This window comes from Aeromicrobium marinum DSM 15272 (genome assembly GCF_000160775.2).
Classification (GTDB): Bacteria; Actinomycetota; Actinomycetes; order Propionibacteriales; family Nocardioidaceae; genus Aeromicrobium; species Aeromicrobium marinum.
Genome location: NZ_CM001024.1, coordinates 2,479,241 through 2,705,555, shown reverse-complemented (window position 1 = coordinate 2,705,555; position 226,315 = coordinate 2,479,241). Strand labels below are relative to the sequence as shown.

Annotated in this window: 220 protein-coding genes, 3 tRNA genes, 2 pseudogenes and 1 riboswitch (1 of these 226 only partly in view); of the genes and pseudogenes, 133 read left to right on the top strand and 92 right to left on the bottom strand. The window is 69.3% G+C overall.

Translation table 11 applies throughout. From position 1 onward, the window contains the following. Positions 1–1,408 carry the 5' portion of a chromosomal replication initiator protein DnaA gene (gene dnaA, locus HMPREF0063_RS13705; protein ID WP_007079295.1) on the bottom strand. It extends 68 nt beyond the left edge of the window, so 1,408 of the gene's 1,476 nt are visible here — the first part of the coding sequence; it begins with the start codon at positions 1,406–1,408; the stop codon falls past the left edge of the window. 293 nt (positions 1,409–1,701) lie between these two features. Here dnaA and rpmH point away from each other — a divergent pair, with 293 nt between their 5' ends. The 8 genes from rpmH to HMPREF0063_RS13665 all read left to right on the top strand — a co-directional run bounded on the left by rpmH (position 1,702) and on the right by HMPREF0063_RS13665 (position 6,530). Beyond that, positions 1,702–1,839 (top strand): 50S ribosomal protein L34, encoded by a 138-nt coding sequence (gene rpmH / locus HMPREF0063_RS13700; RefSeq protein WP_007079294.1) that lies wholly within the window; start codon positions 1,702–1,704, stop codon positions 1,837–1,839. Positions 1,840–1,842: 3 nt separating this feature from the next. Next, positions 1,843–2,208 carry a ribonuclease P protein component gene (gene rnpA, locus HMPREF0063_RS13695; protein WP_007079293.1) on the top strand — a complete coding sequence of 122 codons (366 nt, stop codon included), beginning with the start codon at positions 1,843–1,845 and terminating at the stop codon, positions 2,206–2,208. A 68-nt stretch (positions 2,209–2,276) separates the two neighbouring features. Further along, the gene (gene yidD, locus HMPREF0063_RS13690; RefSeq protein WP_007079292.1) at positions 2,277–2,516 is read left to right on the top strand and encodes a membrane protein insertion efficiency factor YidD; all 240 of its coding nucleotides are present in this window, start codon (positions 2,277–2,279) and stop codon (positions 2,514–2,516) included. A gap of 8 nt (positions 2,517–2,524) precedes the next feature. Further along, the gene (gene yidC / locus HMPREF0063_RS13685; protein WP_007079291.1) at positions 2,525–3,511 is read left to right on the top strand and encodes a membrane protein insertase YidC; all 987 of its coding nucleotides are present in this window, start codon (positions 2,525–2,527) and stop codon (positions 3,509–3,511) included. After that, a complete protein-coding gene (locus tag HMPREF0063_RS13680; protein ID WP_007079290.1) occupies positions 3,508–3,984 on the top strand; it encodes a Jag family protein in 477 nt (158 codons plus the stop codon). The genes yidC and HMPREF0063_RS13680 overlap by 4 nt, the downstream gene beginning before the upstream one ends. A gap of 16 nt (positions 3,985–4,000) precedes the next feature. Next, entirely contained in the window at positions 4,001–4,585 is a 585-nt protein-coding gene (gene rsmG, locus HMPREF0063_RS13675) for a 16S rRNA (guanine(527)-N(7))-methyltransferase RsmG (protein ID WP_007079289.1), read from the top strand. A 38-nt stretch (positions 4,586–4,623) separates the two neighbouring features. After that, complete coding sequence (locus tag HMPREF0063_RS13670) at positions 4,624–5,622, top strand: ParA family protein (RefSeq protein WP_425358302.1); 999 nt, start codon at positions 4,624–4,626, stop codon at positions 5,620–5,622. After that, the gene (locus HMPREF0063_RS13665; RefSeq protein ID WP_007079287.1) at positions 5,619–6,530 is read left to right on the top strand and encodes a ParB/RepB/Spo0J family partition protein; all 912 of its coding nucleotides are present in this window, start codon (positions 5,619–5,621) and stop codon (positions 6,528–6,530) included. The genes HMPREF0063_RS13670 and HMPREF0063_RS13665 overlap by 4 nt, the downstream gene beginning before the upstream one ends. A gap of 67 nt (positions 6,531–6,597) precedes the next feature. Here the strand turns inward: HMPREF0063_RS13665 and trxA are convergent, their stop codons facing one another. The 5 genes from trxA to HMPREF0063_RS13640 all read right to left on the bottom strand — a co-directional run bounded on the left by trxA (position 6,598) and on the right by HMPREF0063_RS13640 (position 13,351). Beyond that, positions 6,598–6,921 (bottom strand): thioredoxin, encoded by a 324-nt coding sequence (gene trxA, locus HMPREF0063_RS13660; RefSeq protein WP_007079286.1) that lies wholly within the window; start codon positions 6,919–6,921, stop codon positions 6,598–6,600. 29 nt (positions 6,922–6,950) lie between these two features. Further along, on the bottom strand, positions 6,951–7,916 hold the full coding sequence (gene trxB / locus HMPREF0063_RS13655; protein WP_007079285.1) for a thioredoxin-disulfide reductase: 966 nt from the start codon (positions 7,914–7,916) through the stop codon (positions 6,951–6,953). Positions 7,917–8,015: 99 nt separating this feature from the next. Further along, positions 8,016–9,584, bottom strand: a complete 1,569-nt coding sequence (locus tag HMPREF0063_RS13650) for a protein kinase family protein (protein WP_007079284.1) — start codon at positions 9,582–9,584, stop codon at positions 8,016–8,018. Positions 9,585–9,638: 54 nt separating this feature from the next. Then, positions 9,639–11,276, bottom strand: a complete 1,638-nt coding sequence (gene murJ, locus HMPREF0063_RS13645) for a murein biosynthesis integral membrane protein MurJ (protein ID WP_007079283.1) — start codon at positions 11,274–11,276, stop codon at positions 9,639–9,641. Continuing rightward, positions 11,273–13,351 carry a DUF6049 family protein gene (locus HMPREF0063_RS13640; RefSeq protein WP_040320304.1) on the bottom strand — a complete coding sequence of 693 codons (2,079 nt, stop codon included), beginning with the start codon at positions 13,349–13,351 and terminating at the stop codon, positions 11,273–11,275. The genes murJ and HMPREF0063_RS13640 overlap by 4 nt, the downstream gene beginning before the upstream one ends. Positions 13,352–13,406: 55 nt before the next feature. Between HMPREF0063_RS13640 and HMPREF0063_RS13635 the strand changes: the two genes are divergently transcribed. From HMPREF0063_RS13635 to HMPREF0063_RS13625, 3 genes are all read left to right on the top strand, one after another. After that, complete coding sequence (locus HMPREF0063_RS13635; protein ID WP_007079281.1) at positions 13,407–14,855, top strand: CCA tRNA nucleotidyltransferase; 1,449 nt, start codon at positions 13,407–13,409, stop codon at positions 14,853–14,855. A gap of 62 nt (positions 14,856–14,917) precedes the next feature. Further along, positions 14,918–15,838, top strand: coding sequence for a DUF808 domain-containing protein (locus tag HMPREF0063_RS13630; RefSeq protein WP_007079280.1), 921 nt, complete (start codon positions 14,918–14,920; stop codon positions 15,836–15,838). A gap of 132 nt (positions 15,839–15,970) precedes the next feature. Further along, complete coding sequence (locus HMPREF0063_RS13625) at positions 15,971–17,809, top strand: AMP-dependent synthetase/ligase (protein WP_040320303.1); 1,839 nt, start codon at positions 15,971–15,973, stop codon at positions 17,807–17,809. Between the two features lie 60 nt (positions 17,810–17,869). Here HMPREF0063_RS13625 and HMPREF0063_RS13620 read toward each other — a convergent pair whose 3' ends face one another. From HMPREF0063_RS13620 to HMPREF0063_RS13595, 6 genes are all read right to left on the bottom strand, one after another. Further along, on the bottom strand, positions 17,870–19,153 hold the full coding sequence (locus HMPREF0063_RS13620; protein WP_040320302.1) for an ABC transporter substrate-binding protein: 1,284 nt from the start codon (positions 19,151–19,153) through the stop codon (positions 17,870–17,872). Positions 19,154–19,231: 78 nt separating this feature from the next. Further along, complete coding sequence (locus HMPREF0063_RS13615) at positions 19,232–20,362, bottom strand: branched-chain amino acid ABC transporter permease (protein ID WP_007079277.1); 1,131 nt, start codon at positions 20,360–20,362, stop codon at positions 19,232–19,234. Positions 20,363–20,512: 150 nt separating this feature from the next. Then, positions 20,513–21,409, bottom strand: coding sequence for a branched-chain amino acid ABC transporter permease (locus HMPREF0063_RS13610; RefSeq protein ID WP_007079276.1), 897 nt, complete (start codon positions 21,407–21,409; stop codon positions 20,513–20,515). Beyond that, complete coding sequence (locus tag HMPREF0063_RS13605; RefSeq protein ID WP_007079275.1) at positions 21,406–23,250, bottom strand: AMP-dependent synthetase/ligase; 1,845 nt, start codon at positions 23,248–23,250, stop codon at positions 21,406–21,408. Before HMPREF0063_RS13605 ends, HMPREF0063_RS13610 begins: the two co-directional genes overlap by 4 nt. After that, on the bottom strand, positions 23,247–24,089 hold the full coding sequence (locus HMPREF0063_RS13600) for an ABC transporter ATP-binding protein (RefSeq protein WP_245527720.1): 843 nt from the start codon (positions 24,087–24,089) through the stop codon (positions 23,247–23,249). The genes HMPREF0063_RS13605 and HMPREF0063_RS13600 overlap by 4 nt, the downstream gene beginning before the upstream one ends. Continuing rightward, positions 24,086–24,865 carry an ABC transporter ATP-binding protein gene (locus HMPREF0063_RS13595; RefSeq protein WP_007079273.1) on the bottom strand — a complete coding sequence of 260 codons (780 nt, stop codon included), beginning with the start codon at positions 24,863–24,865 and terminating at the stop codon, positions 24,086–24,088. Before HMPREF0063_RS13595 ends, HMPREF0063_RS13600 begins: the two co-directional genes overlap by 4 nt. Before the next feature lie 124 nt (positions 24,866–24,989). On the opposite strand from HMPREF0063_RS13595, the gene HMPREF0063_RS13590 reads away from it, so the two are divergent. After that, positions 24,990–25,595, top strand: coding sequence for a TetR/AcrR family transcriptional regulator (locus HMPREF0063_RS13590; protein WP_040320301.1), 606 nt, complete (start codon positions 24,990–24,992; stop codon positions 25,593–25,595). A gap of 313 nt (positions 25,596–25,908) precedes the next feature. Here the strand turns inward: HMPREF0063_RS13590 and HMPREF0063_RS13585 are convergent, their stop codons facing one another. Continuing rightward, positions 25,909–26,988, bottom strand: coding sequence for an inositol-3-phosphate synthase (locus tag HMPREF0063_RS13585; RefSeq protein ID WP_007079271.1), 1,080 nt, complete (start codon positions 26,986–26,988; stop codon positions 25,909–25,911). A gap of 22 nt (positions 26,989–27,010) precedes the next feature. Next, positions 27,011–27,613 (bottom strand): PadR family transcriptional regulator, encoded by a 603-nt coding sequence (locus HMPREF0063_RS13580; RefSeq protein ID WP_083788936.1) that lies wholly within the window; start codon positions 27,611–27,613, stop codon positions 27,011–27,013. A gap of 267 nt (positions 27,614–27,880) precedes the next feature. On the opposite strand from HMPREF0063_RS13580, the gene HMPREF0063_RS13575 reads away from it, so the two are divergent. Continuing rightward, complete coding sequence (locus tag HMPREF0063_RS13575) at positions 27,881–30,088, top strand: transglycosylase domain-containing protein (protein WP_050760967.1); 2,208 nt, start codon at positions 27,881–27,883, stop codon at positions 30,086–30,088. Between the two features lie 103 nt (positions 30,089–30,191). Here HMPREF0063_RS13575 and HMPREF0063_RS13570 read toward each other — a convergent pair whose 3' ends face one another. After that, positions 30,192–31,220 carry an alanine racemase gene (locus tag HMPREF0063_RS13570; RefSeq protein ID WP_007079268.1) on the bottom strand — a complete coding sequence of 343 codons (1,029 nt, stop codon included), beginning with the start codon at positions 31,218–31,220 and terminating at the stop codon, positions 30,192–30,194. Further along, the gene (locus tag HMPREF0063_RS13565; RefSeq protein ID WP_245527719.1) at positions 31,220–32,350 is read right to left on the bottom strand and encodes a lipid II:glycine glycyltransferase FemX; all 1,131 of its coding nucleotides are present in this window, start codon (positions 32,348–32,350) and stop codon (positions 31,220–31,222) included. The genes HMPREF0063_RS13570 and HMPREF0063_RS13565 overlap by 1 nt, the downstream gene beginning before the upstream one ends. Before the next feature lie 87 nt (positions 32,351–32,437). Between HMPREF0063_RS13565 and HMPREF0063_RS16670 the strand changes: the two genes are divergently transcribed. Beyond that, the gene (locus HMPREF0063_RS16670; RefSeq protein WP_050760966.1) at positions 32,438–33,331 is read left to right on the top strand and encodes a siderophore-interacting protein; all 894 of its coding nucleotides are present in this window, start codon (positions 32,438–32,440) and stop codon (positions 33,329–33,331) included. A 17-nt stretch (positions 33,332–33,348) separates the two neighbouring features. Here HMPREF0063_RS16670 and HMPREF0063_RS13555 read toward each other — a convergent pair whose 3' ends face one another. Next, positions 33,349–33,783, bottom strand: coding sequence for an HNH endonuclease (locus HMPREF0063_RS13555; protein WP_007079266.1), 435 nt, complete (start codon positions 33,781–33,783; stop codon positions 33,349–33,351). Positions 33,784–34,007: 224 nt separating this feature from the next. Here HMPREF0063_RS13555 and HMPREF0063_RS13550 point away from each other — a divergent pair, with 224 nt between their 5' ends. The 5 genes from HMPREF0063_RS13550 to HMPREF0063_RS17015 are packed head-to-tail and all read left to right on the top strand — an operon-like array spanning position 34,008 to position 37,995. After that, on the top strand, positions 34,008–35,594 hold the full coding sequence (locus HMPREF0063_RS13550) for a circularly permuted type 2 ATP-grasp protein (protein WP_007079265.1): 1,587 nt from the start codon (positions 34,008–34,010) through the stop codon (positions 35,592–35,594). Beyond that, the gene (locus tag HMPREF0063_RS13545; protein WP_007079264.1) at positions 35,594–36,520 is read left to right on the top strand and encodes an alpha-E domain-containing protein; all 927 of its coding nucleotides are present in this window, start codon (positions 35,594–35,596) and stop codon (positions 36,518–36,520) included. Before HMPREF0063_RS13550 ends, HMPREF0063_RS13545 begins: the two co-directional genes overlap by 1 nt. Before the next feature lie 19 nt (positions 36,521–36,539). After that, complete coding sequence (locus tag HMPREF0063_RS13540) at positions 36,540–37,373, top strand: transglutaminase family protein (protein ID WP_040320927.1); 834 nt, start codon at positions 36,540–36,542, stop codon at positions 37,371–37,373. An 11-nt stretch (positions 37,374–37,384) separates the two neighbouring features. Beyond that, positions 37,385–37,864 (top strand): maltokinase N-terminal cap-like domain-containing protein, encoded by a 480-nt coding sequence (locus tag HMPREF0063_RS13535; protein ID WP_007079262.1) that lies wholly within the window; start codon positions 37,385–37,387, stop codon positions 37,862–37,864. Next, positions 37,816–37,995 carry a hypothetical protein gene (locus HMPREF0063_RS17015; protein WP_050760965.1) on the top strand — a complete coding sequence of 60 codons (180 nt, stop codon included), beginning with the start codon at positions 37,816–37,818 and terminating at the stop codon, positions 37,993–37,995. Before HMPREF0063_RS13535 ends, HMPREF0063_RS17015 begins: the two co-directional genes overlap by 49 nt. Positions 37,996–38,007: 12 nt before the next feature. Here the strand turns inward: HMPREF0063_RS17015 and HMPREF0063_RS13530 are convergent, their stop codons facing one another. The 4 genes from HMPREF0063_RS13530 to HMPREF0063_RS13515 all read right to left on the bottom strand — a co-directional run bounded on the left by HMPREF0063_RS13530 (position 38,008) and on the right by HMPREF0063_RS13515 (position 40,903). Then, positions 38,008–38,586, bottom strand: a complete 579-nt coding sequence (locus HMPREF0063_RS13530) for a hypothetical protein (protein WP_007079260.1) — start codon at positions 38,584–38,586, stop codon at positions 38,008–38,010. Between the two features lie 9 nt (positions 38,587–38,595). Further along, positions 38,596–39,774 (bottom strand): RNA polymerase sigma factor, encoded by a 1,179-nt coding sequence (locus HMPREF0063_RS13525; protein WP_245527718.1) that lies wholly within the window; start codon positions 39,772–39,774, stop codon positions 38,596–38,598. Between the two features lie 56 nt (positions 39,775–39,830). Continuing rightward, positions 39,831–40,178, bottom strand: coding sequence for a YciI family protein (locus HMPREF0063_RS13520; protein WP_007079258.1), 348 nt, complete (start codon positions 40,176–40,178; stop codon positions 39,831–39,833). A 104-nt stretch (positions 40,179–40,282) separates the two neighbouring features. Beyond that, entirely contained in the window at positions 40,283–40,903 is a 621-nt protein-coding gene (locus HMPREF0063_RS13515; protein ID WP_211208740.1) for an LON peptidase substrate-binding domain-containing protein, read from the bottom strand. A gap of 229 nt (positions 40,904–41,132) precedes the next feature. On the opposite strand from HMPREF0063_RS13515, the gene rpsF reads away from it, so the two are divergent. The 5 genes from rpsF (at position 41,133) to HMPREF0063_RS13490 (ending at position 44,440) form a co-directional block, all read left to right on the top strand. Then, complete coding sequence (gene rpsF, locus HMPREF0063_RS13510) at positions 41,133–41,423, top strand: 30S ribosomal protein S6 (protein ID WP_040320925.1); 291 nt, start codon at positions 41,133–41,135, stop codon at positions 41,421–41,423. Between the two features lie 94 nt (positions 41,424–41,517). Then, on the top strand, positions 41,518–42,036 hold the full coding sequence (locus tag HMPREF0063_RS13505; RefSeq protein WP_007079255.1) for a single-stranded DNA-binding protein: 519 nt from the start codon (positions 41,518–41,520) through the stop codon (positions 42,034–42,036). A gap of 34 nt (positions 42,037–42,070) precedes the next feature. Then, positions 42,071–42,307 carry a 30S ribosomal protein S18 gene (rpsR, locus tag HMPREF0063_RS13500; protein WP_007079254.1) on the top strand — a complete coding sequence of 79 codons (237 nt, stop codon included), beginning with the start codon at positions 42,071–42,073 and terminating at the stop codon, positions 42,305–42,307. A gap of 19 nt (positions 42,308–42,326) precedes the next feature. Continuing rightward, the gene (gene rplI / locus HMPREF0063_RS13495) at positions 42,327–42,773 is read left to right on the top strand and encodes a 50S ribosomal protein L9 (protein WP_007079253.1); all 447 of its coding nucleotides are present in this window, start codon (positions 42,327–42,329) and stop codon (positions 42,771–42,773) included. 5 nt (positions 42,774–42,778) lie between these two features. After that, positions 42,779–44,440 (top strand): ABC transporter family substrate-binding protein, encoded by a 1,662-nt coding sequence (locus tag HMPREF0063_RS13490; protein ID WP_040320300.1) that lies wholly within the window; start codon positions 42,779–42,781, stop codon positions 44,438–44,440. Here HMPREF0063_RS13490 and HMPREF0063_RS13485 read toward each other — a convergent pair. Then, positions 44,437–45,744 carry an MATE family efflux transporter gene (locus HMPREF0063_RS13485; RefSeq protein ID WP_040320924.1) on the bottom strand — a complete coding sequence of 436 codons (1,308 nt, stop codon included), beginning with the start codon at positions 45,742–45,744 and terminating at the stop codon, positions 44,437–44,439. The two genes, HMPREF0063_RS13490 and HMPREF0063_RS13485, sit on opposite strands and share 4 nt — an antisense overlap. Before the next feature lie 383 nt (positions 45,745–46,127). Here HMPREF0063_RS13485 and dnaB point away from each other — a divergent pair, with 383 nt between their 5' ends. Both dnaB and HMPREF0063_RS13475 read left to right on the top strand, forming a co-directional pair. Further along, the gene (gene dnaB, locus HMPREF0063_RS13480) at positions 46,128–47,540 is read left to right on the top strand and encodes a replicative DNA helicase (RefSeq protein WP_007079251.1); all 1,413 of its coding nucleotides are present in this window, start codon (positions 46,128–46,130) and stop codon (positions 47,538–47,540) included. Between the two features lie 30 nt (positions 47,541–47,570). Beyond that, entirely contained in the window at positions 47,571–48,176 is a 606-nt protein-coding gene (locus HMPREF0063_RS13475) for a LysE/ArgO family amino acid transporter (RefSeq protein WP_007079250.1), read from the top strand. On the opposite strand, the gene HMPREF0063_RS13470 is transcribed toward HMPREF0063_RS13475, so the two are convergent. The 4 genes from HMPREF0063_RS13470 to HMPREF0063_RS13455 form a co-directional block, all read right to left on the bottom strand. Further along, on the bottom strand, positions 48,157–48,570 hold the full coding sequence (locus HMPREF0063_RS13470) for a class I SAM-dependent methyltransferase (protein ID WP_007079249.1): 414 nt from the start codon (positions 48,568–48,570) through the stop codon (positions 48,157–48,159). The two genes, HMPREF0063_RS13475 and HMPREF0063_RS13470, sit on opposite strands and share 20 nt — an antisense overlap. A gap of 35 nt (positions 48,571–48,605) precedes the next feature. Next, complete coding sequence (locus HMPREF0063_RS13465) at positions 48,606–49,625, bottom strand: adenylate/guanylate cyclase domain-containing protein (RefSeq protein ID WP_007079248.1); 1,020 nt, start codon at positions 49,623–49,625, stop codon at positions 48,606–48,608. A gap of 4 nt (positions 49,626–49,629) precedes the next feature. Continuing rightward, on the bottom strand, positions 49,630–50,034 hold the full coding sequence (locus HMPREF0063_RS13460) for a cyclic nucleotide-binding domain-containing protein (RefSeq protein WP_007079247.1): 405 nt from the start codon (positions 50,032–50,034) through the stop codon (positions 49,630–49,632). Between the two features lie 90 nt (positions 50,035–50,124). Continuing rightward, positions 50,125–51,624, bottom strand: a complete 1,500-nt coding sequence (locus tag HMPREF0063_RS13455; protein ID WP_007079246.1) for a hypothetical protein — start codon at positions 51,622–51,624, stop codon at positions 50,125–50,127. A gap of 4 nt (positions 51,625–51,628) precedes the next feature. Between HMPREF0063_RS13455 and HMPREF0063_RS17010 the strand changes: the two genes are divergently transcribed. The 8 genes from HMPREF0063_RS17010 (at position 51,629) to HMPREF0063_RS13415 (ending at position 59,911) form a co-directional block, all read left to right on the top strand. After that, positions 51,629–52,291 (top strand): DedA family protein, encoded by a 663-nt coding sequence (locus HMPREF0063_RS17010; protein WP_245527717.1) that lies wholly within the window; start codon positions 51,629–51,631, stop codon positions 52,289–52,291. A gap of 1 nt (position 52,292) precedes the next feature. Beyond that, positions 52,293–53,180, top strand: a complete 888-nt coding sequence (locus HMPREF0063_RS13445; RefSeq protein WP_007079244.1) for an ABC transporter substrate-binding protein — start codon at positions 52,293–52,295, stop codon at positions 53,178–53,180. Positions 53,181–53,472: 292 nt separating this feature from the next. Next, complete coding sequence (locus HMPREF0063_RS13440) at positions 53,473–54,945, top strand: NAD-dependent succinate-semialdehyde dehydrogenase (protein ID WP_040320299.1); 1,473 nt, start codon at positions 53,473–53,475, stop codon at positions 54,943–54,945. After that, positions 54,942–55,613 (top strand): hypothetical protein, encoded by a 672-nt coding sequence (locus tag HMPREF0063_RS13435; RefSeq protein ID WP_040320298.1) that lies wholly within the window; start codon positions 54,942–54,944, stop codon positions 55,611–55,613. Before HMPREF0063_RS13440 ends, HMPREF0063_RS13435 begins: the two co-directional genes overlap by 4 nt. Positions 55,614–56,512: 899 nt before the next feature. Then, on the top strand, positions 56,513–57,445 hold the full coding sequence (locus HMPREF0063_RS13430; RefSeq protein ID WP_007079238.1) for an ABC transporter ATP-binding protein: 933 nt from the start codon (positions 56,513–56,515) through the stop codon (positions 57,443–57,445). Next, the gene (locus tag HMPREF0063_RS13425) at positions 57,442–58,203 is read left to right on the top strand and encodes an ABC transporter permease (RefSeq protein ID WP_007079237.1); all 762 of its coding nucleotides are present in this window, start codon (positions 57,442–57,444) and stop codon (positions 58,201–58,203) included. Before HMPREF0063_RS13430 ends, HMPREF0063_RS13425 begins: the two co-directional genes overlap by 4 nt. Beyond that, positions 58,200–59,306 carry a sensor histidine kinase gene (locus HMPREF0063_RS13420; RefSeq protein ID WP_007079236.1) on the top strand — a complete coding sequence of 369 codons (1,107 nt, stop codon included), beginning with the start codon at positions 58,200–58,202 and terminating at the stop codon, positions 59,304–59,306. Before HMPREF0063_RS13425 ends, HMPREF0063_RS13420 begins: the two co-directional genes overlap by 4 nt. Continuing rightward, a complete protein-coding gene (locus HMPREF0063_RS13415) occupies positions 59,303–59,911 on the top strand; it encodes a response regulator transcription factor (RefSeq protein WP_007079235.1) in 609 nt (202 codons plus the stop codon). The genes HMPREF0063_RS13420 and HMPREF0063_RS13415 overlap by 4 nt, the downstream gene beginning before the upstream one ends. On the opposite strand, the gene HMPREF0063_RS13410 is transcribed toward HMPREF0063_RS13415, so the two are convergent. The 8 genes from HMPREF0063_RS13410 to HMPREF0063_RS13375 form a co-directional block, all read right to left on the bottom strand. Then, positions 59,908–60,486, bottom strand: coding sequence for an NYN domain-containing protein (locus HMPREF0063_RS13410; RefSeq protein WP_007079234.1), 579 nt, complete (start codon positions 60,484–60,486; stop codon positions 59,908–59,910). The genes HMPREF0063_RS13415 and HMPREF0063_RS13410 overlap by 4 nt on opposite strands. Before the next feature lie 28 nt (positions 60,487–60,514). After that, on the bottom strand, positions 60,515–62,476 hold the full coding sequence (locus tag HMPREF0063_RS17235) for an ABC transporter ATP-binding protein (protein ID WP_007079233.1): 1,962 nt from the start codon (positions 62,474–62,476) through the stop codon (positions 60,515–60,517). Further along, on the bottom strand, positions 62,476–62,784 hold the full coding sequence (locus HMPREF0063_RS13400; RefSeq protein ID WP_007079232.1) for a YbaY family lipoprotein: 309 nt from the start codon (positions 62,782–62,784) through the stop codon (positions 62,476–62,478). The genes HMPREF0063_RS17235 and HMPREF0063_RS13400 overlap by 1 nt, the downstream gene beginning before the upstream one ends. A 9-nt stretch (positions 62,785–62,793) precedes the next feature. Continuing rightward, positions 62,794–63,630, bottom strand: a complete 837-nt coding sequence (locus HMPREF0063_RS13395; RefSeq protein ID WP_007079231.1) for an SDR family oxidoreductase — start codon at positions 63,628–63,630, stop codon at positions 62,794–62,796. Positions 63,631–63,785: 155 nt separating this feature from the next. Beyond that, on the bottom strand, positions 63,786–65,870 hold the full coding sequence (locus HMPREF0063_RS13390; RefSeq protein ID WP_083789013.1) for a heavy metal translocating P-type ATPase: 2,085 nt from the start codon (positions 65,868–65,870) through the stop codon (positions 63,786–63,788). A 26-nt stretch (positions 65,871–65,896) separates the two neighbouring features. Continuing rightward, positions 65,897–66,115, bottom strand: a complete 219-nt coding sequence (locus HMPREF0063_RS13385) for a heavy-metal-associated domain-containing protein (protein ID WP_007079229.1) — start codon at positions 66,113–66,115, stop codon at positions 65,897–65,899. A gap of 8 nt (positions 66,116–66,123) precedes the next feature. Next, positions 66,124–66,426, bottom strand: a complete 303-nt coding sequence (locus HMPREF0063_RS13380; RefSeq protein WP_007079228.1) for a metal-sensitive transcriptional regulator — start codon at positions 66,424–66,426, stop codon at positions 66,124–66,126. Further along, positions 66,423–66,941, bottom strand: coding sequence for a DUF305 domain-containing protein (locus HMPREF0063_RS13375; RefSeq protein ID WP_007079227.1), 519 nt, complete (start codon positions 66,939–66,941; stop codon positions 66,423–66,425). The genes HMPREF0063_RS13380 and HMPREF0063_RS13375 overlap by 4 nt, the downstream gene beginning before the upstream one ends. A 68-nt stretch (positions 66,942–67,009) precedes the next feature. Here HMPREF0063_RS13375 and HMPREF0063_RS13370 point away from each other — a divergent pair, with 68 nt between their 5' ends. The 3 genes from HMPREF0063_RS13370 to HMPREF0063_RS16855 all read left to right on the top strand — a co-directional run bounded on the left by HMPREF0063_RS13370 (position 67,010) and on the right by HMPREF0063_RS16855 (position 69,045). Continuing rightward, positions 67,010–67,429 carry a PaaI family thioesterase gene (locus HMPREF0063_RS13370; protein WP_007079226.1) on the top strand — a complete coding sequence of 140 codons (420 nt, stop codon included), beginning with the start codon at positions 67,010–67,012 and terminating at the stop codon, positions 67,427–67,429. 2 nt (positions 67,430–67,431) lie between these two features. Continuing rightward, positions 67,432–67,519, top strand: a riboswitch (ZMP/ZTP riboswitch). 44 nt (positions 67,520–67,563) lie between these two features. Beyond that, on the top strand, positions 67,564–68,808 hold the full coding sequence (gene serA, locus HMPREF0063_RS13365; protein ID WP_280955897.1) for a phosphoglycerate dehydrogenase: 1,245 nt from the start codon (positions 67,564–67,566) through the stop codon (positions 68,806–68,808). A gap of 81 nt (positions 68,809–68,889) precedes the next feature. Beyond that, entirely contained in the window at positions 68,890–69,045 is a 156-nt protein-coding gene (locus HMPREF0063_RS16855) for a DUF6131 family protein (protein WP_007079224.1), read from the top strand. Between the two features lie 70 nt (positions 69,046–69,115). Here HMPREF0063_RS16855 and HMPREF0063_RS13360 read toward each other — a convergent pair whose 3' ends face one another. The 4 genes from HMPREF0063_RS13360 to HMPREF0063_RS13345 all read right to left on the bottom strand — a co-directional run bounded on the left by HMPREF0063_RS13360 (position 69,116) and on the right by HMPREF0063_RS13345 (position 73,055). Continuing rightward, entirely contained in the window at positions 69,116–69,643 is a 528-nt protein-coding gene (locus tag HMPREF0063_RS13360) for a DUF1697 domain-containing protein (protein ID WP_007079223.1), read from the bottom strand. Next, positions 69,640–70,449 carry an NAD-dependent protein deacetylase gene (locus tag HMPREF0063_RS13355; RefSeq protein WP_007079222.1) on the bottom strand — a complete coding sequence of 270 codons (810 nt, stop codon included), beginning with the start codon at positions 70,447–70,449 and terminating at the stop codon, positions 69,640–69,642. The genes HMPREF0063_RS13360 and HMPREF0063_RS13355 overlap by 4 nt, the downstream gene beginning before the upstream one ends. A gap of 198 nt (positions 70,450–70,647) precedes the next feature. Then, complete coding sequence (locus HMPREF0063_RS13350) at positions 70,648–72,675, bottom strand: NADPH-dependent 2,4-dienoyl-CoA reductase (protein ID WP_007079221.1); 2,028 nt, start codon at positions 72,673–72,675, stop codon at positions 70,648–70,650. Then, positions 72,672–73,055, bottom strand: coding sequence for a nuclear transport factor 2 family protein (locus tag HMPREF0063_RS13345; protein WP_007079220.1), 384 nt, complete (start codon positions 73,053–73,055; stop codon positions 72,672–72,674). The genes HMPREF0063_RS13350 and HMPREF0063_RS13345 overlap by 4 nt, the downstream gene beginning before the upstream one ends. Positions 73,056–73,102: 47 nt before the next feature. Here HMPREF0063_RS13345 and HMPREF0063_RS13340 point away from each other — a divergent pair, with 47 nt between their 5' ends. After that, on the top strand, positions 73,103–73,351 hold the full coding sequence (locus HMPREF0063_RS13340) for an SCO4848 family membrane protein (protein ID WP_007079219.1): 249 nt from the start codon (positions 73,103–73,105) through the stop codon (positions 73,349–73,351). Here the strand turns inward: HMPREF0063_RS13340 and HMPREF0063_RS13335 are convergent. Beyond that, positions 73,318–73,869 (bottom strand): PadR family transcriptional regulator, encoded by a 552-nt coding sequence (locus tag HMPREF0063_RS13335; protein WP_007079218.1) that lies wholly within the window; start codon positions 73,867–73,869, stop codon positions 73,318–73,320. The two genes, HMPREF0063_RS13340 and HMPREF0063_RS13335, sit on opposite strands and share 34 nt — an antisense overlap. 162 nt (positions 73,870–74,031) lie before the next feature. On the opposite strand from HMPREF0063_RS13335, the gene HMPREF0063_RS13330 reads away from it, so the two are divergent. Further along, positions 74,032–75,069, top strand: coding sequence for an alpha-hydroxy acid oxidase (locus HMPREF0063_RS13330; protein WP_007079217.1), 1,038 nt, complete (start codon positions 74,032–74,034; stop codon positions 75,067–75,069). Here HMPREF0063_RS13330 and HMPREF0063_RS13325 read toward each other — a convergent pair. Continuing rightward, positions 75,048–76,115 carry a flavin-containing monooxygenase gene (locus HMPREF0063_RS13325; protein ID WP_007079216.1) on the bottom strand — a complete coding sequence of 356 codons (1,068 nt, stop codon included), beginning with the start codon at positions 76,113–76,115 and terminating at the stop codon, positions 75,048–75,050. The two genes, HMPREF0063_RS13330 and HMPREF0063_RS13325, sit on opposite strands and share 22 nt — an antisense overlap. A 463-nt stretch (positions 76,116–76,578) precedes the next feature. Further along, positions 76,579–77,397 (bottom strand): alpha/beta fold hydrolase, encoded by an 819-nt coding sequence (locus HMPREF0063_RS13320; RefSeq protein WP_007079214.1) that lies wholly within the window; start codon positions 77,395–77,397, stop codon positions 76,579–76,581. Positions 77,398–77,523: 126 nt separating this feature from the next. On the opposite strand from HMPREF0063_RS13320, the gene HMPREF0063_RS13315 reads away from it, so the two are divergent. Genes HMPREF0063_RS13315 through HMPREF0063_RS13305 form a run of 3 tightly spaced genes read left to right on the top strand, consistent with a single transcriptional unit; the run spans position 77,524 to position 80,825 of the window. Then, positions 77,524–78,693 (top strand): CaiB/BaiF CoA transferase family protein, encoded by a 1,170-nt coding sequence (locus HMPREF0063_RS13315; RefSeq protein ID WP_007079213.1) that lies wholly within the window; start codon positions 77,524–77,526, stop codon positions 78,691–78,693. 2 nt (positions 78,694–78,695) lie between these two features. Beyond that, entirely contained in the window at positions 78,696–79,838 is a 1,143-nt protein-coding gene (locus HMPREF0063_RS13310) for an acyl-CoA dehydrogenase family protein (RefSeq protein ID WP_007079212.1), read from the top strand. A gap of 54 nt (positions 79,839–79,892) precedes the next feature. Further along, positions 79,893–80,825, top strand: coding sequence for an alpha/beta fold hydrolase (locus tag HMPREF0063_RS13305; protein WP_007079211.1), 933 nt, complete (start codon positions 79,893–79,895; stop codon positions 80,823–80,825). Positions 80,826–80,848: 23 nt separating this feature from the next. Here HMPREF0063_RS13305 and HMPREF0063_RS13300 read toward each other — a convergent pair whose 3' ends face one another. Beyond that, positions 80,849–81,595: a MerR family transcriptional regulator gene (locus HMPREF0063_RS13300; protein WP_007079210.1), complete on the bottom strand. Its 747-nt coding sequence runs from the start codon at positions 81,593–81,595 to the stop codon at positions 80,849–80,851. Between the two features lie 90 nt (positions 81,596–81,685). Here HMPREF0063_RS13300 and HMPREF0063_RS13295 point away from each other — a divergent pair, with 90 nt between their 5' ends. The 6 genes from HMPREF0063_RS13295 (at position 81,686) to HMPREF0063_RS13270 (ending at position 88,552) form a co-directional block, all read left to right on the top strand. Further along, a complete protein-coding gene (locus tag HMPREF0063_RS13295) occupies positions 81,686–82,900 on the top strand; it encodes an acetyl-CoA C-acetyltransferase (RefSeq protein WP_007079209.1) in 1,215 nt (404 codons plus the stop codon). Between the two features lie 31 nt (positions 82,901–82,931). After that, positions 82,932–85,127, top strand: a complete 2,196-nt coding sequence (locus HMPREF0063_RS13290) for a 3-hydroxyacyl-CoA dehydrogenase NAD-binding domain-containing protein (RefSeq protein ID WP_007079208.1) — start codon at positions 82,932–82,934, stop codon at positions 85,125–85,127. A 200-nt stretch (positions 85,128–85,327) separates the two neighbouring features. After that, the gene (locus HMPREF0063_RS13285) at positions 85,328–86,377 is read left to right on the top strand and encodes a FecCD family ABC transporter permease (RefSeq protein ID WP_007079207.1); all 1,050 of its coding nucleotides are present in this window, start codon (positions 85,328–85,330) and stop codon (positions 86,375–86,377) included. After that, positions 86,374–87,429, top strand: a complete 1,056-nt coding sequence (locus HMPREF0063_RS13280; RefSeq protein WP_007079206.1) for a FecCD family ABC transporter permease — start codon at positions 86,374–86,376, stop codon at positions 87,427–87,429. Before HMPREF0063_RS13285 ends, HMPREF0063_RS13280 begins: the two co-directional genes overlap by 4 nt. After that, positions 87,426–88,265 carry an ABC transporter ATP-binding protein gene (locus HMPREF0063_RS13275; RefSeq protein WP_007079205.1) on the top strand — a complete coding sequence of 280 codons (840 nt, stop codon included), beginning with the start codon at positions 87,426–87,428 and terminating at the stop codon, positions 88,263–88,265. The genes HMPREF0063_RS13280 and HMPREF0063_RS13275 overlap by 4 nt, the downstream gene beginning before the upstream one ends. After that, positions 88,262–88,552 carry a DUF2470 domain-containing protein gene (locus HMPREF0063_RS13270; protein ID WP_007079204.1) on the top strand — a complete coding sequence of 97 codons (291 nt, stop codon included), beginning with the start codon at positions 88,262–88,264 and terminating at the stop codon, positions 88,550–88,552. The genes HMPREF0063_RS13275 and HMPREF0063_RS13270 overlap by 4 nt, the downstream gene beginning before the upstream one ends. A 15-nt stretch (positions 88,553–88,567) precedes the next feature. Here HMPREF0063_RS13270 and HMPREF0063_RS13265 read toward each other — a convergent pair whose 3' ends face one another. The 3 genes from HMPREF0063_RS13265 to HMPREF0063_RS13255 form a co-directional block, all read right to left on the bottom strand. After that, positions 88,568–90,037, bottom strand: coding sequence for an SDR family oxidoreductase (locus HMPREF0063_RS13265; protein WP_007079203.1), 1,470 nt, complete (start codon positions 90,035–90,037; stop codon positions 88,568–88,570). Positions 90,038–90,226: 189 nt separating this feature from the next. Next, a complete protein-coding gene (locus HMPREF0063_RS13260; RefSeq protein ID WP_007079202.1) occupies positions 90,227–91,048 on the bottom strand; it encodes an SDR family oxidoreductase in 822 nt (273 codons plus the stop codon). After that, on the bottom strand, positions 91,045–92,391 hold the full coding sequence (locus tag HMPREF0063_RS13255) for a cytochrome P450 (protein WP_007079201.1): 1,347 nt from the start codon (positions 92,389–92,391) through the stop codon (positions 91,045–91,047). The genes HMPREF0063_RS13260 and HMPREF0063_RS13255 overlap by 4 nt, the downstream gene beginning before the upstream one ends. Before the next feature lie 81 nt (positions 92,392–92,472). Between HMPREF0063_RS13255 and HMPREF0063_RS16355 the strand changes: the two genes are divergently transcribed. Beyond that, positions 92,473–93,096: a TetR/AcrR family transcriptional regulator gene (locus tag HMPREF0063_RS16355; RefSeq protein WP_007079200.1), complete on the top strand. Its 624-nt coding sequence runs from the start codon at positions 92,473–92,475 to the stop codon at positions 93,094–93,096. 4 nt (positions 93,097–93,100) lie between these two features. Here the strand turns inward: HMPREF0063_RS16355 and HMPREF0063_RS13245 are convergent, their stop codons facing one another. Beyond that, positions 93,101–93,958, bottom strand: a complete 858-nt coding sequence (locus HMPREF0063_RS13245; protein WP_007079199.1) for an SDR family oxidoreductase — start codon at positions 93,956–93,958, stop codon at positions 93,101–93,103. Positions 93,959–94,274: 316 nt separating this feature from the next. On the opposite strand from HMPREF0063_RS13245, the gene HMPREF0063_RS13240 reads away from it, so the two are divergent. The 6 genes from HMPREF0063_RS13240 to HMPREF0063_RS13215 all read left to right on the top strand — a co-directional run bounded on the left by HMPREF0063_RS13240 (position 94,275) and on the right by HMPREF0063_RS13215 (position 101,768). Continuing rightward, on the top strand, positions 94,275–95,747 hold the full coding sequence (locus tag HMPREF0063_RS13240; protein ID WP_211208738.1) for a molybdopterin-dependent oxidoreductase: 1,473 nt from the start codon (positions 94,275–94,277) through the stop codon (positions 95,745–95,747). 31 nt (positions 95,748–95,778) lie between these two features. Further along, positions 95,779–96,456, top strand: coding sequence for a fasciclin domain-containing protein (locus HMPREF0063_RS13235; protein WP_040320297.1), 678 nt, complete (start codon positions 95,779–95,781; stop codon positions 96,454–96,456). A gap of 149 nt (positions 96,457–96,605) precedes the next feature. Beyond that, the gene (locus HMPREF0063_RS16350; RefSeq protein ID WP_169309991.1) at positions 96,606–99,401 is read left to right on the top strand and encodes a lamin tail domain-containing protein; all 2,796 of its coding nucleotides are present in this window, start codon (positions 96,606–96,608) and stop codon (positions 99,399–99,401) included. 10 nt (positions 99,402–99,411) lie between these two features. Continuing rightward, a complete protein-coding gene (locus HMPREF0063_RS13225; protein ID WP_007079195.1) occupies positions 99,412–100,050 on the top strand; it encodes a histidine phosphatase family protein in 639 nt (212 codons plus the stop codon). A gap of 163 nt (positions 100,051–100,213) precedes the next feature. Continuing rightward, positions 100,214–101,008 carry an SDR family NAD(P)-dependent oxidoreductase gene (locus HMPREF0063_RS13220; protein WP_007079194.1) on the top strand — a complete coding sequence of 265 codons (795 nt, stop codon included), beginning with the start codon at positions 100,214–100,216 and terminating at the stop codon, positions 101,006–101,008. A 1-nt stretch (position 101,009) separates the two neighbouring features. Then, positions 101,010–101,768, top strand: coding sequence for an SDR family oxidoreductase (locus tag HMPREF0063_RS13215; protein WP_007079193.1), 759 nt, complete (start codon positions 101,010–101,012; stop codon positions 101,766–101,768). A 33-nt stretch (positions 101,769–101,801) separates the two neighbouring features. Here HMPREF0063_RS13215 and HMPREF0063_RS13210 read toward each other — a convergent pair whose 3' ends face one another. From HMPREF0063_RS13210 to HMPREF0063_RS13190, 5 genes are all read right to left on the bottom strand, one after another. Further along, positions 101,802–102,434 carry a class I SAM-dependent methyltransferase gene (locus HMPREF0063_RS13210; RefSeq protein WP_007079192.1) on the bottom strand — a complete coding sequence of 211 codons (633 nt, stop codon included), beginning with the start codon at positions 102,432–102,434 and terminating at the stop codon, positions 101,802–101,804. A 168-nt stretch (positions 102,435–102,602) separates the two neighbouring features. Then, entirely contained in the window at positions 102,603–103,712 is a 1,110-nt protein-coding gene (gene metX / locus HMPREF0063_RS13205; protein ID WP_007079191.1) for a homoserine O-acetyltransferase MetX, read from the bottom strand. After that, a complete protein-coding gene (locus HMPREF0063_RS13200; protein ID WP_007079190.1) occupies positions 103,709–105,001 on the bottom strand; it encodes a bifunctional o-acetylhomoserine/o-acetylserine sulfhydrylase in 1,293 nt (430 codons plus the stop codon). Before HMPREF0063_RS13200 ends, metX begins: the two co-directional genes overlap by 4 nt. 186 nt (positions 105,002–105,187) lie before the next feature. Continuing rightward, a complete protein-coding gene (locus HMPREF0063_RS13195) occupies positions 105,188–106,507 on the bottom strand; it encodes an ATP-dependent 6-phosphofructokinase (RefSeq protein ID WP_007079189.1) in 1,320 nt (439 codons plus the stop codon). 193 nt (positions 106,508–106,700) lie between these two features. Beyond that, positions 106,701–108,221 carry a flavin-containing monooxygenase gene (locus HMPREF0063_RS13190; RefSeq protein WP_007079188.1) on the bottom strand — a complete coding sequence of 507 codons (1,521 nt, stop codon included), beginning with the start codon at positions 108,219–108,221 and terminating at the stop codon, positions 106,701–106,703. Positions 108,222–108,300: 79 nt separating this feature from the next. Here HMPREF0063_RS13190 and HMPREF0063_RS13185 point away from each other — a divergent pair, with 79 nt between their 5' ends. Then, positions 108,301–108,945 carry an SIMPL domain-containing protein gene (locus HMPREF0063_RS13185; RefSeq protein WP_040320296.1) on the top strand — a complete coding sequence of 215 codons (645 nt, stop codon included), beginning with the start codon at positions 108,301–108,303 and terminating at the stop codon, positions 108,943–108,945. Positions 108,946–109,024: 79 nt separating this feature from the next. After that, the gene (locus tag HMPREF0063_RS13180; protein WP_007079187.1) at positions 109,025–110,245 is read left to right on the top strand and encodes an alpha/beta hydrolase; all 1,221 of its coding nucleotides are present in this window, start codon (positions 109,025–109,027) and stop codon (positions 110,243–110,245) included. A 16-nt stretch (positions 110,246–110,261) separates the two neighbouring features. Here the strand turns inward: HMPREF0063_RS13180 and HMPREF0063_RS13175 are convergent, their stop codons facing one another. Beyond that, complete coding sequence (locus HMPREF0063_RS13175; RefSeq protein WP_040320295.1) at positions 110,262–111,965, bottom strand: hypothetical protein; 1,704 nt, start codon at positions 111,963–111,965, stop codon at positions 110,262–110,264. A 172-nt stretch (positions 111,966–112,137) separates the two neighbouring features. Between HMPREF0063_RS13175 and HMPREF0063_RS13170 the strand changes: the two genes are divergently transcribed. The 8 genes from HMPREF0063_RS13170 (at position 112,138) to HMPREF0063_RS13135 (ending at position 122,289) form a co-directional block, all read left to right on the top strand. Beyond that, the gene (locus tag HMPREF0063_RS13170) at positions 112,138–112,743 is read left to right on the top strand and encodes a TetR/AcrR family transcriptional regulator (RefSeq protein ID WP_245527716.1); all 606 of its coding nucleotides are present in this window, start codon (positions 112,138–112,140) and stop codon (positions 112,741–112,743) included. Between the two features lies 1 nt (position 112,744). Next, the gene (locus HMPREF0063_RS13165) at positions 112,745–113,548 is read left to right on the top strand and encodes a TIGR03084 family metal-binding protein (RefSeq protein WP_007079185.1); all 804 of its coding nucleotides are present in this window, start codon (positions 112,745–112,747) and stop codon (positions 113,546–113,548) included. A 63-nt stretch (positions 113,549–113,611) separates the two neighbouring features. Further along, a complete protein-coding gene (locus HMPREF0063_RS13160; RefSeq protein ID WP_040320294.1) occupies positions 113,612–115,384 on the top strand; it encodes an acyclic terpene utilization AtuA family protein in 1,773 nt (590 codons plus the stop codon). Further along, complete coding sequence (locus HMPREF0063_RS13155; RefSeq protein ID WP_007079183.1) at positions 115,381–116,535, top strand: acyl-CoA dehydrogenase family protein; 1,155 nt, start codon at positions 115,381–115,383, stop codon at positions 116,533–116,535. The genes HMPREF0063_RS13160 and HMPREF0063_RS13155 overlap by 4 nt, the downstream gene beginning before the upstream one ends. A gap of 217 nt (positions 116,536–116,752) precedes the next feature. Next, entirely contained in the window at positions 116,753–118,318 is a 1,566-nt protein-coding gene (locus HMPREF0063_RS13150; RefSeq protein ID WP_050761038.1) for an acyl-CoA carboxylase subunit beta, read from the top strand. A gap of 118 nt (positions 118,319–118,436) precedes the next feature. Next, complete coding sequence (locus tag HMPREF0063_RS13145; RefSeq protein WP_007079181.1) at positions 118,437–120,377, top strand: ATP-binding protein; 1,941 nt, start codon at positions 118,437–118,439, stop codon at positions 120,375–120,377. Further along, positions 120,374–121,534 carry an acyl-CoA dehydrogenase family protein gene (locus tag HMPREF0063_RS13140; RefSeq protein ID WP_007079180.1) on the top strand — a complete coding sequence of 387 codons (1,161 nt, stop codon included), beginning with the start codon at positions 120,374–120,376 and terminating at the stop codon, positions 121,532–121,534. The genes HMPREF0063_RS13145 and HMPREF0063_RS13140 overlap by 4 nt, the downstream gene beginning before the upstream one ends. Then, positions 121,534–122,289 carry an enoyl-CoA hydratase-related protein gene (locus HMPREF0063_RS13135; protein WP_007079179.1) on the top strand — a complete coding sequence of 252 codons (756 nt, stop codon included), beginning with the start codon at positions 121,534–121,536 and terminating at the stop codon, positions 122,287–122,289. Before HMPREF0063_RS13140 ends, HMPREF0063_RS13135 begins: the two co-directional genes overlap by 1 nt. Before the next feature lie 307 nt (positions 122,290–122,596). On the opposite strand, the gene HMPREF0063_RS13130 is transcribed toward HMPREF0063_RS13135, so the two are convergent. Then, positions 122,597–123,346 carry a matrixin family metalloprotease gene (locus HMPREF0063_RS13130; protein WP_050760963.1) on the bottom strand — a complete coding sequence of 250 codons (750 nt, stop codon included), beginning with the start codon at positions 123,344–123,346 and terminating at the stop codon, positions 122,597–122,599. Positions 123,347–124,230: 884 nt separating this feature from the next. Between HMPREF0063_RS13130 and HMPREF0063_RS16665 the strand changes: the two genes are divergently transcribed. Then, positions 124,231–125,487, top strand: a complete 1,257-nt coding sequence (locus tag HMPREF0063_RS16665; protein ID WP_156794134.1) for a hypothetical protein — start codon at positions 124,231–124,233, stop codon at positions 125,485–125,487. 145 nt (positions 125,488–125,632) lie between these two features. Here HMPREF0063_RS16665 and HMPREF0063_RS13125 read toward each other — a convergent pair. Then, positions 125,633–125,895: pseudogene (locus tag HMPREF0063_RS13125) on the bottom strand (IS3 family transposase); the annotation flags it as partial. A gap of 17 nt (positions 125,896–125,912) precedes the next feature. On the opposite strand from HMPREF0063_RS13125, the gene HMPREF0063_RS13120 reads away from it, so the two are divergent. Continuing rightward, on the top strand, positions 125,913–126,221 hold the full coding sequence (locus HMPREF0063_RS13120; RefSeq protein ID WP_007079173.1) for a hypothetical protein: 309 nt from the start codon (positions 125,913–125,915) through the stop codon (positions 126,219–126,221). Positions 126,222–126,580: 359 nt separating this feature from the next. Here the strand turns inward: HMPREF0063_RS13120 and HMPREF0063_RS13115 are convergent. From HMPREF0063_RS13115 to HMPREF0063_RS13105, 3 genes are all read right to left on the bottom strand, one after another. Then, a tRNA-Ser gene (locus HMPREF0063_RS13115) sits at positions 126,581–126,667 on the bottom strand. 105 nt (positions 126,668–126,772) lie between these two features. After that, a complete protein-coding gene (locus tag HMPREF0063_RS13110) occupies positions 126,773–127,891 on the bottom strand; it encodes an acyl-CoA dehydrogenase family protein (RefSeq protein WP_007079172.1) in 1,119 nt (372 codons plus the stop codon). 6 nt (positions 127,892–127,897) lie between these two features. Continuing rightward, the gene (locus HMPREF0063_RS13105) at positions 127,898–129,070 is read right to left on the bottom strand and encodes an acyl-CoA dehydrogenase family protein (protein ID WP_007079171.1); all 1,173 of its coding nucleotides are present in this window, start codon (positions 129,068–129,070) and stop codon (positions 127,898–127,900) included. A 141-nt stretch (positions 129,071–129,211) separates the two neighbouring features. On the opposite strand from HMPREF0063_RS13105, the gene HMPREF0063_RS13100 reads away from it, so the two are divergent. Further along, a complete protein-coding gene (locus tag HMPREF0063_RS13100; RefSeq protein ID WP_211208737.1) occupies positions 129,212–130,486 on the top strand; it encodes an MFS transporter in 1,275 nt (424 codons plus the stop codon). A gap of 196 nt (positions 130,487–130,682) precedes the next feature. Here the strand turns inward: HMPREF0063_RS13100 and HMPREF0063_RS13095 are convergent, their stop codons facing one another. Then, the gene (locus tag HMPREF0063_RS13095; protein WP_245527715.1) at positions 130,683–130,970 is read right to left on the bottom strand and encodes a GIY-YIG nuclease family protein; all 288 of its coding nucleotides are present in this window, start codon (positions 130,968–130,970) and stop codon (positions 130,683–130,685) included. Positions 130,971–131,263: 293 nt separating this feature from the next. On the opposite strand from HMPREF0063_RS13095, the gene HMPREF0063_RS13090 reads away from it, so the two are divergent. The 4 genes from HMPREF0063_RS13090 (at position 131,264) to HMPREF0063_RS13075 (ending at position 135,107) form a co-directional block, all read left to right on the top strand. After that, complete coding sequence (locus tag HMPREF0063_RS13090) at positions 131,264–132,703, top strand: MFS transporter (protein WP_169309990.1); 1,440 nt, start codon at positions 131,264–131,266, stop codon at positions 132,701–132,703. A 62-nt stretch (positions 132,704–132,765) separates the two neighbouring features. Further along, complete coding sequence (locus HMPREF0063_RS13085) at positions 132,766–134,604, top strand: phosphoenolpyruvate carboxykinase (GTP) (protein ID WP_007079167.1); 1,839 nt, start codon at positions 132,766–132,768, stop codon at positions 134,602–134,604. Between the two features lie 10 nt (positions 134,605–134,614). Next, on the top strand, positions 134,615–134,965 hold the full coding sequence (locus HMPREF0063_RS13080) for an ArsR/SmtB family transcription factor (RefSeq protein ID WP_007079166.1): 351 nt from the start codon (positions 134,615–134,617) through the stop codon (positions 134,963–134,965). Positions 134,966–135,031: 66 nt separating this feature from the next. Then, positions 135,032–135,107 (top strand) — tRNA-Arg (locus HMPREF0063_RS13075). Between the two features lie 56 nt (positions 135,108–135,163). Here HMPREF0063_RS13075 and HMPREF0063_RS13070 read toward each other — a convergent pair. Beyond that, positions 135,164–135,646: a PGPGW domain-containing protein gene (locus HMPREF0063_RS13070; protein ID WP_007079165.1), complete on the bottom strand. Its 483-nt coding sequence runs from the start codon at positions 135,644–135,646 to the stop codon at positions 135,164–135,166. A 110-nt stretch (positions 135,647–135,756) separates the two neighbouring features. Here HMPREF0063_RS13070 and HMPREF0063_RS13065 point away from each other — a divergent pair, with 110 nt between their 5' ends. Then, a complete protein-coding gene (locus HMPREF0063_RS13065; RefSeq protein WP_007079164.1) occupies positions 135,757–136,710 on the top strand; it encodes an esterase/lipase family protein in 954 nt (317 codons plus the stop codon). Positions 136,711–136,786: 76 nt separating this feature from the next. Here HMPREF0063_RS13065 and HMPREF0063_RS13060 read toward each other — a convergent pair whose 3' ends face one another. Beyond that, positions 136,787–137,170, bottom strand: coding sequence for a hypothetical protein (locus tag HMPREF0063_RS13060; protein ID WP_007079163.1), 384 nt, complete (start codon positions 137,168–137,170; stop codon positions 136,787–136,789). 95 nt (positions 137,171–137,265) lie between these two features. Here HMPREF0063_RS13060 and HMPREF0063_RS13055 point away from each other — a divergent pair, with 95 nt between their 5' ends. Beyond that, complete coding sequence (locus HMPREF0063_RS13055) at positions 137,266–138,513, top strand: NAD(P)/FAD-dependent oxidoreductase (RefSeq protein ID WP_007079162.1); 1,248 nt, start codon at positions 137,266–137,268, stop codon at positions 138,511–138,513. Positions 138,514–138,666: 153 nt separating this feature from the next. Next, the gene (locus HMPREF0063_RS13050; protein WP_050760962.1) at positions 138,667–140,013 is read left to right on the top strand and encodes a hemolysin family protein; all 1,347 of its coding nucleotides are present in this window, start codon (positions 138,667–138,669) and stop codon (positions 140,011–140,013) included. Here the strand turns inward: HMPREF0063_RS13050 and HMPREF0063_RS13045 are convergent. Then, positions 139,997–140,365, bottom strand: coding sequence for a DUF3817 domain-containing protein (locus tag HMPREF0063_RS13045; RefSeq protein WP_007079160.1), 369 nt, complete (start codon positions 140,363–140,365; stop codon positions 139,997–139,999). The two genes, HMPREF0063_RS13050 and HMPREF0063_RS13045, sit on opposite strands and share 17 nt — an antisense overlap. 77 nt (positions 140,366–140,442) lie before the next feature. On the opposite strand from HMPREF0063_RS13045, the gene HMPREF0063_RS13040 reads away from it, so the two are divergent. After that, on the top strand, positions 140,443–141,090 hold the full coding sequence (locus HMPREF0063_RS13040) for an ACT domain-containing protein (RefSeq protein WP_040320293.1): 648 nt from the start codon (positions 140,443–140,445) through the stop codon (positions 141,088–141,090). Between the two features lie 12 nt (positions 141,091–141,102). Here the strand turns inward: HMPREF0063_RS13040 and HMPREF0063_RS13035 are convergent, their stop codons facing one another. Together HMPREF0063_RS13035 and HMPREF0063_RS13030 are read right to left on the bottom strand one after the other, a co-directional pair. Beyond that, on the bottom strand, positions 141,103–141,990 hold the full coding sequence (locus HMPREF0063_RS13035; RefSeq protein WP_007079158.1) for an SDR family oxidoreductase: 888 nt from the start codon (positions 141,988–141,990) through the stop codon (positions 141,103–141,105). A gap of 58 nt (positions 141,991–142,048) precedes the next feature. Then, positions 142,049–142,552 carry an SRPBCC family protein gene (locus HMPREF0063_RS13030; protein ID WP_040320292.1) on the bottom strand — a complete coding sequence of 168 codons (504 nt, stop codon included), beginning with the start codon at positions 142,550–142,552 and terminating at the stop codon, positions 142,049–142,051. An 18-nt stretch (positions 142,553–142,570) separates the two neighbouring features. On the opposite strand from HMPREF0063_RS13030, the gene HMPREF0063_RS13025 reads away from it, so the two are divergent. From HMPREF0063_RS13025 to HMPREF0063_RS13015, 3 genes are all read left to right on the top strand, one after another. Further along, on the top strand, positions 142,571–143,515 hold the full coding sequence (locus tag HMPREF0063_RS13025; RefSeq protein ID WP_040320291.1) for a 1,4-dihydroxy-2-naphthoyl-CoA synthase: 945 nt from the start codon (positions 142,571–142,573) through the stop codon (positions 143,513–143,515). A 252-nt stretch (positions 143,516–143,767) separates the two neighbouring features. Further along, complete coding sequence (locus tag HMPREF0063_RS13020) at positions 143,768–144,022, top strand: addiction module protein (RefSeq protein ID WP_007079156.1); 255 nt, start codon at positions 143,768–143,770, stop codon at positions 144,020–144,022. Next, entirely contained in the window at positions 144,019–144,336 is a 318-nt protein-coding gene (locus HMPREF0063_RS13015; protein WP_007079155.1) for a type II toxin-antitoxin system RelE/ParE family toxin, read from the top strand. The genes HMPREF0063_RS13020 and HMPREF0063_RS13015 overlap by 4 nt, the downstream gene beginning before the upstream one ends. 26 nt (positions 144,337–144,362) lie before the next feature. Here HMPREF0063_RS13015 and HMPREF0063_RS13010 read toward each other — a convergent pair whose 3' ends face one another. The 7 genes from HMPREF0063_RS13010 to HMPREF0063_RS17275 form a co-directional block, all read right to left on the bottom strand. Then, positions 144,363–145,481, bottom strand: coding sequence for a tyrosine-type recombinase/integrase (locus tag HMPREF0063_RS13010; protein ID WP_007079154.1), 1,119 nt, complete (start codon positions 145,479–145,481; stop codon positions 144,363–144,365). A gap of 90 nt (positions 145,482–145,571) precedes the next feature. Beyond that, positions 145,572–145,802 carry a helix-turn-helix domain-containing protein gene (locus HMPREF0063_RS13005; RefSeq protein WP_050760961.1) on the bottom strand — a complete coding sequence of 77 codons (231 nt, stop codon included), beginning with the start codon at positions 145,800–145,802 and terminating at the stop codon, positions 145,572–145,574. Positions 145,803–146,069: 267 nt separating this feature from the next. Then, positions 146,070–148,808, bottom strand: a complete 2,739-nt coding sequence (gene mobF / locus HMPREF0063_RS13000; RefSeq protein WP_007079152.1) for a MobF family relaxase — start codon at positions 148,806–148,808, stop codon at positions 146,070–146,072. 101 nt (positions 148,809–148,909) lie between these two features. Further along, positions 148,910–149,734, bottom strand: coding sequence for an IS3 family transposase (locus HMPREF0063_RS12995; RefSeq protein ID WP_007076723.1), 825 nt, complete (start codon positions 149,732–149,734; stop codon positions 148,910–148,912). Between the two features lie 47 nt (positions 149,735–149,781). Beyond that, positions 149,782–150,069, bottom strand: a complete 288-nt coding sequence (locus HMPREF0063_RS12990; protein WP_007076722.1) for a transposase — start codon at positions 150,067–150,069, stop codon at positions 149,782–149,784. A gap of 426 nt (positions 150,070–150,495) precedes the next feature. Continuing rightward, a complete protein-coding gene (locus HMPREF0063_RS12985; protein WP_245527714.1) occupies positions 150,496–151,524 on the bottom strand; it encodes a cytochrome P450 in 1,029 nt (342 codons plus the stop codon). Positions 151,525–151,666: 142 nt separating this feature from the next. Then, positions 151,667–151,924, bottom strand: coding sequence for an MMPL family transporter (locus HMPREF0063_RS17275; protein ID WP_342610527.1), 258 nt, complete (start codon positions 151,922–151,924; stop codon positions 151,667–151,669). Between the two features lie 130 nt (positions 151,925–152,054). Here HMPREF0063_RS17275 and HMPREF0063_RS12980 point away from each other — a divergent pair, with 130 nt between their 5' ends. Next, the gene (locus tag HMPREF0063_RS12980) at positions 152,055–152,657 is read left to right on the top strand and encodes a TetR/AcrR family transcriptional regulator (protein ID WP_007079149.1); all 603 of its coding nucleotides are present in this window, start codon (positions 152,055–152,057) and stop codon (positions 152,655–152,657) included. Positions 152,658–153,099: 442 nt separating this feature from the next. On the opposite strand, the gene HMPREF0063_RS12975 is transcribed toward HMPREF0063_RS12980, so the two are convergent. Beyond that, on the bottom strand, positions 153,100–154,083 hold the full coding sequence (locus HMPREF0063_RS12975; RefSeq protein WP_245527768.1) for a helix-turn-helix domain-containing protein: 984 nt from the start codon (positions 154,081–154,083) through the stop codon (positions 153,100–153,102). Positions 154,084–154,231: 148 nt separating this feature from the next. Between HMPREF0063_RS12975 and HMPREF0063_RS12970 the strand changes: the two genes are divergently transcribed. The 7 genes and pseudogenes from HMPREF0063_RS12970 to HMPREF0063_RS12940 all read left to right on the top strand — a co-directional run bounded on the left by HMPREF0063_RS12970 (position 154,232) and on the right by HMPREF0063_RS12940 (position 160,495). Continuing rightward, entirely contained in the window at positions 154,232–154,552 is a 321-nt protein-coding gene (locus tag HMPREF0063_RS12970; RefSeq protein WP_040320900.1) for a 2Fe-2S iron-sulfur cluster-binding protein, read from the top strand. Positions 154,553–154,574: 22 nt separating this feature from the next. Further along, positions 154,575–155,960 (top strand): annotated as a pseudogene (locus tag HMPREF0063_RS12965) (cytochrome P450); the annotation flags it as partial. 2 nt (positions 155,961–155,962) lie between these two features. Continuing rightward, complete coding sequence (locus HMPREF0063_RS12960; protein WP_007079145.1) at positions 155,963–157,165, top strand: NAD(P)/FAD-dependent oxidoreductase; 1,203 nt, start codon at positions 155,963–155,965, stop codon at positions 157,163–157,165. 174 nt (positions 157,166–157,339) lie between these two features. Next, the gene (locus HMPREF0063_RS12955; protein WP_007079143.1) at positions 157,340–158,422 is read left to right on the top strand and encodes a BtrH N-terminal domain-containing protein; all 1,083 of its coding nucleotides are present in this window, start codon (positions 157,340–157,342) and stop codon (positions 158,420–158,422) included. After that, a complete protein-coding gene (locus HMPREF0063_RS12950) occupies positions 158,419–158,931 on the top strand; it encodes a PaaI family thioesterase (RefSeq protein ID WP_007079142.1) in 513 nt (170 codons plus the stop codon). The genes HMPREF0063_RS12955 and HMPREF0063_RS12950 overlap by 4 nt, the downstream gene beginning before the upstream one ends. 88 nt (positions 158,932–159,019) lie before the next feature. After that, complete coding sequence (locus HMPREF0063_RS12945; RefSeq protein WP_040320289.1) at positions 159,020–159,850, top strand: SDR family oxidoreductase; 831 nt, start codon at positions 159,020–159,022, stop codon at positions 159,848–159,850. A 339-nt stretch (positions 159,851–160,189) separates the two neighbouring features. Further along, positions 160,190–160,495, top strand: coding sequence for a hypothetical protein (locus HMPREF0063_RS12940; protein ID WP_007079140.1), 306 nt, complete (start codon positions 160,190–160,192; stop codon positions 160,493–160,495). Positions 160,496–160,518: 23 nt separating this feature from the next. Here HMPREF0063_RS12940 and HMPREF0063_RS15920 read toward each other — a convergent pair whose 3' ends face one another. After that, positions 160,519–160,902: an SdpI family protein gene (locus HMPREF0063_RS15920; protein ID WP_007079139.1), complete on the bottom strand. Its 384-nt coding sequence runs from the start codon at positions 160,900–160,902 to the stop codon at positions 160,519–160,521. A gap of 138 nt (positions 160,903–161,040) precedes the next feature. On the opposite strand from HMPREF0063_RS15920, the gene HMPREF0063_RS12930 reads away from it, so the two are divergent. Further along, positions 161,041–162,609, top strand: a complete 1,569-nt coding sequence (locus HMPREF0063_RS12930) for a Re/Si-specific NAD(P)(+) transhydrogenase subunit alpha (protein WP_007079138.1) — start codon at positions 161,041–161,043, stop codon at positions 162,607–162,609. Between the two features lie 6 nt (positions 162,610–162,615). Continuing rightward, positions 162,616–164,022, top strand: a complete 1,407-nt coding sequence (gene pntB, locus HMPREF0063_RS12925; RefSeq protein ID WP_007079137.1) for a Re/Si-specific NAD(P)(+) transhydrogenase subunit beta — start codon at positions 162,616–162,618, stop codon at positions 164,020–164,022. Positions 164,023–164,106: 84 nt separating this feature from the next. Here pntB and upp read toward each other — a convergent pair whose 3' ends face one another. After that, positions 164,107–164,748: a uracil phosphoribosyltransferase gene (gene upp / locus HMPREF0063_RS12920; RefSeq protein WP_007079136.1), complete on the bottom strand. Its 642-nt coding sequence runs from the start codon at positions 164,746–164,748 to the stop codon at positions 164,107–164,109. A gap of 54 nt (positions 164,749–164,802) precedes the next feature. Here upp and HMPREF0063_RS12915 point away from each other — a divergent pair, with 54 nt between their 5' ends. The 10 genes from HMPREF0063_RS12915 (at position 164,803) to HMPREF0063_RS12870 (ending at position 174,658) form a co-directional block, all read left to right on the top strand. Next, positions 164,803–165,306 carry a tRNA adenosine deaminase-associated protein gene (locus tag HMPREF0063_RS12915; RefSeq protein ID WP_007079135.1) on the top strand — a complete coding sequence of 168 codons (504 nt, stop codon included), beginning with the start codon at positions 164,803–164,805 and terminating at the stop codon, positions 165,304–165,306. Positions 165,307–165,320: 14 nt separating this feature from the next. After that, entirely contained in the window at positions 165,321–165,752 is a 432-nt protein-coding gene (locus HMPREF0063_RS12910; protein WP_040320897.1) for a nucleoside deaminase, read from the top strand. Positions 165,753–165,831: 79 nt separating this feature from the next. Then, the gene (locus tag HMPREF0063_RS12905; RefSeq protein ID WP_007079133.1) at positions 165,832–166,935 is read left to right on the top strand and encodes an LLM class flavin-dependent oxidoreductase; all 1,104 of its coding nucleotides are present in this window, start codon (positions 165,832–165,834) and stop codon (positions 166,933–166,935) included. Next, complete coding sequence (locus HMPREF0063_RS12900) at positions 166,932–167,537, top strand: CE1759 family FMN reductase (RefSeq protein WP_007079132.1); 606 nt, start codon at positions 166,932–166,934, stop codon at positions 167,535–167,537. Before HMPREF0063_RS12905 ends, HMPREF0063_RS12900 begins: the two co-directional genes overlap by 4 nt. Before the next feature lie 56 nt (positions 167,538–167,593). After that, positions 167,594–169,096, top strand: a complete 1,503-nt coding sequence (locus HMPREF0063_RS12895) for an alanine/glycine:cation symporter family protein (RefSeq protein WP_007079131.1) — start codon at positions 167,594–167,596, stop codon at positions 169,094–169,096. Positions 169,097–169,100: 4 nt separating this feature from the next. Next, on the top strand, positions 169,101–170,438 hold the full coding sequence (locus tag HMPREF0063_RS12890) for a DUF2254 domain-containing protein (RefSeq protein ID WP_007079130.1): 1,338 nt from the start codon (positions 169,101–169,103) through the stop codon (positions 170,436–170,438). Positions 170,439–170,497: 59 nt separating this feature from the next. Beyond that, positions 170,498–170,584, top strand: a tRNA-Ser gene (locus tag HMPREF0063_RS12885). A gap of 320 nt (positions 170,585–170,904) precedes the next feature. Further along, entirely contained in the window at positions 170,905–172,101 is a 1,197-nt protein-coding gene (locus HMPREF0063_RS12880) for a sugar ABC transporter substrate-binding protein (RefSeq protein WP_083788930.1), read from the top strand. A gap of 44 nt (positions 172,102–172,145) precedes the next feature. Further along, positions 172,146–173,639, top strand: a complete 1,494-nt coding sequence (locus HMPREF0063_RS12875; protein WP_007079128.1) for a sugar ABC transporter ATP-binding protein — start codon at positions 172,146–172,148, stop codon at positions 173,637–173,639. Further along, positions 173,636–174,658 carry an ABC transporter permease gene (locus HMPREF0063_RS12870; RefSeq protein ID WP_007079127.1) on the top strand — a complete coding sequence of 341 codons (1,023 nt, stop codon included), beginning with the start codon at positions 173,636–173,638 and terminating at the stop codon, positions 174,656–174,658. Before HMPREF0063_RS12875 ends, HMPREF0063_RS12870 begins: the two co-directional genes overlap by 4 nt. Positions 174,659–174,765: 107 nt before the next feature. On the opposite strand, the gene HMPREF0063_RS12865 is transcribed toward HMPREF0063_RS12870, so the two are convergent. Further along, a complete protein-coding gene (locus tag HMPREF0063_RS12865; RefSeq protein WP_007079126.1) occupies positions 174,766–176,706 on the bottom strand; it encodes an acetoacetate--CoA ligase in 1,941 nt (646 codons plus the stop codon). Between the two features lie 88 nt (positions 176,707–176,794). Here HMPREF0063_RS12865 and HMPREF0063_RS12860 point away from each other — a divergent pair, with 88 nt between their 5' ends. The 7 genes from HMPREF0063_RS12860 (at position 176,795) to HMPREF0063_RS12830 (ending at position 184,135) form a co-directional block, all read left to right on the top strand. Beyond that, a complete protein-coding gene (locus tag HMPREF0063_RS12860) occupies positions 176,795–177,730 on the top strand; it encodes a LysR family transcriptional regulator (RefSeq protein WP_169309989.1) in 936 nt (311 codons plus the stop codon). A gap of 131 nt (positions 177,731–177,861) precedes the next feature. Further along, positions 177,862–178,977, top strand: a complete 1,116-nt coding sequence (locus HMPREF0063_RS12855) for an FAD-dependent monooxygenase (RefSeq protein WP_040320288.1) — start codon at positions 177,862–177,864, stop codon at positions 178,975–178,977. Positions 178,978–178,992: 15 nt separating this feature from the next. Beyond that, positions 178,993–179,976, top strand: a complete 984-nt coding sequence (locus HMPREF0063_RS12850; RefSeq protein WP_007079123.1) for a cyclase family protein — start codon at positions 178,993–178,995, stop codon at positions 179,974–179,976. Positions 179,977–179,989: 13 nt separating this feature from the next. Then, the gene (locus tag HMPREF0063_RS12845; protein WP_050760960.1) at positions 179,990–181,180 is read left to right on the top strand and encodes an alpha/beta hydrolase family protein; all 1,191 of its coding nucleotides are present in this window, start codon (positions 179,990–179,992) and stop codon (positions 181,178–181,180) included. Then, on the top strand, positions 181,180–182,112 hold the full coding sequence (locus HMPREF0063_RS12840; protein WP_007079121.1) for a VOC family protein: 933 nt from the start codon (positions 181,180–181,182) through the stop codon (positions 182,110–182,112). The genes HMPREF0063_RS12845 and HMPREF0063_RS12840 overlap by 1 nt, the downstream gene beginning before the upstream one ends. Continuing rightward, positions 182,109–183,167, top strand: a complete 1,059-nt coding sequence (locus HMPREF0063_RS12835) for an amidohydrolase family protein (RefSeq protein ID WP_169309988.1) — start codon at positions 182,109–182,111, stop codon at positions 183,165–183,167. Before HMPREF0063_RS12840 ends, HMPREF0063_RS12835 begins: the two co-directional genes overlap by 4 nt. Continuing rightward, positions 183,164–184,135, top strand: a complete 972-nt coding sequence (locus HMPREF0063_RS12830; protein ID WP_007079119.1) for an alpha/beta hydrolase — start codon at positions 183,164–183,166, stop codon at positions 184,133–184,135. The genes HMPREF0063_RS12835 and HMPREF0063_RS12830 overlap by 4 nt, the downstream gene beginning before the upstream one ends. Positions 184,136–184,783: 648 nt before the next feature. Here HMPREF0063_RS12830 and HMPREF0063_RS12825 read toward each other — a convergent pair. The 12 genes from HMPREF0063_RS12825 to HMPREF0063_RS12770 all read right to left on the bottom strand — a co-directional run bounded on the left by HMPREF0063_RS12825 (position 184,784) and on the right by HMPREF0063_RS12770 (position 197,273). Beyond that, positions 184,784–185,740, bottom strand: a complete 957-nt coding sequence (locus tag HMPREF0063_RS12825; RefSeq protein ID WP_007079118.1) for an ABC transporter ATP-binding protein — start codon at positions 185,738–185,740, stop codon at positions 184,784–184,786. A gap of 70 nt (positions 185,741–185,810) precedes the next feature. After that, the gene (locus HMPREF0063_RS12820; RefSeq protein ID WP_211208735.1) at positions 185,811–186,266 is read right to left on the bottom strand and encodes a hypothetical protein; all 456 of its coding nucleotides are present in this window, start codon (positions 186,264–186,266) and stop codon (positions 185,811–185,813) included. Between the two features lie 80 nt (positions 186,267–186,346). Further along, positions 186,347–186,781 carry a hypothetical protein gene (locus tag HMPREF0063_RS15915; RefSeq protein ID WP_156794130.1) on the bottom strand — a complete coding sequence of 145 codons (435 nt, stop codon included), beginning with the start codon at positions 186,779–186,781 and terminating at the stop codon, positions 186,347–186,349. A 59-nt stretch (positions 186,782–186,840) separates the two neighbouring features. Continuing rightward, a complete protein-coding gene (locus tag HMPREF0063_RS12810) occupies positions 186,841–188,184 on the bottom strand; it encodes an MCE family protein (protein WP_156794129.1) in 1,344 nt (447 codons plus the stop codon). Then, the gene (locus HMPREF0063_RS12805) at positions 188,148–189,344 is read right to left on the bottom strand and encodes an MCE family protein (protein ID WP_007079114.1); all 1,197 of its coding nucleotides are present in this window, start codon (positions 189,342–189,344) and stop codon (positions 188,148–188,150) included. The genes HMPREF0063_RS12810 and HMPREF0063_RS12805 overlap by 37 nt, the downstream gene beginning before the upstream one ends. After that, positions 189,341–190,498 carry an MCE family protein gene (locus HMPREF0063_RS12800; protein ID WP_245527767.1) on the bottom strand — a complete coding sequence of 386 codons (1,158 nt, stop codon included), beginning with the start codon at positions 190,496–190,498 and terminating at the stop codon, positions 189,341–189,343. Before HMPREF0063_RS12800 ends, HMPREF0063_RS12805 begins: the two co-directional genes overlap by 4 nt. 32 nt (positions 190,499–190,530) lie before the next feature. Continuing rightward, positions 190,531–191,493: an MCE family protein gene (locus HMPREF0063_RS12795; RefSeq protein WP_007079112.1), complete on the bottom strand. Its 963-nt coding sequence runs from the start codon at positions 191,491–191,493 to the stop codon at positions 190,531–190,533. Between the two features lie 44 nt (positions 191,494–191,537). After that, a complete protein-coding gene (locus HMPREF0063_RS12790) occupies positions 191,538–192,596 on the bottom strand; it encodes an MCE family protein (RefSeq protein WP_007079111.1) in 1,059 nt (352 codons plus the stop codon). After that, a complete protein-coding gene (locus HMPREF0063_RS12785) occupies positions 192,593–193,759 on the bottom strand; it encodes an MCE family protein (RefSeq protein ID WP_007079110.1) in 1,167 nt (388 codons plus the stop codon). Before HMPREF0063_RS12785 ends, HMPREF0063_RS12790 begins: the two co-directional genes overlap by 4 nt. Positions 193,760–193,766: 7 nt before the next feature. Further along, a complete protein-coding gene (locus HMPREF0063_RS12780; RefSeq protein ID WP_007079109.1) occupies positions 193,767–194,618 on the bottom strand; it encodes an MlaE family ABC transporter permease in 852 nt (283 codons plus the stop codon). 1 nt (position 194,619) lies between these two features. After that, entirely contained in the window at positions 194,620–195,309 is a 690-nt protein-coding gene (locus HMPREF0063_RS12775) for an ABC transporter permease (RefSeq protein ID WP_156794128.1), read from the bottom strand. 176 nt (positions 195,310–195,485) lie between these two features. Next, positions 195,486–197,273, bottom strand: coding sequence for an FAD-dependent oxidoreductase (locus HMPREF0063_RS12770; RefSeq protein ID WP_211208734.1), 1,788 nt, complete (start codon positions 197,271–197,273; stop codon positions 195,486–195,488). Between the two features lie 348 nt (positions 197,274–197,621). Between HMPREF0063_RS12770 and HMPREF0063_RS12765 the strand changes: the two genes are divergently transcribed. Next, positions 197,622–199,181: a long-chain-fatty-acid--CoA ligase gene (locus HMPREF0063_RS12765; RefSeq protein ID WP_007079106.1), complete on the top strand. Its 1,560-nt coding sequence runs from the start codon at positions 197,622–197,624 to the stop codon at positions 199,179–199,181. Between the two features lie 51 nt (positions 199,182–199,232). After that, positions 199,233–200,489 (top strand): PucR family transcriptional regulator, encoded by a 1,257-nt coding sequence (locus HMPREF0063_RS17120; protein WP_169309987.1) that lies wholly within the window; start codon positions 199,233–199,235, stop codon positions 200,487–200,489. Positions 200,490–200,495: 6 nt separating this feature from the next. Here the strand turns inward: HMPREF0063_RS17120 and HMPREF0063_RS12755 are convergent, their stop codons facing one another. Genes HMPREF0063_RS12755 through HMPREF0063_RS17365 form a run of 3 tightly spaced genes read right to left on the bottom strand, consistent with a single transcriptional unit; the run spans position 200,496 to position 203,367 of the window. Continuing rightward, positions 200,496–201,761, bottom strand: a complete 1,266-nt coding sequence (locus tag HMPREF0063_RS12755) for an NAD(P)/FAD-dependent oxidoreductase (protein WP_007079104.1) — start codon at positions 201,759–201,761, stop codon at positions 200,496–200,498. 2 nt (positions 201,762–201,763) lie between these two features. Further along, positions 201,764–201,901 (bottom strand): ferredoxin, encoded by a 138-nt coding sequence (locus HMPREF0063_RS12750; RefSeq protein WP_245527766.1) that lies wholly within the window; start codon positions 201,899–201,901, stop codon positions 201,764–201,766. Between the two features lie 56 nt (positions 201,902–201,957). Further along, positions 201,958–203,367 carry a fatty acid desaturase gene (locus HMPREF0063_RS17365; RefSeq protein WP_007079102.1) on the bottom strand — a complete coding sequence of 470 codons (1,410 nt, stop codon included), beginning with the start codon at positions 203,365–203,367 and terminating at the stop codon, positions 201,958–201,960. Between the two features lie 527 nt (positions 203,368–203,894). Between HMPREF0063_RS17365 and HMPREF0063_RS16655 the strand changes: the two genes are divergently transcribed. The 3 genes from HMPREF0063_RS16655 to HMPREF0063_RS12735 all read left to right on the top strand — a co-directional run bounded on the left by HMPREF0063_RS16655 (position 203,895) and on the right by HMPREF0063_RS12735 (position 205,627). After that, positions 203,895–204,443 (top strand): hypothetical protein, encoded by a 549-nt coding sequence (locus tag HMPREF0063_RS16655; protein ID WP_007079101.1) that lies wholly within the window; start codon positions 203,895–203,897, stop codon positions 204,441–204,443. A gap of 98 nt (positions 204,444–204,541) precedes the next feature. Then, positions 204,542–204,904 (top strand): hypothetical protein, encoded by a 363-nt coding sequence (locus tag HMPREF0063_RS12740; protein WP_007079100.1) that lies wholly within the window; start codon positions 204,542–204,544, stop codon positions 204,902–204,904. A 201-nt stretch (positions 204,905–205,105) separates the two neighbouring features. Further along, complete coding sequence (locus HMPREF0063_RS12735; RefSeq protein ID WP_007079099.1) at positions 205,106–205,627, top strand: hypothetical protein; 522 nt, start codon at positions 205,106–205,108, stop codon at positions 205,625–205,627. A 128-nt stretch (positions 205,628–205,755) separates the two neighbouring features. On the opposite strand, the gene HMPREF0063_RS17360 is transcribed toward HMPREF0063_RS12735, so the two are convergent. Continuing rightward, on the bottom strand, positions 205,756–205,923 hold the full coding sequence (locus tag HMPREF0063_RS17360; protein WP_425358310.1) for a helix-turn-helix domain-containing protein: 168 nt from the start codon (positions 205,921–205,923) through the stop codon (positions 205,756–205,758). 223 nt (positions 205,924–206,146) lie between these two features. Here HMPREF0063_RS17360 and HMPREF0063_RS12730 point away from each other — a divergent pair, with 223 nt between their 5' ends. From HMPREF0063_RS12730 to HMPREF0063_RS12665, 15 genes are all read left to right on the top strand, one after another. Then, the gene (locus HMPREF0063_RS12730) at positions 206,147–206,614 is read left to right on the top strand and encodes a hypothetical protein (protein ID WP_007079098.1); all 468 of its coding nucleotides are present in this window, start codon (positions 206,147–206,149) and stop codon (positions 206,612–206,614) included. Then, complete coding sequence (locus HMPREF0063_RS12725; RefSeq protein WP_007079097.1) at positions 206,611–207,153, top strand: hypothetical protein; 543 nt, start codon at positions 206,611–206,613, stop codon at positions 207,151–207,153. Before HMPREF0063_RS12730 ends, HMPREF0063_RS12725 begins: the two co-directional genes overlap by 4 nt. Next, complete coding sequence (locus tag HMPREF0063_RS12720; protein WP_007079096.1) at positions 207,150–207,614, top strand: hypothetical protein; 465 nt, start codon at positions 207,150–207,152, stop codon at positions 207,612–207,614. The genes HMPREF0063_RS12725 and HMPREF0063_RS12720 overlap by 4 nt, the downstream gene beginning before the upstream one ends. Before the next feature lie 104 nt (positions 207,615–207,718). Further along, positions 207,719–208,117: a hypothetical protein gene (locus HMPREF0063_RS16650; protein ID WP_156794127.1), complete on the top strand. Its 399-nt coding sequence runs from the start codon at positions 207,719–207,721 to the stop codon at positions 208,115–208,117. Next, the gene (locus HMPREF0063_RS12715) at positions 208,110–208,559 is read left to right on the top strand and encodes a hypothetical protein (RefSeq protein WP_156794126.1); all 450 of its coding nucleotides are present in this window, start codon (positions 208,110–208,112) and stop codon (positions 208,557–208,559) included. Before HMPREF0063_RS16650 ends, HMPREF0063_RS12715 begins: the two co-directional genes overlap by 8 nt. A gap of 23 nt (positions 208,560–208,582) precedes the next feature. After that, the gene (locus HMPREF0063_RS12710) at positions 208,583–208,960 is read left to right on the top strand and encodes a hypothetical protein (RefSeq protein ID WP_156794125.1); all 378 of its coding nucleotides are present in this window, start codon (positions 208,583–208,585) and stop codon (positions 208,958–208,960) included. Between the two features lie 29 nt (positions 208,961–208,989). After that, the gene (locus HMPREF0063_RS12705) at positions 208,990–209,772 is read left to right on the top strand and encodes a metallophosphoesterase family protein (protein WP_007079093.1); all 783 of its coding nucleotides are present in this window, start codon (positions 208,990–208,992) and stop codon (positions 209,770–209,772) included. Positions 209,773–210,029: 257 nt separating this feature from the next. Beyond that, a complete protein-coding gene (locus HMPREF0063_RS15910) occupies positions 210,030–210,935 on the top strand; it encodes a nucleotidyltransferase family protein (RefSeq protein WP_007079092.1) in 906 nt (301 codons plus the stop codon). 207 nt (positions 210,936–211,142) lie between these two features. Then, positions 211,143–211,592: a helix-turn-helix domain-containing protein gene (locus tag HMPREF0063_RS17355; RefSeq protein WP_083788925.1), complete on the top strand. Its 450-nt coding sequence runs from the start codon at positions 211,143–211,145 to the stop codon at positions 211,590–211,592. Further along, complete coding sequence (locus tag HMPREF0063_RS12690) at positions 211,592–212,887, top strand: type II toxin-antitoxin system HipA family toxin (protein ID WP_007079090.1); 1,296 nt, start codon at positions 211,592–211,594, stop codon at positions 212,885–212,887. Before HMPREF0063_RS17355 ends, HMPREF0063_RS12690 begins: the two co-directional genes overlap by 1 nt. A gap of 1,072 nt (positions 212,888–213,959) precedes the next feature. After that, positions 213,960–214,652, top strand: coding sequence for a replication-relaxation family protein (locus HMPREF0063_RS12685; RefSeq protein WP_040320282.1), 693 nt, complete (start codon positions 213,960–213,962; stop codon positions 214,650–214,652). Further along, positions 214,649–215,665 carry a hypothetical protein gene (locus HMPREF0063_RS12680; protein ID WP_007079088.1) on the top strand — a complete coding sequence of 339 codons (1,017 nt, stop codon included), beginning with the start codon at positions 214,649–214,651 and terminating at the stop codon, positions 215,663–215,665. The genes HMPREF0063_RS12685 and HMPREF0063_RS12680 overlap by 4 nt, the downstream gene beginning before the upstream one ends. Positions 215,666–215,859: 194 nt before the next feature. Further along, a complete protein-coding gene (locus HMPREF0063_RS12675) occupies positions 215,860–216,225 on the top strand; it encodes a hypothetical protein (RefSeq protein WP_007079087.1) in 366 nt (121 codons plus the stop codon). Positions 216,226–216,325: 100 nt separating this feature from the next. Continuing rightward, entirely contained in the window at positions 216,326–216,997 is a 672-nt protein-coding gene (locus tag HMPREF0063_RS16645; RefSeq protein WP_156794124.1) for a hypothetical protein, read from the top strand. Next, the gene (locus tag HMPREF0063_RS12665; protein WP_007079085.1) at positions 216,994–217,803 is read left to right on the top strand and encodes a hypothetical protein; all 810 of its coding nucleotides are present in this window, start codon (positions 216,994–216,996) and stop codon (positions 217,801–217,803) included. Before HMPREF0063_RS16645 ends, HMPREF0063_RS12665 begins: the two co-directional genes overlap by 4 nt. Here the strand turns inward: HMPREF0063_RS12665 and HMPREF0063_RS12660 are convergent. Next, positions 217,800–219,086, bottom strand: a complete 1,287-nt coding sequence (locus HMPREF0063_RS12660) for a ParB/RepB/Spo0J family partition protein (protein WP_040320280.1) — start codon at positions 219,084–219,086, stop codon at positions 217,800–217,802. The two genes, HMPREF0063_RS12665 and HMPREF0063_RS12660, sit on opposite strands and share 4 nt — an antisense overlap. A 189-nt stretch (positions 219,087–219,275) precedes the next feature. Between HMPREF0063_RS12660 and HMPREF0063_RS12655 the strand changes: the two genes are divergently transcribed. The 6 genes from HMPREF0063_RS12655 (at position 219,276) to HMPREF0063_RS17000 (ending at position 225,632) form a co-directional block, all read left to right on the top strand. Beyond that, positions 219,276–219,644, top strand: a complete 369-nt coding sequence (locus tag HMPREF0063_RS12655; RefSeq protein ID WP_007079083.1) for a hypothetical protein — start codon at positions 219,276–219,278, stop codon at positions 219,642–219,644. After that, entirely contained in the window at positions 219,641–219,985 is a 345-nt protein-coding gene (locus HMPREF0063_RS12650; protein ID WP_040320279.1) for a hypothetical protein, read from the top strand. Before HMPREF0063_RS12655 ends, HMPREF0063_RS12650 begins: the two co-directional genes overlap by 4 nt. Before the next feature lie 326 nt (positions 219,986–220,311). Continuing rightward, a complete protein-coding gene (locus HMPREF0063_RS15905) occupies positions 220,312–221,346 on the top strand; it encodes a DNA-methyltransferase (RefSeq protein ID WP_007079081.1) in 1,035 nt (344 codons plus the stop codon). 559 nt (positions 221,347–221,905) lie between these two features. Continuing rightward, complete coding sequence (locus tag HMPREF0063_RS12635) at positions 221,906–223,123, top strand: site-specific integrase (RefSeq protein ID WP_007079080.1); 1,218 nt, start codon at positions 221,906–221,908, stop codon at positions 223,121–223,123. A 132-nt stretch (positions 223,124–223,255) separates the two neighbouring features. Beyond that, positions 223,256–224,899, top strand: coding sequence for an N-6 DNA methylase (locus HMPREF0063_RS16330; protein ID WP_007079079.1), 1,644 nt, complete (start codon positions 223,256–223,258; stop codon positions 224,897–224,899). A 1-nt stretch (position 224,900) separates the two neighbouring features. Continuing rightward, a complete protein-coding gene (locus HMPREF0063_RS17000) occupies positions 224,901–225,632 on the top strand; it encodes a hypothetical protein (protein ID WP_211208732.1) in 732 nt (243 codons plus the stop codon). A gap of 140 nt (positions 225,633–225,772) precedes the next feature. On the opposite strand, the gene HMPREF0063_RS16640 is transcribed toward HMPREF0063_RS17000, so the two are convergent. Next, positions 225,773–226,039, bottom strand: a complete 267-nt coding sequence (locus tag HMPREF0063_RS16640) for a hypothetical protein (RefSeq protein WP_156794122.1) — start codon at positions 226,037–226,039, stop codon at positions 225,773–225,775. A 74-nt stretch (positions 226,040–226,113) separates the two neighbouring features. On the opposite strand from HMPREF0063_RS16640, the gene HMPREF0063_RS12625 reads away from it, so the two are divergent. Continuing rightward, on the top strand, positions 226,114–226,315 hold a 202-nt coding region (locus HMPREF0063_RS12625), incomplete at its 3' end, for a transposase (RefSeq protein WP_007079077.1).

The following is a 226,315-nucleotide window of genomic DNA, read 5'->3' as shown; positions in this document are numbered from 1 at the left end:
TCTCCTTCATGAGCTTGCCGATCTTGCGTTCGGCGTGCATGACGGTGGTGTGGTCGCGGCCGCCGAACTCCTGGCCGATCTTCGGCAGGGACATCTCGGTGAGCTCGCGGCACAGGTACATCGCGATCTGCCGGGCGAGCACGAGGTCGCGGGTGCGGTTGCCGCTGCACAGCTCCTCGATGGTGAACTCGGAGTAGGCCGCGGTCTGGGCGAGGATCAGCCCGATGGTGACCTCGGGTTCGCCGCCCTCGGCGACCAGGTCCTTCAGGACGATCTGCGCGAGATTGAGGTCGACCGTGGTGCCCTGCAGGTTCGCGAAGGCCGTGGCGCGGATCAGGGCGCCCTCCAGCTCGCGGATGTTGGACTGCACCTTCGACGCGATGAACTCCAGGACGTCGGCCGGCACCGTGAGTCCGTCGCTCGAGGCCTTCTTGCGCAGGATCGCGATCCTGGTCTCGAGCTCCGGCGGGGTGACATCGGTGGTGAGGCCCCACTCGAACCGGTTGCGCAGTCGTTCCTCGAGGGTCTTGAGGTTCTTGGGCGGCCGGTCGGAGGTCATCACGATCTGCTTGTTCTCGTTGTGCAGCGCGTTGAAGGTGTGGAAGAACTCCTCCTGGGTGGCTTCCTTGCCCTCGATGAACTGGATGTCGTCGACCAGCAGCACGTCGATCTCGCGGTACTTGCGCTTGAGAGCCCCGGTCCGTCGTTCGCCGATGGCGTTGATGACGTCGTTGGTGAACTCCTCGGTGTTGACGTACCGGACCCGTGACGACGGGTACAGCCCGAGCACGTAGTGACCGATCGCGTGCAGGAGGTGGGTCTTGCCGAGGCCGGACTCGCCGTGGATCACCAGCGGGTTGTACGCCTTGCCCGGCGCCTCGGCCGCGGCGACGGCCGCTGCGTGGGCAAACCGGTTGGACGACCCGATGACGAAGTTCTCGAACAGGTACCGGGGGTTGAGCCGGGCCTCCGCGATGTTCGCGGGCCGGCCGGTGACGACGGTGGGCTGTCGGGCCCAGCTGGGGGCGAACCGCTCGCGGGTGTGCTCCTCGTCCTCCTCGTCGGTGTCCTCCATGACCTCGGCGGTGAAGCCGACGTTCTGGCTATAAGTCGACAAGTCGTTTTGTCGCTTGGAGTCGTCGGTGATGGCCGTGTCGATCGTGACGACGAGTCGGATCTCGGTGTCGAGCTCGCGGGTGAGCGCCTGCTCGAGGGCCGGTCGCACGCGGGACTCCAGCTGGGCTCGGGCGAGGTCGTCGGCCACGGCGACGATGACGATGCCGTTGTGCAGGCTGAGGGGGACGGCGGGGTACACCCAGACCTTCGCGCCGGGGGACAAGGTCTCGACGGCGCTCTGCCACGCGGCGTCGAGGCGATGGTCCGCCGAGGCCGATGCGCCGTCCGTCATTGCTGGTCCTCCCCTGGTCCACATGGTTATCCACATGGTGTGCATGTGGGGAGCGTCGGTGACGTGAACTGTGGACAACTGAGTACCGCGGTGACGGTAGCAGTCGGGTCGGGAGCCACACAAGCGGTTTGTCCACGCGGGTGGAGTCCGGGCGGCGTGTCGCGTGGACGAGGATCCACCGGCACGGTAGTGAGGTCGGTTTGACCGGCCCCGGGGGCCCCCGTACCGTTGGACAGTCGGGCCACCGGTCGTCGACCGTCCCGTGTGACTCCACTTTCCGAGAAGGGCTTCCCGTGAGCAAGCGCACCTACCAGCCGAACAACCGTCGCCGAGCCAAGAAGCACGGTTTCCGCCTGCGCATGCGGACCCGCGCCGGTCGCGCCATCCTGGCGTCGCGCCGTGGCAAGGGCCGCTCCAAGCTGTCTGCCTGACCCGTGCTGCACCGCGGCCACCGCATGCGGGACGGCGAGGAGTTCCGGCGCACGATGCGTCGGGGCACCAAGGCCGTGACGCCCACGGTGGTCGCCCACGTCGCTCCCGGAACCGACGGAGTCCGCTCCGTCGGTTTCGTCGTGAGCAAGGCCGTCGGACCCGCCGTGGTGCGCAACCGCGTCAAGCGCCGGCTGCGGCACCTGATGGCCCAGCGCATCGAGCGTCTCCCGGCCGGCACGCGCGTCGTGGTGCGTGCACTGCCGCCCGCCGCGACCGCCGACAGCCTGGCCGATGACCTCGACGCGTCACTGGACCGCGGTCTGCGGCGCAGTGCCGACCGGACGGCCACGTCGGTCGGTCGGTCGTGACGGAGGTTGCGGGATGACCGTGGTGCGTGAACGCTGGGACCCGCGGGTGGTCTCATGAAGGCTGTTGCATGAAGTACCTGCTGATCGGTCTGTTGCGGGTCTACCGTTTTGCCATCAGTCCGTTGTACGGGCAGGTCTGCAAGTACCACCCCACCTGTTCGGCGTACGCGCTGGGCGCGGTGGAGACGCACGGAGCCATACGGGGGTCGTGGTTGGCGGTCCGCCGCCTGCTGCGGTGCCACCCCTGGAGTTCCGGCGGTTACGATCCGGTTCCATCCCCGACGTCGGTCCGACCGGCGTCCACCTGAGGAGAACGATGCTCGACTTCTTCGGCCAGATCGGCTCGCTGATCATGACGCCGCTGTACTACGCGGTGTCAGCAGTGCTGCTGGCGTGGCACTGGGTGTTCGACAACATCACGTTCCTCAGTGACGGATGGGTGTGGACCCTGTCGATCGTCGGACTGACGGTGACGATCCGTGCCCTGCTGATCCCGCTGTTCGTGAAGCAGATCAAGAGCAGTCGCAACATGCAGCTGCTGCAGCCCAAGATCAAGGAGCTGCAGAAGAAGTACGGACACGACCGGGAGCGCCTGACCCAGGAGCAGATGAAGCTCTGGAAGGAGACGGGCACCAACCCGTTCGCCTCGTGCCTTCCGCTGCTGGCCCAGATGCCGGTCTTCTTCGCGTTGTTCCGCACCATCGACCAGGCGGCCAAGGCGCCGGCCGACGACCTCGAACGAGGCGTCCGTGGCCTGTTCAACGTCGAGTACGTGGAGTCGCTGCAGGGCGCCACGATCTTCGGCGCCCGCATCGCCGACACGTTCATCAACACCGATCTCACCCAGACGCGTGTCCTGACGATGATCCTCGTGATCGCGATGTGCGCCACCCAGTTCCTGACCCAGCGTCAGCTGATGGCCAAGAACATGCCGCCGGACGCCCTGAACGGTCCCTACGCCCAGCAGCAGAAGATGCTGCTCTACATCCTCCCGCCGGTGTTCGCGATCGGCGGCATCTTCTTCCCGCTCGGCGTGCTGGTGTACTGGACCACGTCGAACCTGTGGACCATGGGTCAGCAGTTCTACGTCATCCGCCGCAACCCGGCACCCGGGACGCCGGCCTTCAAGGCCAAGCAGCAGCGTGACTCGGCCAAGGGTCGTCAGGTGGCCGACGACCCGGCGGCCGCGGTCGAGGAGGCTCCCCGCCCCATCGTTCGCCAGCAGCCCCGCAACCAGCCCCGCAGTCAGCGCAAGAAGAAGCCCGGTGGCCCCGCCGGGTCGAGCAAGGAGAAGCCCAAGTGAGCACCGACGCAACCAAGCTGGAGGCCGAGGGCGACATCGCCGCGGACTTCCTCGAAGGACTGCTGGACATCGCCGACCTCGACGGTGACATCGACATGGACGTCGACGGCGACCGCGCGGCGGTGTCGATCGTGGGCGGAGAGCTGCACCACCTGGTGGGACCGGGTGGTGAGGTCCTCGACGCCCTGCAGGAGCTGACCCGGCTCGCGGTGTACCGCGAGACCGGCGAGCGGAGCCGGTTGATGCTCGATGTCGACGGCTTCCGTGCGGCGCGTCGTGAGGAGCTGCGCCAGGTGGCCGCTGACGCGATCGAGAAGATCGGCGCGGGCGAGTCGCGGTTGGAGCTGTCCCCCATGACGGCCTTCGAACGCAAGGTGGTGCACGATGCCATCGCCGAGGCGGGCCTGGTGAGCGAGTCCGAGGGAGCTGAGCCGCGGCGGTACGTCGTGGTGCTGCCTGCCGCGAGCGTCTGAGCGGTCAGCGTTTCACGTGAAACATCTGTTCGGCGAGAACTGGGAGACCGCGCAGGCCTATGCGGACATCCTGGCGACCGACGGAGTGGCGCGAGGCATGATCGGTCCCCGTGAGGTGCCACGTCTCTGGGACCGGCACCTGTGGAACTGCGTGGTGGTGGTCCCCCGAATCCCCGCCGGCGCGACCGTGGCCGATGTCGGCTCCGGTGCAGGTCTGCCCGGGCTGGTGTGGGCGATCGCCCGGCCGGACATCGAGATGACCCTGGTCGAGCCGCTCCTGCGTCGGACGACGTTCCTGACAGAGGTGGTGGAACGTCTCGGCCTGTCGAACGTGACGGTCGACCGATCGCGGGCCGAGGACGTGTCGAGTGTCTTCGACGTGGTGACTGCTCGGGCGGTCGCACCGATGGACCGCCTGGCGGGCTGGTGTCTGCCGCTCGTGCGCGAGGGTGGGGTGTTGCTGGCCCTGAAGGGCCGCACGGCCGCCGACGAGGTGGCGTCGTCACGGCGTACGCTGATGCGTCTGGGTGCGACCTCGATCGAGGTGCAGGCCTACGGCGACCTCGAGGTGCCCACCACGGTCGTCGAGATCACCCGGTGACCGAGCATGTTTCACGTGAAACCACGGAGGTAACGATCGTGACCCACCTGCCGCCCGGTGACGAGCCGACCGGCGGAGTCCGCTCCGACCACGGGGTACAGGTCGCGTCGAGCTTTGCGCGTCCGGTGCCGGCCCCCGACCAGCACGCCGACACCCCGCTGGCGGCCGCGGCGAGGGAGCACGTCGACCTGGCGCAGCGCGTGCAGGAGATCGATGCTTTCCGGCGTCCGGCCGAGACCCGCATCTTCGTGGTGGCCAACCAGAAGGGTGGCGTGGGCAAGACCACGACCACCGTGAACATCGCTGCCGCCCTCGCCCTGAAGGGCCTGCGGGTCCTCGTCGTGGACCTCGACCCCCAAGGCAACGCGTCCACCGCCCTGGACGTCGAGCACAGCGAGGGCACGCCGGGCGTCTACGAAGCGGTCGTGGAGGGGGTCCCCATCGAGGACCTGGTGCGACCGGCACCGGCGCTGCCCGGCCTGACCGTGCTGCCGGCCTCGATCGACCTGGCCGGCGCCGAGATCGAGCTGGTGTCCCTCGTGGCACGAGAGACCCGTCTGGACAAGGCGATCCAGACGCACCTGCACCAGCGGGCAGCTGCGGGCGACCGCATCGACTACGTCCTGATCGACTGCCCGCCCTCCCTCGGACTGCTCACGGTGAACGCGATGGTCGCCGGTCGAGAGGTCCTGATCCCGATCCAGTGTGAGTACTACGCCCTGGAGGGCCTGGGCCAGCTGCTGCGCAACATCGAGCTCGTGCGCTCGCACCTCAACCCTGACCTGGACGTGTCCACGATCCTGCTGACGATGTACGACGCCCGCACCAACCTCTCGGCCGGCGTCGCCCACGAGGTGCGCGAGCACTTCGGTAGCCAGGTGCTCACCACGGCGATCCCCCGGTCGGTGCGGATCTCGGAGGCGCCGAGCTACCAGCAGACCGTGCTCACCTACGATCGAAGCTCCTCGGGCGCTCTCTCCTACCTGGAGGCCGCCCGCGAGATCACCGAGGCGCCCCGCGCACAGGAGGCACGATGAGCGGTCGCAAGTCCCGAGGACTGGGTCGAGGACTGGAGGCGTTGATCCCGGCCGGTCCGGCCGAGGCCGCCGACACCGGCCTGCAGCAGGTCGACGGGGCCCGGTTCGCCGAGCTGCCGATCGGAGCCATCACACCCAACCCCCGTCAGCCGCGTGCGGTGTTCGACGAGGACCACATGGCCGAGCTGGTGCACTCGATCACCGAGGTCGGTCTGCTGCAGCCGATCGTGGTCCGGGAGGCCGGCCCCGACCGGTACGAGCTCATCATGGGCGAACGTCGGTGGCGGGCCAGCCAGAAGGCGGGCCTGGCCACCATCGGGGCGATCGTGCGCGACACGTCCGACGAGGACCTGTTGCGTGACGCCCTGCTGGAGAACCTCCACCGCTCCCAGCTCAATCCCCTGGAGGAGGCCGCGGCCTACCAGCAGCTCCTCGACGACTTCGGCTGCACCCAGGAGGAGCTGGCCCAGCGCATCGGCCGGTCGCGACCGCAGATCAGCAACACGCTGCGGCTCCTGCGCCTCAGTCCCGCGGTGCAGCGCCGCGTCGCTGCCGGGGTGCTCTCGGCGGGTCACGCCCGGGCCCTCGTGACGGTCGCCAATCCCGAGATCCAGGAACGCTTGGCCACCCGGGTGGTGGCCGAGGGTCTGTCGGTGAGGGCGCTGGAGGAGATCGTCACCCTCGGACCGGCGGACACCCCCCGCCGCCAGGCCACCCGCTCCTCCCCGACCATCTCGGCGCCCCGTCTGGCCGACCTCGCAGCGCGGCTGTCGGAGCGCTACGACACCCGCGTCAAGGTCGACCTCGGGCGCTCCAAGGGCAAGGTCACGGTGGAGTTCGCGACGTTGGACGACCTGGAGCGGATCGTGCACCTGATGGATCCACCGCAGGAGAGCCCCGCGGGCTGAGGCCTGCCGTCCGGGGACGACAAATCCCCTTGTCGATTTATCGACAAGGGGATTTGTTGATGAAGGGTCAGGCGAACTCGGACAGCTCTCCGAGGATCGCGGACTTCGGCCGGACTCCTACGATGGACTTCACGACCTCACCGCCCACGTAGAGGTTGATCGTCGGCAGGCCGGTGACCCGGTACTGCGCGGGCGTGACCGGGTTGGCGTCGGCGTCCATCTTCACGATGGTCAGCGAGCCCTCCTTCTCGGCGGCGATCTCCTCGAGGATCGGCGCGAGCTGACGGCACGGGCCGCACCAGCTGGCCCAGAAGTCGACCAGCACGGGGCCCTCGGCGTCGAGGACCTTGCTCTGGAAGTCGGCGTCGGTGACGGATTCGATGGTGGCCATGGTGACTCCTTGGTACGAGGGGTGGGTGGTCAGGACGTGACGGAGGCCGGTGCGGCCTCCAGCTGCTCGAGGTCGGCCAGGAACCGCTCGGCGTCGAGTGCTGCGGCGCACCCGGTACCGGCTGCCGTGATCGCCTGTCGGTAGGTGTGGTCGACGAGATCACCGGCGGCGAAGACACCCGGGACGTTGGTGGCGGTGGTGCCCGGGGTCACGAGCACGTAGCCCTCGTCGTCGAGGTCGACCTGACCGACGAGCAGCTCGGAGCGGGGATCGTGACCGATCGCGATGAACAGGCCGGTGGCGTCGACCCGCCGCGTCGCACCGCTGACGGTGTCGCGCAGCGTCACGCCGTCGAGCTTGTCCTCGCCGTGGATGGTCTCGACGACGGAGTTCCAGGCGACCTCGATCTTGGGGTTCGCCAGCGCGCGGTCCTGCATGATCTTGGACCCGCGGAACTCGTCGCGTCGCACCACCATGGTGACCTTCGCGGCGAAGCGGGTCAGGAAGGTGGCCTCCTCCAGCGCCGAGTCACCACCGCCGACCACCAGGATGTGCTGCTCGCGGAAGAAGAAGCCGTCGCAGGTCGCGCACCAGGACACGCCGTGGCCCGACAGGCGGTCCTCGCCGTCGATGCCCAGCTTGCGGTAGCCGGACCCGGTGGCGAGCACGACGGCGCGGGCGCGGTGCTCGGTGCCGTCGGCCAGGCTGACCGTCTTGATGTCACCCGTCAGGTCGACCGCCGTGACGTCGTCGGAGACCAGCTCGGCACCGAACCGCTCGGACTGGGCCCGCAGCTTGTCCATGAGCTCGGGGCCCATGATGCCGTCGGGCCACCCCGGGAAGTTCTCGACGTCGGTGGTGGTCATCAGTGCGCCGCCCGCCGTCACCGAACCCTCGAACACCAGGGGTTCGAGGTTGGCGCGCGCGGCGTAGATGGCAGCGGTGTAGCCGGAGGGGCCGGAGCCGATGATGATGAGGTTACGGACGTCGCTCATGGTCTGCTCTCTACGGGCGGCTGCTGGATGGTCACATCTGTGGAACACAGCCTAGTGGGCGAGCATTCCCCGCCCGGGTGGCGAGACGGTGAACACCGGTCAGCCGCGACCGAGCACCTGCACCTCGCGGATCTCGCCACGGAACTCCTCGGGGCCGATCTGGGGCACCGTCCGCAGCCACACCACGACGTACCGGGTCAGGGTGCCCGGGGGCAGGGCCACCGACACGTCGGCGCCGGCGTCGTCGATGGTGGCGACCTGCCGCAGCCCGGCGACGTCGGTGGGCACGCCGTCGGCGGTCGGCGAGCTGGCCAGGACCGAGAGGCTGGTGGGCTCACCACCGAGCCGCAGACGCAGCGAGCTCACGTCACGCGGACCCCCGAGGTCGAGCACCAGGCCGACACCGGACTTGATGCCGCCGAGGTCGGCCCGTCGGAAGTAGGTCGACGTGGTCCACCCGGTCTCGGGGTCGCCGTCGATCGCGAGCGGCACCCGGTCGGGGTTCTCGACACCGTCGGTGCCCTCGGGGTCGAAGTCGGTCGCCCCCGCGATCTGCAGGGGACTGACGACGCCGGAGGTGACGGGCGCCGGCGCCGGAACCTCGTCGGTGGACGACCGGCCCGCCAGGTACGCGATGATGCTGGCGAGCAGGAGGGTGCCCACCACACCGAGGACCACCAGCCCGCGGTCGCCCTGGGTGGCTCGCTGCAGACGCGCCCGGCCGCGTTCCAGACTCGTGGGCGGGGCCGGTTCGTGGGCCTTGGGCCGGCGACGCGGCGGTTCGAGACCCGGCGGCGGACCGGCCGGCTCGACCACGGGGTCGAAGCGGGTCAGGTCGGGTGAGGAGGCCGCCCCGACGGCGGGGAGGGTCTCGTCACCCGGCTCCCGCACGCGGCGCAGCACCTGGGCGATCGACGCCGCGTCGGTGAGCGGCGTGCGGTGGTGCACCGGGGGGTGGCCGAGGATGCGGTCGCAGATCGTGTCGACCTCCCGCTCCACCCCGGCACGCACCTGCCGCGGACGCAGCAGCCGGCCGTGCTCGGTGGGTGCGGCCCGGAGGCCGTCGACGTGGCCACCGGGCCACCGGCTGACGAGGCAGGCGTACAAGACCTTGCCCAGGGCCTGCACGTCCAGGCGCTGCAGCTGCAGGTGCTCCTCGGGCGAGTCAGGACTGCCGACCGGGGCCAGGGCGGTCGCCACCCCCAGCCCGACCACCCGTACCGCGCCGGACTCCTTGAGCAGGATCTGGTGGGGTGTCAGGCGGCGGTGGTACTGCCCGTGGGAGTGGGCGTGGGCCAGGGCCTCGGCCACCTCGGTCACCACGGCGGCGGCTCGCCAGCTCGGCAGCGGCGACTGCCCCAGGATCGAGTCGAGCGAGAAGGCCCGCGCCCACTCGCGCACGACGAGGGTGTGGCCCTGGTCGTCCTCGATCAGGTCGAGCACCCGCAGGAAGCGGGGGTCGGTCACGGCGGTGGACCGGCGGGCCGCCTCGAGGAACCGGCCGGCGCGCGGGTCGTCGCTGGGGAGCAGCTCCAGACCCACGTTGCGGGACAGCACGGCGTCGTGGGCCCGCCAGGTGGTCGAGCCCAGGCGCTCGGTGACCAGGTCCTGCAGGTGGTAGCGCTGCGCGACGATGTCGCCGGAGACCAGGGACCGTCTCTTCGTCATCGCTGTCGCACTCCTGCCTCCACCCCCTTGAGTCTAGGACGCCGGTGGTCAGGATCAGCGGCGCACGACGGTGTCGAACAGGTACTGCAGCTCCTGCACGCGCATCAGCCGCGTGGCGCCCAGGTAGACCACGGCACCGGCGGCGCCTCCCAGTCCGACGACCAGCAGGGCGGCGCCCGCGCCGTCGCCGTCGATGCCCAGGGGGCCGGCCAGGGCGACGGCCCCCAGCATCGCCGCCGCCGAGAGGACGCAGGCCACCGTGAGGCGGACGGCGAACCGGACCGTCTCGGCGTCCAGGACGCGTCCGATGCGGCGCGAGAGCAGCGTGACCGAGAGCGCCGTGCCGACCACGTACGCGATGCCGTACGACAGCGCCAGCGCTGTCGACACCCGCGCCGGCGAGACGGCCTGGGTCAGGACGACCGCCGCCACGACGTTGACCGAGGCGATCACCACCTGCAGCAGGAACGGCGTGCGGGTGTCCTCGTCGGCGTAGAAGCCGCGCAGCATGACGAAGTGGACGCAGAAGGCGAGCATGGCGAGCGAGAACGCCGCGACGGTCGACCCGATGATGTCGGCGTCGCCGCTGGCGGCCCCGACGGCGATCGCTCCGCCCACCTCGCTGCCGAGACAGGCCACCGCGACGGCGACCGGAGCGATGATGACCAGTGCGATGCGTAGCGTCCGGCCGATCTCGGCGCGCATGCCGTCGTAGCGGCCCGCATGCGCCAGCGCGGCGAGTGTCGGCATCAGCGCCGTGGCCAGCGAGACCGTGACGACGCCGTGCGGCACCTGGCTGACGAGGAAGCCGAGGCTGTAGACGGCCGAACCGGAGCCCTGCACGCCCGATGCGGCGCCCTCGAGGTTGCCCCCGGTGCCCAGCCGGTTGACCACGACGAACGCCACCTGGTTGACGACGATGAAGCCGAGCGTCCAGGTGCCGAGTCGCAGGGTGTGACCGAGGCCGACACCACGGAAGTCGAAGCGCGGCCGGTAGCGGAAACCGGCCAGCCGGAGGTACGGCACGAGCACCGCGGCCTGCACGACGATGCCCGCCGTGGACCCCAGCCCGAGCAGGAGGGCCTCCCGGGTGGTGAACCCGTCACTTCCGCTGCCGCCGCGACCGAAGGCGACCACGTAGGCGATCAGGGCCGCCGCGGCCACGACGTTGTTGACGATGGGCGCCCACATCATCGGTCCGAACCGGCGGCGGGCGTTCAGCACCTGTCCGACCAGCACGAAGGCGCCGTAGAAGAACACCTGCGGCAGGCACAGGTACATCAGCAGGGTGGCCGACTCCCGCTGGTCGGTGAACTGGTCGGTGAACAGCAGGCCGTCGAACACCAGGCGCAGCAGGGCCGGCACGGCGATCAGCAGGAGGACCGTGGCGGCCATCAGCACCACGAGACCCAGGGTGATGATCCGCTGGGCGTACGCGTCGCCGCCGTCCTCGTCCTGTCGCATCGACCGGACCAGCTGCGGGACGAGCACGACGTTGAAGATGCCGCCGGCCACCAGGATGTACATGGCGTTGGGCAGCGAGTTCGCGCTGTCGAACAGGTCGGCGTCCAGGCTCGTGCCGATGGCCCAGACGAGCAGCAGCATCCGGGCGAACCCGGTGAGGCGGGAGACGATCGTGCCGAGCGCCATCCAGGCGCTGGCCCGGGCGAGGTCGTCGGACGGCTCGCTCACGCGGCGGGCTCCTCGGTCGCGCTGGGCAGGCGCCGGCCGTGCCGGAACCGGCGCAGCAGCGCGACCAGGACGAGCAGCCCGGCTGCGGCCATCGCGACCCACAGGACGGTGCCGACGTTGCTGGAGCGGACGTTGAACTCGGCGGCCTCGCCGATGGGGGCGCCCTCGTCCGACACGAGCCGGGCGCTCAACGTCGAGGTGCTGCGGTCACCGACGTCGACGGTGACGTCGATGGTGGTCCGGGCCCCGGCGGCGATGTCGACCGGCTCGACGTCGGGCACGGTCAGGTCGGGGTTGCTCGATCCGATCCGCACCCCGACCCGGATGGTGCGGGTCGTGTCGTTGCTGATGGTCAGCGGGATCTGGCCGACCGTGCCGGACAGCAGGAAGGACGGCGGACCCTCGATCGTGATGGCCGCGAGCTGCTCGGCCACGAGGTTGCGCTCGGAACGGGCGATGGCCACGGCCGCGTCGACGTCGTCGCGCCACCGCAGTCCGACGATGCCGGCCACGAGACGGGCGACGGCGCCGCTGCGGCCGCCCTCGACCGTGACGGCCTCCAGCGAGGCCCCGGCGGCCTGGAGCTCGGCCGCTGCCGTGAGCACCCGCCTGGGGAGCGGGGCGGAATCACGGTCGGCGAGGCGCCCGGTGTACGCCTCGACATCGCGCAGGAGCAGGTCGTCCAGGGTCACCTGGGCGACCCACGGTGAGGTCCACGCCGCGGCGAAACCCGCGCTCTGCCAGTCCGGTCCGGGGTCCCAGGTCGGTGGCACGACCGTGACGGCGTCCGCCCGGGAGTCGGGGTCGATCGCCTGCTGGAAGCTGGCGAGGGCCGCCTCGGCGAGGAGGCGCTGTCGCACCGTCACGACCGACTCGGACCCGGGCACGCCCTCGGCCAGGTCGTCGGTGACCAGCAAGGGGACGGGTCCGGCGTCGGTGGGGTAGCTGACGACCGACCCGTCCCGTCGGTCCCAGTCGGCCAGCTCCGACGATGCGACCACGACCGGCTGGTCGCCGGACCGGCGGACCTTCACGAGGGTGTCCTCGTCGAGCCCGGCGGCCGCGATCCACGTGGCCCGCCGACCGGGGATGCCGGCGGCCTGGGTGGCCGACTCCGTCGCCGTGGTCACGGCGGCCTGGAGCTGGGAGCCGATGCCGGGCTGGCGACTCAGGGCCAGCTGGTCGGGCAGCCCGTAGCCGGCGATCCAGGTGCTGCCCCGCCGGCCCACCGAAGTCAGGTCGGTGAGGAAGGCCCGGACCTGCGTGGTCTCGAGGTCGGACAGCCGGTCGGCCTCGGCCACGCCACGGTTCTCGGCGAGGTCGGCGAGCCCGTCGAGCAGGGCGGGATCGATGAGGACGGTCCCCGACGCCACGGGGGTCGACGCGACCAGGTCGACCAGGTTCCGCAACCGCCCACCGGGCGCCACGGCGTCGACCAGGGTGTCGGGATCGACCCAGCGACCGGTCTCACCGCGGGCGATCGGCATGACGAAGGGCCACAGCACGCCGGCGGGCACCACCGGGCGGGTGTCGGCGACGAGCGGCACGAACGTGGTCGCCCGCGCGACGGCGACGTTGGAGCGTTCGCCGTTGGGACGGGTGCCGAGCAGCTGGATGCCGACCGGGTAGACCCCCTCGGCGCCGGTGACCTCGAGCTCTTCCCACGGCACGGTGACCGAGAACGACCGGCTGGCCCCGGGCGACAGGTCACCCAGGTCGTCGATCGACTCCAGGGCCACCACCCGTTCGCCGGTGTAGCTGCGCCCGCCGGCGATGGCCTGCGTGATCTGGGCGCGGGTCGTGAACGGTGACCGCGGGATGACGAGGTAGGCCTGCAGGTTGGACCAGGTGAAGTCGTTGTCGTTGGTGACGCTGCCGCTGAGGGTCACCGGTTCACCCACCACGAGGGCGGCCGGGGTCAGGGCGGTGATGGTGACCGACAGCGACGGGTCGTCGGTCTCGGCGGCCGCCGCCGTCCCCGCGGGCGACAGCAGCACCACCAGCAGTCCCACCACCATCGACGCCACGGCTGCCGCCGCTCCCGCGCGACGGGTCGTGCGGCTGGTGCGGGTCACCGGTCCATGCTAGTCGCCGGACCACGACCGACCGGGGACCGTAGACTGCCACCTCGTGTCCACCACCGTTCCCACCCCCGAGCAGCAGGGTCGCGTCGACGCCCTGCTCGCCGACGTGCCGGTGCTCGCCCGGGTCGGCGAGCTGTTCGCCGCGGCAGGCCATGAGATCGCGCTGGTCGGTGGCCCCGTGCGGGACGCGCTGCTCGGCCGGACCGGCAACGACTGGGACTTCACCACCTCGGCCACCCCGGACCAGGTCGAGCAGGTCGTGGCCGGCTGGGCCGACGCGCTGTGGGACGTCGGGCGGGAGTTCGGCACCATCGCCCTGCGCAAGGGCGATGACCAGCTGGAGATTACGACGTACCGCACCGATGCCTACGAGGCGGGGTCGCGCAAGCCGGCCGTGGCGTTCGGCCGGACGCTCTCCGGTGACCTGTCGCGCCGTGACTTCGCGGTCAACGCGATGGCCGTGCGGCTGCCCGGCGGGGAGTTCGTCGACGAGTTCGGCGGACTGGCGGACCTCGCTGACCGTGTGCTGCGCACCCCGGTGACCGCCCAGCAGTCCTTCGACGACGACCCGCTGCGGATGATGAGGGCCGCACGGTTCGTCGCGCAGCTCGGCTTCACGGCAGCGCCGGAGGTGGTCGCGGCCATGACCGCGATGGCCGACCGGCTCGCGATCGTCTCGGCCGAGCGGATCCGTGACGAGCTGGACAAGCTGGTGTGCGGGGCCGACCCGGTGGCGGGCCTGCGCCTGCTGGTGGAGTCCGGTCTGGCCGACCGGATGCTGCCCGAGCTGCCGGCCCTGCGGCTCGAGCGCGACGAGCACCACCGGCACAAGGACGTCTACGAGCACTCGCTGATCGTGCTGGAGCAGGCGATCGCCCTCGAGGGTCGCCTCGAGTCCGGCGACGGCCCGCCCCGTCCCGACCTGGTGATCAGGTTGGCGGCCCTGCTGCACGACATCGGCAAGCCGCGCACGCGCCGCTTCCAGCCGGGGGGCACCGTCACCTTCCACCACCACGACGTCGTGGGGGCGAAGCTGACCCGCAAGCGGATGAAGGCCCTGCGCTACAGCAACGACGTCACCGACGCGGTCTGCCGGCTGGTCGAGCTGCACCTGCGGTTCCACGGCTACGGATCCGGCGAGTGGACCGATGCCGCCGTGCGCCGGTACGTGAGGGACGCCGGCGACCAGCTGGAGCGCCTGCACATCCTGACCCGCGCCGACTGCACCACGCGCAACGCCCGCAAGGCCGCCCGTCTGCAGCGCACCTACGACGAGCTGGAGGAGCGGATCGCGGTGCTGGCCGAGGCCGAGGAGCTGGGAGCGATCCGGCCGGACCTCGACGGCAACCAGATCATGGAGGTGCTCGGGGTGCCGCCCGGTCGCGAGGTCGGTGCGGCGTACCAGTTCCTGCTCGACCTGCGCATGGACCGCGGACCGCTCGGCGAGGAGCAGGCCACCGAGGCGCTCCGCGCATGGTGGGCCGCGCGGAGCTGACCCGCTGTCGGGCGGTGGGACTACGCTGGGAACGTGACTGCAGCCGCGACGGGTGACCTCTGATGGCCGGCGGACTCGTGGCCCTGCTCGACGACGTCGCGGCCCTGGCCCGGCTGGCTGCGGCCTCGGTCGACGACATCGGCGCGGCTGCCGGCCGCGCGGGGGTCAAGGCGGCCGGTGTGGTCGTCGACGACGCCGCGGTCACCCCCCGCTACGTCCAGGGATTCGACCCCGCCCGTGAGCTGTCGGTCATCCGGCGGATCGCCACCGGGTCGTTGCGCAACAAGCTGGTGTTCATCCTGCCGGCGGCCCTGCTGCTCAGCCAGTTCCTGCCGTGGCTGCTGACCCCGATCCTCATGGTCGGCGGCACCTACCTGTGCTTCGAGGGCGCCGAGAAGCTGTGGGAGAAGTTCGGCCCGGGGCACCACGCCCCCCAGGCCCCGGTCGCCGCCGCAGCGGGTGCCGACCACGAGGCCACGATGGTCGCCGGCGCGATCCGCACCGACTTCATCCTGTCGGCCGAGATCATGGTCATCGCCCTCAACGAGGTCAGCGACGAGCCGTTCGTGTCGCGCGCGCTGATCCTGGTCGTCGTCGCGCTGGGCATCACGGCGCTGGTCTACGGGGCCGTGGGTCTGATCGTGAAGATGGACGACATCGGACTCCACCTGGCCCAGCGCACCTCCGCGGTCGCCCAACGGGTCGGCCGCGGGCTCGTCGTCGCCATGCCGGTCTTCCTGCGGGTGCTGGCCGCGGTGGGGGTCGTGGCCATGCTGTGGGTCGGCGGCCACATCCTGCTGGTGGGCATCGACGACCTGGGCTGGTCGGCGCCGTACGACGCGGTGCACCACGTCGAGGAGGCCGTCGGTGGCGGTGCGGCCGGCTGGCTGGTGAACACCGGCTTCTCGGCCGTGCTCGGGGTCGTCGCCGGTGCCGTCGCGGTCGCGGTGATGCACCTGGTGCCCCGACGCCGGCACGCCTGACCACGGGGGTCTGACCACTGGCCTGACCACTGGGCTCGACCACTGGGCTCGACCAGTCGAGGCGGGGTTCGGCGGTGCAACGGGTCGGCGTGCGGAATCATGGATGTGACCCCCCTCACACAGGAGCCCGCCATGACGACCCTCGACGACCGCGCCGAGATCCTTGCCGAGATCGACGGACTGACCCTGCCCGCTGCGCTGGCCCGCACGGCCGCCGAGCACGGCGGCGATCCGGACTACTCGGACCGCAGGACGGCCGACGGCACCGGGTGGCGCACCTCGACCTGGGGCGACGTCCATCGTCGGGCCCGTGAGCTCGGCGCGGCGTACGTCGCGGCGGGTGTCCGGCCCGGGGACACCGTCGCGATCATGGCGTCCAGCCGCACCGAGCACGTGCTCGCCGACCTCGGCGCGGTGCACGCCGGCGCCACGCCCATGTCGGTCTACGCGACCCTCGCGCCCGAGCAGGTCGCCTACGTGGCCGGGCACAGCACGCCGGTCGTGGTGGTGCTCGAGGGCGCCGACCAGCTGGAGCGGTGGTCCACCGCGCTGGCCGAACGGCCGGAGATCCTGCGGATCGTGGTGATGGACGAGGGCGCGGTGCCCGACGACGACCGTGCCACCGGCTGGGCCGAGTTCGAGGCGTCCGGATCGCCGGCCGACCTGGCCGAGGTCGACCGCCGGATCGAGGGCATCACCGCCGACGACCCCCTGACGATCCTGTACACCTCGGGCACCACCGGCAATCCCAAGGGCGTGGTGCTGACCCACGGCGGCATCCTGTTCGAGGTCGTCAGCTCACTGCGCACCGGCGAGCTCGAGGGCACCGGCACGTCGATCTCCTACCTGCCGTTCGCGCACATCGCCGAACGGGTGCTCGGCATGTACGTGCCGCAGTACCAGGGCGGCCACGTGCACCTGATCGCCGACCCGGCCCAGCTGGCGCCGGCGCTCGCCGAGGTCCGGCCGACGCGGTTCTTCGGTGTGCCGCGCGTGTGGGAGAAGATCCGGACCGGGGTGGCGGCCAAGCTCGCGGCCGAGACCGACGAGGCGCGCAAGGCGGGCATCGAGAAGGCGCTGGAGATCGGCCTGGCGTACGTCGAGTCGACCCAGGTCGGACGCACCACCCCGCCGGAGCTGCAGGCGCAGTTCGAGGCGATGGACGCCGCGGTGCTGACCCACCTGCGGGCCGCGCTGGGCCTGGACCGGGTGGAGTGGGCGGCGTCGGCCGCGGCGCCGATGCCGGTCGACGTGGCGAAGTTCTTCGCCGGACTCGGCCTCCGGATCTTCGACGTGTACGGGATGACCGAGACCACCGGTTCGGCCACCTCCAACGGACCCGGGTCGTTCCGGCTCGGCACGGTGGGCCGGCCGCTCGCCGGTGTCGAGGCCAGGATCGCCGACGACGGCGAGATCTGCGTGCGGGGTCCGATCACCACGCCGGGCTACCTCGGCAACCCGGAGGCGACCGCGGAGCTCATCGATGCCGACGGGTGGATCCACACCGGCGACATCGGCACGCTGGACGACGAGGGCTTCCTCTCGGTCGTCGACCGCAAGAAGGAGATGATCATCACCTCGTCGGGCAAGAACATCGCCCCGTCGAACATCGAGAACTACCTCAAGGAGAGCCCGTTCATCGGCCACGCCATGGTGATCGGCGAGGGCCGGCCGTACGTCGTCGCCGTGCTGACGCTGGACGGCGAGATCGCCCCGCTGATCGCCCAGAAGATGGGCCTCGAGGCCGGTTCGCTGGCCGAGCTGGCGCAGCACCCCGCCGTGCGGGCAGCGGTGGGCCAGGCGGTCGAGGCGGCCAACGCCCGGTTGTCACGGCCCGAGCAGGTCAAGGCGTTCGAGCTGCTGTCGCAGGAGTGGACGGCCGAGAGCGAGGAGCTCACCCCGACGCTCAAGCTCAAGCGCCGGGTCGTGGTCAGCAAGTACGCCGACGTCATCGACCGCCTCTACGGCTGACCCACCCACGACGAAGGGCCCGGTCTCCTCACGGAGACCAGGCCCTTCGTCGTCAGGTGACTAGTTCAGCGAGAAGCAGGGCGAACTGAAGTCGTAGTCCGTGGCCGTCGGCCCGGCCTGGAACTCCTGGACGATCGCCACACCGGTGGGTGCGGACGTGTCGACGCCACTGATCACGCTCTGGCGGAACGCGACCTCGGAGGGGTCACCGGCGTAGTTGCCGGCCTCGTTGGGCAGCATGCCCTCGTAGTCGACCTCTTCGAGATCCGCGGCGGCGGCGAGCAGGTTCTCCCGCGTGATGCCACCGTCGAGCTCGGCCGCAGCCTCCAGCGCGGCCAGGAGCGGGTAGCTCCAGGCCCAACCGGCGGTGTAGCCGTCGTTCGGCGTCACGTCACCGAGCGCGTCACGCATGGCGGCGTGGCCGTCGGTCTCGGTGCCGAACGGGCCCCACGGACCGGCCTGGAAGTACAGCGCCTCCAGGGCCGGAGCGGCCGCCGACTGCAGCAGCGCCGGGTTCCACGTCGGGCTGGACCCGACGAAGGTGCCGGTGAAGCCCTGGGCCGCGGAGCCGCCCACGATCGTGGCCATCTCGGCCGGGCCGGTGCTGATGAAGACCAGGTCGGGCTGCTGCGCCAGGATCTGCTGGATCGCGCCGGCCTGGTTGTCCTGGCCCGGAGGCGTCTCGACCTGCGAGAACTCCAGACCGTTGGCCTCGGCCGCCGCCTCGACACCGGCAGCGGCGTCTCCGCCGTAGTCGCCGGGGTAACCGACCGCGAGGACGGTCTCGGAGACGCCACGCTCGGCCACGGCCCAGTCGACGCCGTTCATGGCCTCGAAGCAGTAGTTGGCACCGCTCTCCAGGATCTGGTCGTCGAAGTTCCAGGCCGAGTTCCACGAGGCCGGGACACCGAGCACGTCGTCCGAACGCATGTCCTCGATGATCGCGAGGGTCTGCGAGGAGCCGAGCGTCTGGGCGAGGGCCAGGATGTCGTTGCGCATCTCCTGGTACTCACGGTTGTGCAGCTCGGGGTTGTACTCCGCGTCGGCGATGTACTCCTCGAGGTTGATGTCGTAGCCGCCGACGCCGCCGTCGGCGTTGACGCGCTCCCAGAACGCCTTCTGGGCGTCGGTGATCGGGACGGCCAGCGGCGCGAACGGTCCACGCGTCAGGTCGGAGATGGCGCCGAGGTAGATGCAGCCGTTGTCGGCGTTGCCGCCGGGGCAGGGCTCGTCGGTGATGCCGGGACCGGCAGCGCTGCTGCCACCGTCGTCGCCGCGACACGCGGTGAGGACGAGACTCGCGGCGGCGGCGCCGACGGCGAGTCGCAGGAGGGATCGGTTCATGGTGCCTGTTCCTTTCGGAGGGTGAACGGTGGCTCGTCGATCGAGGACACCGGGGTCAGGGGCGGACATCCGCCTGAGTCAGTAGGAGAACGGCCACCCCTTCCAGTAGTTGCGTATCCGCATCCAGATCCCGAACAACCCCCGTGGTTCGAAGATCAGGAAGCCCACGATCAACAGGCCGTAGAGGATGGCCTCCAGCTGGAAGACCGTCAACAGGCCGCTCGAGCCCGACGTCGTGCTGATGAAGGGCATGAAGGAGGCGATCTCGCCGGAGATGCGTCCCAGCGAGGTCACGAAGAGGGCACCCATGATCGAGCCGGTGATCGTCGCGACGCCGCCGATGAGGATCATCGCGAGGTACTGGATGCTGAGCAGCAGCCCGAAGGTGTTGGGCTCGAAGACACCGACGACGGCGTAGTAGAGGGCTCCGGTGACGCCGGCGTAGAACGACGACATCGCGAACGCCATGATCTTGTACTTCGTCAGGTCGACCCCGACCACCGCGGCGGCGACGTCGCGGTCGCGGACGGCCGAGAACGCGCGTCCGATGCCCGACCGGGCGATGTTGCGGGCCAGCACGGCGAAGATGATCAGGAACACGAGAGCCATGAAGAACTGCAGCTGTTCGCGGCTCAGCTCGACCCCGAGGTAGGTGCCGGTGGTCGTGAAGTCGATCCCGAAGGCCTCGAGCTTCGGTCCGCGGCGGCCGACGCCCGGCCCACCGGTGAACTCGCGGGCCTCCCGGAAGATGTGGTCGCCGAGGAAGACCAGGCCGAGGGTCACGATGGCCAGGTACAGGCCACGCAGGCGCACCGCGATGGGACCGACCAGCAGGCCGGCGATCGCGGCGACCACGCCGGCCGCGGGCAGCCACACGTACAGCGGCAGGCCGTAGCCGCGCACGGCGGCGTCGGGGTCACCGCCCAGCACGGCGCCGGTGTAGGCGCCGAGGCCGATGAAGAACGCGTGGCCCAGCGACACCTGGCCGGCGTAGCCGGTGACCAGGTTGAGGCCGATCGCCCCGACCGACGCGATCAGCCCGAGGGTCAGCACCAGCAGCAGGTCGTTGGTCAGCAGGAACGGCAGACCGAACGACGCGATGACGATCGCCAGGGTCGACCGGCGCTTGGCCGGGGTGTTGAGCAGGCCCATGTCCTGGGCGTAGTTCGTGACGGCCAGGGGCCGTCCGCGCAGACCGGTGCTGCTCATGCCGACACCTCCGTGGGAAGAGCAGGGTACGTAGGTGCCGTCATGACGGACCCCTGGTTCGCTCGCTGGGGCTCGCTCATGCCGACACCTCCTGGGGAAGGGCAGTGGACGTGGATGTCGTCGCGAGGACGCCGTGCTCCGCTCGCTCGCTCATACGCGCTCCACCTCCTTGGTGCCGAAGAGTCCGTAGGGTCTGACCAGCAACACCAGCAGCATCAGCGCGTAGGGCGCGACCAGGGCGAAGTTGTTGCCCAGCCACGGGGCGTAGTCGGGCTGGTAGGTCGCGGTGAGCGCCTCGACCAGGCCCACCGCCAGGCCGCCGATGACGGCGCCCTGCAGGGAGTCCAGCCCGCCGATGATGATCGCCGGCAGCGCCTTGAGGGCGATGATCCAGGTGTTCTGGTCGATGCCGGCGGCCCCGGTCGCGACGAACGTGCCGGCGATGGCGGCCAGCCCACCTGCGATGGCCCAGGCCAGGGCGAAGATCACGCCGACCCGGATGCCCTGCGCGAGGGCGGTCTCCTGGTCCAGGGCGGTGGCCCGCATCGCCAGTCCGGTGCGCGAGTACCGGAAGAACAGTCCGAGGGCCACCACGGTGACCGCGGTGACGGCGATCAGGCCGAGCCGCTGCTGGGTGATCGAGATCTCGCCGATCGAGATCCGGTTGCTGCCGTTCGGATAGGTCACGATGCGCGACTCCACGCCGATGTAGCGGTTCGAGATGATGCGCAGCACGATGTCGACGCCGATCGTGATGATCGCCAGGGTGAACACCGGCTTGCCGATCATCGGCCGCAGCGCGAGGCGCTCGACGATCATGCCCACGATGGCTCCGGCGACGATCGCCAGCGCCATGCCGATCCAGAACGGCAGGCCGAACTCGCGGGTGAAGTGGTAGGCGAACAGGCCGCCGATCACCATGAGGGCCGGCTGCGCGAAGGAGATGACCTTCGTCGACTTGTAGATCATGACGTAGCCGAGCGCCAGCAGGGCGTAGATCGACCCCTGGCCGAAGCCGTTGACGACGGCCTGCAGGAAGGTGGTCATCGTGCGGCTCCTTGGGTGGTCGCGCCGTACATGGCCTCGATCTCGGTCTCGAACTGCCCCATGACCGCCGACCGCTTGACCTTCTGGGTGGCGGTGAGCTCGCCCGCGTCGTGGTCGAGCTCCTTGGGGATGAGGTGGAACGCCTTGAGGGTCTCGACGGCGGCGAACTTCTCGTTGGTCTCGTCGACGACCTTCTGCACCAGGGCGATGACCTCGGGCTTGGTGGTGAGGTCGCGGTACGTCGTGTACGCGATCTTGCGCCGCTGCGCCCACGCGCCGACGGTGTCGAGCTCGATGCCGATCAGCGCGGTGAGGTACTTGCGCCGGTCACCGATGACCAGCGCCTCCTTGACGAACGGGGAGGCCTTGAGGCTGTTCTCGATCTCGCTCGGCGAGATGTTCTTGCCGCCCGCGGTGATGATGATGTCCTTGATGCGGTCGGTGATCTTCAGGTGCGTGCCGTCGACCCACGTGCCCACGTCGCCGGTGTGCAACCAGCCGTCGGCGTCGATCGTCGACGCGGTCGCCTCGGGGTTGTTCCAGTAGCCGGCGAAGGTGCCGGCGTGCCGGGTGAGGATCTCGCCGGTCTCCTCGTCGATGCGCACCTCGGCACCCGGCTGCGGCTCACCGACCGTGCCGACCCGCACCCGTCCGGCCATGTTGGCCGTCGCGATGGCGCTGTTCTCGGTCATGCCGTAGACCTCGAACATCGGCAGGCCCAGGCCCATGAAGAACTCCAGCACCTCCGGCGAGATCGGGGCGGCGCCGGACGCGGCGTAGCGGGTCTTGGCCAGCCCGATGCGTTCGCGCAGCGGGCGGTACAGCATCACCCAGCCGACCGCGTACGCGATCCGGGTGCCGACGGTGTGCTTGCCCTGCCGCTCGACCAGGGTGCGGCCGATCCAGCTCGCGACCTTCATCCACACCGCGTAGTTGGCCCGCTTGATGCGGGAGGCGCCCGCCATGCGGACCTGCACGCCGGCGGCGATCTTCTCCCAGATGCGGGGGACGCCGAAGACCAAGGTGGGCTGGACCTCCCGCAGGTTCAGCTGCACGGTGTCGATCGACTCGGCGAAGTTGACCTGGGTGCCCACGGCGGCGTTGAACCAGGTGGTGAACACCCGCTCGGCCACGTGGCACAGCGGCAGGTACGACAGGACCAGGTCCTTCTCGTTCGCCGGCGGGCTGACGAACGCGCTCTGCCCCTGCAGCGTGTCGAGGACGAAGGTGATGTTGGCCTGGGTCAGCATCGCGCCCTTGGGCGGGCCGGTGGTGCCCGACGTGTAGACCAGCGTGGCCAGGTCGGACGGCTCGACCGCCTCCAGCCGCTCGTCGAGCGAGCCGGGGTGCTGCGAGCGGTGCTGCTCGCCGAGTGCGACGAACTCCTCCCACGACAGCAGCCGCCCGTCGGTGTAGTGCCCCTGGATGCCCCGGGGCTCCAGGTAGACGATGCGTTCGAGGTGCGGCAGCTCGTCGATGACGTCGAGCGCCTTGTCGAGCTGCTCCTGGTCCTCGGCGAACAGCACGCGCGACCCGGAGTCACGCAGCACGTGGAGGACCTCCGGCGACGGGTTCGTGGGGTACAGACCGACCGTCGCGGCGCGCACCGACGTGATGCCGATGTCGCAGTACAGCCACTCCCGGCGGTTCTCGCTGTGCACCGCGATCCGGTCGCCGGGCTCGACACCGAGCGCCAGCAGGCCGTGGGCGACCAGGGTGGACCGCTCCCAGTACTGCGCCCAGGTCACCTCCTCCCAGATGCCGAAGGACTTCTCGCGCATGGCGATGCGGTCGGGCATGCGGGCGGCGCGGTCGCGCACCAGCCAGGGCAGGGTGGTCATGCGGAGGGCTCCTCGTCGGGGGTGTCGTCGGCAGTGCCCAGGTAGGCGCGGATGACCTCCGGGTGCGCCTGGACCTCGGCGGGCGTGCCGGTCACGAGCGGACGACCGAAGTCCATCGCCAGCACCCGGTCGGCCAGGTCCATCACGAGTCCCATGTCGTGCTCGACGAGGATCATCGGGATGTGCAGCTCGGCCTTGATGTCGAGGATGAACCGGGCCATGTCCTCGGTCTCCTCGCCGTTCATGCCCGCCACCGGCTCGTCGAGCAGCAGCAGCGCCGGCTCCATGGCCAGGGCCCGGCCCAGCTCGATCCGCTTCTGCACGCCGTAGGGCAGCAGGCCGACGGGCAGCTGCCGGTAGGCCTCGATCTCGAGGAAGTCGATGATCTCCTCGCAGCGTCGCCGGTTGCGGACCTCGGCGGCCCGGGCCCTGCCGAGCCAGGCGACCGCCGACGGCCAGCCGTAGCCCACGTGGTGGTGCCGGCCGAGCATCAGGTTGTCGACGACGTTGAGATTCTCGAACAGCTCGATGTTCTGGAAGGTGCGGGCCATGCCGAGACCGGCGATCTTGTGCGGCTTGCGCCCCAGGATCGACTCGCCGCGGAACGTGACCGACCCGACCTGCGGCCGGTACACGCCCGACAGGACGTTGAAGATCGAGGTCTTGCCGGCTCCGTTGGGGCCGATGATGGCGAACAGCTCGTCGTCGTGGACGTCGAAGCTGACGCCCGACAGCGCGGTCACGCCGGAGAAGCGCAGCTCGACGTCCTCGACGCTGACGACAGGACCGGAGCCGGTGTGGACCCCGGCCGACATGTTCTCGACGACGTCGCTGCTCACGACAGCCACCTCTTCCGACGCTTGTAGTGCTTGAGGTTGCGGTACGAGGTGGCCGACTCGCCGCGACCCAGGTAGAAGTCGCGGATGTCGTCGTCCTCGAGGAGCTCGGCGGCCGGCTTGTCCATCACGATCTTGCCGTGCTCCATGACGAAGCCGTGCTGAGCGATCGACAGGGCCATCGTGGCGTTCTGCTCGACCAGCAGCACCGTGGTGCCGCGCTGGTTGATCTCGACCACGATCTCCTTGATCTGCTGCACGATCTTCGGCGCCAGACCGAGGCTGGGCTCGTCGAGCAGCAGCACCTGCGGCTGGGCGATGAGGGCACGACCGATGGCCAGCATCTGCTGCTCGCCACCGGACAGGTAGCCAGCGGTGCGGCGGCGGCGTTCCTTGAGGACGGGGAACAGCTCGTAGACCTGCTCGATCGGCTCGGCGAGACCGCCGGAGCGGGTGTGACCGCCGACGCGCAGGTTCTCCTCGACCGTGAACTCGCTGAAGACGCGGCGGCCCTCGAGCACCTGGCCGAGGCCGGCGGCGACGATCTTGGGCGCGTCCCAGCTGGTGACGTTCTGGCCGTTCAGGGTCACCTGCCCCTTGGTGACCTTGCCGTCGTGGACGTCGAGCAGGCCCGTCATGGCGCGCAGCAAGGTGGTCTTGCCGGCGCCGTTGGCGCCCAGCAGCGCGACGATCGAGCCCTCGCGCACCTCCAAGCTCACGCCGCGAAGGACCAGGATGACGTCGTTGTAGACGACTTCCAGGTTGGATACCGACAGCACAGCTCTCCCTCGGGCAGGTCAGTGGGCAGGGTCAGTCAGAGCGCCCAACCTAGCCGTGACCCGGGTCACAATCAATATGCAGAAGGGGTGCAGTTTTCGTGTCGCACGGTGCATCCTGTGGTACATGGCCGACACGGTCCCCGAGGGGCGACAGTTCACCGACGGGCGGGTGGCGCGACGCGAACGCACCCGCCAGCGGGTCGTCGACGCCCACACCGAGCTGCTGCGCGAGGGCGTGTTGCGGCCGACGGCCGCGCACATCGCCGAGCGGGCCGGTGTCTCGGTCAGGACCCTGTGGACGGTGTTCGGCGACATGGAGGCGCTGTTCGGGGCCACGACCGACTTCTGGTTCGCGTCCGACGACGCGCTGAGCCGACGGACCGACCTCGAGGCGGACCTGCCGCACCGGATCGCGGGGTTCTGCGACGAGCGGGTGCGGCGACTGGAGAACATCTCTCCGGCGGCGCGGGCGGCCGTGCTGCTCGAGCCGGTGTCGCCGGCGTTGCGGGCGAGCCGGCGCCGTCATGCCCAGCGGGTCGTGGAGCACGTCGAGGAGGTGTTCGCTCCCGAGCTGCGCGCCGCGGGCGCCGAGCGCGAGGAGCTGCGCTGGTCGCTCGTGGCGGCCGCCAGCTGGAACGTGTGGTCGCTGCTGCGCGACGACTTCGGTCACTCGCTGGAGGAGGCGAGCGTCGTGATGCGACGCACCCTGACAGCCCTGCTCGACCCCTGAGCCGGTCCCTCGGGCGGTTCGGTGGTTGAGGTGCGACGAGCTCTGCGAGGAGCCTCGAAACCACGTTGGTGTGGGGCTGGTGGTTTCGAGGGCGCTCGTTCCTCGCGCCGCCTCAATCACCGGGGGCGGGCCGGTTCGGTGGTTGAGGTGTGACGAGTTCTGCGTGGAGCCTCGAAACCACGTTGGTGTGGGGCTGGTGGTTTCGTGGGCGCTCGTTCCTCGCGCCGCCTCAACCACCGACACGTCGGGTCGGTGGACGCGACACGACGAAGCCCCCGTCAGGTGACGGGGGCTTCGTCGTTGCGGTGAGAGGTCAGCGTTCCTCGGTACCGGCGATGAAGGCTTCGAGCTTCTGGCGGCCGATGTCGTCGGGACGCTGCTCCGGCGGGCTCTTCATCAGGTACGACGAGGCGCTCAGCAGGGCGCCGCCGATGCCACGGTCCTTGGCGATCTTCGCCGCACGGATGGCGTCGATGATGATGCCGGCGGAGTTGGGCGAGTCCCAGACCTCGAGCTTGTACTCCAGGTTGAGGGGCACGTCGCCGAACGCGCGACCCTCGAGGCGCACGTACGCCCACTTGCGGTCGTCGAGCCACTGCACGTAGTCCGACGGGCCGATGTGCACGTTCTTGGCGCCGAGGTCGTGATCGATGTTCGACGTGACGGCCTGGGTCTTCGAGACCTTCTTGGACTCCAGCCGGTCGCGTTCCAGCATGTTCTTGAAGTCCATGTTGCCGCCGACGTTCAGCTGGTAGGTGCGGTCCAGCACGACGCCGCGGTCCTGGAACAGCTTGGCCATGACGCGGTGCGTGATGGTGGCGCCGACCTGGCTCTTGATGTCGTCACCGATGATCGGGACGCCGGCCTCCTCGAACTTCTTCGCCCACTCGGGGTCGGAGGCGATGAACACGGGCAGGGCGTTGACGAACGCCACGCCGGCGTCGATCGCGCACTGCGCGTAGAACTTGTCGGCCTGCTCGGACCCGACGGGCAGGTAGGAGACGAGCACGTCGGCCTGGGTGTCCTTGAGGACCTGCACGACGTCGACGGCGGGGGCGTCGGACTCCTCGATCGTCTCGCGGTAGTACTTGCCGAGTCCGTCGAGGGTGTGACCGCGCTGGACCGTGACACCGGTCAGGGGCACGTCGGCGATCTTGATGGTGTTGTTCTCGCTGGCGACGGTGGCGTCGGCCAGGTCGAAGCCGACCTTCTTGGCGTCGACGTCGAACGCGGCGACGAACTCGACGTCCTTGACGTGGTAGTCGCCGAACATGACGTGCATCAGGCCGGGCACGTTGCCCGCCGGATCAGCGTCCTTGTAGTACTCGACGCCCTGGATCAGGGACGTGGCGCAGTTGCCCACACCCACGATTGCTACGCGTACCGAACCCATGGGGTCTCCTTCGTGATGGTGTTCATGCTGTCTGGGTGTTCGTGGTGTCGGGGTCGTCGTCGGCCCCGTCGGTGGTGAGGTATCCGCCGGCCCGCTCCCGGTCGATGAGCTCGGTCAGCCAGCTGACCTCGCGCTCGACCGACTCCAGGCCGTGGCGCTGGAGCTCACGGGTGTACGAGTCGGCCCGCTCGCGGCCCCGCTGGGAGGCGTCGCGCACGTTCTCGAGCCGCTCCTCCAGCCGGCTGCGCCGACCTTCCAGGATCCGCACCCGGGTCGGGGAGTCGGTCCGGGCGAAGAAGGCGAACCGCACCCCGAAGTTGTCGTCGTCCCAGGTGGCGGGACCGGACTCCTCCATGACCGAGGCGAAGTGCTCCTTGCCCTCGGCGGTCAGACGGTAGACGATCCGGTTGCGCCGCCCGCGCACGGGGACCGCGAGGTCCTCGTCCGCGACGATCTGGCCGGACCGGACCAGCGCCTTGAGGCACGGGTAGAGGGTGCCGTACGACAGCACCCGGCCCCAGCCGAGCAGCGCGATCAGCTGCTTGCGCAGCTCGTAGCCGTGCATGGGCGAGTCGTGCAGCAGTCCGAGGACTGCCAGCTCGAGTGCCGCACCGCGCCTGGCCATGCCGATCCCGTCGTTGAGTGGAGTGGATATATCGAGACGATACATCGTGTCGTCACGGTGGTCCACCACGGCCCGGTGTGACGGGCACCACCGCCGCGGACCCTCAGGGTGGTGCGACTTGACGCCGACGGGCACACTGGACCGGATCATCCCTGCCGAGCCGCGGCACGGAACACCCCGCGGGGGTTCCTCAGCAGCGCCCACCCCCGGAGGTACACACTCGTGGCCACAGCGTCCAGAGCAGCGCGACGCGGCGGAATCTTCGCCGTGCTCCGCAAGATCGGCGGCGAGGACCGGGCGTGGTGGGTCAAGACTCTGCGGTGGTTCGCCTTCCTGACGGTCTCGGGCGTCGCCACCGGCGCGCTGGCGTTCTTCGTGCTGTACCAGTCGATCGACATCCCCGACCCCAACGCCGACTTCCAGACCCAGACCACCAAGGTCTACTTCGCCGACGGGGTCACCGAGATCGGCTCGTTCGCCACCCAGGACCGCGAGAACGTCTCGCTCGACCAGATCCCCGCCTCGATGCAGGCGGCCGTGATCGCCGCGGAGGACCGCAGCTTCTACGACAACAGCGGCATCGACTACCGCGGCATCGTCCGGGCGTTCCGGAACAACGCCACCCAGGGCACCACCCAGGGCGCGTCGACGATCACCCAGCAGTACGTCAAGATCCTGTACCTGACGCAGGAGCAGACCTACAGCCGCAAGGTGAAGGAAGCCATCCTGTCGTTGAAGATCGACCGGCAGCTCACCAAGCCGGAGATCCTCGAGGGGTACCTGAACACGGTCTTCTACGGCAACGGCGCCTACGGGGTCGAGGTCGCCGCGCGCACCTACTTCCGCAAGCCGGCCGCCGAGCTGACGGTGCCGGAGTCCGCCGCCCTCGCCGCGATCATCAACAGCCCGTCGTTCTACGACCCGTACGCCGAGGGAGGTCTCGAGCGGCTGCTCGAGCGGTACAACTTCGTGATCGACGGCATGCTGACCACCGGCGCGATCACCTCCGAGGAGGCGGCCCAGTTCACCGGCGTCCTGCCGACCTTCGCCGAGAAGCAGATCAGCAACGACTTCGCCGGCCCCAACGGGTTCCTCCTCGAGATGGTCCAGGCCGAGATGCGAGAGCTGCAGTTCACCGACGCCGACGTCAACGGCGGCGGCCTGCGGATCGTCACGACCTTCGACGCCCCCGCGCAGCAGGCCGCGGTCGAGACCGTCGGTGAGGTGGTCCCGGGCGGACTGGAGGAGCTGAACGAGGCCGTCGTGTCGGTCGAGCCCGGCACGGGTGCGGTGCGGGCCCTGTACGGCGGCCCCGACTACCTGACGGACTTCCGCAACTGGGCCACCCTCGGCACCCAGCCCGGGTCGACCTTCAAGACGTTCGCCGTCGTCGCGGCCCTCGAGGACGGGTTCAGTCTCGAGACCAGCCTCAACGGCAACTCGCCCTTCCGGGTCGGCAACGGCACGATCGAGAACCAGGGCGACTCCGGCGGCGCGTCGTTCGGCACGCGGGACCTCGCGTTCGCCACGGCCAAGTCGGTCAACACCGCGTTCGTCGACCTGACCCTGCAGATGAGCGACGGTGGCGACATCAGCGTCGGTGCCCAGAAGGTGCTCGACGCGGCGCGGGACGCCGGGATCCCCCAGTCCACGATCGACACCATCGATGCGGTCGCCTCGACCTCGCTCGGCTTCGCCCCGGTGGCGCCGATCGACATGGCCAACGCCTACGCCACCCTGGCCGCGGGCGGGAAGCGGGCCGACTGGTACGTCGTCGAGAACGTCACGACCGCCCAGGGCAACGTCGTGCACCAGCACGAGGTCCGCACCGAGCAGACGATCCCCTCGAACGTCGCCGCCGACACCGTCGCGGCGCTGCGCGGGGTCACCACGGGCGAGGGCACGGGCCGCAGCGGCAACACCGTGTGCCCCACCGGCGGCAAGACCGGCACCGCGACCGCCTCCAACCCCGACGGTGGCGACCGGGTGTCGTCGTCGTGGTTCGTCGGCATGACCCCGAAGCTGGCCACCGCGGTGATGCTCAACCGAGGCGTCGGCAACGGCGAGCTGGAGGGCTACCTCAACCCCTTCTTCGGTGGCACCTTCCCCGCCCGGACCTTCGGCCAGTTCATGAACGCCGTCGTCGACCGCGACGACTGCGGCGAGTTCGCCGACCCCGCCAACATCAAGGCCCGCAAGGGCTCGGACTTCAAGCCGCCGCCGCCCACCTGCGAGGAGGGCTTCCAGCTCAACCTCAACCAGGACGCCTGCGAGCCGATCCCGGAGCCCGAGCCGACCCCGGAGCCGACGCCGACGCCCACCCCCACGCCGACGCCCACTCCCACGCCGACCCCCACCGCGACGCCGTCGGCCGATCCCAGCCAGCCACAGGCGAGCAAGGCCAACTGCGAGGCCGCCGGCGGCACCTGGGCGGTCGGCGTCGTCGTGCCTCCGAACCAGCGCTGCACCCTCTGACCCCCGGGGGCGGTGGATTCGCGACCGAAAGAGGGGGCCAGGTGCCAGATGGACCGAATGAGGCCCCATTCGGTCGCGAATCCACCGCCTGACGGGGAGGGCGTCAGTCGAGGATGACCGCGTCGAAGGTCGAGGTGGTGTAGCGGACGGCTGCGCGGACGGTGTCGCCGACGGCCGGTACCCGGGCGCCCGCGGGCAGGAAGACCATCGACGCCTGCATGTGCGGCGGCTCGACGAACCACCGCTGCCGGCCGTCGACCGTGAACGGCGAGCGGGAGCGGCCGGCGGCCTCGAGACCGCCTCGCGCCAGGGACTTGCCCCGGGCCACCGCTCCGGCTGCGGCCTTCGGAGCCTCCAGGCCCACGCCGTGGCTGGTGCCGCCGGCGATGACCAGCAGGTGGCCGTCGCGGTGCACCGCACCCTGGCGGTAGCCGACCTGCTCGCCCCGGGCGACCGCGTGCACGTCGAGCACGGTGCCGCGGACCTCGAGGGCCGCGAGGTCGCCCAGCCAGAGCGACGTCCCGATCCGGGGCCGCACCGTCAGGTGGGGGCGTCGCTCCCGCAGCTCGGTCAGCTCGACCGGAGTCAGGTGGGACACGAAGAACGTGGTGGTCTCGAGTCGTGAGGCGTCGAGCGCCGCGGCCCACCGGTCGGCCTCCCCCAGGTGACCGCCGGTGAGCGGCAGGTGCACCGCGAAGCCGTCGACCTGCAGGTCACCGAGCGCCGCCACGGCCGCGGCCAGCTCGTGCCGGTCGAACCCGTGCCGCGACATCGACGTCTCGCCCTCGACCACGACGCGGGTTCCGGGGTGGTCGGCCAGGGCGGCCACGTCGGCCACCCGGCCGACGGTGTGGACCACCCGCGGATCGAGGACGACGTCGGTCGTGAACGGTCGCCACGGGGTCAGCACCATGACGTCGCCGTCGAACGCCTCGAGCGCGCCGGGCACCTCGGCGTAGGTGCCGACCGCGATGGTGTCGGCCCCGAAGGCGCTCGCCTCGGCGGCGAGCCGGTCCCGACCGAACCCGTACCCGTTGCCCTTCACGACCGGGACCAGACCCGCGGTGGCCTCGGCGAGGGTGGTGAGGTGCGATCGCCACCGGACGGTGTCGACGTGCAGGTCGAAGGCCATCAGCGCCTCTTCAGGTAGGTCGTGAACGCCCGGTACAGGACCCGGTTGATCGGCAGGTCCCACTCGCCGAGGTACTCCACGGCCTCGCCGCCGGTGCCGACCTTGAACTGGACCAGTCCCACGTGCGAGTCCTCGGCGTCGAGCGTGTCGGTGATGCCCCGCAGGTCGTACACGGTGGCTCCCGCCGCGAGGGCGTCGCGGATCATCTGCCACTGCACCGCGTTGGACCCCCGGACGTCCCGCTTCTCGGTGGTCGAGGCTCCGTACGAGTACCAGGCGTGGGTGCCGACGCGCACCAGTGTCGTCGCGGCGACCAGGTCGCCCTCGTGGTGCGCCAGGTAGAGCGTCATCCGGTCGGGGTCCTCCGCGCGCAACGCGTCCCACATGCGGTCGAAGTACGACTGCGGCCGCGGGGTGAACCCGTCACGTCGGGCCGTCTCGGTGTACACGCGGTGGAAGTCGGCGAGCGCGTCCCGGTCGCCGCGGGTGACGACGACCCCGGCCTTCGCGGCCTTCTTGATGTTGCGACGCCACTGCTGGTTCATGCCGGCCAGCAGCTGCTCCTCGGTCAGGGGCCCGTCGTCGTCGGTGAGTCGGATCCAGAAGTTGTACTGCGGCTGACCGGCGGAGAACCCGCCCTCGGTCGGGACGCGGCGCCAACCGGACGCGGCGAGCCGGTCTGCGACGGCTGCCGCGGCAGGGTCGCTCTCGTCGGCCGGCACGTCCGACAGGGTCCGCAGGGCCGCATCGGCGATGCCGGCCTTGACCGTCGCGGCGTGCCAGCGGCGGGTCACGACGGGCGGGCCCATGCGGATCGCGAACGCGCCCTGCGACGCGAGGTGGCGGGTCAGCGGGTCCAACAGCGCGGGGAGGTCCGCGGCCGACCAGTCGAGGTCGGGGCCCTCCGGGAGGTAGGCGAGGAAGCGTCGGAGCTTCGGCAGGGGGCGGTAGAGCACGAGGGCTGCGCCGACCTGGGTGTCACCGTCGAACCAGCCGACCGACTCGCCGCGCCACTCGTTCTTGACCGACGCCCACGCCGGGGTCTGCAGGAAGCTGACCGACGAGCGGGAGGCGATCCACGCCAGGTGCTCGGCGGTCGAGATGGTCCGGACCACGGGAGACGTCGACACCGCTCGAGGCTACCAACCGTTGGGAGGATCGGGACCGATCGGTTAGGCTTGCCTAAGTCATCGTATGCCGTCGACATCGGAGCTCGCGTGAAGATCCACACCGCCACCGTGGTGGGGCGCCGCCGACTCAGCGCCCACCTGGTCACCGTCACCCTCGGCGACCTCGAGGGGTACCCCACGACCGGGGTGCCCGACGAGTACGTGCGCGTCATGATCGCGCCCGAGGGCGAGCCGCTGGTGCTCCCGCAGATCTCCGAGACGTGGGAGGTCACGCAGCCGGAGGGGACGACCCCCCCGGTCGCTCGGGTGTACACGATCTCGGACCACCGCCTGGTCGACGGACGGGTGCAGGTCGACCTCGACGTCGCCCTGCACGACCGGGGAGCGGGGTCGGACTGGGCGCGCACGTGCGAGCCGGGCGAACAGGTCGGGCTGGTCGAGCCGCACGGTCTGTACGCCGCGGCCGCCGACGTCGGGTGGCAGCTGCTCGTCGCGGACGTGACCGGACTCCCGGCGCTCGCGCGCATCCTGCGGGGACTCCGACCCGGCCAGCGGGTGCGCGCCGTCGTGGTCCTGACCGACGAGGACGACCGGATCGCCCTGCCGAGCGCGGCCGACGTCGAGGTGCGGTGGGTCGTGGTCGAGCGTGAGACCGACATCGCGGGCGCCCTCGAGGAGGCCGTCACCGGCACCGACCTGCCCGGCCCCGACACGCCCGGCGGCCGGTACGTCTGGCTGGCCGGCGAGGCCCGCGCCAGCCGCGCGGTCCGCCGTCACCTGCGCCGCACCCTCGGGTGGCCGCAGTCGGACTTCTACACCTGCGGCTACTGGCAGGTCGACGCCGAGACGTGGAACGCTCGCTACGAGGAGGTCGCGTCCGAGGTCATCGCCCGGGCCGAGCAGGTGCGCGCCGAGGTCGGCGACGACGAGGGCAGCTACCTCGACGCACTCGACGAGATCTACGAGTCCGCCGGCCTGTAGCCGCCCGGCCCGCCGGGTCAGGCGACGTCGAGGGTGGGACGACTCGGCACGAGCAGCAGGGTCATGCCGGCCTCGGCCGGCGTGCGGTCGGCCTTGCGGTGGTTGCAGCGGACGCACGCGGCCACCGCGTTGTCCCAGGTCAGGGTGCCGCCACGACTGCGGGGGATGATGTGGTCGACGGTCTCGGCCGGACCCCGGCAGTACGCGCACATGGTGTCGCGGGCCTTGATCGCACTCTTGGTGCACAGGTGCGACCGGCGGTGCATCCACCGCGTCACGACGTACCGGACCAGACGCAGGACCTTCGGCCGCGGGAACGGTCCGTAGGTGCCCCCGGCCTCCTCCTCGATCACCGCGACCTCGCGCACCAGCATCTTGATCGCATGGCGCAGGGAGACGCGCTGCAGGGGCTCGTAGCTCGCATTGAGCACCAGCACGTGACCTTCGGACATCGCAGTGCCTTCCCGGGCAGAATCGTATCCCTCCCCGGCCCATCCGTCCGGTCGTCCGACCGATCGTCACCGCACGGTCGGGGCGGCGACACCTCGCGTGAGCCGTCCGGTCACCGCCGAAACACCTCCGACACGTGGTCGGCCTAGGGTCGGGGGATGAGCAGGTGTCGACGGGTGGACCTGATCGATCGTCCGTATGCTGGGCCACTGACGGAGGTGGGGCCGTGAGCGAGACGACATTGTTCGACGACTACGGACCGGTCAACGGGTTCGACGAGATGTTCACCTCAGGACGGGTGCGCCCGGAGTACGGGGCCATCCACGGGGCGTTCCACGACATGGGCGACGACGAGATCCGGCTGCGGGCGGACTCGCTCGCCTCCTCGTACCTCGACCAAGGCGTCACGTTCGGCGTCGCCGGGGAGGAGCGGCCGTTCCCGCTCGACATCGTCCCGCGGGTGATCGAGGCCGCCGACTGGGCGCACGTCGACCTCGGGGTGCGTCAGCGGGTCCGGGCGCTCGAGGCCTTCCTGGCCGACGTGTACGGGCCGGGTGAGCTGTTCAACGACGGCGTCGTGCCGCGCGACACCGTCGTCACCTCGCCGCACTACCACCGCGTGGTCGCCGGGCTCGATCCCGCGAACGGCGTGCGGGTGCACGTCGCGGGCGTCGACCTCATCCGGGACGCCGACGGCAACTTCCGCGTGCTGGAGGACAACGTGCGGGTGCCGTCGGGCGTCTCCTACGTCATGACCAACCGGCGGGCGTTGTCGGCGGCCCTGCCCGAGGTGTTCGCTGACCACCGCATCCGCCCGGTGCAGCAGTACTCCCGGGCCCTCATCGCCGCGCTGCGGGCCGCTGCGCCCGCGGGAGTCAGCGATCCGACCGTGGTCGTGCTGACTCCCGGCGTCTACAACTCCGCCTACTTCGAGCACACCCTGCTGGCCCGCACGATGGGGGTCGAGCTGGTCGAGGGCCGCGACCTGGTGTGCCAGGCCGGACGGGTCATGATGCGCACGACCCGGGGCCTCGAGCCCGTCCACGTCATCTACCGCCGGATCGACGACGAGTTCCTCGACCCGGTGCAGTTCCACCCCGAGTCGGTGCTCGGTGTCCCGGGGCTGGTCAACGCCGCGCGGGCCGGCAACGTCACCATCGCCAACGCGATCGGCAACGGGGTGGCCGACGACAAGCTCCTCTACACCTACGTGCCCGACCTCATCCGCTACTACCTCAGCGAGGAGCCGATCCTGGCCAACGTCGACACCTGGCGCCTCGGCGAACCCGACCAGCGCACCGAGGTGCTCGACCGGCTCGACGAGCTCGTGCTCAAGCCGGTCGACGGCTCGGGCGGCAAGGGCATCGTCATCGGGCCCGCGGCCTCCAAGGTCGAGCTCGACGAGCTGCGCAGCAAGATCGCCGCCGACCCGCGCGCGTGGATCGCCCAGCCGGTCATCTCGTTGTCGACCGTGCCGACGCTCGTCGAGCCGGGCATCCGTCCCCGGCACGTCGACCTGAGACCGTTCGCCATCAACGACGGCGAGGACGTGTACGTCCTGCCCGGCGGACTCACGCGGGTCGCTCTGCCCGAGGGCGAGCTGATCGTCAACTCCAGTCGCGGCGGTGGCTCCAAGGACACCTGGGTGCTGGCCGACCCGTACGAGGCGCCGGACCCCAAGGACGAGACCGACGTCGAGCTCGACGAGCGGTCGCCGTCGACGCGGACCACGCCCGTCACGCAGTCCAGCGGCCCGGTCACCAGTGCGGCCACCGAGGTGCAGCAGCGCGCTGCCGAGGAAGAGGTGGCCTGATGCTCAGCCGGATCGCCGAGTCGCTGTTCTGGATCGGCCGCTACCTCGAACGGGCCGACGACACCGCCCGCATCCTCGACGTGCAGATGCAGGTCCTGGTCGAGGACCCGTCGATCGACGAGCGCCTGTCGTGCGAACAGCTGCTCAAGGTCATGGGCGTGGAGGAGCACGACGGGATCGCCAACCGGTGGACCATCCTGGACCTGCTCGCCCACAACCCCGACTCCCCCAACTCGATCGCGTCGGCGATCGACGCCGCCCGCGAGAGCGCCCGCGGCGCCCGCGAGACCCTCTCGACCGACATGTGGGCCGCCATCAACACGATGTGGCGCGGCCTGCCGTCGGCCCGGTCGATGCGGTCGCCCGACATGTTCGGCTGGGTGCGCAACCGCACCGCCATGATCGCCGGCATCGCCGACTCCACGATGACCCGCGACGAGGGCTGGCAGTTCTTCATGCTCGGCCGCAGCATCGAGCGGGTCGACATGACCGCCCGGCTGCTGTCGACCGCGTCGCTGGCGTCCGGGACCCAGCTGGCGTGGCCCACGACCCTGCGGGCCTGCGGCGCCTACGAGGCGTTCATCCGGGCCTACCGGGGCATCGAGGCCGACCGTCAGGCCGCGGAGTTCCTGCTGCTCGACCGGTGGTTCCCTCGGTCGGTGGTGTCGGCGCTGCTCGAGGCCGAGCAGGCGCTGTCGCGGCTGGAGGCTACCGGTCAGCGGTCAGGGTTCAGCGACGAGGCCCAACGGCTGCTCGGCCGGGCCCGCACCGAGCTGGAGTACCGTCCGCTCGCCGAGATCGTCTACGACCTGCCGACCGAGATGGAGCGCCTCCAGCGGGCCTGCGGCGCGGCCAGCGAGGCCGTCACCGCCCGGTACTTCTCGCACGCGGAGTCGCACGCGTGGACCGGGAGCGTGTCCCTGTGAAGGAGATGACGCCGTGACCATGCAGATGCGGATCAAGCACACCACCGGGTACGTGTACCCCGAGGGCGCCGTGGCCTCCTACAACGAGGCCCGGATGACCCCCATGACCACGGCCGGCCAGTACGTGCTGCGTTCACGCTTGGACATCACCCCCACCCCGTGGAGCTTCGAGTACCGGGACTACTGGGGGTCGTCGGTCACGTCCTTCGAGGTGCACGACCCGCACGACGCGCTCACGGTCGTCGCCACGTCGACGGTCGAGACCTCCCCCGCCGCCGACCGGGGTGACGGTGTCGCGTGGGGCGACCTCGCCGCGGTCGCCGACGAGTGGTGTGAGTTCCTCGTCGACTCGCCGTGGGTGCGCCCGTCGGCGGACCTGCTCGAGCGGCTCCCGGCCCTGCGGGAGGCTGCGGCCACGCCGGCCGACTACGTCGCGGCCGCCGCTGCCCTGCTGCACGCCGAGGTCGTCTACCAGCCCGGTTCGACCGTGGTCACCACGGTCGCCGCCGACGCCTGGGACAGTCGCGCCGGGGTCTGCCAGGACTTCGCCCACCTGCTCATCGGGGTGCTGCGCTGGGCCGGCATCCCTGCGCGCTATGTCTCGGGGTACCTGCACCCGGCCACGGACCCGGAGATCGGTGAGCCGGTCGAGGGCGAGTCACACGCCTGGGTCGAGTGGTGGGACGGCGAGTGGACCGGCTGGGACGTCACCAACGACGTCGTGCCCGGCGAGCAGCACGTCATCGTGGCCCGCGGTCGCGACTACGCCGACAACCCGCCCCTGCGCGGTATCTACGCGACTCCCGGAGAGTCCGAGATGTTCGTGACCGTCGAGATCACCCGCCTGCGCTGACAGGAGACCCCATGGCCCACGTGCACGGCGGCGCCGATGCCCGCCCGACCAAGCTCGAGCTGATCGCCGCGTGGCGGGAGGACCCCGACCTCGTGGCGATCGGCTCCTACCGGTTCGACGACCCCGACGGCGAGGTCGGCATCGAGACCCACCTGCTGAACGACGCGGCCGGCCGGGTGCTGCAGGTGCCGCTGACCTATCGCGGCGCTCCCCTCGCGGGCGCCGACGAGTGGCTGGTCGGCACCATGGAGCACACCGCCCTGGGGCGTCGCTGGGTGTACGACGCGTGCGCCGATCCCGTCTACGTGCAGACGATCACGGTCGCGATGCTGACCGGAGGGACCCACGCCGAGGTGCACCGCGAGTTCCCGACGGGCGCACCGAGGTCATCCCGGCGGCGGTGCGGGTCGAGGGCAGCGGCCGGGAGCCGCACCCGGGCGGCGTGGGTCTGGTCGACCTGCGCGACGAGGCCGGCTCGACCGTGGTCGTGACGTCGCTCGGAGCGCTGCGGGTCAGGCGGGTCGTCGATCCGTCCGCGGCATCTGGCGGCTGGGTCGACCTCGTGGGCAGCTGGCCCGGCGGGGTGGGCCCGACCGTGCTGGCCTCGTTGCTTCGGCCCTGAGCGTCGCCGGGTTCAGTGGCCGGCCGTGGCCGACCGCACCCGCCGGCCGAGCTCGTCGGGGTCGAGGGCGCGCACGTCGGTGACCCGGGCGGGGCCGACGTCCAGCCGGCCGTCGTCGAGCGGCTCGCACCGGATGCCGCCGTGACCCCGCAGGGCCCGGTGGGCCCCGGGCGCGAAGACCTCGTTCATCCAGGCGCACGGGTTGGCCGGGGTCAGGGACCGGAACCGCACCGGGCCGTGTCCGGCGTCGAGGGTGAACTCGTGCCGGGCCAGCGCGTCCACGTCGAGCCCCCGGGTCACGACGTTGCGTCGGGCGAGGACCGGGTCGAACGACGCGCGAGGGGCAGCCGGGAACAGCCCGTCGCCGACCAGCTCGGCCTCGAGCTGCTCGATCTTCTCCGCGGCGATGAGTGTGACCGACGCGTAGGTGAACCGGGTGCCGAAGTACCGGTCGCCCACGAGGCCCTTGCCGGCGCGGACGCGCACCGAAGCCGGGGTCTCGTCGACGGTCGTGGCGGTGGCCCCGTCGGAGGGACGTCCGTCGTAGCGGTGGCGGGGCGACACCACGAGGTGCACGATCTCGATCTCCACGGGGCGACGCTACCCCTCGACCGTGCGACCGACCTCGTCCCGGCGGCGACGGATCCGCCGTTCGGCGGCCGGCGGGGGCGAGCAGGCCAGGGCCGCCTCGAAGGCCGCGCGGGACTCCTCGGTCCGACCCAGCCGGTCGAGCAGCTCGGCCCGGCAGCTGTGCCAGAGGTGGAATCCGTGCAGTCCGGCCAGCTCGTCGATCTCGGTCAGCGCCGCCTGCGGGCCGTCCCGCTCCCCGATCGCGACGGCCCGGTTCAGCCGCACGACATCGGTGGGTTCGAGCACCAGCAACGCGTCGTACAGGGCGACCACGTCGGTCCAGTCGGTGTCCTCGAACCTCGGTGCCGACGCGTGGCAGGCCGCGATGGCTGCCTGCAGCTCGAACCGGCCCGCCCGGTGACGTGAGCGGCGCAGGGCCTGCTCGACCAGACCGACGCCCTCAGCGATCGCACGGTGGTCCCAGGCCGACCGGTCCTGATCGGCCAGGGGGACCTGGTCGCCGGTCACGTCGAGTCGGGTGGCCCTGCGGGCACCGGTCAGCAGGAGCAGCGCGAGCAGGCCCTGCAGTCGGGACTCGTCGGGCATCAGCTCCAGCAGCAGCCGCGCGAGCCGGACGGCCTCGTCGCACAGCCGTTCCTCCCGCTGGGCGTCCCCGGAGGCGACCCCGGACGTGAAGAGCAGGTGCACCGTGGTCGCCACGCCGTCGAGGCGGTCGGGCAGCTCGGCGACGTCGGGGATCCGGTAGGGGATGCCGGCCACGGCGATCTTCTGTTTGGCCCGGGTGAGGCGGCGGGCCATCGCGCTCTCGGTCACCAGCAGCAGCCGGGCCGCGTCGGCGGCGGTCAGACCGCACAAGGTGGTGAGGGCGAGCGTGACCTGGGTGTCGAGGGCGAGGGCCGGGTGGCAACAGGTGAACACCAGCCGCAGCTGGTCGTCGCGCACGACCGACGCGGGCGGGTCGGGCTGGGGGTCGAACAGCTCCATCCGGTCCCCCTCCTTGCCCGTGCGTCGGGCCTCACGCCGGATCCGGTCGATCGCCTTGCGACGCGCGACGGTGGTGAGCCAGGCGCGGGGCTCGTCCGGCACGCCGTCCACCGGCCACCGCTGGAGCGCACTCAGGACGGCGTCCTGCACGGCGTCCTCGGCCAGCCCGAGGTCGCCGGTGGTGCGGACCAGCGTGGCGAGCACCCGTCGCTGCTCGGTCCGCACCACCTCGGCGAGCCGCGGAGGCGTCGGTCACGCGGTCAGCCCATGGGCAGGATCGGCCGCAGCTCGATGCCGCCGTCCCAGGCGCCGGGGATCTGGGCGGCGAGCGCGACGGCCTCGTCGAGGTCGGCCGCCTCCAGGAGGAAGAAGCCCGAGAGGACCTCGCGGGCCTCCGCGAACGGCCCGTCGGTCGTGACGACGTCGCCCCCCTTGCCGCCGGTGACCCGCACGGTCGTGGCGGTCGACGTCGGGTGGAGCGCGGCTCCACCGACGATCGCGGACCCGGCGGCGGCGCTGAACGCTCCGTACTCCTGCATGGTGGAGGCTTCCTCGGGCGAGAGCCAGTCGGCGTCGCGGGAGTAGATGATGGCGGCGTAGGTGGTCATGTCAGGCCCTCTCGTTCATGACGTCCACGGTGAACGTCTCACCCTGAGGACGTTCGGGACAGCACGATCCGGACATCCGTGTCTGTGACCTGCATCACAGTGAATCAGTGGGGTCCGTGGTTGAACAGGATCTGGTCGAGGCCTGCCTGGGACCCCGTCACGGTGCGGTCGAGGAGCTCGCCGACCGAGGTGGACCTGAGTGCCTCGACGTGGTCGAGCTCGCCGAGCAGGGCGATGCCGGCGAGCTGCCAGCTGCGCTCGACCGGGTCGTCGTCCAGGACGATGTCCGCCGACCACGGGAGCTCGACGAACTCCGCCGCCCGGGCGAGGTGGGTCCGCACGGCGTCCTCGGCGACGATCAGCGCGGACGCGAGCTCGTCGGACCACTCGAGCGGGGCGAGCTCGGAGATCTCCGCCTGCGGGTAGGGGTCGTCGGGGAGCCACCGGTCGACGGTGAAGCGCGTCGTGCCCCGCGCGATCAGCACGAAGGTCTCGCCGTCGGGGGCGATCTGCTCGATCGTGGCCATGGTGCCGACGTCGAACCGGGTCTCACCACCGCCCGCCTCGGTGCCCCGCTCGATCAGCACCACGCCGAAGTCGGTCGGCTGTCGCTCCATCACGACCTGCAGCATCGCGAGGTACCGCGGCTCGAACAACCGCAACGGCAAGGGCATCCCGGGCAGCAGGGCGGACCCGAGGGGGAACATCGGCGTGGCGGACGGCACCCGTCCAGCGTAGGTGCTCGACCGCCCCCTCACCTCCCCGAGATCTGTGCAGAAGATGTTCGTTCTCAGGCCCGGAACGAACATCTTCTGCACAGATCGCGGGGAGGTAGCACGGGAGGCGTCGGCGCGATTTGGCCGTGCCGCGAGCCGCCGGGTAGTCTTGCCCGGTTACACCTCCTGCTGCAGAACGTCTGCAGCCGCTGAGTCCGAAGGAGGACGCACCTTGTCGTTGCGTCACTACGAAGTCATGGTCATCCTCGATGCCTCGCTCGACGAGCGCACGGTGGAGCCGAGCCTGGACACCTACCTCAATGTCATCCGCGCCGACGGTGGCAGCGTCGACAAGGTCGACGTGTGGGGCAAGCGCCGGTTCGCCTACGAGATCAACAAGCAGACCGAGGGCATCTACGCCGTCCTGGACCTGCAGGCCACCCCGGCCGCGGTCAAGGAGCTGGACCGTCAGCTCGGCCTGAACGAGTCCGTCGTCCGCACCAAGGTCCAGCGCCCCGACGTGAAGTGACCGGTCCCGCTCCTGTGGACAGGTCCTCGCGACCTGTCGGCAGGCTGCGGTTCACTGGTCCACGACCCCTCGACCACTCGAAAGGCTGAGTCCCATGGCAGGCGAAACCATCATCACGCTCGTCGGCAACCTCACCGACGACCCGGAGCTGAAGTTCACCCCCTCCGGCGCGCCGGTGGCCAACTTCACCGTCGCCTCGACCGCGCGCACGTTCGACAAGCAGACGAACGAGTGGAAGGACGGCGACGCGATGTTCATCCGCTGCGCCGCGTGGCGTCAGCTGGCCGAGAACGTCGCGGAGTCCCTCACCAAGGGTCAGCGCGTCGTCGTCACCGGCGCGTTGAAGGTCCGCAACTTCGAGCGTCAGGACGGCTCGAAGGGCACCAGCGTCGAGATGAACGTCGACGAGATCGGTCCTTCGCTGCGGTACGCCACGGCCAAGGTCACCCGCGCCTCGCGTGGTGACGGCGGCGGTGGCGGCAGCTACGGCGGCGGCGGTGGCGGCGGAGCAGCCGCGTCCGGTGACGCCTGGTCCACCCCTGCCGCGCAGCCGCGCGCCGGCGGTGCCGACCCGTGGGGTGGCGGCGCAGCCGCCGACGAGCCCCCTTTCTAAACCTCAACGCATCAGCAGAACATTCAGGAGCATCATGGCCAAGCCCGTCATCCGGAAGCCGAAGAAGAAGAGCAACCCGCTCGCGGTCGCCGGCGTCACCACCATCGACTACAAGGACACCGCGCTGCTGCGCAAGTTCATCTCCGACCGCGGCAAGATCCGCGCGCGTCGGGTCACCGGCGTCTCCGTCCAGGAGCAGCGCCTGATCGCCAAGGCCATCAAGAACGCCCGCGAGATGGCCCTGCTGCCCTACACGTCCAGCAGCCGCTGACCGGGTCCAGGAGAATCAGATGAAGCTCATCCTCACCCACGAGGTCACGAACCTCGGCGCCCCCGGCGACATCGTCGAGGTCAAGGACGGCTACGGCCGCAACTACCTGCTGCCCCGCAACTTCGCCATCCGGTGGAGCAAGGGCGCGGCCCGGCAGGTCGAGTCCATCAAGGCCGGGCGCGACGCCCGTGCCGTGCACGACCTCGACGAGGCCAAGGCCATCCGCTCGCGGCTCGAGGCCGGACCGGTCAACCTGCCGGTGCGTGCCGGTGAGGGCGGCCGGCTGTTCGGCGCCGTCACCGTCGCCGACATCGCCGACGCGCTGGCCGCCGCCGGCGGTCAGGTCGACAAGCGTCGCATCGAGGTCGGCAACCCGATCAAGTCGCTCGGCGCCCACACGGTGTCGGTGCGGGTGCACGCCGAGGTGACCGCCACGGTCAAGCTCAACGTGGTGGCGTCCAAGTAGTCGCCATGCTCCACCCCAGCAGCCCGGTCGACCCCAGGTCGGCCGGGCTCGCTCGTGTGCGGCGGCGCCGACCCGGTCGCCTCGCGGTCGCCGTGCTGCTCGGCCTGGTGCTGGCGGCCTGTTCCGGGGACCCCGCCCCCGTCGTGCAGCCGCGGGAGACCGTGCGCGACGGAGGGACGCTGCGGCTGGCCGTGCCGGCGCTGCCCGGCAGCTTCAACCCGTACCGTGCCGAGCCCTTCTCGGCCGTCGGTGACCTGCTGGGTCCGGCCACGGGCAGCGCCGTCCAGGTGCAGCCCGACGGGTCCTGGGAGGTCGACCCGCTCTACGCGGAGTCGGTCGAGATCGTCGGCGACGCTCCCCTGAGCGTGGCCGTCCGGCTCAACCCCGACGGCGTGTGGTCCGACGGCAGCCCCATCGACGCGGCCGACATGCAGGCCTTCGTCGCCGCCCAGCAGGGAGCGGCAGGGCAACAGACCACGGTCGACGGGTGGGGTGTGGTGACCGAGGTGCAGGCCGGGGAGGACCCCTGGTCCTACACCGTCGTCTTCGCCGAGACCACCGCGGACTGGCCGGCCTTCGTGTACCCCGGACTGCCGGCCGAGGCCACCGCACCCGACGTCTACAACGGGTTCGTCGACGCCGCGCCGCCCGGCAACGGGCCGTTCGTCGTCGACACGATCGACCGCGAGAGCGGCACGGTGGAGCTCGTCCGCAACCCGCAGTGGTGGGGCCCCGAGCCGCGGCTCGACGCCGTCACCTTCACGGCCGCCTCGTCCACCGACCGGGCCGAGGCCTTCGAGGCCGGTGACCTCGACGCCGTGACGGTCGACGAGGGCACGGTGCGCGCGGTCGCCGAGGGCGACGACGCCCGGCTGCTGCAGGCGCCGAGCACGGACTGGAGCCAGCTGACGCTGAATGCCGCCCGCGGTCCGCTCTCCGTGCCCGAGGTGCGTCGGGCGGTCGCCCTCGCGGTCGACCGCGACGGCATCGTCGCCGACACCGGAGCAGCTCTCGACACCGAGGCCGAGGCGGTCGGCAGCGTGCTGCTGCTGCCCGGTCAGCGTGGATACCGCGACACGGCCGAGGCAGCCCTGCCGCACGACCCGGCCGAGGCGCGGCGGCTGCTCGAGGCGGCCGGCTACACCCGTGACGCCGCGGGTCTGGCCGTCGGCGGCGACGGCGTCCCCCTCACCCTCACGATGCCGGTCCCGGCCGGCACCGACCCCAACCTGCGGCGCACCCGCCGGATCGCCGACGACCTCGCGGACGTCGGCATCACGGTCGACGTCGTCGAGGTGCCGGCGGAGGAGTTCTTCGCCACCGTCGTCGTGCCGCTGGCGTTCGACCTCGTGACCTTCCTCTGGGACGGCGAGGCGTTCGGCCTGACCTCGGCCACCGCGCGCTACGCGCCGGTCGACGCCAAGGAGAACTTCACCGGGCAGGCCGACCCCACCGTGGCCGACCTCGGCGCCCGGCTCCGCCTCACGCTCGACCCGGCGGCTCGCGACGACCTCGTCGCCCAGTTCGACGCTGCGGTCTTCGCCGCCGGGGCCACCGTGCCGCTCGCGGTCGAGCCGCAGGTGCTGGCGGTCGCCGAGGACGTCGTCAACCTGGAGCCGCGACAGTTCGGCGGTGCCGACTGGACGTCGGTCGGCTTCCGCGGCTAGGCGCCGGTGACCGCCCAACGGCCGTCGCGCTCGCGCACCACGAGGGTCAGCAGACGCGCCAGGATGAACCCCCCGTAGGCGACCCACAGCCAGGTCAGGCCGCCGCCGGCCCACCCGACGCCCACGGCCAGGGGTGCGTAGACCGCCAGGGTGAGCAGGCCGGCCCAGGCCAGGTAGGCCCCGTCACCGGCGCCGATCAGCACCCCGTCCAGCACGAACACCACCCCGGACAGCGGCTGGATCACGGCGATGGCGACGATCGCGGGCACGGCGGCGTCGAGCACGGCCGGGTCGGTCGTGAACAACCGGGCGACGAACGGTGCGGAGGCCAGCAGGAGCAGACCGGCCGCCCCGCCGAAGCCGGCCCCCCACGCCATCATCCGGCGGGTGAGGGCACGGGTGCCGACCACGTCACCGGCGCCCAGGGAGCGGCCGGTGAGGGTCTGGCCCGCGATGGCCAGCGCGTCGAGGGCGAACGCGAGCAGGGTCACCAGGCCGACCGCGATCTGGTGGGCGGCCAGCGGAGCGTCGCCGAAGGTCGCGGCCACGGCCACGGCGATCAGCAGTGCGGCGCGCAGGGCGCCGGTGCGCACCAGCAGGGGAACCCCCCGCAGTGCCGCGTCGAGGACGTCCGCGGCGCGGGGCGCCAGTCCGGCGCCGTGCCGGCGGGCGTGACCGGCCACGACAACGACCAGCCACACCGCACCGACGGTCTGGGCGACGACGGTGCCGGCCGCCGCCCCGGCCAGGCCCCAGCCCACGCCGTGGACGAGGAAGACGCTCAGTGCGGCGTTCAGCAGGTTGGAGACCACGGCTACCACGACCGGCGTGCGCAGGTCCATCAGGCCCCTCAGCGCGCCGGTGGTCGCCAGCATCACGAGCATCGACGGCAGGCCCAACGACGACACCACCAGGTACTCACGAGCGGCGTCGGCCGAGGCCGGCGAGCTGGCGAGGGCGCGTCCGACCGGTCCGGCCGAGATCGCGATGCCGGCTCCCAGGAGCACCCCCAGGCCGGCCGCCAACCAGACACCGCCGACCGCCGCTGCCGCAGCGCGGTCGGGACGCCCGCCACCGGCGTTGCGGGCGACCACCGCGGTGGTCCCGTACGCGAGGAACACACAGAGCCCGACGACCGTGCCGAGCACGGCGCCGGCGGCGGCCAGGCCGGCCAGGCTGGTGGTCCCGAGCCGGCCCACCACGGCGGTGTCGGTGAGCACCATCAGGGGCTCGGTGACGAGGGCAGCGAAGGCGGGCACGGCGATCCGCAGGATCTGCCGGTCGACGTCGTCGGGTGCGCGCATCGTTGCCCTCCGCCCCACGATCACCATGCGTCACGGGCATCCTAGCGCCGCTGCCCGGCCCCGAAGTCGACATGTCTATCCTCAGGTGCCCGTGGACAGCCGATCGTCGAAGAATTCTTTGCTCCACACGCGAAGAATGGTGTTTGCGCAGGTCAGAGCACGTGACTCAGGTCTCATGACGCCTTTGTCCACACCGCTGTCCACCGCCTGTGCACATTCCTCGCGGCGATTTCCACAGCCTGGGTCGAGTTGCCCACACCCCCTGTTGACAGCTTCTCGGCCGTGGCTCGACCGACCCCCGTGGGCGGCCTAGGGTGGGCCGTCGGGCCGGACTGTCGGTGGGGGTCCCTACCGTGTCGAGCAGGAGATCAGGAGGCGATCAGGTGAGCGTGGCGGACCTGTACCCGGCAGAACCCGAGGACGACACCGGACCCGGCCGTGTACCCCCGCAGGACGTCGCGGCCGAGCAGAGCGTCCTGGGCGCGATGCTGCTGTCCAAGAACGCCATCGACCCCGCCACGGACCAGCTGCAGAGCCGAGACTTCTACCGGCCCGCGCACGAGCAGATCTTCGACACCATCGCCGACCTGGCCAACCGGGGTGAGCCGGCCGACGCCATCACGGTGGCCGCCGAGCTGCAGCGGCGCGGTGAGCTCGCCCGGGTCGGGGGCGCACCGTACCTGCACACCCTGGTCTCCGGCGTCCCCACCGCGGCCAACGTCGACTACTACGCCGAGATCGTGCACGAGAAGGCCGTCCTGCGGCGACTCGTCGAGGTCGGCACGCACATCCAGCAGATCGGCTACGACCAGACCGGTCAGGTCACCGAGCTGGTCGACCGGGCCCAGGCCGCCGTCCTCGACGTCGACGGCCGCGCCGGCGGCGAGGACTACCGCACGGTCGCCGACCTCATGCCCGAGACGGTGCAGGAGATCGAGGACATCGCCAGCCGCGACGGCGAGATGGCCGGCGTCGAGTCGGGGTTCCCCGACCTCGACAAGTACACCACCGGGTTCCGGCCCGGTCAGATGATCGTCGTCGCCGCCCGTCCGGGTGTCGGCAAGTCCACGATCGGGCTCGACTTCGTGCGGGCCGCCTCGATCCGGCAGAACATCCCCTCGGCCATTTTCTCCTTGGAGATGACCGGCGCCGAGATCGCCATGCGCATGCTGTCCGCCGAGGCCAAGGTCAGCATCGCCCACATGCGCGGCGGGTCCACCAACAAGTTCGACTGGGACGCCATCAGCCGCACCATGCCGCGGGTCATGGGCGCGCCGATCGTCATCGACGACTCCCCCAACATGACCATGCCCGACATCCGCTCCAAGGCGCGACGCATCAAGAAGCAGCACGGCCTGGGCCTGGTCGTCATCGACTACCTGCAGCTGATGACGTCGGGCAAGCGGGTCGAGAACCGTCAGGTCGAGGTCAGCGAGTTCAGCCGCCAGATCAAGCTGCTCGCCAAGGAGCTCGAGGTGCCCATCGTGGCCATCAGCCAGCTCAACCGAGGCTCCGAGCAGCGCACCGACAAGACCCCCCAGCTGTCGGACCTGCGTGAGTCCGGCTCGATCGAGCAGGACGCCGACATGGTCATGCTGCTCAGCCGGCCCGACATGCAAGGTGGCGGCGAGTCCGACCGCCCGGGTGAGGCCGACATCATCGTGGCCAAGAACCGTTCCGGTCCGGCCGGCGTCAAGGTGGCCGTGACCTTCCAGGGCCACTACTCGCGGTTCACACCGATGGCGCGCGACGTCGAGCCCGCCGCCGGGGCCACCGCGGCCGGCGACTTCTACTGAGCCCGGGATCCAGGGCCGTGGCGTGACGCCGTGATCGCCCTCGTGGTGTCCGGCTTCGCCACCGGCTTGTCCCTCATCGTCGCCATCGGTGCGCAGAACGCCTTCGTCCTGCGCCAGGGGATCCGCCGGGAACACGTGGGGGTCGTCGTCGCCATCTGCGTCGTGGCGGACGCCGCCCTGATCCTGGCGGGAGTGGCGGGCATCGGCACGTTGGTCGAGCGGGCGCCGGCCGTGCTGGAGGTCGTCCGGGTCGCCGGTGTCGTGTTCCTGCTGGGCTACGCCGCGCTGGCGCTGCGGCGGGCGGTCCGGCCGGGCGTCCTGCGAGCTGGTGACACCACGACGCCGACCCGCCGTGGCACCGCGGTGGCGACGGTGCTGGCCCTGACCCTGCTCAACCCGCACGTGTACCTGGACACCGTGCTGCTGCTGGGGTCGATCGCCAGCACCCACGGGAGCGACGGGCGTTGGTGGTTCGCCACCGGTGCCGTCCTGGGCAGCACGGTGTGGTTCGTCGCCCTCGGGTTCGGCGCGAGATGGCTCGCTCCGGTGTTCGCCCGCCCGGCGGCGTGGCGGGTGCTCGACGGCGCGATCGCGGTCGTGATGGTCTTGATCGCCGTCAGCGTCGCCCGAGGCTGATCTCGTCGCCGTCGACGAACAGCCTGCCCCCCGGCCCCAGCGCCCCGATGATCGAGGTGACCGCCGCGGCGAACCCGTCGGGATGACGCCCGTCGAGGACGCCGACGCGGACGGCGAAAGCGAGATCGTACGGTGGCTCCCCCTCGAGGAGGGTGAACGTCTCCACGGACCCGGTCCGGAATTCCAGCGTCGCGCCGTCGACACCGGCACCACCGACGGCCCACTCGATCGCGCGGGACAACCGGTCCACCCCGAGCACGTGACCGTCGCCGAGCCGCCGTGCCACCTCCCGCGCCGCAGCTCCGGGTCCGCACCCGAACTCCACGACCCGCATCCCCGGCACCAGCGGCAGCGCGTCGACGACCGACGCGAGCCGGGCGGAGATCTCGGACATGTCGGCATCGTGCCAGAGTCCGACCGAGCCCGGGTTCAGTCGTCGCTGCGGTCGCGAGGGTGCTTGAGGGCCCAGGGCTCGAGGTGCTCGTAGCCCTTGACCGAGCGGTTGCGGGTGCGCTTGAGCCGGAAGCGCTCGTCACCGCGCAGGAGCCGGGCGAGCTCGACGTCGACCAGCGCGCGACCGGGACGGGCCACCGAGGTCAGCCGCGAGGCGATGTTCACCACCGGCCCGTAGACGTCCCCGAGTCGCGAGAGCACCTGGCCGTAGGCGGTGCCCACCCGCACGAGGGGGAACGCCTCGTCCTCCTCGTGCCGCCCGATCAGCTCCAGCGCGAGCAGGGCGGCCTGCGCGGGGTCGTCGACGGTGTACAACACCTCGTCGCCGATGGTCTTGATGACCTGGCCGCCGTGGTCGACCACCAGATCGGTGACGACCTGCTCGAACCCGTCGACCAGCACCGCGAGGTCGCGGGCGCTCATCTGCCGGCTGCGCGAGGTGTAGCCGACGATGTCGACGAAGCCGACCGCCAGCGGCAGTCCGGTGGCGTCGGTCGACGAGCGCAGCAGGATCCGGCTCGCGGCGCTCACCAGGTGGCGCCGCCAGATGTAGGCCTGCACCTCCTCGACCAGCGGCACGACCTCCGACAGCAGCTCGAGCGGCAGGGCGTCCTCGTCGTCGCCCAGCGAGCTGAGCAGCAGGCGGGTCTGCCAGTCGGCCAGCCGCGCGAACGACTGCCCCATGGCCCGCACGAAAGTCTGGATCATGTCGGGCTGCAGGACGTGCAGCTCGGTCAGACGCCGGGTGATGTTGATCGCCTCGACGTCCGACGGCGTGAAGGCCACCTTGTCGTCGCCGATCTCGGGGAACCCCAGCGAGCGCCACAGCGCCACCGCGACGTCGAGCTCGACACCGGACCGCTCCGCCACCTCCCGCCGGGTCAGGCTGGGGGTCTCGCCCAACAGGTACGACCCGGCCACCTCGATGAGGATGGCCGGGTCGAAGGCGTCGTCACCCCCGGAGTCGGCGCCGTGCTCGGGGGTGGGGTCGGCCACGGGGTCAGTCGGAGGCGAGGCGCTGCTCGGCGGCAGTCCTCAGCGCGTCGCCGAACGCCTGGTTCTCACGCACGAGGTCGGCGATGACCGTGTCGGTGAAGTGCAGTGCCTTCAGGGGCGTCAGCGCGAACACCGAGGCGCTGCGCAGCTTGTGGTTGACCAGCGCGATCTCGCCGAGGACCGAGCCGGGTCCGAGCTCGGCGACGTCGGCGTTGTTGCGGCGGATGACGACCTCACCCTCGAGGATGATGTACGCCTTGTCGGCGGGGGTCTGCTCCCACATCAGGGACCACCGGGCCGGCACGTTGATGAAGGTGCCGTGGGCGGCCAGCGCCCGCACGGTCTCGTCATCGAAGTCGGTGACGGCCTTCAGGGCCTCGATGATCGCCGGATCTGGCTTCGACGCCATGGTGATTCCTTTCGTAGCCGGACCCCTGGGACCGGTTCAGCCCTCCGGCCGTGATCTTGTCATCCGGCCGCGCCACTGTCCACTGGACACCTACTGGTAGGTCACCAGGTCCGGCCGGGGGTCGACCGCCCACGTCTCGGCCGGCGTCGCCATCGGCAGGTCCTCGTCGATGAAGTTCTTCCAGCCCCAGAACAGACCGGGGGGCGCACCGTCGCGGATGACGGCCCAGGTCGAGCGCTTGTCGGGCTGCGCGCCCTGCCCGTCCACGTGCACCACGGTGGCCAGCTCGGCGCGGCCGGTGGCCAGCTGCTCGCGCTCGGTGATCATGCTGCGCGAGAACTGGTGCAGCACGAAGAGCTTTTGCGGGAGCCGGCGGTCGCGGGTCAGTGCGGCCAGCCAGTCGCCGACGGCGTTGATCTCCGCCGTGGTGACCGTGCCGATCTGGCGCAGGTGCACCTGGTCGGCCCGCAGCCGCCACTCGGGGTCCAGCGCGAGGCCGACGTGCGGCTCCGCGAGCAGGTCGGCGTACAGCCGCGCCTGGGTGAGGAAGTCGGTCCGGCCGGGCTGCAGGTCGAGGATGACGTAGACACCGGCGTCGCGGGCGGCGTCGACCCACGGCCGGAGCACCCCGACGGGGGTCTCGTCGGAGTAGTCGCCGTCGGCGCCGGGCCCCGCGGACGCGATCGTCGCGATGATCTCGAACGTCGGCACGACCGGGGCTGCGTCGAGGGCCGCGTACTCGGCGGCGAGGGCCCGGACCCGCTCGACGCTGGCGGCCGGGTCCTGCTCTCCGAGCAGGCCGAGGGCGGCGGTCTGCGGATGGCCGTAGAGCGCCACGAGGTGCCGGCCCGGCAGCACCAGGTGACCTCCGCCGGGCTGCTCGGGCGCGTGCCGCAGCACGTCGAGGGTGTACGCCGGGTCGGCCCAGTCCGGGCCGAGGACGATCGCGGGGCGCTCGGGTCCGTCGCGCAGCGCCCGGACCGCACCCGGCTCCCCACGGGCGTCACCACCCGGGACGGCGACGACCTCGGCACCCGCGGCGGTCGCGACGGCCAGCCGGTCGGCCGCCGGGTCGCGGGTCAGCAGCACCACGTCGGCACCGGGCGGATCGTCCGCGGCGGTCGGTCGGAGCTCGGAGACGGCGGCGTCGACCTCTCGGCCCACGGCCCGCACGAGTCGTTCGTCGGGGTGGACCCCGGGACCGCCGCCGATGACCAGCACCGTGCGGGCACCCAGCCGGTCGATCTCGTCGGCCAGACCGGGTGCCGTCGAGGACAGCGCCGGCGCCCGCAGGCGGACGGCGGCCGAGGCGGCGAGCTCCTCGGCGGCTGCCTCCCCGGCGACGACGACGACCTCGGCCCGGACGTGCAGCAGTCGCGACATCGCGACGGCGCGATCGGCCGGCTCCGGCGCCTCCACGACGGTGGTGGTCGGCAGCGTCGGCCGGTCCGGCATCGAGGTCCCCACGACCCGCTCGTCCGGTCCGACCGGCCGGTCGACGGGGCCCGGGGCACCCGCCCCCAGCAGCAGTGCGGCGACCGCGACGGACGTCGCCGCGGCTCGAACCGCTGCACGTCCCGTTAGGCTCACCGGCGTGACCCTACTGGATCTGATCGCGTCCGAGATCCCCATCGAGAACCGTCCTGACGGCCTCGCCGGGGTGATGGTCGACCTGATGGACCGGCTGGGACTGCTCGGTGCGGCGATCGCCGTGGGGCTCGACAACCTCTTCCCCCCGATCCCCAGCGAGATCGTCCTGCCGCTGGCCGGCTTCGCCGCGAGCCAAGGGGTGTTCAGCCTCACCGGTGCCCTGGTCGCGACCACGGTCGGCTCCGTGGTCGGAGCGATCGTCCTGTACTGGCTGGGGCGCGGCTTCGGCCGCGACCGGGCCGTGACGGTGTTCGACAAGGTCCCGCTGCTCAAGGTCTCGGACCTGGAGCGGACCGAGGCGTGGTTCCACCGGCACGGCGGCAAGGCGGTGTTCTTCGGCCGGATGGTGCCGATCTTCCGCAGCCTGATCTCCCTCCCGGCCGGCGTGGAGCGGATGAACTTCTGGTACTTCGTGACCCTGACCACCGCGGGCAGCGCCATCTGGAACGCGATCTTCGTGGTCGCGGGGTTCCGGCTCGGCTCGGACTGGGAGTCCGTGGAGCCGTACGCGGAGACCTTTCAGCTGGTCGTCATCGTGCTGGTGCTGGTCGTGGTCGGCGGCTTCGTGACGATGCGGCTGCTGGAGCAGCGCCGGAAGCGGGCCTGACGTGCGGATCGTCTCCCTCCTGCCCTCGGCCACCGAGATCGTCTACGCCCTCGGTCTGGAGGACCAGCTGGTCGGCGTGACCTTCGAGTGCGACGAGCCGGCCCGGGCCCGCCACGACCACACCGTCGTGGTGAGTGGTCGCGACACGTCCACGATGTCGGTGGCCGACATCGATGCCTACGTCCGGGACCGGATGGCGGCCGGTGAGGACCTCTACACCCTGGACGAGGGGGCGATGAGCCGGCTGGACCCCGACCTGATCCTCACCCAGGACCTGTGTCGCGTGTGTGCCGTGCCGACCGGTCAGGTCGACGCCGCGCTCGACCACCTGGGCTGCCGGGCCGAGGTCGTCACGCTGGACCCGATGCGTCTGTCCGAGGTCCTCGACTGCGTCACCCTCGTGGGGGAACGGGCCGGCGTCCCCGACCGTGCCCGCACCGTCGTCAGTGACCTGCAGGGCCGGCTGGACGCGGTCGCCGCCGCGGTCGACACCGCACCCCGGCGCCGGGTCGCGGTCGTGGAGTGGACCGATCCGCTCTACACCGGTGGGCACTGGATCCCCGACCAGATCGAGGCGGCCGGGGCGGTCAGCGTCGCCGGCCACCGCGGCACGGCGTCGGGTCCGACCCCGTGGGACCACCTGCAGTCGGCGTCGCCGGAGGTCGTGTTCGTGGCGCCGTGCGGCTACGGGCTCGATGCGGCGGCCGCGCAGGCCGGCACCGTCGTGGACCGGCTGCCGGGCGTCGAGGTCTGGGCTGTCGACGGCAACGCGGTCGTGGTGCGGCCCGGACCACGGCTGGTCGACGGCGTCGAGGCGATGGCAGCAGCCCTGCACCCCGACCGCTGCGGGGACCACCCGGCCGCGCGGTTCGTCCGTCGCATCGCCTGACGTCGGACCGTCGTGGGGAGTGGTCTCGAGGCTCCTCGCAGAGCTCGTCGCACCTCGACCGCCGACCGGGTGCTCCGGGGTGGGGGTCTCGAGGCTCCTCGCACCTGGACCGCCGACGGGGCGTTCCCGTGGGGAGTGGTCTCGAGGCTCCTCGCAGAGCTCGTCGCACCTGGACCGCCGACCGGGTGTTCCGGTGGTTGAGGTGTGAGGGCGCCCCGCGCCCGAGCCTCGAAACCACCCGGCGTGCTCACGGCGGAGGGTGGTCCCTTCTACCTCGTCCTACAGTGGCGCCATGAGTAGTGACAGCACGCCCGACCCGCAGCCGATCGTCGACCGTGTCCACCGCCAGCTGCTGATCGGCGGGCAGTGGCGCGACGCCGAGGGCGGCGGCACCTTCGCCGTCGACGACCCCGCGACCGGCGAGACGCTCACCCACGTGGCCGACGCGAGCGTGGCCGACGGCCGGGCCGCGCTCGACGCCGCGGTGGCCGCCCAGGCCGACTGGGCCGCCACGGCGCCGCGCGACCGCGGCGAGATCCTGCGGCGGGCGTTCGAGATCGTCTCGGACCGCACCGAGGAGCTGGCGGTGCTGATGACCGCCGAGATGGGCAAGGCGATCGCCGAGAGCAAGGCCGAGATCGGCTACGGCGCCGAGTTCTTCCGGTGGTTCTCCGAGGAGGCCGTCCGCATCGCCGGCCGGTACTCGGTCGCCCCGAACGGCGCGACCCGTCTGCTGACCCTGAAGCAGCCGGTCGGGCCGTGCCTGATGATCACGCCGTGGAACTTCCCCTTCGCGATGGGGACCCGCAAGATCGCCCCCGCGGTGGCCGCGGGGTGCACCATGGTCGTCAAGCCCGCCGGGCTCACCCCGCTCACGATGCTGTGGCTCGCCGACGTGATGACCGAGGCCGGCCTGCCGCCGGGTGTGCTCAACGTCGTCACCACGAAGCAGACCGGTGAGGTCATGGAGCCGATCATCCGGGACCCGCGGCTGCGCAAGCTGACCTTCACCGGGTCCACCGAGGTGGGCCGCTCCCTCATCGAGCAGAGCGCCGAGGGTCTGCTGCGCGTGTCGATGGAGCTCGGCGGCAACGCGCCGTTCGTGGTGTTCGACGACGCCGACCTCGATGCCGCCGTCGACGGCGCCATGCTCGCCAAGATGCGCAACGTCGGAGAGGCCTGCACCGCGGCCAACCGGTTCATCGTGCACGAGGACGTGGCCGAGGAGTTCGGCCGGCGGCTGGCCGAGCGCATGGGCGCTCTCGTCGTCGGCCCGGGCCTGGAGCCGGGGGTCGACGTGGGGCCGTTGGTCGACCGCAACCAGCAGGACGCCGTGGCCGAGCTCGTCGACGATGCCGTGCAGGCCGGCGCCCGCGTGCTGACCGGAGGTGAGCGCCCCGACGGGCCCGGCTGGTTCTACCCGCCCACCGTGCTGGTCGACGTCCCCGCCTCCGCCCGACTGAACCGCGAGGAGATCTTCGGCCCCGTCGCCCCCGTCGTCACCTTCCGCACCGAGGAGGAGGGGTTGGCGCTGGCCAACGACACCGAGTACGGCCTGGTGGCGTACGCGTTCACCCGCGACCACGCCCGTGCGGTCCGCGTGTACGAGGGGCTGCAGACCGGCATGGTCGGCCTGAACCAGGGCATCGTGTCGAACCCCGCTGCACCGTTCGGCGGGGTCAAGGCCTCGGGTTTCGGTCGGGAGGGCGGCGCCGAGGGCATCGAGGAGTACCTGGAGACGAAGTACGTCGGCATCGCCCTGTGAGCCGATCGGCGGCGCGGACCGGGGTCGCAGCGCTGGTGACCGCGTTCCTGGTCGCAGGTGCGGCGGCGTGCGGGTCTCCTGACGAGCCCGCCGCGAGCGAGCCGGCGGCCGAACCGAGCCCTGACCGTGCCGTCGCCTGCTCGCTGCTGGACGCCGAGCAACGGGCCGAGCTGGTGGGCGAGCGCGTCGACGAGGTCACCGACCCGGCCCTCTCGGACCTCGGGCTGCAGTGCCGGTGGGGCGACAACGTGACGTTCGTCGAGGTCAGTTCCCTGGACGCCGGGGCCTGGGCCCGCTCGTTGCCGGGCCTCATCGACTCGTTGCGCGGCTCGGGCCGGCCGATCAGTCCCGAGGACGATGCGGAGCTGACCCGCCTCACTGCCCTGGTCGACGGGCGGGAGACCCTGACCGCGGTCGACGCCTGCGAGCTGTTCGCCCCGCTCGCGCAGGCGATCGGCGCCGAGCCCGTCGACGGCGAGGTCGTGGCCTTCCTGCCGCTGGGTTCCGGGACGGGGGTCCAGGCCCAGACCTGCACCGACGGGGTCTTCACCTCGGTGGTCTTCTCCGCCGAGGGCCTGACGGAGTCCGCCGAGGTCGCCGACCGGGCGCGCACCGCCCTGCGCAGCGCCCACCGGGCCGCGATCGACAGCGGCGCCGTCCCCACCTGACGCCCGCCCGCCCCTGCGTTCGCCAGCCCGAGGGACGAGGGCGTGAGCGCAGCGAGGCGAACCTTGCGTGGGTGTCGCCTCGGGCTCGTTCCTCGCCCTCACGGTCGCTGCGCTCCCTGGCGACCGGGTCCAAGCGTTCGCCAGCCCGAGCGAGCGAGGGCGTGAGCGCAGCGAGGCGAAGCTTGGGTGCGTGAGTGTCGCCTCGGGCTCGTTCCTCGCCCTCACGGTCGCTGCGCTCCCTGGCGACCGGGTCCACGTGTTCGCCAGCCCGAGGGACGCCCGCCCCGCGGCCCTGCGTTCGCCAGCCCGAGCTTGCGAGGGCGTGAGCGGAGCGAGGCTAACCGTGCGTGAGTGTCGCCTCGGGCTCGTTCCTCGCCCTCACGGTCGCTGCGCTCCCTGGCGACCGGGTCCACGTGTTCGCCAGCCCGAGGAGCGCCCGCCCCGCGGCCACGCGTTCGCCAGCCCGAGCTTGCGAGGGCGTGAGCGCAGCGAGGCGAATCCTGCGTGAGGGTCGCCTCGGGCTCGTTCCTCGCCCTCACGGTCGCTGCGCTCCCTGGCGGCCGGGTCCACGTGTTCGCCAGCCCGAGGAGCGCCCGCCCCGCGGCCCTGCGTTCGCCGGCCCGTGGGACGAGGGCGTGGGCGCAGCGAGGCTAACCGTGCGTGAGTGTCGCCTCGGGCTCGTTCCTCGCCCTCACGGTCGCTGCGCTCCCTGGCGACCGGGTCCAGGTGTTCGCCAGTCCACCTGACGCCCGCCCCGCGGCCATGTGTTCGCCAGCCCGAGGGACGAGGGCGTGAGCGGAGCGAGGCGAACCCGACGTGGGCCGGTCGTGACATCCGTCATGGCGGACCGGTGACAACGCACTCTGTCGCCATGGCGGTCGGGACGACACGATGAGGGCATGCTCTCCTCCTCCGCACCCGCGATCGAGCTGCGCGACGTCGTCAAGTCGTTCACGTCGCCCGGCGCCGGGACCGTCACCGCGGTCGACGGCCTCGACCTGACCGTGCGCCCCGGTGAGGTCGTGGCCTTCCTCGGTCCCAACGGTGCCGGCAAGACCACCACCCTCGACATGGTGCTGGGCCTCACCGATCCCACGTCCGGATCGGTCAGCGTCTACGGCGAGCCGCCCCGCAGAGCGGTCATGGGGGGCCGCGTGTCGGCGGTGCTGCAGACCGGCGGACTGCTGCGCGACCTCTCGGTGCGCGAGACCGTGCAGATGATCGCGTCCACCTTCGCCACCCACGCCGGCGTCGACGCCGTGATGGGCCGCGCCGACCTCCTGGGCATCGCCGGTCGCAAGGTCTCGAAGTGCTCCGGCGGCGAGCAGCAGCGACTGCGGTACGCGCTGGCCCTCCTGCCGGACCCCGACCTGATCATCCTCGACGAGCCCACCGCGGGCATGGACGTCTCGTCGCGAGCGGGGTTCTGGGAGACGATGCACGCCGATGCCGCCGCCGGGCGCACCGTGGTGTTCGCGACCCACTACCTGGAGGAGGCCGACGCCTTCGCCCAGCGCATCGTCATGGTGGCCGGCGGTCGGGTGGTGGCCGACGGCAGCACGCACGAGATCCGGGCCCAGGCCAGCGGGCGGGTCGTCACGGCCGACCTCGACGACCCGGACCGCGTGCTGCCACGGTTGCGAGCCCTGCCCGAGGTCATCGATGCCGAGGCCGACGGCACCCGGGTCACCGTCCACGCGGGCGACTCCGACGCCGTCGCCCGGGCCCTGCTCACCGAGCTCGGCGGCCGCAACCTCGAGATCAGCTCCGGCTCCCTGGAGAGCGCCTTCCTGCAGATCACCGCGCCGCGCTCGGCCGAGGAGACCCGATGAACAGCACCTACGCCCTGCTCGAGCTGCGCCGCACGGTGCGCGACTACGCCAGCATGTTCTTCATCGCGGTGCTGCCGGCGTTCTTCTACCTGATCTTCGGCGCCTCGCAGGACTTCGGCGACGAGCGCTTCGGCAACGGCAACGTGACCATGTACATCATGGTGTCCATGGCGGCGTACGGAGCAGTGACGGCCACCACCGGGATCGGCGGCATGGCCGCGGTCGAGCGCATGCAGGGGTGGGGCCGCCAGCTCGGCCTGACCCCGATGGGCGACGGCGCCTACATCGTGATCAAGGCACTGGTGTCGGTGACGATCGCGGCCGTCCCCGTCGCGCTCATCTACGTGCTCGGCGTGCTGACCGGCGCCGAGGGGTCGTGGCAGGCCTGGCTGGTCAGCGGGCTCGTGGTGGTCGTCGGGGCGACCGTCTTCGCGCTGTGGGGGCTGGCGTTCGGGCTGGCCTTCCGGTCCGAGGCAGCCGTCAGCGCGGCCAGCGGGTCGATCGTGATCCTGGCGTTCCTCGGCAACATCTTCTTCCCGCTGTCGGGCACGCTGCTGACCATCGCGAAGTTCACCCCGCTGTACGGGTACGTGGGACTCGCGCGGTACCCGATCACCGAGGGCGAGCTCGCCGACACCACCGGGGGGCCGCTCGTGCAGGAGGCGCTGTGGGTCCCGGCGCTCAACGTCGCGGTGTGGACCGTGATCCTGGCGCTCGTGACGGTGTGGCTGGTGCGGCGGAGCAGAGGCCGGCAGTGACCGACGATCGGGAGTCGCCCCGGCCGACCGTCGCCGCCGACCCGTGGGAGAGTCACGGCTGGATCATGGGGGCGATCTGGCTGGTCTTCCTCGTCTTCCCCCTGGTCGAGTCGTGGCAGGCCGACACCGCGGCGCCGTGGCGGGGCCTCTCGGTCGTCGCCATCGTGGCCTTCGCCGGGGTGTACGTGGCAGGGTTCCGGCGGCTGGACTCCTTCGACACGGCGCGTGAGGTCCACCGCTTCGGGCTCCGCACCCTGGCGGTGCTGATCGGGCTGGCCGTCGTTCCCGCCCTGGTCATCGGGGCCGAGGCCCTGGGTCTGCTGCCGTTCCTCGTCGCGTTCGCGATGTTCAGCCTGGACCTGCGGGCGGCCCTCGCGTTCGGTCTGGCCGGGCTCCTGACCGCGGTCCTGGTCCCCTGGGCGCTCGGGGTGATCGCCGAGCTGTGGTTCTTCGTCCTGATCGTCGCGCTGGTGATGGTCTCGACCGGTCTGGTCCGGGTGCTCGACCACCGGGGTGCCGAGCATCGTGAGCTGGCCCGGCAGATGACGATCGTCTCGGAGCGGGAGAGGGTCGCGCGTGACGTGCACGACGTGCTCGGCCACAGCCTCACCGTGGTGACGGTCAAGGCCGAGCTGGCCGGTCGGCTGGTCGACCTCGACCCGGCGCGTGCCAAGGTCGAGCTCGACGACATCCAGAGCCTGACGCGCACCGCGCTGGCCGAGATCCGCGCGACGGTCGCGGGCCTGCGGGTCGCCCGGATCGACGACGAGGTCGAGGCGGCGGCGGTGGCGCTGGGCGGAGCGGGGATCGAGGCCGAGCTCCCCGACGACCCGTTCGTGGTGGACCCGCGGCACCGCATCGTCCTGGCGTGGGTGCTGCGGGAGGCCGTCACCAACGTGGTGCGTCACAGTCGGGCCTCCCGCTGCGCCGTCGTCCTCGAGCGTGCATCGATCACCGTCGACGACGACGGGATCGGCACCGGGGACCTGCCCGAGGGCACCGGTCTGCGCGGGCTGCGCGAGCGGGTCGCGGCCGCCGGCGGCCGGTTCGTCCTCGCCACCGGACCCGACGGTCGGGGCACCCGGCTGGAGGTGACCCTGTGAGCATCCGTCTTCTCCTGGCCGACGACCAGGCGCTGGTCCGCGGCGCCCTCGGTGCACTGCTGGGCCTGGAGTCCGACCTGGAGGTGGTGGCCGAGGTGGGCCGCGGCGACGAGGTGGTCGGGGCCGCGATCGAGCACGGGGTCCACGTTTGTCTGCTCGACATCGAGATGCCCGGGCTCGACGGCATCGAGGTGGCCGCCCGCCTCACCGCCGAGGTGCCGGGCTGCCGTTCGCTGGTGGTCACCACGTTCGGCCGCCCGGGCTACGTGCGCAGGGCGCTGGAGGCCGGCGCGAGCGGGTTCGTCGTCAAGGACACCCCGGCGCGCGAGCTCGCCGACGCGGTGCGCCGGGTCCACGCGGGGCTGCGGGTCGTCGATCCGGCCCTGGCGGCCGAGTCGCTGGCGGGCGGCGCCAACCCATTGACCGACCGGGAGGCCGAGGTGCTGCGTGAGGCCCTGGGCGGTGCCACCGTGGCCGACATCGCCGCACACCTGCACCTGTCGCCGGGCACCGTGCGCAACTACCTCTCGGCCGCGATCGGCAAGACCGGCAGCAGCACCCGGGTGGAGGCGGCTCGGACCGCCCGCAGCCGGGGGTGGATCTAGAGGAAGTCGACGGGGTCGAACTCGTCGATCGGGATGATCCGCAGGCGGGGCAACGCCACGTTGAAGGCGTCGACGTCGTGCTCGAGGTCGAGCAGCTCCAGCCCGCGGGCCTCCAGGGCACTGAAGCCGGCGTTGCGGAACTCCTCGAAGCCCAGCATCGCCACGCGGCGCGAGCCCTGCACCAGGGCCTCGATCTGCGGCAGGAAGTCGCCGTCGTTGCTGGCCAGCACGACATCGGCCTCGCGCCGGGCGATCTCCTCCAGCGTCCGCTGGATGGCGACGTCGACGACCTTCTGCTCCGGCGCCCCGGCCAGCGGGACCGGGCGGAACCCGATGGCGGTCAGCGCCTGCACGAACCCCATCGGCAGCTCTCCTGCCGTGACGGCGAGGAAGAACAGGCCCTTGACCTGCTGGTCCCAGTGCTCCTCGGCGAACCGCAGCAACCGGTCCCACCGCGGACGCTCCGTCGGGTGCGGCCGTCGTCCGAGGATGGACTGGCCGAGGGTTGCGTCGATGTTCTCGCCGTCGACGAGCAGGTAGGTGGTCCTGCCGTCGCCGGAGCTGCCGTCGCTCATGTCGGCACCCTACGCCCGCGCGGAAGGTCTAGAACGCGACGTCGGCCCGGCGGCCGTCGGGGACCGCTCGGTCGCGGCTGAACTGCTCGACGTACAGCCGGGAGTACAGGCCGCCGGCCGCGAGCAGCTCGTCGTGGGTGCCGGACTCCACCAGCCGGCCGTCCTCGATGCCGAAGATCACGTCGGCGCCCAGGATCGTGGAGAGGCGGTGGGCGATCGCGATGGTCGTGCGGTCGTGGGTGGCGCGTTCGAGCGCCTCCTGCACCAGCCGTTCGGTCTCGGTGTCCAGGGCCGACGTGGCCTCGTCGAGGATGAGGATCCGTGGGTCCTTCAGCAGCACCCGGGCGATGGCGAGGCGTTGCTTCTCGCCCCCGGACAGCCGGTAGCCGCGCTCGCCGGTGATCGTCTCGTAGCCCGCCGCGAAGCTCATGATGCGGTCGTGGATGTTCGCGTCGCGGGCCGCCTGCTCGATCTCGTCGCGACCGGCCCCGGGTCGGGCGTAGGCGATGTTGTCGCGGATGCTGCCGTGGAACAGGTACGGCTCCTGGGTGACCACGCCCACCGAGGCCGCGAGGGAGTCGGCCGTCAGGTCGCGCACGTCGTGGCCGTCGACGAGCACGGCGCCGGAGGTGACGTCGTAGAACCGGGGGACCAGGTAGGTGGCCGTGGTCTTGCCCGCCCCCGACGGGCCGACGATGGCGGCCAGCTGCCCCGGTTCGACGACCAGGGAGATGCCCCGCAGGCCCCAGGACTCGCGGACCGGGGCGCCCGTGACGGCCTGCACCTCCTCGTCGGGACCGGGGTCCTCGGCGAACCGGTCGCGCAGGACGGTGCCGGAGAGGCGGCGCGGTTCGGGGTACCGGAAGGTGACGTCGCGGAACTCGATGCGACCGCGGAGACGCTCGGGGTCGAGGGTCACCGCACCGGGGCGTTCGGTGATGGCGGGTTCGAGGTCGAGGTACTCGAAGATCCTGCGGAACAGGGCGAGCGAGGTCTGCACGTCGAGGGTGACCCGCATCAGCTGCAGCAGGGGCATCTGCAGGCGGGCCTGCAGCGTCGTGAACGCCACCAGGGTGCCGGCGGTGAGAGAGGCGTCGCCACCGGGCACAGCACCGGTGAGCATCCAGCCGGCGACCAGGTAGATGAGCGCCGGGGTGATGGCGAAGAACGTCTGCACGGTCGCGAAGAAGGTGCGACCGGTCATGGCCTGCTCGACCTGCAGGCGGGTCTGTTGCCGGTTGGCGCGGCGGTAGCGCTCGACCTCCGCGTCGCCGCGGCCGAAGACCTTCGACAGCAGGATGCCCGAGACGCTGAGCGCCTCCTCGGTGATGGCCGTCATCTCCGACAACGACTCCTGGGTGCGGCGGGCCAGGCGCTGCCGCCGCCGGCCGACCTGCAGCTGGATCCAGACGAACACCGGCATGAGGATCAGGGTCAGGATGGTCAGCTGCCACGACAGGATCACCATCGCGATGAACGCGGCCGCGACCGTGACGGTGTTCTGCAGGATCGTGGTGGCGGTGTCGGTGAGCACCGTCCGGACACCGGCCACGTCGTTGGCCAGACGCGACTGGATGGCGCCGGTGCGGGTGGAGGTGAAGAACGCCAGCTCCATCTTCTGCAGGTGGGCGAACAGGTCGCCGCGCAGGTCGGCCATCGCGGAGTTGCCGACCGTCGACGTGAGCCAGTTCTGGCCGATGCCGATGAGCGCGGTGACCACCGGGATGATGCACATGGCGGCGACCAGGACGGCCAGCAGTCCCAGGTCGGGGGCCGATCCGTCGACCGGGAAGAGCGCGTCGTCGAACACGGCCTTGGTCAGGAACGGGACGATCGAGCTGAGCGCGGCCGAGACGACCACGGCGACGGCGACGAACACGATCTTGCCGCGGTACGGCCGCAGCAGACGGGCGATCCGGCCGAGCACGGGTGAGCCCGAGGCGGTGACCTCGTCGTCGGTCAGGTGCGTGATCTGGGTGCCGCGGGGCATCAGTCGTCGATCCGCGTGAGGACGACCCCGACGTCGTCGGCCCCCGCGTCGACGAGCTCGAGGGTGCCCCAGCCGGCGGTCCCCGCCCGCAGGAAGGCCCAGACCTGCAGCGCCGAGGGGTCGGGCGTCAGCGTCGGGTCGACGGTGAGGGAGAACGGGGCCGGCAGCCGGTCGACCTCGAGCGCCGAGGCGGCGAGCACCTCGCCCTCGGCGTCGACCACCTTGACCGTCGCGACACCGCCGCCGGAGGGCGCGGAGCCGTCGGCGATCGAGAGCGTTCCGGACACGGTCAGCAGGGTGGCGGTCATGGGTCGATGCTAGGCGTCGGTGCCGACGAGCGCGTCACGGAAGGTCAGCGCCGGGCGACCCAGAAGGCGCTCGACGTCACCCGACACGGCGGCGAGCTCGCCGTCGCGGATCGCCGTGTACGTGCTGATCCACGCGTCGACCTGCCAGTCGGGGGCGCCGTGGCCGGCGCGGCTGGCTCGGGCCTCGTCGAGCGTCTCGTCGACGAACCGGTGCGGTCGTCCGGTCACGGCGCTGAGGTGTGCCGCGATCTCGTCGAGGCTCAGCGCCTCGGGGCCCGTCAGGTCGTAGGTGGCATCGGCGTGCCGCGCGGGGTCGCCCAGCACGTGGGCCGCGACGGCTGCCACGTCGCGCTGCGACACCGCGGCGACCCGACCTCGGCCGGCCGGCCCACGGATCGCCCCGGACCCGTCGGCGAAGTGACCGAACACCTCGGCGTAGAAGTTGTCGCGCAGGAAGGTGGCGGTGAGTCCGGACTCGACGATGGACGCCTCGGTGGCCGCGTGGTCGTGGCCGAGGGTGAAGCCCGAGGTCGGGCTGGCCCCCACGAACGAGGTGTAGACCAGGTGCTGCACCCCGGCGTCGCGGGCGGCGTCGACGAAGGTGCGGTGCTGGCTCAGCCGGTCGGCGTCCTCGCGGCCGGAGACGAACAGGGCGACGTCGACGCCGGCCAGGGCGGCCCGGACCGAGCTGCCGTCGGCGTAGTCGCAGCGTGCGGTGGGCAGGTCGGTGTCGAGCCGCTGCGGGCGGGGAGCGAGGAGGCGCGGACGCAGACCGGCGCCGGTGAGCAGGTCGGCCGTGAGTCGGCCGATCGAGCCGGTGGCACCGGTCACGGCGATCGTGGTCATGCCAGGTGCAACCGGACTCGCCGCCCGCCTGTTCCCACCCCCACCGGGGCGGTGGATTTGCGACCGAATGGTGGCTCCCGCTCGCGATCGGTGGGTATGGGACCGAAAGACGGCTCATTCGGTCCCATACCCACCGCCCCGGGCGGGGAAGGGAGTCAGTGGAAGCGGCGGAGACGCAACGAGTTGGTGACGACGAACAGCGAGCTGGCGGCCATCGCGGCGCCCGCGAGCATCGGGTTCAGCAGACCGGCCATCGCGACGGGGATCGCGGCGACGTTGTAGGCGAACGCCCAGAACAGGTTGCCCCGGATCGTGCGCAGGGTGGCCCGTGACAACCGCACGGCCACGACGGCCGTGGCCAGGTCGCCACTCACCAGGGTCAGGTCCGAGGCCGCGATGGCGACGTCGGTGCCGGTACCCATCGCGATGCCCAGGTCGGCAGCCGCCAGCGCGGCCGCGTCGTTGACGCCGTCACCCACCATCGCCACCACCCGGCCCTCGGAGCGCAGCCGCTGCACCGTGCGCAGCTTGTCCTCCGGGGTCACCTCGGCCTCGACCCGCTCGATGCCGACCTCGCGGGCCACCGCCTCGGCGACCGAGCGCCGGTCACCCGTCAGCAGCACCGGCTCGAGGCCCAGGTCGCGCAGCGCCGCGACCGCGGAGACCGAGGTCTCCTTGACGGTGTCGGCGACCGTGACGGTGCCCAGCACGCGGCCGTCGACCTCCACGGCGACGGTCGTGCCGGCATGGGCGGACCCCGGGTGTCCTACCCACGAGGGTCGCCCGGCCCGCACGGTCCGCCCGTCGACGACGCCGCTGACGCCCTGGCCCGCGTGGTTGGCGAACTCCGACACCTCCTCGGGCGGGGCGAGCGTGGCGATGGCGCGGCCGACGGGGTGCTCCGACGGCGCCTCGACGGCCGCCGCGAAGCGCCTCAGCTCGGTCTCCCGGGACGGCTCGACCGGCTCCACGGCCACCACGGCCATCCGCCCGGTGGTCACCGTCCCGGTCTTGTCGAGCACCACGGTGTCGATGCGCCGGGTCGACTCCAGCACCTGCGGGCCCTTGATGAGGATGCCCAGCTGCGCCCCGCGCCCCGTGCCGACCATCAGGGCGGTGGGGGTCGCCAGGCCGAGCGCGCACGGGCAGGCGATGATCAGCACCGCGATCGACGCGACGAACGCCGCCGTGACGCTGCCGTCCAGCAGCAGCCATCCGGCGAAGGTGGCTGCGGCCAGTCCGATCACGGCCGGCACGAAGCGGGCCGACACCCGGTCGGCGAGGCGCTGCACCTCGGCCTTGCCCTCCTGGGCCTCCTCGACCAGTCGGGTCATCTGCGCCAGGCGGGTGTCGGCGCCGACGGCGGTCGCCCGCACCACCAGCCGTCCCGAGAGGTTCAGGGTCGCACCGGTGACCGGGTCGCCCACGGTCTTCTCGACCGGCATCGACTCGCCGGTGAGCATCGCCTCGTCGACGCTCGACCCGCCGTCGGTGACCACGCCGTCGGTGGCGATGCGCTCGCCCGGCCGCACCGTGAACGTGTCGCCCGGTGCCACGTCGACCTGCGGCTGCAGCTCCATCAGCGCCCGCAGTGCCGCGCTGGACCGCTTCTTCGCCGAGGCCTCCAGGTAGTGCCCCGCCAGGATGAACACCGTGACCGCGGCCGCCACCTCGAGGTAGATCTCGTGCGTCGCGGGACCGTCGGCGAACCACTGCCACTGCATCTGCATGCCGATCGCGCCGGCCCCGCCGAACAGCAGGGCGTACACCGACCACAGGTACGCCGCCGAGACCCCGACGCTGACCAGGGTGTCCATGGTCGCCGTGCCGTGTCGGGCGTTGAGGGCGGCGGACCAGTGGAACGGGTAGGCCCCCCACAGCACGACCGGGGTCGCTGCGGCGAGCGTCACCCACTGCCAGCCGTCGAACTGCCAGGCAGGAACCATCGACAGGGCCACCGTGACCAGCGCCAGTGGCGCGCTGACCAGCAGACGGCGGCGCATCGACGTCGCGCCGTGGAGGCCTCCGTGGTCGTCGTGGTCGGCCCCGCCGGGAGCCGCCTCGTCGTGCAGCCGGGCGTGGTACCCGGTGCGTTCGACCACCTCGACGAGATCCTGGGGGTCCAGGCCGTCCGGTGCGTTCACGGTCGCCCGTTCGGTGGCGTAGTTGACGGTCGCCTCGACGCCGTCGAGTCGGTTCAGCTTCTTCTCGATGCGGGCCGCGCACGAGGTGCACGACATCCCGTCGACCTCGAGCCGGAAGGTGGTCACGACGCCACCACGGTGTACCCCGCCTCGTCGACGGCGGCGGCGACGGCACCGGTGTCGAGGGGCGCCTCGCTGTCGACGTGCACCTGGGAGGTGCCGGACTCGACGAGGTCGACGCGGACGTGCTGCACGCCGGGGAGGGCGGCGAGCTCGGCGGTGACGGCCTGGACGCAGTGGGCGCAGGTCATGCCGGTGACGGAGTAGGTGGTGGTGTTCATGGTTCCTCCTAGGAACGGACGAGACGTGCGATGGCGTCGGATGCTTCCTTGACCTTGAGGTCGGCCTCGGGCCCGCCGGCCCGAGCGGCGTTGACGACGCAGTGGGCCAGGTGCTCGTCGAGCAGCTTCAGGGCCACGGCCTCGAGCGCCCGGGTGGTCGCGCTGACCTGCGTGAGCACGTCGATGCAGTAGGTGTCCTCCTCGACCATGCGGGTGAGTCCCCGCACCTGGCCCTCGATGCGCCGGAGCCGCTTCAGCACGGCCACCTTGTCGTCGGAGTAGCCGGGCGCCTCGGGCACGGCGGCGGTCACTGCAGGCCCTCCATCCGGGTGACCTCGGTGCGTTGGGTCTCGATGACCGTGCGGGCGAACTCCTTGACCTCGTCGCTGGACCCGTCGTCGATGACCGTCTCGGCCATCTCGATGGCGCCCTCGTGGTGGGCGATCATCAGCCGCAGCCACAGCTCGTCGAACGCGGCGTCGCGGGCCTCGGCCAGGTCGGCCAGGTCACCGTCGGAGGCCATGCCCCGCATGCCGTCCATGTCGGAGTGGTCCATGCCCGCCATGGAGTCCTCGTCCCACTCGCCCAACCAGGACCGCAGGGTGCGGACCTCCTGGGACTGCTCCGTGGCGATCATCCGCGCGAGGCTCAGGACGTCGTCGTCGGAGGAGTTCTCCAGCGCCAGGTCGGCCATCTCGACCGCCTGTTCGTGGTGGGGCACCATCTGCTGGGCGAAGGCGACGTCGGCGTCGTTGTGGCCGTCGTCGCCCGAGCAGGCGGTCAGCAGGAGGGTCAGCGAGATCAGGACGGCTCCGAGGGTTCTCATGGTTCGACCATACCCCCCATGGGTATGGAGTCAAGCCCGCTGCAGCGTCGCTGGCTACGCTCCCTCCCATGACCGAGATTCCCGGACTGGACGGTGTGCTCGGTGTCGAGCACGTCGAGCTCACCGCCGACAGGGTCGTGGTGCGGTTCACCATCGGCGCCCAGCACCTGCAACCCTTCGGCATCCCCCACGGTGGCACGTACTGCACGGTGCACGAGTCGACGGCCAGCCTCGCGGGCCAGATCTGGCTCGGGACCCAGGGCATCGTGGTCGGGACGAACAACTCCACCGACTTCATCCGCCAGGCCAAGGTCGGCGACACGATCACCACGACGGCCACCCCGATCCACCGGGGACGCACCCAGCAGCTGTGGCACCTCGAGTCGGTGGGCCCCGACGGCAAGCTGGTCGCCCAGGGCCAGGTGCGGCTGGCCAACCTCGATCAGCCCGTCCCGCCCGAGATGGTCGCGCAGTTCGAGGGTCGCTAGACTCAGGATGTCGCGACTGGCGTTGAGGTGGAGGTCCACCGGGGAGCGACGACACCTGTGACATCGGGACCGTTCGCCTGGGCCCCACGTCAGCCGAGTTCCGCTGACTGGAGGCACGCGACATGATGATGTCCATGACCACGACCGATTCCACCCCGACCGAGCGTCTCGCCGACGAGGACATCCGGGTCCTGCTGCTGGAGAACATCCACGCCGACGGGCGGGAGTTCCTCCGCGGCAAGGGCTACCAGGTCGAGGCCCAGGACGGCGCGCTGAGCGAGGACGACCTGATCGAGGCCGTCCAGGGCGTGCACCTGCTCGGCATCCGCTCCACGACCTACGTCACCGAGCGGGTGCTGCAGAACGCGCCGGACCTGCTCGGCATCGGCGCCTTCTGCATCGGCACCAACCAGATCGACCTGGCCGCGACCTCCCGCGCCGGCGTGGCGGTGTTCAACGCCCCGTACTCCAACACCCGGTCGGTCGTGGAGCTGGCGATCGCCGAGATCATCTCCCTCGCCCGGCGCCTGCACGAGAAGTCGACCGACATGCACCGCGGGGTGTGGAACAAGTCGGCGGCCGGCAGCCACGAGGTGCGCGGCCGCACGCTGGGCATCGTGGGCTACGGCAACATCGGCAGCCAGTTGTCGGTGGTGGCCGAGGCGCTGGGCCTCAAGGTGATCTTCTACGACATCGACGACAAGCTCGCGCTCGGCAACGCCAAGCGGTGCTCCACGATGGAGGAGCTGCTCGCCGAGGCCGACGTCGTCACGCTGCACGTCGACGGCCGGCCCGGCAACGCCGGGCTCTTCGGTGCCGAGCAGATGGCGTTGATGAAGCCCCGCTCGCTGTTCCTCAACCTCTCGCGGGGCATCGCGGTCGACACCGACGCCCTGCGGGGCCACCTGGAGTCGGGGCACATCGCCGGTGCGGCGCTCGACGTGTTCCCCATCGAGCCCAAGCGTCAGGGCGACCCGTTCGAGTCCGGGCTGCAGGGCGTGCCCAACGTCATCCTCACGCCTCACGTGGGCGGGTCGACCGAGGAGGCCCAGCAGGACATCGGCCGGTTCGTCGCCTCCAAGCTGCGGGCCTACGCGGCGTTCGGCAGCACGGCGATGAGCGTCAACCTGCCCGAGCTGAACCTGCCCGTCGACCCCGAGAAGCACCGGCTGGCCCACGTGCACCGCAACGCCCCCGGCGTGCTCGCATCGGTCAACACCCTGCTGGGCGAGCGTGGCGTCAACATCGAGGGTCAGCAGCTCGCGACCCGCGGCGAGCTGGGCTACGTGGTGACCGACGTGGGCGCCGAGGTCCAGCCGTCGGTGCTGGCCGAGCTGGCCGAGCTGCCCGAGACGGTGCGGCTGCGGCAGCTCAGCTGATCCTGGGCGTGCATGAACGGTCTCCCCGTGGGTACCTGCGGTCCATCGGTTGCCGTCCGGCGGCCGGTGGGAGGAGATCACATGATCATTCTTGGTGTCGTACTGCTCATTCTGGGAGCGGTCCTGAACATCCCGATCCTGTACACGATCGGTGGGATCCTGGCCGTCGTCGGCGTCATCCTCTTCGTGCTCGGAAGCATGGACCGAGCCGTCGGGGGCCGCAGACACTACTACTGACCCACGACCACTGACCGCGGGTCAGGCCGGGCCGTCACCTCGGGGTGGCGGCCCTTCGCGCGTCCGGACCTCAGGGGCCGGCGAGCTCGATGAGCTTCGTGACGGTGTTGAGGTTGCGGGCCGTGCCCGGGACACCCAGCGCCCGCCCGATCGAGGCGTCCTTCATCTGCGGTCGCCCTGCGCCGGTGGCGTAGCGGACGTGCAGCTCGCGGCCGACGACCTGCCAGCGGTCGTCACCGGTCGCGAAGGTGCGCGCCTTCTCGATGCCGGCCGGACTGGGCTCGGTGAGCAGGAACGTGACGTACGAGAACTTCGGCTCCAGCACCTCGAAGGGGTGGGCGGTCAGGGCGGCGGCGACCTCGTCGCGGCTGCGGCTGATCGCCTCGCGGAAAAAACCGAAACGCTGCTCGACCGCCGCCTCCAGGGCGCGGTCGAACTCGTCCGGGTCGCCCGGCGGCGTGCAGATGAGGTTGCCGGACGCGATGTAGGTCCGGACGTCGGTGGCGCCGAGCTCGGACGCGAGGGCCCGGAGGTCCGCCATCGGCAGGGTGCTGCCGCCGACGTTGACCGCCCGCAGCAGGATGATCCGGGGGCTCATGGCGCGAGCGTAGCGCCGGCGACCGACAGCAGGGTCTCGGCGCAGCCCGCGTCGATCCGCACGTCGGCAAGGTCGTCGCCACGGGTGGGACCCCGGTTCACGATGGCGACGGGGATGCCGAGCGACGCGGCCCGACGGACGAAACGCAGCCCGGACATCACCTGCAGCGACGAGCCCAGGACGACCACGGCCGACGCCGCCTCGGTGAGGGCGAAGCAGTGCGCGACGAGCGGCTTGGCCACCGACTCTCCGAAGAACACGACGTCGGGCTTGAGCCGCCCCCCGCACGCCTCGCAGGCGGCGACGACGAAGTCGGCGGTCTCCTCCAGGACCACGTCGCCGTCCGGGGCGAACAGTCCCGTCCGCTCCGTCCACCCGGGGTTGCGGTCGGCGAGTCGCCGCTCGTGGTGTGCCCGCGGGACGACCTGCGAACAGTCGAGGCAGATCACCCGGTCGACCCGGCCGTGCAGGTCGATCACCCCCGGGTGCCCGGCCTTGGAGTGCAGCCCGTCGACGTTTTGGGTGACGAGCCCGGCCAGGATCCCGGCCCGGTCCAGCTCGACCAGCCGCAGGTGGGTCGCGTTGGGTGCGGCCGATCCCATGCGGGACCAACCGACGTGGGCGCGGGCCCAGTAGCGCTGCCGGGCCTCGGCGCTGTGCACGAACTCGCTGAAGGTCATCGGGGCGCGGACCGGCGCGCCGGGACCGCGGTAGTCCGGGATCCCGGAGTCGGTCGACACCCCGGCACCGGTGAGCACGAGCACGCGACCAGCCGCGAGCAGCTCACCCAGCCGGTCCAGGTCCACCCGTCCAGCCTAGGTCGCCGAGGCCCACCCGGCGCGGCGGTAGGTGAGCAACCGAACCTCGCGAGCGGAGGTAGGTGAGCAACCGATCAAGGGCTCTGAAAGGTTGCCCACCTACCGCCCGGGCCTTCGAAGGGTTGCCCACCTACCGCCCGGGCCTTCGAAGGGTTGCCCACCTACCGCCCGGGTCCAGGGTCGGGGTCAGAGGCGGGCGGCGAGCTCGGTCGCCTGCTTGATGGCACGCTTGGCGTCGATCTCGACCGCGACGTCGGCGCCACCGATGACGTGGTGCGAGACGCCGGCGGCCGCGAGCCCGTCGACCAGGTCGCGCACCGACTCCTGCCCGGTGCACAGCACGATGGTGTCGGCCTTGATGAGGGTCTCGACCGGTTCGGCCTTGTCGTGGGCGCGCACCGTGACGTGCAGCCCCTCGTCGTCGATGCGGTCGTACGACACGCCCTTGAGCATCTCGACACCGGAGTCCTTGAGCGTGGTGCGGTGCACCCACCCGGTGGTCTTGCCCAGGCCCTTGCCGAGGTCGGTGGTCTTGCGCTGCAGCAGGTACACCTGACGCTTGGGCGGGGCCTTGAGCTTCGTGCCCAGACCGCCGGCGGCCTCGGAAGGATCGACGACGCCCCACCGCTGCATCCACTCCTCGATCGACTCGCCGACCTCGTGCAGCAGGAACTCGCTCACGTCGAAGCCGATGCCGCCGGCACCCAGCACCGCGACGGTGTCGCCCGCGGGCACCCCGTCGGCGATCAGCTGTTGGTAGGTGACGACCGAGGGGTGGTCGACGCCGGGGATCGACGGCACGCGCGGCTCGACGCCGGTCGCGACGACGACCTCGTCGAACTCCGCGAGGTCGTCGACCGTCGCCCGCCGGTTCAGGTGCAGTTTCACGCCGCGGACCTCGATCATCCGCGTGTAGTAGCGGATCGTCTCGGTGAACTCCTCCTTGCCGGGGATCTGGCTGGCCAGGAGGAACTGACCACCGATGCGGTCCGACGCCTCGAACAGCTCGACGGTGTGGCCGCGCCCCGCAGTCTCGATCGCCGCGGCGAGCCCGGCGGGCCCGGCACCGACGACGGCTACCCGCTTGACCGTCTTGGTCGGCAGCAGCACCAGCTCGGTCTCGAACCCGGCGGTCGGGTTGAGCATGCAGCTGGCCCGCTGGTTCTTGAAGGTGTGGTCGAGGCAGGCCTGGTTGCAGGCGATGCAGGTGATGATCTCGTCGGCACGGCCCTCGGCCGCCTTGTTCACGAAGTCGGGATCGGCCAGCAGGGGCCGGGCCATCGAGATCAGGTCCGCTTGGCCGTCGCTGAGGATCTTCTCGGCCACCTCGGGCGTGTTGATGCGGTTGGACGCCATCACCGGCACCGACACCTCGGCCTTGAGCTTCGCGGTCGTCCACGCGAACGCGGCCCGCGGCACCGACGTGACGATCGTGGGGATGCGCGCCTCGTGCCAGCCGATGCCGGTGTTGATGATCGAGACGCCGGCCTCCTCGACGTGCCGGGCCAGGGCGGCCGTCTCGTCCCAGGTCGGGGCGTTGTCGACCAGGTCGAGCAGGCTCATCCGGTAGATGATGATGAAGTCGTCGCCGACCAGGTCACGGGTGCGGCGCACCACCTCGACCGGGAACCGCATGCGCTTCTCGGCGGTACCGCCCCACGCGTCGGTGCGGGTGTTGGTGCGGGCGGCCAGCATCTGGTTGATGAAGTACCCCTCCGACCCCATGATCTCGACGCCGTCGTAGCCGGCGCGGCGGGCCAGCTGGGCGGCCTTCGCGAAGTCGGTCGCGGTGCGGTCGACCTCCTTGGTGCTCATCGTGCGGGGCCGGAACGGGGTGATGGGCGACTTGCGGCTCGACGCGCCCTTGCTGAACGGGTGGTAGCCGTAGCGGCCGGCGTGCAGCACCTGCATCGCGATCTTGCCGTCGTGCTCGTGCACCGCGTCGGTCACCACCCGGTGCCGGTCGGCGACCTTGGTGGAGTTCATGGTGCCGCCGAACGGGAGTAGCCACCCGGTGCGGTTGGGCGAGATGCCGCCCGTGATCGACAGCGCCACGCCACCCTCGGCGCGGGCGGCGAAGTAGGCCGCCCACTTGGGCACGTCCTTGGCCTTGTCCTCCAGCTTGGAGTGGATCGAGCCCATGATCACCCGGTTGCGCAGCGTCGTGTGGCCGAGGTCGAGCGGGCTCAGCAGGTGGGGGTAGGGACTGGTCATGCGCTGGCCTCTTCCTGGATGCGGGGGAACTGCTCCGCCATGGCGGCGGCGAGCGCGTTGGCGCCCTTGAGCGGGCGGACCATGACGGTGAACTCGCTGATGAGTCCGGCGTCGTCGGTCGTGATGAAGTCGCAGCCGTTGACGACCACGTCGCCGACCTTGCACTCGAAGATGAGCGCCGACCGACGTCCGTCGACGATCTCGCCGGTGTACCGGAAGTCGGTGAAGACCCGTCCGACCGCCCGCAGGATCGCCGCGGTCACCGGCTTGCCGGGGTACGGCGTGAACGCGACCGGACTGGTGAACACGACGTCGTCGGCGAGCAGGTCGCCGAGCTCGTCGAACGCGCCGCGCTCGACGGCTTCTCGGAAGGCCTTCATGGGTGTCTCCTCGGCTGGGGTGGGGTGCGGCGTGGTCGAATGGCGGGGTGATCTCGCGAACCTCGGCCCGCCTGCTGCTCGTGGCGGGGGTCTTCAACATCGTGATCTGGCCACGGTTCGCGAAGGCGATCGTCGACGACGAACGCGCGTGGTCGGGCCAGGCCTGGTCGAGTGCGCCCACGTCGTTCCTGTGGGTCCATGCGGTGCTGATCGGCACCGCGATCACGCTGGGCGTGGTCGTGCTGGTGATCGGGTGGCGGGCTCACCGCACGGCCCCGTCCACCGTGTCGAGCTGACCGAGGATCTCGTCACACCAGTCGAGACCGGCCTGCTCGGCCAGCATCCCGCCGCGCAGGACGAGGTACCCGCCGAGCGCCTCGGGGGAGACTGCCGCCGGATCGGGGTAGAACTTCTGCCGGCTCGCCTCGTAGTAGGCCAGCTTCTCGGTGTGCTGCACGCGCCGGCGTCCGACGTCGGCCCGCAGCGTCGCCGGGTCCGCGAGGTGCAGGGCCCGCAGCTTCACGGCGAACTCGCTGCGCAGTGCCTCGGCGGGGGTGGGCGTCCCGACCCAGCGGCTGAGCTCATCGCGACCCGAGGTCGTGATCGCGTACACCTTCTTGTCGGGCCGGCCGTCCTGTTCGACGAGCTCGGACGCGACCTGTCCGCCGGTCTCCATGCGACCCAGCACCTTGTAGATCTGCTGGTGACTGGCCTTCCAGAAGTTGCCGATCGAGGCGTCGAACCGGCGGGCGAGCTCGTAGCCCGAGGCGGACCGCTCCGCCAGGGACACGAGGATCGCGTGCTCGAGGGCCATGCGCGGAGGCTACTATGCAACTCGTTGCACTGCAACCACCGCTGTACCCCGGGTACCGCCCCCGCGAAGTGTGCAGTTCTTGGTCGTTCCGAGCGCGGGAACGAACAAGAACGTCACACTCCGCGCGCGTAGGATCGGCCATGACCGGCACGGGAGGGACCCATGGAACCCGCTGACTTCGAGGCACGGGCCGCCGAGCTGCTCGGCGCCGGCGCGCACGGCTACTTCGCCGGCGGCGCGGGGGACGAGCTCACGCTGCGCGACAACGTCGAGGCGTGGCGACGGATCGCCCTGGCGCCCCGGGTCCTGGTCGACGTGAGCGAGCGCGACACCTCGGTCACGGTGCTCGGGCGGCGTCGCCCGCACCCGTTCGTCGTGGCACCCATGGCCTACCAGCGCAGTGCCCACGAGGACGCCGAGATCGGCACGGCGCGCGCGGCCGCGGCCACCGGCTCGACCTTCGTCCTGTCCTCCCAGACCTCGACGGATCCGCGAGCGGTCGCGGCGGCCGGGGGTGCCGCCGACCGCTGGATGCAGCTCTACGTCTTCCGGGACCGCGGCCTCACCGACGACCTCGTGCAGGCGGCCCGCGAGGGATCCTTCGAGGCGCTCGTCATCACGGTCGACTTCCCCTTCGGCGGCTGGCGCGACCGGGACCGCCGCTCGGGCTACGTGGTCGACCACGCCCCCTACGTCCAGCTCTCGGGCACGCCGCTGACCCCTGCCGAGCGGCACGCCATGCACGACCCGACCCTCACGTGGGACGACATCGCCGGCTTCGGTGAGGCCAGCGGACTGCCGATCGTCCTGAAGGGGGTGCTCGGTCCCGCGGACGCCGAGCGGGCCGTGCAGGTCGGCGCCGCCGGGATCGTGGTGTCGAACCACGGTGGCCGCCAGCTCGACACGGTGCTATCAGGGGCGGCTGCGCTGCCGGCCGTCGTCGACGCCGTCGCCGGCCGCATCGACGTGCTCGTCGACGGCGGGGTCCGGCGCGGCTGGGACGCGGCCAAGGCGCTCGCCCTCGGGGCCGACGCGGTCATGGTCGGACGGCCCGTCCTGTGGGGGCTCGCCTGCGAGGGCTCCGACGGCGCCCGACGGGTGCTGGAGCAGCTCGTCACCGAGTTCGACAGCACCCTCGGCCTCCTGGGCTGCCCCCGGGCCGAGGACCTCGACGCGAGCTACGTGGTCGCCCCCGCCTGATCGGCGACCGCCGCGGCCACCGCGTTGGCTGCGACGCGGCCCGCCCGGTTGGCCCCGATCGTGCTGGCCGACGGCCCGTAGCCGACCAGCTGCACGCGGGGGTCGACGACGGCCGTCGTGCTGGTCGCCAGGGTCGACCCCAGCCGGATCCCGCCGAGCGGGCTGCGCAGGTGCAGGGGCCCGAGATGGGCGATGTCCGGGCGGAACCCGGTGGCCCAGAGGATCACGTCGACCGGCTCGAACCGGCCGGAGTCCCAGCGCACCCCCCGCGGCTCGATCCGGTCGAACATCGGGAGCCGGTGGTAGGCGCCGAGCCGTTCGGCCTCCCGCTCCTGCTCGCGCAGCATCAGGCCCGTCACGCTGACCACGCTGCGGGGCGGGAGGCCGCGCCGCACCCGTTCCTCCACGTGCGCCACGGCCTCGCGGCCCGCCTCGGGGTCGAACGGCTCGGTGCGCCACACGGGTTCACGCCGGGTCACCCACAGGGTGTCGGTGAGCGGGGCGATCGCGCCGAGGAACTGCACGGCCGACGCCCCGCCGCCCACCACCAGCGTGCGGCGACCGCGGAACCGGTCAGGCCCGGGATAGCCGGCAGTGTGGAACTGGCGACCGCGGAACGACTCCGCGCCCGGGAGCCGCGGCACGAACGGACGTCGCCAGGTGCCGGTGGCGTTCACCAACGTGCGGGACGTCCAGGTGCCGGCGTCGCTCTCGACCCGCAGGAGGCCGCCGTCGTCGACCACCCGGCGGACCCGCACGGGTCGTACGACCGGCAGGTCGTGCTCGGCCTCGTAGGCGGCGAAGTAGGCCGGCACGAAGGTGTTCGCACGTTCGTCGCCTCCGGCGGGCGGAACGGCTGCGTCGGGCAGGTCGGCCACGCCGTGGACGTCGCGCATGACCAGGGCGTCCCATCGGTGCTGCCATGCCCCACCGGGCTCCGCGTTCGCGTCGAGGACCACGTGCTCGACGCCACGTCTGCGCAGGTGGAACGACGTCGACAGCCCCGCCTGTCCGGCACCGATGACGACACTGTCGAGGACCTCCACACCGGGTCCAACCGTCGGGGTCGGCCGGTTATGCCGCGCGGAGCACCTCACGTGAGGGTCGCCTCGGGCTTCGCCCTCACGGTCGCTGCGCTCCCTGGCGACCACAGGCACCGTTCGCCAGCCCGAGCTTGCGAGGGCGTGAGCACAGCGAGGCGAACCGACGCGGCCGTCGCCTCGGGCTGCGCCCTCACGGTCGCTGCGGGGGTGTGGTTTCGAGGCTGCTCGTTCCTCGCAGCACCTCAACCACCGAGGGCGCGCGGCTTCGCGTTCGCCAGCCCGAGCTTGCGAGGCCGTGAGCGCAGCGAGGCGAACCCACGCGAGGGTCGCCTCGGGCTTCGCCCTCACGGTCGCTGCGCTCCCTGGCGACCGCAGGGGTGTGGTTTCGAGGCTGCTCGTTCCTCGCAGCACCTCAACCACCGAGGACGTGCGAGGGCGGGAGCGGAGCGAGGCGAACCCCGCGGGGTCAGGCCGGTCGGGCCAGGTGGTCGCGACCGGTGGCCCGGTCGACCGTCGCGTGGATCAGCTCGATGATGGCGTCGGGGTCGTCGACCATCGGCACGTGGCCGCTGCCGGGGAGCGGCACGTGGAGCGCGTGGGGCAGGCGCTCCACGGCGGTGCCGGCCTGGCTGTACGGCAGGATCTTGTCGCGCGTGCCCCACGCGATCGTCGTCGGCACCGGGACCATCCCCGTGAAGTGGTAGCCCAGGTTGGCCAGCGCCGTGCGTTCGAAGGCGCGCGCGTGGCGCAGGGCGAGCGAGTCGCCGACGATGGCGTCCTCGTCGAGCCGCTCGGGATGGGCGAACAGCGAGGACATCATCGCGTTGCGCAACGCCGGCACCGCCAGCACCTTGCGCAGCAGCGGCATGGGCGTGAACAGTGCCGACAGACGCAGCACGAACAGGTGGAAGATCGCCTGCAGGAGGTTGAGCCGGCCGAAGAACCCGGCGGGGCTGAGCGCCGTGACCGAGGAGACCAGGCCGCGGTTGGCCAGCTCGAGGCTGATGGCCCCGCCAAGGGAGTTGCCCACGACGTGGGGCCGCTTGATGCCCCAGTGCTCGAAGTTCGCCTGCAGGTTGTGGCACGCGACCTCGGAGGAGTACTTGGTCCCCACGGGGTAGGCCGGGGACTCGCCGAAGCCGGCGAGGTCGACGGCGATGACGTCGTACGTCTCGGCCAGGCGGTCGAAGATCGGGTCCCAGGCCTGGCGGCGGTGGCCGATGCCGTGGATCAGCACCAGGGGCTCGCCGGAGCCCTTGCGTGTGTAGACGAGTTCAGAAATCATGCGGTCCTCATTCGGTGCTGCGGGAGGTGCTGGGAGATGTTCGTGACACTGATGATGACACATCGGATACTGACGGTATGTGAACCGGGCTTGCGACTGTGACAGCACCACTGTCACACTTGTGCTGTGACAGTCCCTGAACCCACCCCGTCCCCGCGTCCCGGCCCGCTCGCCGGGGTCAAGGTCGTCGAGATCGTCGGCATCGGTCCCGGCCCGTTCGCGGCGATGCTGCTGGCCGACCTCGGTGCCGACGTCATCCGCGTCGACCGCCCCGGCGGCAACGCGATGAAGATGACCGCTCCGCAGCACGACATCCTCGCCCGTGGCCGCCACACCGTGGCCCTCGACCTGAAGTCGCCCCGGGGGGTCGAGGTGGTCCTCGACCTGGTCGCGTCCGCCGACATCCTCATCGAGGGGTTCCGTCCGGGCGTCACCGAGCGACTCGGGTTCGGGCCGGAGGCCTGCCACGCCCGCAACCCCGCGCTGGTCTACGGGCGGATGACCGGCTGGGGGCAGGACGGCCCGCTCGCGCAGTCGGCCGGACACGACATGAACTACATCTCGATCGCCGGCGCGCTCGACCCGCTCGGCCGGATGGGTGAGGCCCCCGGCTTCCCCATGAACCTGCTGGGCGACTTCGGCGGCGGTTCGCTGTACCTCGTCACCGGTGTGCTGGCCGCCCTGACGCACGCCCGTGCCACCGGCGAGGGCCAGGTCGTCGACGCCGCGATCACCGACGGCGCCGCCCACCTCATGGCCATGGCCGTGTCGATGCAGCAGGGCGGCATCTGGGACGGCCAGCGCGGCACCAACATGCTGGGCTCCGCCGTGCCGTACTACGACGTGTACCGGACCGCGGACGACCGCTACATGTCGGTCGGACCACTGGAGGGCCAGTTCTGGGCGGTGCTCGTCGAGCGCATCGGCGTCGAGCTGCCCGACCGCAACGACTTCGGTCGCTGGGGCGAGCTGCGGCAGGCGCTGACCGACCGGTTCGCCGAGAAGACCCAGGCCGAGTGGACCGAGATCTTCGGCGACTCCGACGCGTGTGTGGCCCCCGTCGTCCCGCTCGTCGAGGCCTACGACCATCCCCACAACGTCGCGCGCGGCACCTACGTCGAGCACCACGGCGTCACGCAGCCCGCGCCGGCGCCCCGATTCTCCGCCACACCGGCAGAGCTGACCATCCCCCCGGCGGCCGCCGGGACCCACACCCGCGAGGCCCTGACCGCCTGGGGCATCCACGACGTCGACGGCCTCATTGCCGACGGCATCGCCGTGCAACGAGAGGACTGACCATGAAGCGCACCATCTTCGACGCCGACCACGAGGCGTTCCGCGACACCGTCCGCACCTTCTGCGAGAAGGAGATCGCCCCGCACCACGACGAGTGGGAGAAGGTCGGCATCGTCCCGCGCGAGATCTGGGAGAAGGCCGGAGCGCTGGGCCTGCTCGGGTTCATGATGCCCGAGGAGTACGGCGGAGGCGGCGTCGACGACTTCCGCTACAACGCCATCCTCACCGAGGAGATCACCCGGATCGGCGCCAGCGGCATCGGCTTCGTCATCCAGACCGACCTCGTCTCGGGCTACCTGCTCTCCTACGCCAGCGACGAGCAGAAGGCGCGCTGGCTGCCGAAGTTCTGCACCGGTGAGACCATCACGGCCATCGCCATGACCGAGCCCGGCACCGGGTCGGACCTGCAGGGCATCAAGACCTCGGCGGTCCTCGACGGCGACGAGTACGTCATCAACGGCTCCAAGACCTTCATCACCAACGGCATCAACGCCGACCTGGTGCTCGTGGTGTGCCAGACCGATCCGTCGGCCGGCGCCATGGGCTTCTCGCTGATCGCCGTCGAGCGAGGCGCCGAGGGCTTCGAGCGTGGCCGCAACCTCGACAAGATCGGCCTCAAGGCACAGGACACCGCCGAGCTGTTCTTCGACAACGTGCGCGTGCCGAAGGAGAACCTGATCGGCGAGCCCGGCCAGGGCTTCATCTATCTGATGGAGAAGCTGCCGCAGGAGCGGCTGTCGATCTCGGTCGTCGCGGCGGCCGCGTGCCGCCGGGTCATCGACATGACGGTCGACTACGTCAAGGAGCGCAAGGCGTTCGGCAAGCCGATCGGCTCGTTCCAGAACAGCCGGTTCACGCTGGCCACGCTGGAGACCGAGGCCCGTATCGCGCAGGTGTTCGTCGACGAGTCGATCACACAGCTCAACGCCAAGCAGCTGACCGTCGACGACGCGGCGATGGGCAAGTGGTGGACCACCGAGCTGCAGAAGAAGACCGTCGACCAGTGCCTGCAGCTGCACGGCGGCTACGGCTACATGAGCGAGTACCCGATCAGCAAGGCGTACCTCGACACCCGCATCCAGACCATCTACGGCGGCACGACCGAGATCATGAAGGAGATCATCGGTCGCGGGATGGGCCTGTAGCCCTGGATCGCGGATTCCCTGCCGGGTCGACGTCCGGTGGGTGAGGATGTGGGCATGATCGATGTCGACCGCCCTGTCCTCGAAGGTTCGGTCGCGGTCCGCGGCGGTCGGCGCCTGTCGTTCGCCGAGTTCGGCACGAGGCAGGGCGCTGCCGTCATCTGGATGCACGGCACACCGGGTGCACGCCGGCAGGTTCCGCTCGAGGCCCGGCGCCACGCCGCGGAGCACGACCTGCGCATCATCGGCGTCGACCGGCCGGGCATCGGGACGTCCACGCCTCACGTGTACGAGAACGTGCTCGACTGGACCGGCGATCTCGCCGCGTTGGCCGACCACCTGGGCATCACCACGATGCGGGTGGTCGGCCTGTCCGGCGGCGGGCCGTACGCCCTGGCCGCGGGAGTGGGTCTACCGGACCGCGTGCACGCCGTGGGTGTCTTCGGCGGGGTGGCTCCGCGCATCGGGCCCGACGGCATCGGCGGCGGACTGACGGCCTTGGTCCCCTTCGCGGCTCCCGTGGTGAGCCGTACTCGGGTGCCACTGAGCTACGCCCTGGCAGCAGGCATCCGACTGGTTCGTCCGCTGGCAGGACTGGTGATCGACTCCTACGCGGCCGTGCAGCCGCGCGGTGACCGGGAGCTCCTGGGCCGTCCGGAGTTCAGGGCGATGTTCCTCGACGACCTCCTGAACGGCGCCCGCTTCCAGGTCGGCGGCCCGTTGGCCGACCTCCTGCTGTTCAACCGGCACTGGGGATTCGAGCTGTCCGACGTCGACGTCCCGGTGATGTGGTGGCACGGTGACTGCGACCACATCATCCCGCAGCGCCACGGCATGCACTGTGTCGAGCGACTGCCCCACGCCACCTTCGTCTCGCTCGACGGGGGGGCTCACCTCGGGGGCATGGACGGCACCGCTGAGGCACTCCGCACCCTGATGGACCTGGGCCCGCGACCCGCGGTGGAACCACGGCCCGCCACGGGCATCTAGCCACGGCGGTCCTGCCGATCGGCTCAGGTGCGGCGGCGGACGGTCTGCCGCTTCTCCTCGTCGACGGCCTGCTCGTACGCGGTCACCAGGGCCTGGATGGTGAGCGGCTTGAACCGCTCGACCATCGCGGTCATCAGCTCGGCGGGCTGGCCGGAGCTCTTCAGGTGCGGCCAGACCATGTCGCGGAACAGCCCCGTGAGCTCCTGGGCGAGCGCGGTGCCGTGCTCGGTCATGATGCGCCGGGCGGCCAGGGCTGCCTCGATCGGCAGGTCGGCCTCCAGGAACCCGATGCCGACCGCGAGGTGGGCCGGGGCCACCTGGAAGACGTCCTCGGCCGGTGTCGGCTCGATGACGCCCAGCGCCACGAGCAGCTCGAGCGCGTCGTCGTCGAGCCGGCGACCCGCTCGCACCTCGAGTGCCTCACGGGTGAGGGTCTCCGGCAGCTCGGGCATCCACGGCGCCAGCAGGGTGCGGTGCAGGGCGATCTGCTCCGGTGAGGTGCCGGGGGCGATCTGCTCCAGGTAGCCCTCGATCGCCGACAGGGTGAACCCGTGGGCCTGCAGCTCCTTGACCAGCTCGAGCCGGGCGAGGTGGTCGGGACCGTAGTAGCCGTTGCGGCCCTCGCGGCGGGGCGGGGGGATGAGTCCGCGGCCGGCGTAGAACCGGACGGTCCGCACCGTCATGCCGACCCGGGCCGCGAGCTGCTCGACGCTGAGCGTCTCGAGCGGGGCCTCGGCGGGCGTGGTGGCGTCCGTGGTGGGGGCGGTCATGGGTCGACATTAGCCCCTGCACTACCACTCTGACAGTGTTGGTGTCACAATCGAGCCTGACGGTTCTACATCCACCCTGAGGACACGCACATGACCGAGGCATTCGTCTACGACGCCATCCGCACCCCCCGAGGTCGCGGCAAGAAGACCGGCTCCCTCCACGAGGTCAAGCCCGTCACGCTGGTGACCGGCCTGATCGACGAGATCCAGACCCGCAACCCCTCCCTCGACCCCGCTGCCATCGAGGACATCGTCCTCGGCTGCGTCGCCCCGGTGGGCGACCAGGGCGCCGACATCGCCAAGACTGCCGCGCTCGCCGCCGGTCTGCCCAACGACGTCGCCGGTGTCCAGCTCAACCGCTTCTGCGCCTCCGGCCTCGAGGCCGTCAACCAGGCCTCGCAGCGCGTCCGCTCCGGCTGGGAGGACCTGATCCTCGCCGGTGGCGTCGAGTCGATGAGCCGCGTGCCGATGGGCTCCGACGGCGGCCCCTGGGCCATGGACCCCCGCACCGCCTTCACCGCCGACTTCGTGCCCCAGGGCATCGGCGCCGACCTGATCGCGACCCTCGAGGGCTACAGCCGCGAGGACGTCGACACCTTCGCCGCCGAGAGCCAGGCCCGCGCCGCCAAGGCGATCGCCAACGGCTACTTCGCCAAGTCCGTCATCCCGGTCAAGGACATCAACGGCATGACGATCCTCGACCACGACGAGTTCGTCCGCGAGGGCACCACGGTCGAGAGCCTGTCGGGCCTGAAGGCGTCCTTCGGCGACATGGGCGAGATGGCCGGGTTCGACGCCGTCGCCCTCGAGAAGTACACCGAGGTCGAGGCGATCAACCACGTGCACCACGCCGGCAACAGCTCGGGCATCGTCGACGGCGCCGCCCTGGTGCTGATCGGCTCGGAGGCCGCCGGCACCCGCCACGGCCTGACGCCGCGCGCCCGCATCCTCTCCACCGCCGTGGTCGGCTCCGAGCCCACCATCATGCTGACGGGCCCCGGCCCGGCCAGCCGCAAGGCGCTGGAGAAGGCCGGCCTGTCCATCGAGGACATCGACCTGATCGAGATCAACGAGGCCTTCGCGGCCGTGGCCATGCGCCTCATGAAGGATCTCGACCACTACCCGCACGAGCAGACCAACGTCAACGGCGGCGCGATCGCGATGGGCCACCCGCTCGGCGCGACCGGCGCGATGATCCTCGGCACGCTCGTCGACGAGCTGGAGCGCCGCGAGAAGCGCTACGGCCTCGCGACCCTCTGCGTCGGCGGCGGCATGGGCATCGCCACCGTCGTCGAGCGCATCTGACCCGCACGAACCTCCAGGAGAGACAGCACACATGAGCACTGAAGCCGTTCGTTACGAGGTCGAGTCCGGGATCGCGCACCTGATCCTCGACGACCCCAACCAGAGCGCCAACACGATGAACCAGGACTACACCGACTCGATGGCTCGCGCCGTCGCGGCGCTGAAGTCCGACATCGAGGCCGACGCCGCCGCGATCCGCGGTGTCATCGTGTCGTCGGCGAAGAAGACCTTCTTCGCCGGTGGCGACCTCAAGGGCATGATCAAGGCCACCCCGGCCGACGCGCAGGAGCTGTTCGACGGCGTGGAGCAGGTCAAGGCCTCGCTGCGCGCGCTCGAGACCTGCGGCAAGCCCGTCGTCGCCGCCATCAACGGTGCGGCGCTCGGTGGCGGGCTCGAGATCGCGCTCGCGACCCACCACCGCATTGCCGTCGAGGGTCGCTACGAGATCGGTCTGCCCGAGGTGACCCTCGGTCTGCTGCCCGGCGGCGGTGGCGTCACCCGCACCGTGCGCATGTTCGGCATCGCCGACGCGCTCATGAACGTCCTGGTCCAGGGCGCCCGCATGAAGCCGGCCAAGGCGCTGTCCGCCGGCCTGGTCGACGAGCTCGTCGCCACGCAGGACGAGCTGATCCCCGCCGCGAAGGCGTGGATCGAGGCCAACGCCGACAACCCCGACGCGGCCAGCCAGCCGTGGGACCGCAAGGGCTACCGGATGCCGGGCGGCACCCCGTCGACCCCGTCGCTCGCCGCGATCCTGCCGTCGTTCCCCTCCACGGTGCGCAAGCAGCTCAAGGGCTCGCCCATGAAGGCCCCACGCAACATTCTCTCGGCCGCGGTCGAGGGTGCGGCGGTCGACTTCGACACCGCCAGCCGCATCGAGTCGCGCTACCTCGTCGAGCTGATCGTCGGTCAGCAGTTCAAGAACATGACCAACGCGTTCTTCTTCGACCTCGGCGCCATCAACGCGGGCGGGTCGCGTCCGGACGGCATCGCGCCGACCAAGGCCGAGAAGCTCGCCATCCTCGGCGCCGGCATGATGGGCGCGGGCATCGCGTACGTCTCGGCCCAGGTGGGCATCGAGGTCGTGCTGAAGGACGTCACGATCGAGGCGGCCGAGAAGGGCAAGGCGTACAGCCAGAACCTGCTCGACAAGGCCGTCGCCAAGGGTCGCATCACCGAGGCCAAGCGTGACGAGGTCCTCGCCCGCATCACGCCGACGGCCGACTACGCCGACCTGGCGGGCTGCGACTTCGTCGTCGAGGCGGTCTTCGAGTCCGTCGAGCTCAAGCACACCGTCTTCGGCGACCTGCAGGACGTCGTCAAGCCGGACGCGCTGCTCGGCTCCAACACGTCGACCCTGCCGATCACGATCCTGGCCGAGGGCGTCAAGCGTCCCGAGGACTTCATCGGGATCCACTTCTTCTCCCCGGTCGACAAGATGCCGCTGGTCGAGATCGTCGTGGGCGAGAAGACCTCCGACGAGGCCATCGCCCGCGCGATCGACTACACCAAGCAGATCCGCAAGACGCCGATCGTCGTCAACGACAGCCGCGGGTTCTTCACCTCGCGGGTGTTCGGCACGCTGGTCATGGAGGGTGCGCAGATGGTCGGCGAGGGTGTCCACCCCGTCACCGTCGAGCGGGCCGCGTCGCTGTCGGGCTTCCCGGGCCAGCCGCTCGCCATGATCGACGAGGTCTCGCTGACCCTGCCGCAGAGCATCAACGCCGAGGCCCAGAAGGCTGCCGCCGCCGAGGGCAAGAGCCTCCCGGAGTCGCCGGCCATGAAGGTCATCGACAAGCTGGTCGACCTCGGTCGTACCGGCAAGGCCGGCGGCGCGGGCTTCTACGAGTACCCGACCGACGGCGGCAAGAAGCACATCTGGCCGGGCCTGCTGGAGCACTTCGGCAAGGACGACGCCGGGGTGCCGCTGGAGGACATCAAGGAGCGGCTCACGTTCATCATGAGCATCGAGACGATCCGTTGCCTCGAGGAGGGCGTGCTGCGCACGGTCGCCGACGCCAACATCGGCTCGATCTTCGGCATCGGGTTCCCGCCCGTGCACGGCGGTGCGCTGCAGTACGTCAACGGCTACGAGGCGGCCGACGGTCGCATCGGCATCCAGGCGTTCACCGAGCGCGCCCAGGAGCTGGCCGAGAAGTACGGCGAGCGGTTCGCCCCGCCGGCGCTGCTGCTCGAGAAGGCCAAGTCGGGCGAGAACTTCGCCTGACCCGACCGGCCCCACCTGACGGCTCGATCCGACCCCCGGCCTCCTGGCCGGGGGTCGCGTCGTCGGTCCCGGATCCCGCGGGGCGGTGAGTATGCGACCGAAAGAGGCCTCATTCGGTCGGCTGGGCACCGCCGGGGCCTTTCGGTCGCGAATCCACCGCCCCGGCGGGGGGTGAGGGCTACCTAAGTTAGGGTGACCTTGTGACCGCCCTCGTCGACGAGACCCCCGCCCCGGTGCGTCGACCCCACCTGCGCGGGGTGGGCCGGCCGGCGGGACTCCTCGTGGTGCTCGGGGTGCTTGCCGTCGTCTGCTTCCTCAGCATCAGCCTGGGCTCCCGCGGCATGACCCTCGGCGTGGTGCTCGACGCCTTCACCGGCTTCGACCCCGACGACCCCGCCCACGTGGTCGTCCGCGACCTGCGCGTGCCCCGAACGATCCTCGGCCTCACCGTCGGGGCGGCTCTCGGGCTCTCCGGGACGATCCTGCAGGGCCTCACCCGCAACCCGCTGGCCGATCCCGGGATCATGGGCATCAACGCCGGCGCCGCGGCCTTCATCGTCGTCGGCGTCTCCCTGCTGGACCTGCAGGGCCTGGCCGCCACGGTCTGGTTCGGTTTCGCCGGCGCCGCAGCGGCCACCGTGCTCGTGTACTCGGTCGCCTCCTTCGGGCGCGAGGGTGCCACCCCGGTGAAGCTGGCGCTGGCCGGTGCCGCGGTGACGGCCGGCATGTTCTCGATCACCAGCGCCGTCATCATGACCGACCTGGCGGCGCTCAACGAGCTGCGGTTCTGGCAGGTCGGGTCGCTCGCCGGCCGCTACCAGCCCGTCGTCGAACAGACGGTGCCGTTCATGGTGCTGGGCATCGTGCTGGCCCTGGGCACGGGACGGGTGCTGAACGGTCTCGCCCTGGGCGAGGACGTCGCGGCCGCCCTCGGTCAGCGCGTGCGGCTCAGCCGGATCACCCTGTTCGCCGTCGTGGCGGTGCTGTGCGGGGCCGCGGTGGCCGCGTGCGGACCGATCGTCTTCGTCGGGTTGATCGTCCCGCACGTCGCGCGGCTCCTCTGCGGGCCGGACTACCGGTGGATCCTCGCGTACGCGCTGCTGATCAGTCCCATCGTGCTGCTGGTCGCCGACATCGTCGGCCGCGTGGTCGTGTCACCCGGCGAGCTGCAGGTCGGCGTGGTGCTCGGGGTCCTCGGTGCCCCGGCGTTCATCGCCCTGGTGCGGGCCAAGAACGTGGTGCAGCTGTGACGGTCACGCTGCGACCGACCCGACCAGCGGCCCCCGAGCCGGGCCGGGTCCGCCGAGCCGGCCGTCGCCGGGCGCTGGTCGTCACCGGCGGCCTGGGCGTCACGGTGCTCGGGCTGGTCGTGGTGACCCTCATGGTCGGCAGCTTCCGGCTGTCCGCCGCCGAGGTGGTCACCTCGCTGCTCGGTCTGCGCGACGACCCCGCCGTCGACTTCATCGTCCAGAACCTGCGGCTGCCCACCGCCGCCACCGGTCTGGCCGTCGGTCTGGCGATGGGCATGTCGGGCATCATCTTCCAGCGACTGCTGTCCAACCCCCTGGCCTCCCCGGACTTCGTCGGGGTCTCGGCCGGAGCCAGCCTGTTCGCGGTGGGATCGATCGTCTTCGCCGGCACGAGCAGCCTGGGCGTCTCCGGGTTCGCGCTCATCGGGGCGATCGTGGCGGCGACCTCCATCTACCTGCTGGCCTGGCGGGACGGGGTGACGGGGTACCGCTTCATCCTCATCGGCATCGCGGTCTCCCAGCTGTTCGTCTCGCTGGTCGGCTTCGTGGTGGCCCGGGCCGACCTCTACGACGCCCGCGAGGCGATGACGTGGCTGGTCGGATCCGTCGGCCAGGCGGGCAGCGGCGAGCTCCGCACCGTGCTCGTCACCGTGGCCGTCCTGACCCCGGTCGTGGTGGTGCTCGAGCGGCAGCTCGGCGTGCTCGGGCTCGGCGACGAGGCCGCCACCGCCCTGGGTGCCCGCGTCGAGACGGTGCGCATCGCCCTGCTCGTCATCGCCGTCGTGCTGATCGCCGTGGCGGTGGCCGCCGCCGGCCCCTTGGCGTTCGTCGCCCTGATCGCCGGTCCGATCGCCACCCGGCTCGTCGGCGGGTCGGGGCGCACCATCGTCGCCGCCGGTCTGGTCGGCGCGGTCACCGTCCTGCTGGCCGACCTCGTCGCGCAGCACGTGCTGCCCACCGCTCTGCCCACCGGCGTGATCACCGGCGCCGTCGGCGCCCCCTACCTCATCTGGCTGCTGGCCAGGGTCAACCGGGAAGGACGTGGCGGATGAGTCCCCACGAGCACACCCACGAGCTGCGCGCCGAGTCGCTCAGCCTGGCCTACGACGAGCGGAGGGTCGTCGACGACCTCGACGTCTCGATCCCGCCGGCACGGGTCACCGTGATCGTCGGCGCCAACGCGTGCGGCAAGTCGACCCTGCTGCGGGGACTCGCCCGCCTGCTGGCCCCTCGCAGCGGTCGGGTGGTGCTCGACGGGCAGGACATCGGCAGCCGGCGCAGCATCGACGTGGCCAAGGTGCTCGGGCTGCTGCCGCAGTCGCCGGTCGCTCCTGACGGCATCACGGTGTCCGACCTGGTGGGCCGAGGCCGCTACCCCCACCAGGGCTGGTTCCGGACGTGGAGCGCCGAGGACGACACCGCGGTCGAGGCCGCTCTCGAGGCCACCGGCACCGCCGACCTGGCCGGCCGGCGCCTCGACGAGCTGTCGGGCGGACAACGGCAGCGGGTGTGGGTCGCGATGGCGCTCGCCCAGCAGACCGACCTGCTGCTGCTCGACGAGCCCACGACCTTCCTCGACATCCATCACCAGGTCGAGCTGCTGGACCTGCTGACCGACCTCAACCGTGACCGGGGCACCACCGTGGTGCTGGTGCTGCACGACCTCAACCTCGCCTGCCGCTACGCCGACCACCTGATCGCCATGAAGGCGGGCCGGATCGTCGCCGAGGGCGCGCCCCGTGAGGTCGTCACCGCAGAGCTCGTCACCGAGGTGTTCGACCTGGCCTGCGCCGTGGTGCCCGACCCGGTGAGCGGCACGCCGATGGTCGTGCCCCGCGGTCGTCACCACAGCGGTGCTGCCGACCGGGCCGACCTGGTGCGAGGATGACGACCGTGACGTTCGCCCCCGAGGTCGTCCGAGCCGTCATCGGTCACATGAACGAGGACCACACCGACGACAGTCTGGTGATCGTGCGTGCCTTCGCCGAGCCCGACGCGGTCTCGGCGGTGATGACCGACCTCGACGCCGAGGCCGGGACCTGGCGGGCCGTCGTGGGCCGCTCGGCCGTCACCGTGCGAATCCCGTGGACGGTAGAGGTCGTCGAGCGGGCCGACCTGCGCCGTGCGGTCGTCGCTCTCCACGAGGCCGCCACGACGCCGACTCCCCGAGATTGACGGGGCGGGCGCGCGTCAGGCCTCGTCGAGGGCCTCGGCGGCCTTGGCGATGTTCTTCTGCATCGAGCCGAAGATGATCCCGTGGAAGGGATAGATGGCCCACCAGTAGGCGTGGCCGAGCAGGCCGCGGGGGTGGAACAGGGCCCGGTGGTGGAAGGTCGTGGTGCCGCCCTCGGTCGAGCCGACCTTGAGCTCGAGCCACGCGAGTCCGGGCAGGCGCATCTCCGCCCGCAGGCGCAGGAACGTGGAGTCGTCGGTCTCCTCGACCCGCCAGAAGTCCAGGGCGTCACCGACGATCAGGTCCTTGTCGTTGCGCCGTCCGCGGCGCAGGCCCGGGCCGCCGACCAGCCGGTCGAGGATGCCGCGCACCCACCAGGCCAACGCCCACGAGTACCAGCCGTTCTTGCCGCCGATGCCCTCGATGATCCGCCACAGCGAGGCCGGGGTCGCGTCGACCTCGCGGGTGCGTTCGTCGACGTACAGCGAACCTCCGGCCCAGTCGGGGTCCGACGGCAGCGGTTCGGACGGGGCGCCGGCCGTCGTCGCCGACGACCAGCGGGTCGGCACGTCGAGGTTGCGGATCTTGGTGAGGGCCAGCTCGACCGCACGGTCGAAGCCGGTGAGACCGTCCACCGGATCCGGCACGTACGTCGCGATGTCGCGGTCCTGCGCCACCACGGTGTTGCGCAACGACTCCACCAGGGGCTTGGCCAGGCTCGCCGGCACCGGGGTGATGATGCCCACCCAGTGGCTCGACAGGGTGGGCGACAGGATCGGCACCGGCATGACCCGACGTTTGGGCAGGCCCGCGACCGACGCGTAGCGCTGCATCATGTCGAAGTAGGTCATGACGTCAGGCCCGCCGATGTCGAACCGGCGGTTCACGTCGACCGGCATCGCGGCGCACCCCACGAGGTAGTGCAGGACGTCGCGGATCGCGATCGGCTGCATCCGGGTGTGCACCCACTTGGGCGTCACCATCACCGGCAGCCGCTCGGTCAGGTACCGCAGCATCTCGAAGGAGGCGGAGCCCGACCCGAGCACGGCGCCGGCCTGCAGCACCGCGGTGGGCGTGCCCGACGCGAGCAGCAGGTCACCGACCTCCTTGCGTGAGCGCAGGTGCTCCGAGAGCACCTCGTCCTCGGGGATCATGCCGCCGAGGTAGACGATCCGCTGCACGCCCGCCTCGCGGGCGGCGTCGGCGAAGGTCTGCGCGATGGTCAGCTCGGTGCTGGCGAAGTCGTCGCCCGTGCCGATGGAGTGCAGCAGGTAGTAGAGGACGTCGACGTCGGCCATCGCCGCCCGCACGTCGTCGGCGTCGAGCGCGTCACCCTGATGGATCTCGACCGCCTCGGCCCACGCGTGACCACGCGCCTTCGCCTCGTTGCGCACCAGCACCCGCACGTCGTGTCCGGCGTTCAACAGCTCCGGGACGAGGCGGCCGCCGACATACCCGGTGGCGCCGGTGACGAGAGAACGAGTCATGTCCCCAGACTGTCGGGTCGCACCCAGCCCCGCATCCCCACCCCCATTTCCCGCGAGTGGCGCAGATCGGTGTTTTTGGACGGCGTGTCGCCACAGTTCTGCGCCACTCGTGCCCCGAACTGCGCCACTCGCGGAACTGGGTGGCCGGTCCGCGAACCCAGCACCGTCCCCACCGACGTCACCGCCGGTTCAGTGGCGCCGCGCGCGCTCCTCGTAGGCGGCGCGGGCGGCGGGGTCGGCCGAGCTCAGCACGCTGTCGGCCTTCATGGCACGACTGATGGCCTCCTGGGCCCGCCGCGGCAGCAGGTTGGTCGTCTTGACGATCGCCTGGCTCCAGCGAGGCACCCACACCTCGGCCTTCGGCTTGAGGATGACCTCCTCGATCACCTTCGCGACGTCGTCGGCGGTGACCGGCTTCACCCCGCGGGCCGCCGGGACCCCGGCGGAGAGCTCGGTCTGCACGACGGTCGGCAGCACCACGCTCACGTCGACGCCCTGCGGCGCCAGCTCGGCCCGCATCGCCTCGCTGAAGCCGACCACGGCGAACTTCGACGCCGAGTAGGTCGCACCGTCGGCCATCGCGACCCGGCCGACCGCCGACGCGACGTTGACCACGTGGCCGCGTCCCCGGTCGATCATGCCCGGCGCGACGGCCTTGGTGCCGTGGATGACGCCGTGGAGGTTGACGTCGACGATGGTCCGGGTCACGTCGTCGGGCTCCTTCAGCAGCGAGCCCAGCGGCATGATGCCGGCGTTGTTGACCAGCACGTCGAACGGTCCGGCGGCGGACGTGGCCGCGAGGAAGGTGCGCCAGGACTCCGCGTCCGTCACGTCGAGGTGCGCCGACACGACGCCCCGGCCGATCTCGGCGGCCACCGAGGCAGCGAGCTCGGCGTCCAGGTCACCGATCGCGACGCGGGCACCGCCGGCCGACAGCCGCTCGGCGGTGGCGCGGCCGATGCCGCGTGCGCCTCCGGTGACGATGACGCCGAGTCCGTGGATGCTGTTCATGCGGGGGCTCCTTCGAGCAGGTGGAGGTCGACGGGCTGGCCGTCGGAGGGGAACGGCAGGGAGTGGTAGTTCATCGGCGCCCGGTAGTCGGGGTCGACCTCCCAGGAGAATCGTCGCAGCAGCTGGTGCATGATCGTCGACACCTCGGCGCCGGCGAAGTGCAGGCCCAGACACTTGTGCACGCCGCCGCCGAACGGTTCCCAGGCGTAGCGGTGCACCTTGTCGTCGCGGCGGTCCTCGGCGAACCGCTCGGGGTCGAACCGCTCGGGGTCCTCCCACAGCTCCGGCATGTGGTGCGACAGGTGCATCATCACGACGGTGAGCCGGCCGGCGGGGATCGTGTGGCCGAGTACCTCGGTCTCCTTGACGGTCTTGCGGGCCAGCACGGGCACCGGCGGCACGATGCGCAGACACTCCTTCATCACCAGGTCCAGCGACGTGAGGGTGTCGAGCTCGTCGAGGGTCGGGTGGTCGCCGAGAGCCATCGACTCCGCCCGGCAGCGTTCCTGCCACTCGGGATGCTGCCCGAGGTACTGCATCATCGTGGACACGGTGATGGTCGACGTGTCGTGCGCGGCCATGAGCAGGAAGATCATGTGGTTCACGACGTCCTCGTCGGTGAACGCCGACCCGTCGTCGTCGGTCAGCCGGCACAGGACGGAGAACAGGTCCTCGCCGTCCGACGCCCGCTTGGTGTCGATGTGTCGGTACAGGAACTCCTCCAGCAGCTTGCGGCCCTTCGTGGCGCGGCCCCACCGGGTGCCCGGCAGGGGCACGCGGATGAAGGCCGTGGCCGCCTGCACGCAGTCGATGAACGCCCGGTTGAGCCGGTCCAGCTCGGCGTCGTCGGCCAGGTCCGCCCCACCCATGAAGATCTGGGTGGCCAGGTCGAGGGTCAGCTGCTTCAGCGCCGGGTACGCGAGGAAGTCGTCACCCGGCCGCCACGCGTCGAGCCCGGCGGTGACGGCCGGTCCGAGCCGGGCGGTGTAGCCGCGGAGCCGGTCGCGGGTGAACGCCTCCTGCATGAGCCGCCGGTGCTGGTGGTGCTCGGCGAAGTCCAGCAGCATCAGGCCGCGGTGGAAGAACGGGCCGACCAGGTAGCCCCAGCCGTCCTCGCTGGCGAACGCCTTGTCGCCGTTGCGCAACGCGGCCTCGCAGGCGTCCGGGCCGAGCAGGGCGGTCCAGGTGCGGCCGATGAAGGTGATGTCCGAGACCGGTCCGCTGCGGTCGTACTGGTCCCGCATCATCGCCAGCGGGTCCCGGACGTAGGCCAGGGTGCGTCCGACGAGCGGGACGTCCCACCGTCGGGGGCCGCGGGTGCGGGGGGCGTTCGTGACAGCCATGGTGCTCCATCTGACAGGGTGTGCTGTCAGTTTGTGGCCCCGGTCACACCCTTGTCAAGGGTGGCCTGCCACGATGGACCCGTGGAAGCAACGGGACGCAGCTACGGCGGACAGTCGGCCGGCGCCCGCGCAGCGGGCCGTCGGGAGCGTCTGGTCGCCGCGACCATCACCCTGCTGGCGACCCGCGGCGAGGGCAGCACCACGATGACCGCGGTGTGCGCCGAGGCCGGGCTGACCGAGCGGTACTTCTACGAGAGCTTCCGGTCCCGCGAGGACGCGCTGGTCGCCGCCCTCGACGCGGTGTCCGACGAGATCGCGACGATGGCCGTCGCCGCGATCGAGGGCACCAGCGGTGAGGCCACGGACCGGGTCCGGGCCGCGATCGCCGGCCTCGTGGGGTGGGTCGAGGCCGATCCGGCCAAGGCGCGCGTCGCGCTGGTGGAGTCGACCTCGCACCCGTTGCTGCGCGAGAAGCGGCACGCGCTGCTCGGCGTCTTCGCCGATCTGGTCGCGCAGGAGGCGGAGACCCTCTACGGCGACGCCGCCTGGCCGCCGGGCCTGGCCCGCGTGCAGGGGCTCCTCTACGTGGCCGGTCTCGCCGAGCTGGTCGTGGCGTGGATGGCCGGCGAGGTCGATCTCGACGCCGCCGAGCTCACCGACGTCGGCACGCAGGCGTTCGAGTCCCTCGCCCGGCGCCCCTCCTGACCGGTCAGTGCAGGGTGAGGGACGGGTCGTGGGGCCCCTTGGGCTCGACCCAGAAGTCCAGCGCCAGCTGCTCCTCGGTGCCCCCGTTGAGGTAGACCGAGAAGTCGGTCACCCCGGCCGCCTCGAGCACGTCGTCGTCGATGAAGAACTGTCCGGTGGTCTCCCGTGACGGCTGCACGAGGATCTCGTAGGCCGCGTCGGCCATGATCTGCGGCGTCCGGGAGTGCGACACCAGGCCCGCGCCCACGACGTTGCGGACCGCCGCGGTGTCGATGGCCGTGCGGGGCCACAGCGAGTTGGCGGCGATCCCGTCCTCGCGCAGCTCGCCGGACAGACCGAGGGTCACCAGGCTCATCGCGAACTTCGCCATCGTGTACGCGGTGTTGCCGGTGTGCCACTTGGGGTCCAGCGCCAGCGGCGGCGACAGCGTGAGGATGTGCGGGTTGGACGACTCGCGCAGCCACGGGATGCACAGCTTGCTGAGCAGGAACGTGCCGCGGGCGTTGATGTCGTTCATCAGGTCGTACTTCTTCATCGACACGTCCTCGGTGCGGGACAGGTCGATCGCACTGGCGTTGTTGACCACGACGTCGATGCCGCCGAACTGCTCGGCGGTGCGGGCCACCGCGTCCGCGACGAACTCGTCGTCGCGGATGTCGCCCACCAGGGGGAGGGCCTGACCACCGGCCTCCTCGATCGCCGCCGCCGCCGTGTGGATCGTCCCCGGCAGCAACGGGTGCGGCTCGGTGGTCTTGGCGAGCAGCGCGACGTTCGCCCCGTCGCGGGCGGCCCGGACGGCGATCGCCTCACCGATCCCTCGGCTGCCGCCGGACATGATGATCGTGACTCCGGCCAGGGACATGGGTCCTCCTCGTGGGGTGCCGCTCGGAGTTGCCATCCTGCCCGTTAGGTGCACTCAACGGAACCGTGCGAGGCTCCGGGCAGCGGGGCGCCTCGCCCCCCGAAGTATTTGCATCCGACGTTCTGCCTGCAAGAACAGGCCGAACGGGCGGAACGAGGACATCTACCGCACGGTTCGGCGAAATCGGACCAATCCTCGACGATCGGCGTGGCGAATGACTGATGTGAGCACCCTGACAGCGCGACCCACCCGGCCGACGGCCCCCAGGTGGACCGGTGCGCTCTCCGGAGCCCTCGCCGCCACCTTCGGTGTCGTGATGGGAACGGCCATCGCCGCCCTCATCAATGCACCCTCCCCGATCGTCTCGATCGGCAACCGGTTCATCTTCTTCACCCCGCAGTTCCTGAAGGAGTTCGCGATCCGGCAGTTCGGCACCGCCGACAAGCCGATCCTGATCGCCAGCGTGTCGATCACGCTGCTCCTCCTGGCCATGGTGGCCGGCGTGATCGGGCTGAAGCGCCGCAACCTGGCCCTCGGCATCACCTTCGGCCTCGGCGCGGTCGCGATCCTCGCGGCCGCCACCGACAACGCGTCCACCGCCAACGCGGTCGTGACCGTCATCCCCACCATCATCACCACGATCGTGGCGGTCGGAACCCTGCTCTTCCTGCTCGGCATCCTCGCGCTCTCGCCCAAGGAGGGTGACGACCTGCCCAGCGGCTTCGACCGTCGCAAGTTCCTCATCGCGGTCGGCGGCACCACGATCGGCATCGCCCTCGGCGGCCTGATCGCCCGGGTCTTCGGCGGCGCGGCTGCTGCTGAGTCCCGCATGAACGTGCGCATCCCCACCCCGGCCGACCCCGCCTCGGCGGTCCCCGCCGGTGTCGAGGTCGACGTGCAGGGTGTCAGCTCGTACATCACCCCGAACCGCGACTTCTACCGCATCGACACCGCCCTGCAGATCCCCGACGTGCCCGTCGAGGGCTACTCGCTGCGGATCCACGGCATGGTCGACAAGGAGCTGAACCTCTCGTTCCAGGATCTGCTCGAAGAGCGCCTCATCGAACGTCGCATTACGTTGACGTGTGTGTCCAACGAGGTGGGGGGCCCCTACGTGGGCAACGCGACGTGGATCGGCATCCCCGTCCGCGACCTGCTCGAGCGGGCCGGCGTGCAGGGCGACGCCGACGCGGTCCAGACCACCAGCGCCGACGGCATGACCATCAGCACCCCGCTCGGAGCTCTCGACGACGAGAACCGCGACGCCATCATCGCGATCGCCATGAACGGCGAGCCGCTGCCGCTGCGTCACGGCTTCCCCGTGCGGATGGTCGTCCCCGGCCTGTACGGCTACGTGTCGGCCACCAAGTGGCTGGTCGACATCGAGGTCACCCGCTTCGCCGACCACAAGGCCTACTGGTCCACCCGCGGGTACGACGAGGAAGCGCCGATCAAGTTCTCGTCGCGGATCGACGTCCCCGAGTCCTTCCAGACCTTCCCGGTCGACGCCGTGCGCGTCGGTGGCGTGGCCTGGGCCCAGAACGTCGGCATCGAGCGCATCGAGGTGCAGGTCGACGGCGGCGAGTGGGTCGACGCCGAGCTCGCCGCTCAGGACTCCATCGACACGTGGCGCCAGTGGTCCTGGCAGTGGGACGACGCCACCCCCGGCAACCACCAGCTCACCGTCCGCGCCACCAACGCCGACGGCGAGACCCAGACGTCCGATCGCGTGCCCATCGCACCGAACGGATCGACCGGCCTGCACTCCGTGCAGTTCCGTGTCGAGTAGTACCGAAACACCCAACCCAAAGGAGATGGAAATGCGTACGACCACCATGCGCAAGAAGACCCTCGCCGTCGCGGCCGTCGCTTCGCTGACGCTGTTCACCGCGGCGTGCGGTTCGGACGACGAGGCTGACACCTCGGCGGACGACGCGCCCACCAGCGACGCCCCCGAGGCTGCGGAGGACGACACCGATGACGTCGCCGCCAACCTCGTCGGCCCCGGCTGCGCCGACTACGCCGCCGCCGTCCCGGACGGCGGAGGTTCGGTCCAGGGCATGGCCCAGGACCCGGTCGCCACCGCCGCGTCGAACAACCCGCTGCTGACCACCCTGGTCGCGGCCGTCTCCGGTGGGGTCAACCCCGCCGTCGACCTGGTCGACACCCTCAACGGTGGCGAGTTCACCGTGTTCGCCCCGGTCGACGACGCGTTCGCCGCCCTCGAGGCGAGCTCGCCCGGCATCACCGACACGCTGGCGACCGAGGAGGGTGGCGGAACGCTGTCCTCGGTGCTGACCTACCACGTCATCCCGGGTCAGATCCTGCCCGACGACCTGGCCGGCACCACGCAGACCACGGTCAACGGCGCCGACGTCGAGATCACCGGCTCCGGTGACTCGCTGCAGGTCAACGGTGCGAACGTGATCTGCGGTGGCGTCAAGACCGCCAACGCCACGGTGTACCTGATCGACGCTGTGCTCATGCCCCCGGCCTGATCACTTCGATCATCTGAACGGCCCGTCACCCCTTCCGGGGGTGGCGGGCCGTTCGCCGTTCCCGGGTGCTGCGGTCACCCGGTGTTCACCGTCCGGTCGGCCGGGGACGAGAGACTCCTGGCGCCTCGCCCCCGACGAAGGACCGTTCCGTGCACCCTGTTCGCCTCCGCCATCGCCGCACCGTGGGTCTGCTCGCGTGCGTCTCCCTGCTGGCCCCGGTCGGAGTCCTGACGGCCTCCCCGGCAGCGGCCGCCCCCGCCGACATCGTCATCAACGAGATCGAGTCCAACGGTGACACCACCGACTGGATCGAGCTCACCAACACCGGTGTCGAGCCGGTCGACGTGTCGGGGTGGATCCTCAAGGACGACGACGACTCCCGCACCCTGGCCGTCGCGGCCGGCACGACGATCGAGCCCGGCGGCTTCCTCGCGGTCGACGTGGACGTCGACGGGGTGCCCGGTGAGTTCGGCCTCGGCGGCACCGACACCGCGCGGGTGTTCCTGCCCGACGGCACGACCCTGATCGACGAGCACGCCTACGCGGGCCACGCCCTGACCACCTACGGTCGCTGCCCCGACGGCACGGGGGACTTCATCACCACCACGTCGTCGACCAAGGGCACGGCCAACGACTGCACGCCGCGGGTGCCCGACGTCGTGGTCAACGAGGTCGAGTCCAACGGCGACACCACCGACTGGATCGAGCTGCGCAACAACAGCGCCTTCCCGGCCGACGTCTCGGGCTGGATCCTGAAGGACGACGACGACAGCCGGACCCTGGCGATCGCCGGCGGGACCACGATCCCGGTCGGTGGCTACCTCGCCGTCGACGTCAACGTCGACACGACGCCCGGCACCTTCGGGCTGGGCGGCACCGACACCGCGCGGGTGTTCCTGCCCGACGGCACGACCCTGATCGACGAGTACGCCTACGTGGGCCACGCGGCGACCACCTACGGTCGTTGCCCGGACGGCACCGGCGACTTCGTCGTGACCACGTCGTCGACCAAGAGTGCGGCCAACGACTGCCCGGCGGGCTCGGTGCCGAGCATCGTGGTCAACGAGGTCGAGTCCAACGGCGACGCGACCGACTGGATCGAGCTGCTCAACACCGGCGCCGCCCCGGTCGACGTGTCCGGCTGGATCGTCAAGGACAACGACGACGGACGGACCCTGGCGATCGCCGGTGGCACCATCGTCCCGGCCGGCGGCTACCTCGCCGTCGACACCGACCTCGACTCCCTGCCGAACGGCTTCGGGTTGGGCAACAACGACTCCGCCCGGATCTTCCTGCCCGACGGCACCACCCTGATCGCCGAGTACTCCTGGACGGGACACGCGGCCACGAGCTACGGTCGCTGCCCCGACGGCACCGGGGAGTTCGTCACCACCACCTCGACCACCAGGGCCGCCGCCAACGACTGCGGTCCGGCCGTGCGCATCAACGAGGTGGAGTCCAACGGTGACGCGACCGACTGGATCGAGCTGGTCAACAACGGTGTCACCCCGGTCGACGTGTCCGGCTGGATCCTGAAGGACGACGACGACTCCCGGACCCTGGCGATCGCCGGCGGCACCACCATCGCGGCCGGGGGCCACCTCGCGGTCGACGTGGACGTCGACGGGGTGCCGGGCGAGTTCGGCCTCGGCGGCGCGGACTCCGCCCGCGTGTTCCTGCCCGACGGCACGACCCTGGTCGACGAGTACGCGTGGCTGACCCACGCGGCCACCACCTACGGTCGTTGCCCCGACGGCACCGGCGAGTTCGCCACCACCCAGGTCTCCACCAAGGGTGCGGTCAACCAGTGTGTGGGCGACCTGGTCACGGTCCCGTTCCCCGGCTCGCCCGACGTGACCGCCGTCGACGTGCCGGGCACCTTCCCGACCAACCTCAGCGGGCTGGCCTACGAGGCCGCGGCATCGGTCGCCGACGACTCGCTCTGGGCCGTGGTCAACGGCCCCGGCACCCTGCACCGGCTCACGAGCACGGGCGGCGTCTGGGACCCGGTCGACACCTGGACCCTGCGGTACCCCGACGGCACCGGTGACGTCGACGCGGAGGGCGTGGCGCTCACGGCGGCCGGGTCCGCCGGCGGCGTCTACGTGGCCAGCGAGCGCAACAATGACGGTGGCGGCAGTCGGCTCTCGGTGCTGCGCTACGACGTGTCGGGCGGCGGGCCCGACCTCGCGGCGACGCGCGAGTGGAACCTGACGGCCGACCTGCCGGTGGTGGCGGCGAACGCCGGGTTCGAGGGCATCGCCTGGATCCCCGACGCCGACCTGGTCGCGGGTGGCTTCGTCGACGAGTCGACCGGGGTCGCGTACGACCCGGCCGACTACCCCGGTCACGGCTCCGGGGTGTTCTTCCTCGGCGTCGAGGCCGGCGGCACCGTCTACGCCTACGTGCTCGGCGACGGCGGGGCGTTCGCACGGGTCGCGACGATCGACAGCGGCTTCGGCTCCGTCATGGAGCTGGAGTACGAGCCGGCCTCGCGAGGGCTCTGGGCGGTGTGCGACGACACCTGCGACGGTCGCAGCACGATCCTGACCCTCACCGACGGTGCCTTCGGCGCCGACGAGGTGCAGGAGCGACCCGCCGGTCTGCCGAACGTCAACCACGAGGGCTTCGCCATCGCGCCGGAGTCGCGCTGCGTCGACGGGCTGAAGCCCGCCTTCTGGTCCGACGACAACGGGACCGACGGCCGGGCGCTGCGTGAGGGCGCGGTGCGCTGCCTCGGTGACGCCGGCGTCACGCCGCCCGTGGTCGACACGGGCGACACCGGTGTCGGCGGCGGTGCCCCGGGCGGGCTCGCCACCGTGATCGGGTCGCTGCCGGTGGTCGGGTCGCAGGTGCCGCTCACGGTGCTGTTCGGGCTGCTGCTCCTCCCGGTGGGCGTCGCGATCGCCGTCGCCGCCCACCGCCGCCGGGAGGGGGCCCAGTAGTCTGCCGCGGGTGGGCGCCATCCAACTGATCAGACACGGCCAGGCCTCCTGGGGCGCCGCCGACTACGACCAGCTGTCGGACCTCGGGGTCCGGCAGGGAGCGTGGCTGGGGGCCTCCTGGGAGGCCTCCGGCTTCGCCCCCACCTGGTCGGTCGCGGGCTCGATGAAGCGGCACGCGCAGACCGCGGTGGCGGCGATCGACGCCATCGACGGTGACCTCTACGACGTCGACGCCGGCTGGGACGAGTACGACCACCTCGCCCTCACCGGTCACCTCGACCCCGCCACCCGTCCGCAGGACCCGCGGGAGTTCCAGGCCGAGCTCGACGGCGCCCTCACCGGCTGGGTCGCCGGGGCGGCGGGCGCGGGCGAGACCTTCGACCAGTTCAGCGGCCGCGTGCTGAGCGCCTTCGACGACGCGGTCGGCGAGGCCGGCTCGGGCCGCCACGTCGCGGTGTTCACCTCCGGCGGGCCGATCGCCCTGGTCACCTCGCACCTGCTGGTGGGCGACGCGTCCCTGTTCATCACCCTCAACCGGGTGGTCGTCAACGCCTCGGTGACCACGGCGATCGTGGGCCGCGGCGGCACCCGGCTGCTCGCGTTCAACGAACACACCCACCTCCCCCGCGACCAGGTCACCTTCCGCTGACCCACCCCCCGCCCACCCCCGTCCACCCCCGTTTCCCGCGAGTGGCGCAGTTCGGCGTTCTTGGACGGCGTGTCGCGACCGAACTGCGCCACTCGGGACCCGAACTGCGCCACTCGGGGGAAGGGGCCCGGCGCCAAACTCAGATACCGGTAGTATCTGAAACATGAAGATCGCCACGAACTCCCGCGCCCTCGTCACCGGGGGTGCCTCCGGCCTGGGCCTGGCCCTCGTGAACCAGCTGCTCGAGCGGCAGGTGCGGGTGCTGGCCACCGACATCCACGCCGAGCGACCGGCCGACCTGCCCGACGGGGCCGAGTACCTCACGCTCGACGTCACGTCCGACGCCGACTGGCTCACGGCGCGCGACTGGGTCACCGAGCACTGGGACGGCCTCGACCTGCTGTTCAACAACGCGGGCGTGGCGGCCGGCGGTCGCATCGAGCTGACCGAGATGGACCAGTGGCAGTGGATCGTCGACATCAACCTGCTCGGTGTCGCGCGCGGCTGCCGCACCTTCGTGCCGATGATGAAGGACGTCCGGTCCGGTCACATCGTCAACACGTCCTCGGCCGCCGGTCTGGTGCACCCGCCGCGGATGACGGAGTACACCGCCGTGAAGGCCGGGGTCGTCGGCATGAGCGAGTCGCTCTTCCACGAGCTGAAGCCCTTCGGGGTCGGGGTCTCGGTGGTCTGCCCGACCTTCTTCAAGACCAACCTCACCTCCTCGATGCGCGGCAAGGACGAGGCGGCGCAGCAGTCGGCCGCCAAGCTCATCGACTCCTCCAAGGTCACCGCCGCCGACATCGCCGCCACGGTGCTGAAGCAGGTCGAGACGGGCACCCACGTGATCCTCACCGACCGCAACGGACGCATCGCGTACTTCGCCAAGCGGTTCCTGCGGCCGGTGTACTACCAGCAGATGGCCAAGGCGGCCGTGCAGATGGGACGGAAGGACTGACATGCGTCGCAACATCCTGATCACCGGGGCGAGCTCGGGCCTGGGCGCCGAGATGGCCCGCCAGTTCGCCGCCAAGGGCCACCACCTCGCTCTCACGGCGCGTCGCGTCGACCGGCTGGAGGAGCTGCGGTCCGAGATCCTGGCTGCCCACCCCGACGTCGAGGTGGTCGTGCACCAGCTCGACGTCAACGACCACGACCAGGTCTTTGCCGTCACGAAGCAGGCCGCCGCCGACCTCGGCGGTCTCGACCGCGTCGTCGTCAACGCGGGCCTCGGCAAGGGCGTGAAGATCGGTACCGGAGGGTTCGCCGCCAACGCCGAGACCGCGCAGACCAACTTCGTGGCCGCGCTCGCCCAGTGCGAGGCCGCGATGGAGCACTTCTACGAGCGCAAGGCCGGCCACCTCGTGGTGATCTCGTCCATCTCGGCGATGCGCGGGCTGCCGTCGACGGTGACGACCTACGCCGCCACCAAAGCCGGTCTGGCGCATCTCGCCGAGGGCATCCGGCTCGACCTGATGGGCCGCAAGAACCTGGACATCAAGGTCACCACGATCTACCCGGGATACATCGTGTCGGAGATGAACGACGTGGTCGCCTCGGAGCAGAAGCTGATGGCCGACACCGCGACCGGTGTGCGGTCGATCGTCAAGGCGATCGACAAGGAGGTCGCCGAGGCGTCGGTGCCCGGGTGGCCCTGGGTCCCGCTCGGCCAGGTCCTCAAGCGCGCTCCGCTCGGGATCGTCCGCAAGCTCGTCTGACCGGGGTGGCGCGCGCAGTGGCGCAGGGCGGGGTCAACTGCGGCGGGCGCGCAGCACGGTGTCGTGGATCGTGATCTTCACCCCCTCGGGTGTCGTCGCGTGCCGCGGGCGCAGCTCGCTGACCTCGACGGTCCACGCGTCGTCGAGCCGGGCCGCCAGCTCGTCGGGGGTGTGGAACACCTCCGGCCGCGGGGGCCGGGGCATGCCGGCCGCGATGTCGCCGTAGTCGTGGCCGACGAACAGCAACGTCCCCCCGGACCGCACGGCAGCGGCCAGCCCGTCGAACAACCGGTGACGGGCGTCCGGCGGCAGGTGGGTGAAGTGCGAGGTGACGAGGTCGAACGACCCCGGCTCCGGCGGATCGGCGACCAGGTCGGTCTGCTGCCACGCGACCCGCTCGGTCAGCTGCAGGTCGGCGCCGTGCTCGGCCGCGCGACCGAGCGCGACCGTGGACAGGTCGGCGCCCACCACCGTCCACCCCTGCGCCGCGAGCCACAGCGCGTCCGCTCCCTCGCCGCAGCCCACGTCCAGCGCGTGGCCCGGGGGCATCCCCGCGATCTCGGTGACGAGGGTCGGGTTGGGGTTGCCGCTCCAGATCCGTCGCGAGGTCGCGTAGCGCTCGTCCCAGAACGCGGCGCCCTGGACGTCGGGGGTCTCGTGGGTCACTCGGTCAGGGTAGTCGCCGCGGCCGGCGTCGCCCGGGGCCCCGAGGGGGGACTACTCCCGAGGGGCGGTGGGTATGCGACCGATTCAGCGTCCAGACGGTCGCATATCCACCTGGCACAGGCCGGGGGAGTCGAACGGTCGCGAATCCACCGCCCTCGACGGGGGAGGTCAGGCGAGCAGGGTGCCTGCGAGGGCGCCGACCTGGTCGGACTCGACCAGGAAACCGTCGTGGCCGTGCAGGGAGGTCACGACGTCCAGACCCGGGCACCCCGGGATGTGGTCGGCCAGCAGCTGCTGCTGGCCGAGCGGGTACAGCCGGTCGGAGTCGATACCGGCCACGACGGTGCGGGCGGTGATGAGACCGAGCGCAGCCTCGATGCCGCCGCGTCCGCGACCCACGTCGTGGCTGTTCATCGCCTCGCTCAGCACGATGTAGGAGTTGGCGTCGAAGCGGCGTCCCAGCTTGGTGCCGTGGTGCTGCAGGTAGGACTCGACGGTGAACCGCCCGTCGCCGGCCGACTCGCGGCCGAACCGCTGCTGCAGCTCGGCCTCGCTGCGGTACGAGATGTGCGCGATCCGGCGAGCCAGGTCGAGCCCGGCCGTCGGGCCGCGCTCGGCGGCGTAGTAGTCACCCCCGGCAAAGTGCGGGTCGGCGCGGATGACGTCGGCCTGGGTGGCCGAGAGGCCGACCTGCTCGGCCGACGCCCACGGCGAGGTCGCCAGCAGGAACAGCCGCTCGACCCGTTCGGGTTGCATGATCGCCCACTCCAGGCCGCGCATACCGCCCGCCGAGCCGCCGATGACCCCGCGCCAGCGGTCGACCCCGAGGTGGTCCGACAGTGCCACCTCGGCCGCCACCTGGTCGCGCACGGTGACCGCCGGGAACCGGCTGCCGTAGGGCGAGCCGTCGGGAGAGGTCGACGCCGGTCCGGTGGTGCCCTGACAGCCGCCGAGGATGTTGGCGGCCACGATGAAGAACCGGTCGGTGTCGATCGGCCGGCCGGGACCGACGACGGGGTCCCACCAGCCGGGTGACCGGTGGCCGGGGCCGACCTCGCCGAGCACGTGGGAGTCGCCGGTGAGCGCGTGCAGGACCAGCACCGCGTTGTCACCGGTGAACGTGCCCCACGACTCGTACGCCATGCGGACGTCGGGCAGCACGGCGCCGGACTCCAGGGTCAGCGACCCGATGTCGACGAAGGTGCGCCCACCAACGGGATCTCCCTCCCGCCACGCACCGGTGACGGGAGGGAGATCCTCAGGGGTCAGTCGCGTCACGACTTCGCGGCGCGGAACCCTGCGTCCAGGTCGGCGAGGATGTCGTCGATCCCCTCCAGGCCCACGGCGAGGCGGACGAGGCCGGGGGTGACGCCCGTGGCGGCGTGCTCCTCGGGGGTGCCCTGCGAGTGCGTCGTGCTGGCCGGGTGGATCGCGAGGCTGCGGACGTCGCCGATGTTGGCCACGTGGCTGAACAGCTCGAGCGAGTCGATGAACGCCTTCCCGGCCTCGAGTCCACCGGGCAGCTCGAAGGTCAGCACCGCGCCGGAGCCCTTGGGCACGTACTTGTCGGCGAGCTCCTTGTAGGGGTTGCCGGGCAGGCTGGCCCACGTCACCTTCGAGACGTCCTCGCGGGCCTGCAGCCACTCGGCGACCTTGCGGGTGTTCTCGATGTGCCGCTCCATCCGCAGGCTCAGCGTCTCCAGACCCTGCGCCAGCAGGAAGGCGTTGAACGGGGCCAGCGCCGCACCGACGTTGCGCAGGTACTGCACCCGCAGCTTCGCGATGTAGGCCGCCGGGCCCAGGGCGTCGGCGAACACGAGGCCGTGGTAGCTGGCGTCGGGCGTCGTGAACCCGGGGAACTTGTCACCGTGCGCGGCGTAGTCGAACGTGCCTCCGTCGATGACGACACCGGCGATCGTGGTGCCGTGGCCGCCGATGTACTTGGTGGCCGAGTGGACCACGGTGTCGACGCCGTGCTTCAACGGGTTGAGCAGGAAGGGCGTGGCCACCGTGTTGTCGACGATGAACGGCACGCCGACCTCCTTGGCGACCGCGCTGATCGCCTCGAGGTCGAGGATGTCGCCCTTGGGGTTGCCGATGGTCTCGCCGAAGAACGCCTTGGTGTTCTCCTGGGCGGCGGCTCGCCACGCATCGGCGTTGTTGGCGTCCTCCACGAACGTCACCGTGATGCCGAGCTTGGGGAAGGTGTGGCGCAGCAGGCTGTCGGTGCCGCCGTACAGGCTGGCGGAGGCGACGATGTGGTCGCCGGCCTCGGCGACGTTGGTCAGCGCGCCGGTGGTGGCGGCCTGGCCGGACGAGAACAGCAGCGCCCCGACGCCGCCCTCCAGCGCCGCGAGGCGCTCCTCGACGACGCCCTGGGTCGGGTTCATGATGCGGGTGTAGATGTTGCCCGGCTCGGCCAGCGCGAACAGGTCGGCGGCGTGCTGGGTGTCGCGGAACTGGTACGAGGTGGTCTGGTAGATCGGCAGCGCACGGGCTCCGGTCGTGGGATCCGGGGTCTGGCCCGCGTGGATCTGCTTGGTCTCGAACGACCAGGTGTCACTCATGGATGCTCCTGAAGTCTCGGGTGGTCTGCCCCTTCAGCGTCGCACGCGGTCGCAACGGTGGACAGGTGTCTCGTCATTCGGACGGCAGCGCCGCGTCCCCACCCCGACCCAGATGTGCTCCCGAATCAACCGATCCTGGCGGAATTCAGGTTGATGTGGGAGCACATCTGGGTCGGGGTGAGGGCGTCAGGTCATGTCGTGGGGCTGGGAGGTCGACTCCAGGACGCTGAGCCACAGGTCGCCGTCGGCCGAGACGCCGTGAGCGCGGTGGGTCACGTACTCGATCGGCACGTGCACGAACCGGTGCCGGCGGCGGCCCACCACCATGTCGGTGCGGCCGGCCATGGCCGCGTGCACCGCGGTCTGCGCCAACCGCGCGCAGTAGACCGCGTCGGCAGGGTCGGCCGGTACCGAGCGGATGAAGTAGCCGGGGCTGAAGTACCGCAGCATCACCTCCTCGCCGCGGGCGGTCCACTCCTCGCGGATCACCTCGCGCAGGAACCGGCCGATGTCACCCAGTGCCCGGTTGCCCGACGCGTCGGTCTCGTCGGTCACCGGCAGGTGCTCCTGGCCGGCACCTTCGGCGACCACCAGCACCGCGTTGCCGTCGCGCTCGACCCGGCGCCGGATGTGCGCCAGCAGGCCGTTGTCGCCGTGCAGGGCGAAGGGCACCTCGGGGATCAGCACGAAGTCGGCGTTGTGGTTGGCCAGCGCCGAGTAGCAGGCGATGAAGCCCGCGTGGCGGCCCATCACCTTGACGATCCCGATGCCGTTGATGGCAGCCTCGGCCTCGATCTTGGCGGCCTTGATCGACTGCGAGGCCCGCGCGTACGCGGTCTGGAACCCGAAGCTCTGGCCGATGTGCGGGATGTCGTTGTCGATCGTCTTCGGCACGCCCACCACCGCGATGCCGTTGCCGCGCCGCAGGCATTCCTCGGCGATCCGGTGGGCGCCGCGCATCGAGCCGTCCCCGCCGATGACGAACAGGATCGACAGGCCACGCATCTGCAGGGTGTCGACGATCGTGCCGACGTCCTGCGCGCCCCGTGACGAGCCGAGCATCGTGCCGCCCCGTTCGTGGATGTTGGCCACCACCTCCGACGTGAGCGGGATCGGCTGCAGCCCGGACTCGGGCACCAGCCCCGCGTAGCCGTTGCGGAACCCGAGCACGTCGTCGACGCCGTAGTGCTCGTGCAGCTCCAGCACCAGGGCACGGATGACGTCGTTGAGGCCGGGACACAGTCCGCCGCAGGTGACGATGCCGACGCGGGTCGTCGCGGGGTCGAAGTGGATCAGCTCGCGCGGGCCGCCGGTCTCGAAGGTCGGCAGCTCGTCCAGCGGCAGGCCGCGAGATCGCACCAGCTCGACGGTGTCGTCGAACAGGATCCGGTCGTCGGCGCCCACGTAGTACTCGTTGGTCGTCCGACCACCCACGTAGGACGCGAGGGGAGAGGTGATCGTGCTGGGGCCGACGGTCTTGACCTGCAGGTCCGCGAGGGTCACCATCACCTGAGTCTAGGCGCGCCGGCGGGTCGGTCGGTCGAAGTGTGACGAGCTCCGCGGGGTTCGCCTCGCTGCGCTCACGCCCTCGCAGGCTCGGGCTGGCGAACGGGGTCGCCAGCCCGAGGCGAGGTGACGTCATGGTGGTTGAGGTGCGAGCGTGCGAGCCTCGAAACCACCGCGAACGCCGACCACGAGCTCAGGCGGCGATGACGTAGTCCTCGAGCGGGAAACGGCCGGCCTCGCGGAAGGCGTTGAGGGTCGACGTCGGCCGGAGCAGCGTCGCCTCGCCGTGCTGGTTGAAGTAGTAGCTGCGCGCGGTCCCGCAGCTGCCGTGCTCGAACACCGAGCTGTGGAGCCGCTCCTTCATCGCGTGCAGGAAGCGCCGGTTCGCCTCCTCGGAGACCTCGAACGTCGTGGCACCCCGTCGGTCGACCTCCTGCAGCAGCCGGGTGAGGTGCTTCATCTGCGACTCGACGGTGGTGAAGTACGAGAGCCCCGAGTACGAGTACGGCGAGCTCAGCGAGAACAGGTTGGGGAACCCGGGGATGCTGACACCCTCGTACGCCTGGAACCGCTGCTCGCGCCAGAACGTCCCCAGGTCCAGCCCGTCGCGCCCGGTGATGGGCAGCGCCGGGAAGTTGGTCTCCCACAGGCTGAACCCCGTGGCCAGCACGAGCGTGTCGATCTCGTGGCGGACCCCGTCGGCGGTGATGACCGCGCCGGCATCGATGCGCTCGATGGGGTTGGTCTCCAGGTGCACGTTGGACCGGTTGAAGGTGCGGAAGTAGTCGTTGGAGAACGTGGGTCGCTTGCAGCCGAACGAGTAGTCGGGGGTCAGCTGGCGTCGCAGCACGGGATCGGCGATCTGCCGGTGCAGGTGCCAGGTCGCCCACTTCTCGGCGATCCGGTTGAGGCGGCCCAGCTGCCGGTACTTCAGCACACCGGTGACCATGATCGCCTCCAGCACGGTGGAGCCGACGGCGCGCACGACCCGCTGGGTCAGCGGCACCCGTGCGTACAGCCCCTGCACCACCCGGGGGATCGCCGCGTCCGACTTCGGGGTCACCCAGATCGCCGTGCGCTGGAAGACCGTGAGGTCGGCCACGGCCGGTGCGATCTCGGGGATCAGCTGCACGGCGGTCGCGCCGGTGCCGATGACCGCCACGCGCTCGCCCGTCAGGTCGTGGTCGTCCTTCCACGCCGAGGTGTGGATGACGGTGCCGGCGAAGTCCTCGACGCCCGGGATGTCAGGCATCTTCGGCTGCGACAGGTAGCCGGTGGCGGTGAGCAGCAGGCGCCCGCGGACCTGTTCGCCGCCGGCGAGGGTCGCGGTCCACGTGCGGGTGGCCTCGTCCCAGGCCGCACCCGTGACGACGGCTCCGAAGCGCATGTGCCGGCGCAGGTCGAACTTCTCCGCGACGTGCAGGGCGTAGCGCTTCAGCTCGGGTCCCGGTGCGTACATGCGCGACCAGTACGGATTGGGGGCGAACGAGTACGAGTAGGTCGACGACGGGATGTCCACGGCGAGGCCGGGGTAGTGGTTGACGTGCCACGTGCCGCCCAGGTCGTCCTCCCTGTCGAGGATCGCCAGGTCGTCGCGACCGAGCCGCTGGAGCGCGATGGCCGCGCCCATGCCACCGAACCCGGCCCCCACGATGACGGCGTCGTGCACGTGGTCGGCGGGGGTGTGCTTCGGGCGTCTCGCGGAGGGTGCCATGCGCCACACAAAACCAGATACCGACGGTATCTGGCAAGGGGCGACGCCCCTCGACAGCGTCACACCGCATCATGGGGGGATGAGCCTGGAGATCACCGTCCGCGGGTCGGCGCGCGCCTCGCACCAGCCCGATCGGGCCGCCCTGCACCTCGCCGCGGTCACCGACGGTCCCGACCGGGCCGACGTGCTGGCCCGGGCCGCCGCCGTCCAGGCCGAGATCGGCGGCCACCTGCGCGAGCTGGCCGGCCTGCGGGCCGTCACCACCTGGTCGAGCGACCAGGTGCGGGCCTTCGGGCACCGTCCGTGGGGCGACGCAGGGGAGCGGCTTCCGCCCGTGCAGACCGCCCACGTCGACGTCGAGGCCGAGTTCGTCGACTTCGAGCGGATGGCCGGATTCATCGACCACTGGGCCTCCCAGGACGGCGTCGAGATCGGGTCGATCACCTGGGACGTCGCCGCCGCCGACCGCCGGTCGTACGAGGCCGAGGTGCGCCGGGCCGCGGTCGAGGACGCCGTCGTCAAGGCGCAGGCCTACGCCGACGCGGTGCGCCGTGGCCGCGTCGTCGCGGTGCACCTGGCCGATCCCGACATGCTCGGCGGGGCCTCGGGGCCGGTCAGCCCGTTGATGGCACGGATGGCCGAGTCGGTCGACCAGGGGTTGACGATCCGGCCCCGGCCCGTGGTGATCGAGGTGGCCGTCGATGCCGTCTTCCGGGCGGAGTGACCGGCTGTAGCCCGCCTGACCTGCGCAAACGTGATGTTCGTCCCTTGAGGCGGCGGGTCGCCGCGGCTACCGTGGGCGCATGATCGCCTCCTTCCTGCGCCGACAGCTCCGGGTGTTCCGTCGCGCGCGGGAGCCCCGCACGACCGGTCTGCGCATCGTCCGTCCCGGTCGGCGCGGCCCGGTGCAGGTGGTGTTCGAGGACGCGGTCGTCCACCACCGGGCGAGCCTGCAGGCCCGCGTGCTCCAGCGCTCGCTCCGGATGGTCCTCAAGCCGGCGCTGGCGGTGGTGCCGTTCAACGACCGCACGGTGCGAGCCATGCGTCGCTTCGACGCACTCTCGGCCCGCGGCCCGCGGTCGCGCTACGTGGAGCCGTACCGGTTCGAGCTCGGCGGGGTGACGGTCGAGTCGATGACCCATCGCTACGGCCCGTCGAGCGACATGACGATCCTGTACTTCCACGGCGGCGGGTTCTTCTCCTGCGGCATCGAGACGCACCGGCGCATCTGCGAGCGGCTCGCGCTCTACAGCGGGGCGACGGTCATCTCGGTCGACTACGTGCAGATCCCCGAGGGCACGGTCGCCGACTCCGTGCAGGACGCCATCACGGCCTATGAGGCCCTGCTCGACCAGGTGGTGCACCCTGACAAGGTCGTCGTCGCCGGGGACTCCGCCGGCGGCTACCTGTCGATGAAGGTCGCCGAGCTGGCGACGCGGCGAGGCCTGCACCCGCCCGCCGGCGTGCTGGCGTTCTCGCCGCTGCTGAGCCTGGACCCGGACCGGCAGGACAAGGACGTGCAGCGCGTCTCCCGCGTCAGTGACGCCTACCTTCCGTTGCGCCGGCTGCGGGTCGTCCGCAAGCGGTGGCTGCCCGAGGGCGCCGAGATCGAGGGCGCGGTCTCGCCGTTGGAGGCCACCGAGCACATCGATTCCCCGTCCTTCCTGCTGGCGGTGGAGGACGAGATCCTGCGGCCCGAGGTCGAGGCGATGGCGCTGCTGCTCGCCGCCCGCGGGGTCGAGGTCGAGACCCACCTGTGGCGCGGCCAGGTGCACGCCTTCCCGGTGCTCGCCGACGCCCTGCCCGAGGCGCGGATCGCGCTGCAGCTGGCCGCCCGGTTCGCCCGGATCGCCGTGGGCGAGGCTCCCCGCGCCGAGATCGAGGACGACGGTTCGGTCACCGAGCCGCTCGTGGGCGAGCTGGTGAGCGACGACACGGGCGAGTTCGACGCCGCCGAGCCCGAGCCCGAGCCCGAGCTCGCCACGACCGGTCGCCGCACCCTGCGGTCCCTCTTCACCGCCTGAGCGCCGCCATTCCGGTTCACTCGTCGGTGAAGGACACCTTGACGCTGAACCCGATCCGGTCGTCCTCGCGGGAGCCCGAGACGCCCACCGCCCGCACGATCGACAGGTCGTCGAAGAACGAGTCGACGTCCTCGGGCGGGTCCGCCTCGCGCAGCTCGGCGATGATCGCGGCCACGTCGACGAAGAAGCCGCCGAACGGCCCGCCGCCGGCCATCACCGATTCGAACGCGTCGGACGAGCCGAGGTCGCCGTCGGAGGTGAGCGCCTCGGCCACCTCCGCGTTGGTCGCGATGACGGCGCCGTCGTCGGTGGGCTCGGCGACCAGCTCGATGCCGGAGGCCGCGGTGACCGCCGCGACCAGCCGCTCGGCCAGGTCGGCCGCACCGGCGCCCCCGCTCAGCACCAGACCGGCCGACAGGCGCTCGGTGGCCTCCGGTCCCTCGAGCGTCGGCAGCTCGCGCAGGCCGGTCGAACCGACGTAGAGGGTGAGCGCGTCCCCGAACAGCGACTCGAGGTCCTCCGGGAACCGCAGGTCGTAGGTGGTCCCGAACTCCTCGATCGCGCCCTCGGGGTCGAAGCCGAGGCCGTCGTCGAACAGCCCACCGCCGAGCGGGTCGGTCGCGCCGTCGCCGTAGATCGCGTCGAAGTCGTCGCCCAGGATCTCCCTCAGCTCGTCGATCTCGTCCTGGGTCAGGCCCTCCAGCGGGTCGAACTCCTCGAACTCCTCGAAGGCACCGTCGTCGAACCCGCCGCCGAAGGGGAAGCCGGACAGCCCCTCGAGGAACCCCTCGTAGAGCTCCACGGCGTACTCGCCGGCGCCGACGACCGAGATCGCTGCCACCGTGTCGTCGGGCAGGTCGCCCAGGCCGCGGACGTCAGGGGTCTCCGGCTCGTCGGCGACCCGGGTGAACCCGCCGATCTCGAGGGAGTCGCTGCCGGCCCGCAGGGCGAGGAAGACCGAGGTGGCCCCGCCCGTGTCGGCCAGCTCCTCGTCGAACCCGAGGCCGAACCCGAACTCCGAGACCAGCGACCCAGCCTCCTCCAGGTCGGCCCACACCGACACGAGGCCGTCGTCGCCGAGGTCGTCCAGATCAGCGGCGAACGCCTCGGTGTCGGCCAGCGACCCCTCGCCGGCCGCCTCGACCGCGGCATCGGCCTCGTCCTGCGTGGGGGTCACGATCGCGTAGCCGTCGAGGAACGCGATGCCGAACTCCTCGCCGGCGCACTCGAAGAGGGTCGCGATGCCGTCGCGGGCGGCGTCCTCGTCGGTGACCTGCACGGCGATGCGAATCTGCTCGTCCTCGAGGTCGGGACCGAGACCGACGCCCAGCCGCTCACCGAGCCACGGCTCGACGTCGTCGTCGTAGTCGACGTCGCAGGACGACTCCAGCACGCCCTCGACCAGCACGCGCCGCAGGTCGTCGTCCTCGTCGTCGATGCCGATCTCCTCGGCGATCTCGGGCACCCGGTCGACCAGGCGCAGGAGGGCAACCTTCTGGCTCGCCGACGGGTCCAGGTCGATGCGGGCGTAGGCGATCGTGTCGGCCGGGAGCACGTCGTGCGGCTGGGTCCCGCCGCCGGACAGCTGGGTCCAGGCGTAGGCGCCGACACCGGCCAGGGCCAGCACCGCGACGCCGGCAATGCCGAGGGCGACCTTGAGGCCGCCGCCCGACTTCTGCGGTTCGGGCTCGGCCGGAGGTGCGATCACGGTGTCGGACATGGGCCCCCCAAGGGCGTGGAGTGGTCGTCAAGGCGTCGCGACCGTCGCCAAATCGTGCCCGTCCGTGCCGGTGCGGGTCAACCGAGGACGCCTGCCCCCACGGCGTCCGGCGCCACCGGACCACAAACCGGCACGGTTGACGGTTTTTGTGCTCATGGCGCATGCTGGCCGCGTGACCGCCTCGTCGACCGTCCGGACGCCCCAGGGCGAACGCAGCCGGGCCATGCGCCACCGGCTGATGGAGGCCACCGTCGAGAGCCTGGTCGAGCTCGGCTGGTCGGGCACCACCACCACCGTGGTGAGCCAGCGCGCCGGGGTGAGCCGGGGGGCACAGCTGCACCACTTCCCGAGCAAGCTCGACCTCGTCGTCGCGGCGGTCGAGTTCCTCAGCGAGCGGCGCCGCGACGACCTGACCGCCGACCTCGCCGAACAGCCGGAGCAGGGACGCACCCGTGCGGTGCTCGACGTGCTGGCCGACCACTTCACCTCGCCGGTGTTCTTCGCGGCGCTCGAGCTGTGGGTGGCCGCGAGGACCGACGACGAGCTGCGCGCCGCGGTGGGTCCGCTGGAGCGCCGCATCGGCCGCGAGACCCACGCCCACGCCCTGCAGCTGCTCGGCGTCGACGAGTCCCGTGGGCGCAACCGCCAGCTGGTGCAGGCCACGCTCGACATGCTCCGCGGCCTCGGGCTGGCGGCGTCGCTGTCGGACGACCGTGCCCGGCGCGACTCGATCCTCGACGCCTGGGCCCTGAGCCTCGACCACGACCTGGAGAAGTGACATGAATCAGCGAGCGACCATCCTCGAGACCGTCCTGACCGACCTCGACGCGGAGAGCGAGCAGCTCGACGCCTGGGTGTCCGGTCTCGACGAGGCCGGGTGGGCGACGGTCACCACGGCGGAGGGGTGGACCGTGCTGCACCAGGTGGCCCACCTGCTGTGGACCGACCGTGCCTCGCTGGCCGCGATCGCCCAGGGCGAGGAGTGGGACCAGCTGCTCGTCGTCGCGCAGGCGGACCCGGGAGGCTTCGTCGACTCCGAGACCGAGCGGCTCGCCGAGCTGCCGCCGGACTCGATGCTGCACCACTGGCGCCAGTCGCGGGCCAAGCTGGCCGACGCCCTCCGAGGGGTGCCCGACGGGGTCAAGGTGCCGTGGTTCGGCCCTCCGATGGCGCCGGTCTCGATGGCGACGGCACGGATCATGGAGACCTGGGCCCACGGTCACGACGTCGCCGAGGCGATCGGCACCGAGGTGCCGCGCACCGACCGCGTGCGCCACATCTGCCATCTCGGGGTCCGCACCCGCGGCTTCGCCTACCTGATGCGCGGTGCCGAGGCGCCGGACGCCCCGGTGCGGGTGGAGCTGACCGGGCCGAGCGGCGAGGTCTGGTCGTGGGGCCCGGAGGACGCCGCCGACCGGGTCACGGGCGACGGGTGGGACTTCGGACTGCTGGCCACGCGTCGGCGGCACCGCGACGACGTCGACGTCCATGCGGTCGGGCCGGCGGCCGACGACTGGCTCGACGTCGTGCAGGCCTTCGCCGGTCTGCCCGGCAGCGACCCGCAGCGTCTCGCCGACCGCTGAGACTCCGTCCGGGAAGTTACAAGCAGGGTTGACTGTTTGTTGATTGAGGGGCACGATGCTCAGGTGACGATCCGCATCGGCAACTGCAGTGGCTACTACGGCGATCGGGCGTCGGCGATGGGCGAGATGCTCGCCGGGGGTGACCTCGACTTCCTCACCGGTGACTACCTCGCCGAGCTGACCATGCTGATCCTGGGTCGGGACCGGATGAAGAACCCCGACGCCGGCTACGCCAAGACGTTCGTGCGCCAGATGACCGCGAACCTCGCCCTCGCGAAGGACCGGGGGGTCCGGATCGTCACCAACGCCGGCGGCCTGAACCCCGCGGGGCTGGCCGACGTGCTCCGCACCATCGCGGCCGAACAGGCCGTCGACGTCACGATCGCCCACGTCGAGGGCGACGACCTCGCGCCCCGCGCCGACGAGCTCGGGTTCGGCAGCACCCTGACGGCCAACGCCTATCTCGGCGCCTTCGGCATCGCGGCCGCCCTGCAGGCAGGGGCCGACGTCGTGGTCACGGGCCGGGTCACCGACGCCTCGGTGGTGGTGGGACCGGCCATCGCGGCCTTCGGGTGGGGTCGTGACGAGGTCGACGCGCTGGCGGGCGCCGTGGTCGCCGGCCACGTCATCGAGTGCGGCACCCAGGCCACGGGCGGCAACTTCAGCGGCTTCCGCAGCCTCGACCTCACCCGACCGCTGGGCTTCCCCATCGCCGAGATCGCCGCCGACGGCTCCTCGGTCATCACCAAGCACGACGAGACCGGGGGAGCCGTCACGGTCGACACCGTCACCGCCCAGCTGGTGTACGAGGTGCAGGGCCCGGTGTACCTCAACCCCGACGTCGCGACCCACCTCGACTCGGTGCGTCTGGAGCAGGTGGGTGCCGACCGGGTCGCGATCTCCGGCGTCCGCGGGTCGGCTCCGCCGGCGACCACCAAGGTCTGCCTCAACACCCTCGGCGGGTACCGCAACAGCGTGGAGTTCCTGCTGACCGGGCTCGACATCCCGGCCAAGGCCGCGTGGATCCGCGGTCAGATCGAGGCCGCGCTCGCCGCGGGCACCCCGCCCGCGCAGATCGAGTGGCAGCTCGACCGCACCGACCGGTTCGACCCCGAGACCCAGGCGGCGGCCACGAGCCAGCTGCGCTGCCATGTCCGTGACGACGCGGCGGAGCCGGTCGGCCGCGCCTTCAGCGACGCCGCCGTGCAGCTGGCCCTGGCGTCCTACCCCGGTTTCACCGTCACCCGGCCCCCGGCCGCCGGGACCCCCGTCGGGGTCTACCGCGCCGCCTACGTGCCGCAGACCGAGGTGCCGCACGTGGTGGTGCACGCCGACGGCCGCCGCGAGGACATCGCCCCTCCCCCCGGGGCGGTGGATCTGCGACCGAATGGCTCCGTTGCCGGCCCGGCGGTGGATGTGCGACCGAATGAGGCCTCAGAAGGTCGCGAATCCACCGACCCCTCGGAGACGCGGCGGGTGCCGTTGGGCGAGCTCGTCCACGCCAGGTCCGGCGACAAGGGCGGCGACGCCAACGTCGGTGTGTGGATCCCGGCCGAGCACCCCCGCCGTGAGGCGGCCTTCGCGTGGCTCGCGGCACAGCTCACCCCCGACCGGGTCCGTGAGCTGCTGCCCGAGGCCGCACCGCTCGACGTCGAGGTGCACCCCCTGGCCTCGATCGCCGCCGTCAACATCGTGGTGCACGGCCTGCTGGGCGAGGGCGTCGCGTCGTCGACCCGCTCGGACCCGCAGGCCAAGGCGCTCGGCGAGTGGTTGCGCGCCCGCGTCGTCGACATCCCCATCGAGCTGCTGACCCCCGCCACCGAGGAGACCGCATGACCACCGCCTGGACCACACCCGAGCGAATCGCCCTGCGCGACGCCGTCACGGCCTTCACGCAGGACCAGATCGTGCCCCACCTGCCGACCTGGGAGGACGAGGGCCGACTGCCCCGCGAGCTGCACGCCCAGGCGGCCAAGGCCGGCTTCCTCGGGGTCGGGTTCGACGAGGCCGTCGGCGGCGACGGTGGCGACCTGGTCGACGGGTCCATCGTCACCGAGGCGATCGTGCAGGCGGGCGGGTCCACCGGCGTGCTCGCCTCGCTGTTCACCCACGGCATCTCGCTGCCGCACATCATCGACTCCGGCAACGCCGACCTGATCGACCGCTACGTGCGACCCACACTCGCCGGCGAGACCATCGGGTCGCTCGGCGTCACCGAGCCCGGCGGGGGATCGGACGTCGCGAACATCCGCACCAAGGCCGTCCGCGACGACGACCACTACGTCGTCAACGGCGCGAAGACCTTCATCACGTCCGGCGTGCGCGCGGACTTCGTCACCACGGTCGTGCGCACCGGCGGCGAGGGCTACGGCGGCATCAGCCTGCTGGTGATCGACAAGGACGCCCCCGGCTTCACCGTCACCGGGCCGCTGCGCAAGATGGGCTGGCACTGCTCCGACACCGCCGAGCTGTCGTTCGAGGACGTGCGCGTCCCGGCCGAGAACCTGGTCGGCGAGGAGAACGGCGGCTTCGTCCTGGTGATGCAGCAGTTCGTGAACGAACGTCTCGGCCTGGCCGTGCAGGCCTACGCCACCGCGCAGCGTGCCACCGACCTGGCCGTGGAGTACGCGCGCCAGCGCGAGACGTTCGGCAAGCCGCTCATCACGCGCCAGGTCATCCGCCACAAGCTGGTCGACATGCAGCGTCGCACCGCCGCGGCCCGCGCCCTGACCCGTCAGGCCGTCGAGCGCTCCATCGACGGATCCACCACCGACCCGTCGATCATCCTCGACGCGGTGCTGGCCAAGAACACCGCCGTCGAGGCGGTCGAGCACGTCGTCACCGAGGCCGTGCAGATCTTCGGCGGCATGGGCTACATGCGCGAGTCCGAGATCGACCGCCACTACCGCGACGCCCGCATCATCGGCATCGGCGGTGGCGCCACCGAGGTCCTCAACGACCTCGCCGCGAAGCTGCTGGGGTACTGATGACCCTCGCACCCCGCCCCGCGAGTGGCGCACCCCGCCCCGCGAGTGGCGCACCCCGCCCCGCGAGTGGCGCAGTTCTGTCGCGACACGCCGTCCGAAATCGCCGATCTGCGCCACTCGGGACCAGGAGTGCGCCACTCGACACCACCACCGGAGGGACACCGTGAAGACCACCGTCGACACCGAGTCGCCCACCTACACCGAGAACCGCGCCGCGATGCTCGAGCGGGTGGCCGACCTCGCCGAGCAGCACGCGCTGGCCATCGCCGGCGGCGGCCAGCGGTACATCGACCGCCACCACCAGCGCGGCAAGCTGACCGCCCGCGAACGCATCGAGCTGCTGATCGACCCCGACAGCCCGTTCCTCGAGCTGTCGAGCCTGGCCGCCTGGGGCACCGACTTCACCGTCGGCGGCGCCATCGTCACCGGCATCGGCGTGGTCGAGGGCACCGAGTGCCTCATCGTCGCCAACGACCCGACCGTGAAGGGCGGCTCCTCGAACCCGTCGACGTTGAAGAAAGGTGGCCGCGCGGCCCAGATCGCCCGCGAGAACCGTCTGCCCACCATCCAGCTGGTGGAGTCCGGCGGCGCCGACCTGCCGACGCAGAAGGACATCTTCATCCCCGGCGGCGGGTCGTTCCGCAACATCACCCGGGCCAGCGCCGACCGCACGCCCACCGTCGCCCTGGTGTTCGGCAACTCCACCGCCGGCGGTGCCTACATCCCCGGCATGAGCGACTACGTGGTGATGGTCAAGGAGGGCGCCAAGGTCTTCCTCGGCGGCCCGCCGCTGGTCAAGATGGCCACCGGTGAGGAGTCCGACGACGAGTCGCTCGGCGGCGCCGAGATGCACGCCCGCACGTCCGGGCTCGCCGACTACCTGGCCACCGACGAGCACGACGCGATCCGTCTGGGCCGCGGCATCGTGCGCCGGCTCAACTGGCGCAAGCTCGGTCCGGCTCCCGCGGCGGAGTACGCCGAGCCCGAGCACGACCCCGAGGAGCTGCTCGGCATCGTGCCCACCGACCTCAAGGTGCCGTTCGACCCGCGCGAGGTCATCGCCCGGATCGTCGACGGACCCACCGGCGAGGTCACCGGCGACAGCGGGGGGTTCCACGAGTTCAAGCCGCTCTACGGGTCCAGCCTCGTGTGCGGCTACGCCCAGCTGCACGGCTACCCGATCGGCATCCTCGCCAACGCCCAGGGCGTGCTGTTCAGCGAGGAGGCGCAGAAGGCCGCGCAGTTCATCCAGCTGGCCAACCAGACCGACACCCCGCTGCTGTTCCTGCACAACACCACCGGCTACATGGTCGGCGCGGAGTACGAGCAGGGCGGCATCATCAAGCACGGCGCGCAGATGGTGAACGCCGTCTCCAACTCCAAGGTGCCGCACATCAGCATCGTCATGGGCTCGTCCTACGGCGCCGGTCACTACGGGATGAGCGGCCGCGCCTACGACCCGCGGTTCATGTTCAGCTGGGTCGGTGCGCGGTCCGCCGTGATGGGTCCGGCGCAGCTCGCCGGCGTCATCTCGATCGTCGCCCGCGGAGCCGCCGAGGCCAAGGGCCAGCCCTACGACGAGGAGGGCGACGCCCAGATGCGCGCCTTCATCGAGGCGCAGATCGAGAAGGAATCGCTCGCGTACTTCACCTCCGGGATGCTCTACGACGACGGGGTCATCGACCCCCGGGACACCCGCAGCATCCTCGGCATCTGCCTCAGCGCCATCCACAACGCGCCCGTCGAGGGCGTCACCGGTGGGTACGGGGTGTTCCGCCTATGACGCGCGCGGCTCCTTCGTCGCCGCTCCAGCGGCTCGTTCCTCACCGCTGTTGGGCTGCGCCCAGGCGCGCTGCCTCGCTTCGCTCGGCCTACGGTCACCTTCTTCCGGGAGTCAGCTCATGATCACTTCAGTCTTGGTGGCGAATCGGGGGGAGATCGCCCGGCGGGTGTTCCGCACGTGTCGTGACCTCGGGGTCGCCACCGTCGCGGTCCACAGCGACGCCGACGCCGACGCGCCGTTCGTGGCCGAGGCCGATCGTGCCGTCCGCCTGCCCGGCAACTCCCCGGCCGACACCTACCTGCGCGGCGACCTGGTGATCGAGGCGGCCCGCGCGGCCGGTGCCGACGCGATCCACCCCGGCTACGGGTTCCTGTCCGAGAACGCCGAGTTCGCGCGGGCGGTGATCGACGCGGGACTCGTGTGGATCGGACCCACGCCCGACTCCATCGACGCGATGGGCAGCAAGATCCGTGCCAAGGAGCTGATGGCCGCGGCCGGCGTGCCGATCCTGAGCGTCGACCCCGACACCGCGACGGCCGACGACTTCCCGCTGCTGGTCAAGGCGTCCGCCGGAGGTGGCGGCCGCGGCATGCGCGTGGTCAGCGACCCCGCCGACCTCGCCGGCGAGCTGGCCGCCGCCGGCGCCGAGGCCGCGTCGGCGTTCGGCGACGCCACCGTGTTCGTCGAGCCCTACCTGCCGCTGGCGCGTCACGTCGAGGTCCAGGTGCTGGCCGACACCCACGGCACCACGTGGATCCTCGGCGACCGGGACTGCTCGATCCAGCGACGTCACCAGAAGGTCGTCGAGGAGGCCCCCGCCCCGGGCCTGTCCGACGAGACGCGGGCCGTGCTGCACACCGCTGCACGCAACGCCGCCGAGGCCGTGTCGTACGTGGGCGCCGGCACGGTCGAGTTCCTCGTCGACCAGCGCACCGACGGCTCGGCCCGGGTGCTGTTCCTGGAGATGAACACCCGCCTGCAGGTCGAGCACCCCGTCACCGAGGAGATCTTCGGCCTCGACCTGGTGGCCCTGCAGCTGTCGGTGGCCGAGGGCGACGCCCTGCCCGCCGAGCCGCCCGCCGCCTCGGGCCATGCCGTCGAGGTCCGCCTGTACGCCGAGGACCCCGCCGACGACTGGGCGCCCCAGACCGGCACGATCCGCGCGTTCGACCTCGGGTCGGCCGTGCGGGTCGACTCCGGGTTCGAGGCCGGCAGCGTCGTCGGCGTGCACTACGACGCGATGCTCGCCAAGGTGATCGCCGTGGGCGCCGACCGGACGCAGGCGATCCGGCGACTCGTCGCGGCTCTCGGGCGGGCGCGCGTCACCGGCGTCACCACCAACCTCGCCCTGCTGCGGTCGATCCTCACCGACGAGGAGTTCGTCGCGGGTCGGGTGCACACCGCCCTGCTCGACCAGCGCCTCGAGGCGTGGACCGCTCCGGCCGTCGACGAGCGCACGGTCGCCAAGACCGCCCTGGCCGCGGCGTTGGCGTCGGCCACCACGGCCACCGCGCAGGCACGGGTGCTCAGTCGCATCCCGACCGCCTACCGCAACGTGCCGTCGCAGCCGCGGGTCCGGCGCTTCACCCTGGGGGCCGACGAGATAGCGGTCGAGTACGCCCAGCACCGCGGGTCGTTCACCGCGGTCGGACTTCCCGACGTGACGGTGCTCGACGCCGCACCCGACCGGGTGCGCCTGATCGACGGCGGTGTCACCGAGACCTTCACGGCCGCGGTCACCACCGAGGCGGTCGACGTGACCGGCCCGGGTGGCACGCTGTCGTTCGTGCCGGTCCCCGACTTCGTCGACCCGGCCGACGTGGTCGCGGAGGGTTCCCTGCTGGCCCCGATGCCGGCGTCGGTCGTCGCCGTCTCGGTCGAGCAGGGGCAGACGGTCAGCAAGGGCGACGTGGTCGTCGTCCTCGAGGCCATGAAGATGCAGCACACCATCACGGCACCCACCGACGGTGTCGTCACCGAGCTCGCGGTCGTCGCGGGCCGGCAGGTCGAGTCGGGGGCCATCCTGGCCGTCATCGAGTCCGAAGGGGACACCGCATGAGCGCATTCACCGAGTCCGAGGAACGTCGCGAGCTCCGCAAGGCCGTGGCCCAGCTGGGTGCCAAGTACGGCGCCGACTACTTCCACCGGGCCGCGGTCGAGGGTCGCAAGACCACCGAGCTGTGGGCCGAGGCCGGCAAACTCGGCTACCTGGGGGTCTCGATCCCCGAGGAGTTCGGCGGCGGCGGCGGTGACATCGGCGACCTCGCCGCGGTCTGCGAGGAGCTCGCCACGGCCGGCTGCCCACTGCTGCTCATGGTCGTCTCACCGGCGATCGTCGGCACCACCATCGCGCAGTACGGCACCCAGGAGCAGAAGGAGCGTTGGCTGCCGGGCCTCGCCGACGGCACCGCCACCTACGCGTTCAGCATCACCGAGCCCGACGCCGGCTCCAACTCGCACAACATCATCACCAACGCCGAGCGCACCGAGGACGGCTGGGTGCTCAACGGCGGCAAGACCTACATCTCCGGTGTCGACGAGGCGAGCCACCTGCTCGTGGTCGCCCGCCGGTCCGACGCCAAGACCGGCAAGCTGAAGCCGGCGCTGTTCATGGTGCCGACCGACGCCGAGGGCTTCACCAAGCAGCAGATCGAGATGGGCATCGTCAGCCCCGAGAAGCAGTTCACCCTGTTCTTCGACGACGTGCGGCTGCCCGAGGACGCGCTGATCGGCAGCGAGGACGCCGGACTGGAGCAGCTGTTCGCCGGGCTCAACCCCGAGCGCATCATGGCCGCGTCGATGGCCACCGGCAGCGCCCGGTGGGCGTTGGCCAAGGCCGTCGCGTACGCCAAGGAGCGCGAGGTGTGGGGCAAGCCGATCGGCGCGCACCAGGCGATCAGCCACCCGCTGGCCCGTCTGCACATCTCGATCGAGATGGCGCGGCTGCTGACGCAGAAGTCGGCCGCCCTCTACGCCGCGGGTGATCTGATGGGCGCCGGTGAGGCCGCCAACATGGCCAAGGTCGCCGCGGGTGAGGCGGCTGCCGACACCATCGACCAGGCCATCCAGACCCACGGCGGCAACGGCCTCGCGACCGAGTACGGGCTCGTGCACGCGCTCGCCGGGTCCCGGCTGAGCAACATCGCTCCGGTCAGCCGCGAGATGGCGCTCAACTTCGTCGCCCAGTTCTCGCTGGGTCTCCCGAAGTCGTACTGATGGCCGAGCACACCGAGCTGGTCCACCTGGAGGTCGCGGACGGGGTCGCGACGATCAGCCTGGACAGCGAGCACAACCGCAACGCCCTGAGCCGGCAGCTGGTCGGCGAGCTGACCGCTCACCTGACGACCGCCGGTGACGACCCGCAGGTGCGGGCCGTGCTGCTGCGGTCGGCGGGCCGGGTGTTCTGCTCGGGCGCCGACCTGTCGGAGGCGACGAGCGACGGCATGGTCGACGGGGCGAAGGCGATCGTGGCGCTGCAGCGACAGATCGCGACCCTGCCCAAGCCGGTCGTCGTCGTGCTGGCCGGACCGGTCCGGGCGGGTGGTCTGGGCATCGTGGGTGCGGCCGACATCGTCCTCGCGGCGGAGTCGGTCACGTTCGCCCTCACCGAGGTCCGTCTGGGTCTGGCGGCGGCGGTGATCTCGCTCAGCCTGCTGGAGCGGTTCAGCGACCGTGCCGCGGCCGACCTGTTCCTCTCGGGCCGCACCTTCGACGCGGCGGAGGCGGTGACTGCCGGTCTGGTCACGCGGGCCGTACCGGACGACGGGCTGGCCGACGAGGTGACCCGGACCCTGGCCGACCTGACGCTCGGCTACCCGCAGGGCCTGCGCGAGACCAAGGCGCTGCTCAACCACGACCTGGTCGCCCGCATCGACGCCCTGGGGGACCAGGTCGCCGAGCAGTCGGCCCGGTTGTTCGGCAGCGACGAGGCCCGCGAGGCGATGACGGCCTTCCTGCAGCGCAAGCGCTGACCGTCCGGCGAACGTGACGGGGTGCGTTCGCCAGCCCGAGGCACGAGGGCGTGAGCGCAGCGAGGCGAACCTGGCGCGGGTGTCCGCCTCGGGCTTCGCGCTCACGGTCGCTCCGCTCCCTGGCGAACGTGACGGGGTGCGTTCGCCAGCCCGAGGCACGAGGGCGTGAGCGGAGCGAGGCGAACCTGGCGCGGGTGTCCGCCTCGGACTTCGCCCTCACGGTCGCTCCGCTTCCTGGCGAACACCACCTGCGTTCGCCAGCCCGAGCTTGCGAGGGCGTGAGCGCAGCGAGGCGAACCCCCACCGTTCAGGCGCAGCTGCCCTGCCCGAGCTGCTCGAGGCCGGCCAGGTCGCCCGACCCCCACTCCAGCGGGCCGACGAGCGGCTGCATCAGGGCGCCCTCGTCCTCGACGTGGTCCAGACCGACCAGGTGGCCGAGCTCGTGCAGCAAGGTCGCCCGCGTCTGGTCCTCGCCGAGGGTCGCCAGTTGCGGACCGTCCAGCAGCACCTGTCCGGTGACGTAGCGTCGCGCGCCACCCTCGTCGGTCCAGGCGCTGCCGCCGAGTCCCAGGACGTTGCCCGCGAGGTCGGGCACCTCGTCGTCGTCCGTCCAGGCGATGAGGACCGGCTGCCAGTCGTCGCCGGAGCGTTCGGGCTGCCAGTCGTTCGACGGTGCCTCGGTGGTCTCGCCCTCCAGGTCGAAGCGGAGGCCGGTGAGGGAGGACATCTCCTCGAGCGCGTCGTCGACCAGCTCCAGCGCCCCGGGTGGGCCGGTGAGGGTGTTGACCACGACCCGCACCGGACGACACGGGTCGTAGGCGACCGGCTCGTCGGAGTCGGCCTGGGTCGTGAGGAACGCGTACTGGCCGCCGTCGGCGGTGGTGCGGACGTCCGACGGGTCGGCGACGCTCGACGGGTCCCACGTGACGATGACGCCGGTGCCCTCGGGGTCGAGCACGATCTTGCCCAGCACGGCGCCGAGGACGAGCAGGAATCCGCCCATCGCGACGACGGCCCGGCGCCGGGCACGCCGGTCGACGACGGGGGTGGGGTTCACCCCACCAGTGTGCTGGGACTCCCGACAGGTCGCCCTCCCACCACCGTGGGCGGTGGGTGAGGTACCGATCAAGGGCGCTGACAGGTTGCTCACCTACCGCTACCGCGAAGGAAGGGTTGTTCACGCACCGCTCATGGGGGTGCCCCGGCCCATGGACGACGTCAGCCCCACAGCAGAGAGCGCTAGCTTCCGGGGAAGTGTCGAAGAACTGAGCTGCTTCATGGGACCAGTAGCAAGCGCCCGTGGAGACATTGGTGGACGAGGGGTCACTTGTCGTCGAATCGCGAGTTCACGCGGAGCGATGCGTGGACAGTCGTTGCGACCGGAGTCGCACGCAGGTCAGTGCAACTCCGATACCCAGGACTACAACCCCTACGTAGTGGATCATGCCCGGCTTCACGACCAGCGAGCCGCCGGACATGGGTTCTAGTCCGGCCCGAATGGGTCTATCGGGCCAAGTGCACGTGATGCGTTGAGTTAGGTGGTCGGCTGCCATGTTGAACTGAGATCCCTCCGCATAGTCGGCGGTGGGAACGCTTGAGAACAAGACGTTGTGAGGTCCGAGGCCGGTGCAGAAGGCCGTGTTGCTAGCCAGGGACATCACTGCGAACGACGGGACGAACCATAAAGTGGCACCGACCACGATCAATGCAAGTGCTCGTTTCATGTCCCCCACCCCGCCCGACCATTCGTAGTCGAACTGTACCGTCGCCATGACTTTGAGTCGACATTCGATCCGCGCCGATGCCTGTGGGCGGGCCCTTCGGGGGTGCCGGACGACTCACGTCTTGAGGGATGCGCTCATTGCGCACTGGTCTCAGTGGCGATATGCATGGAGCGTTGTCGGCCGATGTCCACGGGGGGATATTCCAATGCATCGGTTAATGCTGTCGCTTATTTCGTCGTCGACGGTTCTTGCTCTGGCTTCACTGAGCGCGGCGTGCGGCTCTGGCGGGTTTGCGGATGAGGTTTGGGAACCCGCGTCATCGCGGGTCAGCGGAGAAGGCCTAGACTTCGAGGCCGTACCTCTGAGTTTCCCGGTGTCGTGGGAGGACGCCACGGAACTGCTCGAAGAGATGGAGAGCGGAATTGGCCTGCGGTACAGCCGATTTGGTTCAATAGGAGAGGTGTTCGGGAAGAGTTCCGACGATCTCGATCTCGTTGCGCGAAGCATCGCGGACGACCAAGGTGCTCTGCCGCCCGTCACCCATATACTGGTGCAACGTGCCATCGTGCGTGATGACAGCCGACCGCTCGATGACGTATCTCGAACCTCAAGATCGCTGCCGCCGTATCAGATGAGAGGCAGCGCGCCCGAGTCAGGCAGCCTGCTGACAAGGGCGAGAGAAGTGATCCCTCAGAAGGACCAACTAGGTCGGACCACCGCCATCAGCGTTTCAGACGGGAGCGGGCCTGAGGAATGGGCCCCGCCCGCTACTGAGGTGATCGCAGAAGACGGCGAGGTTGCCGGGGATGGGCCCCCGCTTTCCGCGAATACGATCGATATGTGGATGCAATGGCCAAGCAGCGTTAACCGGATCCCGGAATCAGTCCCACAAGGATGGGTGCTTGAAGCCGAAGTGAACACGTTTTCGGGACTCGGCTTGAATCCCGGAGGTCTGTTTCAGCGACCATTCTGCCCAACTGATGGAAATGACGCGTACTTCTGGTCAGGGTTCAACCCCAATTTTTCCGTTGACCCAGGTGGCAACTTCCTCGGTTGGAGTATGAGCACACTGAATACTTCGTTGGACCCTGAGGCCTATGGCGCCTATCTGGACTACAACCTGCTTTTCGACAACTGCGACCGAAAGGCGCTAGGAATCGGCATCGCATATCCCCAAGACGCTCCATTCCTTCTTCCCGGGGATTCTCAATCTCGTGGATTCATTGTGTCGTTGTACTTGCCGCAGGGCTTGGAGGAATCCAGTGCTATGTCGGCCGGGTACCAGCTGGTCACCAATGATTGCACCGGTGAGGTGAGCACCAACTGCACCGGTATTGATAGTTCAACAGGCGCAATGCCTCCGCTCGGTTACAGCACCGGTTCTCCGGCCATGAATCTGGGTCGTGGCTTCACGGTGCCCGGCTGCTATGCGCGAAACTTCCCGAGTGATCCGATCGAGCAGACTTGCTTCTAACTTCACGAAGGGCCAGATGGCGGATCCGCTGGTCCTGCGATCTCGGGTCAGGCCAAGCCCGGAGTCAGTTGGCTGTCGTTAGATGGAGAGCTACTTCTAGTCTGGCAGAAAAGTTCAGGCTGCTGCATGGATCTGTGACAGCGGTTCAGGCCGCCTGAGTGACGGTCTGGCCCATGATCATCTCGAACTCGATGGGCGTCAATCGTCCGAGTCGGGCCTGTCTTCGGCGTCGGTGGTAAGTCTGTTCGATCAGGTCACGATCGCGATCCGGAGGTCGTCGCGGGTGGTCCACGTTTGGCGGTTGAGGACGTTGCGTTGGAGCAGGCTGAAGAGGCTCTCCATGGCCGCGTGGTCGTCGGCTGAGCCTACTTGGCCCATCGATCCGACCATCCGGTGGCGGAACAGGGAGACCTCATTGCGAACCAGTGGGCAGTGTCCGCTTTACCGACGACCAGGTCGCGACCTTCGGCACCCGTGCACGAGACGACCTGCGGCGTTCGGCTGAGTCGGGCAGCCGACTCATCACCGACCAACGCCGAAGGCTGGCCGAGTTCGAACGACACCAACAGAAGCTGCTCGACGCCTACATGGCCGACGCACTGCCCGTCGAGGTGCTCAAGGATCGTCAGGGCAGCGTGGCGACCGAGATCACCGAAGTCAACGCCTCATCCCGGGTGCCCAGACCCACAGCGATGCGCTCTTCGCTCGGCTCGAGCAGATCACCGACCTCCTGACCCACGCCGAGCGGCTCTACAGCTTCTGCGGCGCCGAAGCCCGCCAGCTACTCAACAACACCGTCTTCGAGGCCTTCCACGTCGACAGCGAGCCCACAGACGGCGTTCTCGCGCCCGTGTTGGCCGACGCACCCCTCACGCCGGTCCTTGCCGCCGTCATCGGCGACGAGGCCCCCACAGGCCCGAAAAGCGGGCACAAGAGAACCCTCGTCATGCTGACGCACGACGAGGGTTCCAACCTGACACATTCGGCGGAGATGGAGGGACCCCGTCGCTCGTTCCTCGCTCCTCCTCAAATCCCCGGCCCACGGACGACTTCAGCCCCACAGCAGAGAACGCTGCGGGGCTGAGGTCGTCGGCGGAGATGGAGGGATTTGAACCCTCGAGAGGTTTGACCCTCAACCCGCTTAGCAGGCGGGCGCACTAGGCCACTATGCGACATCTCCTCGTTGCCCCGCGGTGGCCGGGCAACCACGTCAGGATAGCGACCGTGACGGGTGCCCGACCAACCGGGACGGGGCGACGGCGGATCGGGCCGCCGCAGCAGGTGTTCAGCGCAGCAGGTCGAGCACGTCGTGGTCGTCGATCGTCTCGGTGAGCCGTGCCAGGTGCCAGGCGCGGTCGCCGAAGGTGTGCTCGATGGCCGTGAGCCGGCTGGTGTAGTGCCCGGCCGCGTACTCGTCGGTCATCGCGATGCCACCGTGCAGCTGGATCGCCTCCTGGCCGATGAGCCGCGCTGCGCCACTGACCTGCAGGGCCGCGCGGGACGCGGCCAGCGGATCGGTGCCGGGAGCGTCGGCCGCCATGGTGGCGTACAGCATCGCGCTGCGCGCCAGCTCGAGCTCGGTGTACATGTCGGCCGCGCGAAACGTGAGCGCCTGGAAGGTCTTGAGCGGCACCCCGAACTGCTTGCGCGACTTGAGGTACTCCGTCGTCATGGTCAGTGCCTCGGCCATCGCCCCGACCGCCTCGGCGGCCAGCGCCACACGGGCCAGGTCGAGCGCCGCGGCCACGGCGGACTCGTCTGCGTCGCCCAGCGGCACCGCCGGCGTGCCGTCGAGCTCGATGCGAGCGGCCTTGCGGCCGTCGTGCGTCGGGTACGCCGTGCGGGTGAGTCCGCTGGCGTCACCGGCGACCACGAAGACGCGGGTGGCGCCGTCGGCCACCGCGGTGACGAGCAGGGTGTCGGCCACGCCGCCGAACGACACCGGCTCCTTGACACCGGAGAGCGTCCAGTCGTCGCCGGAGCCGGAGGCGGTGACGCCGTAGGCCTTCGCGCCGTAGGGGGCGCGCGGCTCGGTGTGGGCCAGCACGACGAGGTGCTCGCCCGACGAGATGCCCTCCAGCAGGGTGCTCTTCTGGTCGTCGGTGCCCGCGGCCGAGACGAGACCGCCGGCCAGGACCACGACGTCGACGAACGGGATGGGCGCCAGGGTGCGGCCGATGCGCTCGGCGACCAGCATCACCTCGGTGGCGCCGGCACCGACCCCGCCGTGCTCCTCGGCGAACGGCAGACCCAGCAGCCCCATGTCGGCCGCTCCGGACCACAGCTCGGCGTCGTAGCCGGAGTCGGACTCGCGGGCCTTGTTGCGACGGTCGTACCCGTCGCTCAGCAGGCCCTTGACCGCGTCGGCGAGGGCGAGTTGTTCGGTGTCGAGGGTGAAGTCCATGTCAGCTCACAGTCCCAGGATCGACGAGGCGATGATGCTGCGCTGCACCTCGTTGGACCCTCCGTAGATGGATGCCTTGCGGTAGTTGAGGTAGCGCGGCACGGCGACCTGGGCCCACGGCTCGATGCCGTCGACCCCGTCGCCACCGACCAGTCCGTCGGGTCCGGCGAGGTCGACCAACAGCTCGCTGGCCTCCTGCTGCAGCTGCGTGCCCCGCAGCTTGAGGATGGAGGAGGCCGGGTCGGGCTTGCCCTCGGCGGAGTTGCCGGCGACCCGCAGGACCGTCAGCTCCAGTGCTGCCAGCTGGTTCTCCAGCAGCGCGATGCGGCTGGCGACGGCCGGCTGGTCGATCAGACGGGTCCCGTCGGCCAGCGGCTGGGCCGCGTACTCCTTGGCGTGCGCGAGCCAGACCTTCGTGGCGGTGACGGGGGCGACGCCGACGCGCTCGTTGCCGAGCAGGAACTTGGCGTACGACCAGCCGGCGTTCTCCTCGCCGATCAGCTGGTCGGCCGGCACCCGCACGTTGTCGAAGAAGACCTCGTTGACCTCGAAGCCGCCGTCGATGAGCTTGATCGGCCGCAGCGTCACACCGGGGCTGTCCATGCGGAACACCAGGAACGAGATGCCCGCCTGCTTCCTGGGGGCGTCGGGGTTGGTGCGGACCAGGCAGAAGATCCAGTCGGCGTACTGGCCGAGGGTGGTCCACGTCTTCTGGCCGTTGACGACCCACTCGTCGCCGTCACGCACCGCGGTGGTGCGCAGCGAGGCGAGGTCGGACCCGGCCTCGGGCTCGGAGAAGCCCTGGCACCACCAGATCTTGAGCGCCGCGGTGTCGGGCAGGAAGCGCTCCTTCTGCGCCTGGCTGCCGAAGGCGGCGATGACGGGACCGACCATCGAGGTGTTGAACGCCAGCGGCGGCGGCACACAGGCCCGCTGCATCTCGTCGTTCCAGAGGTGGGTCTGCAGCTGGGTCCAACCCCGTCCGCCCCACTCCTCGGGCCAGTGCGGGGCCGCGAGGCCCGCGTCGTTGAGCGTCCGGTGGGACGCGATGATCTGGTCCTTGGACAGGTGACCGCCCGCTCGCACGGTGTCACGCACGTCCTGGGGGACCTTCGTGGTGAAGAACTCCCGCAGACCGGCGCGGAACTCCGCGACCTCGGGAGACAGCTCGAGTCTCATGCCAATGGTTTAGCACACGGGCCGATCGCCCGCGCGCTGTCGGTCCGACGGGTTAGGGTGACCTACGGTCCGGTCGTGCGACCCGCGGCGGACCCCATCCGAGCGTTCACACCCGAGCGCCGCACGATCCGAGGTACTGCCGTGTCCGACACCCTGGCCCCCGCGTGGGCCCGTGGGCCGTTGCGCCCGTTCCGGTTCCGGCAGTACCGGTGCCTCGCGGCCTCCATCACGTTCGAGCTGGCCGCCGCGGGCGTCTGGCTGATCGCGCTGGTGTGGCAGGTGATCGAGCTCCGTGGGGGCCCGGGCAACCTGTCGTTCGTCGCGTCGGGCACCGCGCTGGGTCTCGTGCTCACCGTGCTGGTCGGCGGGGTGGCCGCCGACCGCATCCCGCAGCGCCGGGTGATGGTCGCGGTGACCGTGGTCCGGGTCGCGGTCACGGCCGTGGTGTCGGCGCTGGCTCTGGCCGGCCTCGTGACCTTCTGGCACCTCGCGCTCGCCGGGCTGGTGCTCGGTCTGGCCAGTGGCTTCTACTTCCCGGCGTACTCCGCGATCCTGCCGTCGGTCGTCGACGCCGACGACCTGCTCGCGGCCAACGGCATGGAGGGCGTGCTTCGGCCGGTCATGATGAACGCCGCGGGTCCGGCCCTGGCGAGCCTGGTCGTCGCCGCCTGGTCGCCCGCCTGGGCCTTCGTCCTGGTGCTGGCGCTGGAGGTCGGCTGCCTGCTCACGATCCTGTTGCTGCACCCCGTGCCTCTGCGCCGCGACCTGGTCGCCGACGACACCCATCCGGTGCGCGCGGCCGCAGCCGACCTGGTGATCGGGTTCCGCTACATGGTCAGCACGCCATGGCTGCTCGCCACGTTGCTGTTCGCGTCCGCGATGGTGCTGGTGGTCATCGGGCCGCTGGAGGTGCTGGTGCCGTTCGTCATCAAGGACCAGGCCGGCGGCGACGCGACCGACCATGCATGGGTGCTCGCGGCCTTCGGGCTGGGTGGGGCAGCGGCCTCGCTGCTGATGGCGTCGATCCGGATGCCGCGCCGGTACCTCACGATCATGGTCGCGATGTGGGGGGCTGCGTGCCTGCCGATGGCGGTCGTCGGGTTCGCCACGAGCGTGCCGCTGATCGCCGCCGCCCTGCTGATCACCGGCGCCCTGTTCTCCGCGCCCACCGTCATCTGGGGCACGTTGCTGCAGCGGCGGGTGCCCGCGGAGCTGCTCGGCCGGGTGTCCAGCCTGGACTTCTTCGTGTCGCTGGCCTTCATGCCGGTCTCGATGGCGCTCGCCGGCGCGGTCGGTGAGCTGATCGGTCTGAAGGCGACCTTCCTGGTCGCAGGGGTCGCCCCGATCTTCCTGGCGGTCGCGGCGATCGCCCTGGCGCGGATGCCGGTCGACGAGATCGACCACCCCCTGGGCTGACCCGAAGGGGGCTGGTGGTTTCGAGGGCGCTCGTTCCTCGCGCCGCCTCAACCACCGGGTGGCAGGGCCGGTTCGGTGGTTGAGGTGCGACGAGCTCTGCGAGGAGCCTCGAAACCACGCTGGTGTGGGGCTTGGCCGGTTCGGTGGTTGAGGTGCGACGAGCTCTGCGAGGAGCCTCGAAACCACGACTCCGGGTCTACTCCTCCCGCGGTCGTCCCGCCCGGCGCCTGGCCAGCAGCGGTAGGGCCTCGAAGTCCCCACGGATCAGCGCCTCCCGCTTGGCCCGCGACCATCCCTGGACCTTCTTCTCCAGAGCGAACGCCTCAGAGACCTTCTCGGTCTCCTGGGCGAAGACCAGCTCAACAGGGAGCCTGCGGCGGGTGTACTCCGCACCCCGGCCGATCCGGTGGGCGTGCAGCCGGGCCGCGAGGTTCCGGGTGCTGCCGACGTAGTAGCTGCCGTCGGAGCAGCGGAGGATGTACATGGCGGGCATCCGAGGCAGTCCACCGCGGATCGGTCGGGGCGTCAGGTCGGTCATCCACAGGGGGTGGTTTCGAGGCTCGCGGGCGCGCACCTCAACCACCGGGGGGCGGGGCCGGTCCGGTGGTTGAGGTGCGACGAGCTCTGCGAGGAGCCTCGAAACCAGGTTGGTGGTGCCGGGCTGGTGGTTTCGAGGGCGCTCGTTCCTCGCGCCACCTCAACCACCGGGGGTGGGCGAGGTGCGAATAGATGCACCGAGCAACTAGTATGGTCGAGTTCCCTCGAGAGGATTGGCCTGTGACGACCCGCCGAACCCACCCCGGGGTGGTGTTCGCCGTGCTCGCCGCCTCGGTCATGTCGTTCTCCCTGCTGCAGTCGATGTCGGTGCCGACCCTGCCGCTCGTGCAGGAGCAGTTCGGCGCCTCGCAGGCCCAGGCCTCGTGGATCGTCACGGCCCAGCTGCTGGCCGCGTCCATCGCGACGCCGATCATCGGCCGGCTGGGCGACGCCTACGGCAAGAACCGCATGCTGGTGTTCGCCGTGGCCGCGTTGGCGGTCGGCGCGCTCGTCGCGGCCGTCGCCCCGACGATCGAGGTGATGATCGCCGCCCGGGTCATCCAGGGCATCGGCGGAGGCGTCATCCCGCTGGCGTTCGGCATCATCCGCGATGAGATGCCCGAGCACCGCCGCTCCTCGGCCATCAGCGTCACCTCCTCGCTGCTGGCGGTCGGGTTCGGGGTCGGCATCGTCGTCGCCGGTCCGCTCATCGACCTGATCGGGCTGCACTGGCTGTTCGTGCCGCCCGCGGTCGTGGCGGGTGGCGCCGCGCTGGCTGCTGCCCTCGTGATCCCGACGTCGCCGGTGCGGGCCACCGGGGGCGTCAGCATCGCCCCGGCGGTGCTGCTGGCGGGCTGGCTGTCCTGCCTGTTGCTGGCGGTGAGCCAGGGACCCACGTGGGGGTGGACGTCGCCCGCGGTCCTCGGGTTCGCGGTGGCGGGCGTGGTCGTCCTGCTGGGCTGGGTCCGGGCCGAGAACACGGCCCGCGCCCCGGTCATCGACCTGCGGATGATGCGGCTGAAGGCGGTGTGGACCACGCACCTGGTGGCCCTGCTGGTCGGCTTCTCGATGTACGCGTCGTTCGGGTTCACGCCGCAGCTGCTGCAGACCCCCACGGCGTCCGGCTACGGGCTCGGGCTCACCGTCACCCAGGCGGGCCTGGTGATGCTGCCCGCCGCGGCCGCGACCTTCGTGATGGGCCTGGTCGCCACGCCGCTCAGCCGGCGCATCGATCCTCGCCTGCTGGTCGTGGCCGCCTGCGGCATCTCGTCGACCGGCATGGCCCTCACGGCGACCTGGCACGACGCCGCCTGGCACGTCGCGGTCGGCGTGGGCATCACCAGCGTCGGCATCGGACTGGTGTTCGCCCTGCTCGCCAACCTGATCGTCGCGGCCGTCCCCGCCGAGCAGACGGGCGTCGCCACGGGCATGAACGCCAACCTCCGCACGATGGGTGGAGCCGTCGGGGCCGCCGTCGCCACGAGCATCGTGACCGCCACCGTGCAGCCGTCCGGGTTCGCGACGGAGACCGGGTACGTCGTCACGTTCGCGGTGCTGTCCGCGGTGATGCTGCTGGCGGCGCTCGCCGGACTGCTCGTGCCGGCCGGTCCGCAGTCGCGTCGGGGTCGCTCGCTGGCCGCGGCAGGGGCACCGCGACCGTCGGTCCTGACCGCTCGTTGAAGGAATCTGCAACTCCTATAGAGTGCGGCGCATCACCCGAGGACCGAAGGGACCAGCCGGCCATGGCAGATGTCGACGCAGCGCTCGATGCAGCAGGACTGACCAACCCCCACGTGCGTGAGTACGTCAAGTACTGGGCGGGCATCACCGGCGCCGAGCGGGTCGAGGTCGTCGGTGCCGACGACGACGCCCGCCTCGTGCAGGAGGCGCTCGACGCCGGGGAGCTGCAGCCGGTCACGGGCGGTCGCACCTACTCGCGGTCCTACATCAAGGACACCGCCCGGGCCGAGGAGCGCACCATCGTCGCCACCAGCGACGAGTCCGACAAGGGCCTGTACAACAACTGGCAGCCGTCGGACCAGGCCAAGGAGAACTACCTCTCGTTGGTCCAGGGCGCCTCGGAGGGCAAGACGATGTACGTCGTCCCCTACCTGATGGCCCCGCAGGGTTCGCCGCTGGAGAAGTTCGCCGCCGGTGTCGAGATCACCGATGCCCGCACCGTGGTGCTGCACATGATCCGCATGGCCCGCGTCGGCGTGAACTACATCAACGAGCTCGCCGAGCCCGACCACTTCGTGCGCGCCGTGCACGTCACGGGCGACCTGCCGAACCTCGGCCAGGGCACGCCGGACGACAAGCGCTACTTCTACACGATCGCCGACGAGCGCACGATCCTGCACTTCGGCTCGTCCTACGGCGGCAACGCGCTCCTCGGCAAGATCGCCCACGGCCTGCGCCTGGCGTCCTACGACGGCTGGAAGAACGGCTTCCTCGTGGAGCAGTTCCTGTTGCTGGGCGTCAAGGACAAGCAGACCGGCGAGGTCCACAACATCGTTGGCGGCTTCCCGTCGGCGTCGGGCAAGACCAACCTGTCGATGACGCTGGCCCCCGACACCCTGGGCGACCGGTACGAGATCGAGTTCTACGGCGACGACATCGCTTGGCTGTGGCCGGGCGAGGACGGCCGGCTCTACGCCTTCAACCCCGAGTTCGGTGTGTTCGGTGTCGCCCGCGACACCAACGAGAAGTCCAACCCCACCGCGATCGACGCGATCCAGCCGGGCACCGGGACGATCTTCACCAACGTGGCCTACAACGAGAAGACGCAGGAGGTGTGGTGGGAGGGCAAGACCAAGGAGCACCCCACCGACCTCGACGGCTGGCTGGACTGGAAGGGCGAGCGCATCGCCGACCGTTCGCCGGAGACGGCCGACGAGGCCTGGGCGCACCCCAACAGCCGCTTCACCACCACGATGGCCAACGTGCCGAACCTGGCCGAGGGCTACGCCAACCCGGCCGGCGTGCCGGTCGACGCGATCATCTTCGGCGGCCGCACGCGTGACCGTGAGCCGCTGATCCGCTCGTTCACCGACGTCGCCGAGGGCGTGTACGACGGTCTGACGCTCGGTGCCGAGGCGACCTTCGCGGCCGACGGCCTCGAGGGCGTGCTGCGCTACGACCCGATGTCCATGCGTCCGTTCATGTCGTACGGCGAGGGCGACTACGCCCAGCACTGGCTCGACGTGCTCGGCAAGACCACCGAGAAGCCGATCTTCGCCCACGTCAACTGGTTCCAGCGCGATCCCGAGGACGGGCACTTCCTGTGGCCCGGGTTCCGCGAGAACGTGCGCGCCCTGGTGTGGCTGATCGAGTCCAAGAACGGACTGGTCAAGGGCAACCCGACCCCGGTCGGCATGATCCCGACGAAGGACGAGCTGCTGCTCGAGGGCCTCGAGATCGAGCCGGGTGACCTCGACACCCTGCTGACCATCGACATCGAGCGCTGGAAGCAGGAGATCGGCTACCGCGAGGAGCACCTCAAGCAGTTCGTGGGACTGCCCGAGGAGATCTGGGAGGCCCACCGCCGGGTCGCCGCAGACATCGACGCCGCCGGCAGCTGACCGCGGCCTCGTGACAGCACCGGCTCATCGGGTCCAGCCCTCGCCGGTCGTCCTGCCCGACCCGACAGCGACGCTGTTCCGCACGCTCGGGCACCCGGTCCGCATCCGGGTGCTCGAGCTGCTGCAGGACGGGCCGCGGCAGGTCCGCGACCTGCTCGCCGTGCTCGGCACGTCCTCGTCGAACCTCTCCCAGCAGCTCGCCGTGCTCCGGCGGGCGGGTCTCGTGACGTCCAGCCGGGCCGGCGGCACGGTGTCGTACCGGCTCAGCACGCCCGAGGTCGGGCACCTGCTGGAGGCCGCCGCGGGGCTGTCGCCGCTGCTGCAGGAGGACATCGCCGGGGCCGCGGACAGCGACGCCTAGGCGGTTTCGACCTCCCCGACCGGACCCGCTAGACTCATGCAGTCCTCGCGTCGCCGCGGGGGCGGCGCGCCCGTAGCTCAACGGATAGAGCATCTGACTACGGATCAGAAGGTTAGGGGTTCGAATCCCTTCGGGCGCACCAGCACCGGCTCCCCTCACCTCCGCGGTGGGGGGTTTCGTCGTCTCCGGGGAGACCGCTCAGCGGCCCCACTTCTCGTCGGCGGCGTCCTTCTGCCGCTCCAGCTCCTCGAGCGCCTCGGGCTTGCCGTTGAACCGGTGATAGCTCCACACCACCAGCGCGAGGGCCAGAGCGGCGGAGACCACGAGCGAGACGCCGGTGGCGGCCCCGCCGGGCAACCACAGGGCGTCGGCCACCGGCCACCAGTCGGGCTGGTCCGGGTCGACGAGCCACACGACGCCGCAGGCCGCCAACCAGGAGACGCCCAGCAGGGACAGGGCGATCCGGCTCCACGACGCCACCCCGTACGCGGCGCCCTTCATGGCGCGGTACTTGAGGGGGTCGACCTGTCGCTCGGCCCACTCGTACTGCTGGGACAGCACGGCGACGCCGGCGAACAGCAGGATGAGGCCCGGGCCGGGCAGCACCAGCGCCGCGACGCCGGCGACGACGAGGATCCACCCCACCGTCTCCAGGGCCACCCGCTTGGCGGTACGCATCATGCGACCGATGCTCTCACCTGCGGGCAACCCGCGCCCGGGTGCACGCGCACTGATCGGTCAGCCGGCGCCGGCTGCGCTAGGTTGTGATCTCCGCCACGGGAGGGAAGCCCATGATCCGCAGGTCCGTCGTCCTCGGTGCCGTCCTTGCACTGTTCGCCACCATCGGCCTCGCCGGTCCGGGCCAGGCGGCGACGCCCCGGCCGCTGCCGGTGCCGTACTCGTTCCTGCCGTCGGCGGTGCTCGCCGGTCTGAACCTGGACGCCGACCCGCCGGGCGCGAACGACTTCGCCTGCAAGCCCACCGCGGCACACCCCCGGCCGGTCGTGCTGGTGCACGGGCTGTCGGGCAACAAGAACACCAACTGGCAGACCATGTCGCCGCTGCTCAAGAACAACGGCTACTGCGTCTTCGCCCTCACCTACGGCATTCCCGCGGGTGCTCCGCTGCCGCTCACGCAGTTCGGCGGCTTCACCCTCATCGAGGAGAGCGCGGCCGAGCTCGGCGCCTTCATCGACGAGGTGCTCGCCGCCACCGGCGCCACGCAGGTCGACATCGTCGGCCACTCCGAGGGCACCGTGGTGCCCAACGCGTACGCCAAGTTCCTGGGCGGTGCGGCGAAGATCAACCAGTACGTGTCGATCGCCCCGCTCTGGAACGGCACCAACCCGCTCGGTCTCGCGAACCTCGCAGTCCTCGGGACGCCGTTCGGGTTGACGCCGCTGCTGTTCGGTGCGCTCGAGCTGTACTTCGCGTCGGGTCCCCAGCTGCTGACCGGGGGAGACTTCTTCACCCGGTTGCGGGCCGATGGCGGTCCGGCGGTGCCGGGCATCACCTACACGAACATCGTCACCCGGTACGACGAGCTGGTCATCCCCTACACGAGCGGCTTCTCGCCGGGCATGACCAACATCGATCTGCAGAAGGTGTGCCCGTGGGACTTCTCCGAGCACTTCCAGATCGTGGCCAGCCCGAACACCGGCCGGCTGATGCTGAACGCGCTCGACCCGGCCTCCGCGCAGCCGGTGCGCTGCCGGTTGGTGCTGCCCTTCGTCGGGACGCTCTGACCGCCGGTCCACGGACCAACGAACCCGGCCCCCGTCGCGATGACGGGGGCCGGGTTCGTGGTGGGCCTGCGGCGGGTCAGGAAGCCGGGCCCGCGGGGGCGGGCGGCTGGTAGGCCGGCGGCGGCGGGGGAGCCGGATCGGTCTTCATCTTCGACAGGACGACACCGGCGACCGTGGCCACGGCACCGACCACGACGACCTTCTTGAGGCGCGACTTCTTCTTCGGCTTGACCGACTCGGGCAGCCGGTCGGCCACGTCGTCGGGCAGCCGCTCGACGAGGCTGTCGCGGATCTCTGGCAGCCGGTTGCGGAGCTCGCCGGCGCCTTCGCTGAGGCGGGCGACGACGGCGTCGCGGACGTCGGGCGCGCGCTCGGCGAGCTGCTGACGCAGCACGTCGGCCTGTGCCACCAGGTCGTCGTAGTTGTCGCGGACGGTCGGCTTCTTGCTGCGGAAGGGCATCTCACTCCTCGTGATGGGTGGTCCCCTCGACAGTACCCATCTGCCGGGGAACATGCACCGGTCGGCAGCGTAGCCTCGGAGCAGGAGGCGATCCGATGACGCAACGACCCGGACACGTGGTGGTGGTCGGTGCCGGCATGGTCGGTCTGGCGACGGCCTGGTACCTGCAGCGTGACGGTGTCGAGGTCACCGTCGTCGACCGACAGGGCGTCGCCGCCGGCTCGTCCTGGGGCAACGCCGGGTGGCTCGCCCCGGCCCTGACCCTGCCGCTGCCCGACCCGGCCATCCTGGGCGCCGGCATCAAGGCGACGCTCAGCTCGTCCTCACCGGTGTACGTGCCGCCCACCGCCAACCCCCGGCTGCTCAAGTGGTTGGCCGACTTCACGCGGCACTGCACGCCCGGCCGGTGGCGGTCGGCGATGGCGGTGTTCGCGCAGGCCAACCGGCTCGCCTTCGACGCCTTCGACCAGATGCAGATCGCCGAACCGACCAAGGCGGCCTCGCCGTTCCTCGCCGCGTTCACCTCCGAGTCCGACCGGCGCGTGCTGGTGCACGAGTTCGAGCAGGTGGGTGACCTCGGCGGTGAGGTCGCCTACGACCTGCTCGACGCTGCCCAGATCCATGCGCTCGAGCCGGCGCTGGGTGAGGCCGTCACCTGCGGCGCCCGCCTGCACGACCAGCGCTTCATCGACCCCGGCCGGTACGTGCGGGCGCTCGGCGAGGCCGTGGTCGAGCGGGGCGGTCGCCTCGTGGTGGGCGACGTGGTGGGGGTGGAGCGGGTCGGCGCCGGGGTGGAGGTGCGCGTGGGGCGCGACCGGCTCGTCGCCGACGCGGCCGTGGTCGCCACGGGCACGTGGCTGGGGTCCCTGGTCCGTCCCCACGGCGTGCGGTCGGTCGTGCAGGCCGGCCGCGGCTACAGCTTCACCGTGCGCCCGGAGCACCAGCCCGTCGGGCCGATCTACTTCCCGGCGCAGCGGGTGGCGTGCACGCCGCTCGGCCCGCCCGGCGCGGAGGACGCCTTCCGGGTCGCGGGGATGATGGAGTTCCGCAAGCCCGATGCTCCCCTGGACCGCCGCCGGGTCGACGCGATCGTCGCGGCCGCCCGACCGATGCTGCGGGGTGTCGACTGGGAGGCCCGTACCGACGAGTGGGTCGGCTCGCGGCCCTGCACCGTCGACGGACTCCCGCTCGTCGGGGCGACCCGGACGCCCGGTGTCTTCGTGGCCGGTGGCCACGGCATGTGGGGTATCGCGCTGGGTCCGCTGAGCGGCCGGCTGCTCGCCGACCGCATCGTCCGCGGCCAGGCGCACCCCCTCCTGCAGTCCTTCGACCCCCTGCGCTGACCCCCCGGGGCGGTGGATCCGCGACCGAATCCCCCGGGGTGGTGCAGATGGGACCGAATGGGGCCTGTTTCGGTCGCATGTCCACCGCGGAGGCCATTCGGTCGCGAATCCACCGCCCCGGTGGGGGAGGGAGGGATCCGTAGGATCAGGGAGGTGGACCAACAGACACTGTTCAACCTGGCCCTCGTCGTCATGTTCGTGCTGGTGGGCGGGGTGTTCGCCGCGACCGAGCTGGCCCTGGTCTCCCTGCGCGAGAGCCAGCTGTCACGGATGGAGAGTCAGAGCGCCCGAGGTGTGCGCGTGGCGGCCGTGGCCCGCAACCCCAACCGGTTCCTCGCCGCGGTGCAGATCGGGGTGACCGTGGCGGGCTTCTTGTCGGCGGCCTACGGCGGGTCGACGCTGGCGCCCGACTTCGCCCCCTACCTGGTCGACGCCGGCCTGCCCGAGGGCGCGGCCGACACCACCGCGCTGGTGCTGCTGACGCTGTTCATCGCCTACCTGTCGCTCGTGTTCGGTGAGCTCGTGCCCAAGCGGTTCGCCCTCCAACGCTCCGCCCAGCTGTCGCTGCTGGTCGCGCCGCCGCTCGACCGGTTCGCCACCGCGATGCGACCGGTCATCTGGCTGCTGTCCATCTCGACCAACGCGGTGGTGCGTCTGCTCGGCGGCGACCCCCACGCCGTCAGCGAGGACATCAGCGAGGAGGAGCTGCGCGACCTGGTGTCCGGTCACGAGAGCCTGGGCGAGGACGAGCGCCGGTTCGTGAACGACGTCTTCCTGGCGTCGCAGCGCACGGTCAAGGAGGTCATGCGACCGCGCGGCGACGTGGTGTACCTGAAGGCCGACCGCCGGCTGAGCGACTCCATCGAGTTCGTCCGGCAGCAGCCGTACTCGCGCTACCCGGTGGCTGACGGCGGCCCGGACCAGATCGAGGGATTCGTGCATGTGCGCGACCTGTACGACCTGGGCGACGACGACCGGCGGCGGGTGCGCGACGTGATGCGACCGATCGTCATGCTGCCCTCGACGAACCAGATCTTCCCCGCCATCACCACGATGCGCAGCGAGGGCACCCACATGGCCCTGGTCGTCGACGAGTACGGCGGCACCGACGGCATCGTCACCCTGGAGGACCTCGTCGAGGAGCTGATCGGCGAGATCCGCGACGAGCACGACGCCGAGGACGTGGTCCGCACGATCGCGGTCGACGGCTCCATGGACGTCGAGGGTGGCCTCAACATCGAGGACTTCGCCGCCGAGACGGGGGTCGAGCTCGAGGACGGACCCTACGAGACGGTCGCGGGGTTCATCGTGGCGCGACTCGGGCACCTGCCGGGCGTCGGCGACGCCGTGGTGGTCGAGGCGACCCCGGCCGGTGCGTCGTCGGAGGTGGCGGTGGTGCTGCGCGTCGAGGAGGTCGACCGGTACCGCATCGCGCGGGTGCGGGTCGAGCGCACCGACACCGGTGAGCCGCCCGCGGGTGAGGTCAGCGACCCGGAGTAGCGGGGGCGGTCTCGCCGAGCAGTCCGCGGCGGCCGGCCTGCACCTCGAACACCACGGTGGTGAAGGGCGGCACGGCCGACACCAGGGCGACCGCGAGGGTCTTGAGCGACCATCCGAACGTGCGCCACGCGATGAAGCACATGGCGACGAAGGCGACGAACACGGCGCCGTGGATCGGACCCATGATCGGGACGCCCCCTTCGATCCCCGCCTCGGGGTCGGCCTGCACGATCCACTTGAAGAACATCGCGACCAGCAGACCCGCCCACGAGACGGCCTCGGCGACGGCGACGATGCGGAACCAGCGGCGGACGCCGGCCTCGGACAGGGAGGTGGGGGCGGGGGTGCTCACGCCTCCACGCTACCGGGAGGCAGATGGGCGGGACCCACGTCACACGTCCGTAACGACGTGCCCCGACAATGGGGGTCATGGCCTTCCTCCTGCGCGTCGAGCTGCCCGACGTCCCCGGCTCGCTCGGCGCGCTGGCCACGGCGCTCGGTGCGGCCGGGGCCGACATCGAGGCGATCGAGATCGTCGAGCACCGACCCGACGGGGTCGCGGTCGACGACGTGCTGCTGGAGCTGCCGCCGACCGTCATGCCCGACGCGCTGATCACCGCGTGCCACGGGCTGGAGGGTGTCAGCGTGCACTGGATCTCGCGCTACAACGCGGGCGTCAACCTCAGCATGGACCTCGAGGCGGTCGAGGCGTTCACCGAGGACCCCGCCCGCGCGGTCGAGCAGCTGGTGGCGGTGGTCCCCGAGACCTTCCGCGTCGACTGGGCGATGGCCGTGCGAGCCGGGGCCGACGGCGTCCCCGAGGCGGTGCACGCGTCACCCACGGCGCCGAAGCTCGTGCCCGAGACCCGGTCGTGGTTGTCGGTCGCCACGGCCACCACGCTGCCGGACATCCCCGCATGGGACTCCACGGTGCTGGCCGCCAGCCCGGCGAAGGACCGTGCCGGCGTGGCGTTCGTCGTCGTCGCCGGACGGCACGGCGGGCCGGCCTTCCTGACCTCCGAGCTCGCACGGTTCGGACACATGGTCTCGCTGGCCGCCAGCGTGCAGACCGTCTGACCCGGTCGGGTCTCAGTCGGCGGGCTTGGCCTCGGTGAGGGGCACGTGGGCGTGCTGGAACCGACCCAGCGCGTCGACCTCGCGCTCGAGGTCCGGCACGTGCCGGCGCGCGATTCGCTTGATGATCATCAGCACCGGCGGGGAGTTGAGCAGCGGCTTGGTCCAGTTGGCCAGCACCACGCCGCGGGGCACGTAGACGCGGGTCTTGCGACGGGCGAAGCCCCGCAGGATGCCGTCGACGCAGTCGGCCAGGTTCGTGGTGGAGTTCGCCGGGTAGGGCAGCTTGCCGCGGATGACCTTGAAGGTCGGCAGGTCGGCCTCGGCCCCGCGCACGATGTCGGTGTCGATCCAGCCCGGGTGCACCACGCCGACCTTGACGCCCAGGTGGGCGACCTCCTGCGCGGTCGCGAGGGCCAGCGACTCCGCCCCGGCCTTGCTGGCGTTGTAGGCGGCGAGGCCGGCCAGGTTGCTGAACGAGGCGAGGCTGGCGACCACGAGGGCGTGTCCCTTGGTCTCGACCAGATGGGGGATCGCGGGGTGCAGGGTGCGGTAGACGCCCGTGACGTTGATGTCGATGACCCGCTCGAACGAGGCCTCGTCGATCTGGCGCACCGTGCCGTACGAGGCGATGCCGGCGTTGGCCAGCACGTGGTCGATGCGACCGAAGTGGGCGGCAGCGGCGTCGATCGCCGCGGTCATCTGCGCGCCGTCACGGGCGTCGGCCTCCCACCAGGCGGCGGCGTCGCCCAGCTCGGCGGCGAGGGCCCCGAGCAGGTCGGGCTCCAGGCCCAGCAACGCGACCTTGCCTCCCCGCGCCACGTAGCCGCGGGCCACGCCGGCACCGATGCCCCGAGCCGCACCGGTGACGAGCAGGACCTTGCCGTTGAACTTCTGAGCCATGCGATTCAAGATACCGTCGGTATCTGAAATTGTCACCGGCCGCGGCCCGTGTGTCCGGTCACCCCTGCAGGTCGAGGAAGTACTGCTGCTGGGCGGGGTAGTAGTCGGCCTCGAAGTCGACGGCCGCCGGGTCGCCGCCGGTCTCGGCCGCGACCATCCGGTCGAGGTAGTACTCCCACCCCGGACCGACGTTCTCGATGCTGCCCGGGTCGTCGATCACCTGGCGCATGGTCAGGGTGGTGCTGCCGGACTCCTCGACGAGCGTGAGTTCGAGGTTCCAGCTGCCGAAGTCGTCGACGCACGAGATGTCCAGACGGCGGGGGGCGTCGCACGCGGTGAGATCGAACCGGCTCTCCGGCACGTCGTCGCCCTCGGCGGTCATCCGGACCGTCACGAACCCGTCGGCCGGGTCGCCGGTCCACGTGCCGAACCACCGTCCGACGCGGTCGGACACGGTCAGCGCGTCCCAGACGTCCTGGGCCGGCGCGCTGAAGGTGCGGGTGAAGACGAGCACGGGCGTGCCGTCGCGGTGCTCCAGCGTGGCGGTGGGGGTGGCAACCATGGCGATAGCCTCGCAGGCATGAGCGCTCTGGACCACGTTTCCGACACCTTCGACCCGGGTCAGTGGACCGAGGTGCCCGGCTTCGACCACCTCACCGACCTCACCTACCACCGGGCGAACGAGCACGGGACGGTGCGGATCGCCTTCGACCGGCCCGACATCCTCAACGCGTTCCGGCCCCACACCGTCGACGAGCTGCTGCTGGTGATGGAGCACGCGCGCACCTCCGCCGACGTCGGCTGCGTGCTGCTGACCGGCAACGGGCCGAGCGCCAAGAACGGCAAGCACTCGTTCTGCACCGGCGGCGACCAGCGCATCCGCGGCCGCGCCGGCTACCAGTACGAGGACGGCTCGGCCGCCAGCGGTGACACCGGTGCCGAGGAGCCGAGCCCGATCGACAAGGCCAGGCTCGGCCGGCTGCACATCCTGGAGGTGCAGCGGCTGATCCGCTTCATGCCCAAGGTGGTCATCTGTGTGGTGCCCGGGTGGGCCGCCGGTGGTGGTCACAGCCTGCACGTGGTGTCGGACCTGACGCTCGCGAGCGCCGAGCACGCCCGCTTCAAGCAGACCGATGCCGACGTGGGCAGCTTCGACGGTGGTTTCGGTTCGGCGTACCTGGCGCGGCAGGCGGGTCAGAAGTTCGCCCGCGAGATCTTCTTCCTCGGCCAGGAGTACTCCGCCGCCGACGGCGTCGCGATGGGCGCGGTCAACCGGGCCGTCCCGCACGCCGAGCTCGAGGCCACCGCGCTGGAGTGGGGTCGCCTCATCAACGCCAAGAGCCCCACCGCGCAGCGCATGCTCAAGTACTCGTTCAACCTCATCGACGACGGCCTGGTGGGTCAGCAGGTGCTGATGGGCGAGACGACGCGACTGGCCTACATGACCGACGAGGCGCAGGAGGGCCGCGACCAGTTCCTCGAGAAGCGCGACCCCGACTGGTCGCCCTACCCCTGGTACTACTGATTGAGCGCGTTTGCGCAGGTCAGAGGGTTACGAGACCTGGATTTGGTGGCTCTAGTCCGCAAAAAGTCCGCAAGAATTCTGAAGGCTCCTGTCGCGACACTGTTGACAAAGAGCCGACGTGCTCCACCTGCGGCATCTCTACCCCAGCGGTCTTGGCCGGCGTGGGCAGCGAGGACCGTTGCTCCTCGCGGGGCGCCGGACGCGCTGGATCGATCCCTTTCGGCTGTCCGAGCTGGACCGTAGACTGACCTCATGTCGCTGAGCGCGTCGGAGTTCTTCGAGGCGGGGATGTCCCTGCCTCCTTCGGTGCGCGAGGACGTGGCGATTCGGCTGCTGGAGTCACTCGAGGTCGCTGGCCAAGAGTCGGTGGACGAGTCGTGGACGGCTGAGATCGGCTCGCGCGTCGACGAGATGGTCGGCGGCGAGGCGCAGATGGTCCCCGGCGAGGCCGTATTTGCTGAGCTTGCTGATCGACGAGCTGCACGCCAGGGCGCGCGCGACGCATGATCCGCGGCTTCGGCTTCCACCCGGAGGCGAGGGCGGAGTTCTTCGCTGATGTCGAGTGGTACGACGAGCGTGAGCTCGGTGTGGGCGCACGTTTCGAGATCGCTGTCCGCGAGGCGATCGATGCTGCGGTCGACTCACCGGACTCATGGGGCGTCTGGCCGGGCTGGGAGCGGTCGCCAGCAGTGCGGTCGAAGCGAGTCAACGGCTTCCCGTACCGCGTCGTCTACTTCGTCACCGGCGAGCAACTGGCGGTCGTTGCGATTGCATACGCCAAGCGGCGACCCGGCTACTGGCGTGAGCGGATCAACCCCTGACGCGTTCATGCGGGCGTCTCGGGACCTCACCTTGAGCCTGGCGTCGGCGGCGCGATCCCCAGCGCTTGGCGCATCAACCCGCTGGCAGCCGCACGCGTCCGGTCCTCGGCCGTGGGCCACAAGTGGCTGTAAGTGTTCAAGGTCGTGGTCGCAGCTGCGTGCCCGAGCGCGCGCTGCACAGTCACGACGTCACACCCCGCTGCGATGAGACCGGAAGCGTAGAAGTGCCGCAGGTCGTGAAGGCGGACGTGGGGGAGCTTCGCCGAGGCACGCGTCGCTCGCCAGCGCCAATGGATGTCGTTGTCGGACATGGGCCGGTCCCCAACGGTGAAGAGCCACGCCTCGGGGTCTGCGTTGGGGAGGTAGGTGGCGATGTGGTCGGCAAGAGTCTCGACCAGCTCGACGGGCAGGAAGATGCCCCTTTCGGAGCCGTACTTGGGCAGACGGGTGACGAAGGTGTTGCCCTCGCGCTGGAGCTGTCGTGACACCTTGAGGAGCCCCCGGACGTGGTCGATGTCCCCGACTTGGACGCCGGCTGCTTCGCCTTTGCGTAGACCGGCGAACGCACACATGGCGACGTAGGCGCGAAAGCCCTTGCGGGTGGACGCGCGGTTGCTGTCAGCATGCGCAAGCAAGCGGCCAACCTCCTCCATGGTCGGGATCTGCATCGTGGCCTCGGCTTTGCGGCGACGCGGGAGGGTGACGCCGACGCAGGGGTCGACGACGATGACCCGATCGGCGATCGCGGCCCGGAAGACGGATCGCACGATCACGAATCGCGTCTTGATCGTCGTCGGGGCCAGTCGGGTCGACATTGTCTTGACCCACGCCTCGATGTGGGAGCGCCGGACGAGCTTGAGCGGCACGTCGGCGAAGGCGACTGAGCGCGTCGCCAGGTCCGCGTTGGTTGTGGTCGAGGGGACCCAGAGCTGGCGTGGAGCCCAGTCCTCGTAGAACTCTCGAAAGGTGATGTTGCCGGCCTTTGGGTCGACGTAGGAGCCATTGAGGAGTGAGGAGCTGATCTCGTCGAGCCAGTGTTGGGCGTCGATCTTGCGATCGAAGTGGCGTGAGTGCTCGTGCCCTGCTTCGTCGCGGTAGCGGGCGCGCCAGGACCCGTCGGATCGTTTGGCGATGTTGCCGGCCATGGCACCTCCTCGCTGTCGTCACGAGCCTGGACCGGTTGTTAGGCGGCGTCCCCTTCCGGGCGCGCTGCTTGTGGGCAAGGGGGGTGAATGTCAGTGCTGTGGCTCTACGGGGTCAGGTCGGCGGCCCTGCTCGCTGCGCCAGAGGATGAGGTCGGTGCGCCAGTAGCGGACGTGGCGTTGGACTTTGAAGCTGAAGGGTCCGTCGCCGGTGTAGCGCCAGTAGCGCATCGTGGCGACGGGGACACGAAGGAGGGCGGCTGCTTCTTCGATGGTGAGCATCTCGTCGTGCTCGTGGTGGTCGTCGTTGAGGGCGGTGGTCATGGGCTTCTCCTGGTGGTGGGTGTGGTGCTGTCGCTTGTCCCACAAGCGCGTGATGGGGCGCGACTGGACAGTGCGGGATCAACTCTCCTCACGGTGCGCACCAAAAAACGCCCCTCCTGGGTGCGCCCGTCCTGGGACGGGCGCAGGACGGGCGAAGCCCTGGTGGTGGTGTTTGTGCAGGTCAGCGAGCGCCCCTCCGAAAGTTCAAAAACTTTCGCGAGATCTGCAATCAGGACGCGAAATGGTGCCCCCGGGGCGGCCGGAGGGTCAGAACCCGATGCTGGGACCCGAGGCCGATGCACGCCGCGAGTAGTCGTGTCCGGTGTCGTAGGCCGGGTAGTGGGCCCGTCTCCTCGTGGTCTCTGGTTGTCGTGGCACCAGTGTGTTGGCGGGGGGCCGGGTGGGTCCGATGGGGCCGTAGCGGTCGATGTCATCGACCGCCTGGAGGCGGGCGTGGGCGACACCGAGGTCGGCACGTTCGCGCGAACAGGCCCCTTCCCACATGGTCCGGGCTTGTGCAGGGGTCTCGGCGACGAGGTGGGCGGTGTTGTCGTGGCGCCCACGGGTCATGCCCACATACGCCGACGCTGCGGTCGTGGATTGATCCAGGACCAGGTGCCCGACGGCGGTGGTCTCGCCCTGGGCACCGTAGACGGTCGTGGCGTAGGCGGACTCGACCCAGGCTCGGGCGTACCAGGACGGCACTTGGCGGGTGAGGCCGCGTTCGTTGCGCAACGTCAGCTCCCGCTCAGCGTCGCTGGCCATCGTGGTGCTGGAGGTGGTGGGGTTGATGGCGGTGATGGTCCAGGTCTGGCGGTTGGCCAGAGACAGGTGCCAGTCGTTGCGTCGGGTCGCGACTCGGTCACCGACACCGAGGCGCTCCCCGGCCAGGGTGGTCACCACGGTGTGGTCATCGACCAGACCGGCCTCGACAAGCCGGTCCCGGATGGCGGCGTTGAGTGCGGTGACCTGCTCACGCGTATCGGCCATCAGGGCGAGGCTGGTGTGGCCGGCGAGTATCGCCTCCGCGGTCTGGTTGGCGAGGGCCTGGGTCCGTTCGGCCTCGCTGGCATGCAGTCGGATGTGCCCGCGTTCCCAGAGGTGGTCGAAGACCGGTCCACCGCGGCGCATCGCGACGCTCAGCTCAGCGTAGGCGGGGTCGGCGAAGCGGTGCACCACGTCCAGGCACACCGTGGCCTCGGGTCCGGTGTGTTGGGTGGCGAGGTCGAGGACCCCACCACGCCCGACAGCGGGGAGCTGGTGACGGTCGCCCATGAACGCCACCCGCACCTGGGCCTCCAGGGCGACATCGAGGAGAGCGCGGGCGGTGTCCTGGTCGAGCATCCCGGCCTCATCGATGACCAGCAGGTCACCACGAGTGAGCCTCGCTGCCGGGTCCGGGGGGACCTGGAAGTCCCGACCCCAGCGGCCATCGCTGTCCCAGCGCCACCCCCACTGATGCACCAACCACGCTGCGGAGAACGCGGGTGCGTCGATCTCGGCGGCAGCGACCTCGGCTGCTTTCAGGGTCGGTGTCACGACCGTCACCCGTCGCCCCTGCGCCGCCAGTGCTGTCTTGGTTGCTGCGAGGGTGGTGGTCTTTCCGGCCCCGGCGGCGCCCTCGATGACCAGCAGGTTCTGGGTGCCAGCCAAGGCGGCTACCGCGTTCTGTTGAGCCGGGTCGAGACCAAAGCTGAGCTGTGGAGGCAGGGCGGCGTCCGCACCCCTGCCGCAGGCCAGCATCGCGAGCAGCTCGGTGATCTTGTCCTCGACCCCGATCACCCGCGGCGAGGATAAGGCCCGGATGTGCTCAGGGAGGTCAGGGCGATCCAGCAACGGTGTGCACGCGGACCGGGCGCGGGCGGTGAGGTCTTCGGCCAACTCGAGGCGCACGCCAGCCTCGACAACGAGCCCGGTGGCGGCGATCCATTGCTCGACCTGGCCCCGGATATCGGCTGCGTTCCAGGCCGACCTCTGCGCCCCCAGGCGCATCAACACGACCTCGACGGCTGCGTCACGATTCAGGCTTCCCACACTCGGCGTCGAAACCGATGTGTGCCTGGCCGGTGCTGACCTGGTGCGGTAGCCGAGCTCGTGGAGGTCGTCGTTCCACGCCTCGACCATCGCGGCCCCGTCGGTCGGGATCACTTTGTCGGGTCGTGCTTGGGACCAGGCCCGCCGATCCCAGGTCCGTCGGAGCTTCGGTCCGGGTTCCTGGCCGGGGTGCGCGGCACGCCATTGCGCCTCAAAGGCGTCGACGTTGCGGGCGATCTGCGCCGCCCTCGCGCTGAACCGGCCGGCGTAGGGCGCTAGTTCGTTGATCTCGCCGGTGATCGGGTCGAAGGTGAACCCGTGCGCGGCGAGCGCTGCCCGGAACCCGGGGTCGGTAGCGACCGCTGCATGGCCGATCCCGTTGATCGCCTCGAGTGAGTCCCGGGCTCCGACCGAGTGGATGCCGCGCCACCGGCCGTGGGCGAAGACGCGGGCGTTGATCTGGAGGTGCAGGTGGCGGTGTGGGTCCCCGGCACGTGAGGTGTGGTGCCGGATCACCGCAGCCTCGACCTGCTCCACCCGCACCTGGACCTGCCGACCACGCGGGCCGACCCGGGTCGTCGCATGCTCGGCGACCCAGCCGATGATCTGGGCCGCGGCCTCATCCTGGGCTGCGTCGAGCGCGGCCGAGATCTCCGGATGCAACGCCGCTGCCAGCGACCAGGTCTTCGGACCGTTGACGGTGACCTCGACGAACCGCAACGCGCTCGCGTCGTCTCGCAGCCGGCCCTTGGCCCGGTCGGTGTCGACGTCGTACCCGCCAACCCAACGTTCATAGGACTCGCCGTCCAGATCCGGTGCCTGGTGAACGGTGGGGCTCACCGAGTCCCTCACATCGACAACGAACCGGGCAGCGACGCCGGCACCCTCACCGAGGTAGTAGTCATCGGCCCGGGAGTGATCGGCCTCAACATAGGAGCGCGCCGCAGCAGCACTGCCGCGGTAGAACTTCATCCCACCACGCACCCGACCACCCCGATCCGGTCACGGACGCGGCCACAGTCACTGCCAGCAATGACCTGTCCCGGGTTTCCCGGACGGTTCTTGTGTGTTGATCATGCCGCTTGGTCGGTGGCGGTGTGAAGGGTTTCGTACTCGATTGGGCTGAGGTAGTCCAGGCTCGAGTGGCGGCGGGTCGGGTTGTAGAACGCTTCGATCCACTCGAAGATCCCGTTGGCCAGCTCGGCGCGGGTTGACCAGTTCCGGCGGTCGAGCAGTTCGATCTGCATCGAGCCGAAGAACGACTCCATGAGGGAGTTGTCGTAGGCGCAGGCGACCTTGCCCATCGATCCCATCAGTCCGGCCTCGCGGAGCCGGTTGCCGAACAGCCAGGACGTGAACTGGGTTCCGCGGTCGGAGTGGACCACCGTTCCCGGCAACGGCTTGCGACGCCATCTGGCCATGTCGATCGCGTCGACGACCAACTCGGTGCGCAGGTGATCGGCGATCGACCACCCGACGCATCGGCGGGAGTAGACGTCGATCACCGCAGCGCAGTAGACCCACCCTTCGACGGTTCTGTGTTGGGTGATGTCGGTGACCCACAGCTTGTCGGGCGCATCAGCAACGAACTCGCGTCTGACGTGGTCCTCGAACACCGCCGGCGACCGGCCACCTGCGTGGCGCCATTTGCGGCGGTGAACACCCTGCAGGCCGCCCAGGACCATGAGCCGTTCGACCCGGCCGCGACTGCACCGGATCTGGCGGCCCAGGCGCAGTTCGGCGTGGACCCGCCGGACCCCGTAGGTCTGCCGCGACGCGGCATGGATCTCGCGGATGACGTTCAGCAGGTGCGCGTCGGCGACATCACGCGCCGATGGCGGCCGGCTGCGCCACTCGTAGTAGCCCGACGTCGAGACACCCAGGACCCGGCAGATCACCGCGACGGCAAAGCCATCCGCGGCGAGCTCGTGGACCAGCCGGAACCCTATTTTGGGAGGACGTTCTCCTTGGCGAAGTACGCCGACGCCCGCTTCAGGATCTCGATCTCCATCGCCTGAACACGATTCTCACGACGAAGACGCACCAGCTCGGACCGCTCGTCCTTGCTCAAACCGGGACGCTCACCGTTCTCGACCTCGGCCTGCGCCATCCACCGGCGAAGACCGGACTCGCTGATCCCCAAGTCCTTCGCGATCTGCGCCACCGGCTTGTCACCGGACCGCGCCAACTCCACCGCCCTGCGACGGAACTCCTCGGGCTTTGCTGCAGGCATCCAGACTCCTCTCGTGAAGCGATTCTCGCTCCAACATCGGTGTCCGGGGAACTCGGGACAGGTCAGCAACGTCCAACGACTACCCTGAAAATCGACTCTGGGCCGCCCGTCCCCAGGCGACCCAACACGATCCTTCGTAGCATGCGTGCCGACGGTTTGTAAGGCTGGAAGGGTGAGGCGAACAGGCGCTGGGTGGGAAAGTTGAGGGGCCAGCGACGATCAGCAAGATTCATCGTCTCGAGCCTTGGCCGGCGTCTGACGATGGATCAGGAGTACGGCAACAACTGATTGCCACGCCAACTCTTGGGCGAGTCATTGCGCAGCGCAGCGCGGCGCGTAGAGCACCAAGAAACAGCTCAAAGCCCACCACCCCGCGGGGCTCTGTCGTAGTTTGCTCCGGCCGAGGGATGAGGAGGTGGCCCTGGCCTAGTGCACGGGTAGCGAGGCGTAGCCGCGGATTGGGCCGGAGTGCAGTCGGACCGCCGAGTCGAGGTCGACGTCCCAGTCGCGATGGCGGGCTAAGAGCGCCTGCAGGGCGACGCGTGCTTCGAGGCGGGCTAGGGATGCGCCGAGGCAGAAGTGGATGCCGCGTCCGAACGCGACCTGTCGTTCGGGGCGACGGTTGATGTCGAAGTGGTCGGCGTCGGTAATCGCGTGGTCGTCTCGGTTGGCCGAGCCGAAGAGCAACAGCACGGTGTCGCCGGCCTTCATGGGTTGTCCGTGCAGATCAACTTGTTGGGTCAGGGTGCGCGCGAGACCTTGGACCGGTGAGTCGTAGCGGAGCAGCTCCTCGACCGCGGCCGGGATGAGATCTGGGTTGTCTGCCAGCTGCCGACGGGTATCGGGGTGCTGGGCGAGGATGACGGCGCTGTTGGAGAGCAGGTTGGTGGTGGTTTCGTGTCCGGCTACGAGCAGCAGCAGACAGAAGCCGAGGAGTTCGTCGTCCGTGAGTTGTTCGCCGTCGACTTCGGCCTGGACGAGTGCGGTCATGAGGTCGTCTCGGGGGTGCGCGCGTCGTTCGGTGAGGAACGCTGAGAAATACTCGTAGAGCGCCGCGGCGGCGTCCAGGCCGGGGCCGAACTCGCCTCGTGTGGGGTTCGACTGGATGAGCGTGGTGGACCAGTTCCGGAATTGGTCGCGGTCTTTTCGTGGGACGCCGAGCATGTCGGCGATGACGATGGCCGGGAGGGGCCCGGCGAACCTGGAGACGAAGTCCCACGGACCAGCGACGGGAACCTGGTCGAGGAGGTCGTCGACGATGCTATGGATGTGTGGCTCGAGTTCGGTGATGCGGCGTGGGGTGAAGGCCTTGCTGACGAGGTGACGCAGCTGGGTGTGCCGGGGTGGGTCGCTCATGATGAGCATCGGCAGAAACAGGTCGGTCATGTCCACCCCGGGTGGGGTGGGAAAGATCCCGGACGCAGAGGAGTGCGTCGCCGGGTCGGCGAGGGCCACGCAGACGTCGTCGTAGCGGCTGAGCACCCAACAGTTGGCCTGTGAGGACCAGTACACGGGAGCGTGGGCGCGCAGCTCGCGGTAGACGGGGTATGGGTCCGCCATGACTTCCGGGTCGAAGGGGCTGTAGGTCAGCTGCTGGTTACTCATAGGGAATCTCTCTCGGTTGTCGGTTCACGCGTGGGGCCTGCGGTGTGGCCACCAGCTGCGGTCCTCGAACAGGGCCGCGCAGGCGGGCACGACCAGGGTGCAGACGATGAAGGTGTCGAGCAGGAGTCCGGCTGCGACGGCGAAACCCGGTCTGGGCGAGCGCTTCGACGGGAGAGAACAGCAGGGCCACGAAGGTGGAAGCGAAGACGAGGCCGGCGGCGGTGATGACGGGTCCGACCTGACCGGTCATCACCGATCCCAGCTCGAGCATCACCGGTCTGACCGATCGCCATCTTCAACCCCTAGTCACAGATGTTGTACTCAGAGTACAAACTCTTAGCATGGAACGCTAGGCTGATCTCGTCGTTCAGGAGGGTCACATGAGGGAACTGCCGGTGCAGCTCGCGACCAAGCTCTACGGAGCGGCCGAGCTCATTGCCGATCAAGGGTTGGACAACACCAAGATCGACGACATCGCCGAGGCCAGCGGTGTGCCCAAGGCGACGTTGTACTACTACTTCACCGGCAAGGAGGAGATCCTCGCCTTCTTGCTCAAGGACCTTCTGACAGCAATCGCCGGCGATGTTGCCGTGGCCGTGAGCGCTGAAGGGCCGGCTAGCGAACGCCTGGCCGGTGTCGTCCGCGCTCAATTGGGTGTGATGCTCCGCAACCCTGCCCCGTGCCGGGCTCTGGTCGGCGATCTCGGTCGAGCAACCCGTCTACCCGAGCTCGCAGCGGCACTCAGTGCAGCCTTCTACGAGCCGGTTGAGAAACTCCTACGCGAAGGGGCTGAGGATGGTTCCCTGCGCCGGGCCGAGGACCCCATGTCCGAGGCCGTCATGATCTTCGGGACCGTCACGATCGCCGGCCTGATGGAGGCCATCATGGGCGCCCATCGGGAGATGGACGCCATCGCCAACGGCGTCGCCCGGCTCCTCCTGGACGGCTTGGCGCCACGAACGCTCGACGCGACTGGCGCCTGATGAGCGGCGACGCCTTCGACGCCCTGCTGGCTGGATGGGGACAAGGCCGAAGCCTGCCTCAACCGGACGGGACAGTTCTGCCCTCGCATCACGCCCAGCAACTCGGATGGAGCCGAGAACCCTCACGGCCAGCGTCACGCTGGCGCCCCGGCATCGCCCACGGCGGTGCGGTGGCGACCGTCTTCGACGATCTCTACGGCCTTCTCCTATACGCCATCGGAGACGTCGCGGTGACCCGCGGGCAGCAAGGCATCCCAACCGCGATGAGCACGATCCGGGTGAGAAGGGTCGTCCGGTGGAAGGGGTGCAAACTCCGGGAGGGGCGGCGTCGTCATCCCCGAAGCCGCCGGTACTCATTGTAGCGGACGTACCCTTCCCGGTGCGCTTCCAGGCGACGACGTCAAGCATCAGCGCCCTCACCAACTACTAGCACTACCAACTCTCACTCGTCCTGTCCGAGGGCCCCTACGCGCCGGAACTCGCTGGGGGACTGCCCGGTCCAGCGTTTGAAGGCGTGTGAGAAGTTCGTGAGGTCTCCGTAGCCGAGGTCTGCGGCGATCTGGCTGACCGACATCGAGGGGTCGAGCAGTCGCAGGATCGCACGCTCGCGTAGCAACGATTGACGGACGTCGCGAAACGTCGTCCCTTCTGCGTTCAGACGTCTTTTCATGGTGCTGGGGGACACAGCGAGCAGGTTTGCGACCTCGCAGCCGCGGTGGCGTCCGGGGTCCTGCTCGAGCAGGCGCCTCACACGTTCGGTGAAGCTGTTGGGAGTGCTGTGTCGGTCCAGCGTGCGCTGCAGCTCGTTGATGGCCAGGTGGTAGGCCATCGGGTCGGCGAACCGGCAAGGCGTGTTCAGGATGTCGGCGGGAACGTCCACGAAGGACGCGGGCGCGTCGAAAACAATTCTCGCGCCGAAGGTGCTTGCGGGTCGCGGCTGTGATCGGGGTGCCGCCCAGCCCAGGTTAAGTGTCACTGCGGGGAGGGTGCCCGCCAGTATGTCGAGCAGCCGTAGCAGGGCCGAGCCGGCGTAGGCGATGACCAGGCAATCGAGGGCGGGATCACCGGTGTGACCGCTCAGACCCACTCTCAGTCCACGCTCGCTGTGATGGAAGTGGGGGCGCAGAGCCGTTGAGATGACGGGCAGGTAGCCGAGCAGTTCGAAGATCTCGGACACCGAACTGGCGCTGACCAGCGGGAGGCTGAGAGGTCCGAAGGAGGTCAGCTGTGCCTGTTCGGCGAAGGCGAGGCCGAGCAAGGTGCCGCTGTCGGTGTCCAGGTCCGGGTAGACCTCGCGGAACCACCGCACGGGGACCTGCACGTTGCGTTCGACCAGCTTCATCTCGGACGTGAACTGTCCGGCGACGATGCGGCGAAAGTGGGCTACCGAGCCGGCATCAAGCGCACCGCTGTTGAGCAGCTGCACGAATGCCAACGGGGGGACCCCGGCCTCATCGTTCCTCACGCATCAACCCCTGACCCAAAATCACAACCTTTTGACTCTGGTGACCATAGCCACCCACGCGGTCTGGGGCCAATAGTGGAAGGGCAATTCCAGTGAGGAGATGGTCACCATGGCAGCTGTCACTTTCGTGTCGCACGACGGCGAGAAGCACGAGACGCCACTCGAAGAGGGCCAGACGCTCATGCAGGTCGCGGTGGACAACGGGGTCCCCGGGATCGACGGCGACTGCGGTGGCGAGGCCGCCTGCGGCACCTGTCATGTGGTCGTCGACGCGCAGTGGGCCGACACGGTGGGTGGGTCCGGTCCGGTCGAGGAAGAGATGTTGTCGATGAACCCCGAGCGTCAGCCGACGTCTCGGCTCTCGTGCCAGATGAACGTGTCCGACGGCTGGGACGGGCTCACCGTCCACCTGCCCGAGTTCCAGATGTGACTGAGGAGAAGGTGGACTCTTGATGTTCAACGTTGCAGAAGAGATTGGTGAGAAGGTCAAGTCGGTCGTCCCGATGGAGGTGCAGATCCGCGGGGCACATCTCTACGACAAGACCCGGCGTTGGGTGACTCGGACCGACGGTCAGAAGGTGTTCGTCGAGCAGCCGATCCCTCCGGTGGAAGAGGTTGAGCTCGCCGACATCGACCTGAGCAACCCCTTCCTGTATCGGCAGGGCCGGTGGCAGTCCTACTTCGAGCGGGTGCGCAACGAGGCGCCTGTGCACTACCAGGCCAACAGTCCCTTCGGACCGTTCTGGTCGGTCACCCGCCATGCCGACATCGTCGCCGTCGACAAGAACCACGAGGCCTTCTCGGCCGAGCCCTTCATCGTCATCGGGGAGCCGCCGCGGTTCATGGACCTGGCCATGTTCATCGCGATGGACCCGCCGCGACACGACCTGCAGCGCGCGGCGGTGCAGGGAGTTGTCGCGCCGAAGAACTTGCGCGAGATGGAAGGTCTGATCCGGTCCCGCGTGAAGGAGGTGTTGGACGAGCTTCCTGTCGACCAACCCTTCAACTGGGTTGATCGGGTCTCGGTCGAGCTCACGGCGCGGATGCTGGCCACGCTGCTCGACTTCCCTTACGAGCAGCGCCACAAGCTCGTTGAGTGGTCGGACCTGGCGAGCTCGATGGAGCAGGCGAACGGAGGGCCTTCGGACAACGACGAGGTCTTCCGCGGCATTGTCGACATGGCGCGCGGTCTCAGCGCGCTGTGGCACGACAAGAAGGCTCGCCTCGCTGCGGGGGAGGAGCCCGGCTTCGACCTCATCACGATGTTGCAGAGCAACGAGGACACCAAGGACCTCATCGATCGTCCGATGGAGTTCTTGGGCAACCTGACCTTGCTCATTGTCGGGGGCAACGACACCACGCGGAACTCGATGAGTGGCGGCGTGCTGGCGCTGAACCAGTTCCCCGAGCAGTTCGAGAAGCTGAAGGCGAACCCCGACCTCATCCCGAACATGGTCTCGGAGATCATCCGGTGGCAGACGCCGCTGGCTTACATGCGCCGGATCGCCAAGAAGGACACCGTCCTCAACGGACAGTTCATCCGCAAGGGCGACAAGCTCGTCATGTGGTACGCCTCGGGCAACCGCGACGAGCGGGTCTTCGAGCGACCCGACGAACTCGTCATCGACCGCAAGAACGCCCGCAACCACATTGCGTTCGGCTTCGGTGTACATCGATGCATGGGCAACCGCCTGGCCGAGATGCAGCTGCGGATCCTGTGGGAGGAACTGCTGACCCGCTTCGAGAAGATTGAGGTCGTCGACGAGCCGGAGTACGTCCAGTCCAACTTCGTCAGAGGAATCAGCAAGCTCACGGTGCGCCTGACCCCGAAGACCCAGGCATGACGCAGGGGACCGCAGTTGTCGTCGGAGCCAGTCACGCCGGCGCGCAGGTGGTGGCGGGCTTGCGTCAGCAGGGGTGGTCCGGGCGAGTCGTCCTCATCGGCGACGAGGCAGTCCTTCCATACCACCGGCCGCCGCTGTCGAAGGCCTACCTGTCGGGAAAGAGCGCCATCGGCGAGCTGGCGATCCGCAAGCCAGCCTTCTATGCGAAGCAGGAGATCGAGCTGCGAGATGCTCGCGTGGAGTCCATCGAGCGAGCAGAGCGCCGGCTCGTGATGGCCGACGGCCACAGCTTGTCCTACGACAAGCTCGCGCTGTGCACCGGCGGGCGGGCCCGGCTGCTCCCGGTCCCGGGAGCCGATCTCCCGGGCGTCCATTACCTGCGCACGTTTGCCGATGTAGAGCAGATCCGGGAGTCGGCGCAGCCAGGTAAGCGCGCGGTGATCGTGGGCGGCGGCTACATCGGACTGGAGACCGCAGCATCCCTCCTTGCTTTGGGCCTGGACGTCACCGTCCTCGAAGCCGCCGAGCGGGTGCTGATGCGGGTCACGGCGCCGGAGGTGTCGGCCTTCTACGAGCGGATCCACCGCGAGGCGGGTGTCACGATCCGCACCGGCGCCCTGGTCGAGGCCATGACCGGCGAAGATCGCGTCCGTGAGGTCCAGCTCGCCGGCGGGGAGCGGCTTCGCGCCGACCTCGTGGTCATCGGCGTGGGAATCGAGCCGAACACCGAGCTGGCCGCGGCCGCAGGCCTTGTCGTTGATGACGGCGTCGTCATCGACGACAACGCCCGCACCAGCGACACCGACATCGTCGCGGCAGGCGACTGCACCAGCCACTGGATGACGCGCTACGGGCGCAGGATCCGGTTGGAGTCGGTGCCCAGCGCCGGCGAGCAGGCAAAAGCCGCGGCGGCGACGATGTGCGGCAAGGAGAAGACCATCGCCGCGCTGCCGTGGTTCTGGTCCGACCAGTACGACCTCAAGCTCCAGATCGCCGGCCTGAGCGCCGGGTACGACGAGATCCTGCTCAGCAGCGACCCGACTCGAGACCGCGACTTCACCTGCTTCTACCTGCGTGAGCAGAAGTTGATCGCAGCCGACTGCGTCAACCGACCGCGCGACTTCATGCGAAGCAAGCAGAAGATCACCGAAGGGCTCGAGGTCGATCGCGCCGAGCTGGTGCAGATCGCAGCGGACTGATCTCTCGCCTCCGCTCAGGCGGCGCTGCCACCGCTGATTGACCAACGCTTTCGCATTCGCTCGCCCCACCTCCCGGGAAGGACCTCCGATGCAGAACACGATCGTGAACGTCGCGCTGATCACGGCCGCGGTCGTGCGGCATGAAACAGCCATCAATGGATCGGAGCTGACCGCGTGACCAGGGTGTTGCTGGACTATCCCCACCGCAGCGCCGGCCATTGCGGGTCGGGCGCGTTGCGCGACCTGGTCGAGTGGGCAGGCCTCGGGTGGGACGGCCCGCCCCAGGAGGGCCTGGTCTTCGCCCTCGGAGGCGGGCTGGGCTTCAGCTACCTCCGTGTCCCTGGAATGGTGCCGCCCGTCTACCTCGTTGGCCGTGGGGGAGATCTGGAGCTCGATGTGCTCGGCAGGCTGGGCGCTGCCGTCGAGTTCAAGCAGTCCGATGACCCCATCCTCGGGTGGCAGTGGGTGGTCGACGAGCTCGACGCCGGCAGGCCCGTCATGGTGTGGGCAGACATCGCCAAGCTGCCTTACCTGCGCGTCCGACTCCAGATGAGCCGACATGACATCGTCGTGATCGGCTACGACGACGCCACGAACACCGCCTTCGTCGCTGACAACGACCGCGAGGACATCCAGGAAGTGCCCTACGAAGCGCTTGCCGAGGCTCGCAGCTCGACCGCATTCCCGGTTCCGACGAGACATGCCACCTTCGCGGTCCGCTGGCCAGAGAGCCTGCCGGACCTGGCGGGAATCGCTGCCGAAGCGTTCGCGGCGTCCGCCCATTCCATGCTCACCGGAGGCGACGACTTGGTGGACCTGTCCATCCTGCCGCCCGGAGCATGCGCAGGTTCGGGGCTGGGCGGTGTTCAGGCCTTCGCCGACGACGTCGCAGCCTGGCCGCACGAGCTGAATGCCGCAGACCTGGAGGCAGCACTACGGGTGCTGCCGGTCTTCGTCGACAAGGCAGGAACCGGCGGGGGACTCTTCCGGCTGTTGCAGTCCCAGGGCTGCGCGCAGGTTGCCGAGCTCCTCAGCTCAACCGAGGCCGCAGAAGCCGCTGCAGTGGCAGCAGAGTCTGCGGCCGCGTGGCAGACCCTGGCACGCGCGGCCATCGCTGACGAGTCACTGGCTGCCAGGGCAGCCCGAGTCGCACGCGCGGCCGCAAGCCTTCCTGACCTCGAAAGGAACTTGGTCGCAGCCCTGCAGCAGGCATCTGCGTCGCTGAACGCAACCGGCGAACCTGGGGCGCGGTCGTGACGAGCGTCGAAGAAATCCTGGCGACCTGGCTGGACAAGTTCAAGCCGCACGAAGACGGCGCTCTCCTTCCGCCGCACCACGACCACTGTCTCGCGTGCGGACCCGACAATCCTCATGGACATCACCTGGTGGTGCACCGCCGCGGCGAGGAGGTCCATGCGGTCCATGTGTTCGACCAGCGCCACGTAGGTGCTCCCGGGATCGCGCACGGCGGTGCCGTGGCCACAGTTCTCGACGATCTGTTCGGCTTTCTCCTCTACCTCACCGGCGCCCCCGCGGTCACCCGACAGCTCGAAGTGCGCTACGACTCGCCTGTGCTCCTGGGAGTGGCCTACGAACTGGTTGCCAAAATCGTTCGTGCGGAAGGACGCAAGCTCTTCGTCGAGGCCGAGATGCGCGACACCTCAGGAGGTTTGGTGGCCTTCGCATCGGCGCTGTTCCTGCGCGTGGACGAAGCCCACTTCAGACAGGGTGCCAGCAACTCTCCGCCCCTGGCACGCCCGATATGAGCGGACAGGCCGCCCCGTAACTGTTAGCTGTCGTTTCCCCCTCCAGTTCAACGAGACGCCCACACCCGTGGGCGCAGATTGGGACGTCATGACCTCCAGCTCACTTCGCGGCCAAGTCGTCGTCATCACCGGCGGCGCACGAGGCATCGGCTACGCGACCGCGCGCACGCTCATCGAGCGTGGCGCTCGGGTGGCCATCGGCGACATCGACGAGACGCGCCTGCTCGCAGCGGCAGACGAGCTCGGGCTCGAGGTCACGGGCCGCCTCGACGTGACGGACGGGGAGTCGTTCCGTGCGTTCTACTCGATGGTCTCCGAGCGGCTGGGCACACCCGACGTGCTGATCAACAATGCCGGCATCATGCCCGTCGGGCCGACCCTCGAGGAGCCCGAGGAGGCGGCCCGCCGCATGGTCGACATCAACCTCCACGGCGTCATTACCGGCACCAAGATCGCCCTCGCCTCGATGCTCCCTCGCCGCAATGGACACATCATCAACATCGCGTCGATGGCGGGCGAGGCGTTCGTCCCCGGTGCGGCGACCTACTGCGCCACCAAGGCCGCAGTGATCGCATTCACCGAAGCGGTCCGCCTCGAGCACCGCACCAGCGGGGTCAGTGTCTCCTTGGTGCTGCCCACGTTCACCAACACCGAACTGGTTGCCGGCACCACCGGGCCACGGGGATTCCGCAATGCGGAGCCCGAGGAGATCGCGGACGCGATTGCCGGGCTTCTCGAGAGGCCACGCCCGCGTGCCTACGTCACCAGGGTCATGGGCCAAGTGCTGGCCGCGCAACGCTTCATGCCCCGTTCCGTGGCCGAGGGCCTGGCCCGGCGTCTGGGCGGAGAACAGATGTTCCTGGCGGGCGTCGACCCGTCGGCGCGCCAAGCCTACGAACAACGCGCCGGAAAATCTTGAGTCCCTGAAAGAGGCTCATGCGGACCTGACGACGCGACCTTCAGCCGTGGGTCTGGCGGCTCGAAGTGGCGTCGCCCACGCAAGCATTCTGGTCCGCAAAAAGTCCGCAAAACCTTCAGCCTTGGCAGAAGCTGGTCAACATCGACCAACGCCATGGGATGTGCGTTTCCCCAGGTCAGAAGCTGTTTTGGATAACCTCCAACGCGGTTCAACATCGACCAAAAGTCGTCGAGATGCTTCCCCTGGTACTACTGATCTGGTGGGTGTGCCCAGGTCGGCGGCAGGCCGGGGCGGCTCCGTCACCGGGGGCCATCCTGCTCGCCGAGCTACCGTGGAGCCATGACGTCGACCCTCGAGCCCCCCACTGCCGGCGACGTCTACACCGCCGCCATCGAGCCTCGCCGTCGCGAGCGGTTCGGCACGGTGATCGCGGGTGTGCTCGACCTGTGGTGTGCGACGTTCGGCGGACGGTTCGAGCTGACCAACGAGGGCAGGGTCGTCGTCCGGGGACGCCACGACGGCAGCCTGGAGCTGAGCATTCCGGCCGGCGGGCCGGACGGCGCCGCGCACCTGCTCGCGGTGATGCGCGACCAGCTCGCCACCCAGTCGCCCGAGCAGTTCCGGGAGGGCTGGGGAATCGCGTAGCCGGTGCCGGCGCTCGCGGCGGGCTACTCCTCGTCGCGGATCCGGCGGGCGGCGCGGTCGGCGGTGACCCCGGCGGCCGCGACCAGACCGAGCACGACCGCGTAGGCCACCCCCGACGGCAGCAGGGCCCAGGGTGACCGGTCGCCCACGGCCGCCTGGACGCCGGCGGCGGCCACGGTGGCGGCAGCACCCACGGCGGCGGAGATCCACGCGGCGCGCAGCCGTGGCGCCGCCGCGAGGTGGCCCGCCGTCCAGGCTCGGTCCGACGAGCGTGTCGCCCGGGTGCGCAGGCCGACGGCACCGTTGCGACCCAGGTGCCCGTCCAGAACGGCACACCTGAGGTGCTGCAGCAGCACCGCGAGCATGGCCAGCCCGGCGGTCAGGCTGATCGTGGCGGAGGGGTCCATGGCCCACCTTTCCCCCAGAGCGGACGAGTCCGTGTGGGACGCTACGCGTGACCTAGTGGGCCGGACCACCGTGCCAGCAGGTGAGACGACCGTCTCACGTACTGGCCGGTCCGATGACGAACGGATAACGTGCCGCCAATGAGCACAGCCACCGAGATCCTCCCGCCCGTGGCGCCGGGACGGGTCGGCGTCGTCGCGGAGTCGACGCCCGGCGAGACCCGCGTGGCCGCCACCCCCGCCACCGTCAAGCAGCTGATCACCCTCGGGTACGAGGTCGCCGTGGAGTCCGGCGCCGGCGAGAAGGCCAGCTTCACCGACGAGGCCTACGCAGCCGCCGGTGCGACCGTCGGCACCGCCGGTGACGCCTGGGGCGCCGACCTGGTGCTGAAGGTCAACGCCCCGTCGGTCCCCGAGATCGGGTTCCTCCGCGATGGCGCCACCGTGATCAGTCTGGTGGCCCCGGCGTTCAACCCCGACCTGCTCGAACAGCTCGCCACCCGCCCCATCACGGTGCTGGCCATGGACGCCGTGCCGCGCATCTCGCGCGCTCAGTCGATGGACGTGCTGAGCTCGATGGCCAACATCGCCGGCTACCGCGCCGTCGTCGAGGCCGCCCACGTCTTCGGCCGGTTCTTCACCGGCCAGGTCACCGCCGCCGGCAAGGTCCCGCCCGCCACGGTGCTCGTGGCCGGCGCCGGTGTGGCCGGGTTGGCCGCCATCGGCGCGGCCAGCAGCCTGGGCGCGATCGTGCGGGCCACCGACCCGCGGCCGGAGGTCGCCGACCAGGTCAAGTCGATCGGCGGCGAGTACCTCGCCGTCGACGTCGAGGTCGAGAAGAGCACCGACGGCTACGCCAAGGCCACCAGCGAGGACTACGACCGCCGGGCCGCGGAGCTGTACTCCGAGCAGGCCGCCGAGGTCGACATCATCATCACGACCGCGCTGATCCCGGGTCGCGCCGCCCCTCGCCTGATCACCGAGGCCGACGTCGCCAGCATGAAGTCCGGCAGCGTCATCGTCGACATGGCCGCGGCCCAGGGCGGCAACGTCGCCGGCTCCAAGCCCGGCGAGGTCGTCGTGACCGACAACGGCGTCACGATCATCGGCTACACCGACCTGGCCGGCCGGCTGCCCACGCAGGCCTCGCAGCTGTACGGCACCAATTTGGTCAACCTGCTGAAGCTGCTGACGCCCGGCAAGGACGGCCAGCTGGTGCTGGACTTCGACGACGTGGTCCAGCGGGCCGTGACGGTGGTGCGCGACGGTGAGATCACCTGGCCGCCCCCGCCGGTGGAGGTGTCGGCGGCCCCTGCGGCCGCTGCGCCGGCCGAGGTCGCCCCGAAGGTCGAGAAGGCGCCGCTCACCGACGCCCGGAAGTACGCGTTCGTGGGGGTCGGTGCCGCCCTGCTGTTCGGTCTCACCTCGATCGCCCCGCAGCAGCTGATCGGCAACATCACGGTCTTCGTGCTCGCGATCGTCATCGGCTACTACGTCATCGGCAAGGTGCACCACGCCCTGCACACCCCGTTGATGAGTGTCACGAACGCCATCAGCGGCATCATCGTCGTCGGCGCGCTCGTGCAGATGACCACCGACGACACCGCCGTGATCATCCTCGCGTCCATCGCGGTGCTCGTCGCCAGCATCAACGTCTTCGGCGGATTCGCCGTGACCCGTCGCATGCTCGGCATGTTTTCGAAAGGCTGAGCCCAGATGAGTGCTGACACCGCCGCGCAAGCGGCCTACATCGTCGCTGCCCTGCTGTTCATCTTCAGCCTCGCGGGGCTGTCGAAGCACGAGACCGCCCGGGCGGGCATCACCTACGGCATCGCCGGCATGGCGGTCGCGCTCGTCGCCACCGTCGCCCTGGTGATCCGTGACGCCGAGGCGCTCGCGATCGTGCTGCTGCTCGGCGCGATGGCCGTCGGCGCGGTCATCGGCCTGGCGCGTGCGCGCAGTGTCGAGATGACCGGCATGCCCGAGCTGATCGCCCTGCTGCACAGCTTCGTCGGCCTCGCCGCCGTGATCGTCGGCTGGAACGGCTACCTCGAGGTCGAGGGGTCGCCCGACGGTCAGGGCAAGGTCCTGGACGAGCTGCTGCGCATCCACAGCGCCGAGGTGTTCATCGGCGTCTTCATCGGCGCGGTCACCTTCACCGGCTCGATCGTGGCGTTCCTCAAGCTCTCGGCGCGGATCAACTCCAGCCCGCTGGTGCTGCCGGGCAAGAACCTGCTGAACCTCGGTGCGCTCGCGGCGTTCGGCGCCCTCACCATCGCCTTCGTGATCGAGCCGCAGCTGTGGATGCTGATCGCCGTCACCGCCATCGCCCTGGCCCTCGGCTGGCACCTGGTCGCCTCGATCGGCGGCGGCGACATGCCGGTCGTGGTGTCGATGCTCAACAGCTACTCGGGCTGGGCCGCAGCCGCCGTCGGCTTCCTGCTGAACAACAACCTGCTGATCGTCACCGGCGCGCTCGTCGGCTCGTCGGGCGCGTTCCTCTCGTACATCATGTGCAAGGCGATGAACCGCTCGTTCATCTCGGTCATCGCCGGCGGGTTCGGCATCGTGGCCTCCGGTGGCGAGGACACCGACTACGGCGAGCACCGCGAGATCTCCGCCGAGGACACCGCCGAGCTGCTGAAGAACGCGCGGTCGGTCGTCATCACCCCCGGCTACGGCATGGCGGTGGCACAGGCGCAGTACCCGGTCGCGGACCTGGTCCGCAAGCTGCGCGAGCGCGGCGTGGAGGTGCGGTTCGGCATCCACCCGGTCGCCGGCCGGCTGCCGGGCCACATGAACGTGCTGCTGGCCGAGGCCAAGGTGCCGTACGACATCGTCCTGGAGATGGACGAGATCAACGACGATCTCGGCGACACCTCGGTGGTGCTCGTGATCGGTGCCAACGACACGGTCAACCCCGCCGCGGCCGACGACCCCACGAGCCCGATCGCGGGCATGCCGGTGCTGCACGTGTGGGAGGCCGCCGACGTGATCGTGTTCAAGCGGTCGATGGCCGCGGGCTACGCCGGGGTGCAGAACCCGCTGTTCTTCCGCGACAACACCCAGATGCTGTTCGGTGACGCCAAGGACAAGGTCGAGGACATCCTCCGCGCCCTCTGACCCCGACCCAGAAGTGCTCCCAGATCAACCCATTTCACCCTGAGATCGGTTGGTTTGGGAGCACTTCTGGGTCGGGGGAGGGGGTCAGTGGGCGACGCCGTAGAGGCGGTCGCCCGCGTCGCCGAGGCCGGGCACGATGTAGCCCAGGTCGTTGAGGCGTTCGTCGAGGGCCGCGGTGACCAGCAGCACCGGCACGTCGACGGCGGCCAGCTCGGCCTCGAGCCGTTCGATGCCCTCGGGAGCGGCGAGCAGGGTGACGGCGGTGATGTGGTCGGCCCCGCGCCTGACGAGGAACTCGATCGCCGCGGCAAGGGTACCGCCGGTCGCGAGCATCGGGTCGAGCACGTAGCACTGGCGGCCGGCGAGGTCCTCGGGCAGCCGCTCGGCGTAGGTGGAGGCCTCGAGGGTCGACTCGTCGCGGATCATGCCCAGGAAGCCGACCTCGGCGGTGGGCAGCAGCCGCTGCATCCCCTCCAGCATGCCGAGCCCGGCGCGCAGGATGGGCACGACGAGGGGCCGGGGGGTCGAGAGTCGTACGCCCGTGGTGGTGGTGACCGGCGTCGTGATGTCGACCGGTTCGACCCTCACGTCGCGCGTGGCCTCGTACGCGAGCAGCGTCACGAGCTCCTCGGTGAGCCGCCGGAACGTGGGTGAGTCCGTGCGCTCGTCGCGCAGCACCGTCAGCTTGTGGTCGATGAGTGGGTGGTCGGCGACGTGGACCTGCATGGGGCAAGGCTAGGCCACGTCTGGCGCCGGGGAGTCGCCGTCTGCCACCATCAGATGACCGCGCACGTCGCCGAGCACCGGGAGACCATCATGGCCGAGGACGACGTCGACTTCGCGCTGGTCGCGTACCACGACGACGGCCGGTGGGAGCTGGCCGAGGTGAGCCCGGCGCTGGGCGAGGACATCGACGCCTTCCTGCCGACGTTGCAGCGGTTCCCGTCCGACGTGGGCGTGATCGGTCTGGTGTCGGTCTCCGACGAGTTCTTCGTGATCGTGCGGTCGACCGGCGACGAGGTGAGGCTGCTGCTCTCGGACGCCACGATGGCCGATCTCTGGTCACTGGCCACCGGCGTGGCCGAGATGCTGGACCTGCCCGAGGTGACCGACGAGGACGAACCCGCGCCCGCCGGCGACCTGGCGATCCTGGCCGACCTCGGGCTCAGCTCGGCCGAGCTGGAGCTGTTGTGCTCCGACGACGACCTGTACCCCGACGACGTGCTGGCCGACGTCGCCAAGCGCCTGGGCTTCGGGGAGGCGTTCGAGGCGATCGTCGGGTGAACCACGCCGATGCCATGCGGCTGGCGCTCGAGGAGGCGCGGGCCGCGCTCGACACCGGCGACGTGCCGGTCGGGGCCGTGGTGCTGGACCCGGCCGGTGATGTCATCGGCCGCGGCCGCAACACCCGCGAGCGTGACGGCGACCCGCTGGGTCATGCCGAGGTGGTCGCGCTCCGCGAGGCCGCCGAGCGTACGGGGCAGTGGCGGCTCGAGGGCTGCACCCTGGTGGTGACGTTGGAGCCGTGCACGATGTGTGCCGGGGCGCTCGTGGGCGCCCGGGTCGACCGGCTGGTGTTCGGCGCATGGGACGACAAGGCGGGTGCGGTCGGGTCGCTCTGGGACGTGGTGCGCGACCGCCGGCTCAACCACCGGCCGGAGGTCGTCAGCGGCGTCCTCGCCGACGAGTCCGCGACCCTGCTGCGTGAGTTCTTCGCCTCCCACCGGTAGGACGCCCCGCGGCGGGTACGGGAATATGCGGACCCGGTAAGATGGTTGAAGATTCAACAAGCAATCGTGGAGGTGGACCATGGGCAGCATGCAGTTCGGGATCTTCAGCGTCGGCGACCTGACCGTCGACCCGACCGACGGCTCGATCCCGACCGAGCACGAGAAGCTCAAGGCGCTGGTCGCGATCGCCAAGAAGGTCGAGGACATCGGCGGCGACGTCTTCGCGATCGGCGAGCACCACGACGCCGGGTTCTCCACGCCGTCGATCAGCACGCTGCACGCCTACATCGCCGCGCAGACCGAGCGGATCATCTTGTCGACGTCGATCGCGCACATCACGACGAACGACCCGGTCAAGATGGCCGAGGACTACGCGACCCTGCAGCACCTGTCCGGCGGCCGCGCCGACCTGGTGCTCGGACGCGGCAACACCGCGCCGGTCTACCCCTGGTTCGGCAAGGACCCGTCCAAGGGGGTCGAGCTGACCATCGAGAACTACCAGCTGCTGCGCCGCCTGTGGGACGAGGACGTCGTCAATTGGGAGGGCCGGTTCCGCACCCCGCTGCAGGGGTTCACCGCGATCCCGCGGCCGCTCGACGGCGTGGCGCCGTTCGTCTGGCACGGCTCGATCCGCACGCCCGAGGTCGCCGAGATCGCCGCGTACTACGGCGACGGGTACTTCGCGAACAACATCTTCTGGCCCAAGGAGCACTACATCCGGCTGATCGACTTCTACCGCCAGCGCTACGCCCACTACGGTCACGGCGAGCCGGACCAGGCGATCGTCGGCCTGGGCGGCCAGTTCTTCATGCGGCCCAACAGCCAGGACGCGATCAATGAGTTCCGCCCGTACTTCGACAACGCCCCCGTGTACGGGCACGGGCCGTCGTTGGAGGACTTCCAGGCGCAGACCCCGCTGACCGTCGGCAGCCCGCAGGAGGTCATCGAGAAGACGCTCGCCTTCGCCGACTACTTCGGCGATTACCAGCGGCAGATGTTTCTCGTCGACCACGCCGGTCTGCCCCTGAAGACCGTGCTCGAGCAGCTCGACCTGCTCGGCGAGATCCTGCCGACCCTGCGCGCGGAGTTCGACGCTCGCCGGCCCGCGCACGTGCCGGACGCCCCCACCCATGCCAACCGGGTCGCCGCCCGCGACGCGGCCGCCGCGGAGGTCTCGGCATGACCCGCGTCGTGGTCGTCTCGGCCGGCCTCAGTGAGTCCTCCAGCAGCCGGCTGCTGGCCGACCGGATCGTGGCGTCGGTGCGCAGCCACCTCGACGGCGCCACGGTCGAGGTGGTCGACCTCCGGCCGTTGGCGCACGAGATCACCGATGCCGTCCTCACCGGTTTCGCCCCACCGCGCCTGCAGCACGTGCTCGACCAGGTCGGCCAGGCCGACGCTCTCGCGTTCGTCACGCCGGTCTACCAGGCGTCCTACGCCGGGCTGTTCAAGATGTTCGCCGACACGCTCGAGACCGACCTGCTCATCGGCAAGCCGGTGCTGCTCGCGGCGACCGGCGGAACCGCGCGGCACTCCCTGGTCATCGACTCCGCGCTGCGTCCGCTGTTCGCCTACCTGCAGGCGTTCGTCGTGCCGACCGGGGTGTTCGCGTCGCCGCACGACTGGAGCAGCGAGGGCACGGGGGCGCTCCAGGCGCGCGTCGACCGGGCGGTCGCCGAGCTGGCGAGCGTGCTCGGTGGGGCCGGCACAGGCCGGACCCGTGACGACGACATCGACCTCTTCAGCGAGACGATGCTGTCGATCTCGGACCCGCCGAGGGCCTGACGTCCGCGGCGAGTTGCCATTGCGCCCCGGACCGATCGGGGGTTGAGTGTTGTCGCATGGACACCTCGTCGATCGAATCAGGGATCGACGGCTTCTTCAGCCCTGTCTCCGAAGCCGTCTCCAACGTCATCTTCTACTCGGTGTCCATCGGGGGTACCGACATTCCACTCATCGTCGGCTGGCTGGTGCTCGGCGCGCTGATCTTCACCATCGCGCTGAAGGCCATCCAGGGCTGGGGAGCGGGCCACGCCATCGCCCTCGTGCGCGGCCGCTACGGCAGCGACGACGACCCCGGTGAGGTGTCGCACTTCCAGGCGTTGACCTCGGCGGTCTCCGGCACGGTGGGGCTCGGCAACATCGCCGGTGTCGCCGTCGCGGTGAGCCTCGGCGGCGCCGGTGCCACCTTCTGGATGATCGTGGCCGGCCTGCTCGGCATGTGCACCAAGTTCGTGGAGTGCACCCTCGGGGTGAAGTACCGCGAGGAGCACGAGGACGGCACCGTGACCGGCGGCCCGTTCCGCTACCTGCCGATCGCCTTCGAGCGGTTCGGCACCCCGGTGGCCAAGACCCTCACCGCCGTGTTCGCGGTGTCGATCTTCTTCTTCGGTGCGGTCGGCGGCAACATGTTCCAGGCCAACCAGACCTTCGCGCAGGCCCGCAACGTCACCGGCGGCGACGACGGGTTCCTCGGCAGCGACGGCGCCGCCCTGGGCTTCGGCATCGTGCTCGCCCTGCTGGTGGGACTGGTGATCATCGGCGGCATCAAGTCGATCGGCCGGGTCACCTCGCGGCTCGTGCCGGCCATGGCGGTCATCTACATCTCGGCGTGTCTCGTGGTGATCCTGGGCAACTTCACGTCCATCCCGGGAGCCTTCGAGGAGATCATCGTCGGCGCCTTCTCGCCGGAGGGCGTGACCGGTGGCTTCATCGGCGTGCTGATCATCGGCTTCCAGCGGGCGGCGTTCTCCAACGAGGCCGGTGTCGGCTCGGCGCCCATCGCGCACTCGGCCGTCAAGACCCGTCGCCCGGTGACCGAGGGCTTCGTGGCGATGCTCGAGCCGTTCATCGACACCGTCATCATCTGCACCATGACCGCGCTGACCATCGTCATCGCCCGTCCGCAGTCGTGGCTCGACGCCCGTGAGGCCGTCGCCAACGGCGAGACGCCCAGCCCCGACGGCGTGGTGCTCACGTCGGACGCGTTCGAGAGCGTCGTGTCGTGGTTACCCGAGGTGCTGGCGGTGGCGGTCGCGCTGTTCGCGTTCTCGACCCTCATCACCTGGTCGTACTACACGCAGAAGGCCTGGACGACCCTGTTCGGCCGCACCGCGTTCACCGAGCGCTCCTTCCAGGTGATCTTCTGCCTGTTCACCGTGTTCGGCAGCGTGGTGACGCTCTCCGACGTCATCAACCTGGCCGACGCGATGCTGTTCCTCTGTGCGCTGGTCAACATCACGGGTCTCTACCTGCTGATGCCGGTGGTGCGCCGCGAGCTGAAGGAGTACTGGGAGGACCGGCAGGCGGGTCGCTTGGTGCTGAAGGACGACCAGGTCGCGTGAGCCGGTGACCGGGCGGGGGGTGCACCTGCGCGACGGCTTCCGGACCCGGCTGTGGCCGATCCCGACCCTGTGCGTGCTGTGGGGGCTGGGGCTCGGACTGCTGCTGCCGTGGGTCGACCGCCTGATCGGTGACGGGGAGTCGGACTTGATCTTCGGCGGTGGCGCCGATGCCGCGCGGACGGTGCTCGACACGATCGCCGGTTCGTTGATCACGGTGACGTCGTTGACGTTCTCGCTGACGGTCGTCACGTTGCAGCTGGCCAGCAGCCAGTTCTCGCCCCGGCTGCTGCGCACCTTCACCCGCGACCTGGTCGTGCAGACGACGCTGGGGCTGTTCCTCGGGACGTTCGCGTACGCGCTGACCGTGCTGCGGTCGGTCCGCACGGCCACCGGCGGCGAGGAGCCGTTCGTGCCCAGCGTCTCGGTGACCGTCGCGTACCTGTTGGCGGCCGTCAGCGTGCTGGCGCTGGTGTTCTTCCTGGCGCACCTGACGCGGACCATCCGGGTCGAGAGCCTGTTGCGTGGCGTGCACCAGGAGGCCTCGCGGCTGGTCGAGCGGGAGTCCGGGGGCGACCGGATCACCGCGACCGACGCGCTCGCGATGGTGCCGGCCGGCGCGCTGCGCGTGGTCGCGACCACGTCGGGATTCCTGTGCGGCGTGGCCGAGCGGGAGCTCGTCGGCGTCGCCAGGGAGCACGACTCGGTGGTGCTGTTCGAGCGGCAGCCGGGCGACTCCGTCGTGGCGGGCACTCCGCTCGGATGGGTGTGGAGGACCGACGGCGGGCCGTGGGACGACGCCGCCCGTGAGGACCTGGTGACCCGTGCGATCGCGACCGTCACCACCGGGTTCGAGCGGACGGGGACCTCGGATGTCGCGCTCGGCCTCCGGCAGCTGACGGACGTCGCGGTCAAGGCCCTCTCGCCGGGCATCAACGACCCCACGACGGCCGCGCACGCGCTGGGGCACTCGTCAGCCCTGCTGTGCCAGCTCAGCCTGGTGCCGCTCGGGCCGCGGCTGCTGCGCGACGACGACGGGACGATTCGCGCCGTCGTGGCGTGGCCGAGCCTGGCGGACCTGGTGGCGATCGCGGTCGAACAGCCGGCCCACTACGGCCGGGAGGACCCGCTGATCATGTCGCGGCTGTTCACCCTGCTGCGCGAGCTGGCGTGGACCGATGGTGCGCACTCAACGGCGCCGATCACCGCGCAACTGGCCCGGCTGCGCCGGCTGGTGGCCGCGACGGACCTCGATCCGATCGACCGGCAGCTCCTGGAGGCCGAGGCCGCCCGTGTCGACGACGCCTTGGCGGGACGGTGGGAGCGGACGGGCCGCGAGCACTGAGGTGGGGCGGTCGGTGGCACCGTTCAAGCGCCCGAGGGCGGTCCGGTAACGTACCCCGCGGTGGCGTGTCCGAGCGGCCGAAGGTGCAACACTCGAAATGTTGTGTGGGGTCAAACCCACCGTGGGTTCAAATCCCACCGCCACCGCCGATCCGAAGCCCCCGTTTTCGACTGGAAAGCCAGTCGGAGCGGGGGCTTTGGCGCTTCGGGGGGTGCCTGGCTCGGATCAATGGGTTTATTGCTCGGCGGCCACCGGGGCGAGGCGGGACAGCTTCCCGGCGTTCGCGCCCAACGCGCGATGGTAGATGGCGAGGACAAGTTGATCGGGAACTCTCTCCGTGCGACGAGCAAGGAATCGATGGCAATGATGTTAACGATTCAAAGAATTGATTAGACCAATCTCACTCCAACTGCGATTCTCGTGGGAGTCGTGACGCGCGTCACGCCGGACACCCAAGGAGAATCCCGTGATCAGAACTTCGCGGCGGCGGATCGCCGTCAATTCGGCAGGAACCTCACCGGTTCAGTCCCGTCGATTCGGCGGCCTCACTCGCGGGCTTGTCGTTGCGACCGCCCTCGTTGTTGTTGCCTCATGTGGAAGTACCGCCGACAGCGGCACGAGCGACGTGGCGGAGCCGCTCACCGGCCTGGACGCGCTCTACGAAGGGACCTTCCACGCGCCGCCTGAGGAAGCGCCGCCCGTGCCTGAGGACCAGTCGTTGTGGATCGTCAACTGTGGCGAGGTGGCCACTGCCTGCTCGACAGCAGCGGCGGGAGCGACCGAGGCCGCCGAGGAAATTGGGTGGGAGGCACGTCTGTGTGACGGCGAGCTCAACGCCGGTGGTGCTTGGGCCAACTGCATCCGGCAGGCGATCGCAGCGAACGCCGATGCCCTCCTGCTCATCGCCATCGATTGCGGCGCCATCGCGCAGCCCCTCCAGGAGGCCGCGTCAGCAGGGATCCCCACAGTCTCCAGCCTCGGGTACGACTGTGATGATCCCGAGATCGGAGAGGAGTCGCTCTTCACGGCCTCGGTCATCCCGTCGGACGACTATCCGACCACCGCCGAGTACACGATCGCGCTCGGAGAAGCCCGCGCTGACTGGGTTCGCGCCGTTGGCGGCGACGAGGCCGAGGTCATCGAGGTCGACTTCCAAGGGGTTCTGGCCGGCGTGTACGCACACAAGGGCTTCACCGAAGGAATGAGCGACTGCGCCTCGTGCACGATTCATTCGGCACCCGTGACCAACCAAAGCATCGGCACACTGCGGCAGACCCTGGAATCGGCCATCCTCCAAAACCCGGAGGCATCGTTCGTCACTGTCACGAACGACGCGCTCGTCCTGCTCGGATCGAGCCAGGCAGTAGCGGGATCCCCGCGACGAAATGAGCTGTCCCTCATCGGTGGCGAAGGCGCACCGCCGGTGCTCGACCTCATGCGCGACGGGCTCGGTGTCAGCGCGGTGCTCGCTCAGTCCATGACGTGGTTCGGCTACGCCGGTATCGACACCATCATTCGCGTACTGAACGACGAGGACGCTGCACCGGCTGGCCTCGGCTTCCAACTGGTCGACACCCAGCGAGGGCTGCCCGAAAGTGGTCCGTACGAGCCGCCGGTCGACTTCAAGGAGGCCTACTTGGCTGCGTGGGCGGCGGCCGAGTGACCATCGGCCACCCTGCAAGTGGTTCCGCCGTACGTCTTGACGGGGTGAGCAAGACGTACGGCGGCACCACCGTCCTGGACCGAGTCGACCTCTCCATCCGACGGGGCACCATCCACGCCCTCCTCGGTGGCAATGGCTCAGGCAAGTCCACACTCATCAAGATTCTCGCCGGGGTCGTTCCGGGGGACAGCGGCGAGATCACGGTGGATGGTGAGACTCATCAGGTCTCACAGCTGACCCCCCACCTGTCAGCAAGACTCGGCTTTCGGTTTGTGCATCAGGACGTCGGCTTGATCGACGACCTCACCGTCGCCGAGAACATCGCGCTCGTGGAGGGGTACCCGACGGGTAGGGCGGGCCGTGTTGACTGGCGACGACTCAACAGTCGGGCCGCTGCGCTACTCGATCAATTCGAGGTGGTCGCGGGTCCGACAGAACTCGTGGGACAACTTTCCCCGGCGCAACGCACCATGGTTGCGGTGGCGCGCGCACTCGCTGGTGCGCCCGCGGGTGGTTCACTGCTCGTTCTCGACGAACCTACCGCGAGCCTCCCCGACCACGAGGTCGACATCCTCCTGGACTACCTCAGGCGCCGAGTTGCTCAGGGCGACACCATCATCTACGTCTCCCATCGCTTGAACGAGATCCGCGCCATCGCCGACGACGTCACCGTCCTGCGCGACGGCCAGAAGGTGGCCGGACTGCCGGTCGCGTCGACCGATGAACAGGGGCTGGTCGAACTGATCGCCGGCCGGCCCGTTGATCGGCTCTACCCCGAGCGACCGGCCGACGCCTCGGCCCGCGACGTGGTCCTGTCAGTGACCGGCCTGACTGCGGGCAGGCTCAGCGACGTATCCGTGACCGTGCGGAGAGGCGAGATCGTGGGAGTGGCCGGACTTCTCGGCGCAGGAAAGTCGACACTCCTGCGATCGATCTTCGGTGCGGGACCGGAACCCCAAGGCGGATCCGTCTCGGTCTGCGGGACGTCGATGGCCGGGCTTTCGACCGTGCAGCGGATGGCCAACGGCGTCGGATATGTACCCGAGGACCGCGCCCGGGACGCGCTGATGGCGGACCTGCCGATCAGCGAGAACTTGTCAATCGCTGCCCTCGAACGACACAGCAGAGGTGGATGGCTCAGCAAGCGGTCCGAGCTCGATGCAGCGGACAACCTCGTAGCCGACTTCAAGGTCAAGGCCACCGGGTCAGCGCAGAGCGTGGGCTCTCTGTCGGGAGGCAACCAGCAGAAGGTGGTTCTGGCGCGTTGGTTGCAACGGCTACCTGATGTGCTCCTGCTGGATGAACCCACCCAAGGCGTCGATGTCGTCGCGCGTGCAGACATCTATGGACTGCTCGACGCGGCTGCCCAGCAAGGCGCCGGAATTGTGCTGGCCTCCACGGACCACGAGGAGCTGGCTCACGTGTGTGATCGCGTGCTGGTGCTGGTTGCCGGGCAAGTCGTCGCAGACGTCTCGACCCGCGACATCGATGCCACCAGCATCGTCGCGCTTACCTACCAGGCGGTGAACGTTTCATGACCATGACACACGACTCAGCAACGTCCGAGCACGATGCTTTGACCCGACCCCGCAGACAGTTGGTTTCGACCCTGTCGGGCCTGGGTGCGAAGTATGGCTTGATCGGGCTGCTTGTGGCGCTTGTGGTGTTCTTCTCGGTACTTCCCTCGACGGGCGAGACCTTCCGCTCACTCGGCAACGCTCAGGCGGTGATGGGCAACGTGTCAGTCGTCGGGATCGTTGCTATCGCGGCGGTCATCCCGCTCATCGCTGGGAACATCGACTTCACCGTCGGCGCGACCAGTGGATTGTGCGCAGCCGTGGTGGCCACCTTTATGTCACAACATGACTGGCCGATGGCGACCGCAATTGCCGCTGCGATGACGGTTGCTCTCATCGTGGCGATCGCCAACGCGACGGTCGTCGCCGTGCTCCACGTGAACCCCTTCATCGTCACCTTGGGTGCATCGATCTTCCTGTCGGGTCTGACCCAGTGGTACACCGGTGGTCGGGACCTTGTCGGCGGCATCAGTCCGGTGATGACCGACTTCGGGTCGAGCACGCTGTGGGTGATCCCAGCGCCGTTCATCCTGCTTGTCGCCGTGGTCGTCGCTGCTTGGTTCGTGACCACGAGCACTCCGGCCGGCCGGCGTCTCAGAGCAATTGGTTCCAACCCGGACGCAGCTGCCTTGGTGGGAGTCCGAGTGGACCGCTTGGTCTTCCTGTCCCTCGTCGCGTCAAGTCTCTTGGCCGGTGTTGCCGGAGTCCTGTTGGTCGCCCGGAACGGGGGAGTGCCGGTCGGCGCCGGCCAGGATCTGCTGTTCCCGGCGCTCGCCGCAGCGTTCCTCGGTGCGACGGTGCTGGACCCCGGCCGCTACAACGTCCTCGGCACCCTCATCGGAGTGATCTTCGTGGCAGCCGCAGTCAGCGGGCTCACTCTTGCCGGGGCGGCAGCCTGGGTCCCCAGCTTCTTCAACGGAGCCGCTCTGGTTCTCGCCGTCCTGTGGTCGACCCTCCTGGCTCGACGCCGACAGACCTGACGTGTGATCCATGCATGAAGCCCCGGACCACACCAGGTCCGGGGCATCGTGCGGCGAAAGTCGCGGATCGACGGCGCCTCGACAGAGCCGACCGGCGAAGGTTCCGGTTAGCGGGGCTGCCACGAGCGGGCCAGCGCGGCGAACCAATCGATCAGGGCGGGATCGTCTACTGCTCGCCGGTCGAGGCAATCGTCGGGATCCTCACCCAGAAATATCCGGCGGATCGGCACCTCAAGCTTCTTGCCGGTCTTGGTGTGGGGTATGCCCGGGACAGCGATGAACTCGTCCGGCACGTGGCGCGGTGAGGTCGAAGAACGGATAGCGAACCGCAGACGTTCGATCAAGTTCTCATCGAGGTCGTGACCATCGACGAGATGGACGAACAGAGGCATGCTGTATCCGCCGTTCGGTCGTTCCATCCCGATCACGAGCGCTTCGGCCACCTCTGGGAGTTGTTCGACCGGCGCCGTGATGTCGCCCGATCCCATGCGGACCCCGTGGCGGTTGAGGGTGGCGTCGGAGCGGCCGTGGATGATGACCGAGCCTCGGCCGGTCACGGTGATCGAGTCGCCATGACACCACGTCCCGGGGTACCGGTCGAAGTAGGCAGCGCGGTACCTCGAGCCGTCCGGATCGCCGAGAATTCGAAGCGGCATGGAAGGCATGGGTGCCGTGATGACCAGCTCGCCGGCTCGGCCGACGACCGAGGCGCCTGCATCGTCGAAGCAGCGCAGGTTGACGCCCAAGCACGGCGCGGAGAGCTCTCCGGGCACAGACGCAACAGTCGGGCTGTGACCCACGAACGCGGTGCACACATCGGTCCCTCCGCTGGTAGATGCGATCGGTACCTCGTCGCCGATGGCATCGGCGACCCACGAATGAAGGTCAGGGGTGAAGGTGGATCCGGTGACTCCGAGAAGGCGCAGGCCGGTGCTGCCCGGGGCCGGCAGCTCGATGCCGCCAGCTCGGCATGCTGCCAGGTACCCGGGACTGGTGCCGAGGACAGTGACGTCGAGCTCTCGGGCGAGGTCCCAAAGTCTGCCGATGCCCGGGTGGCCTGCACTGCCTTCGTAGCAGACGATCTCCGCGCCGCACTGCAGCGCACCGATGAGAAAGTTCCACATCATCCAACTGGGTGAGGTGTACCAGAGAACTCGGTCGTCAGAGCCCAGGTCGAGGTGCAGGGTCCCGATCTTCCGCTGCTCCAGCAGAATCCCGCCGTGACCGTGGACCAGGCCCTTGGGTTTGCCAGTGGTCCCTGATGTGAAAAGCACCCACAGCGGGTGGTCGAACGGCACCCGGGCGGGCGACCAGGCCGATGCAGCATTCGAGACGACAGTGTCGAAGCTGGCAGCGTCCTTGTCCCACTCGGTGACTCCGACGATGGCGGTCGCCACCACCTCGGCAAGCCCCTCCCGAAGCACAGCGACGTCATCGCGGCGGTCGACGAGCCGGCCGCCGACGTGGGTCTGCTTGGCTGCGATCAGGACCTTCGGGCGCAGCTGGCCAAGCCGGGCCAAAGCGGCCTCCCCGGCGTAGTCGAGTCCGCACAGGCCCCAGGTGGCGCCGACGCTCGCAGCCGAGAGAAACGCAACGACTGCCTCGGTTGAGTTGGGGAGGTAACCGGCGACCGCATCACCGGTGCCAACTCCGTGTGCGCGGAGCCAGGCGGCGCCGGACGCCACTTGCTGCTGGAGTTCAGACCATGACAGCGTCCTGACGATGCCGAACTCGTCCACACCGGTGACGGCAGTGTCATCCGGGCTGCGGTGGCGGAACATCTCTTCGGCGTAGTTGAGCTGCACACCAGGGAACCACTCAGCTCCCGGCATGGCCGAGTCGGTCAGCACGGGATCGGAGGCGTCGCGGTGGGGCATGCCGACGTAGTCCCACACCGCGGACCAGAACGCGTCCGGTTCGTCGATCGACCAGCTCCACAGGCGTCGGTAGTCGTGCATCTCGGTGCCGAGTTTTCGGCCGACACCATCGGAGAAGTCCAGCAGTTGTGGTCGGGGTACCGCCTCGCGGGTGGATCGTGGTGAGGACACGGGGCCACACTAGGTACCGAGTCGCCCACGCGACAGCGATACTTTGGCATGAGAAGTATTGATTCGATCGATGGAAGTGGGTGACCAAGTGAACCGCGACGAGCTCTACAGGCTGGATCTCAACCTGCTGCTGGCCTTCGACGCACTCATGGCCGAGAGCAGCGTCACCCGCGCTGCTGAGCGCATGTCCATCGGCCAACCGGCGATGAGTGCTTCGTTGGCACGCCTACGCAAGTTCTTCGACGACCCGCTACTCGTGCGGCAAGGGCGATCCCTGGCTCCGACCAACCGCGCACTGGAACTTGTCGCCCCGATCAGAGAGGCACTCGACGGCCTGGAGTCCACGATCCGCGCCGGTCGAGAGTTCGACCCGACGACGAGCAGTCGAACCTTCACGGTAATGGCCAGTGACTACGTGCTCTTGATGTTCCTGGGGCCGCTGCTGTCCGACCTCCGGCGCGAAGCGCCCCACGTACGGTTCGAAATTTTTCCGGTCACCCGCGACGCAGCTCCATCAGTCGTGCGGTCGCAGCTCGACCTGCTGATCTATCCCGACGAGTTGGTGGAGGACGAGCCACTTGTGCGCTCGCGAATGCTGTTCACCGACCGTCTGGTGTGTGCGGTCGCCCGGGACCATCCAGATGTGGGAGACGTCATGACCGAGCACCAGTTCCGCACCTTGCCGTCAGTGTCGTTCAGCAGTTCGTCGACGGCGACGATCAGTGACATGCGGTTGCAGCAGGTCGGCTACGAGCGGCCGCTGGCCATCGAGGCGCAGAGTTTCGTTGTGCAACCGCTTCTCCTGCCCGGGACAACGATGATGGCGCTCCTCCCCGAGCGCCTCGCACGATATTTCGAATCACGGATCAGCCTTCGTCTGATGGAGCCACCCGTCGAACTGTCCCCGCTACGAGAGGCCGCGTTCTGGTCGGCCCGCGCCGACGCGGACCCGGCCCATCGGTGGCTGCGTCGCCGGATGGTGGAGGCGGCTGCGCGAATGGAATCAATACATCAGTCTGAGTGATGTCAGCGATCGAAAAGCATCACTTCCGAAGGATGAGAGATGCACCTAGAGTCAACCTCATTGCGTGACGCGGACCACACCGAAGCCTCCTAGGGGAGGCAGTCCACGTCCATTCATGGGAGGGCTCGGACGTGCGGGCACTGATAGTGGGAGCCGGGATCGGCGGACTCGCAACGTCGATCTCGCTGGCGCAGCAGGGTCTCGATGTGACCCTGGTCGAGCGACGTGAAACTGTCGAAGCACTCGGCAGCGGCATCACCCTCATCGGGCCATCGCTGCGTGCGCTCGCCGCACTAGGCCTCCACGACGAGTGCCTTCGGCGCGGATACGGGTTCTCCAACTTCGACACCTTCGCACTCGACGGGTCGGTGGCGAGTAGCTTCGAAATTCCCTCACCTGTCGGCACGGACCAGCCCGGCATGCTCGGCATGATGCGGCCGGCGCTGCACTCGGTCCTGCTCGACCATGCGCTGGGGCTCGGCGTCCCGATCCGGACCTCTGCCGAACCCGTTTCGCTCCATCAGGTCGACGCGGCCGTTTCCGTCGACTTCGCCGACGGATCCAGAGGTGAATTCGACTTGGTGGTCGGTGCTGACGGAGTCAGGTCCACCGTTCGCACACTCGTGTTCGGTGACCTGCCGACCACCTTTCGCGGACAGGGATGCATTCGAGCCGTTCTTCCGCGCCCGCCCGGCGTGAGTGGTGAGGTCCAGTACCACCCGGCAGGTGATGTCTTCCTCGGGTTCACCCCGACCTCCGACACGTCCATGTACCTCTACTGCTCGATCCCCGTGCCCTCCGACTACCGGCCCACCCAAGAACAGATCGTCGATCTGCTCCTGGAGAAGACGGCGCCCTTCGGCGGACTAGTCGCCGACGTGCGACCCGACATCGGGGATCCGTCCCTCGTGAATTTCGCCTCCTTCGAGACCGTTCTGGTCCCGGAGCCGTGGCACCGCGGCGGCGCTGTCCTGCTCGGTGACGCGGCCCACTGCCCGACGCCGCAACTGGCTGCCGGCGCTGCGATGTGCCTGGAGGACGCGGTGGTCCTCGGTGAAGAACTGGGAAGGTCTCACTCGGTCGAGGACGCGCTCGCCGCCTACAGCGCACGTCGCTACGACAGGTGCCGCTTCGTGGTCGACACGGCCTGTCAGCTCAGCCACTGGCAGACACATCCGAACACTCCCGGTGCCGAGCATGAACGAGTCACCGCCGAAGCATTTGGCCGACTGGCCGAGCCCTACTGAGATCGGGAGGATCCGATGACATCCACCGCACCTACCCGCGAGCAAACCACCGATCGACAACTGCTCGAGCACTACATCGCGACCTGCTCGAACTGGGGCCGCTGGGGCGACGACGACGAGATCGGCACGCTCAACCTCGTGGGGGCCGAACAGATCACCCGAGCCGCGGCCCTCGTCACGCAAGGCAAGAGCTTCTCGCTCAGCCTTCCCTACGACCAGACCGGGCCGCAGCCGGGCGGCTTCCGCTCCAACCCCCAACTGCTTGTGACAGCGAGCGGCAGCGACCACGTCTCCGGAGCCCAGGACCCGCTCCCGGGTGGCTTCGGACCAGCCCAAGGGTTCGGATTCTCCGACGACGTCCTGGTCATGCCAACCCAGTGCGGCACTCAATGGGACTCCTTGTCCCACATCTTCTGGGAGGGGCGCATGTACAACGGCCGCTCCGCCGGCGATGTGACCAGCCGTGGTGCGGCACACAACGGCATCGAGCACTGGACGGGCCGGATGGTCATGCCTGCGGTTCTGATCGACATCGCACGTCATCGAGGTGTGGTCTCGCTGGCTCCCGGTGAGGCCATCGGGCCGGACGAGATCGACGACTACCTCCAGGCCCATGACGTCGACCTTCAGCCCGGATCTGCGATCCTCATTCGCACCGGCTTCATGAACGAGCGTCGCGGCAGGTGGGGCGACTACGCCGGTGGCGACGCCCCCGGCCTGTCGCTGCACATGGCCCCGTGGCTGCACGATCGCGAAGTGGCTGCGATCGCCACGGACACGTGGGGGGTGGAGGTTCGACCGAACGAAATCGGATACTTCCAGCCACTGCACATCGTGGCCCTGGTCCACGGCGGACTCGCCTTCGGCGAGATGTTCGACCTCGATGCACTCGCAGATGACTGTGCGGACGACGGGATCGTCGAGGTCATGCTCGTCGCTTCCCCGCTCCCGCTGACCGGCGCCTCGGGTGCACCGGTCAGCGCCCTTGCCCTCAAGTAGCCCGGAGGCTGACGTGTTCGAACCTTTTCCCCACAAGTATGTCTGGAACCTCTCAGTGAACTTGGCTCTCTCCGTCGGCGGCCACATCGGCGAGATCGACAAAGCCTGCCGTCCGCTGCTGAACGAGGGCAATGACGCAGATGAAGACGCCCAGACCCAGATGTTTTTCGAGTCATGGTGCGAGCTGGCCGAGACCCTGGTCGAACTGGCCAACGAGGACGAGGCCGCAGGTCGGCCGAGATCGGCCGGCGCCAAGCTGGCCCGTGCCACTGCTTACTACCAAACGGCTGAACGTATGCAGGCCCGAACCTTCGCGCCCCGCCGCGCGGCTTACGCCGCGTCTTTGGCAAGTTTCGATCGGCACCTTGAGCTCACTCGTTCCCCGGCGCAAAAGGTCGAGGTGCCCTTCGGGGCCGAGTCGCTGCCGGGCATCCTCATCCGCCCACCAGCAACCGCCCGCCGCACCCCTTGCGTCATCTTCTGGAACGGGCTCGACAGCACGAAGGAGCAGATCTTCGGCACCGGCGTTGCCCAGGAACTCTTGGCCCGCGGCATCGGGTCCCTGATCGTCGACACCCCGGGATCGGGCGAGGCGCTACGCCTGCGAAACCTGACCGCCTCGGTCGCCACCGAATCCTGGGCCACAGCCTGCGTTGACTTCCTCGAGGATCAACCAGACATCGACCCCCAACTCATCGGACTCGTCGCCTGGTCACTCGGCGGCTACTACGGACCGCGCGCCACGGCCTTCGAGCCCCGGCTGAGCTTTGGAGTCGCCTGGGGATCGAACTACGACTGGGGCCAAGTGCAACAGCAGCGCCTCGCGAATCAAGGTGACCGACCCGTCCCGCATTACTGGGACCACGTCCAGTGGGTGTGGGGCTGCGACAACCTCGACGACTTCATTGAGCTCTCCGAGAGCATCAACCTGCGAGGGGTCGCCGACAAGATCTCCGTGCCGTACCTCGTCGTGCACGGAGAGCACGACCGGCAGATCGACGTCGGGTACGCCCATCAGCTGTATGCCGACCTGACCTCCAGTCCGGCCCCCGCGCTGAAGATCTTTGGTGACCGAGAGGGCGGTGTCGAACACTGCAGCGTCGACAACATGCTGGTGGTCCGCGACTACATCTGCGACTGGATCGACCTCACGTTGGCGTCACTCGAGGACACTGCTCACCCTTCGCGGCAGGGGGTTGCGTGATGAACCACCGACTGATGCACAGTCTGGGATATCTGGGCGTCACCACCCCCCGGGCCGAGGAATGGCCCGACTTCGCCCGCCGGGTGTTCGGCATGGAAGTCGTCAGCGATGAGACCGGCGCACACCGGATGCGGTGGGACGACCGCGCGTTCCGTCTCGCCGTCCACCCCGGTGACACGGACGAAGTCGCCTACATCGGGTGGGAGTCACGCGACAGCGGCGATCTTGACCGGATTACCGCAACCCTGCGGTCTCGAGGAGTCGAGGTCGTTGTCGAGTCGGCGGAAGTGGCGAACCAACGGATGGTCAGTGAACTCGTCTCCTTCCATGACCCGTTCGGCATCCGGCATGAGGTCTACGCCGGCGCCGTCGAATTCGATCGGTCTTTCCGGGGTGAGCGTTCGACCACCAAGTTCCGCACCGGGCCGCAGGGCCTCGGGCACGCGGTGCTCGTTGTTCCTGACCTGGAGGTCGGCACCGCCTTCTACGAGGAAGTGCTCGGCCTGGTCACCACCGACGTGGTTCACCACGGTCCCGCCTTGGGCACCATGCGCTTCCTGCGGTGCAACACCCGCCATCACAGCATCGCCCTGTGGGAGATGCCGGGACGGCTGCTCGGCCTTCAGCACCTGATGGTCGAATCCGAAAGCGTTGACGAGGTCGGGCGTGCCTACGACACGGTGCAGACCGGACCTTGGGAGGTCAGCGCGACCCTGGGCCGGCACGTGGGTGACGAGCAGATGTCGTTCTACACCCGAACCCCAAGTGGATTCGACATCGAGCTCGGCTGCGACTCGATCGACATCGACGATGCGACCTGGACGATGCGCCTCATCGACAAGACCGCTGGAGCCCCGAACGAGGTGTGGGGCCACCACTGGCGCGACCTTGGGCCGCAGTCCTCGTTGCGCGCGGTGGAGACATGGTCATGATCGACGTCCACGCTCACCTTTTCTTCGACGAGCTGATGGGCGAAGCAGGGACGTACGGTCCCGCCATCCAGACCGGCCCATCCGGACATCGCTTGGTGACCGGAGGCATGGAGTGGCCGGTCAGCGACCCGTCGCTCCTCGCTGCTTCTCCAGCGAGTCGCCTCGACGCGCTCGACGATGCGGGAATCGAGATGCAGGTGGTGTCGATCTCGCCGTTGTGGCTCTTCCACCACGCTCCGCCGGAGGTCGCAGAACGCTTCGCCGGCCTCGCGAACAACTTGCTCTCCTCGTGGTGCTCAAGGACGGACGGCCGGGGCCTCGGTCTCGCCCAGCTGCCGACCCAACGTCCCGAGGCGGCAGCCGAAGAGTTGCACCGATGCGTGAAGGATCTCGGGATGGTGGGCGGCTACATGGGTTCTGATGCCCGGCCTCACCTGGACAATGAAGCGCTCGACCCCGTTTACCAGGCGTGCCAGGACCTGGACGTGCCCTTGTTCGTGCACTCCGCCATGCCGGGAATTGATGGACCACCGGGTGACCCCCGACTGGACAGATGGACGGGCCAAGCCGTCATCGGGTACCCGCTGGAAGACACCATCGCTGCGAGCAGTTTTCTTCTTGGATCCGTCCTTGACCGCTTCCCGCGGCTCGACGTCTGCTTGTCACATGCGGGCGGCGGTCTTGCCATGCTCTGGGGACGACTCAGCGCCTTCGCCCGCACGGCCCGATCCCCGGTCACCGAGGCTCGCCTGAACGAACACCTTCAGCGACTTTGGTTCGACGTCCATGTGCACTCCGACGAAGCTGACGCACTCGTCCGCAGAACGTTGCCCACCGATCACTTGGTGTTCGGGTCGAACTTCGGAGGATGGGACTCAGAACGTCCACCGAACCATCTGGATCCCGCCCTGACGAGTAATGCCCGCAGGCTCTTGCGCCTCGATCGGGCAGCCGGCGCGACCCCGCCGGCGAGTTCGTCAGCGAAGCACCGGCCTCCTCACCCCATGTCCGTGCAGTCTCTTCCCATCATCACCACCCAGGAGGTTGAGCCATGACCGTCGACAGCACGACCGATCTGACGAATCCGACCCGCCCCGCGCTGTCGTCAGCAGAATCCGACGCGATCCTCACCGGTATCTCTCACGCCTTCGTCAACCCGGTTCGCTCACCAGTTCTGTGGTCCCCGAGCGACGCGGGACTGGACTTCCAAGACGTCACCTTTCCCTCGGCGGACGGAGTGCCCTTGGAAGGCTGGTTCATCCCGGCCAACAGCGACAAGCTGGTGATCCTCAACCACCCCATGGGCTTCAGCCGGGCAGGCCTGCCCACCCACCTCGAACCGTGGAAGACGATCTGGGGATCGAGCGGCAACACGATGGACGTCAACTTCGTGCCCGACTACGACATCCTCCATCGGGCTGGCTACAACGTCCTGACTTACGACCTGCGCAATTTTGGCCTGAGCGGAGCAGCCAACGGAGGAGCGGTGACCAGTGGACTGTACGAGGCGCGGGACGTTCTCGGTTCGCTAGGCTTCGCCCGCCAGCACCAGGCGATGAAGTCGATGAAGATCGCCCTGTTCAGCCGTTGTCTCGGTGCCAACTCGACCTTCGCAGCAATGAAGATCGCCCCCTCGGCGTTTGAGCAGATCACCTGCCTGGTCGCTTGCCAGCCGGTGTCGGACAAAGTGATTATGAGTCGACTGCTTGACATCGTCGGCGTCGGCGCGGACCGGTTGGACGACCTCGACCAACTCGTCACGATCGGGACCTCCGTGCCTTTCGGTAGCCGTCCCGACGCAGAATGGGCCCGGCACGTGACCGTCCCGACCTATATATATGGCGTCCGCGATGACGCGTTGACCCGGCCGCACGATCTTGAACGGATGTATGAGCTGATTGACGTGGACTCCAAGGAACTCTCCTGGGTCGAGGGAACGACCCGGCGTTGGGACGGCTACCTGGAGTTTCAGCGACGGCCCCGGCCGATCCTGGATTGGCTCTCCACCCACCTGAATCAGTAGAGGGGGACGCCACTGGTGTTCGATGCCAGGGTTGACCTGACCTACCGGCTGGCTTCTCGATTGGTCTGCTCTCCGTGAGTCTGAATCCCTCCGCCACCCGGCCCTGAGGGCGGCGCCAGCGTGGGTTCAAATCCCACCGCCACCGCCGATCCGAAGCTCCCGTTTTCACTGGAATGACAGTGGAAGCGGGGGCTTTGGTAGTTTGGGGGACATTGCCCGCTTGGAGGTCCGCAAGGTTGTTCGGTCCGATGCTGGCGGCCTCAGGGTCCACCAGGCCCGACACTTTGGCGTGGTCCGACTTGTCGTGGGAGGCTCAATGCTTGCGGCTCGGTTTGTGTTCTGAGCCTGTCGGGCAAACACCGAGAATCCTCGGCGAAACCAGCCGGCCGGTCCGCTTGCTCCACAACGCTCGGGGCAGTGCCCGTTCGTCCTCGTCTTCTTCACACTGCCGATCCTGCCGCCTCTTATAGGAGAGATCTGCGGCCGCATCTACGACACGGTGCGAGGCGAGAATCGCCCCATACGCAGAACTGCAGTCGGTCGACACACGGCAATGCCGTCGGCCAACTCCTAGGCAACGTCAAGAGGCACGGCCGGCGCTCTACGCATGGGGCGCCGGCCCTGCCTGTTTGGAAAGGACGGAGATCGTCAGACCGACGCGCCAGCGAAGGAAGCGTGTGCGTCGAAGGATCCGCGGGGCGGGGTGACGTTGTTGTCGCGGCACCACTTGCCGGGCTCACGCTGACCCCGGCGGGGACGACCGTCGGACGGGTCGAGCTGGGCCGGGATCGGCGGCAACGGCGGCATCTCGATGCCGGACTCCGAGGCGAGCTCGTCGGCGTCCTTCTCCTCCGACATGCCGATCGGGCCGACGCGCTGGGCGTTGAGGAACTGCGCCACGACCGGCTCGGTGCTGCTCAGGAGCATCTCGCGGGGACCGAACATCGCCAGGTGCTTGTGGTAGAGCAGGCCGATATTGTCGGGCACCGTGCGGGCGGTGTTGATGTCGTGGGTCACGATCAGGAACGTCGCGTCGATCTGCGCGTTCAGGTCGATGAAGAGCTGGTTGATGTAGGCCGTGCGGACCGGGTCCAGGCCTGAGTCGGGCTCGTCGATCAGCAGGATCTCCGGATCGAGCACCAACGCGCGGGCCAGGCCGGCGCGCTTGCGCATGCCGCCGGAGATCTCACCGGGGAGCTTGTTCTCCGAACCCGTCAGACCCACCAGCTCCATCTTGTCCATCACGACCTGACGGATCTCCGACTCGGACTTCTTGGTGTGCTCACGAAGCGGGAACGCGACGTTGTCATAGAGGTCCATCGAGCCGAACATCGCCCCGTCCTGGAACAGCACCCCGAACAGCTTGCGGATCTCGTAGAGGTCCTTCTCCGAGCAGTTCGCGATGTCAGTGCCCTCGATCCACACATGACCCGCGTTGGGCTTGAGCAGACCGATCACCGTCTTCAGGAACACCGACTTGCCGGTGCCCGACGGGCCGAGCATCACCGAGATTTCACCGGCCGGGAGTGTCAAGGACACGTCGCTCCAGATCACTTGCGATCCGAACTTCTTCGTCAGTCCCTCGACCTTGACTTCTACACCCACCGTGGCTCCTCCTTAGGTTGCGATTGCTACACGCTCAGCGTGGTTGTGGGAAACGGCCGTTCGACGTGGATCAGACCGGTTCAAGATCAGACACGAACCAGCCCTCGTCGGTCTCGCTCATCGTGGCCAGCACTCGAAAGCCACCGGTCACCGGAGGCTCGGAGCCGGATTGAGTGACCTGCGTCAGCAGCATGAGCACGGTGACCGATCCTTTGCCGGCGCTCTGGACGCCGGCTGAGGTCACCTGCACCTCGTTGACAATCTGGCGGGCTTCGGCATCCGGCTGGATCTGCTCGCGGAGTGTCAGTCTCATCTCCTCGCCGAAGTCTCCCGTGGTGTTGCCGACGGCAAGCTCGACGTAGGAGTCGAACGACCCGAAGTCGTACGACAACATGGCCGGGATCCTGGTGGTGGCGGACTCCAGTGCTGCCCTGCCTGTGTCACGTTCTTCCTCCGCCTGGGTGACAGCAAGCCGCAGCCCGACGTTCGAGACGACAGCGGCCACCAACAGACTGATCAGCACCACCCGTCCGGCGCCATGACCCATCTCCCCGACGAGTCGCTTGACCCCGTTGGCTGCTGCGGCCGCCGACCTCTTCGAGCGGGTCACACGAACTCCATCCCGGCGACCAACCAGCGACCGTCGGTCTGGCGAAGATCGACTGTCATACGGTAGTGGCGCGGGGACGAGGCACCCGGCTGACCCTGGGTGACGGTACCGGTTGCTGCTACCACGACCGTCGCGCTGTCGTCGTCGCGCCGGACGAGTCCCGCCGCGACCACCTCGCCGGATGCCTCGACCTGGGCTGAGGTGAGCGTGTCGCGGAAGGTCTCTGCTTGTGCAGCGAACTGCTCCTTGAACTCGTCGGTGCTCCGGTCCAGGACATCGGCCAGATCGTCGTCCGCAGTATTCGCGTCGACACCGATCAGCGCCGTGACCGTAGTTGAAGCTGCTTCGACGGCGGCAGCGTCGACGTCACGTGCCGCACCGATCTCACGAAGATCTCTCCACTGGGACCATCCCAGGACTGCGGCACCCACGACCAAGAGAGCGACGGCAACTGTCGACCACCGCTCGATGGCCGCTCGAACCTGCAATCTCACGGCGTGGCCAGCCCGGTCAGGAGTGCCGTCCACGACGTTGGGCCACCCTGGGTCGCCGTGCCACCGAGGAGCTCCAACATCCCCGGCGACTCCTGCCCCGCAGGGATCGGCACTGCGGCTGCAGTCGCGGGGAGGGATCCGTCGAAGACCAGGCCACACCCGAACGGGGTCGCCGATCGACGTCCCGGGTCGTTGGGGCATGGCGTGTTGCGGGCCCCACGGACCGCGGATTCACTGTCGGCCGGGGCCTGGCAGTGAAGGGCTGCCGCCTCGACGTCAGTCAGGTCGGACGGGTCGCGACGCTCGGACACCGGGACGTATCCCTCAAGGCAGGGCGGCGGGTCACCCAGGTTCGTCTTGAGATCGAGTTTCGCCTCTCCGGCGTTGGCATGAGGCAGGAGGACCGCCTGCAGCCGAGCCTGAAGCGCCGGGTACACGATGATCGTCTGCCGCAAGTAGTCCTCGTAGACGTTCACGACCTCAGAGATGGACTGCGTGCCTTCAAGCGTTGCCGGGACCGACGTCTCCAGTGCGTCGACCAATGCCCCGGTCTCTCGCAGGGCGAGAGGTGCGCGGTCGAGCAGAGCCTCGAGATCCGGGTCGCTGGCTGCGAGCTGGGTCGTGACCCCTGCGACCGACTTCAGCGCTGAAGCGGTCGACTCCGCCAGTGCGAGCTGCGACTGGATGACCGGATCGAGGTTCCTGATCAACCCCGTGGTCTGCAGGACTCGCGCCTGTGCCGCATCCAGGACCTCTCGTGAGTCTTCGATGATCTGCGAGAAGTCCTCACCTGAACCACCGATCGCGACCTCCAGTTGATCGAGGAGGTTGGCAGTCTCCTCCAGCGGGACGGACTCGACCAGTGCATCGGCGCTCTCCAGCACCGGGGTGATCTGCAGGAGACCATCGGTCTGCGACGCCGGGATCGTGTCTCCACCTGCGAGGTAAGGGCCGTCATCGTTCTCGGGTAGGAGGTCGATGAACTGTTCGCCGATCGCCGAGGTGCTCTTGATCTGGGCCCTCGTGGCCTCAGGGACCCTGATGCCCTTCTCGAGGTACACCTTGACGAGCACGCCGTCATCGCGAAAGTCGAGGGAGTCGACCTGTCCGACCTTGACACCTCGGTAGGAGACGAGGGCGCGGGGGTACAGCCCGCTGACGTCGTCGAATTCGATATCGATCGAGGTGTGGGTGACGCCGGTCGAGCGAGGGGTGTCACCGTAGACGAGGGTAACGAAGACCAGGGCAGAACCACCGAGGAGCGCAAAGATGATCAGCTGGGCCTTGATGCGTCGGGTCAACATCAGCACATCCCCAACAGTTGGGAGAGCAGGTTGCACGGGGCCTGGGTCGGTGGCGAGGTCGTGCTCGGGCTGGGTTCCGGGGCGGCGCTCTGCGGCGGTGCTGGCGCACCGGGGGTGGTGAGCCGTTGCAGCAGGCCATCGAGGGCCTGGGCAACCTCGGCATCGGGTGAGGCGGACGCGGGGTTGATGTCCGAAGGCGGATTCAGCGTCGGGCCGAAGAAGGCCGAGGCGAGCGCCGGGATCGAGGCATCCAACGTGATGAACAAGTTGGCGTAGTCACCCTTCAGAGCGTTCTGCGTGGTGGAAACCGGGAACGGAACGGTCAGCAGAAGGTCGAGAGAGCGAGGAAGAGCGTTCCCCGACGCCTGCAAATCGGCCAGGAGTGGCTCGAGCGCTCCGAGATTGGCGAGGAGCGCTTCTTGGCTGGTGTTGATGAGTTGGTTGGTCACCGAGCTGAACTGTCCCAGCGCGGTGGCCGCTGAGACGAGGTCGGTCCTCTGGTTCTCAAGCGCTTGCAGTCCCGGAGATATCGAGCCGATGGCTGCGGTGACGGTGTCCCTCTGTTCGGCTACTTGGCCGGCCAGCGAGTTCAGTGATTCCAGCGTCGCCACGATCTCGCCTCGGCGGTTGTCGAGGGTGGTCGTCAGGTCGTTGAGGCGGGTGACAGCGTCCCGTGCCTGCGGCACCCGATCGGCGAGAGTGGTGTTGAGCTCGGTCGTGATCGTGGACAGTTGCGACAGCCCTCCGTTGTTCAGGAGAAGCGAGACCGCAGCCAAGATGTCTTCCGTTGCCGGGTACAGGCCGGTCACCTCTTGGTCCACGGTTGCGCCGTCGGCGAGAGTTCCGACTGGTTCAGTCGGGTCGACGACGTCGACGAACTGAGCTCCAAGCAACGTCTTCTGGCCGACCGTAAAGCTGACGTTCTCGGGCAGCTTGACGTCGTCGAGCAGCCTCATCGTGACCACGGCATCCCAGCCTTCAACCTCGATCGCGGTGACCGTACCGATCACCACGTCGTCGCGTTGCACGGCGGAGTTCGGCACCAGGTTGTCGACGGAGGCGAAGGACGCATTGACCGTGTAGCCGTCGTCGCCGAGCGCGACCTGTCCCGGCAATGCCATCTCGTTCGGGTGAGCCAAGCAGCCTCCCGTCAACATGATGGCGACGACAGCCACGAGCGAGGTGGGCATTCTCATGGCGTGCCTCCGCTCGTGAGCCGCGCGAGCGGGGAAAGCAGTTGCAGGAGGGGGCTGGCGGGCTGCTGAAGCTGCTCGGTGGTGGGGATGGGCGCCGACGGAGCAGAGTCGGGGCTTGCCTCGGTCAGCTCGGCGGTCCCCGGCGAGAGCGGCAACGGTTCCAGTCCCAGGAGATCGAACAGTGGTGTCAGTGACTGCCGGCATGCTTCGGCGTTCGGGCCGACCGAGAGGAGTAGACCGCAGAGGAGCTCTCCGGTGCTGTTCAGGTTCGCAAGCTGGGCGCGACCGGTCACGGCAGAGTTCTCAACCGTGCCGTAGAAGTTCTCCACGGCGGCCGGGGCAAGATGGAGGAGCTGCGCCAAGTCGTTTGACTGGTTCGCCACCGTCTCGACCACAGGCAGAAGTTGGTCGAAGGTCTCGGCAACGGTGGTGCGGTTCTGCTCGACGAACTGTCCCACATCGGCGAGCGCCACCTGCAGTGTGCTGATGGCAGTTCCGATCTGTTCGGAGCTCCCGTCGAGGGTGCCGGCAAAGGTGTCCAGCTCCTGGGTCGCGCTTCGCAGCGCGGCGTCGTTGACCACGAGGTTCTCCGTGAAGGTGTTGAGCTGGTCAATGGTGCTGAAGATGTCTCCGCTGTCATCCGACAGGTCCGTGGCTGCCGAGCGCAGCGACGACAGGGAGGTCGCGAGCCTCTCGGCTGTTCCCTCCGCGAGGTTTCCGTCGAGCGCCGTGATCACATCGGACAACGGGGCACCCCCGACGTCGTTCGCGGTCAGCGCCGTGGAGAGGTCGGTGAGTTCCTGCTTGACCTCGTCGAACGAAATGGGCACGGCAGTTCGCGCGACGGGGATCTCGTCGCCGTCGGAGAGCGTGTCGCCACCGTTGTACACGGGGGCGAGCTGAATGAAGCGGCCGTTGACCAAGTTCGGCGCGATGATCGCCGCCTGCGCGTCGGCCGGGATGGGTTGGTCGTCGATGGAGAAGGTCACCTTGACGACATCGCCTTGCGGTTCGACCTTCGTGACGGTGCCGACCTTCACACCCAAGACCCTCACTTCGTCCTTGGGGTAGAGGCCCACGGCGGATGAGAAGTACGCGGTCACTGCCGTTTCATTCCCGCGGACGCCGAGGAAAAGGGCAACGGCGACTGTCACGACGACCCCGAAGGCAGTCCACTGACGAAGACTCACTGCGGAAGTCCTTCCAAGATGTCGGACAGAACCGGGACCAGGGTGGCCGGTTCGGTCAGGTTGGCGACGTAGGCGTCGAAGAACGGGCCGGACGAGAGCGCCTCACCGAAGACCATCGCGTAGGCCGCGACGCCGGACAGGACACCTTCGAGGTTCTCGCGGTTCTCGTTCAGCAGGTCCAAGACCCCGTTGACCTGGTCAAGGGTGGGCTGCAGGATCTCCGCGTTGTCCGCCACAAGGGCAGACAATTGAGTCGCCACAAGTTCGACGTTCTCGACAAGTTGGACGACGAGGTCGCGTCTGGCGCTGAGTTGACCCAACAACTGGTCACCCGACCGCAGAAGCGTGGAGATCTCGGCGTCCCGGTCGGCGAGCACCCCGGAGACTTCCCGGGCGCGACCCACGAGGTTGGTGAGTTCGGCGTCGTTCGCCGCGAGGACGTCCGCCAACTGGGTGACGCCGTCCACCGTCGCGCGCAGGTCTTCCGGCGAATCCTCGAAGACTTCCGCTGCCGTGCTGACGGCGTCGCTCAGCTGGCTGACATCGATGTCGTCGATCTCCGTCGTGAGTTGCGACAGGGCCTGCGTGATGTCGTAGGGGGAGCTCGTCCGTTCGATCCCGATGGCATCACCGCGAGCCAGGTTGCCGTCTCCTGCTGGCCTGATCTCGAGGGCAGCCTGTCCGAGGAGCGTGGTGGTCACGACGCGGGCCTCGCTGGAGCTGCCGATCGTGAGGTCGAGTTCGTCCACACGGAAGGTGACCTTGACATGTTGGTCGACGATCTCGACCTTCCGGACCTCGCCGACCGTGGCCCCGGACACCAGGACGTCGTCGCCCGGTCGCAGGGTGCCGATCTCGGAGAAATCCGCGCTGACGACTCGGTCGCTCGCAATGAACGGGAGTTGGTCGAATCTGTAGGCGACGATCATCACCACTACCAACGTGACGGTCCCGATCACGCCGACCGTCGCTGGGGACACTCGCCGCTTCGTGTGGTGATGGGTCACGGTTCACACCTCTCCACACCCGAGTTGAAGTACGGGGTCACGATGGCGGCGCTCGGATCGTTCTCCGGGGTGAGCCTGACTCGGATGCCGCAGAGGAAGAAGTTGAAGAAGTCGCCGTAGGAACCGGTCCGGTTCACCTGCTGGTAGTGACCGGGCAGCGTTTCGAGGGTGGTATCGAGGAAGTCCCTGTTCTCGTTGAGGGTGGTGGTGACGCCTCGGAGGTTGGACAGGACTCCCGTGAAGTCCGGCCGAGCCTCGGCCAGCAGCGCCGCGGCGTCCGCCGACAGACTGTTGATCTGGCCTGCCGCATCGAGAACAGCCGTCGCATCGTCGTCCAGGCCGTCGGTAAACCGGCTGAGCTGGACGATCACGCCTTCGAGGGCGTCATCCTCCCCCCCGATTGATGCCAGGGCAGTGTCGAGGTTCTGGATGACTTGTCCGACCAGTTCGTCCCTCTCGCCCAAGGTTGATGTCAGTGACCCGACGGTGGCGAGCAGACTGGAGATTTCCGCGGACTGCCCTTGCAGGACCAGAATGAGATCTTCGGAGAGTTGGTTGACCTGCTGCGGGTTCAGGCCGACGAAGAGCGGCTTGAACCCATTGAGGAGCGTGTCCAGGTCGAGGGCCGCAGAGGTACGGTTCGCCCCAATGGTGGCCCCGGTCGTCAGCGCTTGACCGCCCGGCTGGCCTTCGCCGAGCTGCAGGTACCGGTCGCCGATGAGGTTCTTGTACCGAACCACGGCCGTGCTCTGATCGGTGAGCTCGACCCTGCGATTGAGGTCGAACGTGACTGTCACCATCGCGTCGGCACCCACGTCGATCTCGGACACCTTGCCGACGACGACACTCGCGATCCGGACGTCGCTGCCGACCTCGAGCCCGGAGATGTTCTCGAACTCCGCTCGGAACGGTCGGGCGTCGCCCGATCGGTCGTTCGCGGTGATCACGTACAGGTAGGACGTCAGGAAGCCGGCGACCACGAGGAAGACCACCAGTTTGGCCAGGTCGCCTCGCGTCCCCTGCTTGATCCCGAGGGCATTCATCAGCGCCGTCATCGCAACCCCAGAAGGCCTGCGAACGTGCCAAAGAAGGTGGTGGCCAGCTCGCCGCCAGGTCCCTTGACGTCGCCAGCATCGTGGGGGTCACCCGTTCCGAAGTCGAACCCTTCGGACTCCGAATCTGCTTGAGAGATGGACGGCAGACCGAAACAGTTCGGTCCGAGATCGGGCCCGATCCTGTACAGGTTGTCCTCGACGGTGAAGCCCCGGTCGCTGGGCTGCAGACGCATGTACACATTGATGCCCGGCTTCACGCCGCCAATGGCCTGCGCAGCAAGTTCTGCGTTGGTGGCGGTGCCCTCGAAGATGCACCTGAGGTTGGAGGAGTACGTCTGGAGCATTCCGGTCGGAGACTCCAAGAGGTCGAGCACGCTGGTGACCCGCGGACTGTTGGTGGCTACGAACGGCTCGGCGGTGGCGGTGAAGGCTGATACGTCGGTCAGCACTTGGTCGAGCTGACTCTCCCGCTCGACGAGGGTGTCGGATGTGGTGGTGAGTTGCGCCAGCGTTGTCAACAGGTCTGGGGCAGCCTGGTCGTACACATCGATCACCGATTGGGCACGGTCGAGGTCTTTGTCCAGCACTCCGAGGGTCGTGTTGAGCTCGCCGAGGTAGGTGTCGAGGTCGCCGACAAGGGCGTTGAGCGTGTTGCCTTGTCCTTCCAGGAGGTTGGCGGTGGCGGTGATGGCGTCGTCCACGCGGTTCGCGCCCGCCGCTGACAGGACTCCGGCGAGATCGGTGAAGACGTCGTTCACCTCGACGGTCACGGCGTCGGTCCGAAGTTGATCGCCTTCGGGCAGTGGTTCGCCCGCCGTCAAGTCGTCGGTGCTGAGTTGCACATACTTCGCCCCGAATGCAGTCGGAGGAACGATCTGGACTGTCAGGTCCGACGTCATCAGGTCGACCTTGTCGCTGTAGACGTCGAGGTTGATCGTGGCTCCGTCGGCGGCCGGCTCGACCGACGAGACGTTGCCGACCTGCACACCACGCAGTTTCACGGCCGCGCCGCTGGTGAGTGTCAGCCCGGCACGATCGCTCGCCACCGTGAACGGCTGGGTCGACGTGAATTTGCCTTGGTAGGACATGACTGTGGCCACCGCGATGAGCACGACGATGCCGATGAACGCGCCACCGGAGATGAGTTTCTTGGTCTGTTCCATGGGTCCCTCAGCCTGCGATGTAGACCGTCGGCACGCCCCAGAAGGCGATACCGAAGACCAGATCGATGGACATGACAGTGATCAGGGAGGTCCGCACCGCGCGGCCCACCGACCGTCCAACGCCGGCGGGCCCACCACTGGCGGTGTAGCCGTAGTAGCAGCAGACGCACATGATGACGACGGCCGTCAGCAGCACCTTCACCCCGGCCAGTGCCACATCGCCGGGCACCAGGAAGGTGTCGAAGTAGTGCTGATAGGTACCCGTGGCCTGGCCGAACGCCACGGTCACCATCACCTGTGTTGCCAGGAACATCGTGATGAGACCGATCGCGAACAGGGGCACCACGGCCACCATCCCGGCCACGATGCGCGTCGTCACCAGGTACGGGATCGACGGGACCGCCATGACGTCCAGGGCATCGATCTCTTCGCTGACCCGCATGGCCCCGAGTTGTGCGGTGAAGCCGGCACCCACCGTGGCCGTCAGCGCGATGCAGGCCATGATCGGCGCAGCTTCGCGAGTGTTGAAGTAGGCAGAGAAGAACCCGGACAACGCGCCGACGCCGATGTTGCCGAAGGTGGTGAATGCTTCGAGGCCGACTTGGATCCCGATAGCCAGGGACAAGAAGAACACCACGAAGACCGTTCCGCCGATGGCCGCCATTGCCCCGGACCCCATGCTGACTTCAGCAATCAGGCGTCGGATCTCCTTGGGGTACTTGCGGATCGTCAGCGGAATCCATGCAATGGCCCGCGCGTAGAACATCAACTGGGTGCCGAGGTCGCCCACCGACCGGATGGGTGCCGTTGCAGCCCCGGCGACCGTGTTGCGGATCTGCGAACTGCTCTCCGATGCCACGTCAGGCCCCCTTCAGCTGCAGGAAGATCGTGGTGATGACGGTGTTGGCCGCGAACAGCATCAGGAACGCGAGCACGACCGTCTGGTTGACCGCATCTCCGACGCCCTTCGGTCCACCCTTGGCGTTCAGTCCCAAGTAGCAACCGGCCAGACCTGCGAGCAATCCGAAGATCGCCGCCTTCAGGCTCGATGCCCAGAAGTCGGGAGTTCCGACGAGCAACGTGAGTCCGTCGATGAACAGCCCGGGCGTGGCTCCTTGGAGGACCACGGAGAAGTAGTAAGCACCCGCGAGCCCGACGATGGAGACCATTCCGTTGAGCGCCACGGCGATGAAGGTCGAGGCGATGACGCGCGGCACCACGAGGCGGTGGATTGGGTCGATGCCGAGGGTTTCCATGGCGTCGATCTCGTCGCGAATCTTGCGTGCGCCGAGATCGGCACATACGGCAGTGGCACCGGCACCTGCCACGACCAAGACACTCACGATCGGACCGATCTCCCGGATGACGGCGACGGCCGCTCCCGCGCCGGCCAGGTCCACCGCGCCGATCTGGATCAGCAGCTGGTTGACCTGGAAGACGATGATCATGCACAGAGGAATCGACACCATGATTGCCGGCATGATCGACACCGACGAGATGAACCAGGCCTGCTGCACAATCTCGTCGACCACCGGGCGCCGGGTGAACATGGTGCGGAAGGTCTTGCCGCAGAAGTTGTAGAAGTTGCCGACGAGACCGAAACCGCTCAGGACCTTCGCGAACGGGTTGAACGTCAGAGCCTCACGCTCGATCTCTGCCCGGGTGGGAGGCGTCGGCTCGTTCGGAGTGTCGCCCTCGGGTCGGGACGACCCCTGCACGGTCGTCATCAGACGACACCGGTGGTCTGGGGCGTGACTGCTGACTCGGCTTTCGGTGTCTGCACGACGAACAGGGGAAGCCTCAGGGCTGCGGGAGCGGACGGAGGAACGACCTCATGCTCGGGGCGCACGGCAGCGAGGCGTTCGTATGATTCGCCGAGCAAAGGCCGAGCATCCTCCTGCCCCTTGTTGGGCCAGAGCGACATCGCTCGCTCGGCCTGTGCCGTGATCGTCAGGCTCGGGTTCACACCGAGGTTCGCGGAGATCGCTGCTCCGTCCACGACGTGGAGCCCCGGGTGCCCGTACAGGCGGTGATAGGGATCGATGACCCCGTTCTGCGCCGAGTCGCCGATGGGGCAACCGCCAAGGAAGTGGGCGGTCATGGGGATGTTGAAGACCTCGCCGATGGTGCTGTACGACCCTCCGTCGATCTTCTCGGCCATGGACCGCACGATGTCGTTCCCGGCGGGGATCCAGGTCGGGTTCGGCTGCCCGTGCCCCTGCCGGGAGGTGAGGCGGATCTTCCGTCCGCGCTTCTTCGGGTACACCGTGATGGAGTTGTCATGGGTCTGCATGACCAACGCGATGATGGTGCGCTGCGGCCACGTACCGAGGCCGAGGAGCGTGGAAGCGAACCGTCCAGGGTGGCGGATGACTTGACCGATCCACCGGAGCCACCGGGGGGTCCGACCGCCGCCATCGGTCATCAGGGTGAGGAGGGTTCCCATCATCCCGGACCCGATGCCGTACCGGACGGGCTCCACGTGGGTGTTCTCGTCAGGATGGATCGACGAGGTGATCGCGACGCCGTGGTGGAAGTCATACTTCTTGCGGTTGCTGACCTTCGTGCTCGCGGCACAGAGAGCTTCGGAGTTGGTGCGAGTGAGGTAGCCGAGACGATCCGAGATCCGGGGAAGATCACCGGACCGGCGCATCCCGTGGAGGAGTTCCTGGGTGCCCCAGGTCCCCGCCGCGAGCACCACATGCTCGGCCGTGAGTGTCGCCTGTCGCCGCGCAGACCGCCCGGATCGATGAGTGACGACCTCATACCCACCCTCGGCTCGGGGGCGCAGGGCCGAGACTGTCGTCCGCTCGATGACTGTCGCACCAGCGCGCTCCGCCAGGTGGAGATAGTTCTTCACGAGAGTGTTCTTGGCGTTGTGACGGCACCCCGTCATGCACTCGCCGCATTCGATACAGCCACGGCGCTCAGGGCCAGCTCCACCGAAGTAGGGGTCAGGGATCACCTCGCCGGGCTGCCGTTGCCCGGCGGCGCCGAAACAGACACCGATCGGCGTCTGCTGGTAGGTGTGACCGACGCCCATGTCGTCCGCCACCTCCTTCAGCACGACATCCGAGGGGGTCACCGAGGGGTTCTCGACGACGCCGAGCATGCGCTTGGCTTGGTCGTAGAACGGAGTGAGCTCGTCCTTCCAGTCCGTGATGTGCGCCCACTGCGGGTCGCGAAAGAAGGCACTGGACTTGGGTTCGTAGAGAGTGTTGGCGTAGACCAGCGACCCGCCTCCGACTCCGGCGCCGGCGAGGACCACGACGTCCTTTAAGAGCCGGATGCGCTGGATCCCGAAACAACCGAGTCGGGGGGCGAAGAGAAACTTCCGGGCGTCCCATGACGTCTTTGCGAACTCGTCGTCCTCGAAGCGTCGGCCGGCTTCGATCACGCCAACCCGGTAGCCCTTCTCGGTCAGCCGAAGAGCGGCGACCGAGCCACCGAACCCGGAGCCGACGACGATCACATCGAAGTCCAGCACGTTCTCTGGGGCTGTCTCGATGGTCAACGGAACTCCTCGGGCTTCGGCGAACCCGATGAATGTGTCGGGCGTCACGTGCGTGAGGGAACAGTTCAACCCGCGCGGGACCGGTGCGTCTTGGCCGATTCCGACAAGTTCCCGGACCTCGGTTGTCGGATCCAACAATCCCGGACTTTCACCCGCATTTCCCGGGACCCCAAGGAACTCATGTTTGTCATTTTTGACAAATGAACCGTGTGACTCTGGTCAATCGCGACGAGAATTGTCGAAGGAAAGCCGACAGGGTGATGGCAGTCACACGCTGGGGTGTCCTGAAGAGAGCGCCTCTACAGCGAAATGACCTTGGACATTGGCACAAACATCGAAGGATGACACATGACGAACCTTGCCGGCCTGCTTGAAGACAGCGCCTGGTCCTTCCCCGATCGTGAGGCGATCATCCTGGGGGATGCGCGCCTGACCTACGGCCAGGTGAACGCGGCCGCGAGCCAAGTCGCCCACCTCCTGACCTCCCGAGGCGTCCAGCCCGGCGACAAGGTCGCACTCAGTTGTCCCAACCTCCCGTACTTCTCCATGGTCTACTACGGGATTCTCAAGGCGGGCGGAGTCGTCGTCCCCCTGAACGTCCTGCTCAAGGGTCGCGAGGTCGCCTACCACCTCGCCGACTCCGAGGCGAAGGCCTACTTCGCCTTCGAGGGAACGGCCGACCTCCCCATCGGCGCTGAGGCCTTCGCAGGTTTCGAGGGGGCGCCTGGCTGCACCGACTTCTTCGTCATCACCGCGGACCCGGCGGCGGAGTCGCCGATCGCGGGTGCCTCCACCTTGGGTCAGGGCATGGCCGGCCAGGCTCCGAAGTTCGATTCGGTCAAGGTCGATGACGACGACACGGCCGTCATCCTCTACACGTCAGGAACCACGGGTCAGCCGAAGGGCGCAGAACTGCGGCACCGAAACATGCGCGACAACGCACTGGCTGGCCAGGACCTGTTCGGCGCTGATGCGGTCAACCCGGACACGTATCTCTGCGTGCTTCCACTGTTCCATTCCTTCGGCCAGACGGTCATACAGAACGGTGCCTTCGCATTCGGCGGCACCATCGTGATGCTTCCTCGGTTCGAACCGGCGGCAGCACTCGGTTTGATGCTCCGCGAGTCCGTCACCTTCTTCGGCGGTGTGCCGACGATGTACTGGAGCCTGATCGGCGCCTTGGACGAGTCCACCGACGTCGATCGACTCGCCGAGAACCTCCGCGTGGCCGTGGCTGGCGGAGCAGCTCTTCCGATCGAAGTTCACCGTCAGTTCCAGGAGCGTTTCGGGGTCACGGTGCTCGAGGGGTACGGGTTGTCCGAGACGTCGCCCGTCGCGAGCTTCTCCCGACTCGGATCTGAGGTCCGGGTCGGATCGATCGGCACGCCGATCCCCGGGGTGGAGATGACGCTCATCGATCCGAGCAGCTGGGATGAGCTGAAGGCGGGCGACGACGTGATCGGCGAGATCGCGATCCGCGGACACAACGTCATGAAGGGGTACTACAACCGCCCCGAGGCCACCTGGGAGTCCATCAGCCCCGAGGGCTGGTTCCGCACCGGAGACCTCGCACGCAGGGATGCCGACGGATGGTTCTTCATCGTCGACAGGTCCAAGGACATGATCATCCGCGGCGGTTTCAACGTGTACCCCCGCGAGATCGAGGAGTTGCTCATCACCCACCCGGCCGTGTCGCTCGCGGCCGTCATTGGCGTGCCGCACGAGTCGCACGGCGAGGAGATCAAGGCTTACGTGATCCCCGAGTCCGGGTCCACCGTCACGCCCGATGAGCTCATCCAGTGGAGCAAGCGACAGATCGCCGCTTACAAATACCCTCGCCTGGTCGAGGTCGTGGAAGCACTCCCCATGACCGCCACTGGAAAAATTCTCAAGAGGGAGCTGCGATGACCGAGAGCGATGGAAATCGGCGGGGCGCTTGAGCGAGGGGGGAGCAGGCAGATGACCGACCAGAAGACCGACGGCCTGGCGCGGTGGTTGAGCGTTTTCATCGCCCGCGAATCGGAGCCAGACGCGCTCAAGCGATGGGTCGAGGACACTACTACCGCCATCCTCGGAGAGGTGCCGGAGATTGCCGACGCCGATGGAATCGGGACTGGTATCCGAGACACGGTCGCCGAACATTGGGAGTCCTTCCTCCGACAGCTCTCCGAGCCGACCTTCTCGTTCCACCTCGTCGATCGAGCGAAACTCCTTGCCGTCGAGGTCGCGAACTCCAGGCTGACCGTCGAGACGTTGATCCGCTTCTACCGGGTGGCTCAGCAGACGACGTGGGCGTACATCTCGCGCGAGGTCGAGGAGCTCCCCGACGATGATTTCGATCACGGCGAAGTGCTGATCTACTTCTGGGACCGAGCGAGCCAATGGATTGACCAGTCGATCACTGCCTCGATCCAGACCTTCCACGAGGAGCGCGGCCGCGCGCAAGCCGGCGTGGCCGCGCAACGATACGAGACTGTGCTCGAGGTGCTCAACGGCCAGCACGACGACCCGCGCCGGATCTCCACGGCACTCGGCGGCTACCCAATGTCCGTCATCCACAGTGCGTTAGTCCTGACGTGCGACGAGCACGACGGGGTCAGTGGCCTCGAGCAGCTTGCGCAGGACCTCGCTCGCAGCCTCGGCGTGACGCAGCCCCTACTGGTTCGACCCAGCGGCCGTCGACTTTGGGTGTGGATCGGGACGCGTACCGAGCCTGAGCTGGGCGCGCTCGTCGAGGAGTTCAATCGTCAGGCCGCCTCCGGCACGCGGGCGGGCATCGGGTCCGGATGGTCGGGCATCCCGGGCTTCATCGCCACTTTCAAAGAAGCGGAAGGAGCCCTGAGGCTTGCCGCCTCCGGCTCGATTCCGGCGGTGTGCCAGTACGGAGAGGTTGAGCTTCTCGTGCTCCTCGGTTGCACCCCGCAGGTCGATCGATTCGTCAGCCGCACCCTCGGAGGGCTCGCCGCTTCCGACGAGGCCACCGCTCGCCGGCGGGAGACGATCTCGGCCTACCTGGAAGCCGGCGGCAACGTCGACGATGCAGCCCTCGCTCTCCAAGTGCACCGAAACACCGTGCGCTACCGAATCGCGCAGGCGGAGAAGGCGCTGGACATGAACATCAGTCGGCTGAGTCCATCGATGACTGTCGCGCTCCAGCATCTTGACGTATTCCATGCTGGCGGATCGCTCGAGCTGGTCACTGATCTGGGGCAGTGAAGCCGGTCAGGCTGGCAGCGTCTGCTTGTCCCCGACGCCGCCCTCGACCCGAGCCTGCGCGAACTCCACAGCCTCGTCCCAGGATCCTCGGCCGACGATGCGGCGGCGCAGCTTCATGATGTCGCCGCCCCGGTCGATCGTCAGTGCCCCGACTACACAGTCGTCTCGGCGGTAGAGGATCACGCTCCCGGGCCCGCCCGGGCCGATGACCACCTCCTCGGCACTCAGAGCAGTGCCGACGAACTGCAGCCGATGCCCGTACCAATCCGACCAGAAGTAGGGGATGCCGCTGACTTTCTCGGGATCGCCCTGTCGTCGGATGGCGTTTCGTCCAGCGACCGCGCCTTGCTCGGCGGCATTGGTCCAATGCTCAACCCGCAGAAGGTCGCCTCCGAACACCCCATAGGGGACGTGCGCGACGTCGCCGGCGGCCCAGATTCCCGGGACGCTCGTCGCAAGATCCTCACCGCAGACGATCCCACCATCGGACTCCAGCGCGACGTCAGAACTCTCGAGCCAATGGGTCGAAGGACTGGCTCCGATACCCACCACCGCGAGGTCCGCCGCGATCTCGGACCCGTCAGTCAGGCATACGCCCGTCAGTCGTCCACCGCGCGAGGCGAACCCTGCGACACCGACCTCTGTGCGGAGCTCGACGCCCGCGGCCCGGTGCAGGTCTACGCACATCTCCCCAGCTCGTCTCCCGACAGACCGGGTCAGCGGGACGGACTCGGTGTCGATGATCGTGACGTGGAGGCCCCGCTGCAGCGCGGCGGACGCCACCTCAGATCCCACAAAGCCGGCGCCAACGATCACGACACGTGCCCCTTCATCGAGATGACGACGCACTTCTGCGGCATCGCGATCCGTTCTCAGTCCCACCACTCCGGTCACGGAGTCCTGTCCGGCGACCTTCCGGGCGTTGGAGCCAGTGGCCACCAAGAGACTGTCGTAGGAAAGTCGTCGGCCATCACTCAGCTGGACAGAGCGGCCGGCTGTGTCGACTCCTTCGACCCGGGTACCGAGCACCACGTCTGCCTGGAGTTCCTCACGCAGCTGAACCGCTGACCGGAAGGGAGTGACCTGGTTCAGAGGCCCCTCGGCCAGGAACGACTTCGAGAGAGGGGGGCGGTCGTACGGCGGGTTGTCTTCGGCGCCGACGAGAGTGAGCGAGCCTCGCCATCCGGTGCCGCGCGCAGCCTCGATGGCGCGGAGGCCGGCCAACCCTCCCCCCACCACCACGAGGTGACGGTCATCGTCGAAGTCAGTCACGGTCAATCCTCAAGTCGCAGAGCGAGGACCGGGCACGCTTGGATGGCCGAATGGACGTGGGCTCGATCCGACTCGGGCACCTCCCCATCGAGCACCTTCAGAACGTCGTCATCGCCAACCTCGAAGTAGTCGTTCGCCATCGCTTCGCACATGCCGAGGCCCTCGCACTTGTCGCGATCGACGTGGATAGTGGGCATCAGCTCCCCACCGCCTGCCGCGGATCGATCGGCGTAAAGTCAACCTTCTCGCGCACTCCGCAGTCCGGACAGCACCAGTCGTCGGGGATGTCTGCCCACGCCGTGCCCGCAGCGAAGCCTTCAAGCTCATTGCCCTCGACCACCTGATACGTGTGACCGCATCCAGGGCACCGTGCGGCGAGAACTTCGTCGGCGAAGTCCTGCACGGTGGCGTCCTCAAGGATCTTCGCCTCCCGATCAAGAAGCGCCTCTGGGATCGGGAACTTCCGCAGCAACTTCTCTTCCTTGCCCGGCTGGACGTTCGCGAGCCGAATGTCGCCGTCGTAGTGGTCGATCACGCGCTGGTCCATCAGCCTGCGGAACAGCGGCGGGAAGAGCGCGACCACGATCATGCCCGTGTAGCCCGTAGGAAGCACCGGAGCATCCTTGAAGTCACGGAGGGCCTGGTACCGCCGGGTGGGATTCGCATGGTGGTCGCTGTGACGCTGCAGGTGGTAAAGCAGCACATTGGTGGCGATGTTGTTGGAGTTCCACGAGTGCGCCGGGGTGACACGTTCGAAGCGGTACTTGTCTCCCTTGCCGACCTTCTGCCGAAGCATTCCGTAGTGCTCCATGTAGTTCACGATCTCCAGGAGGGAGAACCCGACAACCGCCTGAATCAGCAGATACGGCAGGACCGACAGTGGTGACACGCCAGCTGCGAAGAAAAGCACGGCCAGCAGACCGCCCCACAGCGCCACCGACATCAGCCAAGCGTTGAGGACGTCGTTCCGAAGGTGGAAGGGGTGCGTGTCCTTGCGGCGGTAACGCTTGGACTCCACCTCCCACGCGCTCTTGAGCGAACCAAAGACCGTGCGGGGCCAGAAGCGATAGAGGCTCTCGCCGAGGCGCGCACTGGCGGGATCCTCGGGGGTGGCGACACGCACATGGTGTCCACGGTTGTGCTCGATGTAGAAGTGTCCGTAGAACGTCTGGGCCAAGGCGATCTTGGACAGCCAGCGCTCGTTCGCCTCTCGCTTGTGGCCAAGCTCGTGCGCGGTGTTTATGGCTACTCCGCCCACTACACCGATCGACACGGCAAGCCCGATCTTCCCGCCGACCGACAGTTCCGCGGTGGCGAGATACCACATGGCCAGGATGAATCCGACGTACTGGACCGGGAGGTACACGTAGGTCACCCACCGGTAGTACCGATCGTTCTCCAGCGCCTCGATGATGTCGTCAGGCGGGTTGGTGTCGTCGTAACCTGCGGCGAGATCGACCAGCGGGATCAGCCCGAGGAACACGACGGGCGTCATCCAGAGCCAGAGCTCAAAGCCCGAGGCGTTCTCCAGCGCCAGACCCGTCAGCGGCAGCATGGGGACAACGAGCCCGAGGACCCAGAGATACCGCTTCTTGTCACGCCACACTGGGGCGGATCCTTCTGAGCTCGTTCCGGGATCACTGAACGTGGTCATTCGCGCCTCCTGAAGTTTCGTGCGACCTCGACGTCGCGTCCAGACTTCACGGTGACAGCCGTCACAGCCTCGAATCTCGGCGCACGGCACAACTTTCGGGCGCGGAGTTGGCCCCTCCCACAAGTGCGCTCCGTCAATCGCGGCGACCGATTTCGGCGCCGCTCGGAGGCTTGTCGGACTGAACAACGCAACTCACCGACCGGACCTTCTCGACCTGACCGGCGGGACGGAGGGACTGGTGCACGGATAGGTGTCACCGGAATTGCCCACGGTGGGTCCCAATCCCACCGCCACCGCTCGGCAGCGGGGCGTGCTCGCTCAGGTCCGGGACGGGCCAGTGCGGCTTCTGAGGTGCTGGGTGGCGCAACTCTGAGGCCGCCACAGATTGGTGAACGGAGGCGCCGGGTCGGTGGCATGCGATTGAGCCGATATAGGAGGTAGACGCATCTCGCGTCAGTCACCTGGACGGAGCACAACTCATGTTCGACATCACCAACCCCAACGCCGGCCTCGATCCGGAGCGAACCGCGACCATCACCGTCAGCGCCGAGCAGCTCGGCGCCGCCGTTGACCTGCTTGGAACCCTCAATCGCCTCACGAACGGGTCCGACGCCCTGCGCATGATCGCCCGCGAACTGCACTGGTACGCAGTCCGCCGCCGCCGCCCACTCGGGACCACGACAGGGCCCGGGCCGCTACCGAACCCACTCGAGGGGCACGAAGCGCCGGGCGAAGCCCCGATCCTCGGATCGCGGGCCGGAACCGCGGCCCCGACCTTCACCGTATATCTGCTGGGTGACGACGAGGCGGTCCTTCTTGTGGCGACCGGCACCGACGACATGATGCCGATCCGGGACGACCCGCCCCCACCCATCAGCGGCGCGGATAGCGCTTCCGTAGGGGGAGTCGCGTCGTCGTGTCGGCTGGGTCATGGTGTGTGCCTGGCCCAGCCGCTACGACGTCGGCCGCCTCGATGGCGTGTGCCCTGGCTGAACAGGTCTGAGTGCGGGCCTTCTGCGACCAGTTGAATCTGCCAAACGCGAAACGTGTTTCGGGGCGTTAGAAGCCCTGCGCGAGGCCATCCGGCCTCTTCGTCAGCACGCTGACAAGCAGCAGGAGGACTCCCATGAACCACCACCTTGATCCCGACCAGGTTCGAACGCTCGCCGGATACCGCGAGCAACAGGCCCGCCGGGACATCGACCGTCAGTTCGCCGCCGACGAGGAAGCCTCAGCCGTCGTCGAGGACTTGGACGTGACGGCAAATGTGTGGCGTGCGCTGGCCCGCAGGGCCGCCGCCGACCTTGGCCGCAAGGTACGGACGGGATTCAGCGCAGACCGGGAGGAGGTCTGGGCCCAGCTCGTCACCCCACCTCGCACGATGCCCGCGTCGCGGCTTCACCGGTGCGGGTGGATCGTCCACACCAACCACCGGCTCGCCGGCTCGGTCGAGCCAGAAGACTCGTGGACCGGCGACGACGCCTCCTGACGCGATGACTTAGTCCTGACCCCCAAGGGCAGAGGCGGGCCCGGCACTCCGGGGCGCCCCAGAGGCCGAATGTGGACCGGCTGAGCGGCACCGATTCATTTGCCGCCCGGCCTGCCGATAACAGAGGTAAGCAGCGTGGAGGCACCAAGCCCTCACGTGCCGAACCGGTCACCAGAAACGGCGACCAGGAAGGAGCCCACGATGGCTCACAACAAGCAACGCCAGTTCCACCTCAAGGAGCTGTCCCTACTCGATCTCCTGGGGACGGTGCCCACGGAGTTCGAGGTCGACCTCGGAGAGCTTGCCCGCGAGGCCCTCCGCCGCGAGGTCCTCGAAGCCGGTCACGAGGAGGGGACCTTCACCATCGGAACACCGGTGGACGTCGACGGCGACAACCCCTTTCCCCTCGACGTCCCTGTCGAGTTCGCCGACGCCACCGTCGTCTCCCGGGTCGAGATCCCGTTCAGGGAGATGGCCACCTACGGATATCTCCTGCAGAGGTTCCAGGACGAAGCCGTGCTGGTGATGTCCGTGCTCCTCGAGGACGAGGGCCAGTTCGCTATCCCCAAGATGTCGCCGGGAGGCAAGACTCGCCTGTTCATCTACAACGAGTCGCACGAAGTCGTATGGGCCTCAGACCTCATCGGAGCGACCACCTACGAGGTGACTCTCGCGGTACTCGCCGAGAAGCGCGCGCGGTACCTCCGCGCGCTCGACGACTGACCTGCGAAGCGAGGCGGCGGGCTGACCTTTGGGTCGGTGCGCCGCCTCGACCGGTCTGGACCTGAGGGATCACTTCTGGCGGGGGAAAGATGGTCCGTCGACGTGGTGGGCAATCAGTGGCCCGACTGCTACCTGGTGAGATCGCCCGCCGGTAGGTCGCGGACTAGTTCTGATGGGTCGACGTTGAGGGCGGATGCGATCCGAAGTATCGCTGTAAGTCCGGGTTCGCGGTTTCCGTTCTCGATGTGTGAGAGAAAGCCCGGAGTGAAACCACCCAACCCGCAAAGTTGGGTCATCGACAATCCGCGATCCGCGCGTGCCGCCCGGACGCGGCGTCCGAACTCGGCCGCTGCAACAGGTGACTTCGCTCGCTGCTTCTGCGGGATCTCGTTGCTTGACACATGCGCTACTTCATCACATCGCGTGCAGATCTCGAACGTCTTGGCTGGCTTCTAGTCGAGTTGATGTGTCAGGGCTTAGATGTACTGTTGTTGTCAACAGACAACAACAGGAGTTTCGATGTCCACCATGTCCCGGCCATTCCACGAGTGGCGAACCGTCATCCCGGAGAGCCTGGGGCGGTGGGAGAAGCGTCGCGGGTTCCTTGCGATGCAGGCGGCCACCCACGAGCCGCTCTCGGTCGCTCCGTTGCTCGCTCTGGAGGTTGCGATCTTCACGGCCACGAGATCGGACGGCGGCGGCTTTGAGGCCTCGTGTGAGTCCTTCCCGACCACACGGCGGACCGCGGCGACTGCTGAGGAGGCCGTTGTCGCTCTGTTCGAAGAGTTGCGGGCACGACTGGATGACGCAGCGGCTCTGAGGGCTGCCACCCTCGCGCCAGCGGAGCGCCAGGCGAAGTCCTACGAGGCAGCGATGGCCGCGTGGACGCTGCACGCTCAGGGCCTTTGCGAGGGAATCGACGACATGGACTGGAGAGAGATCGCCCCGCCGGCGTGGATCATCGACCTTCAGCCGGTGGACGCATGACCAGCAATGCCGAGTTCGCGGCCCGAAATGGCGCCGCTGACGACGGGATCACCCGTCCCATCGTCGGAGTCGGCGGACCGATTGGGCCGCGATCGGGTGAGCCACTGTTTCAGACCTGGTGGGCGCCGGAGGAACGCGCGTGGGTGACGACCGCTGGTGGTGACTACGACGACGTCGTGGGTGAGGTGATGGGGAGGTCGGCTGCAGATTCGATCGCGACCGCTGTCGACCGGGTGAGCAGGTCGAGCCAAGGCCACTTCGCAGATGACAATGCGCCGGACGCACCAACCGGAACCATCGACCTGCTCGCGGGGGTGCCGGTGATGCTTCGTCAGCAGCCACCGGCCGGTTCGTGGTCGGCCACTGTCGGACCGTGGTCCTCCTCAGGCCCATCGGCCGACGAAGCCGTGCAGCGCCTCGCCCAGCAACTGTCGATCCTGGACGGCAGCGAGTACCTCAATCTCGGCGACTTCCGCGACGGAGGAGAGCCCTCGACGGGGTCCTCCCCGGATGGTGCAGACGACGAGGCCCCGGAGTGACGTCCTCGCCCGAGTCCGGTGACACCTACCGGTTCACGGTCGAGGTAGACGGAGCAATGGCCGACCTAGTGATGAGCCTTTCGCACGACACGCGAAGGATCAGGCTTGCGGAGTTCACTGACCTCGACGTCGGCGAGCTGCTGGCACTGGTGGGTTCCGGTCCGCTGCTGGTCGAAGGAGGTCCGGCCGGCGACGGCCGGATTGTCGAGATCCTCACGAGCCTGAACGACGTCGAACACCTGACACGTGCGGCACGAGCACGCCTGCGGGATCTGATCGAGACAGAACTGGCCCGGCTGCCGCATCGGAGCCTGCACGATGTGGCAGTTCTGCACGAGCATGTGTGGGCGGGCGTGGACCTGCTTGGACCAGTCCCCGAGGCCGAGCAGCCCACGGCCCGGATGACCACCGGCTCCAACGAACCAACGAGTGACGTGGAGAAACCGGAGGACCACCGGTGAGCGCCAGGAACAGCGAGAGTAGCGGCACGTCCGGTAGACACACCCTCTGTCCTCGCACACCACTGGCACGGGCAGCGAAGAGGGCGTTCCCGTCGGCGAGCTTGGTGTCCGCCACCGAACTGGCCGCGCTGTCGCCAGAAGATGTCGCCGAGCGAGCAGAGGCCGGACCAGTGCTGGTTCTCTCGGAGCCTGGTGCTGCTGACCCGTATGCGGAGGTCCTGATCAGCCCGAACCACGCCGGACGCGTTGCCGCGCGTCTGCGTGAACACCTCACAGACGAGCTGCAGGGTGAACTCAACGACCTCGCAAGCCGGACCCTGTGGGAACTCGCGATCATCGACGCGCACTTGGTCGCCGCGGCTGAAGCGATCACCGCAAACGCACAGCAGCGCTTGCTCAACCGCATCAAACGCCTGGCGACAGATGCAACCGCCGGCCGTCCGGCTCCTGTCCCTCCAGTTGGTGGAGCTCGGCCTGATCAAGGGGAGGCGCCCAATGAGTGACCACGCAACCGGCCCGTCCGAGACGGACTCGCCGTTGGATGAGTGGGCAGTCGTCAGCGCGACGGACGCCGCGAGCATGACGGTGGAGCAGCTCTTCGACCGCACCGCTGGCGCCGATGCCGAGATCCACCTCGATTCAGGGTCGCGGTTGATGCTGCGTGAGCGCACGTACCGACGGGTGAGGACGCACTTCCTCCACGAAGCCACCACCGCAGTCGACCGCCTCGCCGAATGTTTGGGCGGGATGGACGTCGTCGAACTGGACCGCGTGATGACCGCGATAGCCGCGGTCGGCAGGAACGGTGGCGCGAGACCGACCGACCCCGACAACGGCAGTCCGGACACACCCTCGAATGGCGAACCGGTCGAAGCACAAGACGCGGCCCACGGGACCAGTGAATCGGCGGAGCCGTCTCCCGCAGGGGAGGAGGAGCCACAGTGAACCTTGACCGGCTCCGCATCGAGATGACCGGCACCTACCTCGTCACCACCCAAACCGCCGCCTACCTAATCGAGAACCCCGGCAACCAGGCCGCCGCCATCACCCGCTACCCGATCACCGACGGCTCGGCGCCCGCTGACCTTGAGGTGGCGGACCTGAGGCGAGATGCGGAACCCATGACGTTGCTGGCCATCCACTCCTGCACGATCGGCGAGCCCGCGCTGCTGATCATTCATCTCGGGGGTGAACACTCCGACGTCCCCGAGACGGTCAGGTTCACCACCACCGTCGCGAGCATCGAGAAGCTGGCGGACGACACCGGCCCGACGGACGGCGTGGGTCCGACGGAGAAGCGCGGCCCGGCTGTTGGCGGGCGTGACCCTCAGGACGGCCCACCGTGACGGGCGCTTCTGAGGCCAAGCACCCGTCAATGATCGCTCCGACTCGAGTCCTTGCGTGCGGAGACTGGCACGGTGAGGTCGACGCAGTCGTGGCCGCGATGCGAGCCGCACAGAACCATGGGTGTGAGGTGGTCGTGCAACTCGGCGACCTGGGCATTCTGTGGCCGGGAGAGAAGCCGACCCTGTTCGACCGGCCACTGATGCAGGCGGTGAGCGACGCTGGCGTCACCTTCGTCTTCATCGACGGCAATCACGACAATCACGCGGCCCTGAACGCGTACGACCGCGACAGACACGGGTGGGCCGAAGTCCTCACCGGGATCTGGTGGGCACCAAGAGGCCACCGGTGGACGTGGAGCGGCGTGACCTTCGGGGCCCTTGGTGGCGCTTTCTCCGTCGACCGCACCTATCGCATCGAGGGCGTCGACGTCTGGTGCGATCTCGAGGAGCCCACTCGTGCGGACGTGCAGCGGCTCGGCCCTGCGGGCCTCGACGTCCTGCTGACCCATGACGTGCCGGCCGGGGTGCCGGTCGTCGGCGACTACCCGCTCGACAACACCACAACAATGCTGGCCCAAGTCAGTCGAGACCTCCTGGGCGAAGCAGTGGCCGCGGCCAAGCCGAGGCGGGTGTTCTCCGGCCACTGGCACCAGAGGCTCTCCCACCTACACAACCACTCGGACGGGACCACGACGGTCGTTGATGTCTTGGATCGAGACCGCCGTTCCGGCAACGCGGTCGTACTGGCTCTGCCGGGCCTGACTGTTGCCGATGCTGTCCTCTCGTCACGGCGCCGGCCGGGATGGACGTGAACGGTGTGAGGAACCCCAGGCGGGAACAGTGTGGGGAGCGCGCCGCTCGTGTCCACATCTGTAGACACCGATGCCCTCCAGCAGAAAGCCCCTCACACCGTTCTTCCCTTCGCCGAGCCCGAGGGGACCGGGGACGGAGATCACCGGGTGTTCCGGGGTGTCCGGGTGGCCGGGGCCCGGTGGGGGTGTGGGCGGCGGAGCACGCCCCACCCCGGACGGGACCCCGGCTGGGGACGACCGTGTGAAGAAGGAGGAGCATGTTTGGTCTGCGGGATGTGCCTGAGCGCTACGGGCTGACCCTGCAGGAGGTCGCTGCGGCTGCAGGAGTGACGATCGACGAACTCGCCCTCATCTCGACCGATGGGCCATGTGCGCCGGGTGCCCGCGAAAGAGTCTGGGAAGCGGTCCGAGCTCTGGCGCGGCCGCGGGACGGCCTCAACAAGCAACTGCGCAAGGACTTGCTTTCGGTCTTCGCGCGGTTCGGTGCGACCGATGTTCGGATCGTCGGTTCGGTGGCCCGGGGGACCGACAAGCCCGGCAGCGACCTTGATCTGCTTGCTCGGTTCCCGCCAGATTTCAGCCTGTTCACGCTGTACGAACTGCAGGATCAGCTCGAGATGGTCGCCGGGATCCGGGTCGACATCATCAGTGATGACCTGCGCAACGCCGGGCCAATCCTGGCCGCGATGCGCGCTGACGCTGTCCCGCTCGAGCCCGTTGAGACGCCTCAGTCGCCTAGCGCGGTTGCGGCAGCGACGGCAGAGCGTTTGCGCCGCGCCCACGAACGGCTGGCCAGGTTGGAGGAACTGAGGTCGATGCGGGCGCTGTCGGATGGGGGAGTCCCGCCGGAACAGATCGCCGCAACCGTGGGCACGACCGTGGCTCGAGTTCGGGCGAAGCTCAGGGTTGTCGAACGGCGAGGCACCGGTCCGTGGCCGGAAGAATTGATCCTGCGGGCCGCGATCGATGGATCGAGCCGCACGGATCTGGTCGCGGCCCTCTCGCGGATGTCGTACACCTTCGGCGAGCACGCCCCGTACCCGCACGAAGGCTCCACGTCCGGCACCTGGGACGAGATCACCTCCGGATACGTGGGCGGATGGCTCAGCAAGGCCGAGTTTCACGAGATCCTGGCGGCAGTCCGTCCGCCACGCCTTGGGTGACAACGCACGAACCCGAACCCCCGCACGGTTCCCTCCTTTGTGGGGCGGGGTACCCGGGAACGCCGGGTCACCGGGTGCACCCGGGGTGCCGGGTGACAGGGAGGGGCACAGATCGCCCGGAGCCCGGGCGTCGGCTTCCCGGCTGACCCGAGCGGGGGCGGGGGACGATCCTTCGACGTTCTCCTTCGGCGGAGGAGGGGCAAGCCGATGGAAAGGGTCCGGGAGACCGGTTGGGCTGGTGGCCGCTGGGGCGTCCCGCAGCGTGGCTGTCCCTGTTCATCACCAATAGGTTGTTTGCCAACTATTGGAGTGCAATCAACGTGTTATGGTTTGAATATGGACTATTCACGGCGGACGACGGAGGAGTGGGAGGCCGGGGTGGGTGCCCAGTTCCGGGCGCTGCGTTTGGAGCAGGATCTTGACCAGGCGACTGTCGCAGATCGAGCGTCGGTGAGTTTGAGCGCGTTGAAGGCGTTGGAGTCTGGTCGGGGGTCGTCGTTGCGGACCGTGGTGCGGGTCGCGCGCGCGCTGGGTCGGGTCGAGTGGTTGGAGTCTGTTCACGAGGTGCCTGAGGTGAGCCCGTTGGCGATTGCGCGGGCCACCGAGGGTGTCCGTCGGCCGCGTCGCGCGTCTCCCAGACGCATCAGGGAGGCGTGATGGTGTATCAGCCGGTGGAGGTGTTGCGTGTGCAGGCGTGGGGGAAACCGGTGGGCGCGGTCGCCGCGGACCCACGGTCGGGTGCCTACGTGTTCGAGTACGAACCGTCGTGGACTCGCGCGCGGGTCGAACTCGCACCGTCGCTGATGCCCACCACTAACCGGTCGAGGATCTTCACTTTCCCGGCTCTGTCGGCCGAAACGTTTCGCCGTCTTCCGCCGATGTTGGCCGACTCGATCCCCGATGGGTTCGGCAACGCGATCATCGACGCTTACCTGGCGCGCGAGGGCGTGGCCCGTGACGCGGTGACGGCGTTGGACCGACTCGCGTACGTCGGTGATCGGGGGATGGGTGCGCTCACCTTCCACCCCGACACCGGCCGAGGCGCGGCGGACCCGACGGCTGTGGTGATGGCCGATCTCGTCGTCGCCGCGCGCGCCGCCATCGAGGGCAACCTTCAGGGCCATCAGCACACCGACGTGCTGAACCGGCTCCTGACTGTCGGTACGTCTGCTGGTGGCGCCCGGGCCAAAGCAGTCATCGCTTGGGACCGTTCCACCGGCGACATGCTGGCCGGGAACATCGCGGTCCCCGACCGGTTCGAGCGGTGGCTGGTGAAGTTCGACGGGGTGGGCGCTGACCCGCAACTGGGCGACAGCCAACAGTACGGACGGATCGAGTACGCCTACAGTCTGATGGCGCGAGCCGCCGGAATCGACATGGCCGAAACCTTCCTGCTCCAGGAGGGCGGCCGAGCCCACTTCATGACCAAACGCTTCGACCGGGCACCCGACGGCACCCGCACCCACATGCAGTCACTGTGCGCACTCGGCGCCCTGGACTTCAACCAACAGGCAACCCACGACTACGCCTCCTACCTCCTGATGTGCGACAACCTCGGCCTTGGACCCGCCGCCCGCGAACAGGCCTTCCGCCGCATGGTCTTCAACATCGCCGCGTCGAACTGCGATGACCACACCAAAAACTTCTCCTTCCTGATGGACCCCGACGGCACCTGGCGACTCGCCCCCGCCTACGACATCACCTACGCCTTCAACCCCGACAACCAGTGGCTGCGGCAACACCTGATGTCCGTCGGAGGAAAATTCACCGACATCAAGCGCGCCGACCTCAACCGATTCGGCGACCAGTTCGAAGTCCCCCGATACGAGCAAGTCACCGACCAGGTCCTCGACGCCATCGCAAACTGGCCCGCCTACGCTCACAAAGCCGGCGTAACGAAACCCCACATCAGGACCATCGGTAGACGAATCGCAGACGTTCGCCCCGCGTGAAACCCGCCCTACCGCAGCGACGACCACTCACGACGTCATCCAGTCCGCTCGGCGGTCGCGTCCACCAAGAGTCCCGGGGCCCGGACCCCCGGGGAGGGGGTGGGGCACCGGTGCCCCCGGCCCACCCTGTTGCGGGGGTGCCCCGGGCAACGCGGCGGGGGTCCCGGGGGTCCCCGGGCCACCCGAGCGGGGCAGGGGTGATTGCCCCCGGGGACGCGATTCGGGCCCCGTGGGGGACCGGGGGACCGCAGACGACCCGGGGGCTAGAGCTCGGGGTCCGACGAGCCTGTCAGAAGACGGCGACCGTAGTGCGATGGGCCCGACGGGTCCCTCGACCATGACCTGACGGACTCCGGTCGACTGGAGGTCGTGCCGACCGGGCTCCGCTGACACGGTGGCGAACTGCGTGGTCGGGCACAAGGCCCGCCGGGGGACCGCGCGATGGCGCTACACCGACTCAGGCTGGCGCGAGGTGCCGACCCTCCCATAGGTAAGTCGCGTGCTGACAGCCCGATTGGATGGCCAAAAGTGCTGCAATCACAGGGTGGAGGATCCGAAAGGTGTCCACCCGAGTGGGCGGGTAGGCGGACACCTGGGTGAACACCTGATGTAGCACTTTTCGGGGGTGTTCACGGTGAAATCCGCGGCCGACAAAAACAACGTTCGCTGGCGTTAGAGAAGGTCTAACGCCACCAAGGGCGTTGCCTGATCGGCCACCACCCTGAGTGACCGTGGATCGGAGAATCCCATGTCTGACCGCCCAGCAGCCCGCCGGCACCCAGTGGGGTTGCCCGTCTCGCTCCCTCCCCGCAGCACCGCAGCCCCACACCCGGTGGCTCCCCGCCCCGGATCCCGACCCCCGGGGGCCCCCGCACCCGAACCGGCCCCCGCCCCCGCGGGGGCAACCCCCGGTGAACCCACCCCCGGGAACGTCGCGGGGGCGGCCCCGGCGGGGCCCCCGGTCGTGCCCCCGGGGGAGGCCCCGGTACCCGGGGGTCCTGCCCCCGCTGCGGGGGCAGGGGTGGTCCAGGCCCTCCGCCCCAAGGCCCCTGCGGGGCCGGGGATGCGACTCATGGACAGGGACAAGGAGCTGATGGTGTTCCTGGCCCGGTACCGCTTCGCGACCTACGACCAGATGGCCTTCGCGCTCGACATCAACCGCGACTCGTTGCGCAGGCGCCTGCGCAAACTGCACGCCCAGAAGCTGGTGGAGCAGCACGAGGTCATCGTCACTCCAATGAAGATCTGGCAGGTGACAGCCGACGCGGTCGAGTTCCTGGGAGCCGACCGCCGAGCACCGCTGGACATGAAGCCGAGCACGGTCACCCACACCCTGGGGCTGACTGATCTGGGGATCTTCTTCGAGAAGCACGGTGAGACGGTCGTGACCGAGACCGAGATTCTGATCGGTGACCGAACTTCAAAGAACATGGCCGCGCTGCAGTATCAGGCCGATCACGGTCGCCCGGGACCCGTTCGGGCCGCACCCAGCCACACACCCGACCTCATCTTGATGCCAAACTTCTCGGGCAGGGCCCGGCGGGCAGCGATCGAACTCGAGCTGAGTCGCAAACCACCACGCAAGCTTAAGCAGATCCTCGCGCTGTACCGCGATGCCGACGACGTGGACGTGGTCGTGTACTACACCGATCAGCCCACTGTCTGGCGCCTGATCGAGAGGGCTGCGGCCGCGGTCGGCGCAACCGACAAGGTCATGCTGCGGGCCTGGGCGCCCGATGCGCGCAGCGGACTCACCGCCCGATGACCACCCCACCGCTGCCCAACACCTTCCAGGCGAACGAGGTGCCATCGCCGTTCGGTTCCGTCCCGACCGTCTGGCCAGCACCCACCCCAGCCGCGGATGCCGACGCGGACACCGGTTGGTTCGAGCAGTCCATCGCCAGCGAAGCCATCCGGGCTGACCCCGACCAGCGGGACGACAATGGTTCAAGCGAGCGCCTATTGATGGTGCCGTGTCTGGAACCTTCGACGGTGCACCTGACGCCCACGCAGCGGGCGATCGCGAAAGAACTCTGGAAATGGGGTCCGGTCACCGATGAATCGCTGGCTGGACTCCGTAGCTGGCAGACAGGTGGGACGGTGTCGCGCGGCTCGCTGCGCAACCACTTGCTCGTCCTGCAACAGGCCGGCGCCGTCGCCTCAGCCCAACTGCATGGCGGCAGACGGGTCCGGTGGCTCACCGCCCACGGGGCCCAACTCGTCGGCCTGCCCCACGCTCCTGCAAGGGAGATCACCGCGGACTTGATTGCGTTCCACGAACTGCTCATCGGTGCTCTCGTGGGGCAGGTGCTGCCGTCGATCACACCCGGAGTGCTCGTCAGCGGAACAGAGATCCTCACCAACCACCGGGTCGACGCACCCGCACCAACACCCGCGATGACGCCGGCACTCCCTAGGCTCCCCACTCGGACCAAGCCAACTGCCGCGCCATTGCCGTCGGGACCTGGCCGCTGGGCTACGGTCCTGAGCCCCAGCGAGCAGCACCCCGAGGTCGGCCACCAACGGATCCTGCCGACGTTCGTTGTGGAGCGCCCCGATCTCGACGCCGGTAGCCAGGCGTGGGCCGACGCCTACTTCGTATGGACCGACCCCGACCCGGTCGTGGCGCTGGCCGCTGTCTTCGACCACCTCGCGGACACGTACCTCTTCAGCCGGACCACAGTGATCGCCCCACCGGGCGAAGCATCCACCCGGGTCGCCCAGGCGGCGGATCGCCATCACGGACGCGTCAGCGTGCTCACCTTCCCGGCCCCGTAGCCCGACAGGGTTCGTAGGTCTACTTCGGACGGGTGGTGCTCGCCTGGTGGCGGGGGTCGACGTCGGCCGATTCTCCCTCGTTTAGCGGTGAGATCGCCGAAGCAGTTCGGTTCTCGCACTTCTGGTGCTGCGGCTGCCGATAAGGAAGGTGACCGGCACACAAGGTCTCGGTCAGAGTTCACGGAGGCAGCAAAATGTCAGATTCATCCCAGCTTGTTCTGGGCACCATCGATCGAGCCGCCCAGCGCGGTTCGATCGATCCACGCTGGACCGCAGCCATCAGGCTCGACCGCGACGAAGATCAGGAGTTCCTGTCGGACATGGTGCTGGTGGGCGTCCACATGTGGGTCATGCTCTTCGTTCTGGAAGCCGGAATCCGCACGGGCGGAGGTCGCAAACTCTTCTCGTACGTCTCCAAGCAGGGCATCTACGTCTACGACGACGGCGGGTTCAAGGTTCGGATCACGGCCGATGATCGACGGCGGTGGATCATCAGCGGTCAACTCACGCCCGAGGCCACCGAGATCCTGGCAAGTCAGTCCCCACTGACGAAGCGCTGACCCGGCCGCAAGGTGGGGCGGCAGCCTGACACCAGTTGTCGGGCTGCCGTCCCACCGTCCGGTTGTTGATGGTTAGCGTCGCTTGTGCGACACTATCCGTATGAGCCTCGTGAGCGTGCGAGACGCGTCCGTCAGGCTTGGGGTGTCGGTGCGTCAGGTCCAGCGATACGCCGCGGCAGGGCAGATCACTGCAGTAGGGCCCGCACGGGTAGACCTCGAGTCGGTGCTGCGGCTCGAAGCGACCCGCAGCGCGCACCGACGGCGTGCCTGGCAAGGACACACTGCCTGGGCCGCGATCGCGTCGCTGTCCGCAGTGGAGGCGACCTGGTTAGGTCAACCTCAGGTGTCGCGTCTGCGAACGAGCCTGCGCAGCATGACGGCCGAGGAACTGGTGGCCCGCACCCGAAACCGCGCACACGTGCACCTCCTTCAGGGTCACCGGGCCGCTGTCGACCGCATCGCCGCCGAGATCGTGACGACGGGGAGCGGCGAAGCGGTCGGTGACCTCGCCACGCAGACGCGTGCGACCGCTGACGGCTACGTGACCTCGGACGTGTTCGACGACCTGGTGAGCCGGTACAACCTGACCGAAGGAACTGGCACAACGAGCAACGTGACCCTGCGAGTCACCTCCTTCGACCCTGAGACCATCCGGCAGATCGCGGCAGCGGGGGAAGTGCTGGCTGGGCTTGACCTCGCCGACTCCTTGGACACCCGTGAACGGGCGGCCGGTCTACAAGTCCTCACCGCCGCGTTGGGCGCTGACCGATGAGTCAGCGCCAGACCATCACCGTGGCGTCACCGTCCGGCGGGTGGGGTGAGCCGTGGCCGAACGTTGCCGAGATCGCCGAAGTTCTGGAACCGACGTCGTGGTCATTGGTCGGCGGGCTCATGGTCCAACTCCACGCCATCCATACAGGCATCGACGCGATCCGCCCCACCACCGACATCGACATGCTCGTACACGTGGAGACCGGACGCGGCCGGCCCGCCGCCATCGCCCGCGCCTTGGCGTCGCTGGGGTACGAACTGGCGCCGCCAATCGATCCGCGCAACCCCGCCGCGCACCGGTTCCACCGGACCGCTGTGCCTGCCGGGCCGCCGCGGGGGACCGAACAGGTGGACGTGGTCGATCTGGTGGTCGCCGACCACGCTGCCCCGGCAGCCCGGGAGAAACTGCTGGGATACCAGATGGTGGGGATCGCCGGCGGCACCCAAGCGCTACGACGAACGGTCAACGCCAACCTGACCATCGACCCCCACCGGCCAGTTGTGGTCAGTGTGCCGGGAGTCTTCGGTGCGCTCATCCTCAAGGCCGCCGCGCACCTCGCCGACTCGAGAAACCCCGAGCGACACCTGCAAGACGCCGCAGTGCTGCTGAGTTGTCTGGATGACCCTTGGGCTGAGCTTGAGAAGCCGAGGTCAGGAAGCGACGGGACGCGCCTGCGGCACCTCACTCAACACCTCGCCGACCCGTCACATCCAGCCTGGTTGCCGCTGACAGACGACCAGCGCCGCGACGGGCGAGCAGCCCTGAGAGTGCTGACCGGCGGCGAACCGATCACCCACGAGTCCTAACGCCCCGCAGGCTCGTCCGTCGTGCGCCTACTCGGTCCAGCCGACCCGTCGGCGAGCCGAGAACGGGCCAGGTCGACATGGCCAGCGTCGATGTCGGCGCCGATGAACCGCCGACCAAGACCGGTCGCATCGAGCCCAAACGATCCGGTGCCGCAGAACGGGTCCACCACGAAATCGCCGGGTTCGGTGAGGGCTTCGATGAGCGGACGGGTTTCCCCAGCGGCCTGCTGCCACGGGTGGGACGTGTCCTTAGCTCGGCCGGCGCCCGGAAGGACATCCACGGTGAAGGCCGGCAGGCTGGTGTCGCCGGGTTGACGGAACACGACCACCGACCGGTACGCCGAAGCCAATGCGCGGGTGCGTTGCTGCACCGGATGCTGCGGGAACACGATGACGTACTGCCACCAGTAGGTCAGCCCGGACGTGCTGAGGTCGGTCAGCACCTGAGGCAGGAACATCGTGGGGGAGTACGCGACCAACCAGCCACCTGGTGCCAGCACGCGGCCAGCGAACTCGGCGAGGTCCCGGTAGATCCCGGCCTGCACATCGGCGCCGCTGTACGGCGGATCGGTCAACACCAAACTGACCGCGCCAGGCGGGATCGTCAGGTCCCGGATCGAACAGTGGCGGATCTCGGCACCACCGATCAGCGGCCGGGACGCGTCCCGGCTCGCCTGCCTCGCCTCGGCGGATCGTTGGTCACGGCGAAGCCGTTCGAGCCGCCGCAGATCGGTGTGCGCTGCCGGCGCCCGCTCACCCAGAGCCACGAGTGCTTCGGACGCGGCCTGCTGCTGGCGCTCTGTTGTCACCAGCACGGAGGTGGGCCGGCGCGGACGGGAAGCCTTGTACTGCTTCCCGTCGGAGCCGACGACAACGCCAGGTGTTCGAATCTGAACAACTGACAAGTCAGCCGTCACCGTTCCGACGCTGGTGCTGGTGGCCGCAGCGATCCTGCGGATGCTCCACCCCAGTTCGCGTAGGTCGGCCACGAGGCGGCGCCGGTCGGCCCGCGTGAGGTGACGCCGGTGGGCGTTCAACGCCAACGCATGCTCACGTTTCTCATCGTCGGTCATCCCTGCACGGACGACACGCGGGAATCTCTTCAGCCCAATCTCGCGACAAGCCCGCAGCCTGTGGTGGCCATCGAGGACATTGCCGTGCTCGTCGAACTCGATCGCCACCTGCACGCCGCGAGCCTGGATGTCGGCCTTCAAAGCCTCGAACTCCGTGGGAGTCAGCGGCGGCAGGAGTTGATACGGCGCGGACTCCTCCGGCGGCGACATGGCCTGATCCTCACGCATCAGGCCTCGCCGGGCAGCCTCAACCTGCCAACGAACGCCCGCAGTCAGCCGTCCGTCGTGCCGTCCGGAAGGTCACAGCTACTGCAATTACAGCCTGATTGAGGTGTCACCCCTTTTCGAGATGCTCAGGGAACAGAACCGATCACGACGGCAAGATCTACAGGAGAAGCCATGCATTCAGACAGCCCGGCGGAGCTTCGGCGCCGCACCGCCCTCTACGCCGCCTGCCTCGGGAAAACCCCGGGCACTCACCCGGAAACAGAAGGCGTTGTCATCGGGTTCAGCGAGTTCCTCCAGTGGTTCCACACCAGACCACTCGGCCACATGCTGCGGGCGACCAACGCCGCCGACCAGGCTGGCGAGCGCCCGACCAACATCATCGGTGGGTTGGCGAGAGCCGACTCTCCGTGGGTGGCAGCACTCGTGAACGCCATGTTCGACCTGCACGCAACGGCGGAACTCCGGGCGGCTGGACTCCTCGACGAAGACGGACGGATCATCGACCTCAACGCGCGCTTCGCAGGATGGTGCGCATCATGAGCGAAGCCCCCGGAAAGACCCGGTACCGCCGTCGCCGCCTGGTCGTGACCATCGACGAGGACGTCGTCCCCGGCACCGAGGTCTGCCTCGTGCGCTGGTGGGACGGCCTTCCCCGCGATCGGGGAAACGACCCGACCAGCGGGTGGCACCTGACCTCCGATCCGCGGACCCTGGGTTCAGACCTGACGTGCTGGAACGGGTGGCTCGGGGCCTGGAACGACCGACACCAAGAGGCACGCGGCCGGTGGCGTGTCGTCTCCCTACAGCCGTACGAGCACCCCTGGAACTCTTCCTACGAAGAGGCCTATCGAGCCTCGTTGGTGTGGGTCGCCGACGAGTAGGCCACCGGACGTGCCACCTGGAAGCGGGCCGGACCTGAGGGGCGGACGAGTTGGGTCACGTGTTGGCTCGCACGAGCCAACGGTCGCCAATTGTTCACCCAGTTGCGCACCAGACAGTCGATCACGCCAGATCACGACACCCATTGGCCGCGCGCACGGCGAGCCTGACCCAACTCCGGTTTATCACCGCCATCGGCCACGGTCAGTAATCGGTTCCCCCAACTCGGAAACGCGGCAGATCCTGTGCGCTGTCCGATCTGGCGCCACCGGGGCGGCATCGGACCCAGGCCGGACGGGAACACCGCCGGCCTGCCGATACCAAGAACATGACCCTGCACTCCGAGCACGACCTGACCGCCCACCCCACTCCCAACGCCCCGGTGACTGTTCGTCACGGCAACGCGTTCGACCTCCTGCGCGAACTGCCGGACGCGTCGGTCGATGCCGTGGTCACCGACCCTCCCTACGGCATCGCCACCCCACCAGGCCTCAAGGCACTCCACGGACGCCAGGTGACGTGCCGGACGTGCGGGGACACCACAGCACCCACCTGGGTGCTGTGCCAGACGTGCCTGGACATCCAGCGGGACGTGTTGCTGACCGAGCCGAGCATGCTCGGCCACGTCGCACCCAACGCCCACACCACCGGGACCCACACCCGCGGGCTCGCCGACTGCGACCCCGGGTTGCTGCAACGGTGGGCCGAACTCCTCGGCACCCAACTGCTCCGCGTCCTCAAGCCCGGCGGGCATGCGCTTCTGTTTGGCGCACCCAAGACCAGCCACCGGGTCACCACCGGGCTCGAGAACGCGGGCTTCGACGTCCGCGACCAGATCACCTGGATCCACCAAGGCGCAGGAGCACGCTCCACCGGGATCCTCGCGGTTCAGAGCGAACTCATCGCGGTGGTGCGCCGCCCGATGATCGGCACCAGAGCCATGAACCACGACCTGTTCGGCACCGGTGTTCTCAACACCGCCGGTGCCGCGTCGCTCGCCGAACTACCCACCACCCCGACCAATGTCGTCGCCGGTGAACCCGGCCCGGACGTGTTCGCCCGGGCCCAGCAGATGCTCCACGACACGGTCGCGTTTCCCCCGGCTGTGGTGTGCAAGAAGGCGACCAAAGGCGAGCGGACGTTCACCAGCGGAACCCACCCGACCGTCAAGCCGCTGGCGCTGATGAGGTACCTGGTCGAGCTTGCCACCCCACCGGGCGGAACGGTCCTCGACCCCTTCGCCGGGTCGGGGACAACCGTCGAAGCGGCCATCGTGCAAGGCCGGCCGGTGATCGCATTCGAAGCAGACTCCGCCTACCTGCCACTGATCACCGAACGCATCACCCGAACCGCAGCCGCGTAGAGGCGCCACCCAGCCACCAGAGAACTGGACCCCCGCGGCCGGACGGGTCGCCACCCTCCGCGCCTGTCGAGGTCGCCCTCGCGACCGAACCCGCCTCGGCATGCCTCGCTGAACCCCGCGACCGCCGCCGACCAGGGCCCCAGGACCTGCGGGACGTGGAAACGCCCGAGCGGGGTCACCGTTCGACCGGCGGCGGACCGCCCGGAGGCCACCCCCGCGCACACCGCCAACCTTGAGCAGAGACGCCGCGGTAGTGATCCCAGCCTCCCGCACCCCCCGATCCGCCGACCACGACTGCTCCCAGGGCAAGAAACGCGGCGGGGGCGGCGTTTCAGCCGGTCATTGCCCGGACGGGTCGAGCGAACCCGCGCACGACAAGGGCGAGATGTCACAGACCCCGCGGTAGTGATCCCAGCCTCGCCGCCATCTTCAGGTCCCAGCCCGGCTCCGAACCGCCTTCGATCACGCCGGGTCGCGGTCGGGCCGATATCACCACCATGGAAACCACACGAACGACCCCAACCTGCATCATCAACCTTGCCGACAGTGGGGACGGGGCATGAGCCGCCGCATCGCTGTGGGCAACCACGGTCCTGTCACCACTGCCCCCACCACCTCGGGCCGGTGGGTGGCCCGCACCCGCTACCGCCGCATCGACGGGAACGTCCGCGCCCGCCAAGCGACCGCGGACACCGCGACCGCCGCCGAGCAGGCCCTGCGGCGGAAGTTGGCGACGTCACCGAACCGCCCGGACGTGCGGCTGACGGGCAACTCGACCATCTGCCACCTCGCTGCAGTCTGGCTGGAAACACTCCGCGTTAGAGGCAAGGTCACGGTGGAGACACAGGCCTACTACCGCAAGGGCGTCGAGAACCTCATCCTTGCCGCGGACGGCATCGGCGGCTACCGCATCACCGAACTGCGCCCGATCGACATCAGCCAGTTCTACACCCGCATGGGGGCCTCGGCCGGGGCCGACGGGAGCCTGCGCCGCACCCCGTCCCGACCGGTGTGGGCGCACAAGGTCCTGACCCAGGTCCTCGCCCACGCCGTCGAATCAGGGATCCTGCACCACAACCCGGCCCGGGACGTGCCAGCACCCGGCCGAAACGCGCCCACGCTTCGCACCCTCAGCGTCGAGCAACTCCACGAGATCCTGAACGCGGCAGCGGCGTACGACAGCCGGCCGATCAAGAGCCAGCCCCGATCGCACCGGTTGCACGACGTCGTCACGCTCCTGATGCGCACCGGCGCTGAGCTCTCTGAACTCCTGGCTCTGCGCTGGTGCGACATCGACCTCGACACCACGACTCCGACGGTCGCCTTCACTGGCACCCTCAAGCCGCCCAGTCAGGGACGGCCGCTGCGCCGCGAAGAACGAGCCCCAAGCCGGGCCGCGTTCCGGCAGGTACCCATCGACTCGGTCTCGGCCGCGATCCTGCGACGCCTCCGCCAGCATGCCGGAACCTACGACCCAGAGACACCGGTGTTTGCGACCCGCAACGGCACCTGGCTGGCGCCAACTAACGTCCGCCGCGAATGGGGTCAATGCCGCAAGGACCAGTCGTGGGACTGGGCCGATCTGACCGCTGTACGCAAGACCGTCACTAACCTGATCGTCGATAGGTCCGCGGCTGAAGCACAGAGTGTGGGGGTGCCCATCGCCGCGGCAGTTCTCGGCCGATCACCCGAATCGATCAGTCGCCGATACATCGTAGAGAAACTGACTCTCGCACCAGATGTCACGACGCTCATCGACCGCGCGCTTCAGCCATGACAGCTCGAGAGGCTGGCCTATGCAGTTCGAACCTCGCAATCAGAGGATGCTCGTGACACGAATCCGTGTTTCAGTCCTAGGTCCGGCACAGCCTGCACCCTTCTGTCACCCCCGTGCGAGAGGATGATTCTCGTGACCGTCGCTGAGGAAGTCCCAGACAACGGGCGGGTCCGGAAGGCAAGAGGTGCATTTTTCACACCGCCGGCCATCGCCGATTTTGTTGTCGAATGGGCAGTCCGTGGTGCTGGAGAGAGGGTGCTTGAGCCGTCTTGCGGCGAAGCAGCCTTCCTCGAGAGGTCGGTCCATCGACTCCGAAGTCTCGGTGCTGAGTCACCCACCGTTAGTGGCGTTGACATCCACGCAGCGAGTGTGCGCGAGGCTGCCCGCATCGTCACCGAATCGGGGGGCAAACCAGACATTCTGGAGGGCGACTTCTTTACCGTTCCTCCGGAACCGATCTATGACGCTGTGGTCGGAAATCCGCCATTCATTCGGTACCACGATTTTTCCGGAGAGGCGCGACTCCGCTCACGGCAGGCAGCACTTGAGGCCGGAGTTTCCATTTCAGGACTGGCCTCGTCCTGGGCAGCGTTCACCGTTCACGCCGCACTCTTCCTGAAGGTTGGTGGGCGAATGGGGCTCGTCGTGCCGGCCGAACTCTTGAGTGTGAACTACGCAGCGCACGTCCGAAGGTTCCTCCTACAGTCGTTCTCCCGTGTCGACTTAGTGTTGTTCACAGAGCGGGTATTTCCAGAGGTGCAGGAAGAGGTTGTGCTCCTGCTCGCGGAGGGGTTTCGCCAAGGGAATACCGACCACGCGAACATCTATCAGGCTCACAACGCAGATGACCTCGGCGAGGTTCTGGCTTCATCCACGACTTGGAAGCCGCTCGATCCGGCTGATAAGTGGACCCCCTTGCTCTTGAGTCGAGAAGCTCTGCACGTCTACACGGACCTCGTCGCATCAGGTGCGTACGTCCCACTGCAGAACTGGGGCAAGACATCCCTCGGCATGGTCACGGGCAATAACAAGTACTTCGCACTGTCACCTCAAAAGGCTGCGGAACTTGGCATTGCCCGCAATGAACTAGTGCGTCTGTCTCCCCCCGGCAGTCGACATCTCCGTGGATTGGGATTGAGCGACTACGCCATGACCGAGATGGGGAGAAGGGGGTCAGCAACATACTTGTTTCGGCCCCCCGGGGAGCCAAGCGAGGCCGCTCAGCGCTACATCGATGCCGGTGAGACCGCTGGGGTGAACCTGGCGTACAAGTGCCGGGTCCGAAAGCCATGGTGGCGAGTTCCCTTGGTTAAGCCGGCCGACCTGCTCTTGACTTACATGAACGCCGACACCCCGCGGATTACGACCAACGGTGCCGGCGCTTTGCACTTGAACTCGGTTCACGGTATCTACTTGCGATCAGAGCACTCTTCACTCGGGCGAGAACTACTACCACTCGCGTCCCTCACCTCCATGACACTGGTAGGCGCCGAAACAGTTGGTCGCGCCTATGGTGGTGGGATGCTCAAGATCGAGCCACGAGAAGCAGACCGTCTCCCGGTACCGTCTCCGGCCCTCGTCGCCGCAAATCGTGATGCTCTGCTCGCTGTTCGACCCCAGATGGCTACTCTCTTGCGCAACGGACGCCTCACTGAGGCGGCGAAGATCGTGGATGAGGTCCTGATGGTTAAATCACTCGGCATGAGGCGCAATGATGTTGCGACCTTGAGAGATGAGTTCAGTCGACTCTCCGCCCGTCGTGCTGCAAGGGCCTAACGTGTCGCGACTATCGGAGGCGCTCGTCGAAGCGATTCGAGCGGCAGGACCGAAGCCAGACGACTCCGATACCCAGTCGAACAAGAAAAACTACAACCAGCGAATGTCGAACAACCTGGCGCTCGCTATCGCCGCCGAGCTGCGGCACCGAGGCATGATCGAAGCCCGCCCGGCTGGCCCCGGCGAGGTGGGTCTATCTGGTGCAGAACGCAGACTCGCTGGCGGGATAGGGGCGAAGAAGGTCGATGTGTCGTGGGCTACCGAAGAGTCCGGCCTGATTCTTGCGTGCTCCGTAAAGACGATTCTGTTTAGGGATGGCAAGACGGGCAACTTCCAGAAGAATCTCACGAACCGCCGCGGCGATCTCCTCATCGAGAGTGTCACCCTCCACCGCCGCTTCCCGTATGCGGTCATCGCGGGGTTTCTATTCTTGGATTCGGGGGCTGAGCAGGATGGCACGGCGCGTCGGAAGAGCACGTTCGCTAACGCCTTTCCTCGTCTTCGACTGTTCACACGTCGCCCCGACCCGGCAGCACGCGACGAGCAGTTTGAGAGGCTCTACCTTCTGTTGGTCGACTCGAACGTGTTCGCTCCCAGCGTGAGGGCCTTTGAGGTCAATGATGATCAGGTTGAGGTAGATCTGGATCGCGCAATGGACGACATCATCGAGCTGGTCGGTGAACGAAATTTCGACCTGTACGACGGTTCCGACGGCAGGATTGTCAAAATCTGACCGGGCGCATGGCCGCTGATGAGGCCTGAACCAGTCTGAAGTCCAGTTTCAACAGGTGCCGCTTCTGGTGCCCGGCGACCAGTAATCCGCACCCCCTTCCTCGAGTTCCCGCAAGACGTCCTGATCAACCGTCCCGACTGTCACGAGCCTGCAGATAGGGCTGTTTCCAAGTCATCAACAAAGGCCTGCGCTTCGCTGGCATTCCGGGAAACCCACATGTCGGCGAGAGCATCGAGAACTCTCGTGCGCTCACCATGTCGAGAGCAAAGTCCGTCAACCCAGTCATGCGGATCCGCACCTTCGAGCGCGGCCAGCCACCCTCCGACTTCTGTAGGTGTTCTCGAGAGGATCTCGCCCAACTTGTCGGGATCGTCGCGCATTGTGCGGAACAGTTCTGACGGATCCACCTCTCCAGGTGACCTGTCCCGAGTTCCCCGGACACCGATGTTGGAGCGAGAATCGCTTCACGAGAGGAGTCTGGATGCCTGCAGCAAAGCCCGAGGAGTTCCGTCGCAGGGCGGTGGAGTTGGCGCGGTCCGGTGACAAGCCGGTGGCGCAGATCGCGAAGGACTTGGGGATCAGCGAGTCCGGTCTTCGCCGGTGGATGGCGCAGGCCGAGGTCGAGAACGGTGAGCGTCCCGGTTTGAGCAAGGACGAGCGGTCCGAGCTGGTGCGTCTTCGTC

Coding starts and splice junctions, on each gene's coding strand:
- HMPREF0063_RS13440 (WP_040320299.1), top strand. CDS start 53,473: ATGAGTAGTGACAGCACGCCCGACCCGCAGCCGATCGTCGACCGTGTC.
- HMPREF0063_RS12990 (WP_007076722.1), bottom strand. CDS start 150,069: ATGCCTGCAGCAAAGCCCGAGGAGTTCCGTCGCAGGGCGGTGGAGTTG.
- HMPREF0063_RS12915 (WP_007079135.1), top strand. CDS start 164,803: ATGACCGCGCACGTCGCCGAGCACCGGGAGACCATCATGGCCGAGGAC.
- HMPREF0063_RS13345 (WP_007079220.1), bottom strand. CDS start 73,055: ATGAAGGCCTTCCGAGAAGCCGTCGAGCGCGGCGCGTTCGACGAGCTC.
- HMPREF0063_RS12715 (WP_156794126.1), top strand. CDS start 208,110: ATGAGTGACCACGCAACCGGCCCGTCCGAGACGGACTCGCCGTTGGAT.
- HMPREF0063_RS13150 (WP_050761038.1), top strand. CDS start 116,753: ATGCTCGAGCGGGTGGCCGACCTCGCCGAGCAGCACGCGCTGGCCATC.
- HMPREF0063_RS12900 (WP_007079132.1), top strand. CDS start 166,932: ATGACCCGCGTCGTGGTCGTCTCGGCCGGCCTCAGTGAGTCCTCCAGC.
- HMPREF0063_RS13555 (WP_007079266.1), bottom strand. CDS start 33,783: ATGTCCGAAGGTCACGTGCTGGTGCTCAATGCGAGCTACGAGCCCCTG.
- HMPREF0063_RS13615 (WP_007079277.1), bottom strand. CDS start 20,362: ATGAGCAGCACCGGTCTGCGCGGACGGCCCCTGGCCGTCACGAACTAC.
- HMPREF0063_RS13270 (WP_007079204.1), top strand. CDS start 88,262: ATGACGACCGTGACGTTCGCCCCCGAGGTCGTCCGAGCCGTCATCGGT.
- HMPREF0063_RS13135 (WP_007079179.1), top strand. CDS start 121,534: ATGGCCGAGCACACCGAGCTGGTCCACCTGGAGGTCGCGGACGGGGTC.
- rpsR (WP_007079254.1), top strand. CDS start 42,071: ATGGCCAAGCCCGTCATCCGGAAGCCGAAGAAGAAGAGCAACCCGCTC.
- HMPREF0063_RS13165 (WP_007079185.1), top strand. CDS start 112,745: ATGAATCAGCGAGCGACCATCCTCGAGACCGTCCTGACCGACCTCGAC.
- HMPREF0063_RS13395 (WP_007079231.1), bottom strand. CDS start 63,630: ATGACCACGATCGCCGTGACCGGTGCCACCGGCTCGATCGGCCGACTC.
- HMPREF0063_RS13220 (WP_007079194.1), top strand. CDS start 100,214: ATGAAGATCGCCACGAACTCCCGCGCCCTCGTCACCGGGGGTGCCTCC.
- HMPREF0063_RS13425 (WP_007079237.1), top strand. CDS start 57,442: ATGAACAGCACCTACGCCCTGCTCGAGCTGCGCCGCACGGTGCGCGAC.
- HMPREF0063_RS13490 (WP_040320300.1), top strand. CDS start 42,779: ATGCTCCACCCCAGCAGCCCGGTCGACCCCAGGTCGGCCGGGCTCGCT.
- HMPREF0063_RS13040 (WP_040320293.1), top strand. CDS start 140,443: ATGGCCTTCCTCCTGCGCGTCGAGCTGCCCGACGTCCCCGGCTCGCTC.
- HMPREF0063_RS13650 (WP_007079284.1), bottom strand. CDS start 9,584: ATGACGAAGAGACGGTCCCTGGTCTCCGGCGACATCGTCGCGCAGCGC.
- HMPREF0063_RS13055 (WP_007079162.1), top strand. CDS start 137,266: ATGACGCAACGACCCGGACACGTGGTGGTGGTCGGTGCCGGCATGGTC.
- HMPREF0063_RS13485 (WP_040320924.1), bottom strand. CDS start 45,744: ATGCGCGCACCCGACGACGTCGACCGGCAGATCCTGCGGATCGCCGTG.
- HMPREF0063_RS13155 (WP_007079183.1), top strand. CDS start 115,381: ATGACCACCGCCTGGACCACACCCGAGCGAATCGCCCTGCGCGACGCC.
- HMPREF0063_RS12970 (WP_040320900.1), top strand. CDS start 154,232: ATGGCAGCTGTCACTTTCGTGTCGCACGACGGCGAGAAGCACGAGACG.
- HMPREF0063_RS13010 (WP_007079154.1), bottom strand. CDS start 145,481: ATGGCCGGCAACATCGCCAAACGATCCGACGGGTCCTGGCGCGCCCGC.
- HMPREF0063_RS12910 (WP_040320897.1), top strand. CDS start 165,321: ATGCGGCTGGCGCTCGAGGAGGCGCGGGCCGCGCTCGACACCGGCGAC.
- HMPREF0063_RS12785 (WP_007079110.1), bottom strand. CDS start 193,759: ATGGAACAGACCAAGAAACTCATCTCCGGTGGCGCGTTCATCGGCATC.
- HMPREF0063_RS16855 (WP_007079224.1), top strand. CDS start 68,890: ATGATCATTCTTGGTGTCGTACTGCTCATTCTGGGAGCGGTCCTGAAC.
- HMPREF0063_RS13290 (WP_007079208.1), top strand. CDS start 82,932: ATGAGCACTGAAGCCGTTCGTTACGAGGTCGAGTCCGGGATCGCGCAC.
- HMPREF0063_RS13295 (WP_007079209.1), top strand. CDS start 81,686: ATGACCGAGGCATTCGTCTACGACGCCATCCGCACCCCCCGAGGTCGC.
- HMPREF0063_RS13025 (WP_040320291.1), top strand. CDS start 142,571: ATGAGCGCTCTGGACCACGTTTCCGACACCTTCGACCCGGGTCAGTGG.
- HMPREF0063_RS17360 (WP_425358310.1), bottom strand. CDS start 205,923: ATGACCCAACTTTGCGGGTTGGGTGGTTTCACTCCGGGCTTTCTCTCA.
- HMPREF0063_RS13305 (WP_007079211.1), top strand. CDS start 79,893: ATGATCGATGTCGACCGCCCTGTCCTCGAAGGTTCGGTCGCGGTCCGC.
- HMPREF0063_RS13585 (WP_007079271.1), bottom strand. CDS start 26,988: ATGGGTTCGGTACGCGTAGCAATCGTGGGTGTGGGCAACTGCGCCACG.
- HMPREF0063_RS13235 (WP_040320297.1), top strand. CDS start 95,779: ATGCGTACGACCACCATGCGCAAGAAGACCCTCGCCGTCGCGGCCGTC.
- HMPREF0063_RS12685 (WP_040320282.1), top strand. CDS start 213,960: ATGGACAGGGACAAGGAGCTGATGGTGTTCCTGGCCCGGTACCGCTTC.
- HMPREF0063_RS13320 (WP_007079214.1), bottom strand. CDS start 77,397: ATGATTTCTGAACTCGTCTACACACGCAAGGGCTCCGGCGAGCCCCTG.
- HMPREF0063_RS13330 (WP_007079217.1), top strand. CDS start 74,032: ATGGAACCCGCTGACTTCGAGGCACGGGCCGCCGAGCTGCTCGGCGCC.
- HMPREF0063_RS15905 (WP_007079081.1), top strand. CDS start 220,312: ATGACCCTGCACTCCGAGCACGACCTGACCGCCCACCCCACTCCCAAC.
- HMPREF0063_RS13085 (WP_007079167.1), top strand. CDS start 132,766: ATGGCAGATGTCGACGCAGCGCTCGATGCAGCAGGACTGACCAACCCC.
- HMPREF0063_RS16655 (WP_007079101.1), top strand. CDS start 203,895: ATGTTCGACATCACCAACCCCAACGCCGGCCTCGATCCGGAGCGAACC.
- HMPREF0063_RS13390 (WP_083789013.1), bottom strand. CDS start 65,870: ATGTCGTGCACCTCGTGCGCGGCCCGCATCGAGAAGAAGCTGAACCGA.
- HMPREF0063_RS13300 (WP_007079210.1), bottom strand. CDS start 81,595: ATGACCGCCCCCACCACGGACGCCACCACGCCCGCCGAGGCCCCGCTC.
- HMPREF0063_RS13540 (WP_040320927.1), top strand. CDS start 36,540: ATGCAGATGCGGATCAAGCACACCACCGGGTACGTGTACCCCGAGGGC.
- yidD (WP_007079292.1), top strand. CDS start 2,277: ATGAAGTACCTGCTGATCGGTCTGTTGCGGGTCTACCGTTTTGCCATC.
- HMPREF0063_RS12830 (WP_007079119.1), top strand. CDS start 183,164: ATGACCGTCGACAGCACGACCGATCTGACGAATCCGACCCGCCCCGCG.
- HMPREF0063_RS13375 (WP_007079227.1), bottom strand. CDS start 66,941: ATGAGAACCCTCGGAGCCGTCCTGATCTCGCTGACCCTCCTGCTGACC.
- HMPREF0063_RS17275 (WP_342610527.1), bottom strand. CDS start 151,924: ATGACCGGTCAGGTCGGACCCGTCATCACCGCCGCCGGCCTCGTCTTC.
- HMPREF0063_RS13620 (WP_040320302.1), bottom strand. CDS start 19,153: ATGAACCGATCCCTCCTGCGACTCGCCGTCGGCGCCGCCGCCGCGAGT.
- HMPREF0063_RS13535 (WP_007079262.1), top strand. CDS start 37,385: ATGGCCCACGTGCACGGCGGCGCCGATGCCCGCCCGACCAAGCTCGAG.
- HMPREF0063_RS13545 (WP_007079264.1), top strand. CDS start 35,594: ATGCTCAGCCGGATCGCCGAGTCGCTGTTCTGGATCGGCCGCTACCTC.
- HMPREF0063_RS13195 (WP_007079189.1), bottom strand. CDS start 106,507: ATGGTGACCCTCGCGGACCTGCAGGTCAAGACCGTCGGCCCCAGCACG.
- HMPREF0063_RS12725 (WP_007079097.1), top strand. CDS start 206,611: ATGACCAGCAATGCCGAGTTCGCGGCCCGAAATGGCGCCGCTGACGAC.
- HMPREF0063_RS13105 (WP_007079171.1), bottom strand. CDS start 129,070: ATGAGACTCGAGCTGTCTCCCGAGGTCGCGGAGTTCCGCGCCGGTCTG.
- HMPREF0063_RS12980 (WP_007079149.1), top strand. CDS start 152,055: ATGAGGGAACTGCCGGTGCAGCTCGCGACCAAGCTCTACGGAGCGGCC.
- HMPREF0063_RS12790 (WP_007079111.1), bottom strand. CDS start 192,596: ATGACGGCGCTGATGAATGCCCTCGGGATCAAGCAGGGGACGCGAGGC.
- HMPREF0063_RS13275 (WP_007079205.1), top strand. CDS start 87,426: ATGAGTCCCCACGAGCACACCCACGAGCTGCGCGCCGAGTCGCTCAGC.
- HMPREF0063_RS13245 (WP_007079199.1), bottom strand. CDS start 93,958: ATGTCCCTGGCCGGAGTCACGATCATCATGTCCGGCGGCAGCCGAGGG.
- HMPREF0063_RS13665 (WP_007079287.1), top strand. CDS start 5,619: ATGAGCGGTCGCAAGTCCCGAGGACTGGGTCGAGGACTGGAGGCGTTG.
- HMPREF0063_RS13460 (WP_007079247.1), bottom strand. CDS start 50,034: ATGGCGTCGAAGCCAGATCCGGCGATCATCGAGGCCCTGAAGGCCGTC.
- HMPREF0063_RS12660 (WP_040320280.1), bottom strand. CDS start 219,086: ATGTCGCCGCCGGAGGAGTCCGCGCCGTATCAACTCCTGCCGCCGCTG.
- HMPREF0063_RS13605 (WP_007079275.1), bottom strand. CDS start 23,250: ATGACCACCCTGCCCTGGCTGGTGCGCGACCGCGCCGCCCGCATGCCC.
- HMPREF0063_RS12895 (WP_007079131.1), top strand. CDS start 167,594: ATGGACACCTCGTCGATCGAATCAGGGATCGACGGCTTCTTCAGCCCT.
- HMPREF0063_RS13410 (WP_007079234.1), bottom strand. CDS start 60,486: ATGAGCGACGGCAGCTCCGGCGACGGCAGGACCACCTACCTGCTCGTC.
- HMPREF0063_RS12870 (WP_007079127.1), top strand. CDS start 173,636: ATGACCATGACACACGACTCAGCAACGTCCGAGCACGATGCTTTGACC.
- HMPREF0063_RS13065 (WP_007079164.1), top strand. CDS start 135,757: ATGATCCGCAGGTCCGTCGTCCTCGGTGCCGTCCTTGCACTGTTCGCC.
- HMPREF0063_RS17235 (WP_007079233.1), bottom strand. CDS start 62,476: ATGCCCCGCGGCACCCAGATCACGCACCTGACCGACGACGAGGTCACC.
- HMPREF0063_RS13035 (WP_007079158.1), bottom strand. CDS start 141,990: ATGGCTCAGAAGTTCAACGGCAAGGTCCTGCTCGTCACCGGTGCGGCT.
- HMPREF0063_RS13140 (WP_007079180.1), top strand. CDS start 120,374: ATGAGCGCATTCACCGAGTCCGAGGAACGTCGCGAGCTCCGCAAGGCC.
- HMPREF0063_RS13350 (WP_007079221.1), bottom strand. CDS start 72,675: ATGACCAGTCCCTACCCCCACCTGCTGAGCCCGCTCGACCTCGGCCAC.
- upp (WP_007079136.1), bottom strand. CDS start 164,748: ATGCAGGTCCACGTCGCCGACCACCCACTCATCGACCACAAGCTGACG.
- HMPREF0063_RS13265 (WP_007079203.1), bottom strand. CDS start 90,037: ATGACTCGTTCTCTCGTCACCGGCGCCACCGGGTATGTCGGCGGCCGC.
- HMPREF0063_RS12835 (WP_169309988.1), top strand. CDS start 182,109: ATGATCGACGTCCACGCTCACCTTTTCTTCGACGAGCTGATGGGCGAA.
- HMPREF0063_RS13625 (WP_040320303.1), top strand. CDS start 15,971: ATGACGACCCTCGACGACCGCGCCGAGATCCTTGCCGAGATCGACGGA.
- HMPREF0063_RS12675 (WP_007079087.1), top strand. CDS start 215,860: ATGTCAGATTCATCCCAGCTTGTTCTGGGCACCATCGATCGAGCCGCC.
- HMPREF0063_RS12730 (WP_007079098.1), top strand. CDS start 206,147: ATGTCCACCATGTCCCGGCCATTCCACGAGTGGCGAACCGTCATCCCG.
- HMPREF0063_RS13060 (WP_007079163.1), bottom strand. CDS start 137,170: ATGCCCTTCCGCAGCAAGAAGCCGACCGTCCGCGACAACTACGACGAC.
- HMPREF0063_RS12680 (WP_007079088.1), top strand. CDS start 214,649: ATGACCACCCCACCGCTGCCCAACACCTTCCAGGCGAACGAGGTGCCA.
- HMPREF0063_RS12690 (WP_007079090.1), top strand. CDS start 211,592: ATGGTGTATCAGCCGGTGGAGGTGTTGCGTGTGCAGGCGTGGGGGAAA.
- HMPREF0063_RS15910 (WP_007079092.1), top strand. CDS start 210,030: ATGTTTGGTCTGCGGGATGTGCCTGAGCGCTACGGGCTGACCCTGCAG.
- HMPREF0063_RS13385 (WP_007079229.1), bottom strand. CDS start 66,115: ATGAACACCACCACCTACTCCGTCACCGGCATGACCTGCGCCCACTGC.
- HMPREF0063_RS13095 (WP_245527715.1), bottom strand. CDS start 130,970: ATGTACATCCTCCGCTGCTCCGACGGCAGCTACTACGTCGGCAGCACC.
- HMPREF0063_RS13360 (WP_007079223.1), bottom strand. CDS start 69,643: ATGAGCCCCCGGATCATCCTGCTGCGGGCGGTCAACGTCGGCGGCAGC.
- HMPREF0063_RS13185 (WP_040320296.1), top strand. CDS start 108,301: ATGAGCCTGGAGATCACCGTCCGCGGGTCGGCGCGCGCCTCGCACCAG.
- HMPREF0063_RS13070 (WP_007079165.1), bottom strand. CDS start 135,646: ATGATGCGTACCGCCAAGCGGGTGGCCCTGGAGACGGTGGGGTGGATC.
- HMPREF0063_RS13590 (WP_040320301.1), top strand. CDS start 24,990: ATGGCCGACACGGTCCCCGAGGGGCGACAGTTCACCGACGGGCGGGTG.
- HMPREF0063_RS13520 (WP_007079258.1), bottom strand. CDS start 40,178: ATGACCACCTACGCCGCCATCATCTACTCCCGCGACGCCGACTGGCTC.
- HMPREF0063_RS12705 (WP_007079093.1), top strand. CDS start 208,990: ATGATCGCTCCGACTCGAGTCCTTGCGTGCGGAGACTGGCACGGTGAG.
- HMPREF0063_RS12710 (WP_156794125.1), top strand. CDS start 208,583: ATGACCGGCACCTACCTCGTCACCACCCAAACCGCCGCCTACCTAATC.
- HMPREF0063_RS13610 (WP_007079276.1), bottom strand. CDS start 21,409: ATGACCACCTTCCTGCAGGCCGTCGTCAACGGCTTCGGCCAGGGGTCG.
- HMPREF0063_RS12635 (WP_007079080.1), top strand. CDS start 221,906: ATGAGCCGCCGCATCGCTGTGGGCAACCACGGTCCTGTCACCACTGCC.
- HMPREF0063_RS15920 (WP_007079139.1), bottom strand. CDS start 160,902: ATGGACCCCTCCGCCACGATCAGCCTGACCGCCGGGCTGGCCATGCTC.
- mobF (WP_007079152.1), bottom strand. CDS start 148,808: ATGAAGTTCTACCGCGGCAGTGCTGCTGCGGCGCGCTCCTATGTTGAG.
- HMPREF0063_RS13580 (WP_083788936.1), bottom strand. CDS start 27,613: ATGGCCAGGCGCGGTGCGGCACTCGAGCTGGCAGTCCTCGGACTGCTG.
- HMPREF0063_RS13145 (WP_007079181.1), top strand. CDS start 118,437: ATGATCACTTCAGTCTTGGTGGCGAATCGGGGGGAGATCGCCCGGCGG.
- HMPREF0063_RS13630 (WP_007079280.1), top strand. CDS start 14,918: ATGGCCGGCGGACTCGTGGCCCTGCTCGACGACGTCGCGGCCCTGGCC.
- HMPREF0063_RS13180 (WP_007079187.1), top strand. CDS start 109,025: ATGATCGCCTCCTTCCTGCGCCGACAGCTCCGGGTGTTCCGTCGCGCG.
- trxB (WP_007079285.1), bottom strand. CDS start 7,916: ATGAGCGACGTCCGTAACCTCATCATCATCGGCTCCGGCCCCTCCGGC.
- HMPREF0063_RS12650 (WP_040320279.1), top strand. CDS start 219,641: ATGAGCGAAGCCCCCGGAAAGACCCGGTACCGCCGTCGCCGCCTGGTC.
- pntB (WP_007079137.1), top strand. CDS start 162,616: ATGAGTGCTGACACCGCCGCGCAAGCGGCCTACATCGTCGCTGCCCTG.
- HMPREF0063_RS13505 (WP_007079255.1), top strand. CDS start 41,518: ATGGCAGGCGAAACCATCATCACGCTCGTCGGCAACCTCACCGACGAC.
- HMPREF0063_RS13240 (WP_211208738.1), top strand. CDS start 94,275: ATGGGAACGGCCATCGCCGCCCTCATCAATGCACCCTCCCCGATCGTC.
- trxA (WP_007079286.1), bottom strand. CDS start 6,921: ATGGCCACCATCGAATCCGTCACCGACGCCGACTTCCAGAGCAAGGTC.
- HMPREF0063_RS13005 (WP_050760961.1), bottom strand. CDS start 145,802: ATGACCACCGCCCTCAACGACGACCACCACGAGCACGACGAGATGCTC.
- HMPREF0063_RS13570 (WP_007079268.1), bottom strand. CDS start 31,220: ATGGCCTTCGACCTGCACGTCGACACCGTCCGGTGGCGATCGCACCTC.
- HMPREF0063_RS13020 (WP_007079156.1), top strand. CDS start 143,768: ATGTCGCTGAGCGCGTCGGAGTTCTTCGAGGCGGGGATGTCCCTGCCT.
- HMPREF0063_RS13215 (WP_007079193.1), top strand. CDS start 101,010: ATGCGTCGCAACATCCTGATCACCGGGGCGAGCTCGGGCCTGGGCGCC.
- HMPREF0063_RS12940 (WP_007079140.1), top strand. CDS start 160,190: ATGACGTCGACCCTCGAGCCCCCCACTGCCGGCGACGTCTACACCGCC.
- HMPREF0063_RS13015 (WP_007079155.1), top strand. CDS start 144,019: ATGATCCGCGGCTTCGGCTTCCACCCGGAGGCGAGGGCGGAGTTCTTC.
- HMPREF0063_RS12945 (WP_040320289.1), top strand. CDS start 159,020: ATGACCTCCAGCTCACTTCGCGGCCAAGTCGTCGTCATCACCGGCGGC.
- HMPREF0063_RS12740 (WP_007079100.1), top strand. CDS start 204,542: ATGAACCACCACCTTGATCCCGACCAGGTTCGAACGCTCGCCGGATAC.
- HMPREF0063_RS12805 (WP_007079114.1), bottom strand. CDS start 189,344: ATGAGAATGCCCACCTCGCTCGTGGCTGTCGTCGCCATCATGTTGACG.
- HMPREF0063_RS12775 (WP_156794128.1), bottom strand. CDS start 195,309: ATGTTCACCCGGCGCCCGGTGGTCGACGAGATTGTGCAGCAGGCCTGG.
- HMPREF0063_RS12930 (WP_007079138.1), top strand. CDS start 161,041: ATGAGCACAGCCACCGAGATCCTCCCGCCCGTGGCGCCGGGACGGGTC.
- HMPREF0063_RS13190 (WP_007079188.1), bottom strand. CDS start 108,221: ATGGCACCCTCCGCGAGACGCCCGAAGCACACCCCCGCCGACCACGTG.
- HMPREF0063_RS13110 (WP_007079172.1), bottom strand. CDS start 127,891: ATGGACTTCACCCTCGACACCGAACAACTCGCCCTCGCCGACGCGGTC.
- HMPREF0063_RS17120 (WP_169309987.1), top strand. CDS start 199,233: ATGACCGACCAGAAGACCGACGGCCTGGCGCGGTGGTTGAGCGTTTTC.
- HMPREF0063_RS13430 (WP_007079238.1), top strand. CDS start 56,513: ATGCTCTCCTCCTCCGCACCCGCGATCGAGCTGCGCGACGTCGTCAAG.
- HMPREF0063_RS16665 (WP_156794134.1), top strand. CDS start 124,231: ATGCTGTCGCTTATTTCGTCGTCGACGGTTCTTGCTCTGGCTTCACTG.
- HMPREF0063_RS13175 (WP_040320295.1), bottom strand. CDS start 111,965: ATGTCCGACACCGTGATCGCACCTCCGGCCGAGCCCGAACCGCAGAAG.
- HMPREF0063_RS16645 (WP_156794124.1), top strand. CDS start 216,326: ATGAGCCTCGTGAGCGTGCGAGACGCGTCCGTCAGGCTTGGGGTGTCG.
- HMPREF0063_RS13255 (WP_007079201.1), bottom strand. CDS start 92,391: ATGGCTGTCACGAACGCCCCCCGCACCCGCGGCCCCCGACGGTGGGAC.
- HMPREF0063_RS12735 (WP_007079099.1), top strand. CDS start 205,106: ATGGCTCACAACAAGCAACGCCAGTTCCACCTCAAGGAGCTGTCCCTA.
- HMPREF0063_RS13030 (WP_040320292.1), bottom strand. CDS start 142,552: ATGGTTGCCACCCCCACCGCCACGCTGGAGCACCGCGACGGCACGCCC.
- HMPREF0063_RS17355 (WP_083788925.1), top strand. CDS start 211,143: ATGGAAAGGGTCCGGGAGACCGGTTGGGCTGGTGGCCGCTGGGGCGTC.
- HMPREF0063_RS13400 (WP_007079232.1), bottom strand. CDS start 62,784: ATGACCGCCACCCTGCTGACCGTGTCCGGAACGCTCTCGATCGCCGAC.
- HMPREF0063_RS13310 (WP_007079212.1), top strand. CDS start 78,696: ATGAAGCGCACCATCTTCGACGCCGACCACGAGGCGTTCCGCGACACC.
- HMPREF0063_RS12905 (WP_007079133.1), top strand. CDS start 165,832: ATGGGCAGCATGCAGTTCGGGATCTTCAGCGTCGGCGACCTGACCGTC.
- HMPREF0063_RS13370 (WP_007079226.1), top strand. CDS start 67,010: ATGACCGAGATTCCCGGACTGGACGGTGTGCTCGGTGTCGAGCACGTC.
- serA (WP_280955897.1), top strand. CDS start 67,564: ATGACCACGACCGATTCCACCCCGACCGAGCGTCTCGCCGACGAGGAC.
- yidC (WP_007079291.1), top strand. CDS start 2,525: ATGCTCGACTTCTTCGGCCAGATCGGCTCGCTGATCATGACGCCGCTG.
- HMPREF0063_RS13470 (WP_007079249.1), bottom strand. CDS start 48,570: ATGTCCGAGATCTCCGCCCGGCTCGCGTCGGTCGTCGACGCGCTGCCG.
- HMPREF0063_RS12960 (WP_007079145.1), top strand. CDS start 155,963: ATGACGCAGGGGACCGCAGTTGTCGTCGGAGCCAGTCACGCCGGCGCG.
- HMPREF0063_RS12840 (WP_007079121.1), top strand. CDS start 181,180: ATGAACCACCGACTGATGCACAGTCTGGGATATCTGGGCGTCACCACC.
- HMPREF0063_RS12765 (WP_007079106.1), top strand. CDS start 197,622: ATGACGAACCTTGCCGGCCTGCTTGAAGACAGCGCCTGGTCCTTCCCC.
- HMPREF0063_RS12655 (WP_007079083.1), top strand. CDS start 219,276: ATGCATTCAGACAGCCCGGCGGAGCTTCGGCGCCGCACCGCCCTCTAC.
- HMPREF0063_RS13200 (WP_007079190.1), bottom strand. CDS start 105,001: ATGAGTGACACCTGGTCGTTCGAGACCAAGCAGATCCACGCGGGCCAG.
- HMPREF0063_RS12850 (WP_007079123.1), top strand. CDS start 178,993: ATGACATCCACCGCACCTACCCGCGAGCAAACCACCGATCGACAACTG.
- HMPREF0063_RS13260 (WP_007079202.1), bottom strand. CDS start 91,048: ATGAACAGCATCCACGGACTCGGCGTCATCGTCACCGGAGGCGCACGC.
- HMPREF0063_RS13335 (WP_007079218.1), bottom strand. CDS start 73,869: ATGGCCCTCGAGCACGCGATCCTCGTGTCCCTGGCGGAGCGGTCCGCC.
- HMPREF0063_RS12750 (WP_245527766.1), bottom strand. CDS start 201,901: ATGGCGAACGACTACTTCGAGGTTGGCGATGACGACGTTCTGAAGGTG.
- rplI (WP_007079253.1), top strand. CDS start 42,327: ATGAAGCTCATCCTCACCCACGAGGTCACGAACCTCGGCGCCCCCGGC.
- HMPREF0063_RS12665 (WP_007079085.1), top strand. CDS start 216,994: ATGAGTCAGCGCCAGACCATCACCGTGGCGTCACCGTCCGGCGGGTGG.